Source organism: Burkholderia sp. Bp8992, from assembly GCF_003853705.1.
In the GTDB taxonomy this organism is placed as follows: Bacteria; Pseudomonadota; Gammaproteobacteria; order Burkholderiales; family Burkholderiaceae; genus Burkholderia.
In genome coordinates this window covers 56,652-219,800 of sequence record NZ_QTQI01000012.1, presented here as the reverse complement: position 1 = coordinate 219,800, position 163,149 = coordinate 56,652, and the positions used below count along the sequence as shown (strand labels likewise).

155 protein-coding genes, 3 tRNA genes and 1 pseudogene (1 of these 159 cut by a window edge) are annotated in these 163,149 nt (G+C 67.1%); 72 read left to right on the top strand and 87 right to left on the bottom strand.

Going from position 1 to position 163,149, the window contains the following annotated elements:
* Positions 1 to 435 precede the first annotated feature (435 nt).
* From DIE03_RS19525 to DIE03_RS19510, 4 genes are all read left to right on the top strand, one after another.
* On the top strand, positions 436 to 1,653 hold the full coding sequence (locus tag DIE03_RS19525; RefSeq protein ID WP_124453116.1) for a DUF2863 family protein: 1,218 nt from the start codon (positions 436 to 438) through the stop codon (positions 1,651 to 1,653).
* Positions 1,654 to 1,864: 211 nt separating this feature from the next.
* Positions 1,865 to 2,701, top strand: a complete 837-nt coding sequence (locus tag DIE03_RS19520) for a response regulator transcription factor (protein ID WP_124453114.1) — start codon at positions 1,865 to 1,867, stop codon at positions 2,699 to 2,701.
* A gap of 75 nt (positions 2,702 to 2,776) precedes the next feature.
* Complete coding sequence (locus DIE03_RS19515) at positions 2,777 to 3,451, top strand: energy-coupling factor ABC transporter permease (protein WP_124453112.1); 675 nt, start codon at positions 2,777 to 2,779, stop codon at positions 3,449 to 3,451.
* Positions 3,452 to 3,590: 139 nt separating this feature from the next.
* The gene (locus tag DIE03_RS19510; RefSeq protein WP_124453110.1) at positions 3,591 to 4,241 is read left to right on the top strand and encodes a BspC domain-containing protein; all 651 of its coding nucleotides are present in this window, start codon (positions 3,591 to 3,593) and stop codon (positions 4,239 to 4,241) included.
* Positions 4,242 to 4,323: 82 nt separating this feature from the next.
* Here the strand turns inward: DIE03_RS19510 and DIE03_RS19505 are convergent, their stop codons facing one another.
* Together DIE03_RS19505 and yaaA are read right to left on the bottom strand one after the other, a co-directional pair.
* On the bottom strand, positions 4,324 to 5,478 hold the full coding sequence (locus tag DIE03_RS19505; RefSeq protein ID WP_124453108.1) for a M14-type cytosolic carboxypeptidase: 1,155 nt from the start codon (positions 5,476 to 5,478) through the stop codon (positions 4,324 to 4,326).
* Between the two features lie 182 nt (positions 5,479 to 5,660).
* A complete protein-coding gene (gene yaaA / locus DIE03_RS19500; RefSeq protein WP_124453106.1) occupies positions 5,661 to 6,443 on the bottom strand; it encodes a peroxide stress protein YaaA in 783 nt (260 codons plus the stop codon).
* A gap of 57 nt (positions 6,444 to 6,500) precedes the next feature.
* On the opposite strand from yaaA, the gene DIE03_RS19495 reads away from it, so the two are divergent.
* Together DIE03_RS19495 and DIE03_RS19490 are read left to right on the top strand one after the other, a co-directional pair.
* Positions 6,501 to 6,998: a putative toxin-antitoxin system toxin component, PIN family gene (locus tag DIE03_RS19495; protein WP_124453104.1), complete on the top strand. Its 498-nt coding sequence runs from the start codon at positions 6,501 to 6,503 to the stop codon at positions 6,996 to 6,998.
* A gap of 33 nt (positions 6,999 to 7,031) precedes the next feature.
* Positions 7,032 to 8,204 (top strand): pyridoxal phosphate-dependent aminotransferase, encoded by a 1,173-nt coding sequence (locus tag DIE03_RS19490; RefSeq protein ID WP_124453102.1) that lies wholly within the window; start codon positions 7,032 to 7,034, stop codon positions 8,202 to 8,204.
* 42 nt (positions 8,205 to 8,246) lie between these two features.
* Here the strand turns inward: DIE03_RS19490 and DIE03_RS19485 are convergent, their stop codons facing one another.
* Entirely contained in the window at positions 8,247 to 8,903 is a 657-nt protein-coding gene (locus DIE03_RS19485) for a glutathione S-transferase (RefSeq protein ID WP_124453100.1), read from the bottom strand.
* A gap of 202 nt (positions 8,904 to 9,105) precedes the next feature.
* On the opposite strand from DIE03_RS19485, the gene DIE03_RS19480 reads away from it, so the two are divergent.
* Both DIE03_RS19480 and DIE03_RS19475 read left to right on the top strand, forming a co-directional pair.
* A complete protein-coding gene (locus DIE03_RS19480; RefSeq protein ID WP_124453098.1) occupies positions 9,106 to 9,897 on the top strand; it encodes an oxepin-CoA hydrolase, alternative type in 792 nt (263 codons plus the stop codon).
* Between the two features lie 207 nt (positions 9,898 to 10,104).
* Positions 10,105 to 10,797: a glutathione binding-like protein gene (locus tag DIE03_RS19475; RefSeq protein WP_124453096.1), complete on the top strand. Its 693-nt coding sequence runs from the start codon at positions 10,105 to 10,107 to the stop codon at positions 10,795 to 10,797.
* A gap of 52 nt (positions 10,798 to 10,849) precedes the next feature.
* On the opposite strand, the gene DIE03_RS19470 is transcribed toward DIE03_RS19475, so the two are convergent.
* The 28 genes from DIE03_RS19470 to DIE03_RS19330 form a co-directional block, all read right to left on the bottom strand.
* Complete coding sequence (locus DIE03_RS19470) at positions 10,850 to 11,326, bottom strand: MaoC family dehydratase (protein ID WP_124453094.1); 477 nt, start codon at positions 11,324 to 11,326, stop codon at positions 10,850 to 10,852.
* Positions 11,323 to 11,784 carry a MaoC family dehydratase gene (locus DIE03_RS19465; RefSeq protein WP_124453092.1) on the bottom strand — a complete coding sequence of 154 codons (462 nt, stop codon included), beginning with the start codon at positions 11,782 to 11,784 and terminating at the stop codon, positions 11,323 to 11,325. Before DIE03_RS19465 ends, DIE03_RS19470 begins: the two co-directional genes overlap by 4 nt.
* A gap of 38 nt (positions 11,785 to 11,822) precedes the next feature.
* The gene (locus DIE03_RS19460; protein WP_124453090.1) at positions 11,823 to 12,956 is read right to left on the bottom strand and encodes an acyl-CoA dehydrogenase family protein; all 1,134 of its coding nucleotides are present in this window, start codon (positions 12,954 to 12,956) and stop codon (positions 11,823 to 11,825) included.
* 19 nt (positions 12,957 to 12,975) lie between these two features.
* Positions 12,976 to 14,172: an acyl-CoA dehydrogenase family protein gene (locus tag DIE03_RS19455; protein WP_124453088.1), complete on the bottom strand. Its 1,197-nt coding sequence runs from the start codon at positions 14,170 to 14,172 to the stop codon at positions 12,976 to 12,978.
* 54 nt (positions 14,173 to 14,226) lie between these two features.
* Entirely contained in the window at positions 14,227 to 14,649 is a 423-nt protein-coding gene (locus tag DIE03_RS19450; protein ID WP_034190812.1) for a DUF1178 family protein, read from the bottom strand.
* A gap of 136 nt (positions 14,650 to 14,785) precedes the next feature.
* A complete protein-coding gene (locus DIE03_RS19445) occupies positions 14,786 to 15,376 on the bottom strand; it encodes an NUDIX domain-containing protein (RefSeq protein ID WP_124453087.1) in 591 nt (196 codons plus the stop codon).
* A gap of 40 nt (positions 15,377 to 15,416) precedes the next feature.
* Entirely contained in the window at positions 15,417 to 15,713 is a 297-nt protein-coding gene (locus DIE03_RS19440; RefSeq protein ID WP_034184896.1) for a DUF2818 family protein, read from the bottom strand.
* Positions 15,713 to 17,167: an NADH-quinone oxidoreductase subunit NuoN gene (gene nuoN, locus DIE03_RS19435; protein ID WP_185658183.1), complete on the bottom strand. Its 1,455-nt coding sequence runs from the start codon at positions 17,165 to 17,167 to the stop codon at positions 15,713 to 15,715. The genes DIE03_RS19440 and nuoN overlap by 1 nt, the downstream gene beginning before the upstream one ends.
* Positions 17,168 to 17,203: 36 nt before the next feature.
* On the bottom strand, positions 17,204 to 18,694 hold the full coding sequence (locus tag DIE03_RS19430) for an NADH-quinone oxidoreductase subunit M (protein WP_059233608.1): 1,491 nt from the start codon (positions 18,692 to 18,694) through the stop codon (positions 17,204 to 17,206).
* A gap of 18 nt (positions 18,695 to 18,712) precedes the next feature.
* Positions 18,713 to 20,767 (bottom strand): NADH-quinone oxidoreductase subunit L, encoded by a 2,055-nt coding sequence (gene nuoL / locus DIE03_RS19425; RefSeq protein WP_124453083.1) that lies wholly within the window; start codon positions 20,765 to 20,767, stop codon positions 18,713 to 18,715.
* A 17-nt stretch (positions 20,768 to 20,784) separates the two neighbouring features.
* Complete coding sequence (gene nuoK / locus DIE03_RS19420; protein WP_006478272.1) at positions 20,785 to 21,090, bottom strand: NADH-quinone oxidoreductase subunit NuoK; 306 nt, start codon at positions 21,088 to 21,090, stop codon at positions 20,785 to 20,787.
* 18 nt (positions 21,091 to 21,108) lie between these two features.
* Positions 21,109 to 21,759, bottom strand: a complete 651-nt coding sequence (locus DIE03_RS19415) for an NADH-quinone oxidoreductase subunit J (protein ID WP_124453081.1) — start codon at positions 21,757 to 21,759, stop codon at positions 21,109 to 21,111.
* A gap of 112 nt (positions 21,760 to 21,871) precedes the next feature.
* Positions 21,872 to 22,360 (bottom strand): NADH-quinone oxidoreductase subunit NuoI, encoded by a 489-nt coding sequence (nuoI, locus tag DIE03_RS19410; RefSeq protein ID WP_124453079.1) that lies wholly within the window; start codon positions 22,358 to 22,360, stop codon positions 21,872 to 21,874.
* Between the two features lie 10 nt (positions 22,361 to 22,370).
* A complete protein-coding gene (nuoH, locus tag DIE03_RS19405) occupies positions 22,371 to 23,438 on the bottom strand; it encodes an NADH-quinone oxidoreductase subunit NuoH (protein WP_059233605.1) in 1,068 nt (355 codons plus the stop codon).
* A complete protein-coding gene (gene nuoG / locus DIE03_RS19400) occupies positions 23,439 to 25,769 on the bottom strand; it encodes an NADH-quinone oxidoreductase subunit NuoG (protein WP_124453077.1) in 2,331 nt (776 codons plus the stop codon).
* 82 nt (positions 25,770 to 25,851) lie between these two features.
* Positions 25,852 to 27,162 (bottom strand): NADH-quinone oxidoreductase subunit NuoF, encoded by a 1,311-nt coding sequence (gene nuoF, locus DIE03_RS19395; RefSeq protein WP_034184889.1) that lies wholly within the window; start codon positions 27,160 to 27,162, stop codon positions 25,852 to 25,854.
* Positions 27,159 to 27,644 carry an NADH-quinone oxidoreductase subunit NuoE gene (nuoE, locus tag DIE03_RS19390; protein WP_006756903.1) on the bottom strand — a complete coding sequence of 162 codons (486 nt, stop codon included), beginning with the start codon at positions 27,642 to 27,644 and terminating at the stop codon, positions 27,159 to 27,161. The genes nuoF and nuoE overlap by 4 nt, the downstream gene beginning before the upstream one ends.
* 172 nt (positions 27,645 to 27,816) lie before the next feature.
* Positions 27,817 to 29,070 carry an NADH-quinone oxidoreductase subunit D gene (locus tag DIE03_RS19385; RefSeq protein ID WP_124453075.1) on the bottom strand — a complete coding sequence of 418 codons (1,254 nt, stop codon included), beginning with the start codon at positions 29,068 to 29,070 and terminating at the stop codon, positions 27,817 to 27,819.
* 9 nt (positions 29,071 to 29,079) lie between these two features.
* Positions 29,080 to 29,682: an NADH-quinone oxidoreductase subunit C gene (locus DIE03_RS19380; protein ID WP_006478264.1), complete on the bottom strand. Its 603-nt coding sequence runs from the start codon at positions 29,680 to 29,682 to the stop codon at positions 29,080 to 29,082.
* A 21-nt stretch (positions 29,683 to 29,703) separates the two neighbouring features.
* On the bottom strand, positions 29,704 to 30,183 hold the full coding sequence (locus tag DIE03_RS19375) for an NADH-quinone oxidoreductase subunit B family protein (RefSeq protein WP_006398799.1): 480 nt from the start codon (positions 30,181 to 30,183) through the stop codon (positions 29,704 to 29,706).
* 62 nt (positions 30,184 to 30,245) lie between these two features.
* Positions 30,246 to 30,605, bottom strand: a complete 360-nt coding sequence (locus DIE03_RS19370; RefSeq protein WP_006398798.1) for an NADH-quinone oxidoreductase subunit A — start codon at positions 30,603 to 30,605, stop codon at positions 30,246 to 30,248.
* Between the two features lie 153 nt (positions 30,606 to 30,758).
* Positions 30,759 to 30,843 (bottom strand) — tRNA-Leu (locus DIE03_RS19365).
* 111 nt (positions 30,844 to 30,954) lie between these two features.
* On the bottom strand, positions 30,955 to 31,335 hold the full coding sequence (gene secG, locus DIE03_RS19360) for a preprotein translocase subunit SecG (protein WP_124453073.1): 381 nt from the start codon (positions 31,333 to 31,335) through the stop codon (positions 30,955 to 30,957).
* 72 nt (positions 31,336 to 31,407) lie between these two features.
* Positions 31,408 to 32,163, bottom strand: coding sequence for a triose-phosphate isomerase (tpiA, locus tag DIE03_RS19355; protein WP_124453071.1), 756 nt, complete (start codon positions 32,161 to 32,163; stop codon positions 31,408 to 31,410).
* A 141-nt stretch (positions 32,164 to 32,304) separates the two neighbouring features.
* Positions 32,305 to 33,324, bottom strand: coding sequence for an NAD(P)H-quinone oxidoreductase (locus DIE03_RS19350; RefSeq protein ID WP_124453069.1), 1,020 nt, complete (start codon positions 33,322 to 33,324; stop codon positions 32,305 to 32,307).
* Between the two features lie 148 nt (positions 33,325 to 33,472).
* On the bottom strand, positions 33,473 to 35,620 hold the full coding sequence (pnp, locus tag DIE03_RS19345; RefSeq protein ID WP_124453067.1) for a polyribonucleotide nucleotidyltransferase: 2,148 nt from the start codon (positions 35,618 to 35,620) through the stop codon (positions 33,473 to 33,475).
* Positions 35,621 to 35,910: 290 nt separating this feature from the next.
* Complete coding sequence (rpsO, locus tag DIE03_RS19335; RefSeq protein WP_006398792.1) at positions 35,911 to 36,180, bottom strand: 30S ribosomal protein S15; 270 nt, start codon at positions 36,178 to 36,180, stop codon at positions 35,911 to 35,913.
* Between the two features lie 107 nt (positions 36,181 to 36,287).
* Positions 36,288 to 37,547: a branched-chain amino acid ABC transporter substrate-binding protein gene (locus tag DIE03_RS19330; protein WP_124453064.1), complete on the bottom strand. Its 1,260-nt coding sequence runs from the start codon at positions 37,545 to 37,547 to the stop codon at positions 36,288 to 36,290.
* 168 nt (positions 37,548 to 37,715) lie between these two features.
* On the opposite strand from DIE03_RS19330, the gene DIE03_RS19325 reads away from it, so the two are divergent.
* The 3 genes from DIE03_RS19325 (at position 37,716) to DIE03_RS19315 (ending at position 40,846) form a co-directional block, all read left to right on the top strand.
* On the top strand, positions 37,716 to 38,228 hold the full coding sequence (locus tag DIE03_RS19325) for a hypothetical protein (RefSeq protein WP_124453062.1): 513 nt from the start codon (positions 37,716 to 37,718) through the stop codon (positions 38,226 to 38,228).
* Positions 38,229 to 38,614: 386 nt separating this feature from the next.
* Positions 38,615 to 39,256: a carbonic anhydrase gene (locus tag DIE03_RS19320; RefSeq protein ID WP_124453060.1), complete on the top strand. Its 642-nt coding sequence runs from the start codon at positions 38,615 to 38,617 to the stop codon at positions 39,254 to 39,256.
* 39 nt (positions 39,257 to 39,295) lie between these two features.
* Positions 39,296 to 40,846 (top strand): SulP family inorganic anion transporter, encoded by a 1,551-nt coding sequence (locus tag DIE03_RS19315; RefSeq protein ID WP_124453058.1) that lies wholly within the window; start codon positions 39,296 to 39,298, stop codon positions 40,844 to 40,846.
* 72 nt (positions 40,847 to 40,918) lie between these two features.
* On the opposite strand, the gene DIE03_RS19310 is transcribed toward DIE03_RS19315, so the two are convergent.
* The 6 genes from DIE03_RS19310 to DIE03_RS19280 form a co-directional block, all read right to left on the bottom strand.
* Complete coding sequence (locus DIE03_RS19310; RefSeq protein ID WP_124453057.1) at positions 40,919 to 42,463, bottom strand: 2-isopropylmalate synthase; 1,545 nt, start codon at positions 42,461 to 42,463, stop codon at positions 40,919 to 40,921.
* 316 nt (positions 42,464 to 42,779) lie between these two features.
* On the bottom strand, positions 42,780 to 43,652 hold the full coding sequence (gene pssA / locus DIE03_RS19300; protein WP_089435395.1) for a CDP-diacylglycerol--serine O-phosphatidyltransferase: 873 nt from the start codon (positions 43,650 to 43,652) through the stop codon (positions 42,780 to 42,782).
* 15 nt (positions 43,653 to 43,667) lie between these two features.
* Entirely contained in the window at positions 43,668 to 44,312 is a 645-nt protein-coding gene (locus DIE03_RS19295) for a phosphatidylserine decarboxylase (protein WP_124453055.1), read from the bottom strand.
* Positions 44,313 to 44,439: 127 nt separating this feature from the next.
* A complete protein-coding gene (gene ilvC / locus DIE03_RS19290) occupies positions 44,440 to 45,456 on the bottom strand; it encodes a ketol-acid reductoisomerase (protein WP_034190794.1) in 1,017 nt (338 codons plus the stop codon).
* A 104-nt stretch (positions 45,457 to 45,560) separates the two neighbouring features.
* Positions 45,561 to 46,052 (bottom strand): acetolactate synthase small subunit, encoded by a 492-nt coding sequence (gene ilvN, locus DIE03_RS19285; protein ID WP_006398781.1) that lies wholly within the window; start codon positions 46,050 to 46,052, stop codon positions 45,561 to 45,563.
* A gap of 112 nt (positions 46,053 to 46,164) precedes the next feature.
* On the bottom strand, positions 46,165 to 47,928 hold the full coding sequence (locus DIE03_RS19280; protein WP_124453053.1) for an acetolactate synthase 3 catalytic subunit: 1,764 nt from the start codon (positions 47,926 to 47,928) through the stop codon (positions 46,165 to 46,167).
* Between the two features lie 355 nt (positions 47,929 to 48,283).
* Between DIE03_RS19280 and DIE03_RS19275 the strand changes: the two genes are divergently transcribed.
* The 11 genes from DIE03_RS19275 to DIE03_RS19225 all read left to right on the top strand — a co-directional run bounded on the left by DIE03_RS19275 (position 48,284) and on the right by DIE03_RS19225 (position 57,778).
* Positions 48,284 to 48,847 (top strand): RNA polymerase sigma factor, encoded by a 564-nt coding sequence (locus DIE03_RS19275; RefSeq protein WP_034190792.1) that lies wholly within the window; start codon positions 48,284 to 48,286, stop codon positions 48,845 to 48,847.
* Positions 48,844 to 49,269, top strand: coding sequence for a DUF3619 family protein (locus DIE03_RS19270; RefSeq protein WP_124453052.1), 426 nt, complete (start codon positions 48,844 to 48,846; stop codon positions 49,267 to 49,269). The genes DIE03_RS19275 and DIE03_RS19270 overlap by 4 nt, the downstream gene beginning before the upstream one ends.
* Positions 49,270 to 49,295: 26 nt before the next feature.
* A complete protein-coding gene (locus tag DIE03_RS19265; protein ID WP_124453050.1) occupies positions 49,296 to 50,057 on the top strand; it encodes a DUF3106 domain-containing protein in 762 nt (253 codons plus the stop codon).
* A 6-nt stretch (positions 50,058 to 50,063) separates the two neighbouring features.
* Entirely contained in the window at positions 50,064 to 50,570 is a 507-nt protein-coding gene (locus tag DIE03_RS19260) for an RDD family protein (RefSeq protein WP_124453047.1), read from the top strand.
* 225 nt (positions 50,571 to 50,795) lie between these two features.
* On the top strand, positions 50,796 to 51,734 hold the full coding sequence (locus DIE03_RS19255; RefSeq protein WP_124453045.1) for a UDP-2,3-diacylglucosamine diphosphatase: 939 nt from the start codon (positions 50,796 to 50,798) through the stop codon (positions 51,732 to 51,734).
* A 29-nt stretch (positions 51,735 to 51,763) separates the two neighbouring features.
* On the top strand, positions 51,764 to 52,798 hold the full coding sequence (locus DIE03_RS19250) for a glycosyltransferase family 1 protein (RefSeq protein ID WP_124453043.1): 1,035 nt from the start codon (positions 51,764 to 51,766) through the stop codon (positions 52,796 to 52,798).
* Positions 52,795 to 53,331: a diacylglycerol kinase gene (locus tag DIE03_RS19245; protein ID WP_085042043.1), complete on the top strand. Its 537-nt coding sequence runs from the start codon at positions 52,795 to 52,797 to the stop codon at positions 53,329 to 53,331. Before DIE03_RS19250 ends, DIE03_RS19245 begins: the two co-directional genes overlap by 4 nt.
* Before the next feature lie 205 nt (positions 53,332 to 53,536).
* Positions 53,537 to 54,295 carry a TetR/AcrR family transcriptional regulator gene (locus tag DIE03_RS19240; RefSeq protein WP_124453041.1) on the top strand — a complete coding sequence of 253 codons (759 nt, stop codon included), beginning with the start codon at positions 53,537 to 53,539 and terminating at the stop codon, positions 54,293 to 54,295.
* The gene (locus DIE03_RS19235) at positions 54,292 to 54,873 is read left to right on the top strand and encodes a TIGR00730 family Rossman fold protein (RefSeq protein WP_124453039.1); all 582 of its coding nucleotides are present in this window, start codon (positions 54,292 to 54,294) and stop codon (positions 54,871 to 54,873) included. Before DIE03_RS19240 ends, DIE03_RS19235 begins: the two co-directional genes overlap by 4 nt.
* Before the next feature lie 22 nt (positions 54,874 to 54,895).
* Complete coding sequence (locus DIE03_RS19230) at positions 54,896 to 55,657, top strand: SDR family oxidoreductase (RefSeq protein WP_124453037.1); 762 nt, start codon at positions 54,896 to 54,898, stop codon at positions 55,655 to 55,657.
* 228 nt (positions 55,658 to 55,885) lie between these two features.
* The gene (locus tag DIE03_RS19225; RefSeq protein WP_124453035.1) at positions 55,886 to 57,778 is read left to right on the top strand and encodes a glycosyltransferase family 39 protein; all 1,893 of its coding nucleotides are present in this window, start codon (positions 55,886 to 55,888) and stop codon (positions 57,776 to 57,778) included.
* Between the two features lie 164 nt (positions 57,779 to 57,942).
* Here DIE03_RS19225 and DIE03_RS19220 read toward each other — a convergent pair whose 3' ends face one another.
* The 16 genes from DIE03_RS19220 to DIE03_RS19145 all read right to left on the bottom strand — a co-directional run bounded on the left by DIE03_RS19220 (position 57,943) and on the right by DIE03_RS19145 (position 75,254).
* The gene (locus tag DIE03_RS19220) at positions 57,943 to 58,560 is read right to left on the bottom strand and encodes a DUF924 family protein (protein ID WP_124453033.1); all 618 of its coding nucleotides are present in this window, start codon (positions 58,558 to 58,560) and stop codon (positions 57,943 to 57,945) included.
* Positions 58,557 to 59,288, bottom strand: a complete 732-nt coding sequence (locus tag DIE03_RS19215) for an alanyl-tRNA editing protein (protein WP_124453031.1) — start codon at positions 59,286 to 59,288, stop codon at positions 58,557 to 58,559. The genes DIE03_RS19220 and DIE03_RS19215 overlap by 4 nt, the downstream gene beginning before the upstream one ends.
* 106 nt (positions 59,289 to 59,394) lie before the next feature.
* Positions 59,395 to 59,805: a group II truncated hemoglobin gene (locus DIE03_RS19210; protein WP_124453029.1), complete on the bottom strand. Its 411-nt coding sequence runs from the start codon at positions 59,803 to 59,805 to the stop codon at positions 59,395 to 59,397.
* A 43-nt stretch (positions 59,806 to 59,848) separates the two neighbouring features.
* On the bottom strand, positions 59,849 to 62,353 hold the full coding sequence (locus tag DIE03_RS19205) for an ABC transporter permease (protein WP_409364427.1): 2,505 nt from the start codon (positions 62,351 to 62,353) through the stop codon (positions 59,849 to 59,851).
* Positions 62,354 to 62,460: 107 nt separating this feature from the next.
* Positions 62,461 to 63,078 carry a DUF4126 domain-containing protein gene (locus tag DIE03_RS19200; protein ID WP_124453025.1) on the bottom strand — a complete coding sequence of 206 codons (618 nt, stop codon included), beginning with the start codon at positions 63,076 to 63,078 and terminating at the stop codon, positions 62,461 to 62,463.
* Positions 63,079 to 63,305: 227 nt separating this feature from the next.
* Positions 63,306 to 63,626, bottom strand: coding sequence for a quaternary ammonium compound efflux SMR transporter SugE (sugE, locus tag DIE03_RS19195; protein WP_124453023.1), 321 nt, complete (start codon positions 63,624 to 63,626; stop codon positions 63,306 to 63,308).
* Positions 63,627 to 63,788: 162 nt separating this feature from the next.
* Positions 63,789 to 64,070 (bottom strand): DUF333 domain-containing protein, encoded by a 282-nt coding sequence (locus tag DIE03_RS19190; RefSeq protein WP_124453021.1) that lies wholly within the window; start codon positions 64,068 to 64,070, stop codon positions 63,789 to 63,791.
* A gap of 158 nt (positions 64,071 to 64,228) precedes the next feature.
* Entirely contained in the window at positions 64,229 to 64,927 is a 699-nt protein-coding gene (gene kdpE, locus DIE03_RS19185; protein ID WP_124453019.1) for a two-component system response regulator KdpE, read from the bottom strand.
* Positions 64,920 to 67,763, bottom strand: coding sequence for a DUF4118 domain-containing protein (locus DIE03_RS19180; protein WP_124453017.1), 2,844 nt, complete (start codon positions 67,761 to 67,763; stop codon positions 64,920 to 64,922). The genes kdpE and DIE03_RS19180 overlap by 8 nt, the downstream gene beginning before the upstream one ends.
* A 169-nt stretch (positions 67,764 to 67,932) precedes the next feature.
* Positions 67,933 to 68,514: a potassium-transporting ATPase subunit KdpC gene (gene kdpC, locus DIE03_RS19175; RefSeq protein WP_124453015.1), complete on the bottom strand. Its 582-nt coding sequence runs from the start codon at positions 68,512 to 68,514 to the stop codon at positions 67,933 to 67,935.
* Positions 68,515 to 68,539: 25 nt separating this feature from the next.
* Positions 68,540 to 70,624 carry a potassium-transporting ATPase subunit KdpB gene (gene kdpB, locus DIE03_RS19170; RefSeq protein WP_124453013.1) on the bottom strand — a complete coding sequence of 695 codons (2,085 nt, stop codon included), beginning with the start codon at positions 70,622 to 70,624 and terminating at the stop codon, positions 68,540 to 68,542.
* A 54-nt stretch (positions 70,625 to 70,678) separates the two neighbouring features.
* Entirely contained in the window at positions 70,679 to 72,484 is a 1,806-nt protein-coding gene (kdpA, locus tag DIE03_RS19165; protein WP_124453011.1) for a potassium-transporting ATPase subunit KdpA, read from the bottom strand.
* A complete protein-coding gene (kdpF, locus tag DIE03_RS19160) occupies positions 72,481 to 72,573 on the bottom strand; it encodes a K(+)-transporting ATPase subunit F (protein ID WP_006752209.1) in 93 nt (30 codons plus the stop codon). Before kdpF ends, kdpA begins: the two co-directional genes overlap by 4 nt.
* 300 nt (positions 72,574 to 72,873) lie before the next feature.
* Positions 72,874 to 73,848, bottom strand: a complete 975-nt coding sequence (locus DIE03_RS19155; RefSeq protein ID WP_124453010.1) for a quinone oxidoreductase — start codon at positions 73,846 to 73,848, stop codon at positions 72,874 to 72,876.
* A 179-nt stretch (positions 73,849 to 74,027) separates the two neighbouring features.
* Positions 74,028 to 74,420, bottom strand: coding sequence for a methylglyoxal synthase (locus tag DIE03_RS19150; protein ID WP_059233571.1), 393 nt, complete (start codon positions 74,418 to 74,420; stop codon positions 74,028 to 74,030).
* 54 nt (positions 74,421 to 74,474) lie between these two features.
* The gene (locus DIE03_RS19145; protein WP_124453008.1) at positions 74,475 to 75,254 is read right to left on the bottom strand and encodes an SDR family oxidoreductase; all 780 of its coding nucleotides are present in this window, start codon (positions 75,252 to 75,254) and stop codon (positions 74,475 to 74,477) included.
* Between the two features lie 206 nt (positions 75,255 to 75,460).
* Between DIE03_RS19145 and upp the strand changes: the two genes are divergently transcribed.
* The 9 genes from upp (at position 75,461) to rng (ending at position 83,330) form a co-directional block, all read left to right on the top strand.
* Positions 75,461 to 76,111, top strand: coding sequence for a uracil phosphoribosyltransferase (gene upp, locus DIE03_RS19140; RefSeq protein WP_011657517.1), 651 nt, complete (start codon positions 75,461 to 75,463; stop codon positions 76,109 to 76,111).
* Positions 76,112 to 76,328: 217 nt separating this feature from the next.
* Entirely contained in the window at positions 76,329 to 77,057 is a 729-nt protein-coding gene (locus tag DIE03_RS19135) for a YebC/PmpR family DNA-binding transcriptional regulator (RefSeq protein ID WP_059233569.1), read from the top strand.
* Between the two features lie 105 nt (positions 77,058 to 77,162).
* Positions 77,163 to 78,443: a phosphoribosylamine--glycine ligase gene (gene purD / locus DIE03_RS19130; protein ID WP_124453006.1), complete on the top strand. Its 1,281-nt coding sequence runs from the start codon at positions 77,163 to 77,165 to the stop codon at positions 78,441 to 78,443.
* A gap of 118 nt (positions 78,444 to 78,561) precedes the next feature.
* Positions 78,562 to 79,485: an oxygen-dependent coproporphyrinogen oxidase gene (gene hemF, locus DIE03_RS19125; RefSeq protein ID WP_124453004.1), complete on the top strand. Its 924-nt coding sequence runs from the start codon at positions 78,562 to 78,564 to the stop codon at positions 79,483 to 79,485.
* 39 nt (positions 79,486 to 79,524) lie between these two features.
* A complete protein-coding gene (locus DIE03_RS19120) occupies positions 79,525 to 80,226 on the top strand; it encodes a nicotinate-nucleotide adenylyltransferase (protein WP_124453002.1) in 702 nt (233 codons plus the stop codon).
* Positions 80,227 to 80,230: 4 nt separating this feature from the next.
* Positions 80,231 to 80,680: a ribosome silencing factor gene (gene rsfS, locus DIE03_RS19115; RefSeq protein WP_124453000.1), complete on the top strand. Its 450-nt coding sequence runs from the start codon at positions 80,231 to 80,233 to the stop codon at positions 80,678 to 80,680.
* Between the two features lie 18 nt (positions 80,681 to 80,698).
* Entirely contained in the window at positions 80,699 to 81,169 is a 471-nt protein-coding gene (gene rlmH / locus DIE03_RS19110; protein ID WP_006484265.1) for a 23S rRNA (pseudouridine(1915)-N(3))-methyltransferase RlmH, read from the top strand.
* Positions 81,170 to 81,220: 51 nt separating this feature from the next.
* The gene (locus DIE03_RS19105; protein WP_124452998.1) at positions 81,221 to 81,853 is read left to right on the top strand and encodes a nucleoside triphosphate pyrophosphatase; all 633 of its coding nucleotides are present in this window, start codon (positions 81,221 to 81,223) and stop codon (positions 81,851 to 81,853) included.
* 7 nt (positions 81,854 to 81,860) lie between these two features.
* Positions 81,861 to 83,330 carry a ribonuclease G gene (gene rng / locus DIE03_RS19100; protein WP_124452995.1) on the top strand — a complete coding sequence of 490 codons (1,470 nt, stop codon included), beginning with the start codon at positions 81,861 to 81,863 and terminating at the stop codon, positions 83,328 to 83,330.
* A 79-nt stretch (positions 83,331 to 83,409) separates the two neighbouring features.
* Here rng and DIE03_RS19095 read toward each other — a convergent pair whose 3' ends face one another.
* Positions 83,410 to 83,790 carry a DUF1493 family protein gene (locus tag DIE03_RS19095; RefSeq protein ID WP_124452993.1) on the bottom strand — a complete coding sequence of 127 codons (381 nt, stop codon included), beginning with the start codon at positions 83,788 to 83,790 and terminating at the stop codon, positions 83,410 to 83,412.
* 1 nt (position 83,791) lies between these two features.
* Positions 83,792 to 84,222, bottom strand: a pseudogene (locus DIE03_RS19090) (STM2901 family protein).
* Positions 84,223 to 84,488: 266 nt separating this feature from the next.
* On the opposite strand from DIE03_RS19090, the gene DIE03_RS19085 reads away from it, so the two are divergent.
* The 5 genes from DIE03_RS19085 (at position 84,489) to DIE03_RS19065 (ending at position 89,593) form a co-directional block, all read left to right on the top strand.
* Positions 84,489 to 84,824 (top strand): YggL family protein, encoded by a 336-nt coding sequence (locus DIE03_RS19085; RefSeq protein ID WP_124452991.1) that lies wholly within the window; start codon positions 84,489 to 84,491, stop codon positions 84,822 to 84,824.
* A gap of 454 nt (positions 84,825 to 85,278) precedes the next feature.
* Positions 85,279 to 86,505, top strand: coding sequence for a collagen-like triple helix repeat-containing protein (locus DIE03_RS19080; protein ID WP_124452989.1), 1,227 nt, complete (start codon positions 85,279 to 85,281; stop codon positions 86,503 to 86,505).
* Between the two features lie 258 nt (positions 86,506 to 86,763).
* Complete coding sequence (locus tag DIE03_RS19075) at positions 86,764 to 87,726, top strand: PRC-barrel domain-containing protein (protein ID WP_124452987.1); 963 nt, start codon at positions 86,764 to 86,766, stop codon at positions 87,724 to 87,726.
* Complete coding sequence (locus tag DIE03_RS19070; RefSeq protein WP_124452984.1) at positions 87,723 to 88,985, top strand: MFS transporter; 1,263 nt, start codon at positions 87,723 to 87,725, stop codon at positions 88,983 to 88,985. The genes DIE03_RS19075 and DIE03_RS19070 overlap by 4 nt, the downstream gene beginning before the upstream one ends.
* Positions 88,986 to 89,026: 41 nt before the next feature.
* The gene (locus tag DIE03_RS19065; protein WP_124452982.1) at positions 89,027 to 89,593 is read left to right on the top strand and encodes an aromatic acid exporter family protein; all 567 of its coding nucleotides are present in this window, start codon (positions 89,027 to 89,029) and stop codon (positions 89,591 to 89,593) included.
* Positions 89,594 to 89,657: 64 nt separating this feature from the next.
* On the opposite strand, the gene DIE03_RS19060 is transcribed toward DIE03_RS19065, so the two are convergent.
* Together DIE03_RS19060 and msbA are read right to left on the bottom strand one after the other, a co-directional pair.
* Positions 89,658 to 90,038, bottom strand: a complete 381-nt coding sequence (locus tag DIE03_RS19060) for an RcnB family protein (protein WP_124452980.1) — start codon at positions 90,036 to 90,038, stop codon at positions 89,658 to 89,660.
* 92 nt (positions 90,039 to 90,130) lie between these two features.
* Positions 90,131 to 91,882 (bottom strand): lipid A export permease/ATP-binding protein MsbA, encoded by a 1,752-nt coding sequence (gene msbA / locus DIE03_RS19055; protein WP_260434915.1) that lies wholly within the window; start codon positions 91,880 to 91,882, stop codon positions 90,131 to 90,133.
* Between the two features lie 225 nt (positions 91,883 to 92,107).
* Here msbA and DIE03_RS19050 point away from each other — a divergent pair, with 225 nt between their 5' ends.
* From DIE03_RS19050 to DIE03_RS19040, 3 genes are all read left to right on the top strand, one after another.
* The gene (locus DIE03_RS19050) at positions 92,108 to 92,860 is read left to right on the top strand and encodes a glycosyltransferase family 2 protein (protein ID WP_124452976.1); all 753 of its coding nucleotides are present in this window, start codon (positions 92,108 to 92,110) and stop codon (positions 92,858 to 92,860) included.
* A gap of 132 nt (positions 92,861 to 92,992) precedes the next feature.
* A complete protein-coding gene (locus DIE03_RS19045) occupies positions 92,993 to 93,835 on the top strand; it encodes a glycosyltransferase family 2 protein (RefSeq protein ID WP_124452974.1) in 843 nt (280 codons plus the stop codon).
* A gap of 133 nt (positions 93,836 to 93,968) precedes the next feature.
* Positions 93,969 to 95,249 carry an O-antigen ligase gene (locus DIE03_RS19040; protein ID WP_124452972.1) on the top strand — a complete coding sequence of 427 codons (1,281 nt, stop codon included), beginning with the start codon at positions 93,969 to 93,971 and terminating at the stop codon, positions 95,247 to 95,249.
* Between the two features lie 144 nt (positions 95,250 to 95,393).
* Here the strand turns inward: DIE03_RS19040 and DIE03_RS19035 are convergent, their stop codons facing one another.
* The 3 genes from DIE03_RS19035 to dnaE all read right to left on the bottom strand — a co-directional run bounded on the left by DIE03_RS19035 (position 95,394) and on the right by dnaE (position 101,610).
* On the bottom strand, positions 95,394 to 96,572 hold the full coding sequence (locus DIE03_RS19035) for a glycosyltransferase family 9 protein (protein ID WP_124452969.1): 1,179 nt from the start codon (positions 96,570 to 96,572) through the stop codon (positions 95,394 to 95,396).
* Between the two features lie 121 nt (positions 96,573 to 96,693).
* Entirely contained in the window at positions 96,694 to 97,779 is a 1,086-nt protein-coding gene (locus DIE03_RS19030) for a glycosyltransferase family 9 protein (RefSeq protein ID WP_124453125.1), read from the bottom strand.
* Positions 97,780 to 98,079: 300 nt separating this feature from the next.
* Positions 98,080 to 101,610, bottom strand: coding sequence for a DNA polymerase III subunit alpha (dnaE, locus tag DIE03_RS19025; protein ID WP_124452967.1), 3,531 nt, complete (start codon positions 101,608 to 101,610; stop codon positions 98,080 to 98,082).
* 216 nt (positions 101,611 to 101,826) lie between these two features.
* Between dnaE and DIE03_RS19020 the strand changes: the two genes are divergently transcribed.
* On the top strand, positions 101,827 to 102,681 hold the full coding sequence (locus tag DIE03_RS19020; protein WP_124452966.1) for a sulfurtransferase: 855 nt from the start codon (positions 101,827 to 101,829) through the stop codon (positions 102,679 to 102,681).
* Positions 102,682 to 102,700: 19 nt separating this feature from the next.
* Positions 102,701 to 103,594: a tRNA glutamyl-Q(34) synthetase GluQRS gene (gluQRS, locus tag DIE03_RS19015; protein WP_124452964.1), complete on the top strand. Its 894-nt coding sequence runs from the start codon at positions 102,701 to 102,703 to the stop codon at positions 103,592 to 103,594.
* A 267-nt stretch (positions 103,595 to 103,861) separates the two neighbouring features.
* On the opposite strand, the gene DIE03_RS19010 is transcribed toward gluQRS, so the two are convergent.
* The 4 genes from DIE03_RS19010 to purT all read right to left on the bottom strand — a co-directional run bounded on the left by DIE03_RS19010 (position 103,862) and on the right by purT (position 107,714).
* Positions 103,862 to 105,433, bottom strand: coding sequence for a DEAD/DEAH box helicase (locus tag DIE03_RS19010; protein ID WP_124452962.1), 1,572 nt, complete (start codon positions 105,431 to 105,433; stop codon positions 103,862 to 103,864).
* A gap of 392 nt (positions 105,434 to 105,825) precedes the next feature.
* Positions 105,826 to 106,206 carry an MliC family protein gene (locus tag DIE03_RS19000; RefSeq protein ID WP_124452960.1) on the bottom strand — a complete coding sequence of 127 codons (381 nt, stop codon included), beginning with the start codon at positions 106,204 to 106,206 and terminating at the stop codon, positions 105,826 to 105,828.
* Positions 106,207 to 106,295: 89 nt separating this feature from the next.
* Positions 106,296 to 106,481: a DUF6726 family protein gene (locus DIE03_RS18995; protein WP_006489604.1), complete on the bottom strand. Its 186-nt coding sequence runs from the start codon at positions 106,479 to 106,481 to the stop codon at positions 106,296 to 106,298.
* Positions 106,482 to 106,499: 18 nt separating this feature from the next.
* Entirely contained in the window at positions 106,500 to 107,714 is a 1,215-nt protein-coding gene (purT, locus tag DIE03_RS18990) for a formate-dependent phosphoribosylglycinamide formyltransferase (protein ID WP_124452958.1), read from the bottom strand.
* Positions 107,715 to 107,927: 213 nt separating this feature from the next.
* Here purT and DIE03_RS18985 point away from each other — a divergent pair, with 213 nt between their 5' ends.
* Together DIE03_RS18985 and DIE03_RS18980 are read left to right on the top strand one after the other, a co-directional pair.
* Positions 107,928 to 108,473, top strand: coding sequence for an META domain-containing protein (locus tag DIE03_RS18985; RefSeq protein ID WP_124452956.1), 546 nt, complete (start codon positions 107,928 to 107,930; stop codon positions 108,471 to 108,473).
* A 1,476-nt stretch (positions 108,474 to 109,949) separates the two neighbouring features.
* Positions 109,950 to 113,090, top strand: a complete 3,141-nt coding sequence (locus DIE03_RS18980; RefSeq protein WP_260434914.1) for a DNA translocase FtsK — start codon at positions 109,950 to 109,952, stop codon at positions 113,088 to 113,090.
* A gap of 116 nt (positions 113,091 to 113,206) precedes the next feature.
* Here the strand turns inward: DIE03_RS18980 and DIE03_RS18975 are convergent, their stop codons facing one another.
* Positions 113,207 to 114,451: a lactonase family protein gene (locus tag DIE03_RS18975; protein WP_124452952.1), complete on the bottom strand. Its 1,245-nt coding sequence runs from the start codon at positions 114,449 to 114,451 to the stop codon at positions 113,207 to 113,209.
* Positions 114,452 to 114,616: 165 nt separating this feature from the next.
* On the opposite strand from DIE03_RS18975, the gene DIE03_RS18965 reads away from it, so the two are divergent.
* Entirely contained in the window at positions 114,617 to 116,446 is a 1,830-nt protein-coding gene (locus DIE03_RS18965; protein ID WP_124452950.1) for a glycoside hydrolase family 15 protein, read from the top strand.
* A 223-nt stretch (positions 116,447 to 116,669) separates the two neighbouring features.
* Positions 116,670 to 118,160: a polyhydroxyalkanoate depolymerase gene (locus tag DIE03_RS18960; RefSeq protein WP_124452948.1), complete on the top strand. Its 1,491-nt coding sequence runs from the start codon at positions 116,670 to 116,672 to the stop codon at positions 118,158 to 118,160.
* A 110-nt stretch (positions 118,161 to 118,270) separates the two neighbouring features.
* Here the strand turns inward: DIE03_RS18960 and DIE03_RS18955 are convergent, their stop codons facing one another.
* On the bottom strand, positions 118,271 to 118,903 hold the full coding sequence (locus tag DIE03_RS18955; RefSeq protein WP_069747402.1) for a TetR family transcriptional regulator: 633 nt from the start codon (positions 118,901 to 118,903) through the stop codon (positions 118,271 to 118,273).
* 156 nt (positions 118,904 to 119,059) lie between these two features.
* Here DIE03_RS18955 and rsxB point away from each other — a divergent pair, with 156 nt between their 5' ends.
* Positions 119,060 to 120,070, top strand: a complete 1,011-nt coding sequence (gene rsxB, locus DIE03_RS18950) for an electron transport complex subunit RsxB (protein WP_124452945.1) — start codon at positions 119,060 to 119,062, stop codon at positions 120,068 to 120,070.
* Positions 120,067 to 120,711 (top strand): endonuclease III, encoded by a 645-nt coding sequence (gene nth, locus DIE03_RS18945; RefSeq protein WP_124452943.1) that lies wholly within the window; start codon positions 120,067 to 120,069, stop codon positions 120,709 to 120,711. Before rsxB ends, nth begins: the two co-directional genes overlap by 4 nt.
* Before the next feature lie 96 nt (positions 120,712 to 120,807).
* Here nth and DIE03_RS18940 read toward each other — a convergent pair whose 3' ends face one another.
* Positions 120,808 to 121,737 carry a DMT family transporter gene (locus DIE03_RS18940; protein ID WP_124452941.1) on the bottom strand — a complete coding sequence of 310 codons (930 nt, stop codon included), beginning with the start codon at positions 121,735 to 121,737 and terminating at the stop codon, positions 120,808 to 120,810.
* A gap of 139 nt (positions 121,738 to 121,876) precedes the next feature.
* Here DIE03_RS18940 and DIE03_RS18935 point away from each other — a divergent pair, with 139 nt between their 5' ends.
* Entirely contained in the window at positions 121,877 to 122,344 is a 468-nt protein-coding gene (locus DIE03_RS18935; protein ID WP_371090871.1) for a DUF1841 family protein, read from the top strand.
* A 108-nt stretch (positions 122,345 to 122,452) separates the two neighbouring features.
* On the opposite strand, the gene DIE03_RS18930 is transcribed toward DIE03_RS18935, so the two are convergent.
* Both DIE03_RS18930 and DIE03_RS18925 read right to left on the bottom strand, forming a co-directional pair.
* On the bottom strand, positions 122,453 to 122,812 hold the full coding sequence (locus DIE03_RS18930) for a cytochrome c (protein ID WP_124452939.1): 360 nt from the start codon (positions 122,810 to 122,812) through the stop codon (positions 122,453 to 122,455).
* Between the two features lie 40 nt (positions 122,813 to 122,852).
* Entirely contained in the window at positions 122,853 to 123,212 is a 360-nt protein-coding gene (locus tag DIE03_RS18925) for a c-type cytochrome (protein WP_124452937.1), read from the bottom strand.
* Positions 123,213 to 123,457: 245 nt separating this feature from the next.
* Between DIE03_RS18925 and DIE03_RS18920 the strand changes: the two genes are divergently transcribed.
* The 5 genes from DIE03_RS18920 (at position 123,458) to DIE03_RS18900 (ending at position 128,590) form a co-directional block, all read left to right on the top strand.
* Complete coding sequence (locus DIE03_RS18920; protein ID WP_059236665.1) at positions 123,458 to 124,300, top strand: MoxR family ATPase; 843 nt, start codon at positions 123,458 to 123,460, stop codon at positions 124,298 to 124,300.
* Positions 124,301 to 124,326: 26 nt separating this feature from the next.
* Positions 124,327 to 125,502 carry a VWA domain-containing protein gene (locus tag DIE03_RS18915; RefSeq protein ID WP_059233533.1) on the top strand — a complete coding sequence of 392 codons (1,176 nt, stop codon included), beginning with the start codon at positions 124,327 to 124,329 and terminating at the stop codon, positions 125,500 to 125,502.
* A gap of 57 nt (positions 125,503 to 125,559) precedes the next feature.
* Positions 125,560 to 126,771: a benzoate/H(+) symporter BenE family transporter gene (locus DIE03_RS18910; protein ID WP_124452935.1), complete on the top strand. Its 1,212-nt coding sequence runs from the start codon at positions 125,560 to 125,562 to the stop codon at positions 126,769 to 126,771.
* 168 nt (positions 126,772 to 126,939) lie between these two features.
* Positions 126,940 to 127,893, top strand: coding sequence for a transaldolase (gene tal / locus DIE03_RS18905; protein WP_124452933.1), 954 nt, complete (start codon positions 126,940 to 126,942; stop codon positions 127,891 to 127,893).
* Between the two features lie 241 nt (positions 127,894 to 128,134).
* Positions 128,135 to 128,590 (top strand): VOC family protein, encoded by a 456-nt coding sequence (locus DIE03_RS18900; protein WP_069248538.1) that lies wholly within the window; start codon positions 128,135 to 128,137, stop codon positions 128,588 to 128,590.
* A 90-nt stretch (positions 128,591 to 128,680) separates the two neighbouring features.
* On the opposite strand, the gene mctP is transcribed toward DIE03_RS18900, so the two are convergent.
* The 3 genes from mctP to DIE03_RS18885 all read right to left on the bottom strand — a co-directional run bounded on the left by mctP (position 128,681) and on the right by DIE03_RS18885 (position 131,589).
* The gene (gene mctP / locus DIE03_RS18895; protein WP_124452931.1) at positions 128,681 to 130,231 is read right to left on the bottom strand and encodes a monocarboxylate uptake permease MctP; all 1,551 of its coding nucleotides are present in this window, start codon (positions 130,229 to 130,231) and stop codon (positions 128,681 to 128,683) included.
* Positions 130,228 to 130,470 (bottom strand): DUF3311 domain-containing protein, encoded by a 243-nt coding sequence (locus tag DIE03_RS18890; protein WP_059233528.1) that lies wholly within the window; start codon positions 130,468 to 130,470, stop codon positions 130,228 to 130,230. Before DIE03_RS18890 ends, mctP begins: the two co-directional genes overlap by 4 nt.
* Before the next feature lie 201 nt (positions 130,471 to 130,671).
* A complete protein-coding gene (locus DIE03_RS18885) occupies positions 130,672 to 131,589 on the bottom strand; it encodes a spermidine synthase (protein WP_124452929.1) in 918 nt (305 codons plus the stop codon).
* 169 nt (positions 131,590 to 131,758) lie between these two features.
* Here DIE03_RS18885 and DIE03_RS18880 point away from each other — a divergent pair, with 169 nt between their 5' ends.
* From DIE03_RS18880 to DIE03_RS18870, 3 genes are read left to right on the top strand one after another with little or no spacing between them, the layout of a single operon-like run.
* Positions 131,759 to 132,037: a YlcI/YnfO family protein gene (locus tag DIE03_RS18880; protein WP_124452927.1), complete on the top strand. Its 279-nt coding sequence runs from the start codon at positions 131,759 to 131,761 to the stop codon at positions 132,035 to 132,037.
* Positions 132,034 to 132,342 carry a type II toxin-antitoxin system RelE/ParE family toxin gene (locus tag DIE03_RS18875; RefSeq protein WP_124452925.1) on the top strand — a complete coding sequence of 103 codons (309 nt, stop codon included), beginning with the start codon at positions 132,034 to 132,036 and terminating at the stop codon, positions 132,340 to 132,342. The genes DIE03_RS18880 and DIE03_RS18875 overlap by 4 nt, the downstream gene beginning before the upstream one ends.
* Positions 132,343 to 132,356: 14 nt before the next feature.
* Positions 132,357 to 132,611, top strand: coding sequence for a hypothetical protein (locus tag DIE03_RS18870; protein ID WP_124452923.1), 255 nt, complete (start codon positions 132,357 to 132,359; stop codon positions 132,609 to 132,611).
* 147 nt (positions 132,612 to 132,758) lie between these two features.
* On the opposite strand, the gene DIE03_RS18865 is transcribed toward DIE03_RS18870, so the two are convergent.
* Positions 132,759 to 132,992, bottom strand: a complete 234-nt coding sequence (locus DIE03_RS18865; protein WP_124452921.1) for a hypothetical protein — start codon at positions 132,990 to 132,992, stop codon at positions 132,759 to 132,761.
* Here DIE03_RS18865 and DIE03_RS18860 point away from each other — a divergent pair.
* Both DIE03_RS18860 and DIE03_RS18855 read left to right on the top strand, forming a co-directional pair.
* Positions 132,991 to 133,686, top strand: coding sequence for a mobilization protein (locus tag DIE03_RS18860; RefSeq protein ID WP_011545877.1), 696 nt, complete (start codon positions 132,991 to 132,993; stop codon positions 133,684 to 133,686). The genes DIE03_RS18865 and DIE03_RS18860 overlap by 2 nt on opposite strands.
* 75 nt (positions 133,687 to 133,761) lie before the next feature.
* The gene (locus tag DIE03_RS18855; RefSeq protein WP_124452919.1) at positions 133,762 to 134,565 is read left to right on the top strand and encodes a hypothetical protein; all 804 of its coding nucleotides are present in this window, start codon (positions 133,762 to 133,764) and stop codon (positions 134,563 to 134,565) included.
* 161 nt (positions 134,566 to 134,726) lie between these two features.
* Here the strand turns inward: DIE03_RS18855 and DIE03_RS18850 are convergent, their stop codons facing one another.
* The 4 genes from DIE03_RS18850 to DIE03_RS18835 all read right to left on the bottom strand — a co-directional run bounded on the left by DIE03_RS18850 (position 134,727) and on the right by DIE03_RS18835 (position 139,325).
* A complete protein-coding gene (locus tag DIE03_RS18850; RefSeq protein ID WP_124452916.1) occupies positions 134,727 to 135,203 on the bottom strand; it encodes a DNA-deoxyinosine glycosylase in 477 nt (158 codons plus the stop codon).
* Entirely contained in the window at positions 135,203 to 135,799 is a 597-nt protein-coding gene (locus DIE03_RS18845; protein ID WP_124453123.1) for a chorismate lyase, read from the bottom strand. Before DIE03_RS18845 ends, DIE03_RS18850 begins: the two co-directional genes overlap by 1 nt.
* A gap of 8 nt (positions 135,800 to 135,807) precedes the next feature.
* Positions 135,808 to 137,706, bottom strand: a complete 1,899-nt coding sequence (htpG, locus tag DIE03_RS18840) for a molecular chaperone HtpG (protein WP_124452914.1) — start codon at positions 137,704 to 137,706, stop codon at positions 135,808 to 135,810.
* Positions 137,707 to 137,864: 158 nt separating this feature from the next.
* Positions 137,865 to 139,325, bottom strand: coding sequence for a PLP-dependent aminotransferase family protein (locus DIE03_RS18835; protein ID WP_124452912.1), 1,461 nt, complete (start codon positions 139,323 to 139,325; stop codon positions 137,865 to 137,867).
* A 231-nt stretch (positions 139,326 to 139,556) separates the two neighbouring features.
* On the opposite strand from DIE03_RS18835, the gene DIE03_RS18830 reads away from it, so the two are divergent.
* The 7 genes from DIE03_RS18830 to DIE03_RS18795 all read left to right on the top strand — a co-directional run bounded on the left by DIE03_RS18830 (position 139,557) and on the right by DIE03_RS18795 (position 147,915).
* Complete coding sequence (locus tag DIE03_RS18830) at positions 139,557 to 140,249, top strand: VOC family protein (protein WP_124452910.1); 693 nt, start codon at positions 139,557 to 139,559, stop codon at positions 140,247 to 140,249.
* A 55-nt stretch (positions 140,250 to 140,304) separates the two neighbouring features.
* Positions 140,305 to 141,213, top strand: a complete 909-nt coding sequence (locus DIE03_RS18825) for a DMT family transporter (protein WP_124452908.1) — start codon at positions 140,305 to 140,307, stop codon at positions 141,211 to 141,213.
* 151 nt (positions 141,214 to 141,364) lie between these two features.
* A complete protein-coding gene (locus tag DIE03_RS18820; protein WP_124452906.1) occupies positions 141,365 to 142,546 on the top strand; it encodes a PLP-dependent aminotransferase family protein in 1,182 nt (393 codons plus the stop codon).
* Between the two features lie 42 nt (positions 142,547 to 142,588).
* Positions 142,589 to 143,047, top strand: a complete 459-nt coding sequence (locus tag DIE03_RS18815) for a RidA family protein (protein WP_006478174.1) — start codon at positions 142,589 to 142,591, stop codon at positions 143,045 to 143,047.
* Positions 143,048 to 143,060: 13 nt separating this feature from the next.
* The gene (locus DIE03_RS18810) at positions 143,061 to 143,945 is read left to right on the top strand and encodes a PhzF family phenazine biosynthesis protein (protein WP_124452904.1); all 885 of its coding nucleotides are present in this window, start codon (positions 143,061 to 143,063) and stop codon (positions 143,943 to 143,945) included.
* 218 nt (positions 143,946 to 144,163) lie between these two features.
* The gene (locus DIE03_RS18800) at positions 144,164 to 146,503 is read left to right on the top strand and encodes an EAL domain-containing protein (protein ID WP_124452901.1); all 2,340 of its coding nucleotides are present in this window, start codon (positions 144,164 to 144,166) and stop codon (positions 146,501 to 146,503) included.
* Between the two features lie 203 nt (positions 146,504 to 146,706).
* Positions 146,707 to 147,915 (top strand): chromate transporter, encoded by a 1,209-nt coding sequence (locus tag DIE03_RS18795; protein WP_124452899.1) that lies wholly within the window; start codon positions 146,707 to 146,709, stop codon positions 147,913 to 147,915.
* 52 nt (positions 147,916 to 147,967) lie between these two features.
* On the opposite strand, the gene DIE03_RS18790 is transcribed toward DIE03_RS18795, so the two are convergent.
* Positions 147,968 to 148,414 carry a multidrug/biocide efflux PACE transporter gene (locus DIE03_RS18790; RefSeq protein WP_124452897.1) on the bottom strand — a complete coding sequence of 149 codons (447 nt, stop codon included), beginning with the start codon at positions 148,412 to 148,414 and terminating at the stop codon, positions 147,968 to 147,970.
* 112 nt (positions 148,415 to 148,526) lie between these two features.
* Here DIE03_RS18790 and DIE03_RS18785 point away from each other — a divergent pair, with 112 nt between their 5' ends.
* The gene (locus tag DIE03_RS18785; RefSeq protein ID WP_124452895.1) at positions 148,527 to 149,411 is read left to right on the top strand and encodes a LysR family transcriptional regulator; all 885 of its coding nucleotides are present in this window, start codon (positions 148,527 to 148,529) and stop codon (positions 149,409 to 149,411) included.
* Between the two features lie 45 nt (positions 149,412 to 149,456).
* Here the strand turns inward: DIE03_RS18785 and DIE03_RS18780 are convergent, their stop codons facing one another.
* From DIE03_RS18780 to DIE03_RS18760, 5 genes are all read right to left on the bottom strand, one after another.
* Entirely contained in the window at positions 149,457 to 149,915 is a 459-nt protein-coding gene (locus tag DIE03_RS18780; protein WP_124452893.1) for a CopD family protein, read from the bottom strand.
* Positions 149,916 to 150,150: 235 nt separating this feature from the next.
* Positions 150,151 to 152,472, bottom strand: coding sequence for a DNA topoisomerase IV subunit A (gene parC / locus DIE03_RS18775; RefSeq protein ID WP_124452892.1), 2,322 nt, complete (start codon positions 152,470 to 152,472; stop codon positions 150,151 to 150,153).
* A 69-nt stretch (positions 152,473 to 152,541) separates the two neighbouring features.
* The gene (locus DIE03_RS18770; RefSeq protein WP_124452890.1) at positions 152,542 to 154,524 is read right to left on the bottom strand and encodes a DNA topoisomerase IV subunit B; all 1,983 of its coding nucleotides are present in this window, start codon (positions 154,522 to 154,524) and stop codon (positions 152,542 to 152,544) included.
* A gap of 220 nt (positions 154,525 to 154,744) precedes the next feature.
* Complete coding sequence (locus tag DIE03_RS18765; RefSeq protein WP_409364426.1) at positions 154,745 to 156,730, bottom strand: ATP-binding cassette domain-containing protein; 1,986 nt, start codon at positions 156,728 to 156,730, stop codon at positions 154,745 to 154,747.
* 230 nt (positions 156,731 to 156,960) lie between these two features.
* A complete protein-coding gene (locus DIE03_RS18760; RefSeq protein WP_124452886.1) occupies positions 156,961 to 157,365 on the bottom strand; it encodes a DUF4399 domain-containing protein in 405 nt (134 codons plus the stop codon).
* 198 nt (positions 157,366 to 157,563) lie between these two features.
* Between DIE03_RS18760 and DIE03_RS18755 the strand changes: the two genes are divergently transcribed.
* The 3 genes from DIE03_RS18755 to DIE03_RS18745 all read left to right on the top strand — a co-directional run bounded on the left by DIE03_RS18755 (position 157,564) and on the right by DIE03_RS18745 (position 158,329).
* Positions 157,564 to 157,746, top strand: coding sequence for a rubredoxin (locus DIE03_RS18755; protein ID WP_034190709.1), 183 nt, complete (start codon positions 157,564 to 157,566; stop codon positions 157,744 to 157,746).
* 146 nt (positions 157,747 to 157,892) lie between these two features.
* Positions 157,893 to 157,967: transfer RNA gene (locus DIE03_RS18750), tRNA-Arg, on the top strand.
* 285 nt (positions 157,968 to 158,252) lie between these two features.
* Positions 158,253 to 158,329 (top strand) — tRNA-Met (locus DIE03_RS18745).
* A gap of 149 nt (positions 158,330 to 158,478) precedes the next feature.
* On the opposite strand, the gene DIE03_RS18740 is transcribed toward DIE03_RS18745, so the two are convergent.
* Positions 158,479 to 159,804 carry a right-handed parallel beta-helix repeat-containing protein gene (locus DIE03_RS18740; protein WP_260434911.1) on the bottom strand — a complete coding sequence of 442 codons (1,326 nt, stop codon included), beginning with the start codon at positions 159,802 to 159,804 and terminating at the stop codon, positions 158,479 to 158,481.
* Between the two features lie 232 nt (positions 159,805 to 160,036).
* Between DIE03_RS18740 and DIE03_RS18735 the strand changes: the two genes are divergently transcribed.
* Entirely contained in the window at positions 160,037 to 160,369 is a 333-nt protein-coding gene (locus DIE03_RS18735) for a hypothetical protein (RefSeq protein ID WP_124452884.1), read from the top strand.
* A gap of 43 nt (positions 160,370 to 160,412) precedes the next feature.
* Here DIE03_RS18735 and DIE03_RS18730 read toward each other — a convergent pair whose 3' ends face one another.
* On the bottom strand, positions 160,413 to 161,153 hold the full coding sequence (locus tag DIE03_RS18730) for an SDR family NAD(P)-dependent oxidoreductase (protein ID WP_124452882.1): 741 nt from the start codon (positions 161,151 to 161,153) through the stop codon (positions 160,413 to 160,415).
* Between the two features lie 115 nt (positions 161,154 to 161,268).
* On the opposite strand from DIE03_RS18730, the gene DIE03_RS18725 reads away from it, so the two are divergent.
* Complete coding sequence (locus DIE03_RS18725; RefSeq protein ID WP_124452881.1) at positions 161,269 to 161,892, top strand: TetR/AcrR family transcriptional regulator; 624 nt, start codon at positions 161,269 to 161,271, stop codon at positions 161,890 to 161,892.
* Positions 161,893 to 161,928: 36 nt separating this feature from the next.
* Here the strand turns inward: DIE03_RS18725 and eco are convergent, their stop codons facing one another.
* On the bottom strand, positions 161,929 to 162,429 hold the full coding sequence (gene eco / locus DIE03_RS18720) for a serine protease inhibitor ecotin (protein WP_124452879.1): 501 nt from the start codon (positions 162,427 to 162,429) through the stop codon (positions 161,929 to 161,931).
* Between the two features lie 143 nt (positions 162,430 to 162,572).
* Here eco and DIE03_RS18715 point away from each other — a divergent pair, with 143 nt between their 5' ends.
* On the top strand, positions 162,573 to 162,893 hold the full coding sequence (locus DIE03_RS18715; protein ID WP_124452877.1) for a hypothetical protein: 321 nt from the start codon (positions 162,573 to 162,575) through the stop codon (positions 162,891 to 162,893).
* A gap of 193 nt (positions 162,894 to 163,086) precedes the next feature.
* Here the strand turns inward: DIE03_RS18715 and DIE03_RS18710 are convergent, their stop codons facing one another.
* Positions 163,087 to 163,149: the end of a hypothetical protein gene (locus tag DIE03_RS18710; protein WP_124452875.1), read on the bottom strand. 300 nt of this gene lie beyond the right edge of the window; 63 of the gene's 363 nt are visible here — the last part of the coding sequence; its start codon lies off the right edge, out of view — the gene reads right to left on this strand; its stop codon occupies positions 163,087 to 163,089.

Here is a 163,149-nt window from a genome sequence, read left to right as displayed (position 1 = left end):
AGCTCGCTTCCATCAAGCGCCCACACTTATCGGCTGTTAATTTTTAAAGAGCATTTCTGCGAGAAACTCCGTGTTTCTCAGCAGCGCTGCGTTTTCAGCAGCAGAGAAGCGAGATTATGAACCGTGTTTCGCAGCTCGTCAACAACTTTTTACATCACATCGTTGCGACTGCGGGGCTCAACTTCCGTACCGCCGAGGCCGCTACCACCGAGCCTCAACAGCACCGCTTCCCTTCCTCCCGCGCCGCGTTTCCGTTAGCGCGAAAGAGGCGTGATTCTATGCACCTGACGGCAATCGCGCAAGGGGTTCGGCGCAACTTTTTTACGAACGCCGCAAATTCGGCCGCTCGGCCCTGTCCGGGCACGAGACCGCTTATGGTGCAAAGAACGGACTAGAATGTGAGGTTCTTCGCCTCTTTCTATATACGTCTTTAATATGCGCCAGCGAATCGCCAAACGCCTCCCCCCCGATGCCGACAAACTGGTCGGTCTGTCGCTTGCGCTCTTCGCCTCGGGCAGCCGCATCGAGGATCGCTTCTGGGAAGCGAAGCTCGATGCGCTGCTCGCCAAGATTGTCCGCAACGGCAACCAGACCACGCTCGACGCAGCACTCGACCACCTTCAGCAGAATCATCCCGATGCGTACGGTGCGCTGGCCGACATGGCCGAGACGCACAGCGAGTCGATGGTGCTCGAGCACGACGGCCAACCATACGATGCGCTGCTGGTCGCGGTTCCGGTGCTTGCATGGACGCGCTACATGATTCCGTCGGGGCCGCTCAAGGGCGACGTTGCCGACGCGCTGCGAACGCACCTGCAGGCGCATGTCCTCGCGAACGGTACGCTCGTCGGGCTCGCGCCGTTCCTCTACAGCATCGACCAGTTGCCGCGGCACCACGTCGAAACCTACCGGCTTGCGCAGCAGCTCGCACATGCGGCGATCAGCCAGCACACGCCCAAGCTGAGCTTCGGCGACCTGCCCGAAACGTCGCCGATCCTGGCCGACCCGCGCTTCCTGCTTGCGGTCGTCGCCGCGCCTGCCGGCGCGCCGCTGTTCCGCTGGCAGGAAGAGGAGAACGGCAGCCGGATCGAACGCGGCCAGTGTCTCGAGCAGTGGACGGCCCAGGGCGGCCCGAACCTGTCGATCGCCCTGCCCGGCTGTGAATTCGAATGCCTGCTTCCGGACGCGTACTACTCGGCCTGCCGCGATGCGGACGAGCGCATTCGTCCGCACACGGTTCGAACGGCCATTCGTTATCTGTTTGACACACTTGGTGCGGCGCCGCAGGAGCTGCGCGCGGTGGTCGCGGGCTTCGGCGAGCGCCGTATCGACGAGTATCGTGTCGGCTTCACGCGGCGTGCCAGCAACGACGTGATCTACGGCGTCGTATGGCCACTGTACGGCCGCGAAAACGGCGACGTGTCGATCGACAGCGCGACGCTCGAAGGCGAAGCGCCGATGGAAGGACCGCTCGAGGAAATCGTGAGCCTGCTGAAGGAATGCGGCGTAACCGACGTCCGCCGGCACGCGGGCCGCTTCGAACCGGAATACTGCGACGACTGCGGCGTGCCGCTCTACGCGGATCCGCTCGGCGAAATCGTCCATGCGGAGATGCCGGAAGACGCATCGCCCGCCCAGCCTCACTTCCACTGACCCGATGCCGCCGGCCTCCATGGCCTGCCGGTTCGAAGCCGCTCCCGGTTGCCGCCGGAGCGGCTTTTTTCTTGTCCGATCGTTTTCCGCCCGAAATTTCGGACAATTCCTAAGCCTTTCAGCCTAGCAGACATCGTGTAAGGTTTTTGTCATTATCGGGGCCAACGCATGCCCGACAGCAATCAATGACTCACCCTTACGGAGATTGAATATGCGGTTCCTGATGCTTAACTCAGACGCCGAGCGGCGTGATGGACTGAAGGCCCTGCTGCGGCAGATCGACCGTCACGCCAGCATCAATGATGCGCCCGACAGTTTTCAGGCGCGCCGCCTGCTGCGTGCCCAGCGTTTCGACCTCGTCGCGATCGACTGGCTCGACGTCGGCCGGCTCGGCGAGCTTCAGGCGCTCTGCAGCGCATGTTCGCCGACACCGGCCGCCGTGCTGGTCGACGAAGCGCCGCCCGACGCCGTCCAGCGCTTCTTCAACCATGGTGTCGCGGGCGTGATTCCGCATTCCACGCGTCCGCACCTGATCGTGCGAGCGCTGGAAATCGTGCTGCTGGGCGGGCACTACATTCCGCCGAGCGCGCTCAGCCTGCTGCCCTCCGTGGCTGCAGCACGCCACGATGCCCATTTCCAGACGCTTGCCGGATCGCTTCCGCGCCGCCCGCCAAGCGGCCTCCTGTCGCCGCGGCAAGCGCAGATCATGCGCTTCGTCCATATGGGCAGCACGAACAAGATGATCGCCCGCACACTCGGCATCAGCGAAGGCACCGTGAAGATCCACCTCGCCAGCATCTTCCAGCAGCTCGGTGCCGCGAACCGTGCCGCCGCAGTCGCGATCTACAACGGCTGGCTGTCACCACATCTCGAGGTGTTGCTGGCGAACCGCAACCGCGCACGCAAGCCGAGCATCGGCGAACGCGGTCCGGTTCCGCTGCGTTCACAACGGAGTGACCATCCGTACCCGCTGCCCGCCGCGAACGCGGGCGTACAGGACCTGCCGCTCGCCGCCGAGCCGCCGTCACGGTTCCGGCGCGGGCGCTAGGCAAACAGTCTCGATATTGCGACGGTCGGTATGCGCGGATTCCCACCTTTGATGCTCAACGAGTAATATGGACGCATGGGTTTTCTCTTCACACCGCTTCCGCTCTGGGTTGGCATCGGTGGCTGGATCGCCGCCGTGGCCCTGCTCGCGCTCGCGATCTGGAATCGCCCGTTCGTGCGCCTGCAGGACGCCACGCTCCAGCACGTGTGGCTCGCGCTCGTCACGGCGATCTCGGTACTCTGGGCATCGAATGCGTGGCTCGAAGACGGCATCGTCATGCATCTGCTTGGCGCCACGCTGCTCGTCACACTGTTCGACTGGACGCTCGCACTGATCGCGATGGGCGCCGTCACGGCGGTTGCCGCGATCATCTTCGACGCGCCGTGGCAGGGCATTGGCCTGACCTATCTGATCTACGGTGCACTGCCTGTCGCCGTGTCAGCGTTGCTGCAGCGCGCCGCGCTCGCGTGGCTGCCGCACAACCTTGCATCGTTCATCACCGGGCAGGGGTTCCTGTCTCCGGCCATCGCGATCGTCGCAGTCGCCGCGGCAGCGGCCGGCGTCCAGCTCGCGCTCGCGGATGGCGTGCCCGTCGTGATTCCTGCCGGCTATCTGCTGAACACTGCACTGCTCGCACTCGGCGAAGCATGGTTCACCGGCATGGCGACGGCACTCATCGCCGTCTATCGCCCTGCGTGGGTCACGACCTTCGACGTCAGGCGCTATCGCCTCGGCGGCCCGCGCGCCTGAATTCCCCCCGGATTCGCGTACGTTCAACGCATACCGTCGGCTCCTTCCGCGCTGCGGCAGAATACGCCGTCTACTGCCGCACAACTTTTTTACGCTAAGATTGAACTCCTGTTCTTCATCGGGCATCTATACGTGCCCGATGTCTCATTCGCTCCTCACCAATAACCAGATGGACAGCTCACCTGCCTCGTTCCGGATTTTCCGGGCGCTCGGCAAGCTGGCAGCCTGTATCGCGGGCCTGTCGCTTGCGCTTCCCACACCGGCATTCGCCGACCTGCTCGACCAGCGCTCCGAACTGATCAACAAATTCGTCAACGAGATGCATGCCGATCCGCTTGCCGCCGATTGTGCGGCGCACGGCAGCTTCATCGCCAGCACGTCGACGGCGTTCGATCGCGTCGACTTCGCACCGAACGCATTCGACAGCGGCAACGCGACGATCACGCCCTGGAACGACTCGTTCGACCAGGGCAAGCAGCGCGTGAAGGTCGACAACATCGTCACCGTCGACGGCCAAGGCATCCACAGCGACGGCAGCGACCCGACACCGCTGAAATTCCGTTGCGGCTATGTCGGCCAGCAAATGCTCGCGTTCAGCTGGAACGACCCCGTTCCGCCGCTGAAGCCGCGCGCCGAACGCTCGTCGTCGACGAAGAAATTCAAGGGCAAGTCGCACCGCGGCAAGGCCAAGGCGAAGGCATCGGGCCGCACCAGCAAGAAAGCCGTCGCAACGAAAAAATCGAGCGGCCAGAAGAAGGTCGTGAAGAAGAAAACCGCGAAGAAGTCCTGATACGCCCGAGCGGCAACGACGGACGCGAAAAAGCCGGGGCATCCTGAGATGCCCCGGCTTTTTTCATATGACGGCGATACGCTTACGCGAACGTGTCGACGTGCACCAGGATCGCGGCCAGCATCGCCGCGCCGAGCGCCGCGCTGCGCTCGCCGTTCCAGCCGACGCGCTCGTCGGGCAGGTTCGCGTTGTCCTTGAACGGCATCTCGAGCGTCAGCGACAGGCAGCCGAACTGGTGGCCGATGTACTTCGACGCGAGCTTGAGTGCATCTTCCTTGTACTTGCTTGCCGCGTAGCCGTGCTCGGTCTGGAAGTCGGGGCTCGCGACCTTGAACGCGTCGATGAACGCAGTCTGTTCCTTGCCCTGCTGCTCGGTAAAGCTCGGCAACATCTCCGAACCGGCGACGAACACGTACGGCAGATCCTCGTCGCCGTGAATGTCGAAGAACATGTCGCAGCCGATTGCATGGATCGCGTCGCGCACGGCCAGCACCTCGGGGCTGCGTTCGGCATCCGGCGCCATCCACTCGCGATTCAGGTTCGCGCCTGCCGCGTTGGTGCGCAGGTTGCCATGCACACTGCCGTCCGGGTTCATGTTCGGGACGATGTAGAACGTCACGCGATCGTAGAGCTTGCGCGCAACCGGATCGCCGGCCCAGTCACCCCAGCCTGCCAGCCGCTTGACGAGCCCCTCGACGAACCATTCGGCCATCGACTCGCCCGGATGCTGGCGCGCGATGATCCACACCTTCTTCTTCGGCGCGTCGTCGGTTTCCGGCGTGCCGAGCGTCAGCAGCGACATCGGACGGCCCTCGACCGTGCGGCCGAGCTCGACGACGCTCGCCTGCGGCAACTGCTGGACCGCACCGAGAAACGCTGCGTGGCGCTCTTCCGAGTACGGTTCGAAATACGCGTAGTAGATGCTGTCGAACTCCGGCGTATGGTCGATGGTCATCGTCTTGCCGTCGAACGTCGTCGGCACGCGGAACCAGTCGACGCGGTCGTAGCTCGCCACCGCGTGGTAGTTGCGCCAGCCCGACGGATACGCGCAGTCGGCCGCGTTCTCGAACGTCATCACGCACCGCTCGCCGCGCGCGCCCGTCAAGCGGTAGTAAAACCATTGTGCGAATTCCGAGCGATTGTCGCCGCGCACGCGCAGCCGGATCGAGTCTGGGCTGTCGCACGACACGACGTCGATTGCGCCTGCGTCGAAATTGCTGGTGATCGAAAGTGCCATCTGTCTCTCCTGTGTCGACCGGCGTTAGCGCTTTAGCGCTTACACCGGTCCCATGCAAAGCTGTCGACCGGCGTTCGCGCTTTAGCGCCTGTGCCAGTCCTACGCAAAGCTGTCGACCGGGGCGCGCGGTGTACCACGTGCCCGGCCTCATGCGCCGGCCGTCTCGTGAACGGCCGGCCGGGTTACTCGCCGACGCGCCGGCGATATACGTAAGTCGAATCGTTCGACGCGGCCGCGTCGAATGCATAGCCTTCCGTCGCGAAATCCTTGAGCGCCTTCGGGTCGGCAATCCGGTTCTCGACGATAAAACGCGCCATCAGGCCGCGCGCGCGCTTCGCATGGAAGCTGATGATCTTGTAGCGCCCGCCCTTCCAGTCCTCGAACACCGGCGTGACGACCGGCGCGGCCAGCAGTTTCGGCTTGACCGACTTGAAGTACTCGGTCGACGCGCAGTTGACCAGCACACGCGCCGCGCCGCTGCGCGTCTCGAGCTGCTCGTTCAGCGCCCGCGTGATGCGGTCGCCCCAGAACGCGTACAGATCCTTGCCGCGCGCGTTGGCGAAACGCGTACCCATCTCGAGCCGGTACGGCTGCAGCAGGTCGAGCGGACGCAGCAGCCCGTACAGGCCCGACAGCACGCGCACGTGCTGCTGCGCATAGTCGAGATCGGCCGACGACAGCGATTTCGCGTCGAAACCTTCATAGACGTCGCCGTTGAACGCGAGCACGGCCTGCTTCGCGTTGGCCGGCGTAAAGGTCCGCGACCAGTCGGCGTAGCGCTGGAAATTCAGGCGCGCGAGCGGATCGGAAATATCCATCAGTGTCGCGATGTCCTGCGGCGACAGCTTGCGCAGGCCGTCGATCAGCTCGGACGCGTCGTCGACGAATGCAGGCTTCGTGTAAGACTGGACGTGCGCGGGCGTATCGTAGTCGAGGGATTTGGCTGGAGAGAGAACGATTATCATAGAGGCTCGCTGGCACGCCGTGCCTTGCGGTCAGACGAAAACCACCGATTGTAACGAATGACCCGCTCTCTCGCCCCGCATGCCGCACACCGCGTCGTGCTCGACTCGAACGTCTGGATCGACATCCTCGTATTCGACGACCCCGCTACGCGCCCGATCCGGGCCGCGCTGGAAAGCGGCGCGCTTGCCGCCGTGATCGACGGCCGCTGCCTGACCGAGCTCGAATACGTGCTCGACTATCCGCAGTTCCAGTCGCGCGCGATCGACAAGGCGGCCGCACTCGCGACCGTCGCCCGCCTCGCGAGCCTCGTCGAGCCGCCGCCCGTCGACGCCGACGCGCCGCCGCTGCCGAAGTGCAAGGACCGCGACGACCAGAAGTTTCTCGAACTCGCCCGCGCCGCGCAGGCCGAGTGGCTCGTGTCGAAAGACCGCGCGCTGCTGAAGCTCGCGAAGCGCACCGCACGCGACTTCGGCTTCCGGATCGCGCAGCCCGCGCCATTTGCCGAGGCTTGCGCGCTCGACGCCGCGCCGGACGCGACGACCACGCCGGCCTGACCTACGCCGCACCACCCGAATTCGACCGTATCGATGAACGCTCCTTCAGACATGCCAACGACCCCCGTTTTCCCCTCGCGCCTGCCGAACGTCGGCACGACGATCTTCACGGTCATGAGCGCGCTAGCCGCCGAAAAAGGCGCGGTGAACCTTGGCCAGGGCTTCCCGGATTTCGATTGCGACCCGCGCATCGTCGACGCGGTCGCGGCCGCGATGCGCAACGGGCACAACCAGTATCCGCCGATGGCCGGCGTCGCACCGCTGCGCGACGCGATCGCCGACAAGATCGCGCAGGTCTACGGCCGGCGCTACGATCCGGCCACCGAGATCACGGTGACGGCCGGCGCGACGCAGGCGCTGCTGACGGCGATCCTGTGTGCGGTGCATCCGGGCGACGAAGTGATCGTCGTCGAACCGACCTACGACAGCTACCTGCCGTCGATCGAACTCGCGGGCGGCACGCCCGTGTTCGTCACGCTGGAGGCGCCCGACTACGCGATCCCGTTCGACCGTCTTGCGGCCGCGATCACGCCGAAGACGCGCATGATCCTGATCAACACGCCGCACAACCCGACGGGTACCGTGTGGCGCGAGGCGGACATGCGCAAGCTCGAGGACATCGTGCGCGGCACCAACGTGCTGATCCTGTCGGACGAGGTGTACGAGCACATGGTCTACGACGGTGCGCGCCACGAAAGCGTCGCGCGCTACCCGGAACTCGCGGCGCGCAGCTTCATCGTGTCGAGCTTCGGCAAGACCTATCACGTGACGGGCTGGAAGGTCGGCTACGTCGCGGCCCCTGCCGCGCTGACCGCGGAATTCCGCAAGGTCCACCAATTCAACGTATTCACGGTGAACACGCCGATGCAGTTCGGGCTCGCCGACTACCTGCGCGATCCGGCACCGTACCTGTCGCTGGCCGGCTTCTACCAGAAGAAGCGCGACTTCTTCCGTGCCGGCCTCGAGCGCACGCGCTTCAAGCTGCTGCCGTGCACGGGCACGTACTTCCAGTGCGTCGATTACTCGGCAATCAGCGACCTGCCCGAAGCGGAATTCTCGAAGTGGCTGACGTCGGAGATCGGCGTGGCCGCCATTCCGGTGTCGGCGTTCTATCACGAGCAGCACGAATCGGGCGTCGTACGCTTCTGCTTCGCGAAGCAGGAACGCACGCTCGCGTCCGCGCTCGAACGACTCGCCCGGCTGTAAGTCCCGCACGGGCGGCGACGGGCCGCCCTGCGGGAACCGCGCTTACGGACGCGCGACGCTTGTCGCTTCGATGTACGCCTTGCGCTCGGCTGCCACGCGCTGCGCGGCCGGGCGCTCGCCAACCAGCTTCGCGTGCGCCTTCCAGTCGATGCCGGCGTCGAGCAGGAAATCGCGTCCGAATATGGCCTTCGTCGCCATCCCGATGACCGGCAGATGGACCCACGCGGCGATGTCCGCAAGGCCGAACGCGTCGCCGAGCACATACGGCGAAAACTGCGTCATCTGCTTGAACGCATCGATCGCGCGCGGCAGGCGCTTCTCGACGTGCGCCTTCATCCCGTCGCTGACCTTGCCGCCGAAAAACGCTTCCGTATAGACCTCTCGCGCCATCCATTCGAGATACAGCTCGAGTGTCTCGACCAGTTCGCGCACCTTCGCTGCCGCGAACGGGCTCGCCGGAAAAATGCCTTTCCCGGGATAGCGCGCGGCCAGGTATTCGATGATCGCCTGCGACTCGAACAGCGCGCCTTCCTCGGTCTTCAGGAACGGAATCTTGCCGAGCGGCGAATCGACGAGCTTGGCCGGATCGCTGATCGGCAAACCGCACACCGACTCCTCGAACGGGATGTCGTGCTCGAGCAGCACGAACTTCACCTTGTTGTAATAGTTGGACAACGGAATACCGCACAGCTGTAGCATCAAAGTCTCCTTCCTTGCTGAAGCGCGGCCTCAACAGTGCCGGCCGCATCGGGATTCATCGCGCTGAAAAGCACGTTCGTGCTAGTCTAAAGCAAGTTTTGCGTTCGCCCCGACAACATTACATCCGTTGCGACAGCCGTTCCGCCTGTCCACGCAACATACGCGGCGCCGCCGCGCCGCCATCCGATGGAGACACGCTCGCATGAGTGCTGAACTGCTGGCCTCGCGTCCGCCCGAGAGCGATTCGACGCTCGTCCTCACGCTGTCCAATCCCGGCGCGCGCAACGCGCTGCATCCCGACATGTACGCGGCCGGCATCGAAGCGATCGCCACCGCCGATCGCGATCCCGCGATTCGCGCGGTCGTCCTGACGGGCGCCGATCGCTTCTTCTGCGCCGGCGGCAACCTGAACCGCCTGCTCGAGAACCGTTCGAAGGATCCGTCCTACCAGGCCGACAGCATCGATCAGCTCGCCGCGTGGGTCACGGCGATCCGCGCGGCGACGAAACCGGTGATCGCGGCCGTCGAAGGCGCCGCCGCCGGCGCGGGCTTCTCGCTCGCGCTCGCGTGCGACCTGATCGTCGCCGCGCACGACGCGAAATTCGTGATGTCGTATGCGCGTGTGGGCCTGACGCCGGACGGCGGCGGTTCGTGGTTCCTCGCGCGCGCCCTGCCGCGCGCGATGGCGGCCGAGATCCTGTTCGAAGGTAAGCCGGTCACGGCCGAGCGGCTGCATGCGCTCGGCGTCGTCAACCGGCTCGCCGTGCCCGGCGCGGCACTGACGGACGCGCTCGCATGGGCCGAAACGCTCGCCGGCATTTCGCCGAACGCACTCTCGCGCATCAAGTCGCTGCTCGACGATGCGACGACGCAACCGCTCGAACCGCATCTCGGCACCGAGCGCGATCATTTCGTCACGTCGCTGCATCATGCGGACGGGCTCGAAGGCATTACCGCATTTCTCGAGAAACGCCAGCCGCGCTACAAGCGCTGATTCGCCCTGTCGCACCGGCGATCGAAGCCGCACGAAAATGTATCGAGACGCGCCGCGCACGACGTCGACGACACGCACCACGTCGCTGCGCGCACGCATCCGCAGGCACGATTCCGTCGCCAGCAGCCCGCGTCGATCCATGCTCTAATGACCGCCTGTCGCGGCGCTCCCGGCGCCGTTTTCGCGCATGCAACCAAGGAGTTGACGATGATCGACGTCTATAGCTGGGCGACCCCGAACGGCCACAAGGTACACATCATGCTCGAGGAAACGGGCCTCGCATACCGTGTTCATCCGGTCGATATCGGCGCGGGCGACCAGTTCGAGCCCGACTTCCTGAAGATCAGCCCGAACAACAAGATTCCGGCCATCGTCGATCCGGACGGCCCTGGCGGCAAGCCGATCTCGCTGTTCGAATCGGGTGCGATCCTGATCTATCTCGCGGAGAAGACCGGCAAGTTCCTGCCGGCCGATCCGGCCGCGCGCTATGCGACGCTCGAGTGGCTGATGTTCCAGATGGGCGGTGTCGGCCCGATGCTCGGACAGGCACACCACTTCCGCATGTATGCGCCGGAGAAGATCGAATACGCGGTCAACCGCTATACGAACGAAGCGAAGCGCCTGTACAACGTGATGGACAAGCGCCTCGGCGAATCGGAGTATCTCGCGGGCGACACGTACACGATCGCAGACATTGCGACGTTCCCGTGGACGCGTTCGTGGCAAAACCAGGGCATCGTGCTCGACGAGCTGCCGAACGTGAAGCGCTGGTTCGATGCGATCGCCGCGCGACCGGCCGTGCAGCGCGGCGTCGAAGTGCTCGCGTCGATGCGCAAGGCACTGCAGGACGACAAGGCGCGAGAAGTGCTGTTCGGCGCGACGCAATACGCGAAGCACTGACACGCATGTGACGTGACCGGCGGGGCGGCCGCCGTGCCTGCCGCCCCGCGCTTCAGAAGTAGTGTAGCGTGATGAACTCTGCCGCGCACACCGGCAGCGGCGCATCGGGACGCTCGGCCTGGATCGACACCGACCACGTCACCTGCACCCCGCCCTGCGCGGCGTCGGCGGTTTCCTTCACCGCAAACAGCGCGCGCACGCGTGCACCGACCGGCACGGGCTTCAGGAATCGCACGCGATTCAGCCCGTAGTTCACACCCATCTTCTGCTCGAAGCGCATCGCGTCGGTCATCAACGCAGGGATCAGCGACAGCGTCAGGAACCCGTGTGCGATCGGGCCGCCGAACGGCGACTCGCGTCGCGCGCGCTCGGGGTCGACGTGGATCCATTGATGATCGCCGGTCGCGTCGGCGAAACCGTCGACGCGAGGCTGGTCGATCGCGATCCAGCCGCTCGCGAGCGGCTCCGCGCCGACCCTCGCCTGCAGCGCCTGCGCCGACGCGATCAGCGGCAAGGTCACGCCCGTCATCCTTTCGTGCCTCCCGGATGGCGCAGCCCGAACAGCACCTTCGTATGCACGCTGATCACCGTCTCGCCGGCTTCGTTCACGCCGACCCACTCCGTCGACACGATGCCGCGGTCGGGCTTGCTCTCCGACACGCGCTTGTCGTGGACCTTCTGGTACATCGTGATCGTGTCGCCGGCCCGCACCGGCTTAAGCCAGCGGATCGAGTCGATGCCGGGCGAGCCCATGCTGGTCGAATCCGGCCCGAGCTTCTTGACGAGCAGGCTCATGAACACCGAGCACGTATGCCAGCCGCTCGCGACGAGGCCGCCGAAATGCGATGCCTTCCCCGCTTCTTCGTCGAGGTGAAACGGTTGCGGGTCATAGCGTTCGGCGAACGCCTTGATGTCGTCGGGCTCGAACGTGTAGCGGCCCACTTCGGTGGTGCTGCCCACCACCAGGTCTTCGTAACTGATACCCACTTGCAGGTCTCCTCGTCTGGGACGCTCGCGCGTCGCCGTCATGCTGCGTCGGTCTGCGCGAAATCGGGCAGCGCGGCGAAGCGGGCAAGATGATGATCGGTGTCGCCGAGCGTCGTCTCGATGATCGTCAGCCGCTTGAACAAATGCGCAGCGGCGACCTCGTTGGTCACACCCATGCCGCCGTGCAACTGGACGGCCTGCTGGCCGACGAAGCGCGCGGCCGCGCCGATCCGGGCCTTCGCGGCCGACACGGCCTTGCGCCGCGCATCGGCGTCGCCGCTCGCGTAACGCACTGCCGCCAGATAGGTCAGCGAACGCGCCTGCTCCGCGTGGATCAGCATGTCGACCATCCGGTGCTGCAGCGCCTGGAAGCGCGCGATCGGCACGCCGAACTGCTCGCGCGTCTTCGTGTATTCGACCGTCGCGCGATTCAGCTCGTCGAGCGCGCCGACCGCTTCCGCGCACAGCAGGAACGTCGCGTAATCGGCAATCTGCTCGAGCGCCGCCGCGTCGCGCGCACCACCCGTCAGCAGTCGGGCCGGCGTTTCGTTGAATTCGAGCGTTGCGGCACGCTGGCCGTCGATCGTCCGGTAGTCGGCCACCTTCGCGTTCGACGCATCGCGTTCGACGACGAAAAGGCCGATGCCGCCGCCATCGACGCGTGCCGGCACGATCCACGCCTGCACCTGTGCGCCGTGCTGAACGACCGACTTGATACCGGTCAGCCGGTACGTGCCGCCCTGTTCGTGCGCGTGCGTGTCGAGTTCGTACAGGTCGTAGCGCGCATGCGGCTCATGGAACGCCACCGCCAGCCGCTTCTGTCCCTGCGCGACCGCCTCCAGCAGCGCCGCATCCTCGCCTGCACCGGAGCCGGCGATGCGCAACGCCTCGACACCGACCGCGGTGGCCCAGTACGGCTCGATCACCAGCGCGCGGCCGAGCTCCTGCATCACGACCAGCATGTCGACCGGGCCGCCGCCGAAGCCGCCCTGCGCGTCCGGCACGGGCAGCGCGGTCAGCCCCAGTTCCGTGAACGCGCTCCATTGCGTGTCCGACACGCCCGTGTCGCTGCGCACAATCGCCTGGCGCGCCTCGAATCCGTATTGCTCGCCGAGATAACGGCGCAGCGCGTCGGAAAACTGCTGCTGCTCATCGGTAAAGCTGAAATCCATGGTTGTCTCCGTTCCCTGATCACAGCCCCAGAATCATCTGCGCGATGATGTTCTTCTGGATCTCGTTCGAGCCGCCGTAGATCGACGTCTTCCGGTAATTGAAGTAGTACGCGGCGAGCGGCGCCGCATCGTCGTCGCCCGCGATGCTGTGCTCGCGCTCGCCGTCGAGGAACGACACGTCGAATGGCGCGGCGAGCGGGCCGATCGCGTCGACCATCAGTTCGGTGAGCGCCTGCTGCACCTCGGTGCCCTTGATCTTCAGCATCGATGCCTCGGGGCCGGGCCCCTTGCCGCTCGTCTCACGGCTGACGACACGCAGCACCGTCACATCGAGCGCCATCAGCTCGACTTCGAGCGCCGCGACCTTCGCGGCAAATACCGGATCGGCGAGCAACGGCTTGCCGTTCTTGCGCTGGTTCGACGCCACGCGCTTCAGGAACGCGAGCTCGCGCTTCGACGCACCGACGCGCGCGATGCCGGTGCGCTCATGGCCGAGCAGATATTTCGCATAGGTCCAGCCGCGGTTCTCGTCGCCCACGAGGTTTTCGACCGGCACCTTCACGTCCTCGAAGAACACTTCGTTGACCTCGTGGTCCTCGTCGAGCATGACGATCGGGCGCACCGTGATGCCGGGCGTCTTCATGTCGATCAGCAGGAACGAGATGCCCTCCTGCTTCTTCGCGGCCGGATCGGTGCGCACGAGGCAGAACATCATGTCGGCGTACTGGCCGAGCGTCGTCCAGGTCTTCTGGCCGTTGACGACATAGTGGTCGCCGTGGCGCTCGGCGCGCGTGCGCAACGACGCGAGGTCGGATCCCGAACCGGGCTCCGAGTAACCCTGGCACCACCAGTCGGAACCGTCGAGTATGCGCGGCAGATAGTGCCGCTTCTGTGCTTCGCTGCCGTACTTCATCAGCACCGGCGCGACCATCGACACGCCGAACGGCAACACGGTCGGCGCACCGATCCGTGCGCACTCCTCGTCCCAGATGTGCCGCTGCGTCGCGTTCCAGCCCGGGCCGCCGTATTCGACGGGCCAGGCAGGCGCGGACCAGCCGCGCTGGCCGAGAATCCGGTGCCAGCTCGCGAAATCCTCGCGGTCGAGTCGTTTGTGATCGAGTACCTTGGCGCGCAGTGCGCGAGGCAGGTTGGCCTCGAGCCAGGCGCGGACGTCAACGCGGAATGCGTCGTCGGCGGGTGAATAATCCAGATCCATGCGCAGTGTCTCCTGTCCGCGGCCGTCCGGCCCGGCAAAGACACACTGCGTACGTCATTGCAGCGGTTCTTTCAGCGCGGCTGGAATCGGCAGCGGCATCACGTCGATGCCTTCTTCGGCCAGGGATTGCGCATCTTCCGGCGTCGTGACGCCACGAATGCTGCGTGCGGGCGCCTCGTTGTAATGGATGCGCCGCGCTTCCTCGGCGAAGCGCTCGCCCACGTTCTCGGTCTTCTCCAGCACCTCGCGCAGCGCGCGCATCACCTGCGCCTGCAGCGCACGCGGATCGGCCGGCCGGGCCTGCGTCGCGCCCGACAGGTTCAGGCGCGGTGCCGACGGCAGACGGTTGACCTCGGTCGTCCCGCACACCGGACATTCGACCAGCTTGCGGGACAACTGCGCTTCGAATTCATCGGCGGAAGCGAACCAGCCTTCGAACCGATGACCGTGCGGGCACTGTAAATCGAGGACCTTCATGCTGAATCAGGGCGTGTGACGAGTGTAGCGCAAAAAGCGAGTTTGTGAACGATCGTGCTAAATCCGGATCGCGCGGCAGGAACGCACCGCGTCACCGGATTGTAACGCGGCGCCCCACCCGCTGCTGACGCCCCGCTCAGGGCGTCACGACCGGCCCGAGCGGCCAGGTGCCGGACAGCACCTTGTCGAGCCACATCGTGCCGATGATCGTCTTCACGTCGGTGATCTGGCCCGTGCGCACCCATTCCTGCAGGTCGGCCTGCGTGGCGGTAAAGGTTTCGAGGAATTCGCCTTCGTCGAGCTTGCGCTCGCCGGCCGTGAGCCCGCGCGCCAGGTACAGGTCGATGAATTCGGTCGAGTAGGAAATGATCGGGTGAATGCGGGCCAGGAACACGTATTCGCGTGCCGTATAACCCGTTTCCTCGCGCAGCTCGCGCACGGCACACGCAAGCGCACCTTCGTTCGGATCGAGCTTGCCGGCCGGGAATTCGGCCATTACCTTGCCGATCGGGTAGCGATACTGGCTTTCCATCAGCACGCGGCCGTCGTCGAACAGCGGGATCACCATCACCGCGCCCGGATGCTGGACGTATTCGCGCGTGGCCTTCTTGCCGTCCGGCAGACGGACGGTGTCGCGCTTGAGCTTGAGGAACGAGCCTTCGAAAATCGCCTCGCTCTCGAGGCAGGTTTCGGTGAGTGCGGCGTCGTGATTGGGTAGTTCGGCCATCGGCGGCTCCTGAATTGAGCGCGACGGACGGCCGGAGCCGTCAGCGTCGTTTGACGAGATACTGGAACGTGAAGCCGGGGAACGCGAACACGATGAAGAGACTGAACGTGATCGCGTAAAACTGCCAGCCCTGTTCGAAGCGGTTGCCGGCGCGCGACTCGAGCCAGAAGCCGAGCGCGCCGACAACGAAGTACAGCACGATCAGCTCGCCGATCCGCACCCACGCACTCTTCTTCGCCGCGCCGAACGGCACGACGGCGAAGAGGCGTTGGTTCAGGAACGGCAGGTTGGCGCACACGAGCGCCAACAGCACGATAAACCAGCCGGCTGCCGACATTACAGCGGCAGCGTGTGACGGATTGCCTGCAGGCAGGCCGTCAGCAGCGGGCTCGGGATCAGGCCGAGCACGACGACCGCCAGGCCGTTCAGCACGAGGATCGTGCGCTTGCAGAAATCACCCGAGATCGGCGTCGAGTCCTGCGGTGCATCGAAGTACATCAGCTTCACGATGCGCAGGTAGTAGAACGCGCCGAACAGCGACGTGATCACGGCCAGCACGGCCAGCCACGTGAGGCCCGCGTTGACGGTCGCCTCGAGCACGGCCAGCTTCGCGTAGAAGCCGACGGTCGGCGGGATGCCGGCCAGCGAGAACATCATGACCATCATCACGAACGCGAACACCGGGCTGCGCTTGTTGAGGCCCTTGAAGTCGTCGATCGTCTCTGCTTCGAAATCGCGGCGTGCGAGCAGCATCACCACGCCGAACGAGCCGAGCGTCGTGATCAGGTAGACGATCGCGTAGAACATCGCCGAGCTGTACGCATTCGCCGGTGCCGTCGCGTCGCCCTTCACGATGCCTGCGAGCAGGCCGAGCAGCACGAAGCCCATGTTCGAGATCGCCGAGTACGCGAGCATCCGCTTGATGTTGCGCTGGACGATACCGGTGATGTTACCGACGATCAGCGACAGCGCCGCGAGGATCACGAGCGCGGTCTGCCAGTTCTGTGCAAGCGGCAGCAGGCCCATCACCAGGAAACGCAGGCCCCACGCGAACGCGGCAACCTTCGGGCCGCCGCCGACGAACAGCGTCATCGCGGTCGGTGCACCCTGGTAGACGTCCGGCACCCACATGTGGAACGGCACGGCGCCGAGCTTGAAGGCAATACCGGCGACGACGAAGACCACCCCGAACATCAGCACGGCTGCGTCGGTGTTGCCGCCGACGGCCTTGTACACCTCGCCCAGCTCGAGCGAGCCGGTCGCGCCGTAGAGCATCGAGATGCCGTACAGCACGAAGCCCGATGCGAGTGCGCCCAGCACGTAGTACTTCATCGCGGCTTCGCTCGACTGCGCGGCGTCGCGGCGCAGCGCGATGACGGCGTACAACGACAGCGACATCAGTTCGAGACCGAGGTACAGCGTCAGGAAGTTGTTGCCCGACACCATGACCAGCTGGCCGAGCAGCGAGAACATGCCGAGCAGGAAGACGTCGCCGCGGAACATGTCGCGATCTTCGAGGTACTTGCGCGAATAGACGAGCGAGACCGCGAAACCGAACGACACGACCGCCTTCATCATGCTCGCGAACGAGTCGACGACGATCATCTTCGAGAAGAAGTAGTACTGCTGCGGGTCGAGCGCCTGCACCGCGAACCACACGCCGGCGACGACCGACGAAACGACCGCGATCAGATAGGTCAGGCGGCGGCCGGAAGCACCGGTAAAGGTATCGTTCAGCCATGCGACGACGATGGCGGCCATCACCAGCGCGTCAGGCAACAGGACATTCATAGGAGCGTTCATGATCTTGAGTTCCTCCGCTCGCGATTACTGGGCCAGCGGCAGCTTCGACTGCGCGACATGGGAGAGGAGGTTTTCCACGGAAACGTGCATCACGTCGGTGAAAGGCTTCGGATACAGGCCCATCAGCATCGTGAACGCGGCAAGCACGGCCAGCATCAGGAATTCGCGACGGCCGATGTCCTTCAGCTTGGCAACGTGATCGTTCGCCACCGCGCCGAAGTACACGCGCTTGTACATCCACAGCGTGTAAGCCGCGCCGAGGATCAGCGTGAACGCCGCGCCGAAGGCGATCCAGAAGTTGTACTGGACGGCCGCGAGAATCACCATGAACTCGCCGACGAAACCCGAGGTACCCGGAAGGCCGCAGTTGGCCATCGAGAACAGCATCGCGAATGCCGCGAACTTCGGCATCACGTTGACGACGCCGCCGTAATCGGCGATCTGGCGCGAGTGCACGCGGTCGTACAGCACGCCGATGCAGAGGAACATCGCGCCCGACACGAAGCCGTGCGAGATCATCTGGATGATCGCGCCTTCGACGCCGAGCTGGTTGAAGATGAAGAAACCGAGCGTGACGAAGCCCATGTGCGCGATCGACGAATACGCGACCAGCTTCTTCATGTCGGACTGCACCATCGCGACGAGGCCGATGTAGATCACCGCGATCAGCGACAGCGTGATCACGACCGGTGCCAGGAAGTGGCTCGCGTCAGGCGTGATCGGCAGCGAGAAGCGCAGGAAACCGTACGCGCCGAGCTTCAGCATGATCGCAGCCAGCACGACCGAGCCGCCCGTCGGCGCTTCCACGTGCGCATCCGGCAGCCACGTGTGCACCGGCCACATCGGCACCTTCACCGCGAACGCGAGGAAGAACGCGATGAACAGCAGGATCTGCGGCGTCATCGCGATCTTCGCGTTCTGCCACGTCGCGAGGTCGAACGAGTGCGTTTCCGTGTACAGGTAGATCAGCGCGACCAGCATCAGCAGCGAGCCGGCCAGCGTGTACAGGAAGAACTTGAACGCCGCATACACGCGGTTCGGGCCGCCCCACACGCCGATGATGATGTACATCGGGATCAGGGTCGCTTCGAAGAACACGTAGAACAGCAGGCCGTCGGCCGACGAGAACACGCCGATCATGATCCCGGACAGGATCAGGAAGGCCGCGAGGTATTGCGCGACGTTCTCGGTGATCACTTCCCACGCGGCGATCACGACGATCACCGTGATCAGCGCGGTCAGCACGACGAACCACATCGAGATGCCGTCGACGCCGAGGTGATAGGCGATGTCGAAACGTTCGATCCAGGTCGACTTCTCGACGAACTGCAGCGCAGCCGTGCTCGAGTCGAAGCCCGTGATCAGCGGGATCGTGACCGCGAGACCGAGCAGCGAGCCGATCAGCGCGACCCAGCGGGCCGTTCCCGGATTTTTGTCGTTACCCACCGCGAGTACCAGGAGGCCGAAAACGATCGGCAACCAGATCGCGGTACTGAGAATCGGAAAAGCGTGCATTGTTCTTGTCCCCTCGCCTTATTTGCCGCCGAGCGTTACAAACAGGGTCAGGAGCCCCAGCATGCCGATGATCATGGCGAACGCGTAGTGATAGATGTAACCGGATTGGAGGAAGCGGATCACGCTGGCGAACCAGCCGATGAACCGGGCGCTGCCGTTGACGAGGCCGTCGATCACCACGACGTCACCTTCCTTCCACAGGCCGCGGCCGATCGCCACCGAACCACGGGCGAACACCACTTCGTTGATCTTGTCCATGTAGTACTTGTTGTCCAGCAGCGTGTAGATCGGGCCGAACGCGCGGCGGATCGACGCCGGCAGTTCCGGACGCTTCAGGTACAGGAACCAGGCGACGACGACACCGGCGAGCGCGAGCCAGACCGGCAGGCCCGACACCGAGTGCAGGCCCATGCCCACCCAGCCGTGGAACTCCTCGGCCATCTCGGCCAGCGCCGGATGGTTTTCACCGATGAAGATCACCTTGTCGAATGCGACGCCGTGCTGGAAGAAGTCGCCGAACAGCATCGGGCTGATCGCGATCGCACCGATGATGACCGACGGGATCGCCAGCAGGACCAGCGGCACCCACACGACCCACGGGGTCTCGTGCGGCTCGTGCGCGTGGTCGTCATGACCGTGGCCATGGCCGTGGTCATCGTGGCCGTGCGCGGCCGCCATGCCCATCGGCGATTCCGGATGCTTCGGCTTGCGGAAACGCTCTTCGCCGTGGAACACCAGGAAGTACATGCGGAACGAGTACAGCGCCGTGACGAACACGCTCGCGACGACCGCGAAGTACGCGAAGCCCGAACCCGGCAGGTGCGACAGCTTCACCGCGTCGATGATCGAGTCCTTCGAGTAGAAGCCCGAGAAGAACGGCGTACCGATCAGCGCGAGCGAACCGACGAGCGACGTGATCCACGTGATCGGCATGTACTTGCGCAGGCCGCCCATGTTGCGCATGTCCTGGTCGTGGTGCATGCCCATGATGACCGAGCCGGCGCCGAGGAACAGCAGCGCCTTGAAGAACGCGTGCGTCATCAGGTGGAACACGGCGACCGGGTAAGCGGACACGCCGAGCGCGACGGTCATGTAGCCGAGCTGCGACAGCGTCGAGTATGCGACCACGCGCTTGATGTCGTTCTGGACGATGCCGAGGAAGCCCATGAAGAGCGCCGTGATCGCGCCGATCACCGTGATGAACGACAGCGCGGTATCCGACAGCTCGAACAGCGGCGACATGCGCGACACCATGAAGATGCCGGCCGTCACCATCGTCGCCGCGTGAATCAGCGCCGAGATCGGGGTCGGGCCTTCCATCGAGTCCGGCAGCCACACGTGCAGCGGGAACTGGGCCGATTTACCCATCGCGCCGATGAACAGGCAGATACAGGCAACGGTCAGCAGGCCCCAGTCGGTGCCCGGGAAGTGCAGGCTCGCGAGTTCCGCGCGCTTCGCGAACACTTCGCCGTAGTTCATCGAGCCGGCGAACGCGAGCAGCAGGCCGATGCCGAGCAGGAAGCCGAAGTCGCCCACGCGGTTCACGAGGAACGCCTTCATGTTCGCGTAGATCGCGCTCTCACGCGTGAAGTAGAAGCCGATCAGCAGGTACGACACCAGACCCACCGCTTCCCAGCCGAAGAACAGCTGCAGGAAGTTGTTGCTCATCACGAGCATCAGCATCGAGAACGTGAACAGCGAGATGTACGAGAAGAAGCGCTGGTAGCCGTCTTCCTCCGCCATGTAACCGATCGTGTACACGTGCACCATCAGCGAGACGAAGGTCACGACGACCATCATCATCGCGGTCAGCGAATCCACGAGGAAGCCGACTTCGAGTTTCAGCGAACCGACGTTCATCCATTCGTAGACGGTCGCGTTGAAGCTTGCGCCGCCCATCACGTCGAAGAAGACTTTCGCCGACAGGAGGAACGCGATCATTACGCCGAGGATCGTGATCCGGTGTGCGCCCTTGCGCCCGACTGCGTTCCCGAACAGCCCCGCAATCAGCGAGCCGGCCAGCGGAGCGAGCGGAATCGCCAGCAGCAGGTTTTCATTGAGTGTCGTTGACATAACAGCGTTGCCTGAAATTAACCTTTGAGCTGATCGAGATCCTCGACATTGATCGTGTCGAGCTTACGGAACAGGGTCACCAGAATCGCGAGGCCGATCGCGGCTTCCGCTGCGGCGACGGTCAGCACGAAGAACACGAAGATCTGGCCGTGCACATCGCCGAGGTAATGCGAGAACGCGACGAAGTTGGTATTCACCGCCAGCAGCATCAGCTCGATCGACATCAGAATGATGATGACGTTGCGGCGGTTCAGGAAGATCCCGACGATCGCGATCGCAAACAGGATCGCGCCGAGCACAAGGTAGTGAGCAAGAGTCAGCATGATTTTCTTTTCCTCCGCTTAGCCGTTGGTGCCCGAACCGGCTTCGCTCTGCGCCGTTTCCGGCTGCGGCTTTTCCGCTTCCATCTTCACGAGGCGCACGCGGTCGTTGCGGTGCACCTTGACCTGATCCGACACGCGCTGGCGCTTGCTGTCCTTGCCCTTGCGCTCGGTCAGCCCGATGGCGGCAATGATCGCGACCAGCAGCACGAGGCCGGCGATTTCAAACGCGAAGATGTAGTCGGTGTAGATGACCTTGCCGATCAGGCGCGTGTTCGACCAGTTGGCCATCTCGCCCGTCGCCATCGCGTGCACCGTGTGCGTGTCGCCGTAGCCGCGCCACAGGATCAGCGCGGTCTCGATCACGATGATCGCGCCGACCACGGTCGCCATCGGAACGAAACGCTTGAAGTCGCGGCGCAGGTAGTCGATGTTGATGTCCAGCATCATCACGACGAACAGGAACAGCACCATCACGGCGCCCACGTAGACCAGCACCAGCAGGATCGCGAGGAATTCCGCTTCCAGCAGCATCCAGATCGCGGCGGCGTTGAAGAACGCCAGCACAAGGAAAAGCGCAGACGCCACCGGGTTGCGCGAAGTGATCACCTTCAGCCCTGATACCACCAGGAGCAGCGCGAAGATGTAGAACAGTACGGTCGTGAATTCCATGATTACCGGTTCATCGTTAGGCCATAGTCAGGCGCGGCTTGCGGGACGCTCTCGCGTGCCGCACCCGTCGCGGCGGCTCGGCCCTGGCTTCGGGCCGGCACTGCAAACACAATCAACGATACGGCGCGTCGGCAGCCTTCGCCGCGGCGATGTCCTTCTCGTAGCGATCGCCCACCGCGAGCAGCATTTCCTTCGTGAAATACAGGTCGCCGCGCTTTTCGCCGTGGTACTCGAGAATCTGCGTCTCGACGATCGAATCGACCGGGCAGCTCTCTTCGCAGAAACCGCAAAAGATGCACTTCGTCAGGTCGATGTCGTAGCGCGTCGTGCGGCGCGTGTTGTCCGCGCGCGTTTCCGATTCGATCGTGATCGCCAGCGCGGGGCACACGGCCTCGCACAGCTTGCACGCGATGCAGCGCTCCTCGCCGTTTTCGTAGCGGCGCAGTGCATGCAGACCGCGGAAACGCGGCGAGATCGGGGTCTTTTCTTCCGGGAACTGCACGGTGACCTTGCGCTTGAACGTGTAACGACCGGTCAGCGCGAGCCCCTTCAGCAGCTCGGTCAGGAAGAAAGTCTTAAAGAAGTGTTGGATAGCCGTCATGATTTCGTCCTTACTTCACCCAGATGTTCAGCGGCGACATCATCCAGAAGCCAACCACGATCACCCAGATCACCGTGACGGGCAGGAACACCTTCCAGCCCAGGCGCATGATCTGGTCGTAACGGTAGCGCGGGAACGTCGCGCGGACCCAGATGAACACCGACAGCAGTGCGAAGACCTTCAGCACCAGCCAGAAGATGCCCGGGATGAACGACAGGAATTCGAACGGTGCGTCCCAGCCGCCGAGGAACAGCGTCGCGGCCAGCGCCGAGATCACGATCATGTTGATGTACTCGGCGAGGAAGAACAGCGCGAACGCCATGCCCGAGTAATCGATCATGTGACCCGCGACGATCTCCGACTCCCCTTCCACCACGTCGAACGGGTGGCGGTTCGTTTCGGCGATGCCCGAGATGAAGTACACGACGAACGCCGGCAGCAGCGGCAGCCAGTTCCACGACAGGAAGTTCACGCCGTGGCCCGCGAAGAAGCCGTGCTGTTGCGAACCGACGATTTCGGACAGGTTCAGGCTGCCGGCCGTCATCAGCACCAGCACCAGCGCGAAGCCCATCGAGATTTCGTACGACACCATCTGTGCCGCGGCGCGCATCGCGCCGAGGAACGCGTACTTCGAGTTCGATGCCCAGCCCGCCAGAATCACCGCGTACACGCCGATCGACGAGATCGCCATCGCGTACAGCAGGCCCGCGTTCACGTTCGCGAGGACCGCTTCGGCCTGGAACGGAATCACGGCCCACACGGCGAACGCCGGCACGACGGTCATGACCGGCGCGATCAGGTACAGCCAGCGGCTGGCCGCGCTCGGCTGAATGACTTCCTTCAGCAGCAGCTTCAGCACGTCGGCGATCGGCTGCAGCAGGCCGCCGGGGCCGACGCGGTTCGGGCCGAGACGCACGTGCATCCAGCCGATCAGCTTGCGTTCCCACAGAATCAGGTACGCGACGCACAGCAGGATGACGACGGAGACGACGAGGATGCGCACGACTGCCCACACCGTCGGCCACGCGAAGCCGAGAAGCTCGGCCCCGCCCGCGTTGATCGTATCGAACAAGCTCATTTACGCCTTCTCCACCACCAGTTCACCGGACAGGCTGCCGAGCGCTGCGCCGGCAGGCGTCGCCGCCGACACGCGAACGACCGTCTCCGCAAGATTCGCGTCGCGCACGGCCGGCAACTGCACCGCACGCTCGCCCTGGCGCACGCGCACGGCGTCGCCTTCCTTCAAGCCCAGCTTGTCGAACAGCGCGGCCGGCAGGGCTGCGGCATTCGCCGCCTTCGCGGCGGTCGTCAGGTGCAGCGCACCTGCACGGCGCACGAGCGCGTCGGCGTGATAGATCGGTACATCGGCCAGGCGCTCGAAACCGCCGTTCGCGGCGTTCGCCGCGGCGCGCACCGGCGCGACCGACGTCTGGTTCGACAGGCGGCCTGCGACGCCGGCGTCGCCGAGTGCCGCGACACGCACTTCTTCCGCGGTCTCGTATTCGAAGTTCGGCAGGCCGAGCAGGCTGCCGAGCACGCGCAGCACCTTCCAGCCCGGACGCGTGTCGCCGAGCGGGCGCACGACGCCGTTGAAGCTCTGCACGGTGCCTTCCGCGTTGACGTACGTGCCGGCCGTTTCCGTAAACGGCGCAACCGGCAGCAGCACGTCGGCGTAGTCGAGGCCGTGCTTGAACGGCGACATCACGACGACCATTTCGGCCTGGTTCAGCGCGGCCAGTGCCTGCGCCGGATCGGCGGTGTCGAATTCCGGCTCGACGTTCAGCAGCACGTAGCCCTTGCGCGGCTGCGCGAATGCTTCACGTGCATTCAGGCCGCCTTCGCCCGGCAGTGCGCCGACGACGTGCGCGCCGACCGTGTTCGCCGCTTCCGTCAGGAAGCCGAACGTGGCGCCGGTGTTGTCGGCGATCCACTTGGCGACGGCGTGCAGCTTCGCGAATTCCGGGTGACGGACCGCAACGTTGCCGAGCAGCACCGCACGGCGTTCGCCGTTCGAGAGCGACTGCGCGACAGCCTGGGCGGCCGGCGATGCGGTGACGCCTGCCAGCGCGTCGGGCAGCGCGACGCCGCGCAGTTGCGCGACGGCCGCGGCGATGCCGGCCAGCTCGTCGAGCCATGCGGACGGTGCAGCGACGATGCGTTGCGCGGTCGGGATCAGTGCGTCGTCACCGGTCGCGTGCAGGAAGTGCAGCTTCGCACCGTTCTTCGCAGCCTGACGCAGGCGCGACGCGAACAGCGGGTGGTCGCGGCGCAGGAACGAACCGACGACGAACGCGGCATCCACGTTCGACAGGTCGGCGATCGGCATGCCGAGCCACGGTGCACCCTGGACCGGCGCCGAGAAATCCTGCTGACGCAGACGGAAGTCGACGTTCGGCGTCTTCAGTTCGTTGGCGAGCTGCTTCACGAGGAACAGCTCTTCAGCGGTGCTGTGCGCGCTCGCGAGCATCGCCAGCGCGTTCGCGCCGTGATCCGCGGCGATGCCCTTCAGGCCCTTCGCGACGTATTCGAGCGCGGTCTGCCAGTCGGTTTCGATCCACTGGCCGCCCTGCTTCAGCATCGGCTTCGTCAGGCGCTCTTCGCTGTTGAGGCCTTCATACGAGAAGCGGTCCTTGTCCGAGATCCAGCATTCGTTGATCGCTTCGTTCTCGAACGGCAGCACGCGCATCACGCGGTTGTTCTTCACCTGCACGACGAGGTTCGCGCCGACGGAATCGTGCGGGCTCACCGACTTGCGGCGCGACAGTTCCCACGTACGGGCGCTGTAGCGGAACGGCTTGCTGGTCAGCGCGCCGACCGGGCACAGGTCGATCATGTTGCCCGACATTTCGGAATCGACCGTCTTGCCGACGAACGTCGTGATTTCCGAGTGCTCGCCGCGGCCCAGCATGCCGAACTCCATCACGCCGGCGATTTCCTGGCCGAAGCGGACGCAGCGCGTGCAGTGGATGCAGCGCGACATTTCTTCCATCGAGATCAGCGGGCCCACGTTCTTGTGGAACACCACGCGCTTTTCTTCCGAGTAGCGCGACGAGGACTTGCCGTAGCCGACCGCCAGATCCTGCAGCTGGCATTCGCCGCCCTGATCGCAGATCGGGCAATCGAGCGGGTGATTGATGAGGAGGAATTCCATCACCGACTGCTGCGCCTTCACAGCCTTGTCGGACTGCGTGTGGACGATCATGCCGGCCGACACGGGGGTCGCGCAGGCTGGCACGGCCTTCGGCATCTTCTCGACTTCGACGAGACACATCCGGCAGTTGGCCGCAACCGACAGTTTCTTGTGATAGCAGAAGTGAGGAATGTACGTATCCGCCTTGTGCGCAGCCTGGATCACCATGCTGCCTTCGGGCACCTCGACCTTCTTGCCGTCTATTTCAAGTTCAACCATGATGGTGAATGGTCCTTAACCTATTTCCGCCCGTTCGCGCCTTCGCCCGACCGTGCGCTCAAATTCCGCAACCGGGTTCGCTTCAGGCTGCCGCCGCGTGCGCGTGGCCGCCGACCATGCAGTGCTTGTGCTCGACGTGGTACGCGAATTCGTCCCAGTAGTGCTTGAGCATCCCGCGCACCGGCATCGCCGCCGCATCGCCGAGTGCACAGATCGTGCGGCCCATGATGTTCTCGGCCACCGAGTTCAGCAGGTCCAGATCTTCCTGGCGCCCTTCGCCGTGTTCGATACGGTTCACGACGCGATACAGCCAGCCGGTGCCTTCACGGCACGGCGTGCACTGGCCGCACGATTCCTCGTAATAGAAGTACGACAGGCGCAGCAGCGAGCGCACCATGCAACGCGTCTCGTCCATCACGATCACCGCGCCCGAGCCGAGCATCGAGCCGGCCTTCGCGATCGAATCGTAGTCGAGATCCGTCTGCATCATGATGTCGCCCGGGATCACCGGCGCCGACGAACCGCCCGGAATCACGGCCTTGATCTTCTTGCCGCCGCGCATCCCGCCGGCGAGCTCCATCAGCGTCGCGAACGGCGTGCCGAGCGGCACTTCGTAGTTGCCCGGACGCTCGACGTCGCCCGACACCGAGAAAATCTTCGTGCCGCCGTTGTTCGGCTTGCCGATCTCGAGGTAGTTCTGCGGCCCGATGGACAGCAGGAACGGCACCGCCGCGAACGTCTCGGTGTTGTTGATCGTGGTCGGCTTGCCGTACACGCCGAAGCTCGCCGGGAACGGCGGCTTGAAGCGCGGCTGGCCCTTCTTGCCTTCGAGCGACTCGAGCAGCGCCGTTTCCTCGCCGCAGATGTACGCGCCGTAACCGTGGTGCGCGTGCAGCTGGAACGAGAATTCCGAGCCCATGATGTGGTCGCCGAGGAACCCGGCTGCGCGCGCTTCATCGAGCGCGGCTTCGAAGCGTCGATACACTTCGAAGATTTCGCCGTGGATGTAGTTGTAGCCGACGGTGATGCCCATTGCATATGCGCCGATGGCCATGCCTTCGATCAGCGCGTGCGGGTTCCAGCGCAGGATGTCGCGATCCTTGAACGTACCCGGTTCGCCTTCGTCCGAGTTGCAGACGAGGTACTTCTGCCCCGGGAACTGGCGCGGCATGAAGCTCCACTTCAGGCCGGTCGGGAAGCCCGCACCGCCGCGGCCGCGCAGGCCCGACGCCTTCACGTCGGCGATCACCTGCTCGGGCGGAATCTTTTCTTCGAGAATGCGGCGCAGCTGCTTGTAGCCGCCGCGTGCAACGTAATCTTCGAGATGCCAGTTCTCGCCGTTCAGACCAGCGAGGATCAGCGGTTTGATGTGACGGTCGTGGAGGGACGTCATTTCGAGAGCTCCTCAAGCAGCTGGTCGATCTTCTCGCGGCTCATGAAGCTGCACATTCTGTGATTGTTCACCAGCAGCACCGGCGCATCGCCGCACGAGCCCATGCATTCGCCTTCCTTCAGCGTGAACTTGCCGTCGGGCGTGGTCTCGCCGAAGCCGATGCCGAGCTTCTGTTTCAGGTAGTCGGCAGTCGCTTCCGCGCCGCCGTGCGGGCCGAGCTGGCACGGCAGGTTCGTACAGAGCGTGATCTTGTGCTTGCCGACCGGGTTGAGCTCGTACATCGTGTAGAACGTCGCGACTTCCTGCACGGCAACGGCCGGCATGCCGAGATAGTCCGCGACGAACTGCATCAGTTCGGGCGACAGCCAGCCGTGCTCTTCTTGAGCCACGGCCAACGCCGACATCACGGCGGACTGTTTCTGATCGGCGGGATACTTCGTCAACGCTCGATCGATTTCCTTCAGGCCTTCAGCTGAGATCATTTTCAGACACGACTCTTTCAATTCCTACCGAACGAACAACCTGCCGCACACTGGGGTGCATGGACGGCAGACCTGGCGCTCACTCTGTTGACAGCTTGCGAAGCCGCGCCGGTTCAGCGCGCATCGCGTGTGACTTACTGCTCGCCGCCCGCTCGCGCAGGCGGCGCAACCATTAGCGATCGATCTCGCCGAACACGATGTCCTGCGTACCGATGATCGTGACGGCGTCGGCGATCATGTGACCGCGCGCCATTTCGTCGAGCGACGCCAGGTGAGCGAAACCCGGTGCGCGAATCTTGAGGCGATACGGCTTGTTGGCACCGTCCGACACGAGGTAGATGCCGAATTCACCCTTCGGATGCTCGACCGCCGCGTACGCTTCGCCTTCCGGCACATGAAAACCTTCGGTGAAGAGCTTGAAGTGGTGAATCAAGTCTTCCATGTTGGTCTTCATGCCGACGCGCGACGGCGGGGCAACCTTGTGATTGTCCGTCATCACCGGGCCCGGATTCTTGCGGAGCCACTCAATACACTGTTTCGCGATGCGGATCGACTGGCGCATTTCTTCGACGCGCACCAGATAGCGGTCGTAGCAATCGCCGTTCACGCCGACCGGCACGTCGAAATCGATGCGATCGTACACTTCGTACGGCTGCTTCTTGCGCAGATCCCATGCGATACCCGAGCCGCGCAGCATCGGGCCCGTCAGGCCCATCTGCAGCGCACGTTCCGGGCTGACCACGCCGATCCCGACCAGACGCTGCTTCCAGATCCGGTTGTCGGTGAGCAGCGTTTCGTATTCGTCGACGCACTTCGGGAAGCGCGTGAAGAAGTCGTCGATGAAGTCGAGCACCGAGCCGCTGCGCGCTTCGTTCATCTTCGCGAGCGCCTTCTCGTTGCGAATCTTCGACGCCTTGTATTGCGGCATTGCGTCAGGCAGGTCGCGGTAGACGCCGCCCGGACGGTAGTACGCCGCGTGCATCCGGGCGCCGGACACAGCCTCGTACACGTCCATCAGGTCTTCGCGTTCGCGGAAGGCGTACAGGAACACGGCCATCGCGCCGACGTCGAGTGCGTGCGCGCCGATCCACATCAGGTGGTTCAGCACGCGCGTGATCTCGTCGAACAGCACGCGGATGTACTGCGCGCGCTCCGGCACGTCGATGCCGAGCAGCTTCTCGATCGCGAGCACGTAGCCGTGCTCGTTGACCATCATCGACACGTAGTCGAGACGGTCCATGTACGGCACGGACTGGATGAAGGTCTTGGATTCCGCGAGCTTTTCCGTCGCGCGGTGCAGCAGGCCGATGTGCGGATCGGCACGCTGGATGACTTCGCCGTCGAGCTCGAGCACGAGGCGCAGCACGCCGTGCGCTGCCGGGTGCTGCGGGCCGAAGTTGAGCGTGTAGTTCTTGATTTCTGCCATGACGCCCCCTTAATGTTTCAGACCGCCATAGCGATCCTCGCGGATCACGCGCGGCGTGATTTCGCGCGGCTCGATCGTCACCGGCTGGTACACGACCCGCTTCTCTTCCGGGTCGTAACGCATTTCGACGTAGCCCGACACCGGGAAGTCCTTGCGGAACGGGTGACCGATGAAGCCGTAGTCGGTGAGGATGCGACGCAGGTCGGGGTGGCCTTCGAACACGATGCCGTACAGGTCGAACGCTTCACGCTCGTACCAGTTCGCGGAGGTCCAGATGTCGACCAGCGATGCCACGATCGGCAGGTCGTCGTCCGGCGCGAATGCGCGCAGGCGCAGGCGCCAGTTGTTCGTGACCGACAGCAGGTGCGACACGGCCGCGAAACGCGGGCCGTCGTAGGCGCCGTCGCCGAAGGTCTGGTAGTCGACGCCGCAGAGATCGATCAGCTGCTCGAAACGGAGCTTCGGATCGTCGCGCAGCGTCTTTGCGACTTCGAGGTAATCGCTCGCCTTCACGACGAGCGTCAGTTCACCGATCGCTTCGGTGAGGCTCACCACGCGCGCGCCGAGCGCGGCTTCGAGGTTTGCCTTGAGGGTCTCGATTTTGCTTGCCATATTGAGGGGACGCTCGGGGCTTTATTGACGGGCGATGGTATTGGTGCGGCGGATCTTCGCCTGAAGCTGGATCACGCCATAGACCAGCGCCTCGGCCGTGGGCGGACAGCCCGGCACGTAGACGTCGACCGGCACGATCCGGTCGCAACCGCGGACCACCGAATACGAGTAGTGGTAGTAACCGCCACCGTTCGCGCACGATCCCATCGAGATCACCCAGCGCGGCTCGGCCATCTGGTCGTACACGCGACGCAGCGCCGGCGCCATCTTGTTGCACAGCGTGCCGGCGACGATCATCACGTCCGACTGACGCGGACTCGGACGGAACACGACCCCGAACCGGTCCAGGTCATAACGGGCCGCGCCCGCATGCATCATCTCGACGGCGCAACACGCGAGCCCGAACGTCATCGGCCACAGCGAGCCGGTACGCGTCCAGTTGATCAGCTTGTCAGCCGTCGTGGTGACAAACCCTTCCTTCAAGACCCCTTCGATACTCATTTGCTTTCCACTCCAGACGAGCGACCGAGCGTGGCCGCCCATGCAAACCGGCGATTAACCCATCACTCCCAGTCGAGGCCGCCTTTCTTCCAGATATAGGCAAAGCCCAGCAGGAATTCGAGCAGAAAAATCATCATTGCGATGAAACCCGGCCAGCCGATGTCCCGGAGCGCGACGCCCCACGGAAACAGGAATGCGGTTTCGAGATCGAAGATGATGAACAGGATGGCGACGAGGTAATACCGGACGTCGAATTTCATCCGGGCGTCTTCAAAGGCTTCGAAGCCGCACTCGTACGGTGCGTTCTTCTCGACGTCCGGCTTGTTGGGACCCAGGAGCTTGCCGATGCTGACCAGCGCTATACCTAAACCAGTGCCCACGAGGAGGAACAACAAGACGGGGTAATAGGCTGCGAGGTTCAAGGCAATCCTCTATCGGTTGGTTCTGAGCGTCCGGAGAATACCACTTCCGGCGGAAGGAATCATTTCGGAGTGCAGGCGATCGCAAGACAACCGCAAGCACACCCCAGAAATGAAAAATGCCAGCCACTAGAAGCGGCTGGCATTGAGTAACTTTGGTGCCGACGGCGAGACTCGAACTCGCACAGCTTTCGCCACTACCCCCTCAAGATAGCGTGTCTACCAATTTCACCACGTCGGCACTGCATGCAACTCGGGTTGTGCTGCTTGTTTCCCGCGAATCGCTTCAAGAATTAAATTCTAACCCGAGTTCCAGATTTGTTCAACGCACAAACGCAAAAAATTTAACTTTTTATTTCGGGACATCCTGGCCCGGCGCGCTTGCAGCCGAACCCGCAACAGCGGCGGATGCCGCGACTGCCGGTGCCGATGCTGCAGGCGCCGATGCCGGTGCGGTCGCTACCGCGCCGAGCACGCCGGCCGACGGCGTCGACTTGTACGAACCGAGGTACGTCAGCGCGAGCGTCGCGACGAAGAAGATCGTCGCGAGAATGCCCGTCGTGCGCGACAGGAAGTTCGCCGACCCCGTCGCACCGAACAGGCTGCCCGACGCGCCGCTGCCGAACGCGGCGCCCATGTCGGCACCCTTGCCGTGCTGCAGCAGCACGAGACCAATCACACCGAGTGCAGACAGCACCTGCACCACAATAATCAGCGTCTTGAATAACAGCATCACACCCACCCGATTGGATCGGGCGACCGGACCGTCCGGCCGCCGTCATGGTTCAATTCGATCTCGGACCGCTTATCGCGCGGCCCGGCAGATCGCCAGGAAATCTTCCGCCTTCAACGACGCGCCGCCGATCAGGCCGCCGTCGATGTCCGGCTGCGCGAACAGCTCTTCCGCGTTGTCCGGCTTCACGCTGCCGCCGTACAGCACGGATACGTCCGCCGCACCCTTCGCCGCGAGGCGCGCGCGCAGGAACGCGTGCACGTCCTGCGCCTGCGCCGACGTCGCGCTCTTGCCCGTGCCGATCGCCCAGACCGGCTCGTACGCGACGACGATGCGGGCAGCCTCGTCGGCCGTCAGCACGGCCAGCACCGCGTCGAGCTGCGCACCGACGACCTGCTCGGTCGCACCCGACTCGCGCTCGGCGAGCGTCTCGCCGACGCACACGACCGGCGTGAGGCCGGCTGCGAGCGCGCGCTGCGTCTTCGCCGCGACCGTCTCGTTGCTTTCGCGGTGATACGCGCGGCGCTCCGAGTGACCGACGATCGCATAGCGTGCGCCGAACTCCGCGACCATCGCGGCCGCCACTTCGCCGGTGAACGCGCCCTGTTCGTGCGCGGACACGTCCTGCGCGCCCCAGGCGACACGGCCGCCATCGAGCTGCGCGTGAACCTGCGCGAGATACGGGAACGGCACGCACACGCCGACCGACGTTTCGGCCGCCACCGCGCCTACACCCTGCACCACTTCGTTCAGCAACGCCTGGTTGCCGGCCAGCCGGCCGTGCATCTTCCAGTTGCCGATCACCCGCTTAGTTCTCTGTTTCGACATCGTGTCTGTCTCGTCACCGCTTGGTCATTAACGCGCCGGAAACCGGCCGTCAGGTTTGATCTGGCGAAGCAAACCCGCGATTTTACTGCGCACGGCTTGAACCGGTCAAACCGCGCATGTCAAGCCCGGCCACACGGGCCGTCAGGCGTTCGTACCCCAATCGAGGACGATCTTGCCGGTGTGCTCGCTGCTTTCCATCAGCGCATGCGCCTGCGCGGCGTCCGCGGCCGGCAGCACGCGATAGATCACCGGCTTGATGCGGCCGTCGGCGATCAGCGGCCACACGCGCGCCTTCAGTTGCGCGGCGATGCGCGCCTTGAACTCGACCGGGCGCGGCCGCAGCGTCGAACCCGTGATGGTCAGCCGGCGGCGCAGGATCTCGCTCAGGTTGACGTCGGCCTTCGCGCCGCCGAGCAGCGCGATCAGCACGAGACGGCCACCGTCCGCGAGCGCGGACAGCTCGCGCGGCACGTACGAGCCCGCCACCATGTCGAGGATCACGTCGACGCCGCGATCGTGCGTCAGCGACTTCACGACCTCGACGAAGTCTTCGGTCTTGTAGTTGATCGCACGTTCGGCGCCGAGCGCCTCGCACGCGCGGCATTTGTCGGCGGTGCCGGCCGTCGCGAACACGCGAAAGCCGAGCGCATGCGCGATCTGGATGGCCGTCACGCCGATGCCGCTCGAGCCGCCCTGAACCAGCAGCGTCTCCTGCTCGCCGCCTTCGCCCGCGCCGAGCCCCGCACGGTCGAACACGTTGCTCCACACGGTGAAGAACGTTTCGGGCAGCGACGCGGCCTCGATATCGGTGAGCCCGTCGGGCACGGGCAGGCATTGCGGCAGCGGTGCGACCGCGTATTCGGCGTAACCGCCGCCCGCGAGCAGCGCGCACACGCGATCGCCCAGCTTCAGGCCGAACGGGTTCAGCGCGACATCGGACAGATCGCCGCCGACGATTTCGCCCGCCACCTCGAGCCCCGGCAGATCCGACGCACCCGGCGGCGGCGCATAGGCACCCTTGCGCTGGAACACGTCGGGCCGGTTCACGCCGGAAGCCGCCACCTTGATCAGCACCTCGCCGCGCTTCGGTTCGGGGCGCGGACGCTCCGCAAGCTTCAGCACGTCGGGGGCGCCGAATTCGGTGATTTCGATGGCTTTCATGGTGAGGGAGGCTCCAGGATCGGAATCGGATGGCACGCCCGCGCGCACGGCACGAGCGCCTCGCCGGCGCTGCTGCGCCGCACAACGATGCTACAGAAAAAACGGCCGGCGCGCTTTCGCACTGCCGGCCGTTGGTCCGCCCGTCCGCTTACTGCTGCGGCGGCGTGTCCGACTGCGCTGCCGCGGCTGCTTCGTTCAGCAGCGCCTTGGCCGACAGGCGCACACGGCCCTTCTCGTCCGTCTGAATGACCTTGACCTTGACCTGCTGACCTTCCTTCAGGTAGTCGTTGATGTCCTTCACACGCTCGTTGACGATTTCCGAGATGTGCAGCAGGCCGTCCTTGCCCGGCAGCAGGTTCACGATCGCGCCGAAATCGAGCAGCTTGAGCACCGTGCCTTCGTACACCTGGCCGACTTCGATTTCGGCCGTGATTTGCTCGATGCGCTTCTTCGCTTCGGCCATGCCGTCGCTGTTCGTGCTCGCGATCGTCACGACGCCGTCATCGGAGATGTCGATGGTCGTGCCCGTTTCTTCCGTCAGCGCGCGAATCACCGAACCGCCCTTGCCGATCACGTCGCGGATCTTTTCCGGGTTGATCTTGATCGTGATCATGCGCGGCGCGAATTCCGACAGTTGCGTGTTCGCACCCGAGACTGCCGACGTCATCTTGCCGAGGATGTGCATGCGGCCTTCCTTCGCCTGCGCGAGCGCGACCTGCATGATTTCCTTCGTGATGCCCTGGATCTTGATGTCCATCTGCAGCGCCGTCACGCCTTGCTCCGTGCCGGCCACCTTGAAGTCCATGTCGCCGAGGTGATCTTCGTCGCCGAGGATGTCGGTCAGCACCGCGAACTTGTTGCCTTCGAGGATCAGGCCCATCGCGATACCCGCGACGTGCGCCTTCATCGGCACGCCGGCGTCCATCAGCGCGAGGCAGCCGCCGCACACCGATGCCATCGACGACGAACCGTTCGATTCGGTGATTTCCGACACGACGCGGATCGAGTAACCGAATTCGTCAGCGCTCGGCAGGCACTTGACCAGCGCGCGCTTCGCGAGGCGGCCGTGGCCGATTTCGCGGCGCTTCGGCGAGCCGACGCGGCCCGTTTCGCCGGTCGCGAACGGCGGCATGTTGTAGTGGAGCATGAAGCGCTCGCGGTATTCGCCTTCGAGCGCGTCGATGATCTGCTCGTCACCCTTCGTGCCGAGCGTCGCGACGACCAGCGCCTGCGTCTCGCCGCGCGTGAACAGCGCCGAGCCGTGGGTACGCGGCAGCACGCCGGTGCGGATTTCGATCGGGCGCACGGTGCGCGTGTCGCGGCCGTCGATACGCGGCTCGCCGTTCAGGATCTGCGAACGGACGATCTTTGCCTCGATGTCGAACAGCACGTTGCCGACGGTAGCCTTGTCGGCCGCGACCGTACCGGCCGCCAGCGCCTCTTCCTCGAGCTTCGCCGAGGTCGCCGCGTAGACTTCCTTCAGCTTCGCCGAACGCGCTTGCTTGTCGCGCAGCTGGTAAGCGGCGAGCAGGTCGTTCTGCGCCAGCTCGGTCACGCGTGCGATCAGCGGCTCGTTCTTCGGCGCCGGCTGCCAGTCCCACTCGGGCTTGCCGCCTTCGCGCACCAGCTCGTGGATCGCGTCGATCGCAATCTGCATCTGCTCGTGACCGAACACCACTGCGCCCAGCATCACGTCTTCCGACAGCTGGTCGGCTTCCGACTCGACCATCAGCACGGCGCGCTCCGTACCCGCGACGACGAGGTCGAGGCTCGATGCCTTGATCTGGTCACGCGTCGGGTTCAGCACGTATGCGTTGTCGATGTACGCCACGCGTGCGGCACCGACCGGGCCGTTGAACGGCAGGCCCGACACGGCGAGCGCAGCCGATGCGCCGATCAGCGCGGGGATGTCCGCCGGGATTTCCGGGTTCACGGACAGCACGTGGATCACGACCTGGACTTCGTTGTAGAAGCCTTCCGGGAACAGCGGGCGCAGCGGACGGTCGATCAGGCGCGACGTCAGCGTCTCGTGCTCCGACGGACGGCCTTCGCGGCGGAAGAAGCCGCCCGGGATCTTGCCGGCCGAGTAGGTCTTCTCGAGGTAATCGACGGTCAGCGGGAAGAAGTCCTGACCCGGCTTCGCCGACTTCGCGCCGACGACGGTTGCCAGCACGACGGTGTCTTCGACGTCGACGATCACCGCACCGCTCGCCTGACGAGCGACTTCACCGGTTTCGAGGCGCACCTTGTGCTGGCCCCACTGGAATTCCTTCACGACCTTGTTGAACATGGACATGGTTGCTCCTTTGTATTCATGCATTTCATTCGCCGCGCCGGCCATCCGGCACAGCGGCGTCCCGACCGAATCACCCGGAGCAAGGTGTGTTTTTTATGCCATTCCAGCGCGGCGCTCGCGCAGCGACGCGCTGGAATGACACAAATCCTGCCCCGGTATCAGTCGTTGCGGCTGCCCCGCACGAACGTGCCGGACAGCCTGCGATGCGCGTGACGCTACGCACCGCGCAAAAACAAAATGCCTGTATCAGCGGACTGACACAGGCATCTTGCTGGCGGCAATCGCCTCGATTACTTACGCAGACCCAGCTTCTCGATCAGTGCGCGGTAACGGTCGGCATCCTTGCCCTTGAGGTAGTCGAGCAGCTTGCGGCGGCGGCTCACCATGCGCAGCAGGCCGCGGCGGCTGTGGTGATCCTTCGCGTGGGTCTTGAAGTGACCCGTCAGTTCGACGATACGTGCGGTCAGCAGTGCGACCTGGACTTCGGGCGACCCCGTGTCGTTGGTACCGCGGGCGAACTGAGCAACGACTTCCGACTTCTTGATATCTGCAACAGACATGTGATTTCCTTTCTAACTGAACAGGCGGACACGGAAGAATGGCCGTGCCGTGACTTACAACCGGCGGGCATTGTAGCACAACTCCTCGCCGTTCTTACCGCTTCCTGTCACGGACGCGTCATCGAGCATGCGGACGGCATCTCCGTGCGCTGCGCCGGCACCGCCAGCACCGTCCGGAAGCCATAGCCCGACCCCTCGTTGTCGAAGCGCACGCCCGGCGTGCCGGCCTTGTCCATCTCCATCACATAAAGGGGCTGGATCAACTGATGATCCTGCGCGCGCATCCGCGACGCATGGAAACCGTCGTCGAACGACAAACCCTCGAGCGCCCGCGCGACCGCGACAGGGTCGGCCGATCCCGCTCGGCTCATCGCCGCGGCCAGCATCTCGATCATCAGGCTCATCCGCCGCACCGGATAGTCGTCCTGCGCGGCCGGGAAACGGGTCCGGAACGCGCGGTAGAACGCGTCCGATTTCGCGCCGCCCGCGTTCGGGTGCCAGTCGGCCACGGCCACGACGCGCCCGACGCCGGCGTCGCCGAGCGCGGCCGGCGCGCCGAGGCTGTTGCCGTAGAACGTGTAGAACTTCGCGTTCAGCCCCTGCTCGCGCGCCGCTTTCACGAGCAGCGTGAGGTCGTTGCCCCAGTTGCCGGTCACGACGGCGTCCGCCCCGCTCGCGCGGATCTTCGCGATATACGGCGCAAAATCCTTGATCCGGCCGATCGGGTGGAATTCGTCGCCGGCGATCGTCACGTCCGGGCGCCGCGTGGCCAGCGCCTGCCGCGCGAGCGCGCTGACGTCGTGGCCGAAGCTGTAGTCCTGGTTCAGCAGATAGACCCTGCGCAGCGCGCGGTCGTGCGCCATCACGTCCGCGAGCGCGGCCATCCGCATGCCCGCGTGCGCATCGAAGCGGAAATGCCAGAAGCTGCAGCGCGCACCGGTCAGCGCGGGATCGTCGGCCGAATAGTTCAGGAACAGCATCCGGTTGTCCGGGTTGCGCGCGTTCAGCTTGTCGAGCGCCGCGACGAGCGCGGCCGCGACGGCCGAGCTGTTGCCCTGCGCAACGAAGCCGATATGGCGGTCCGCGGCCGCGCGCAGCTGCACGAGCGCCTCCTCCGGGCTGCCCTTGCTGTCGAGCACGACGAGTTCGAGCGGGTGCGCGCCGTCGCGCAGCTTCACGCCGCCCGCCGCGTTGACCTGCTCGACGCCGAAGCGCACGTTGCGCTCGACCGCCGCGCCCGCGTTCGCGAACGGGCCCGACATCCCTTCGACCAGCGCGATCCGCACGGGCTCGCCGCCGGCAAACGCGGACGACACGAGCATCCATCCTGCGCTCAACGCGAGCGCGCACCGCTTCCAACCCTGCATCGGCCACCTGCCCTTCAATCTGCCCGAGAAGCGCGGATCATAGGCCGGCGCGCCCGCCGCCCGCAAGCCCGGCCCTGCCGGCGATCCGCACCGATTTTTTCCGGGCGATGCACCGTCGCGCGCCGTCCGTGATACAACGGGTCCTGTTTCCGTGTTCTGGAGGATCCCATGCGCATTCGCATTCCCGCGCGCCTGCCGGTGCTGGTCGCCTGTGCCGCCGCACTGCTGGCCGGTTGCGCGCAACCGTGGCAGCAATACCAGGCCGGCCAGGACGAGTCGGCGATCGTCGCGCGCATGGGGCCGCCGCGCGAGATCTACGACCTGCCCGGCGGCGGCAAGCGACTGATGTGGCCGACCCAGCCGATGGGCGAGGTCACGATCGCGGCCGATGTCGACGCGGCCCACAAGATCGTCAACGTGCGCCAGGTGTTGCAGCCGAGCGAGTTCTATCGCGCGGAAATCGGCAAATGGACGAAGACCGACGTGCTCGTCAATTTCGGACGCCCGGTCGAGACGTCCTACTTCCCGCTGATGAAGCGCGAGGTGTGGACCTACCGGTATCTCGAGAACAACGTCTGGTACATGATGTACAGCTTCTATTTCGATCCGCAGGGCATCCTGCGCATCACGCAGAAAACCCCGGACCCGCTGCACGATCCCGATCGCCGCAACCTGTTCTGACCTGACCGATTACGCATTTACACGCAATTATCACAATGGCCATTCACGAATTATTGCGGAATGGCCATTTCCTTTTTTCCGCCGCCTTATTTAATTCGAGGATTATTGCGGAAAACTTTCCCGATCGATGACGCGCCGATGGCAATCCGCTGAACGCCCCGTCATGCGGGCCATTGCGCCGAATCAGGCATATCCGGGGCATGTCATGCGTTGGGTTGGTGCACACGATGCACTACGCCAAATCAATTTGAAACAATTTGTTTCATTGCACCCGGAGTGCTAGGGCATACCCCTAATATCAGTCGAAACCGAACCTTTCAATTCAGAAAGATTGCGATTGCGTCATTTCATCGATATTTATTTGCCTTGGTCACAAAGGAGTCCTCATGAATCGCCCCAAGAGCATGCTGGTTGCCAACATTGCCTGGGCCCGCGAGACGCGTGAACACTCGCCCGGCTTCTTCGACGCGCTCGCGCGCGGCCAGAACCCGCGCGTCCTGTGGATCGGCTGCGCCGACAGCCGCGTGCCGGCCGAAACCATCACGCACTGCGCGCCCGGCGAACTGTTCGTCCATCGCAACATCGCGAACCTGTTCCACCCCGACGACGACAATTCCGCCAGCGTGCTCGAGTACGCGGTGCGCGTGCTGAAGGTCGACCACGTGATCGTGTGCGGGCACTACGGCTGCGGCGGCGTGCGCGCGTCGCTGCTACCGCCGCCGGCCGACCTGCCGCACGTCGCGCGCCGCATCGCACCGCTCTGCGCGCTCGCGCGGCGCCATCGCGACATGCTCGGCGGGCTCGACGATACGGCCGCCGCCGATCGCCTCGCCGAACTGAACGTGCTCGAACAGGTACGGCTGCTGCGCGCGTCGCCGATCGTGCGCGGTCGCGAGCGGCCGCCGCTCGTGCATGGCTGGATCTTCTCGCTCGCCGACGGTCGCCTGCTGGAGCTCGATTCGGGCTACGCGGCGGCGCCCGTCGACGTCGAACCCGCGCTGACCGCAACCGCCGACGCGCTCGGCTGATGCATCCCCCGCCCCAACGCCAATGAAATCGCCCCAACCATGAAACTGAACGAGCGCCTGTCCACCCTGCCGCGCGACATCGTCGCCGGCATCGTCGTTTTCCTCGTCGCACTGCCGCTCTGTCTCGGCATCGCCAACGCCTCGGGCGTCGAACCGTTCGCCGGGCTCGTGTCCGGCATCGTCGGCGGCATCGTCGTCGCGCTGCTGAGCGGCTCGTCGCTGTCCGTCAGCGGGCCGGCCGCCGGCCTCGTCGTGATCGTCGTCGAAGGGATCGCGCAACTCGGCAGCTTCTCCGCGTTCCTGCTCGCGGTGCTGCTGTCCGGCGTGCTGCAGTTCGGGTTCGGCATGCTGCGCGCCGGCCGCTTCGCCGCCTACGTGCCGTCGCCCGTCATCAAGGGCATGCTCGCCGCGATCGGCCTGCTGCTGATCGTGAAGCAGATTCCGTTCGCGTTCGGCATCGGCGGCTCGGCCGCGCAACCGTTTGCGAACTGGCCGGGCCTGCCGGTCGCATGGGCCGCCACGGCCATCGCGCTCGCGTCGCTCGCGCTGCTGATCGCGTGGGACACGCCTGTACTGCGCCGCTTCGCGCTGGTGCGCTCGGTACCCGCGCCGCTCGCAGTCGTCGTGCTCGGGATCGGCGCGACGCTCGTGCTTGGCTTCGTCGCGCCGGCCGTCGCGCCGGGCGCCGCCCATCGCGTGACGCTGCCCGAGCTCGGGTCGTTCGCGGCGCTCGCGGCCTCGCTCAAGCATGCGGAGCTCGGCCCGAACTTCGCGCAGCTCGTCAATCCGGACGTGTGGCGCGTCGCGATCACGCTCGCGGTCGTCGCGAGCCTCGAGACGCTGCTGAGCCTCGAAGCCGTCGAGCAGATCGACCCGAAGCGCCGGCCGGTGCAGCCCGATCGCGAGCTGAAGGCCCAGGGCGTCGGCAATCTCGTCGCGGGCGCCGTTGGCGGGCTGCCGATCACGTCGGTGATCGTACGCAGCTCGGTTAACGTCAACGCGGGCGCGCAAAGCCGGATGTCGGCCATCGTCCACGGGATTTTGCTGCTCGCGAGCGTGTTCGCGCTCACCGGACTCATCAACCTGATCCCGCTCGCGAGCCTCGCCGCAATCCTGATCCACACGGGCTTCAAGCTCGCGAAGCCGGCGCTGTTCCGTTCGGTGATGAAGCAAGGGCCGGCCGCGTTCGTGCCGTTCGCGGCGACGATCATCGGCGTGCTCTCGGTCGACCTGCTGTTCGGCATCGCGCTCGGCCTCGCGTGCAGCGTGCTGGCGGTCGCCGTCGCGAACCTGAAGAGCCCCGTCACGCTCGCGCAGCACGACGACCACTTCCTGCTGTCGTTCCGCAAGGACGTGTCGTTCCTCGGCAAGGTGCAGGTCAAGCACCACCTGCGGCACATTCCGGACCGCGCGGCGGTGATCATCGACGCGACACGCGCCGACTACATCGATCACGACGTGCTCGAACTGCTCGACGCGTTCGTCGCCGATGCGCCGCGTCGCGGGATCGCGGTCGAGTTCCGCCGGCGCAGCCCGGCGCCGCGCCCGGCGACGCGCCGCTGGCTGTTCCGCGCGCCGGCCGCCGAATGAGCGGCAGATGAAAAAACGCCCCGGCGGCGCAGGGCCGCACGGGGCGTTCCGGAGAGGCTCAGCGCGCGGCGCTTACGAGCGCTGCGGGTTGAGCTTGTCGTCCTTCGAATGCAGCTTGTTCAGCGCGGAGATGTACGCCTTCGCCGATGCGGCGACGATGTCCGGATCGGTGCCGACGCCATTGACGATCCGCCCGCTCTTCGACAGGCGGACGGTCACCTCGCCCTGCGCCTGCGTGCCGGTCGTGATGGCGTTCACCGAGTACAGCAGCAGTTCGGACCCGCTGCCGACTTCACCCTCGATCGCATTGAACGTCGCGTCGACCGGGCCGTTGCCGCGCGCCTCGCCCGTCACTTCCTGGCCTTCGACCGCGAACACGACCTTCGCCTGCGGCTGCTCGCCCGTTTCCGAGCGCTGCGACAGCGACACGAACTTGTAGTGCTCCTGCTCGTGCGCGAGCGCCGACTCTTCGGAGACGATCGCGATGATGTCCTCGTCGAAGATCTCGGCCTTGCGGTCGGCCAGATCCTTGAAACGCATGAACGCGGCGTTCAGTTCGGCTTCGCTGTCGAGCGACACGCCGAGTTCCTGCAGGCGCTGCTTGAACGCGTTACGGCCCGACAGCTTGCCGAGCACGATCTTGTTCGCAGTCCAGCCCACGTCTTCCGCGCGCATGATCTCGTAGGTGTCGCGTGCCTTCAGCACGCCGTCCTGGTGGATGCCCGACGCGTGCGCGAACGCGTTCGCGCCGACCACCGCCTTGTTCGGCTGCACGACGAAACCGGTGATCTGCGACACGAGCTTCGACGTCGGCACGATCTGCGTCGTGTCGATGCCGACGTCGAGGCCGAAGTAGTCCTTGCGCGTCTTCACGGCCATCACGATTTCTTCGAGCGACGTGTTGCCCGCGCGCTCGCCGAGCCCGTTGATCGTGCACTCGATCTGGCGCGCACCGCCGATCTTCACGCCGGCCAGCGAGTTCGCGACCGCCATCCCGAGGTCGTTGTGGCAGTGCACCGAGAAGATCGCCTTGTCCGAGTTCGGAATGCGCTCGCGCAGCGTCTTCACGAGGTTGCCGTAGAGCTCCGGCACGCCGTAGCCGACCGTGTCGGCGATGTTGATCGTCGTCGCGCCTTCCGCGATCACGGCTTCCAGCACGCGGCACAGGAAATCGAGATCCGAACGGCTGCCGTCTTCCGGCGAGAATTCGACGTTGTCGGTGAACTTGCGCGCGAAACGCACCGCGAGACGTGCCTGCTCGAACACCTGGTCGGGCGTCATCCGCAGCTTCTTCTCCATGTGCAGCGGCGACGTCGCGATGAACGTGTGGATCCGCGAGCTGTTGGCCGGCTTCAGCGCGTCGGCCGCGCGCTGGATGTCCTTGTCGTTGGCTCGCGCCAGCGAACAGATCGTGCTGTCCTTCACGAGACCGGCGATCGTGTGGATCGCGTCGAAGTCGCCGTTCGAGCTGGCCGCGAAGCCGGCTTCGATCACGTCGACCTTCATCCGCTCGAGGTTCTTCGCGATGCGGATTTTCTCTTCCTTCGTCATCGACGCGCCGGGCGATTGTTCGCCGTCACGCAACGTCGTATCGAAAATGATCAGCTTGTCTGTCATGGGGGGCTCCAGGGCTCTTTATACGGAAGTCAAACGTAATGAGATCGCGCCACCGCTGGCGACGCTCAACAACAGACGAGGCTTGAGACGGGGGGCGAGAACGGTCAGCGCGGCAGGCGCGCCAAAGCTAGCGCGCGTAGCGGCGCACCGGCTAGAAGGAGGGAGAGGCGGGAAGATGCAGTCATGCCGAAGACTATAGCGGCATTCCAGTGACCGCGCAATCGGACGCCGCCCGGGGATTCCCGCGGCCCGGCGCGAAAAGGGGGACAAATAAAAACGGCGGCCTCGAGGCCGCCGTTTCCGGGTCAATCGCACGTCAGTGATCGCGCTGCGACGAGCGCGCCGGATTCGCGCGCCCGCGGACGGCCATATAGGCCCAGAACACATAGCCGGACAGCCCGTACAGGACAAACAGGCAGAACAGCATCAGCGGCGGATCGGACGACACGAGCACGAACGCGACGACGACCAGCAGGATCGCCGCGAACGGCACGCGGTGCCGCACGTCGAGCGCCTTGCCGCTGTAGAACGGCGCGTTCGACACCATCGTCACGCCCGCATAGATCGTCAGCACGAACGCGACCCACGGCAGCCAGCCGAGCTTCATCGGCACGCGGTTGTCGGTCGCGAGCCACACGAAGCCCGCGATCAGCGCGGCGGCGGCCGGGCTGGGCAGCCCCTGGAAGAAGCGCTTGTCGACCACGCCGATGTTCGTGTTGAAGCGCGCGAGACGCAGCGCGGCGCCCGAGCAGTAGACGAACGCGGCGAGCCAGCCCCAGCGGCCGAGATCCTTCAGCACCCACTCGTACATCACGAGCGCGGGCGCGACGCCGAACGACACCATGTCCGACAGGCTGTCGAACTGCTCGCCGAACGCGCTCTGCGTGTGCGTCATGCGTGCGACGCGCCCGTCCATCCCGTCGAGCACCATCGCGACGAAAATCGCGATCGCGGCGATCTCGAAGCGCACGTTCATCGCCTGCACGACCGCGAAGAAGCCGCAGAACAGCGCGGCGGTCGTGAATGCGTTCGGCAGCAGGTAGATGCCGCGCGTCTTCAGGAACCGCTGGCGCGCGGCGCGGCGGCTCTCGAGCGGCGCCGCATCGGGCGCCATCACCTTGTTGCGGCGGAACGGGCGTGGCGTCTGGCCGGAGCCGTTACGCGGCCGACGCGGTTTGAATGCGGCCATCGTGCGCCCCGCCGCTTACTGCTCGAGCTCGGCGAGGATCGTCGACGACGCGTAGACCTTCTCGCCGATCGACACCTTCGCGCGGCTGCCGAGCGGCAGGTACACGTCGACGCGCGAACCGAAGCGGATGAAACCGTAGCGCTGGCCGCGCGACAGCGGCTCGCCGGCCCGGACGTAGCAGAGGATCCGGCGGGCGACGAGGCCCGCGATCTGCACGGCGGTGACGGTCTTGCCGCTTGCCGTCTGGATCACGACCGCATTGCGCTCGTTCTCGGTCGACGCCTTGTCGATCGCCGCGTTCAGGAACGCGCCCGGGAAGTATTCGACCTTGGTGATCGCGCCATCGACCGGCGAACGCTGCGAGTGGACATTGAATACATTCATGAACACGCTGATCTTCAGCGCTTCACGGTTCGCGTACGGGTCTTGTGCGGTCTCGACCGCGACGATGCGGCCGTCTGCCGGGCACAGCACCGCATTCGGCTGCGCCGGGATCGGGCGCTGCGGATCGCGGAAGAACTGGACGACGAAGACGAGCAGCAGCCAGAACGGCCACGCGAAGCCGAAGCCCCCGACGGCGTGGATCAACAGCGCGACGACGGCAGCAATCGCGATGAACGGCCAGCCTTCGCGCGCGATGATCGGATGAGGATAGTTCATGGATTCGTTCTGTGTTCGGTGAATTGCAAAGCCCGTAGGATAGCAAAAGCCGCCCGGGGCACTGCTGCCTTCGGACGGCTTTTTGATACCGACCCTCCACTCGAAGGGCCGGAACAGCACGCGGTGCTTAGTTCTTCGTCTGGTCGACGAGCTTGTTCTTCGCGATCCACGGCATCATCGCACGCAGCTTCGCACCGACCTGTTCGATCTGGTGCTCGGCCGTCAGGCGACGGCGCGACTGCAGCGTCGGTGCGCCTGCCTTGTTCTCGAGAATGAAGCTCTTCGCGTACTCGCCCGTCTGGATGTCGGTCAGGCACTGCTTCATCGCCTTCTTCGTCTCTTCAGTGACGACGCGCGGGCCCGTCACGTACTCGCCGTATTCGGCGTTGTTCGAGATCGAGTAGTTCATGTTCGCGATGCCGCCTTCGTAGATCAGGTCGACGATCAGCTTCAGTTCGTGCAGGCACTCGAAGTACGCCATTTCCGGCGCGTAGCCTGCTTCGACCAGCGTCTCGAAGCCGGCCTTGATCAGCTCGACGGTACCGCCGCACAGCACGGCCTGCTCGCCGAACAGGTCGGTTTCGGTCTCTTCACGGAAGTTCGTCTCGATGATGCCGGCACGGCCGCCGCCGTTCGCTGCCGCGTACGACAGCGCGATGTCGCGTGCCGCGCCCGACTTGTTCTGCGCAACCGCGATCAGGTGCGGCACGCCGCCACCTTGCGAGTACGTGCCGCGCACGGTATGGCCCGGCGCCTTCGGCGCGATCATGATCACGTCGAGGTCGGCGCGCGGGATCACCTGGCCGTAGTGGACGTTGAAGCCGTGCGCGAATGCCAGCGCCGCGCCTTGCTTGATGTTCGCGTGCACTTCCTTCGCGTACACGTCGGCGATCTGCTCGTCCGGCAGCAGCATCATGACGACGTCTGCGCCCTTCACCGCTTCCGCGACTTCCTTGACCGACAGGCCGGCGTTTTCGGCCTTGCTCCACGACGCGCCGTCCTTGCGCAGGCCGACCGTCACGTTCACGCCGCTTTCCTTCAGGTTCAGCGCGTGTGCATGGCCTTGCGAGCCGTAGCCGATGATCGTGACTTGCTTGCCCTTGATGAGGGAGAGGTCGGCGTCTTTGTCGTAGAAAACGTTCATGATGGTTCCTTCGCTAATTCAAAAATTCAACAATTCGTTCGGATGGAGTACTGCGGGCCGGGACATGACGGCGCACCCGGCGTGCCTGTCTGGCAATTTCGGCATCACACCTTCAGGATGCGCTCGCCGCGCCCGATGCCGGAGCTGCCGGTGCGCACGGTCTCCAGGATCGCGCCCGCGTCCAGCCCCTGGATGAATGCGTCGAGCTTGTCGCTCGCGCCCGTCAATTCGATCGTGTAGGTCTTTTCGGTCACGTCGATGATGCGGCCGCGGAAAATGTCCGACATCCGCTTCATTTCTTCGCGCTCCTTGCCCACTGCACGTACCTTGATCAGCATCAGCTCGCGTTCGATGTGTGCACCGTCGGTCAGGTCCACCACTTTCACCACCTCGATCAAGCGGTTCAGATGCTTCGTGATCTGTTCGATCACGTCGTCGGAGCCAATGGAAACGATGGTGAGCCGCGACAGCGATTGGTCTTCGGTCGGCGCCACCGTCAAGGTTTCGATGTTGTAGCCGCGTGCGGAGAACAGGCCGACCACGCGCGACAGCGCGCCCGGTTCGTTCTCCAGCAGGACGGAAATGATGTGTCTCATGTTCGCTTCTTCCAGAATGTGTCCGTGTCGATTCACTCGCGCCGCGCGCCGCCCGGTGCCGCACCGCCTTTCGTGAAGGCGGCCGCATCGGGCTCAAGCGCGCGTCGCGCCGTTACAGGTCTTCCGATCCGAGCAGCATCTCGGTGATGCCCTTGCCGGCCTGTACCATCGGCCAGACGTTTTCGGTCGGATCGGTCTGGAAGTCGAGAAACACGGTGCGGTCCTTCAGGCGCAGCGCTTCCTTCAGCGCCGGCTCCACATCCGAGGTCTTTTCGATCCGCAAGCCCACATGGCCGTACGCTTCGGCGAGCTTCACGAAATCCGGCAGCGCATCCATGTACGAATGCGAATAGCGCTTGCTGTATTCGATCTGCTGCCACTGGCGGACCATGCCGAGATAGCGGTTGTTCAGCGAAATGATCTTCACGGGCGTGTCGTACTGCAGGCAGGTCGACAGTTCCTGGATGCACATCTGGATCGAGCCTTCGCCCGTGATGCACAGCACGTCGTCGTCCGGGTGCGCCATCTTGACGCCCATCGCTGCCGGCAGGCCGAAGCCCATCGTGCCGAGGCCGCCGGAGTTGATCCAGCGACGCGGCTTGTTGAATCGGTAGAACTGCGCAGCCCACATCTGGTGCTGGCCGACGTCCGAGCACACGAACGCATTGCCGTCCGTCAGCTCCCACGCCTTCTCCACCACGTACTGCGGCTTGATGATCTCGCTTTCGCGGTCGTACTTCAGGCAGTCCTTCGAGCGCCAGCCCTCGATGTCCTTCCACCATTGCGCGAGCGCCTCGGTGTCGGGGCCGTGCTCGGCCGTCTGCAGCTGCTCGATCAGCTCCTTCAGCACTTCCTTCACGTCGCCGACGATCGGGATGTCGACCTTCACGCGCTTCGAGATCGACGACGGGTCGATATCGATGTGGATGATCTTGCGCGGACGCGACGCGAAGTGCGCCGGATCGCCGATCACGCGGTCGTCGAAGCGGGCACCGATCGCGATCAGCACGTCGCAGTGCTGCATCGCCATGTTCGCTTCGTAGGTGCCGTGCATGCCGAGCATGCCGAGGAATTTCCTGTCCGACGCGCGATAGCCGCCGAGGCCCATCAGCGTGTTCGTGACCGGGTAGCCGAGCAGGTCCGCGAACTGGTTCAGCTCACGCGACGCATCGGCGAGGATGATGCCGCCACCCGTGTAGATGTACGGGCGCTTGGCCGTCAGCAGCAGCGACACGGCCTTGCGGATCTGGCCCGAATGGCCCTTCGTGACGGGGTTGTACGAACGCAGCGACACGCTCTTGACCGGCTCGTACTGGCACGGCGTCTTCGAGATGTCCTTCGGGATGTCGATCAGCACCGGGCCCGGACGGCCGGTACGGGCGATGTAGAACGCCTTCTTGACGGTTTCCGCGAGGTCGCGCACGTCCTTCACGAGGAAGTTGTGCTTCACGCACGGACGCGTGATGCCGACGGTGTCGCATTCCTGGAAAGCATCCTGGCCGATCGCGGCAGTCGGCACCTGGCCGCTGATCACGACCATCGGGATCGAATCCATGTAGGCCGTTGCGATGCCGGTCACCGCGTTGGTGACACCGGGGCCCGACGTCACGAGACAGACGCCGACATTGCCGGTGGAACGCGCATACGCATCGGCTGCGTGCACGGCCGCCTGTTCATGGCGCACCAGCACGTGCTGAATCTTGTCCTGCTTGTACAGCTCGTCGTAGATGTAGAGAACCGAGCCGCCGGGGTAGCCCCAGATGAATTCGACGTTTTCGTCGGCGAGTGCCTTCATCAGCACGGTGCCGCCGATGGAGTCGCTATCGGGAGGGGAAAGGGGTTCCGACGTGGAGAATTCCGCGCTGGGCATGTTCATTTTGACCTTTCGAATTTTCGGCAAAAAATTGATCGGGTGCTCTCTGCCGGGCTTGTGGCTCGGGTTCAAGCGGCGCGTCCAGTTTGAAGGGCGGGCTTCTTGGGCCAGCCTCAAATGAGACCATCACTTCATGTTGCGAATCGCTGACGATAGCGGGTCGCGATTGGGTCGTCAAGCAAAATATCCCGCACCGCATCATGCACGCCGCCCGGCGCCCCACTGCCGCGGCTCGCGCGCAACGTGCAGCGCCCGCCCCGGTGCCAAGCGGCACGAAAATTTGATAGCATCCGCGGGTTTTACGAAATTTTTCGACCTTTTTCACCACGCAGCGGCCCGCAGCGCATACCTTCACGGAATGGCATCAGACAAGGAACTCGCCGACTTTCTGGCGGGCGTCGAAAGGCGCGCGTTCAAGCAGGCCGCGTACGCCGTGCGTGACGACGATGCGTCGCTCGACATCGTGCAGGACGCGATGATCAAGCTCGCCGAAAAGTACGGCGACCGGCCGGCGGCCGAATTGCCGCTGCTTTTTCAACGGATCCTGCAGAATACGGTCCACGACTGGTTTCGTCGGCAGAAAGTCCGCAACACCTGGGTCACGCTCTTCTCGTCGCTGAACAATACCGACGACGAAGACTTCGACCCGCTCGAAACACTCGAATCCGCGGACGACAACGCGGGCGTCGAGAGCAGCGAGCACCGCCTCGAAAGAGAGCAGGTTCTGGCCCTGATCGACGAAGAAATCCAGAAGCTTCCGGCGCGTCAACGGGAAGCGTTCCTGATGCGTTATTGGGAAGATATGGATGTCGCCGAGACTGCCGCCGCAATGGGGTGCTCCGAGGGCAGCGTGAAGACGCACTGCTCGCGGGCCACCCATACACTGGCGCAAGCGCTCAAGGCCAAAGGAATCACGCTATGAGCTCCGCTCCCGCAAATCGAGAATACGAATTCGCGCTGAAGGTGCGCCGCGCGCTTGACGAGCGCACGGCCGCCCTGCCTGCCGCGACCACCGACCGCCTGGCCGTCGCCCGCCGGGCCGCGCTCGCGCGCAAGAAGCCCGAAGCCGCGACCGCGCCGGTGTTCGTGCCGGCCTTCGCCGGCGCGGCCGGCGCCTACGGCACGGCTCCCGCGAGCCGCCCGCAGGCGTCGTTCGCGCGCCGCCTGCTGCGCGCGTGGCCGCTGGCGCTGCTGCTCGCGGGGCTCGTCGGCATCGCCTACTGGGAAGACATGCAGCGCACCGCCGAACTCGCCGACATCGACGCGGCGATGCTCAGCGACGACCTGCCGCTCAACGCGTATCTCGATCACGGGTTCAACGCGTATCTTTCGCGCGCTCACTAACAGACAATAACGAGGGGATCGCACGGGTGAGTCAGAAGCGCGGCCTGGCCGTATTTTTCGGATGCGTGATTGCGATCGCCGTTTCCTACGTCGCCACGTATTCCCGATTCCACCCGGCCCCCGCGACGACCACCGTCGCGGCCGTCAGCCCCGCCGCGCCGGCCTCGGCCGCGACCGGGCTGACCACCGAACTCCCGCCGCTGCCCCTGCCGCTGCCGGCCGCCACCGGCCCGCTGTCGTGGGCGCGCCTCACGCCGGCCCAGCACGCGGCTCTCGCGCCGTTCGCCGACCAATGGGACGGCTTCAGCGACGCCCGCAAGCGAAAATGGCTGAAGATCGCATCGCGTTTCGCGAAGTTGACGCCCGATGACCAGAAACGCCTGCAGGACCGGATGACCGAATGGGCGAAGATGACGCCCGAGCAGCGCCGCGTCGCGCGCGAGAACTACCAGAGCGCGAAGGAGCTGTCCGCGCAGGCGCGCGAGCGCGCGTGGAAGGCCTATCAGCAGCTCCCCGAGGAACAGAAGGAACGTCTCGCGGCCGCCGAGCGCCGCCGCAAGCCGAGCGTCGTCAGCGCACCGCCGACCGTCGCCGACCGTGACGTCCGTCGCCTCGTCAATTCGCACGAACATCCGGCAAGCGGCGCGGCCGCCGCACCGGCGCCCGCGTCGGCCGGCGCCGCCGCGCAGCCGGTGCCGGCCTCGTCGACGGCCGGCACCGCATCCGCACCGCCCGCCGTGGCGCCCGTATCGCCCGCCGACGCCCCCTCGCTGTTCAAGGGCTCCTGAGCGGCCGTGGCGAACGCCCGCGCACCCGACACCACAACCACCACACCGTCCGTGCGGCGGCGTCTCGCCGCGCTGCTCTACGAAGGCGTGCTGCTGTTCGGCGTCGTGTTCTTCGCCGGGCTCGCGTTCAGCCTCGCGACGCAGCAACGCAACGGCCTCGTCCATCACAACCTGCTCGCCGCGTGGATCGCGCTCGTCGTCGGCGCGTACTTCGTGTGGTTCTGGACCCACGGCGGCCAGACACTGCCGATGAAGACTTGGCGGCTGCGCCTCGAATCGTCGAGCGGCCGGCCGCTGGGCGCCGGCCACGCGCTCGTCCGCTATGCGCTCGGCTGGCTGTGGTTCCTGCCGCCGCTCGCGCTGCATCCGCTCCTCGGCCTGTCGGTGCCCGTCACGCTCGCGCTCACGGCCGCCTGGGTCGTCATCTGGGCCGGCGCTGCCCGGCTGCATGGCGATCGCCAGTTCCCGCACGACCGGATCGCGCGCACACGCGTCGTCGCCATACCACGCTGACGCGCCGCATTCGCCAGACGAAAACCGCTCGTACCGCCTTCCGTCACCCTGCCCGACGGCCTTGCCGCACAACCGTCGGCCGTTCCGTGCGGCAGGCTACGCAACGCCCATCGATTCACTGCTAAACACCCTGCAACGGTCGTAATAAGAACGTCTCGTGACTGTCATGGCACAGTCACGCCCGCATGGCGGAATGCCGGTAATGTCAACCGGCGCGAGTCATGCATGGGCCAGAAAACGTCCGCGACCTCCCTGTTCCGTCACCCTATCGGCGCCCGCGCCGCCACCGCCTTCCTGTCCGGCTCGGCTGTCACCGATGGCCTGGCGTCGCAAGAACCGCCTGCCGCGCACACCACGCAGCACGACGACCCCGACCCGTCCACCCATCGGTACCGCACCATCTGGCTGTCCGACATCCACCTCGGCTCGAGCGGCTGCCAGGCGCCGTACCTGCTCGACTTCCTGCGCCACAACGATTCGGAATACCTGTACCTCGTCGGCGACATCATCGACGGCTGGCAGCTGAAGAAGGGCTGGTACTGGCCGCAGGCGCACAACGACGTCGTGCAGAAGATCCTGCGCAAGGCGCGCAAGGGCACGCAGGTCGTCTACATCCCCGGCAACCACGACGAAGGCGCGCGGCAGTTCTGCGATCTCGCGTTCGGCGACATCCAGGTGCGCGGCGAGGCGTTCCACACGACGCTCGCGGGCAAACGTTTGTGGATCGTGCACGGCGACCTGTTCGACGGCGTGATCCAGCACGCGAAATGGCTCGCGTACCTCGGCGACACGCTGTACACGCTGATCCTCGTGCTGAACCGCTGGTTCAACCGGATCCGCAGCCGGCTCGGCTTCCAGTACTGGTCGCTGTCGCAGTACCTGAAGCACCAGGTCAAGAACGCGGTCAACTTCATCTCGCAGTTCGAGACCGTGATGACCGACGAGGCGCGCCGCCGCGGCTGCGACGGCGTCGTGTGCGGCCACATCCACAAGGCCGAGATCCGCGACATCGACGGCGTGCTGTACTGCAACGACGGCGACTGGGTCGAAAGCCTGTCCGCACTCGTCGAAACGATGGAAGGCGAACTGAAGATCGTCTACTGGACGGTGATGCGCACCGCACCGTCGGAGACCGCGTCGCGCAAGGCCAAGGCCACTGCCTGACACAACCCTACCTACAGGACAAAGCCGCGATGAAGATCATGATCGTCACCGACGCGTGGGAACCGCAGGTCAACGGCGTCGTGCGCACGCTGAAGAGCACGTCGCGCGAACTCACCGCGCTCGGCCACCGCGTCGAACTGCTGACGCCGCTGGAATTCCGCACGATACCCTGCCCGACCTACCCCGAGATCCGCCTGTCGATCCTGCCGTACCGCAAGCTGCGCGCGCGGATCGATGCGTTCGCACCCGATGCGCTGCACATCGCGACCGAAGGCCCGCTCGGCCTCGCCGCGCGGCGCTACGCGCGCTCGCGCAAGCTGCCGTACACGACCGCGTACCACACGCGCTTTCCGGAATACGTGCAGGCGCGCTTCGGCATCCCGCTGGCGGCGACCTATCGCTTCCTGCACTGGTTCCACGGCCCGTCGCTCGCGGTGATGGCGCCGACGCCGGTCGTCAAGCAGGACCTCGAGAAATTCGGCTTCACGAACGTCGTGCTGTGGACCCGCGGCGTCGATCTCGACATCTTCCGGCCGATGGATTCGAAGGTGCTCAACACCGCGCGGCCGATCTTCCTGTACGTGGGCCGCGTCGCGATCGAGAAGAACGTCGAGGCGTTCCTGCGCCTGGACCTGCCCGGCTCGAAGTGGGTCGCGGGCGAAGGCCCCGCGCTCGCGGAGCTGAAGTCGCGCTATCCGGAGGCGAACTATCTCGGCGTGCTGTCACAGGGCGAGCTTGCAAAGGTGTATGCTGCGGCCGACGTGTTCGTGTTCCCGAGTCGCACCGACACGTTCGGCCTCGTGCTGCTCGAAGCCCTCGCCTGCGGTACGCCGGTGGCCGCGTATCCCGTCACGGGCCCGATCGACGTGCTCAGCGGCGGCGACGCGGGCGCGATGCACGAGGACCTGCAGGAAGCCTGCCTCGAAGCGCTGAAGATCGAACGCACGACTGCGCGCGCGTGGGCGGAACGCTTCTCGTGGCGCGCGGCATCCGAGCAGTTCGCGTCGCATCTGAAGCCGCTGCCGAAGACCGCGTACTCGCCAGCCGAAGGTGCCGCCGTTTGAAACGAGACCTGAACGACAAGACCCCGCCCCCTGCCTCCACGCCGCAACGGCACCGCCCGTTCGACGAGGAAGAGCCGCACGCCGAAGCGGACGTGCACGCGCACGAGCCGCTCGGCCCCGACGACCAGCTGTCGCCGCTGCCGCCGAACCCGTACAAGCGCCACCGCGGCATCACGCGCGCGTGGTACGCCCTCAAGCATTCGCTGAACGGCTTTCGCGTCGCGATCCGCGAGGAGAGCGCGTTTCGCCAGGAACTCACGCTCGCCGCGCTGATGCTCCCGATCGGTGCGTTCGCGCCGGTGCCGGCCGCGTCGCGCGCGTTGCTGATCGGCTCGGTACTGCTCGTGCTGATCGTCGAGCTGCTGAACTCGAGCGTCGAGGCCGCGATCGACCGCATCTCGCTCGAGCGCCACGAACTCTCCAAGCGCGCGAAGGATCTCGGCAGCGCGGCCGTGACGGTTGCGCTGTTCGCGTGCGTGACCACGTGGGGCTTCGTGCTCGGCCCGGTCGTCGCACACTGGCTCGGCTTCTAGACGGGTATCGGGCGGACGCGTCGCGCGCCGCCCGCGTGCGGCGCTGCACCATGCGCCGCGCGGGGCCGCGATCACGAAATGCCCCGGTGGGGCGAAACCCCGGTTTATAATCGTCCGCTAGACATAGAACAGCAACCCGCGCCGGACGAATCACGCAGCATCGATTGCAGCGCCCGCCAGTCCGGCACACACAGGGCCGGACGACATGGAAGCGAAACCTCCCCGCCGCACCCGCGAACGGATTCTCGAGTTGTCGTTGAAACTCTTCAACGAGATCGGCGAGCCGAACGTCACGACCACGACGATCGCCGAGGAAATGGAAATCAGTCCAGGCAACCTGTACTACCATTTCCGCAACAAGGACGACATCATCAACAGCATCTTCGCGCAGTTCGAGCAGCAGATCGAACGGCGGCTGCGCTTCCCTGAAGATCACCGTCCGACGATCGACGAAACCTGGTCGTACCTGCAGTACATGGCCGATTTCATGTGGACCTACCGGTTCCTGTATCGCGACCTCAACGACCTGCTCGCCCGCAACCGCACGCTCGAGACGCACTTCAAGCAGATCATCAGCCACAAGGTGCGCTTCGCGCGCGACATGTGCGAGCTGCTCGTGTCCGACGCGGAAATGGTCGCCACGCCCGCCGAGATCGAAGTCATTGCCACCAACATGGCCGTGATCTCGACCTACTGGCTGTCGTATCAGTACGTGATGCACCCGCGCAAATACAACGACCAGGACGCGATCCGCGAGGAACTGCACCAGGTCAGCATGCACGTGATCTCCGTGATGGCGCCGTACCTGCGCGGCCGTTCGCGCCAGCTGTTCGACGACCTGGTCTCGGGCAAGCTGCCGAAGCGCCAGTTCACCGACTACCTGCCGCCGCGCGACGGCTCGCCGCGCCCCGCCGACAGCCCCGTCGTCACCGGGCAGGCACCCGCCAAGGATCCCAAGCAATGAAGGCAGTCTGCGTTTACTGCGGCTCGTCGCCCGGCGTGCGGCCCGTCTATGCCGACGCCGCGCGCGCATTCGGCCGCGCGCTCGTCGATGCGGGCCTCACGCTCGTCTACGGCGGCGGCCGAGTCGGCCTGATGGGCGTGATCGCCGACGAAGTGATGGCTGCCGGCGGCCATGCGGTCGGCGTGATCCCGGAACTGCTCGTCGACAAGGAAGTCGGCCATACGGGGCTGTCGGAACTGCACGTCGTGCCCGACATGCACCACCGCAAGAAGATGATGGCCGACCTCTCCGACGCGTTCGTCGCGATGCCCGGCGGCGCCGGCACGCTCGAAGAGCTCTTCGAGGTCTACACGTGGGCGCAGCTCGGCTATCACCGCAAGCCCGTCGCGGTCTACAACATCGATTCGTTCTACGATCCGTTGATCGCGCTGCTGCGCCATACGGTCGACGAAGGCTTCATGCGTCCGGCCTATTTCGACGCGCTGTGTGTCGAATCCGAGCCCGTCGCGCTGATCGAGCGGCTGCGCCGCTACCAGCCGCCCGCCCGCGACAAGTGGGCGCCCGACGCCGCGAAGTAATCGTCACCGGAAACCGCACGCCATGACCGCACCGTCCGATCGCAAGGCCGTCCTCATCACCGGCGCGAGCCGCGGCATCGGCCGCGCGACCGCCGTGCTCGCGGCCGAACGCGGCTGGGACGTCGGCATCAATTACGCACGCGACGCGGCAGCGGCCGAACTCACCGCGCAAGCCGTGCGCGACGCGGGCGGCCGCGCGTGCATCGTCGCGGGCGATGTCGCGAACGAGGCGGACGTCATCGCGATGTTCGACACCGTCATGGCCGCGTTCGGACGCCTCGACGCGCTCGTCAACAACGCCGGCATCGTCGCGCCGTCGATGCCGCTCGCCGACATGCCGGTCGACCGGCTGCGGCGGATGTTCGACACCAACGTGCTCGGTGCGTACCTGTGCGCCCGCGAAGCCGCGCGCCGGCTGTCCATCGACCGTGGCGGCCGCGGCGGCGCGATCGTCAACGTGTCGTCGATCGCGTCGCGGCTCGGTTCGCCGAACGAATACGTCGACTATGCGGGGTCGAAAGGCGCGGTCGACTCGTTGACGATCGGCCTCGCGAAGGAACTCGGCCCGCACGGCGTGCGCGTCAACGCGGTGCGCCCCGGCCTGATCGAGACCGATATTCACGCCAGCGGCGGCCAGCCGGGCCGGGCGGCCCGCCTCGGCGTGCAAACGCCGCTCGGCCGCGCGGGCGAAGCGCAGGAGATCGCCGAAGCGGTCGTCTGGCTGCTCGGCGACGCGGCGTCCTACACGACGGGCGCCCTGCTCGACGTCGGCGGCGGCCGGTAATCTCGCCCGCGCGGCGCGCGCGACGCGCCGCCAGCAGCGTTCTGTCGTCACGACACCACAAATCTCCACAATTTCGTGACGGTTTCAGTAAACATCCGTAATAGTTCCGTGCTCTACTAGCGGGCAATCAGACAGGCGTCATAAACGCTTGGACTTCGCCACCCTGATGTGGCCCTTATCGGTCCTGCCCAAGTCGCGGACCGCTCGACTCGACCCGAGATCTTTTCCATGCCTGGAACCGCAGCGCCCAGCCGGCGACGCACGTCTGTGCCCGCGCCGGCCCAGCTCACCCGTTCGACCGCCGACGCCGACACCGCCGCGACGCTCGACGCCGCCGGCACGCCCGTCGTGGCGTCGACCGCCGCCCCCCGCACCGTGCGCGACCGCTCGGCCCTGCTCGGCTGGCGGGCGTGGCTGTTCGTCGCCGCGCTGGTCTGCGCGTACACGCTGCCGGGCGTGCTCGGCCACGATCCGTGGAAGCAGGACGAAACCTACACGTTCGGCATCATCCAGCACATGCTCGAGACCGGCGACTTCGTCGTGCCGACCAATGCCGGCCTGCCGTTCATGGAAAAGCCGCCGCTTTACGCATGGGTCGCGACGAGCCTCGCGTGGCTGCTGCAGCGCGTGATGCCGCTGCACGACGCGGCGCGGCTCGCGAGCGCGCTGTTCGCCGCGCTCGCATTCGGCTTCATCGCGCGCGCGGCGCGCGTCGCCAGCCGTGCGGACAGCTGGTTCGACCTGCGCGTGCTCGGCCCCGTCGTGCTCAGCGCGGGCACGCTCGTCGTCATCAAGCACGTGCATGACATGATGACGGACGTCGCGCTGTTCGCCGGCACGGCGATGGGCTTCTGCGGGCTGCTCGAACTCGTGATGCAGCACGTCGCGCGCGCACAGCAGATGCGCCACGGGCTGCCGGTCCGGCCGTCGGGCCGCTGGGCCGCGCCGATGTTCGGCGCGGGCGTCGGCATCGCGCTGATGACGAAAGGGCTGTTCGTGCCGCTCGTGTTCGCGGCCACGCTCATCTGCACGCTGGTGCTCTACCCGGCCTGCCGCACCCGCTCGTTCGCGCGCGCGCTCGGCGTCGCTGCGCTCGCGTTCGCGCCGTTCGCGCTGATCTGGCCGACCGCACTGTTCCTGCGCTCCGAACCGCTGTTCATGACGTGGTTCTGGAACAACAACGTCGGCCGGTTCTTCGGCTTCTCCGTCCCCGAACTCGGCGCGGAAAACGACAAGCCGTTCTTTATCCTGCGCGCGTTCCTGCTCGTCGGCTTCCCGGTCGCGCCGCTCGCGATCGTCGCCCTCGCGCGCGGCGCATGGCGCGACTGGCGCACGCCGCGCATCGCGCTGCCGGTGCTGTTCGCCGGTATCGGGCTCGTGGTGCTGCAAGTGTCCGCGACGTCGCGCCAGCTCTACATCCTGCCGTTCTTCGCACCGCTCGCGCTGGTCGCCGCGCAGGCGATCGAACGCCTGCCGCGCCGGCTGCATCTCGCGTGGGACTACTTCAGCCGCGTGCTGTTCGGCACGACCGTCGCGCTCGCGTGGGCGATCTGGGCCGTGATGGCCGATCCGGCCGCGTCGCGCGCGGATCTCGCACTGCTCGGCCGCTGGCTGCCGCTCGACTGGACGATGCCGATCCAGCCCGCGCTCGTGATCGGCGCGCTCGCGCTGACCGTCGGCTGGCTGACGCTGCTGCCGAAGCTGCGCACGACGGGCCTTTGGCGCGGCGCGCTGTCGTGGGGCGCCGGCGCACTCGTCGCCTGGGGCCTCGTCTATACACTGCTGCTGCCGTGGCTCGACGTCGCGAAGAGCTATCGCTCGGTGTTCGACGACCTGAACGCGCATCTCGCGCTCGAATGGACCGACGGCGACTGCATGGCGAGCCTGCACGGGCTCGGCGAATCGGAAGCGCCGATGCTGTACTACTTCTCCGGCATCCAGCACACGCCGATCGACGACGCGAAGTCGACGCGCTGCACGTGGATGATCGTCCAGGGCGTGCGCGCCGTCGATCCGGCGCCCGGCAACGAATGGAAACTGTTCTGGACGGGCGCCCGCCCGGGCGACAACGAGGAACTGCTGCGCGTGTACGTGCGTACGCCCGAACAGCACCTGCAGTAACGCGCGACGGCGCGATGCGCCGTCATGCCTGCCTTCATCTTTCGCAACGGTAGCGCGCGCCCGTCCGGCCGGTGCGCGACCTTTGCGCGATACCCGCCTTCGAGGCACCCGCGCCAATCCGCGGGATCGCCCGGCCCCTGCGCTTTACGCCGCTGCCCGGATCGTCAGAACGACGAACCGGGCTCGCGCAGAAACGCGGTCTCCTCGTCGGTCGAGGCACGACCGAGAATCGCGTTCCGGTGCGGAAAGCGGCCGAAGCGCTCGACCACGGCCGCGTGCAGCAGCGCGAAACGGTGATAGCTCTCGCATCCGGCCTCGTCGCGAATGCCCGCGCACAGGCGCACGGCTTCGCCTTGGCTCTCGACCGATTCGTCGTGCTCGAACGGCAGGTACGCGAACGCGCGGTGATGGCCGCTCGGCAACTGCGCGTCCCAGCCGGCCGCGACGACCCGGCGTGCGAGCGCAAGCGCCTTCGGATCGGCGGCAAACGCGCGCGGCGTGCCGCGATGGATGTTGCGCGAAAACTGGTCCAGCACGACGATCAACGCCAGCGCACCCGACGGCGAGTCGGCCCAGTGATCGCAGGCGCCGTCGCACGCGGCGTCGAGCAACGCGCCGTAGCGCGTGCGCAGTACATCGTCGAACGCCGCACCGCCGTTGAACCACACCTTGCGTTCCTGCCCGAATTCGGCCGAGCCCGGCTCGCCGAACCAGAAATCCAGAATCTCCCGCGCTTGCGGATCCAGCACCGCCGCGCCGGCCTTGCCGGTGTCGATCGTCATGCAAACTCCAGTACGAGGCGCCGTGTCCGCGCGCTCTTCTTTTCCAGTTTCGCGACCCGCAGCCCGCCGATTTCGGACGTGTTGCGCACATGCGTGCCGCCGCACGGCTGCAGGTCGACATTTTCAATGCGCAACAGCCGCACGCGGCCGAGGCCCATCGGCGGCTTCACGCTCATCGTGCGCACGAGTTCGGGCCGCTCGGCCATCTCGTCGTCGGTGATCCATTCGGTCGTGACCGGATGCGCGCCGCCGACCAGCCCCGCGAGGCGCCGCTCGACGTCGTCGCGGTCGATCGCATCGGACGTCGCGAAATCGAGCCGCACGTAGTCGGCCGTCACGCTGCAGCCGTCGACCGCGTACGGCAGCACCGCGCACATCAGGTGCGCGGCCGTATGCAGGCGCATGTGCCGGTAGCGGCGAGACCAGTCGATCGCCGCGACCACGCGCGTGCCGGGCGCGAGCGTCGCGACGCTCGCCGCCTGCCCCGGCGCCGGCACGTGCACCGCATCGTCGGGCGTCGCGCCTTCGAACTTCGCCTTGCGCGTATCGGTGATCGCGATCGTGCTGCCGTCGGGCAGCGTCAGCGTGCCGGTGTCGCCGGCCTGCCCGCCGCCGAGCGGATAGAACACCGTGCGGTCGAGCCGGATGCCGTCGTCGCCGACGGCCTGGACGACCGCGTCGCATTGCGTGAGGTACGCGTCTTCGCGAAACAGTGCTTGTGTCGTCATCGGGCGAGCCTCGTGTCCATGGGGGGGAAACGGCCAGTGTCGCGCGACGCCGCCCGTGCGCCCAGACGCAGATCGCCCGGCGCACGGGCAGCGGCGTACCGGTCGATCAACCGGGCCGGTTGCGCATCCAGTCGGCCGTGTCGTAGAACGAATGCATCAGCCGCTCGCGCAGCGGCTCGGCCAGCCCGACATCCTCCATCGCCCACGCCATGCAGCGCAGCCACTGGTCGCGCTCGACCGACGCGATCGGGAACGGCAGGTGCCGCGCGCGCAGCCGCGGATGACCGAACCGGCTGATGTAGTGGTCGGGGCCGCCGAGCCAGCCGCACAGGAACCAGAACAGCTTGTCGCGCGAGCCGTCGAGCGACGGCGGATGCAGCGCGCGAATTTCCGCGAACTCGGGCTCGAGGTCCATCAGGTCGTAGAAGCGGTCCACCATGTCGCGCACGCGGGCTTCGCCGCCCACGAGCTCGAACGCCGTCGGCTGCGACGGCGCATCGTCATTCACATCGGTCATACGGATAGTCGGAAAACGGGATCTTCGGGGCCGCCGGCGACGCTCATGCGTCGCGCAGCGACTGCAGCGCGGGGCGCCGCAACACATTATGCAGGCTCAGCCAGCCGGCCGCACCGGCGCACGCGACGCCGGCCGCGATGCCGGCCGGCACGAGCCACGGATCGACGGCGAGCTGGAAATCGAACACGCGCGACGCGAGCACCCAGCCGACCGCGATCGCGCCCGCCGATGCCAGCGCGCCGGCCAGCGTGCCGACCACGACGAATTCCGCGCGCTGCACCGCATTGACCTGTGCGCGCGACGCGCCGAGCGCACGCAGCAGCGCGGCCTCGCGCACGCGCTCGTCGCGCGAGCCGGCGAGCGCCGTGTACAGCACCAGCACGCCGGCCGCGAGCGTGAACAGGAACAGGAACTGCACCGCGCCGACCACCTGCAGCATCATCCGCTGCAATTGCGCGAGGATCGGCGCGACGTCGATCGCGGTCAGGTTCGGATAGCGCGCGATCAGCGGATCGAGCAGCGCGGCGTTCGACGCGGGCAAATGGAAGCTCGTCAGGTAGACGGCCGGGAAATCCTTCAGCACCGGCGGCGGCATCAGCACGAAGAAGTTGACGCGGAACGAGCCCCAGTCGAGCTTGCGCACGCTCGTGACCGGCGCGTCGACCGTCAGCCCCGTCACGTCGAAGCGCAGCGTGTCGCCCGGCTTCACGTTCAGCGTCTTTGCAAGGCCGGCCTCGATCGAGATCTGCGGCGTGGCCGCGGTGCCGAACCAGTCGCCTTCGACGATCCGGTTGTCGGACGGCAGTTCGGTCGTATAGGACAGGTTGAACTCACGGTCGACGAGCCGGCGCGCCTCGTCGGACGGATACGCATCCGGATTCACCGGCTTGCCGTTGATCGCGACGAGGCGGCCGCGCACCATCGGCGCGGGCGCCGCATCGCGCACGCCGTGCGCGGCCAGATAGGCGGCAACGTCGTCGCGCTGGTCGGGCTGGATGTCGATCAGAAACTGGTTCGGCGCATCGGGCGGCGTCGACTGCCGCCAGCCCGCGACGAGATCGTTGCGCGTGATCGCGATCAGCAGCAGGCACATCAGGCCGAGCGCGAGCGCGGTGATCTGCAGCGCGCTGGCCGTGCCGCGCCGGTGCAGCGACGCGAGCGCATAGCGCCAGCCGACGCCGGCGGCCACGCGCGCGTTGCGTACCGCACGGGCGGCCGCGAACAGCACGAGCCGCGCGATCATCGCGAAGCCGACCAGCGCGCCGGCGAAGCCGCCCGCGACGATCAGGCCGAGCTTCAGGTTACCGGCCGCGACGATCAGCAGCCCCGCGAACAGCACGACGCCGATCGCGTACGCAGCCCATGCGGTGCGCGACGCATCGCCCCACTCGCGTCGCAGCACGCGCACCGGCGGCACGCGCGTGAGCGGCACGAGCGGCGGCAGCGCGAAGCCGAGCAGCAGCACGAGCGCGGCGCCCATGCCGATCAGCGCCGGCCACAGCGTGGGCGGCGGCAGCGCGACGTCGATCAGGCTGCCGAGCGCGGCCAGCAACGCCCAGTGACCGCCGTAGCCGAGCAGCGCGCCCGCGGCGCCCGAGACGATGCCGATCCCGGCGAATTCGAGTGCGAACAGCGCGCCGAGCGTGCGGCGGCTCACGCCGAGGCAGCGCATCGTCGCGCAGCCGTCGAGATGGCGCCGCATGTAGCGCTGCGCGGCCATCGCGATCGCGACCGCCGCGAGCAGCGCGGTCAGCAGTGCGACGAGCGTCAGGAAATGGCGCGCGCGATCCAGTGTCTGCCGCACCTGCGGCTGGCCTTCCTGCAACGACTCGAGCCCGACGCCGCGCAGTTTCCCGCCGTCGACGCGCGCGTGCGCATAAGCTTCGAAACGCGCGACGGCCGCTGCGTCGCCGGCGACCAGCAGCCGGTAGGTGACGCGGCTGCCGTAGCCCGTCAGCCCGGTGGCGACGAGGTCGTCCGCGCGCATCATCAGCCGCGGCGAAAAATTGACGAACGAAAAGCCGCGATCGAGCTCGCGGGCAATCGACGCGGCGACCTTGAACGTGCGCAACCCGACGCGCACCGTATCGCCCGCCTTCAGGTGCAGCGCGTCGAGCAGCGCGGGATCGGCCCACACGGTGCCGGGCGCGGGAATCGCCGCCGCCTTCTGCGCGGCGGCGGCGCCGGCCGGCACGATATCCACGGCGCCGCGCAGCGGATACCCGGGCGACACGGCCTTCACGGCCGCGAGGCGCGACGGTGCGGCCTCGGCCGCCTGCCCGCCCGGGGCAGACGCGATCATGCTCGGGAAAATGGCGGTCGTCGCGGTACGCAGGCCGAGCGCCCGGGCCTGCCGGTCGAACGACGGATCGACGGGACGATCGGCGCGCACGACGAAATCGGCGCCGAGCATCTGGCGGGCGTCGCGTTCGAGCCCCTGGCGCAGGCGGTCGGCGAGGAAACCGACGCTCGTCAGCGCCGCGACGGCCAGCACCAGCGCGAGGACGAGCAGCGTCAACTCGCCCGCGCGCCAGTCGCGCGCGGTCATCCGCGCGGCCTGGCGGATCAGGTCGTGCAGGCCGAAGCGACCGGCATGCGCGGGCCTGTCATGGCCGGGCTGCCCGGCCGGCGGCTGCGCCGCGGGTTGCCGCTCGTTCAATCGCGCTTGCCCCCGATCGAGTTGAGCCGCGACACCATGTGGTTCGCCATCCCGCGGAAGCCGCCCGACACGCCGCGCCACAGGCGCGGCAGCGCCCACGCCGACGCCGCGATGAACGCGGCGAGCAGCACGAGGAACGCGAGCGGGACGAAGAATGCCAGCACGAGCCCGCCGACGACGAGGCCGTCCTCGGTCGACGAGGCGACCCAGTTCGAAATCGGTTCGGGAGACAGGTTGATCAGCGCGCGCGTACCGGCCTTCGCGACGTGCGCGGCACCGGCCAGCGAGCCGCCGGCGAGCCCCGCGACCGCGAGCACGGTCGGATCGGCATGGCCGAGCGCACCGGCTGCCAGTACGGCGCCGGCGGGAATGCGGATGAAGGTATGCACGGCATCCCACAGCGAGTCGAACGCGGGGATCTTGTCGGCCAGGAATTCGGTGATGGTGAGCACGGCCGCCGCGCCGATGACCCACGGCGACATCAGGACGGCCAGCGTATCGGGCAGATGGAGCCAGCCGAACCGCGCCAGCACGCCGGCGATCAGCACCGTCAGGTACAAGCGCAGCCCGCTCGCCCACGCGAGCCCCGCGCCGAGCGAAATGGCTTCGATCATCGCCCTCTCCTTGCACTTTCCGTGCGATTTGCCGATTGATCGGATCGAGTCGGACAGGCCGGCCGCAGGGCGCGTGGCGACCGGCACCGCGTGCCGCGAGAAGCGCGACGGAATTCAGGCCCGAATGCGTTCCATTATAGACAGGCTATCCGGGGGACCGGCGCAATTCCGCAGCGCGATATCGTGGGCGGGCGCGCACTCGGACGCCGACGCCCGAATGCCCCGCGTCAGGCGGCCGACGACAGCTTGAGGCCGATCAGCCCCGCGACGATCAGCGCGGCGCTCGCGACGCGCGCGGCGGTCAGCGCCTCGCCCATCATCACGATGCCGAACACGAACGCCCCGACCGCGCCGATGCCCGTCCACACCGCATAGGCCGTGCCGAGCGGCAACTGGCGCATCGCAACCGCGAGCAGCCCGAAGCTGGCCAGCGCCGTCACGATCGTAAACACCGACGGACCGAGCTTCGTGAAGCCGTCCGACGATTTCAGGCCGGCCGCCCAGGCCACTTCCAGCATACCGGCGATCAACAACCATACCCACGCCATCTCGACGTACTCCGTATCGGATGGGGCCGTCCCCGTTGAAGCGAATGACCCGGGGTCGTCCCCGGGCGGCGCCGAGTATAACAAGTTGCTTACGGACGCATCGACTGCGGGGCAGGCCGACGGCCGATCGGGGGCGCGATCGGCCGGGCCCGGCCAGTTCGGTCAGTTCGACACGCGCTTCGGCGCGCCGCCGCCGACGCAGCGGTCGTCGCGGTACAGCGCCCATTCCTCGCACACGCGGCCATCCTTGAACACGCACATGCCGACCTGCCCGCTCGACAGGTTGCGGATCACATGGCGACCGCCGAGCTTCTCGCAGTTGACCGACGCAGGATTGGCCAGCGCCGCCTTCGCGGGCGGCTGCTGCCCGGGTGGCAGCGGCTGGGCGAACGCGCCGGGCGCGGCGAGCGCCAGCGCACAGATGACGACCAGACGGACGGACATTGCACGCTCCTCGTTTTCGTTCGCGGAACGGTCAGGATAACGGGGAATGAGCGCGCGGTGTGCGAGGCCGGCGCAGGTCACAAAACTGTCGCGCCGGCGCAACCGTGCCGGTGCGCAACGTCATGCGCCCGTCCGCCGCTGGCGCCCGCCCCGCCCCTTCACGCGGCGCCGACGAGCCGGTAGCCGACGCCCGTCTCGGTGACGATGTACTCGGGCTGCGCGGGATCGAGTTCGAGCTTCTGCCGCAGGTGCGCCATGTAGATGCGCAGGTAGTGATGGCTTTCGACGTGCGACGGCCCCCACACGTCGCGCAGCAACTGGCGGTGCGTGAGCACGCGCCCCGCGTGCCGCACGAGCGTCGCGAGCAGCCGGTATTCGAGAGGCGTCAGGTGCACGATCTCGCCGTCGCGCCACACCTGGCGCAGCGCGAGATCGACGATCACCGTGCCGAAGGTCACCTTCGGCGACTCGTTCGCGCCGCCCTGGTTGCGCCGGCGCAGCTGCGCGCGAATCCGCGCGCGCAGTTCGGACACGCCGAACGGCTTGGTCAGGTAGTCGTCGGCGCCCGCGTCGAGCGCGGCGACCTTCTCCTCTTCCTGGGTGCGGGCCGACAGCACGATCACCGGCACCTCGGACCAGCCGCGCAGTTCGCGGATCACGTCGAGGCCGTCGGTATCGGGCAGGCCGAGGTCGACGATCACGAGATCGGGCTTGCGCGTCGCCGCGTCGATCAGCCCCTGCTTGCCCGTCTCGGCCTCGAACACCGCGATGTCCTCCTCTTCGAGCGCGGCGCGCACGAAACGGCGGATCTGCTTTTCGTCCTCGATCAGGACGACGGTCAGGCTGGGTTCACTCATGGTCTGGCAATGACTCGGATGGGGACGATGCGCCCGGCACATCGGATTCGTCGTCGGGCACGGCAGGCGCGGCCGGCGGCGTCTCGATCGGCAGCGTGAACCAGAAGCGCGCGCCCGTCACGCGGCCGTCGGGCGCGGTGCGGTTGAGCGCGCCGATTTTACCGCCGTGCGCCTCGACGATCGCACGGCAGATCGCGAGGCCGAGCCCGATGCCCGGCGTCGCGGACTCCTTCTCGCCGCGCGTGAACTTGTCGAAGATACGCGTTTCCATCCCGGCCGGCAGGCCCGGGCCGTGATCGTCGACATGCACGCGCACGAACGGCAGCCCGTCGTCGGTCACGCGCTCCGCGCCGATCTCGATCGGCGTATCGGGCGGCGTGTACTTCGCCGCATTCTCGAACAGGTTGGTGAACAGGCGCTCCATCAGCACCGCGTCCATCTGCAGCAGCGGCAGGTCGGCCGGCAGCGCGACGCGCGCCGGATGACGCGCGAGCACGCGCTTGCACGCGGCGAGCGCGGCGCCGACGGTCTCCTCGAGCAGCGACCACTGGCGCTTGAGCTGCAGGCTGCCGGCCTGCAGCCGCGCCATGTCGAGCAGGTTCGTGACGATGCCCGTCATCCGCAGCGCCTCGTCGTGGATCGCGTCGACGAGTTCGCCCTCGCGCTGCGCGAACCGCTCGGCCGCCGCCGTGTCGCCGCCCTGCGCGGCCGCGCGCCCGTTCGCGAGCATCGACGAGAAGCCGACGATCGTCGTCAGCGGCGTGCGCAGGTCGTGCGAGATCGCCGACAGCAGCGAGTTGCGCAGCCGCTCGGATTCCATGTTGACGAGCGCGTCGCGCGCGATCTCCACGTAGTGCACGCGTTCGAGCGCGAGCGCGATCTGCGCGGCGAACGCGTCGAGCATCCGCTGCTGCTCCGGCACCTCGAGTTCGCGCGGCTCGCGCGACGCAACCGCGAGCACGCCGCGCGTGCGCATCGGCGCCTTCAGCGGCAGGTACAGCGCGGCCGTCGCGGGCAGCGTGTCGGTGCCGCGTCCGGCCGGCCTCTGCTGGTCGTACACCCACTGGCCGACGTCGCTGTCGAGATCGGCGCCCGTCAGCGTGACGGCCGCATCGGGCTCCTCGATCTTCTGGCGCACCTTGTCCGCGCTGTCGGGCAGCAGGAACGCGACGCGCGCACGGAACACCTCGCCCACGTGGCGGCTACCGATCTCGACGATCTGCTCGGTCGTCAGCGCCGCGCCGAGTTCGCGCGCCATCGCGTAGATCGCGCCGGTGCGGCGCTCGCGGCGCTGCGCGACGCTCGCCTGGCGCGTCAGCGTCGACGTGAGGTGACTGATCACGAGCGAGGTCAGCAGCATCCCGAAGAAGGTCAGCAGGTATTGCGTGTCGCTGACCGAGAACGACATGCGCGGCGGCACGAAGAAGTAGTCGAACGCGGCCACCGACAGGAACGACTGCAGCACGCCCGGGCCGCGACCGAGCCGCACGGCCGAGAACACGACGCCGAGCAGGTACAGCATCACGAGGTTCGTCAGGTCGAGCCGCTCGGACACGAGGCTCGCGACGACCGTGATCGCCGCGCAGATCGCGGCCGCATACACGTAGTGCCGCGGCGGCGAACGGTGCGTGCCGAACTGCGCGAACGCATCACGCCAGTCGCGCGCCCGCGCATCGAGCGGCGCCGCGCGCGCCTCGTCGCTCGCGGACGCACGGATCAGCATCAGGTCGACATCGCCCGCGCGTTCGGCAAGCTGCTCGCCGAACGGCCGCGCGAGGCGGCGCATGAGCCCGGCCTTCGGCGAGCCGCCCGCGACGATCTTCGACACGTTGCGCACCTTCGCATAGCCGATCAGCGCGGCCACCGCGTCGGCGCCGGCGAGCGTGGCCGTTTCCGCGCCGAGTTCGGCCGCGAGCTTCAGCGCATCGAGCGTGCGCTGCCGCCGCGCATCGGGCAGCCGCTGCAGGCGCGGCGTCTCGACATAGACGGCCAGCCAGTCGGCCTTCAGGCTCGCGGCGAGCCGTGCGGCCGCGCGCACGAGCGTCGGCGCCTCGGCGCCCGGCCCGACGCACACGAGCAGCCGCTCGCGCGCCTGCCAGATGCGCTGGATCGAGCGGTCGGCGCGGTATTCGCGCATCTGCGCGTCGACGCGGTCGGCCGTGCGCCGCAGCGCGAGTTCGCGCAGCGCGATCAGGTTGCCCTTGCGGAAGAAGTTGCGCACCGCGCGCTCGGCCTGCTGCGCGAGGTAGACCTTGCCGTCGCGCATCCGCTCGAGCAGCTCCTCGGCCGGCAGGTCGACGAGCGTGACTTCGTCGGCCGCATCGAACACGCGGTCGGGCACGGTCTCCCACACGCGGATGCCGGTGATCGCGCCGACCACGTCGTTCAGGCTTTCGAGGTGCTGGACGTTGACGGTCGTGTACACGTCGATGCCCGCGTCGAGCAGCTCGTAGACGTCCTGCCAGCGCTTCAGGTGCCGCGCGCCCTGCACGTTCGAATGCGCGAGCTCGTCGACGAGGATCAATTGCGGCGCACGCGCGAGCGCGCCGTCGAGATCGAATTCGGCGAGCGTGCGGCCGCGATAGTCGATGCGCGCGAGCGGCAGCACGTCGAGGCCGTCGAGCAGCGCGGCGGTCTCGCCGCGGCCATGGGTCTCGACGATGCCGACGACGACGTCGACGCCTTCCTGCAGCCGCTGGCGCGCGGCCTGCAGCATCGCGTAGGTCTTGCCGACACCGGCCGATGCGCCGAAGAAGATCTTGAGCTGGCCGCGCCGCTGCTTTTCTTCGTCTCGCTGCAGCTTGTCGAGGAGTTGGTCTGGATCGGGACGGTTCATGCGTCAGGAAAGCGGAGCGCCCGGATGCGCGCGAGTACGAGCATTGTTGTTCCAAATCGCCGCAAAAGGCAAAGACGGCGCAAGCGCCGTCGGGAAAAGGCGCGTCCGGCGCGGATCATGCCGCACCGGACGCCGGACACCGGTCGTCGCCGGAAGCCCGGCCGCGCGCTCAGTGCGCGGCCTGCGCCGCGTCGAGCGCGAGGTTCAGCTTCAGCACGTTCACGCGCGGCTCGCCGAGCACGCCGAACTGGCGGCCCGCCGTGTTCGCGGCGACGAGCTGCGCGACCGCGTCCGGCGCCAGGTTGCGCGCCTTCGCGACGCGCTCGACCTGGTACGCGGCGGCGGCCGGCGTGATCTCCGGATCGAGGCCGCTCGCCGATGCCGTCACGAGGTCGACCGGCACGGGCTTCGACAGGTCGGTGCCGGCGTCGCGCAGCGCGGCGATGCGCCCCTTCACCTGGTCGGCGAGCGACGGGTTCAGCGGGCCGAGGTTCGAGCCGCCGGAGCCGGTCGCGTTGTACGGCATCGGCGCAGTGGCCGACAGCCGGCCCCAGAAGTACTTCGGCGCATCGAACTGCTGGCCGATCAGCGCGGAGCCGACTGCCTTGCCGTCCTTCTCGATCAGGCTGCCGTTGGCCTGCGACGGGAACACGGCCTGGCCGAACACGGTCATCACGGCCGGGTAAGCCAGGCCCGTCACGGCGGTCAGGACGACGAAGAGCACGATGAGCGGGCGAATCAACGTTTTCATGATGTTTCCTTCAAGTACGGCCGGATCAGGCCCAGCCGAGTGCGGCGAGCGTCATGTCGATCAGCTTGATGAACGGGAACGGCAGCAGCACGCCGCCGAGGCCGTAGACCAGCAGGTTGCGGCGCAGCAGCGACGCGGCGCCGAGCGGCCGGTACGTGACGCCCTTCAGCGCGAGCGGGATCAGCGCGACGATGATCAGCGCGTTGAAGATCACCGCCGACAGGATCGCGGACGCCGGCGACGTCAGGTGCATGATGTCGAGCACGCGCAGTTGCGGGTAGGTCGTCACGAACGCGGCCGGGATGATCGCGAAGTACTTCGCGATGTCGTTCGCGATCGAGAACGTCGTCAGCGAGCCGCGCGTCATCAGCATCTGCTTGCCGATCTCGACGATCTCGATCAGCTTCGTCGGATTCGAGTCGAGGTCGACCATGTTGCCGGCTTCCTTCGCGGCCTGCGTGCCGGTGTTCATCGCGACGGCCACGTCGGCCTGCGCGAGCGCCGGCGCGTCGTTGGTGCCGTCGCCCGTCATCGCGACGAGCCGGCCGGCGGCCTGGTGTTCGCGGATCGTCGCGAGCTTGGTTTCCGGCGTCGCTTCCGCGAGGAAGTCGTCGACACCGGCTTCCGCGGCGATCGCCGCGGCCGTCAGCCGGTTGTCGCCCGTCACCATCACGGTCTTGATGCCCATCTTGCGCAGTTCCGCGAAGCGCTCCTTGATGCCGCCCTTCACGATGTCCTTCAGCTCGATCACGCCGAGCACGCGCGCCGCCCCTTCGTGCAGGTCGGCCACGACGAGCGGCGTGCTGCCGCGGCGCGCCACCTCGTCGACCGCACGGCGCACTTCCTCCGGGAAGCGGCTGCCGTGCGTCTCGACGTAGCGGCGGATCGCATCGGCCGCGCCCTTGCGGATTTCGCGGCCGGGCAGGTCGACGCCGCTCATCCGCGTCTGCGCGGAAAAACCGAGGAACGTCGCATGCAGTTGCGCCATGTCGCGCTGGCGAATGTTGAAGCGCTCCTTCGCGAGCACGACGATGCTGCGGCCTTCCGGCGTTTCGTCGGCGAGCGACGACAATTGCGCGGCATCGGCCAGCGCTTCCTCGGTCACGCCCGGCGCCGGCACGAACGTCGACGCCTGGCGGTTGCCGAGCGTGATCGTGCCGGTCTTGTCGAGCAGCAGCACGTCGACGTCGCCAGCCGCTTCCACCGCGCGGCCCGACGTCGCGATCACGTTCGCCTGCATCATCCGGCTCATGCCGGCCACGCCGATCGCGGACAGCAGGCCGCCGATCGTCGTCGGGATCAGGCACACGAGCAGCGCGACGAGCGCGGTGATCGTCACCACGTGGCCGGCCTTCATCGCCTCGACCGAGAACATCGAGAACGGCAGCAGCGTGGCAGTGGCCAGCAGCATCACGATCGTCAGCGCGACCAGCAGGATCGTCAGCGCGATCTCGTTCGGCGTCTTCTTGCGCTTCGCGCCCTCGACCATCGCGATCATCCGGTCGAGGAATGCCTCGCCGGGGTTCGCGGTGACCTTGACGACGATCCAGTCCGACAGCACGCGCGTGCCGCCCGTCACCGACGAGAAGTCGCCGCCCGACTCGCGGATCACCGGCGCGGATTCACCGGTGATCGCCGATTCGTCGACCGACGCGACGCCGTCGACGACCTCGCCGTCGGCCGGGATCACATCGCCGGTCTCGACCAGCACGACGTCGCCTTTACGCAGGTCGGACGCGGTCGTGATGCGGATCGGCGACTTCGGATGCGGCTCGTTGAGCTTCTTCGCCATCACGTCCTTCTTCGCGCTGCGCAGCGAGGCCGCCTGCGCCTTCGAACGCCCTTCGGCGAGCGCCTCGGCGAAGTTCGCGAACAGCACGGTGAACCACAGCCACAGCGCGATCGCGAGGATGAAGCCCGCGGGCGCCTCGGCCTGGCCGGCGAGCGCCGCGATCCACAGGATCGTGGTCAGGATGCTGCCGACGTACACGCAGAACATCACCGGGTTGCGGAACTGCGTGCGCGGCGTGAGTTTCTTGAACGAGTCCACGATCGCGGGGCGCAGCAGCGCCGGATCGAACATGGACCGTGTTGCGGAATGTTGAGTCATTGCGATCTCTTCAAGCTCTTCAGTCTTTTCAATGTGTCGCCATGCGGGCGCGCATCACGCGCCCAGCCACATCATCAGGTGCTCGACGCCCGGGCCGAGCGCAAGCGCCGGCACGTAGGTCAGCGCGCCCACCAGCAGCACGGTGCCGAGCAGCAGCACGACGAACAGCGGACCATGCGTCGGCAGCGTGCCGCTCGTCACCGCAATGCGCTTCTTCGCGGCGAGCGAACCGGCGATCGCCAGCACCGGCACGATCGTGCCGAAGCGGCCGAACCACATCGCGATCGCGGTCGTCCAGTTGTAGAACGGCGTGCCGACCGTCAGGCCCGCGAACGCGCTGCCGTTGTTGTTCGCGGCCGAGCTGAACGCGTAGAGGATTTCCGAGAAGCCGTGCGGGCCGGGGTTCGCGATGCCGGCCTTGCCCGCATCGGCGAGCACGGCAATCGACGTGCCGACCAGCACGAGCAGCGGCGTGAGCAGCACGACGATCGACACCATCTTCATCTCGTACGCTTCGATCTTCTTGCCGACGTATTCCGGCGTGCGGCCGATCATCAGGCCGGCGACGAACACCGCGAGCAGCGCGAACACGAGCATCCCGTAGAGACCCGAGCCGACCCCGCCGAACACCACTTCGCCGAGCTGCATCAGCAGCATCGGCACGAGGCCGCCGAGCGGCGTCAGCGAATCGTGCATCGTGTCGACCGCGCCGCACGATGCAGCCGTGGTCGCGACCGTGAAGATGCCGGTCTGCGCGATGCCGAAGCGCGTTTCCTTGCCTTCCATGTTGCCGCCCGGCTGCAGCGCGTTCGCCGACTGGTCGACGTGCAGCGCGGCGAGCGTCGGGTTGCCGCCCTGCTCCGCATTCACCTCGACGCCGATCGCGATCACGAATGCGACCGTCATCGCCGCGAGCACCGCGATACCCTGCCGGCGGTCGCCGATCATGCGGCCGAACACGAGGCACAGCGCGGCCGGGATGATCAGGATCGCGAAGATCTGGATGAAATTCGCAAACGGTGTCGGGTTCTCGTACGGATGCGCGGAGTTCGCGTTGAAGAACCCGCCACCGTTGGTGCCGAGCATCTTGATCGCTTCCTGCGACGCCACCGGGCCCATCGCGAGCGTCTGCTTCGTGAGCGGGGTCGGCACCGTGACCGCGTTACCCTTGTCGTCCTTCACCGGGTTGCCCTGCGCGTCGAGCTTCGGCGCCGCATAGGTGCTCGCCTGCAGCACCGGCACGTCCTGGTAGGCCTTCATGTTCTGGATCACGCCCTGGCTCATCAGCAGCGCGGCGATCACGACCGACATCGGCACGAGCACGTACATCGTCACGCGTGTCAGGTCGACCCAGAAGTTGCCGATCGTCTGCGCGGTGTGGCGTGCGAAGCCACGGATCAGCGCGATCACGACGACGATGCCGGTCGCCGCCGACAGGAAGTTCTGCACGGTCAGGCCGAGCATCTGCGTCAGGTAGCTGACGGTCTGCTCGGGCGTGTAGTCCTGCCAGTTCGTGTTGGTGACGAAGCTGACAGCCGTGTTGAACGCGCCGTCGACCGTCATCGCGCCGAATTGCTGCGGGTTGCCGGGCAGGACGCCCTGCAGGCGCAGCAGGCCGTAGAGGAACAGCGCCCCGAGCGCGTTGAACGCGATCGTCGCGACCGCGTACTGCTTCCAGTTCATCTCGCTGCCGGCGTCGACGCCGGCGATGCGGTACAGCGCGCGTTCGAGCGGCCCGAACACGCGCACGACGCGCGAGCTGCCGTCCATCACCGCCGACAGGTAGCGCGCGACCGGCACGGCCGCCGCGAGCAGCACGACGATGAAGAGCAGCGTTTGAAAGAGATTGTTCGCGTTCATTCGATGTCCTCCGCGCGCAGCAGCGCAAAGACGAGATACGCGAACAGCAGGGCCGTCGAGGCGCCCGCCAGCCAAAGCATCCAGGTCATGCCCGCCCCCCGCGACCGTATTGCACGAGCTTGTCGCAACCGGCAACCAAGCCGAGGATCAGCGCGGTGAAGAGCACCAGAGCGCCGATGAAAACCCCATCCATTTTGTGTTCTCCGTCGTCGAAATCAGACGACTAGAACATTATGGGAACGCACGTAAAGGACGGGTCAAAGGTGTCGGGGCGGATATAAAAAACGTGTAAACACGCGGACGGGGCAAACCGGGAGGCGGGACGGACGGCGCCGCAGCGCCGCCCGCATGGGCGCGTGCCGGCATGACGCCGGCACGGGGGGGAAGGCTCAGGGAACGAGGATCGTCGAGCCGGTGGTCTTGCGCGCTTCGAGATCGGCATGCGCCCGACCGACTTCCGCGAGCGGATAGCGCTGGTTGATGCTGGTCTTCACCTTGCCCGACAGGATCACGTCGAACAGCTCGGCGGCCCCGGCTTCGAGATCGGCGCGCTTCGCGATGTACGAGAACAGCGTCGGCCGCGTGAAGAACAGCGAGCCGCGCGACGAGAACTCCTTCGAGTCGATCGGCGGCAGCGGGCCCGACGCGCTGCCGAAGCTGACGAAGTAGCCGAGCGGCGCGAGGCAGTCGAGCGAGCCGAGGTAGGTGTCCTTGCCGATCGAATCGTAGACGACCGGCACGCCCGCGCCGTTCGTGATCTCCTTCACGCGCTGCGTGAAGTTCTCGCGCGTGTAGACGATCGGGTGATCGCAGCCGTGCGCCTTCGCGAGTTCGGCCTTTTCGTCGGAGCCGACCGTCCCGATCACGGTCGCGCCGAGCGCCTTCGCCCACTGGCACACGAGCAGGCCGACGCCGCCGGCCGCCGCGTGGATCAGGATCGTGTCGCCGGCCTTCACCGGGTAGGTGCGGCGCAGCAGGTAGTGCGCGGTCAGGCCCTGCAGCATCACCGATGCCGCATCGTCGTAGCTGATGCCGTCGGGCAGCTTCACGAGCCGCTCGGCCGGCATCACGCGCTCCTGCGCATACGCGCCGGGCGGCTGCCCGACATACGCGACGCGGTCGCCCACCTTGAGCGCGGTCACGCCGTCGCCGACGGCCGTCACCTCGCCCGCCGCCTCCATCCCGAGGCCGCCGGGCAGCGGTTGCGGATAAAGGCCGGTGCGGAAATACACGTCGATGTAGTTGAGCCCGACCGCGTGCTGCCGGATGCGGACTTCGCCCGCCTTCGGCTCGCCGACCTCGACATCGACCCACTTCATCACGTCCGGGCCGCCCGGCTGGTCGTATCGGATTGCTTTCGGCATCGTTTCGCTCCTCGTCTGTCAATCGGTCAGAAAAATCGGGGTCGCCGATGCGCGGGCCGGCCGATTCATGCAGGAACCGGGCGGCAGGTGCGCGTCGCGACGCACGATTCTCGCGCGTCGCCACCGTCCGTGCATGGCCCTGCCGCGAGCAGGGGCAATCGGCCGCGGTGCGTGACCAGCTAGCAAACGTCCTGCATGTTGCGCGCCAGGTCGTCGAGCAGCATGCGCGCGGTGGCGACGTTGGTCGCAACCGGCACGTCGTGCACGTCGCACGCGCGCACGAGCGCGGTGATGTCGGGGTCGTGCGGCTGCGCGGTCATCGGGTCGCGCAGGAACACGACGATGTCGACGCGGCCCTCGGCCAGTTCCGCGCCGATCTGCAGATCGCCGCCGAGCGGGCCCGACAGCTTGCGCTCGACCTCCAGCCCGTGCGCGGCCGCGATGCGGCCGCCCGTCGTGCCCGTGCCGACCAGCCGGCATTGCGCGAGCGTCGCGCGATACTCGCCCGCGAGCGCGACGATCTCGTCCTTCTTCGCGTCGTGCGCAATCAATGCGATGCGGGGTTTGCTCATCTCCAGTTCCTTCGTCGTTCGGTTGTCGTCGTGATCATGAATCGCAAGGCGCGGTCAGAACGTCCCCGGATACGCGCCGCCGTCGAGCAGCCAGTTCTGCCCGGTGATGTAGCCGGCATGCACGCTGCACAGGAACGCGCAGGCAGCGCCGAATTCGGCGCGCGTGCCGAGGCGGCCGGCCGGAATGTCGTGCGCGCGCCGCGCGCGCATTTCGTCGACCGTCACGCCCTGCGCCTTCGCCGACGCGGCGAGCGTCGTCGCGATCCGGTCGGTGTCGAACAGCCCCGGCAGCAGGTTGTTGATCGTCACGCCCTGCCCTGCGACCTTGCGCGACAGCCCGGCGACGAAACCGGTCAGCCCCGAGCGCGCGCCGTTCGACAGCGCGAGCACGTCGATCGGCGCCTTCACGGCCGAACTCGTGATGTTGACGATCCGGCCGAAGCGGCGCGCGATCATCCCGTCGACGGTCGCACGGATCAGCTCGATCGGCGTCAGCATGTTCGCCTCGAGCGCGCGGATCCAGTCGTCGTGCGAGAAGTCGCGGAAGTCGCCGGGCGGCGGGCCGCCGGCATTGTTCACGAGAATGTCCGGCTGCGGGCATGCGGCGAGCGCGGCCGAGCGGCCTTCCGGCGTCGTGATGTCGCAGGCGACTGCCGTGATCGACACATTCGACGCCGCGCGGATCTCCTCCGCGGTTTCCTCCAGCGTGTCGCGCGTGCGCGCGACGATCACGAGGTTCACGCCCTCGGCGGCCAGCGCTTCCGCGCAGCCGCGACCGAGACCCTTGCTGGCCGCGCATACGAGCGCGGTCTTTCCTTCGATACCGAGATCCATCGTCGACTCCCTGGTGGCGACGCGCGCCGGGACGGCCCCGCCGCGCCGGTGGACGGCGAACGGGCGGGCGCGGCGCGCGGATTGTCGTGAGACGTCGATAATATCCGGATCATGCGGCGCGCCTTGGTAAAATTGCGGCCATAAGCGGCAGCCGGCTTGCGCCCGCCGCCGCCCCGATCCCCTTTTGCCGCCAGCGCGCCCCCGTCATGAAACAGGACAGCCGTTTCCCGAATCTCTTCATCACCGATCACCCGCTGATCCAGCACAAGCTCACGCACATGCGCGACAAGGACACGTCCACGCGCACGTTCCGCGAGCTGCTGCGCGAAATCACGCTGCTGATGGGCTACGAGATCACCCGCAACCTGCCGATCACGACCAAGCGGGTCGAAACCCCGCTGGTGGCGGTCGACGCGCCCGTGATCGCGGGCAAGAAGCTCGCGATCGTGCCCGTGCTGCGCGCGGGCATCGGGATGTCGGACGGCCTGCTCGACCTGGTGCCGTCCGCGCGCGTCGGCCATATCGGCGTATATCGTGCCGAAGACCACCGCCCGGTCGAATACCTGGTGCGCCTGCCCGACCTGGAAGACCGCATCTTCATCCTGTGCGACCCGATGGTCGCGACCGGCTATTCGGCCGTGCACGCGGTCGACGTGCTCAAGCGCCGCAACGTGCCGGCCGCGAACATCACGTTCGTCGCGCTGGTCGCCGCGCCCGAGGGCGTCCAGGTGTTCCAGGACGCGCACCCCGACGTGAAGCTGTTCGTCGCGTCGCTCGATTCGCACCTGAACGAGCATGCGTACATCGTGCCCGGCCTCGGCGACGCGGGCGACCGCCTGTTCGGCACCAAGAACTGAGCGCCGGCGCGGCCGCGCGGCGCGCGGCCCGGTCCGCGGCGGCCTGCCCGGCCGTTCGGCCAGGCGCGGCGGCCCCGAACCGGCGGTCGCCGCGTGATAAAATCACGATCCACTCGATACGCGCGGCCCCGCGGCTTCATGCCCGCCGACACGGCCGCCGACTCAACGACACATTGAAACAATCGCCCGCGCAGCGCGCCCGGGCACGGAGAAAGGTATGGCTGGTCATTCGAAATGGGCCAACATCAAGCATAAGAAGGCAGCGGCCGACGCGAAGCGCGGCAAGATCTGGACCCGCCTGATCAAGGAAATCCAGGTCGCGGCGCGCCTCGGCGGCGGCGACGTCAACTCGAACCCGCGCCTGCGTCTCGCGGTCGACAAGGCAGCCGACGCGAACATGCCGAAGGACAACGTCAAGCGCGCGATCGATCGCGGCGTCGGCGGCGCGGACGGCGCGAACTACGAAGAAATCCGTTACGAAGGCTACGGCATCAGCGGCGCGGCGATCATCGTCGACACGCTGACCGACAACCGCACGCGTACGGTCGCGGAAGTTCGCCACGCATTCTCGAAATTCGGCGGCAACATGGGCACCGACGGCTCGGTCGCGTTCATGTTCGATCACGTCGGCCAGTTCCTGTTCGCGCCCGGCACGTCGGAAGACGCGCTGATGGAAGCCGCGCTCGAAGCCGGCGCGAACGACGTGAACACGAACGACGACGGCTCGATCGAAGTGCTGTGCGACTGGCAGGAATTCTCGAAGGTGAAGGACGCGCTCGAAGCCGGCGGCTTCAAGGCCGAACTCGCCGAAGTGACGATGAAGCCGCAGAACGAAGTCGAGTTCACCGGTGACGATGCGGCGAAGATGCAGAAGCTCCTGGACGCGCTCGAGAACCTCGACGACGTGCAGGACGTGTATACGAACGCCGTCATCATCGAGGAATGAGATGCCGGCCGTCGCGCGCAGCGTTGCGACGGCGGCCCGACCGAATTCGCGGCCGGCGCGCCTGAGCGTGCCGGCCGCCCTGTTTTCTAGTCTGCGGGGAATCCCATGAAACTACTCGTCGTCGGTTCCGGCGGCCGCGAACATGCGCTGGCGTGGAAGCTCGCGCAATCGCCGCGCGTCCAGATGGTCTACGTCGCGCCCGGCAATGGCGGCACGGCGCAGGACGAGCGTCTGAAGAACGTCGATATCACGTCGCTCGACGCACTCGCCGATTTCGCGGAAAGCGAAGGCGTCGCGTTCACGCTCGTCGGGCCGGAAGCACCGCTCGCGGCCGGCATCGTCAACCTGTTCCGCGCACGCGGCCTGAAGGTCTTCGGCCCGACCCGCGAAGCCGCGCAGCTCGAAAGCTCGAAGGATTTCGCGAAGGCGTTCATGAAGCGCCACAACATTCCGACGGCCGACTACGAAACCTTCGCCGATGCGACGGCCGCCCACGCGTACATCGACGCGAAGGGTGCGCCGATCGTCGTGAAGGCCGACGGCCTCGCGGCCGGCAAGGGTGTCGTCGTCGCGATGACGCTGGAAGAAGCGCATGCAGCGGTCGACATGATGCTGTCGGGCAACAAGCTCGGCGACGCCGGCGCGCGCGTCGTGATCGAGGAATTCCTCGACGGCGAGGAAGCGAGCTTCATCGTGATGGTCGACGGCAAGCACGCACTGGCACTGGCTTCGAGCCAGGACCACAAGCGCCTGCTCGACGAAGACCGCGGCCCGAACACCGGCGGCATGGGCGCGTATTCGCCCGCGCCGATCGTCACGCCGCAGATGCACGCACGCGTGATGCGCGAGATCATCATGCCGACCGTGCGCGGCATGGAGAAGGACGGCATCCGCTTCACGGGCTTCCTGTACGCGGGCCTGATGATCGACAAGGACGGCAATCCGCGCACGCTCGAGTTCAACTGCCGGATGGGCGACCCGGAAACGCAGCCGATCATGGCGCGCCTGAAGAGCGATTTCTCGAAGGTCGTCGAGCAGGCGATCGCGGGCACGCTCGACACGGTCGAGCTCGACTGGGACCGCCGCACCGCGCTCGGCGTCGTGCTGGCCGCGCACGGCTATCCGGACGCGCCGCGCAAGGGCGACCGCATCAACGGGATCCCGGCCGAGACCGAACAGGCCGTGACGTTCCATGCGGGCACGACGCTCGGCGAAGGCGACAAGCTCGTGACGTCGGGCGGCCGCGTGCTGTGCGTGGTCGGCCTGGCCGATTCGGTGCGCGAAGCGCAGCAGCATGCGTACGACACGATCAACCAGATCAATTTCGAGGGCATGCAGTACCGCCGCGACATCGGCTTCCGCGCGCTCAACCGCAAGAGCGTGTGACGTCGCCGTCGCCGCCCCGTCCTCGCGCGGCGGCGGCTCCTCTGCCGGGGTTCGATAGAATGCCCGGCAGATGCCTTTTTTACGGCCCCCGCTTCGGGCGGGGGCACCCAGTCCAGACATGACCGATTCGACCTACGACGTGGCGCGCGTGCGCACGTACCTCCAGGGCCTGCAGACACGCATCGCCGACGCGCTCGGCGCGCTCGACGGCACGCCGCTCGCCACCGACACGTGGCAGCGCGGGCCGGACGAACGCCTGCGCGGCGGCGGCTGCACGCGGATTCTCGAAGGCGGCCGCGTGTTCGAGCGCGCGGGGATCGGCTTTTCCGACGTCGCGGGCGACGCGCTGCCGCCGTCGGCGAGCGCGGCGCGCCCGCAGCTCGCGGGCCGCGGGTTCGAGGCGCTCGGCGTGTCGCTCGTGCTGCATCCGCGCAATCCGTACTGCCCGACCGTCCACATGAACGTGCGGATGCTGATCGCGACGAAGCCCGGCGAGGAGCCCGTGTTCTGGTTCGGCGGCGGCATGGATCTGACACCGGTTTACGGTTTCGAGGACGACGCGCGTCATTTCCACCAGACCTGCAAGGATGCGCTCGACCCGTTCGGTGCCGAGCTCTACCCGCGCTTCAAGCAGTGGTGCGACGAATATTTCTTCCTGAAGCACCGCAACGAGATGCGCGGCATCGGCGGGATCTTCTTCGACGATTTCTCCGAGCCCGGATTCGAACGCTCGTTTGACCTGATGCAAAGCGTCGGCGATGCGTTCCTGCAGGCTTACCTGCCGATCGTCGAGCGCCGTGCCGAGCTGCCGTACGGCGAGCGCGAGCGCGACTTCCAGGCGTATCGTCGCGGCCGCTACGTCGAATTCAACCTCGTATTCGACCGCGGCACGCTGTTCGGCCTGCAAAGCGGCGGCCGCACCGAGTCGATCCTGATGTCGATGCCGCCGGTCGCGAACTGGCGCTACAACTGGCAGCCCGAGCCGGGCACGCCCGAAGCGCGCCTGTACAGCGACTTCATCGTGCCGCGCGACTGGGTCTGAGCCCGCGCGCCCCGCTGCCCCAAGGAAAGGACGCCGTTTCTGGACACCACCGCCCGCCCCGCCCCGCTGCCGCGTCGTATCGGCTTGCTGGGCGGTACTTTCGACCCGATCCACGACGGCCATCTCGCGCTCGCGCGCCGGTTCGCCGAGTTGCTCGGCCTGACCGAACTCGTGCTGCTGCCCGCCGGGCAGCCGTACCAGAAGCGCGACGTGTCGGCCGCCGAGCACCGGCTCGCGATGACGCGTGCGGCCGCCGGGTCGCTGTCCGTGCCGGGCGTGACCGTGACCGTCGCCACCGACGAGATCGAGCACGCCGGCCCGACCTACACGGTCGAGACGCTCGCGCGCTGGCGCGAGCGGATCGGCCCGGACGCGTCGCTGTCGCTGCTGATCGGCGCCGACCAGCTCGTGCGGCTCGACACGTGGCGCGACTGGCGCAAGCTGTTCGACTACGCGCACATCTGCGTGTCGACGCGCCCGGGTTTCGACCTGGGCACGGCGCCGCCGGACGTTACGCGGGAAATCGCCGCGCGGCAGGCCGGCGCCGACGTGCTGAAGGCCACGCCGGCCGGCCACCTGCTGATCGATACGACCCTTTCGTTCGACATTGCCGCGACCGACATCCGCGCCCACCTGCGCGAATGCATCGCGCGCCATGCGCAAATGCCCGATGCGTCGGCCGAGCATGTGCCGGCCGCCGTATGGGCCTATATTCTTCAACATCGCCTCTACCATTCCTGAATCCATGGATATTCGCAAACTGCAGCGCGTGATCGTCGACGCCCTCGAAGACGTCAAGGCGCAAGACATCAAGGTGTTCAACACCAGCCACCTGACCGAACTGTTCGACCGCGTGGTCGTCGCATCGGGCACCTCCAACCGCCAGACCAAGGCTCTCGCGTCGAGCGTGCGCGACAAGGTCAAGGAAGCCGGCGGCGACATCGTCAGCTCCGAAGGGGAAGACACCGGCGAATGGGTGCTGGTCGATTGCGGCGACGCGGTCGTGCACATCCTCCAGCCGGCCCTGCGCCAGTACTACAACCTCGAGGAAATCTGGGGCGACAAGCCGGTGCGGATGAAGCTCGGCGGCGGCAAGGGCCCGAACGGCTTTGCCACGGCCAGCGAAGACGAGGAAGACGAAGAGGAAGCCGCGCCCGCCCGTCCGGCGCGCAAGACGGCCGCCCGCCGCCGTTAAGCCGTCACGCGTCTTCCGATGAAGCTTTTCATCCTCGCGGTCGGCCACAAGATGCCGGGCTGGATCGCATCCGGCTTCGACGAATACACGAAGCGGATGCCGCCCGAGCTGCGCATCGAGTTGCGCGAGATCAAGCCCGAACTGCGTTCGGGCGGCCGCAGCGCCGAAAGCGTGATGGCGGCCGAGCGGCAGAAGATCGAGGCGGCGCTGCCGAAGGGCGCGCGCCTCGTCGCGCTCGACGAGCGCGGCCGCGACTGGACCACGATGCAGCTCGCGCAGGCACTGCCCGGCTGGCAGCAGGACGGCCGCGACGTCGCGTTCGTGATCGGCGGCGCCGACGGGCTCGATCCGGAACTGAAAGCGCGTGCCGACGTGCTGCTGCGCATCTCGAGCATGACGCTGCCGCACGGGATGGTGCGCGTGCTGCTCGCCGAACAGCTTTACCGGGCGTGGAGCATCACGCAGAATCACCCCTACCACCGCGCATGACGCGTCGTCCTCGGGACGCGCGCCGCGCGCGCTCAACGAGATAACGACACCATGCCGTCCAGCACGTCCCCCGCGCTTTTCCCGATCCTTTACCTCGCTTCGCAAAGCCCGCGCCGCCAGGAGCTGCTGCAGCAGATCGGCGTCCGCTTCGAACTGCTGCTGCCGCGCCCTGACGAGGACGCCGAAGCGCTCGAAGCCGAACTGCCCGGCGAAGCCGCCGAGGCCTACGTGCGGCGCGTGACCGTCGCGAAGGCCGAAGCCGCGCGTGCGCGCCTCGTCGCGAGCGGCAAGCCGGCCGCGCCGGTGCTGGTCGCCGATACGACCGTGACGATCGACGGCGCGATCCTCGGCAAGCCGGCCGACGCGGACGACGCGCTCGCGATGCTCACGCGCCTCGCGGGCCGCGAACACGCGGTGCTGACCGCCGTCGCCGTGATCGATGCCGGCGGAGAACTGCTGCCGCCCGCGCTGTCGCGCTCGTCGGTGCGCTTCGCGCCCGCGTCGCGCGACGCCTACGCGCGCTACGTCGAAACCGGCGAGCCGTTCGGCAAGGCCGGCGCGTACGCGATCCAGGGCCGCGCGGCAGAATTCATCGAGCGAATCGACGGTTCCCATTCAGGTATCATGGGTCTGCCCCTTTTTGAGACTGCCGCGTTGCTGCGCACCGCACGCGTCGCCTTCTGAACCGCACATGAACGAAGAAATCCTGATCAACCTCACGCCGCAGGAAACGCGGGTCGCACTCGTCCAGCAAGGCGCGGTGCAGGAGCTTCACGTCGAGCGCACGCTGTCGCGCGGGCGGGTCGGCAACATCTATCTCGGCAAGGTCGTGCGCGTGCTGCCCGGCATGCAGTCGGCGTTCATCGACATCGGCCTCGAGCGTGCGGCCTTCCTGCACGTCGCCGACATCTGGCATCCGCGCCTCGCGGGCGAGCCGCAGTCGGGCACGCCGCACCAGCCGATCGAGAAGATCGTGTTCGAGGGCCAGACGCTGATGGTCCAGGTGATCAAGGATCCGATCGGCACGAAGGGCGCGCGGCTGTCGACGCAAGTCAGTATCGCGGGCCGCACGCTCGTCTACCTGCCGCAGGAACCGCATATCGGCATCTCGCAGAAGATCGAGAGCGAGGTCGAACGCGAGGCCGTGCGCGCGCGCCTGACGGCCGTGATCCCGCCGGACGAGAAAGGCGGCTACATCGTGCGCACGATCGCCGAGGACGCGACCTCTGACGAACTGGCCGGCGACGTCACGTACCTGCGCAAGACCTGGGCGACGATCGTCGCCCAGGCGCAGCGGCTGCCGGCGACGAGCCTGCTGTACCAGGATCTCGATCTCGCGCAGCGCGTGCTGCGCGATTTTGCGAACGACGACACGACGCGCATCCAGGTCGATTCGCGCGAGACGTACCAGCGCCTCTCGGAATTCGCGGGCGAGTTCACGCCGGCCGTGAGCCCGAAGCTGCACCACTACACCGGCGAGCGGCCGCTGTTCGACCTGTACAACATCGAGACGGAGATCCAGCGCGCGCTGTCGCGCCGCGTCGACCTGAAGTCGGGCGGCTACCTGATGATCGACCAGACCGAGGCGATGACGACGATCGACGTGAACACGGGCGGCTATGTCGGCGCGCGCAACTTCGACGACACGATCTTCAAGACCAACCTCGAGGCCGCGCATACGATCGCGCGCCAGCTGCGGCTGCGCAACCTCGGCGGGATCATCATCATCGACTTCATCGACATGGAGAACGCCGAGCATCGCGACGCGGTGCTGTCCGAGCTGAAGAAGGCGCTGTCGCGCGACCGCACACGCGTGACGGTCAACGGCTTCTCGCAGCTGGGGCTCGTCGAGATGACGCGCAAGCGCACGCGCGAATCGCTCGCGCACGTGCTGTGCGAACCGTGCCCGACCTGCCAGGGCAAGGGCCAGGTGAAGACGTCGCGCACCGTGTGCTACGACATCCTGCGCGAGATCCTGCGCGAGTCGCGGCAGTTCAATCCGCGCGAATTCCGCGTGATCGCCGCGCAGCAGGTGATCGACCTGTTCCTCGACGAAGAGTCGCAGCATCTCGCGATGCTGATCGACTTCATCGGCAAGCCGGTGTCGCTGCAGGTCGAGTCGAATCTGAGCCAGGAGCAGTACGATATCGTGCTGATGTAACGCTGCGCTCTGCTGCGGTTGCGCGATTCCTGCCCGGCATGGGAGGGATTTCGCGCAACCTGCATGCCATGGTGAACGGCTATTCCGCGCGGCCCCCTTCCCGTGCGAAACGCTCGATCGCTTCGGTATCCCACCGGCCGAGACGCATCGCTTCTTCCAGCATGCCGAGTGTCAGGGGCACAAGTTCCGGGTCGCGATATTTCGACGAAAACAGCCCAAGGAACGTTCTGACCATATCGAGCGTTTCCGGGCCGATGTATCGCTGATACGGGAAACGCTCTACATCGATCCCGAAGGTCTCGCCCCACTTGTCGATAAATTCGATCGCGTCGATTCCCGTGATGCGGAGGTCCTCTTCCATCCGGCTTGAACGTGACAGCTTCAGCGGACCGCCAAAGAGTGGACGCCCTAACTCCTCCCGAGCAAATGCCTCGAGCCGATCCCATGCCGTGTCAGCCATATCAGAGCACTCTGTCTTCCGGTTTTGCAATGCTGTTGTAGACCTGCACCGTATTCCACATGACGACTGCCGCATCCGTAGCGAGCATGATAGTACCGACAACGGGCACTGCTCGCCCGACGAACGCACCGAGGTTACGAGTCGTCGCGATCCGCATACCACCGGCACCGGCTTTCGTGATGGTCGGCAACCGAATTCCGACGTTGAACGGCAGCGCTTTGCGCGCCGCAAGCGACGCAACGGAGGTGCCGGCCACCGCGCCGCGCGGCTTGCCGGGAACCGGTACATCGTTCTGCCCCAATAGAACGGCAGCCGCAGCACCAAGGTCGTGAAAGCCAAACCGTTTGCAAACCTGATTCACGGCAACCAAAAAAACAGATCCCCCGGCGTGAGATCCTCACGCCCCTCGTACGAATGGCGATTGTCCGACATACGGCCCTCGTTGTTGTTCGAATGACCGCAGACCTTAGCAAAGCGGAACACGCTCGCCATCCCTGTATCATTCGGTCAGGCGTGCAATAGGCCGCTTGACCAGGCCACACGGCGAAAGGCGCATCGCGCAATTGTTTAAGAACAGTTTCGAAAACGGTCCTGCGATACACCCGCCTTCGCCGCCAGCCTCGCCCATGCCGCATGTCGACAGGGCGCCTGCGCCATCCGCCGCGCTATCCTTTCTCACCTATCACTCACCACACACCATGAGCCAAGGCCACAACCGCCGCCAGCGCAAGAAACTCCACATCGGCGAATTCCAGGAACTCGCGTTCAACGCCACCGCGCATTACCGCAACGAAATGACCGACCTCGCGCGCGGCGAACTGATCGACGCGTTCATCGACTTCGTCGAAGCGAACGGGCTGATGACCGTCGCGTCCGCGGACGAGGGCATCGGCGCGTACGTGATCTCCGGCGCGCCGCGCGGCACGACGACCGACGCCGATCGCGAACTCGTGCGCGGGTGGCTCGCCGCCCGCCCGGAACTGACGGACGTCAAGGTCAGCGAGTTCACCGACGCGTGGTATCCGGACGCCTGATTTCCCCCGCTTCACCCTGCTTCACGCAGCGCTCGCGCCTGCCCGCCATGACAGCGGGCCAGGCCGGTGCGGCACCACTCCCGCCTTCCCCCGCCTCTCCGGCACCGACTCACACGATTCGCATCGCGTCGACCGTGATTACCCCGATTTCCGCTTTGAATCGGACGCTTACTTCAATTTAACGATCATTAAAAGACGGCTCGCATCGGCGGACCTACTCTGATTGCCAGGAATCCGGTGTTTTCCGGCGCGATCGGCAAGCAATACGAAAGAATGTGAATCGCTCGCCCGACAAGCGCTCCGGATTCCGGTACGGGCGAAATGCGACACGGCGACAGGCAATCAGGGAGACAACCGACAACGTGCCAGCCGCTTCCCGTTCGCAGTGACGACACGTCGGCGCACGCGACGGCCGCCTGACCCATTCCATCAAACGAGACAAGACGAGGACGACATGACGACGCCGACCATCCATCAAGCAGGACTCCGAATGATCATGATCGCGGCAGGCGTTGCGGCGCTGATGTCGCTGTCCGCCTGCGGCGGCTCCGGCTCGCTGAGCCAGGGCACCGGCGGCAGCGGCTCGGGTTCGGGCGACACGACCGCGACGACCGGCGGCACGGGCGCCGGCAACGGAAGCGGCAGCGCGTCAGGCAGCAGCTCGACCGCGGGCGGCACGGGGAGCGGCACCGGCAGCACGTCCGGCACCGGCAAGTCGGCCAATGCGCTCGGCCAGACGATCGATGCGTCGAGCAACGTCGTGACGGCCGCGGGCGGCACCGTATCGGGCGTCGGCACGGTGATCGCGGGCCAGTCGCTGCCCGGCACGAACGCGGCGACCACGCAAGGGCTCGGCACCGTCGTGCAGGATGCCGGCGCGGCCGTCACGACGCTCGGCACCGGCATCGGATCGGGGCTCGGCCAGCTCGGCGCATCGTCGAATCCGGTCGGCACGACGGTCGCGAGCACGGGCGGCGTGGTCACGAATCTCGGCAACGCGGTCGCGGCGACCGGCGGTGTCGTGTCGAGCCTCGGCGCCAGCGGCTCGGCACTGGCCCCGCTCGCCCCCGTCACGTCGCCCGTCGGCGGCGCGATCACGACGCTCGGCAATACGATCGCGGGCGGCGGCGCAACGCTCGGCACGCAGCTGTCGACCGGCCCCGTCGCGCAGGTCACGGGCGCCGCCAGTTCGGCGATCACGCCGATCACGACGACGGTCGGGTCGGTCACGCAGACCGTCGCGGCGAGCACGCCGCTCGGCGCGCCGCTCACGAACCTCGTGACGACGGTCGGCAACGGAGTCGCGAACGCCGGCACGACGATCGCGAAGACCGGCGGCAATCCGGTCACGACCGGCATCGGCAACGTGGTGACGGCAACCGGCAACACGGTGGCCACGGCCGGCACGGCGCTGCTCGGCGGCGGCGCTGCCGCGACGAATCCGCTCGCGCCGGTCACGGGGCTCCTGTCGACCGGCGCACTCGGCGGCGCGACGGGCGGCAGCAACCCGGCCGGCGCGCTCACGACGGCGGTCGGCACCGTGACGGGCGCCGTGTCGGGCGCGGCCGGCGGCTCGCCCGTCGCGGGATTGACGGGCGGCACCGGTACCGGTGCGCTCTCGAAGACGGTGGGCGGCGTGCTCGCCCCGGTCACGACGACGCTCGGCTCGCTGGTCAAATAAGCCGCTCGAAGACGCGGCGCCCGCATCGTCACCGACGATCGGGCGCCGCGGCTGCAACCCTCCCCGGGGCGCATCCGGCCGCGCCCGCCCCCTCCGATCCCTACCTTTTCCCCACAGTCCGCCTGCAACCGGCCATCGAAATCGGTCCTGAAAGCAAGACACGTTAAACTCTCACCTCGCGTGGTGCGCCGCCCGCACCCGCCATCCATCGCCAGCCGCGTGCCCTCGGGCCGCCCCCGACCCATGGAGTGAGTGTCAATGAGCGGCGGACTCCCGTTTCCCGCATCCCGCAAGTCGTTGCCGTCCTCGACGGTCTTCCTGATTCTCGTCGCCGTCGCGTTGCTGTCCGGCTGCGGGCTGCTGCCGGTCCAGAACCCGCCCGCGCCGATCAGCGAGGCGCTCGTCGAGCCTGTCGAGGAAACCGCCGGCGAGCCGCTGACGATGCCGCCCGTGCCGGCGCCGACGCAACCGGAGGCGCCGGAAGCGCCGAAGAAGCCGCACCGCGAAGTGACGCGGCCGAAACCCGTGCAGCACCCCGAAACACCGACGCCTGCGCCGCCTCCGCCCCCGCCGATCGTCGCGACGCGCCCGCTCGACCGCACCCAGATCCATGCGCTGCTCGACAGCGAAGTCGCGCGCCGCAACGGCAAGGTGATCGGCCGCGCGGTCGACATGGTGACCGATGCGAGCGGCAAGCCGCGCGAGATGATCGTCAACCTGCAGGGTTTCATGGGCGTCGGCGACCGCAAGGTCATCTTCCCGTGGAACGTGTTCCGCTTCACGCCGGGCGGCAAACAGGAGCCGATCGTGCTCGACGTGCCGTCGGGCGACCTGCCGCCGGCCGCGCGGCCGAAGGCCGTGCCGCTGTCGGGTTCGGCCGCGGCCTCGCCCGCGACGCGGCTGCCGATGCTCGACAGCGACGTCGAGCGCCCGAACGGCACGAAGATCGGCCGCATCGTCGACGTGCTGATCGACCGCGCCGCGCAGCCGCAGGCCGTCGTGCTCGACCTCGGCGGCCTCGTCAATACCGACCGCCGTTCGATCGCCGCGAGCTGGGGCGCACTGCGCTTCGTCACGCGCGACAAGGCGCTGCACCCGCAGCTGGACCTGAACGACGCGCAGATCAAGGCATCGCCGCCCTACGCGGCCGACAAGCCGATCGTCGCGGTCTTCCCGCCCGTTGCCCCGGCCCCGGCTTCATCTGCGAGTGCCACCCGATGACGATCAAGCATTCCGTCAGCGTTCGCAGCCTGCGGTCCCTCGACTGGCTCAACTTCTTCGTTGCAAACGTGCAGACCGGGTTCGGCCCGTTCATCGCGTCCTACCTCGCGTCGCACAAGTGGACGCAGGGTGAAATCGGCATGGTGCTGTCGATCGGCACGATCAGCGCGATGGTCAGCCAGGTGCCGGGCGGCGCGGCCGTCGACGCGCTGAAGAACAAGAAAGGCGCGGCCGCCTGGGCGATCGCGGCCATCATCCTGTCCGCGGTGCTGCTCGCGTCGAGCCCGACGATCGTGCCGGTGATCGCCGCCGAGGTGTTCCACGGCTTCGCGAGCTGCATGCTCGTGCCGGCGATGGCCGCCATCTCGTTCTCGCTGGTCGGCCGCGCCGACCTCGGCGACCGGCTCGGCCGCAATGCGCGCTGGGCCTCGATCGGCAGCGCGGTCGCGGCGGGCCTGATGGGGCTCACCGGCGAATACTTCTCCGCGCGCGCGGTGTTCTGGCTGACCGCCGTGCTGGCGCTGCCCGCACTGTTCGCGCTCGCGATGATCCAGCCGACCCACGAAGTGATCCCGCAGTCGTCGAGGCCCGACGATCACCACGACGAAGCCGGCGAACGCGAGACGCTGCTCGAGCTGCTGCGCGACCGCCGGATGCTGATCTTCGCGGCGTGCGTCGTGCTGTTCCACCTGTCGAACGCGGCGATGCTGAACCTCGCGGCCGGCGAAGTCACGGCCGGGATGGGCGAAAACGTGCAGCTCGTGATCGCCGCGTGCATCATCGTGCCGCAGGCGATCGTCGCGATGCTGTCGCCGTGGGTCGGCCGCTCCGCGCAACGCTGGGGGCGCCGGCCGATCCTGCTGCTCGGCTTCTCCGCGCTGCCGGTGCGCGCGCTGCTGTTCGCCGGCGTGAGCAGCCCGTACCTGCTCGTGCCGGTACAGATGCTCGACGGCATCAGCGCGGCCGTGTTCGGCGTGATGCTGCCGCTGATCGCGGCCGACGTCGCGGGCGGCAAGGGCCGCTACAACCTGTGCATCGGGCTGTTCGGGCTCGCGGCCGGGATCGGCGCGACGCTCAGCACGGCCGCCGCCGGCTACGTCGCCGATCACTTCGGCAACGCGGTCAGCTTCTTCGGGCTCGCGGGCGCCGGCGCGCTCGCGGTGCTGCTGGTCTGGCTCGTGATGCCCGAAACACGCGTCGAGAACGGCGACACGGCGGCCGACGAACCGGCTGCCGCATCGCCCGAACAGGCGCACTGAACGCGGCGCGCCGCCGTTACCCGCTTCTTGGCCGACTCACGATGGATACGATCAGGACACTCAACGAAGCCCGCCAGCAGATCCAGCAGTCGATCTTCGATCTGTTCAAGGGGCTGTCATTCAGCGAACGGCTCGCGCAAGGCGGGCTGATGGCGCTCCAGGCCGTCTGCAGCGCGTGCCTCGCGTATGCGATCGGCCGTGCGATGCACACCGAGCAGGCCGTGTGGGCGGCGATCACCGCGATCGCCGTCACGCAGCACAACTACTCGGACACGATGTCGCTGTCGCGCGACCAGTTCGTCGGCGCGATGGTCGGCGGCGTGCTCGGCTTCGCGGGCGCGGCGGTCGGCGGCGATCGCCTCGTCACGTATGCGATCACGGTCGCGGTCGTGATCGTCTGCTGCTGGTGCCTGAACGTCGGCAGCGCGGCACGGCTCGGCGGCGTGACCGCGACGATCGTGCTGCTGTTTCCGGGCAACGGCCCGCTGTGGGATGTGCCGCTGATGCGGCTCGGCGAGGTGACGCTCGGCACCGTGTGTGCGCTGGGCGTGTGCTGGGTGATGTCGAGGATCGAGCGGCGCTGGTTCCGCCACGCGCAAGCGAAGTGACGCGGCGGGCCGGCTGCCCGGCGCGCATCGCGGCATCGCGATACGTGCCGGGCGATCGGCAAGGTCAGTCGCCGATCCGCAACACGATGCCGGAACCGATCTGCACCAGCAGGTGATCCCCGCCGACGCCGACCCATTGATAGCCGCGCGGCGGCGGGCTCAGGCGATAGCCGCGCCAGTCGTCGATCACGTACTGACGATCGCGGAACTCGGGGGGAAGCCGGTCGCCCTTGTGCCACTCGCGGCGCGGCTGGTCGGCCCAGCGCTGCGGCACGTCGTCCTCATGACGCATCTGGCCGGGCGGCATGTGTTTCGGGCCGTGGCCACGCTGCATGCCGTGGCCGCCGTGGTCGTCGTGGTTGTCGTGGTCCTGCGCCATCGCGGCCGGCGCGGCGAAACCGGCCGCGATCACCGCGGCCAGCACCATCCCGTGCATCTTGTTCATCGTGCTTTCCCTCCGTGTTGTCACGTCGAACGAACACTCGAACTGCCCGATGGAGACTAGCACACGGCACTGCGCTGGCGCATGACCGCGCGTCAAGCCGCCTGCTGCTGGTACTGGATCCGGTGCAGGTGCGCGTAGAGGCCGCCGTGGCGCAGCAGTTCATCGTGGCTGCCCTCCTCGACGATCTTGCCGGCCTCGAGCACGAGGATGCGGTCCGCGCGCTCGATCGTCGACAGCCGGTGCGCGATCACGAGCGTCGTGCGGCCTTCCATCAGCCGTTCGAGCGCCGCCTGCACGTGGCGCTCCGATTCCGAATCGAGTGCCGACGTCGCTTCGTCGAGGATCAGGATCGGCGCGTCCTTGTAGATCGCGCGCGCGATCGCGAGCCGCTGGCGCTGGCCGCCGGACAATCGCATCCCGTTGCCGCCGACGAGCGTGTCGAGCCCGTCGGGCATCGCGGCGACTGCATCGGCGAGATTGGCGGCCTCGAGCGCGGCCTGCACGCGCGCGCGATCGGGCGTCTGCCCGTACGCGACGTTCGCCGCGATCGTGTCGTTGAACAGCACGACGTCCTGGCTGACCATCGCCATCTGGCTGCGCAGCGCATGAAGGTCGTAGTCGGAAACCGGCACGCCGTCGACCAGGATCGCACCGTCGGTCGGGTCGAAGAAGCGCGGCAGCAGGTTCACGAGCGTCGTCTTGCCGCTGCCGGACGGGCCGGCCAGCGCGATCATTTCACCCGGCGCGACCTTGAACGAGATGCGGTCGAGCGTCGGCCGCTCGGCCGCGCCATAGTCGAACGACACGTTGCGGAATTCGATCTCGCCGCGCGCGTGCGGCAGCGGCCGGCCGCCGCCTTGCGGTTCGGCCGGCTCGTCGATCAGCCCGAAGATCAGCTCGGCGGCCGTCATCCCGCGCTGCAGCGGCTGGTTGACGTCGATCAGGTGCTTGAGCGGCGAGATCACCAGCAGCATCGACGTGACGAACGCGACGAAGCCGCCGACCGTCGTCTGGTCGTTCGACGACTGGACGACCGCGATCGTGATCACGACCGCGAGCGCGATCGACGCGAGGAACTGCGTGAGCGGCTGCGCGAGGCCGCCCGAGATCGTCATGCGCATCGCGTAGCCGCGCAGGCGCTTGCTCATCGTCGTGAAGCGATCCATTTCGTACGCTTCGCCGTTGTGCACCTTGACGACCTTGTAGCCGCCGACCGTCTCCTCGACGATGTACGACAGCTCGTTGGTGAGCGTCTGGTGCTCGCGGTTCAGGCGCCGCAGGCGGCGGTTGATCTTGCTGACGAGCCAGCCGATGCCCGGCAGGATCACCGCGACGATCAGCGTGAGCCGCCAGTTCAGGTAGAACAGGTAGCCGAGCAGGAAGATCACGGTCAGCGAGTCGCGCACGAGCGTCACCATCACGCCGGTCAGCACCGACAGGATCTGGTTGACTTCGAACACGATCGCGTTGATCACCGTGCTCGCGGTTTCGCGCTGGAAGAACGACGCGCCGGTGTGGAGCATCCGCTGGAACATCTCGAGCCGCAGTTGCAGCAGGATGCGGTTCGATACGTAGTTGAGCAGGTAGTTCGACGTGTACTGCGACACGCCGCGCACGAGCGCGAGGCCGATCACCGCGATCGGCACGTACCATTTCGCGCTGTCGCTGCCGTGCGAGCCGAAGCCGTGGTCGAGCAGCGGCTTGAGCAGCGCCGGGATACCGGCTTCGGTGGCCGCGACGACGCCCATCGTCATCACGGCGAGCACCACGATGCCGATCAGCGGCCGGATGTACGGCCACAGGCGCTTGAGGACCGTGACCGGCGAGGTGCCGGTGCCGTCCATCGGTTTGCGAAGTGTGTTCTGGGTTTCCAAGGCAATCCTTCTTGAGCCGCGATGCGGCGCCCGGCGCGTGGCCGCCCGGGAGTTCGCCCCCGTCGGGCGGATGCCTAAAAGGGCCCAACATTATAGCCGCACCGCCCCCGCCGGCACGGGCATGGCCGATGCGGCCGGCGGCCGGGCCGCGGGTATACTGCCGCTCACCGTTTTCTCCGCCTTTCCGACGATTTCATGGCTGAACCCTCCCTCGGCGTCGCCCTCATCGCCCTCAACGCGTCCGCCCGGCTCGCGCAGTGCCTCGATGCGCTGTCGTTCGCCGACGATGTCGTCGTCATCGACGGCGGCAGCACCGACGATACCGTCGCGATCGCGCAGGCGCACGGCGCGCGCGTGATCGTCGAGCGCGACTGGCCGGGCTTCGGCCCGCAGAAGAACCGCGCGCTCGACGCGCTCGGCACCGACTGGATCCTGTCGCTCGATACCGACGAAGTCGTCACCGCGGAGCTCGCGCAGTCGATCCGCGACACGATCCGCACGCCGGCCGCGAAGGTCTATGCGGTCGACCGGCTGTCGAGCTTCTGCGGCCAGTGGATCCATCACAGCGGCTGGTATCCGGACTGGGTGCCGCGCCTGTTCCGGCGCGGCGCCGCGCGGTTCTCGGACGACCTCGTGCATGAGCGCCTCGTGTTCGACGGCGCCGCGCAGCGCCTGGCCGGCAAGCTGATGCACTATTCGTACGAGGACTTCGAAACCGTCGTGCGCAAGCTCGACGCGTATTCGACGGCCGGCGCGCGCCAGCGCCGCGCGGCCGGCCAGCGCGGCGGCTTCGGCAAGGCGGTCGCACGCGGCGCATGGGCGTTCGTGCGGACCTACGTGCTGCGGCGCGGGTTCCTCGACGGCCGCGCCGGCTTCATGATCGCCGTGTTCAACGCGGAAACCGTGTATTACCGCTTCCTGAAACTCGGCCACGAAGCCGCGCGCTGAGCCGCCCGCCCCGCGCACCGCCGGCGCGCGCGCGGCCCGGCGTTACAATGCCGGGCTGCCCGCGCCGCGCGAGCCCGCCCGAGAGGCGCCGCCGCGCGCCGCCCGCCACGACGACCACCGACTCCGACCGCCATGTTCTCCATCATCATTCCGACCTGGAACAACCTGCCGTACCTCAAGCTCGTCGTCGACAGCCTGCGCCGCCATTCCGCCCATGACCACCAGGTCATCGTGCACGTGAACGACGGCTCGGACGGCACGCTCGACTGGGTACGCAGCGAAGGCATCGAGCACACCGCGTCGCCGGCCAACATCGGCATCTGCCATGCAGTGAACTGGGCCGCCGCGCGTGCGACGCGCGACTACGTCGTCTACATGAACGACGACATGTACTGCTGCCCAGGCTGGGACGCGGCGCTCGTGCGCCGCATCGAACAGATGCCGACCGACCTCTTCATGCTGTCGGGCACGATGGTCGAGCCGGTCGACACGCGCAACCCGTGCGTCGTCGTCAGCAATTTCGGCCGCGACGCCGAGCAGTTCGACGCGGCGGGCCTCGTCGCGGCGACGCCGAAGCTCGCACGCGCGGACTGGCTCGGATCGACCTGGCCGCCGACGCTCGTGCACCGCGACTGGTGGAACCGCATCGGCGGCTACAGCAGCGAGCTGTCGCCCGGCATGAGCAGCGACAACGACTTCTCGATGAAATTCTGGGACGCCGGCTGCCGGATCTTCCTCGGCGTCGGCGACAGCCTCGTCTACCACTTCCAGCAGAAGAGCACGGGCAAGATCGTCAAGAACGACGGTCGCCGCCAGTTTCTCAACAAATGGGGCATGACCCAGGCGACGTTCGACCGCTACTACCTGCATCGCGGCGAGCCGGCCGGCCCGCAAATCGCACTCGCGACGCCGGCCGTGGAAGGCCGCCTGAAGCGCGCGCTGCTGCGCTCGCGGATCAAGCGCGCCTTCAGCTGATCGAGCCCCGAAAACGACACAGAAACCTGTCCTGCTTCGCGTATACTGCGCCGTTCGTCCCGGATCTCCCGCCGGGATGCGCGGCGCGCCGCACGATGCCGGCAAGCCGCATTCGTCCATTCGACAGGTTCCGATGCTATCGTTTTCCGCTCCCGCCTCGCGGCGCCTGACCGCCGCCCGTGCATTCGCCGTCGCCGCGCTCTGCATGGTGCCCGTCTCGACCGCGCTGACCAACGTGTTCTGCGGGCTGTTCGCCGCCGCGCTCGTGATCTCCCCCGAATTCTGGCGCGACCTGCGCTCGCTCGTCACCGATCAGGCGTCGCTCGCCGCGCTGCTGATCCTCGCGGCGCTCGCCGTCAGCATCACGTACACGGTCGCGCCGCACGGCAAGGCGTGGAGCTGGGTCGCCAAGTACGACAAGCTGCTGTTGCTGCCGTTTGCCGTGCTCGCGTTCCGTCATTCGAACTGGGCGCCGATCGTGCAGCGCTGCTGGTTCGGCACGCTGTGCGTGATCCTGCTGCTGTCGACGACCAACTATCTCGGGCTGACCGCGATCGGGCCCGCGCACGCGTCCGATCTGCCGTTGTCGCGCGCGTGGGTGTTCAAGAACCATATCGCCGCCGGCATGTTCGGCGCGCTGCTGTTCTACCAGGCCGCCGATCTCGCGCTGGCGGCCCGCACGGCGCTGTCGCGCGTCGCGTACGCGGGCATCGCCGCGTGGTCGCTCGTCAACGTGTTCGTGATGTTGCAAGGACGCACGGGGCAGGTCATCGCGCTGCTGCTGATCCTCGTCGTCGCCGTGCGTTTCGTGCTGCTGCTGCGCCGGCAGTCGGCGCTGCGCGCCGGGCTCGCCGCCGGCGTATTCGCACTCGCCGGCGTCGCACTCGTGGTCGCCGCGTGCACGGTTCACAACGGCCGGCTCGTGAAGGTCGTGACGGAAGTGCAGCAGTACCGGCAAAGCGATGCGGCCACGTCCACCGGCCTGCGTCTCGAGTGGTACAAGAAGGGGCTCGAACTGTATCGCCAGCGCCCCGTGATCGGCTACGGCGCGGGCGGCCTCGAAACCGAATTCGAGCGGCTCACGGCCGGCAAGACGGCAGCCGAAGGGCAGCTCACGTCGAACCCGCACAACGAATACCTGCTGATGGCCGTCCAGCTCGGCACGGTCGGCCTGCTGCTGTTCATCAACCTGATCGTGCAGATCGCGCGCGGCAGCCGTGCGCTCGATCCGCGCTCACGGCACCTGCTGCTCGGGTGGCTCGCGATCTTCGCGATCGGCAGTCTCGCGAACTCGCTGCTGCTCGATTTCGCCGAAGGGCACCTGATCGTGCTGCTGGCCGGCATCCTGCTCGGTTGCGGCGAACGCGGCGAAGCGCTGCCGCGCGAAACGTCGGCGATCCGGCGCAGCGCGTAACGCACCACGACACGGGTTCCGCTGTCGGCCGGCTCCGGCAGCGACGCCAGCCCGGCGTCGACGCGAGCGGGCAGCGTGCCGTCGGCGCTGCTCGTCGCGGCCCTGCTCCCCTTCGAATTCAGGAAAACGCGCGTCCCCCGCGCGTCAGTCGGACCGGGCGCGATGCAGCCGCGACGTGTCGACGACGGCATCCGCCGCACCGGGCGGATTCAGCCCGAGCATGTCGGCCGCCGCGGCCTTCACGCGCTGCGCGCCGAGATTGGCGAGGCAGTCGCTGCGGCTGTCGACTTTGCGCTCGCAGCCTTCGTGCCGGCACGGCACGCAATCGCCCGCCCCCTGCAGCAGCCACACGTTCCCGTGCCGCCCCGAGCCGCGCAACGGCCAGGGGTTCTCGGTCGCGGGCCAGTGCTGCGGCCACGGCCCCCAGCGCACGGGGTCGGACGGGCCGAACAGCGCGATCGTGTCGGTGCCCGTCGCGGCCGCGACGTGCGTCGCGCCGGTGTCGGGCCCGATGAAGAGCCGCGCGCGCCGCACGAGTTCCGCGCTCTCGCCGAACGTCAGCCGGCCGACCAGGTTCAGCACGTCGCCGCCCGCTTCGGCCGCGACCTGCTCCGCATACTCGCGCTCGCTGTCGGCCGGGCCGCCCGACAGCGCGACCGCGAAGCCGTGCTCGCGCAGCCAGCCGATCATCTCGACCCAGCCGTCGAGCCGCCATTGCTTGTAGCGGAACATCGGATACGGATGCAGGACGACCAGCGGCTTGCCGTCGCGGATCGCCGGCGACTCGGCGAGCCACGCGTCGAAGCGCGCGCGCCGCCCGGGATCGTCGCCGATACCGGGCGCAACGACCTCGGACACCGGCTCGATGCCGATCACCGGGGCAAGTGCGAGCGTGCTGACGACCGTATGCGCGGACTCGTGATGATTGATCGCGATCCCGTTCAGCATCATTCGCGTGAGCCACGTGACGCGATCCGGATCGACGAGACCGACCCGCTTGCGGCCGGCGAACCAGCTGTAGAAACGCGGCCGGTCGGAACTCAGCGCCGCGCACGCGAGATCGTAGCGGCGCCACATCGACAACGCGTCGCGCAGCCGTTCGCGGAATCCCGCACGTTGCGCGACGACGATTACGCGGCGCACGTCGGGATTGTGCTCGAGCACGCCCTCGGTGCCGCGAAACACCAGCATGTCGATCTGCGCCTCCGGCCAGCGGGCCTTCAGCGAACGCACGAGCGGCGTCGTCAGCAGCACGTCGCCGATCCGGCGCGGTGCGGCAACGAGAATGGTTCTGGGCGGGCGGGCAGAGGAAAACAGGGCCACGGCGATCTGTCTGGCTGGCTGAACAAGGCTGGCAATGTACAGGATTTTGCCGCAGCCGGCGCGGCGTGGCGCGCCGGCAGGCTGCGCCGACGCCCGTGCCGTGCGGGTGCGGGTGCGGGTGCTACGAGGCGATCGTCATGACCGCAGGCGCGGCGGCAGCCGGCTGCACATGCCCCGCAGCAGCAGCCGGCTCGTCGCGATGACCGGCCTGCGGCAGCAGATGGCGCACCGCCCGTTCGACCGCGTCGACGTCGATCGCGTCGACGGTCGCACCGGCGCGCAGGATCACGTGAGGCACGCCGAGCGGGTGCCAGCGGAGGTATTTCTCGGGACGGTCCTCGAACAGCGCGGCGACCGGCACGCCGAGCGCCGACGCGAGATGCACGGGCGCGCTGTCGGCCGACACGATCACGTCGAGCAGGCTCGCGGCAGCCACCAGCTCGGCAACCGACGACGGCGCCACCTGCCGCGCATCCACGTCGCGCCACGTATCGACCTCGGCACACTTGCCGATCGCCGGATCGCGAAACACGATCACGTCGGCGAACGGCGCGAGCCGCATGCCGAGGTCGCGCCAGCGGTCCGCGGGCCAGCGGCGCTCGACCGCCTTGTTCGACACGAACAGCCCGACACGCGGCTTCGTGCGCGCGCCGAGCAGCCGATGCCACGTATCCTGCAGCGCAGGGTCGGGGTGAACCGACAGTTCGAGGCGGTCGAGATCCGCACGGCCGAGTTCGGGCACGAGCCGGAAACCCGACAGCGCCTCGTGACACATCTGCCGCTGCGCGACATGCTCGGGCTTGCGATCGTCGAATTCGGTGTCGGCATCGTGCCAGCGGCAGTCCTTCGCGCGAAGCTGGCGCGCGAACTGCATGCTGCTGCGATGCATGCCGCCGTTCGGCACGACCACGAGGTCGAACCGCAGGCGGCGCAGGCGGCGCACGAGCCGCAGCCTGTCGAAGAATGCGCGCATCCGCCCGGGACGGTCGTTGCGCTCGCACTGTCGGCTGTAGACGTATGTATGGATCGCATGCACGTCCGGGTTACCGGCCAGCGCGGCCGCGTTGTAGCGGTTCGCGACCACATGGAGCTCCGCGCCGGGCCAACGTTCCTTCAGCGCGCCGAGAAACGCCGTCGTACACAGCATGTCGCCGAGAAAATCAATCCGGATCACGAGGATCCGCTGCGTCGGGTTCCCATTGGCCATGGTCATATGGAGACAGTCGGTTTTTTTATCGTCGCGACGGGCCGTTTCACGGCGTCCTGATCCGGGGCGGTCGTATCGTTCATCGCATGGATCCGCCCCCGTTTATGCACACCATGGCAGCGCCGTGCGTCGCGCGAATCCGCGGCGGGCGCCGCGCATGTGCAGCTAGCGCCGGATTGTATAGCGTCCGGATGACCAGCCCAAGGCCCGATTACCCTCAGACGTAAAAACGGCCCGCCGCACCGCTCGATGGCGATGCAACGGGCCGCCTGTCGCGACAGCCGTCGAAACGGGGCGCGATCAGTAGGTGATTTCGACGACGCTGCCGTCGAACGCCGCGCGCAGTTCCGCGAGCAGCACGTCGCTCGGCTTCACGCGCCACGCGTCGCCGAGGCGCATTTCGCCTTGCGCCCGCGCATTGCTGTAGTGGATCTGCACCGCGAGCCCGTTCGGCAGCGGCGCCTGCGGACGACGGCCGCCATCGCGCCCGCCGCCGCGTGGTGCCGGCGCTTCGACCGCGGCGGCCGCCGGATCGTCCTTCGACACGTGCGGCTCGAGCACGCGGCGCAACGCGACCGCGTCGGCATTGCCGTTCATGGTCAGCCGCACGGCCTGCGCATAGCGGCTGCGTGCACGTTCGAGATCCATCACGGTATCGGCCGTGAAGCGAATGCCGCCGGTGAATGCGTCGTTGCGTGCCTGCCCCTGCACGATCAGCAGCTCGTCTTCCTTGAACAGCGCCTTGTTGGCCTCGAACTGTTCGTTGAAGATCGTGATCTCGCACTGGCCCGACCCGTCGTCGAGCAACGCGATCAGCATCTTGCCGCGCTGGGTCATCTGCGTGCGCAGCGACGCGATGATGCCGGCGACGAGCTTGTCGCGCCCTTCCTTCAGGTCGCCGACCTTCTGTCGCACGAAGCGGCGGACTTCGTCGCGATAGGCGTCGAACAGGTGGCCGGACAGGTAGAAGCCGAGCGCGCCCTTTTCCTCCTGCAGGCGGCGCTTGTCGTCCCACGCGGGTTCGTCGACGAGCGCATGCGCGTGCGGCGACTCGGCGCCCATGTCGAACAGGCCGGCCTGCATCGCGTTCGCCTCGGCCTGGTCGGCCGCTTCCATCGCGAGCGGCACCGACGCGATCAGCTGCGCACGGTTCGCGTTCAGCGAGTCGAACGCGCCGGCGCGGATCAGCGCCTCGACCGTACGGCGGTTGACGACGCGGCGGTCGATCCGTTCGCAGAAGTCGAACAGGTCGGTGAACGCCTTTTCCTCGCGCGCACGCAGGATTTCCTCGATCGCGTTCTGGCCGCTGCCCTTCACGGCACCGAGGCCGTAGCGGATCGTGCGCGAGCGCCGGCCGTCGGCTTCGGCGACCGGCTCGAACCGGTAATGCGACTGGTTGATATCGGGCGGCAGCACGGCGAGGTTGTTCACGACGCAGTCGTCGAACAGGATCTTCACCTTGTCGGTGTCGTCCATCGCGAGCGTCATGTTGGCCGCCATGAATTCGGCCGGATGGTGTGCCTTCAGCCACGCGGTGTAATACGCGAGCAGTGCATACGCGGCCGCGTGCGACTTGTTGAAGCCGTAGCCCGCGAATTTCTCCATCAAGTCGAAGATCTCGTCGGACTTCTCGCGCGTGAGGCCGTTCTTCGCCGCACCTTCGGCAAAGATCTCGCGGTGCTTGGCCATCTCCTCGGGCTTCTTCTTGCCCATCGCACGACGCAGCAAGTCGGCGCCACCGAGCGAGTAGCCGCCGATGATCTGCGCCATCTGCATCACCTGCTCCTGATAGACCATGATGCCGTAGGTCTCTTTCAGGACGGGTTCGACGCGCGGATCCGGATAGTCGACCTTCTCGCGGCCGTGCTTCCGTGCGCAGAAGCTCGGGATCAGGTCCATCGGGCCCGGACGGTACAACGACACGAGCGCGATGATGTCCTCGAAGCGGTCGGGCTGCGCATCCTTCAGCATGCCCTGCATCCCGCGGCTTTCCAGCTGGAACACCGCGACCGTGTTGGCCTTCTTCAGGATCTGGAACGAGGCCGGATCGTCGAGCGGCACCTGCGCGAGCGACCAGTCGGCCTTCGACGGATCGAGCCGGCGGATGTAGCGCTCGGCCCAGTCGAGGATCGTCAGCGTCGTCAGACCCAGAAAGTCGAACTTCACGAGGCCGACGGCTTCGACGTCGTCCTTGTCGTACTGGCTGACCACGCCGCCTTCGTCGCCTTGCGTGTACAGCGGGCAGAAATCGGTCAGCTTGCCGGGCGCGATCAGCACGCCGCCCGCGTGCATCCCGACGTTACGCGTGAGGCCTTCGACGCGCTGCGCGAGATCGAGCAGCTGGTGGACTTCGTCCTCGTGGTCGTAGCGCTCCTGGAGCTGCGGCTCCTCCTTCATCGCGTCGGCGATCGTCACGTGCTTGCCCGGCTTGAACGGGATCAGCTTCGCGATGCCGTCGGTGAACATGTAGCCGAGGTCGAGCACGCGGCCGATGTCGCGCACGGCCGCCTTCGCGGCCATCGTGCCGAAGGTGGCGATCTGCGACACGGCGTCCGCGCCGTATTTTTCCTTCACGTACTGGATCACGCGATCGCGGCCGTGCTGGCAGAAGTCGATGTCGAAGTCGGGCATCGACACGCGTTCCGGGTTCAGGAAGCGCTCGAACAGCAGGTTGTAGCGCAGCGGATCGAGATCGGTAATGCCGAGCGCGTACGCGACCAGCGAACCGGCGCCCGAGCCGCGGCCCGGGCCGACCGGCACGCCGTTGTTCTTCGCCCAGTTGATGAAGTCCGCGACGATCAGGAAGTAGCCGGGGAAGCCCATCTTCGTGATGGTCCCGCACTCGAATTCGAGGCGCTTGTAGTACGTGTCGCGCTGCGCGTCGCGCTCGGCTTCGACCGGATACAGCTGCACGAGACGGGTCTCGAGCCCTTCCTTCGACAGCTGGACCAGGTAGTCGTCGAGCGACATGCCGTCCGGCGTCGGGAACAGCGGCAGTTTCGGCTTGCCGAGCTCGAGCTTCAGGTTGCAGCGCTTCGCGATCTCGACCGTGTTCGCGACTGCCGACGGCAGGTCGGCGAACAGCGCGACCATGTCGTCCTGCGTGCGGAAATACTGGTCGGTCGTGAAACGCTTCTGGCGCCGTGGATTCGCGAGGATGTCGCCTTCCGAGATACACACGCGCGCCTCGTGCGCGGTGAAATCGTCGTCGGTCATGAACTGCGTCGGGTGCGTCGCGACGACCGGCAGCTTCAGCGACGCGGCGAGCGTCGCGGCCTGCTGGATGTACGCCTCGGCGCCCGGCTGGCCGTAGCGCTGCAGCTCGATGTAGAAGCCGCCCGGGAACACCTTCGCCCAGCGCTCGGCGTGGCGGCGCGCGGCTTCCTCGTTGCCCGCGGCCAGCGCGAGCCCGATATCGCCCTGCTGCGCGCCCGACAGCGCGAGCAGCCCTTGCGAGAGCTCGCCGTCGAGCCAGCTCGCGTCGAGCTCCGCGCGACCGCGGTACTGGTTCGTGAGCCACGCCTTCGACAGCAGCTCGCAGAGATTCAGGTAGCCGACCTTGTCCTTGACGAGCAGCAGCAGCCGCGACGGCTTGTCGCGATCGTCGGGATTGGCGATCCAGACGTCGCAGCCGGCGATCGGCTTGATGCCCTTGCCGCGGGCTTCCTGGTAGAAACGGACGAGGCCGAATGCGTTGCCGAGATCGGTGAGCGCGAGCGCGCCCTGACCGTCCGCGGCCGCCGCCTTGACGATGTCGTCAATGCGCACGATGCCGTCGGCAATCGAGAATTCGGAGTGAACGCGAAGATGGACGAAGCGGGGATCTGACATGGGCGCTATTGTAGCCGCCCCGCCGCGCAGCCTGCCCAAAAAATGCCCGTTCCGGCCGTTCGGCCGATGCACGCGGCGACGCGTCGCGCGGCTGGCCGATCGGCCGGATACCGATGCCCGTGCCGTTTGCGGGATAATACGGTTTTTCGAATCAACGCCCCGGCTTCGCACCCTTTTTTGCGGGCCGCCGTGCGGCCGTTTTCCCGTCGGACCATCATGACCATCGTCAACCTCGCCGCCTACCACTTCGTGTCGCTCGACGCGAACGAGCAATGGCGCCCGCTCGTCACCGCCCGCTGCAACGAACTCGGCCTGCGCGGCACGATCCTGCTCGCGCCGGAAGGCATCAACCTGTTCATCGCCGGCCCGCGCGAAGCCACCGACGCGTTCATCGCCTACCTCCGCCACGATCCGCTGTTCGAAGGCAAGTTCGCGACGCTGCAGTTCAAGGAAAGCCTGTCCGACTCGCAACCGTTCCGCCGCATGCTCGTGCGCCTGAAGCGCGAGATCATCACGATGAAGAAGCCCGCGATCAAGCCGGAACTCGGCCGCGCGCCGTTCGTCGACGCCCGCACGCTGAAGACGTGGCTCGACCGCGGCCACGACGACACGGGCCGCCCGGTCGTGATGCTCGACACGCGCAATGCGTTCGAGGTCGACGTCGGCACGTTCGACGACGCGCTCGACTACCGGATCGACAAGTTCAGCGAATTCCCTGAAGTGATCGACGCGAACCGCGCCGACCTCGAAGGCAAGACGGTCGTGTCGTTCTGCACGGGCGGCATCCGCTGCGAGAAAGCCGCGATCCACATGAAGGAAATCGGCATCGAGAACGTGTACCAGCTCGAAGGCGGGATCCTGAAGTACTTCGAGGAAGTCGGCGGCGCGCACTACCACGGCGACTGCTTCGTGTTCGACTACCGCACCGCGCTGAACCCGCAACTCCAGCCCACCGAGAACGTCACGTGCTTCGCGTGCCGCGCGGTCGTCACGCCGGAAGCGCAACAATCGCCGAGCTACGTGCCCGGCAAGTCGTGCCCGGCCTGCGCGCAGGCAGCCAGCGCCGCGTAAGCGCGCGACCCGCGCCCCGATGAACGGCTATCGCGGCCGCTTCGCGCCGTCGCCTACCGGCCCGCTGCACTTCGGCTCGCTGGTCGGCGCGCTCGCGAGCTGGCTCGACGCGCGCGCGCATGGCGGCACGTGGCTCGTGCGCATCGAGGATCTCGACGGCCCGCGCACGGTACCCGGCGCGGCCGACGACATCCTCGCGACGCTCGCGCATTTCGGCATGACGCCCGACGAACCGCCCGTGTGGCAAAGCACGCGCGATGCGGCGTACACGGCCGCGCTCGAGCAGCTCGTCGCGGCGGGGTGCGTCTATCCGTGCGGCTGCACGCGCAAGGAAATCGCCGATTCGCTGCGCGCCGCGCACGAACGCCACACCACGCTCGCGTATCCGGGCACATGTCGCACCGGCCTGCACGGCAAGCCCGCGCGCGCGTGGCGCCTGCGCGTGCCCGACGGTGACGACGCGATCGTCACGTTCGACGACCGCTGGCAGCACACGCAATCGCAGAACCTCGCGACCGAAGTCGGCGATTTCGTGCTGAAGCGCGCGGACGGCCAATGGGCCTACCAGCTCGCGGTCGTCGTCGACGATGCCGATGCACGCATCACGCATGTCGTGCGCGGCGCAGACCTGCTCGATTCGACCGCCCGCCAGATCCATCTGCAACGCTGCCTCGGCGTGCCGACGCCCGAGTACCTGCACGTGCCCGTCGTCGTCGATGCGAACGGCGAAAAGCTCAGCAAGCAGACCGGTGCGACCGCGCTCGAACGCGGTGCTCCGCTGCCGGCGCTGCGAGCTGCGGCCGAGCATCTCGGCCTGACGGACGACGGCGTTCTGTCGAGCCGGACGATGGACGCGTTCTACGCGGCCGCGACCGCTGCGTGGGCGCGTCGCTTCGGGCTTCGTGCCGGTTGAATCGCTGCCAGAACGCGGCCCGTACCGGCCGCGTTCCTGCCTCCGTCGGCGTCGAACCGGATCGCATGAGTACGTGACGCAAGCCCGGGCGCCACGCCCGCCGACGACACGGCATCGACATCCCCCTGCCTCGCGCGACCGGCCATCGCCCGCCCGCGCAGCCCCTTCCCGATCGCGTCGCCCAATGAAAAACGGGCACATGCTCATCGCATGCACCCGCTTCTGCGGCAGTGTTCGCGCACCGCCTCGACCGCTTGAACCGTCCGGTTACGCCGACGGCTTGCGCGGCATCCCGAACCCGCCGAGCAGCGCCGCAACCTGACGCTTCGGCCCTTTCTTCTCGGGCTGCTGCGCGGGCTGTGCGTCGTCCGCCTGCTTCGCCGGCGCCGACGGCTCGTACGGCTTCAGGAAGAAATCGTCGACCGGCGCTTCGTGGCGACGGGGACGACCGCCACGCTCGGCACCGGCCGAGCGGTGTCCCGACGCGCCGCGATGCTCGTCGCGATCGCGACGACCGCCCCGTTCGCCACCGCGTTCGCCGTGGCGATCGCCGCCACGGTCACCACCGCGCTCGCTGCCACGGTCGTCGTGACGCGGGCGTGCCGGCTTGTTGAGCGCGAGCGTCTGCACTTCGAGCGGACGCTTGATCAGCTTCTCGATATCGGCGAGCTGCTTGCGCTCGTTCGGGCTGCACAGCGACAGCGCGTCGCCCGTCGCCCCGGCACGGCCGGTACGGCCGATCCGGTGCACGTAGTCTTCCGCGCTGAACGGCAGGTCGAAGTTGATCACGGCCGGCAGCTCGGCGATGTCGAGGCCGCGCGCGGCCACGTCGGTCGCGACCAGCGCTTCGATCTCGCCGCGCTTGAATGCGTCGAGTGCCTGCATCCGTTCGATCTGCGTCTTGTCGCCGTGAATCGCCGACGCGACCACGCCGTCGCGCTCGAGGTTGCGCGCCAGGCGGCTCGCGCCGATCTTGCTGTTGCAGAACACGATCACCTGCTTCAGGCCGCGATCGCGCAGCAGCTGGACGACGGCCGCCTGCTTGTCGCCTTCGGCGACGTCGTAGACGATCTGCGTGACGTTCGCGTTCGTCGAATTGCTGCGCGCGACCTCGATCGTCTGCGGATTGCGCAGGTAGGTCGATGCGAGCTTCTTGATTTCGCCCGAGAACGTGGCCGAGAACAGCAGCGTCTGACGCTCCTTCGGCAGCAGGTTCAGGATGCGCTGCAGATCGGGCAGGAAGCCCATGTCGAGCATCCGGTCGGCTTCGTCGAGCACGAGGATCTGCACCTGGCCGAGGTTCGCCGTCTTCTGCTGCACGTGGTCGAGCAGGCGACCCGGCGTCGCGATCAGGATCTCGACGCCGCGGCGCAGCTCTGCCGACTGCGGGTTCATGTCGACGCCGCCGAACACGACCGCGCTGCGCAGCGGCGTGTGCTTCGCGTACGCGTGCACGTTCGCGGCGACCTGGTCGGCGAGTTCGCGGGTCGGCGTGAGGATCAGCGCACGCACGGGGTGGCGCGCCGGGGACGCGCTCGTGTTGGCCTGCGGCAGCAGGCGCTGGATGATCGGCAGCGAGAAGCTCGCGGTCTTGCCGGTACCCGTTTGCGCGGCGCCCATGACGTCGCGGCCGGCGAGCACGACCGGAATGGCCTGCGCCTGGATCGGCGTCGGCGTCGTATAACCCTGCTCCGCAATGGCTTTCAGGATATCGGCGGCAAGGCCGAATTGATCGAAGGTTGCGTCGACGGGCTTGGCGACAGAATCGGACATGGTGGCGTTTCGCTCAAAAGGCGCGGCGGGGACATCGTGCGTCAGGCCAGCCGGGCCTGCGCTCATCACAATTCGGAAATAGACGGAGCCGCGGCGCGCCGCGCGGCGCCGCTCTGGCGCTTGGGACCGGTTCAATGTGAACGCTGGACGCCAGGCCGTGCGGACTCCGTTCGGCGCGAATGCCGACGGAAAGGGCCGTATTGTAGCACTGCGCGGCCATCTGTCCGTGACAACGCCGCGAACGGCCGCAACGACGGTTCGCGCGGCGGGCACGGTACGGGCCCGTGCGGGCAATGGACGGCCCGATCGGGCTATCCCGATCGGCCGGCGAGCAATATCGGGGGTCCGATCCCTTATCATCGTATCCGGACGCCCGCCGCCTGCCCGCGTACCGGGCGGTCAGGCCCGGCAGCCGGTCAATACGACGAGCGCGGACGATCCGCGACCGCACGCGGCGCTCAGCCCTTCTTCTTTTTCTTCTCGACCTGCACGCAGTCGCCCAGCAGCGGCGGCGCCTTCTCGTCGGCGATCTCGTCGCGCAGCGTCGCTTCCTTGCCCTTCGTCCACCACGTATAGCGGCCGGCCTGGTAGCGCGCGCCCGACGCCGATACGGTGTCGACGAACAGCATCTGCTTCCCGTTGACCGGCACGAGCGCGAAGCTCTGGCCGTTGCCCGCGAGCCAGTACGACACGCGCACGGGCTGCTTCTGGTTCGCGCACTGGTAGACGGTCTGCTGGCGCGAATCGGCGTCGATCTCTTCGACGGTCAGTTGCGCGGCGTGCGCGACGGAAACGGCGGTGCCGGCCAGCGCGAGCGCGGCGAGGGTTCGGCGAATCATGCAGGTCCTCTCACGAGACAGATGGAAACGCGCCCTCGCGGGGCGCGCGGTCATTTATGGTTGGCAGCGAATCGAGTCGGTCGTCGCGATCAGGGATCGATGACGTCGGCGCATGCGTCGGTCGGCGCCGCTGCAACGTGGCCGACGAGCGGCACGATCTTGAGCCCGGCCGAAGCCACCCGGCACGGTGCGGCCGCGAGACCGCAACCCGCGAGACTCGCGACAAGCGCCAGCGCAACGCCCAGCTTTCCGATACGCAACCACCTCGACGCCATCGCCCTCTCCTCGTTCCGTCAGCGAGCCGACACGGGCCGGACGGCCGCGGCGGCGCGCTTCGCGCGTTCGCGGGCTTCGTCGACGGTCGCGCCGGTCGCCAGCGCGACGCCCATGCGCCGCTTCGCAAAACTTTCCGGCTTGCCGAACAGGCGCAGGTCGGCGCCCGGCACGGCGAGCGCGTCGCGCACGCCTTCGAACGCGATGCCGCGCTCGTCGAGCCCGCCGTAGATAACAGCCGACGCGGCCGGCGTCCCGAGCGCCGGATCGACCGGCAGCCCGAGAATCGCGCGTGCGTGCAGCTCGAATTCCGACTGGCGCTGCGATGCGAGCGTGACGAGGCCCGTATCGTGCGGCCGCGGGCTCACTTCCGAGAACCATACGTCGTCGCCGCGCACGAACAGCTCGACGCCGAACAGCCCGCGCCCGCCAAGCGCCTCGGTCACCTTGTGCGCGATCTCGCGCGACTTCTCGAGCGCCGCGGCGCTCATCGGCTGCGGCTGCCACGATTCGACGTAGTCGCCCGCAACCTGCACGTGGCCGACCGGCTCGCAGAAATAGGTGCGCGTGTCGAGCGTCGCCGGGTCGATCGCGCGTACGGTCAGCTGCGTGATCTCGTAGTCGAAATCGACGAAGCCCTCGACGATCACGCGGCCATGGTTCACCCGCCCGCCGGCCATCGCGTAGTCCCACGCGGCCCTCACGTCGGCGTCGGTCTTCACGACCGACTGCCCCTTGCCCGACGACGACATTACGGGCTTCACGACGCACGGCATGCCGATCTTCGCGACCGCCGCACTGAATGCGTCGAACGAATCCGCGAACGCATACGGCGACGTCGGCAGGCCGAGTTCCTCGGCGGCGAGCCGGCGGATCCCTTCGCGGTTCATCGTGAGCTGCGTCGCACGCGCGGTCGGGATCACCTCGGCAAGACCGGCCGCCTCGATCGCCGCGAGCGCGTCGGTGGCGATCGCCTCGATTTCCGGGACGATCAGGTGCGGACGTTCGGCCTCGACGATCGCGCGCAGTGCAGCGGCGTCCGTCATGTCGATCACGTGCGCGCGATGCGCGACCTGATGGCCCGGTGCGTCCGGATAGCGGTCGACCGCGATGACTTCGACACCGAGACGCTGCAACGCGATGATGACTTCCTTGCCGAGCTCGCCGGCGCCGAGCAGCATGACGCGCGTGGCCGAGGGTGAAAGCGGCGTACCGAGCCGCTGACCGATCTGCATGTGATTTCCCGCTTCTGGTGGAGGACGAAAACGGCTCCGATGTTAACACGCGCGATGACGCCGGTTTTGGCCGTTTCGACGGGCCGGTGCCCGACCGCGCACGGCACGCGGACGGGCTGCGAACGTTTTCAACCGTGAAGTGTCGGCTCGCCTGCCGCGGGGCGGGTGCGTTACTCTTACGCCTTGATCAGAATCCGATGAGGAACGAGGCTCATGTCCTACCTGTCCGCAGCCGCACGCGCACGCACCGGCCTGCTTCGCCCGTTGCGCGCGCCGCTCTGCGCGTTGACGCTTGCCACGCTTCTCGCCGCCTGCGCGATGCCGACCCATCCCGATTCCGCCGCCCCCGCACCCGACCCGTACAACCCGGCCGCCGTCCAGCTGCTCGACGACACGAGCTGGGAACTCACCAGCTGGACGAATGCCGACGGCACGCAGCGCGCGATCCCGCACGGCGACAACGGCGAGCCGATCAAGCTCGCGCTGTCGACCGAATCGGGCATCCGGCGCGCCAGCGGGTTCTCGGGCTGCAACCGCTACATGGGCACCTACGCGATCAAGAACGGCCTGCTGAGCTTCGGGTCGCTTGCCGGCACGCGGATGGCCTGTCCGAATTCGCTCGGCGGCCAGCTCGAGCACGCGTACCTCGACGCGCTCGCGCACGTCGACAAGACCGGCGTGCAGATGCGCGAGCCGCAGCAATTGCAGCTCGTGACCAGCGCCGGCGCAACGCTCATTTTCACGCACCGGAGCCCCTGATGCATCACGCACGCGAAGGCCGGCCGACCGCCTTCGCGTCGCGTGTCGCGCGCCTGTGCCGAACGCACATGCCGCACGGCGTGAAACGAATTCACGCCGCCCGAGAATCTTGTTCGCCGGCCGGTTAAACTCGGCGGGTCGCGCCTCGCGCGCCCCGCCCCACTCCTGTTTCAAAGCATGCACACGGTTGTCTTCGGCTGGTTCGGCATCTCCGCCGTCTGGTTCCTCCTCCTCTTCTGGCGTCTCGTGCAGGCGATGCTGCCCGGCGGCGGCGGCCTCGCCGGCCGCGGCTCGATCCGCCTGTGGCTCGGCTTCGCCGCGGTATTCGTCGCAAGCTGCACGCTGACGAGCCCGCTGTCGGGCCCCGACACGAACGCGCTCGGCCATGCGTTCTCCGCAGGCTTCGCCCATCTGCTCGGCCCGATCGGCACGCCGGTCGCGATGGTCGTCCTGTTCTTCGCCGGGTTGCCCTGGCTGACCGGCATCGGCTGGCGGCAGTTCGCCGCGTGGGTCGACACGTCGTTCGGCGTCAAGCTGTCGCGCGACGGCGGCGACGACGACGCACGCGGGATCGCCGACCTGCCGCGCAGCGCGCTGCATCGCGACGACGACATCGTGCAGCCGACCACCGCGCATACCGTCAACTCGATGGCGCCGCGCCAGAACGGCCGGTATTCGCGCCCGACGCTGTGGAAACCCGACCCGCAGGCGCGGCCGAAGCCGCGCAGCAAGACGCCGCCGCGTCCGCACACGGAACCCGTCGCGCCGTCTGGCTGGCTGAAGCCGACCGCGCCGCAGCGCACGCCGGTGGCGCCCCCCGCGCCGATCCCGACCAGCGCGATGCCGCCGCCCACGACCGGCAGCACGGCGAGCCTCGCGCGCGCGGCGGCAAACTCGCAAGTGCCGCGCCCCGATCCGGCCCCGCTTCCAGTCGGTTTCGAACCGGTCCGGCCGCGGCCGACTGCCGCGCGGCCGGCCACCGCTGCGCTGAAGCAGACGCCGCCGCGTGCCGCGGTCGCGCCGCGCGCGGCCGGCACGTCGCCGCAGCGCCCGCCGGTACGCCCGGTCGCGGGAACGACCGCGGCCGGCGTGTCGCAAGACACGGCGCGCCGCCGCCCGGTGCCGCCCGCGCCGGCGCGTGCGCCGCTCTATGCGTGGACGGAAAAGCCCGCCGCGCCGATCACGCCGGCGCCGAGCGTTCACGACACGCTGCGTTCGATCGAGGCCAGCACCGCGCAATGGGCGACGCTGGGTGGCGCGCAGTCGGCCGATGCAACGCCGGCAATGACGGCCGCCGCGGCCGTGGCCGGGGTGGCCGCGACAGCAGGCAGCGTTGCCGCACCGGCAGCGGCAGCCGTGTCGAACGCATTCGTCTCCGCAACGCACGGTCTCGCAGCCCATGACGCGGGCGTTCCGGTCGAACACGATGCCGCGCCCGCGTACGACGACGGCGCGCCGATCGTGCTCGATGCGTTCATGCCGGCAGAGCCCGGCATCCCCGCGACGATCGCCGATTGGGGCGCCCCGACGTTCGACGACACCGCACCGCACGCGCTGTCGAATGCCGGCACCGGCAGCGACGATGCCGCGTTGTCGCATCACGCCGACGACGCCATCCGTCACGTCGACGATGCGCCCGCCGCACCCGCACACGGGATCGCGCCGGCGCCGTCGTTCGATGCCGCCGTCGATCTCGCGCCGTGGGAAGACCTCGGCAGCCCGTCGGCTTCCGCGTTCGACGCATCGGCCGGGCACCCGCTTGCGGAATCGCCGGCAGGCGCGACGAAATCGGAGCCGGCCCCCGCCGCCTTCGCGCAACGGGCGGACGAAGCGGCGGTCAACGAGATCCCCGCACGCAATCCGGCAGTGTTCGTCGATACCGACGCCCCGGTAATCGATCGGCCTGCATCGGCCTACGCGCCGCCGAGTGCCGATGGCGCGCACGCCGACGTAACGCCCGCCGGCGGCATCGCTCCGTCTGCGGCCCTCCCCTCTGCGTCGATCGCCGGCACACCGGCGCGCGCCGTATCCGGGACGACGCCGGTTGCGACGACGTCGGCATTGCCCGCGTCGAGCCCCGCACCTGAAGCAGCCCAACCGGCCGCGACGGAGCGTGCGGCACCGCTGTCGGCCAGCGTCGAAGCCAGCACGCCCGTCACGCACTGGACGCCGCCGGTTTCGCCGACGGTGCAACCGGCAACGGCCCCTGCGACCGCTTCCGCACAACTGCCGACATCACCGGCGATTCAACCGTTTGCCGCGGCACCGGCCGCGTCGGCCGCTGCTGCGTCGCCGTTCGTCGGCACGGCCTACGGCTCGACCGCACCGGCACCTGTCTCCGCTTCGAGTGTCGCGCCTGACGCCGACGCAACGTCACCGGCCGGCGTGACCGGCACGGCATCGACTTCGCCGTCGCAACCGGCCGCATCGCCGTCGACCATTGCATCCGCCGCGTCGGCGGCACCGGTCGGCGTGACGGGCATGACTTACGGTTCGGTCTCCCGCGCATCGACGCCCGAGACGACCACGACACCCGCCGCGACGCCGTCGACGACCGGCGCGCCGGGTTCGACCGCGCACGCACCCGCAGCACCGGCGCCAGTGAATTTCACGTCCGTCCCGCTTGCGACGCAACCTTCCGCGCCGGCACCGACGCTCCCGGCCAGCACGGCAATCTCGTCGAACGGCGCGGCATTTGGCGCATCGAGCACGTCGAGCGCATCCGGCGCAATCGCACCGCAGCCGGCGACCAGCCTGCCCGTGCCGCCCGCCGCCTCCGCCGCGATCGGATCGCCGGCCTCCGTCGGCGCAACGGCTGCGGCGCAAGCGCCGTCGAGCGTTTTCACACCAGCCGTAGCCGCCACCACGACGTTCACGACGACGCCCGCCCCTGCCGCGCCGTCGGCAAGCTGGTCCGTGTCGAACGATGTGTCCGCGGCGCCGCAACCGGCAATTCCCGGCACGAGCCTGTCGATGCCGGCAGCGATCGCTACCCCGCCGGCGCTCGCGGCAGCCCCGCTGGCCGGCACGACGACCGCAATGGCACCAGAGCCGGCCGCAGCCGACACGGCGGCCCCCGACATCCCCGTGCGCCAGCCGCGCCCGAACGCGTTCGAATTCCACGCGCCCGTGACGTTCAGCGTCGAACTGCCGACGCTCGACCTGCTCGAGCCCGCGTCCGACGACGTCGAAACCATCACCGAGGAACACCTCGCGCAAACCGCCCAGGTGATCGAACAGCGGCTGCAGGAATTCAAGGTGCCGGTGACGGTCGTCGGCGCATCGGCCGGCCCCGTGATCACGCGCTTCGAGATCGAACCCGCGCTCGGCGTGCGCGGCAGCCAGATCGTCGGGCTGATGAAGGACCTGTCGCGCGGCCTCGGCCTCACGTCGATCCGCGTCGTCGAGACGATTCCCGGCAAGACCTGCATGGGCCTCGAACTGCCGAACGCGAAGCGCCAGATGATCCGCCTGTCGGAAATCCTCGCGTCGCGCGAGTACCAGCATTCGCAGTCGCAACTGACGATCGCGATGGGCAAGGACATCACGGGCCACCCGATCGTCACCGATCTCGCGAAGGCGCCGCACATGCTCGTCGCCGGCACGACGGGCTCGGGCAAGTCGGTCGCGATCAACGCGATGATCCTGTCGCTGCTGTACAAGGCGACGCCGGAAGACGTGCGGCTCATCATGATCGACCCGAAGATGCTGGAGCTGTCGGTCTACGAAGGCATCCCGCACCTGCTCGCGCCGGTCGTCACCGACATGAAGCTCGCGGCGAACGCGCTGAACTGGTGCGTCGGCGAAATGGAGAAGCGCTACCGGCTGATGTCGGCCGTCGGCGTGCGCAACCTCGCGGGCTTCAACCAGAAGATCCGCGACGCGGAAGCGAAGGAAAAGAAGATCGGCAACCCGTTCTCGCTGACGCCCGAGGATCCCGAGCCGCTGTCGAAGCTGCCGCTGATCGTCGTGGTGATCGACGAGCTGGCCGACCTGATGATGGTCGCCGGCAAGAAGATCGAAGAGCTGATCGCACGCCTCGCGCAAAAGGCGCGCGCAGCCGGCATCCACCTGATCCTCGCGACGCAGCGTCCGTCCGTCGACGTGATCACGGGCCTGATCAAGGCGAACATCCCGACGCGCGTCGCGTTCCAGGTGTCGTCGAAGATCGACTCGCGCACGATTCTCGACCAGATGGGCGCCGAATCGCTGCTCGGGATGGGCGACATGCTGTTCCTGCCGCCGGGCACCGGCTATCCGCAGCGCGTGCACGGCGCGTTCGTCGCCGACGAGGAAGTGCACCGGATCGTCGAGTACCTGAAGCAGTTCGGCGAGCCGCAGTACGAGGAAGGCATTCTCGACGGCCCGGCCGCCGACGGCGCGACGCAGGACCTGTTCGGCGAAGCGCCGGACGCGGAAGCCGATCCGCTGTACGACGAAGCCGTCGCGTTCGTCGTGCGCACGCGGCGCGCGTCGATCTCGTCGGTGCAGCGGCAGTTGCGCATCGGCTACAACCGCGCGGCGCGCCTGGTCGAGCAGATGGAAGCGGCGGGGCTCGTGTCGGCGATGGGCATCAACGGCAGCCGCGAGGTGCTCGTGCCTGCCGCGGCCGACTGAGCATGGCGGCCGGACGGCCGCTGTCGATCGATACGGGCGCGCCGGGAAACCCGCCGCCCCGAAAAAAAGAGGGCGCTGCATCGGCAGCGCCCTCTTTCCATTTACGGCTTGCGCACTTACTGCACCGGCACCAGCTTGAAGTCGACCGGCTTGCCGACCGCGACCTTCTGCGGATTCGCGCCGAGCTGCCCCGTTTCGACGTCGCGGCTGAACACGTAGAACGTGTCGCTGTCCTGGTTGCCGACGATCAGCCACTTGCCGGTCGGATCGATCAGGAACTCGCGCGGCGTCTTGCCGAGGCTCGACTGGCGGCCGACGTGCTTCAGCCGGCCGTCGGCCTGGTTCACCGCGTAGATCACGAGATCGTTCGCGTCGCCGCGGTTGGTCGCGTACAGGAAGCGGCCGTCCGGCGACAGGTGGATCGCGCCGCCGCCGACCTTGCCCTTGAAGCCCGGCGCCGTCATCGATACCGTCTCGACCGGCGTCAGCTTGCCGTCGTGATAGCCGAACACCTCGACCGACGCGTTGAGCTCGCTCGTCACGTACGCGAACCGGCCATCGGCGCCGAACACCATGTGACGCGGGCCCGAACCGGCCTTCACCGGCGTGTAGCGCGTGTCGGTCGGGCTGATCAGCCCGCGGCTGCCGTCCACCGTGTAGCGGTAGCCGTAGATCTTGTCCGCGCCGAGATCCTGCACGAACAGGTAGCGGCCGTCCGGCGAGAACACCGTCGAGTGCACGTGCGCGCCGTCCTGGCGGCCTTTCACGGGCCCGGTGCCTTCGTGGTGCACGGCCAGCGCGGCCTGGCCGACCGCGCCGTCGTCGCGCAGCGGAAACACGGCGAAGCTGCCGCCCGGATCCTTCGCGACCGAGTAGTTGGCCGTCACGAGGTACTTGCCGTCCGGCGACAGCGCGAGATAGCAAGGATCGTTCCCTTCCGACGACACGCGGTCGATGAAGCTCAGCGCGCCCGTCTTCGCATCGAAGCGGAACGCGCTGACGCCGCCGCGCTGCGACGCCGGCCCGTCGTCGCCGGGCAGTTCGTTGACCGCGTAGACGGTGCGACCGTCGCGGCTCGGCAACAGATACGACGGGTTCACGGTCTTCGCCGACGAGACGGGCGCGACGCTGCCGTTTTTAGTATCGAAGCGGTAAACATAAATGCCGTCGCTGCCGCCACCCGTGTAGGTGCCGACCAGCAGGTTGTAGACGCCGTCGGCCGGTGCGGGCGATTGCTGTGCGAATGCATGGGTCGCGGACAAAGAGAGCACGATCGCGAAACCTTTCATCCAGTGAGCGAACCTAAGCGGGAACCCTCGTGCCGAAGCGCGTGCGTCACGCTCGCGTAAACGGTTGGGCATTGAATCCTCCTTGCATCGAGTCGCTTCAAGTGTTGAGATAGGACGAAACGCCGGCCGTTCATGCGCTCCGCCGCCCGGCCGAGTATACGGGGCGCGACGCTCGGGCGTGAAGCCCGGCCGCCGCCGTCCGCATTGTGAATACGAATATCCAAGGATCGCCTGCCCATGCCCGCCCTGATCGAAGACTACGCCCTCGTCGGCGACGGCCATACGGCCGCGCTGATCTCGAAAGACGGCTCCGTCGACTGGCTGTGCTGGCCCCGCTTCGATTCGGGCGCCTGCTTCGCGGCGCTTCTCGGCACGCCCGAGCACGGCCGCTGGCTGCTCGCGCCGGCTGCCGACGCCGCGATCACGCACACCACGCGCCGCTATCGCGGCGACACGCTGATTCTCGAAACCGATTACGAAAGCGCCGACGGCGCGGTCACCGTGATCGACTTCATGCCGCCCGGCAACGGCTGGTCCGAACTCGTGCGGATCGTCGTCGGCCGCCACGGCACGATGAAGATGCGCATGGAACTCGTGTTGCGCTTCGACTACGGCTTCTCGGTCCCGTGGGTCACGCAACTCACCCGCGAGGACGGCATGAAGGCGATCGCGGGCCCCGACACCGTCGTGCTGCGCACGCCGGTGCCGCTCACCGGCAAGAATCTCCATACGCTCGCGGAATTCACGGTCGGCGCCGACGAACGCGTGCCGTTCTCGCTCAGCTACGCGGCGTCGCACATGCGGCTGCCGCCCGCGCGCGATCCGCTGTCGATGCTCGCGCGCACCGAGAACTACTGGCTCGAATGGTCGGGCCGCTGCCAGGTGCAGGGCCGCTACGCGGCAGCCGTGCGCCGTTCGCTGATCACGCTGAAGGCGCTCGCGTACGAGCCGACCGGCGGCATCGTCGCGGCGCCGACCACGTCGCTGCCCGAGAAGATCGGCGGTAGCCGCAACTGGGACTACCGCTTCTGCTGGCTGCGCGACGCGACGATCACGCTGCTCGCGCTGATGCGCGGCGGCTACTACGACGAGGCGCGCGCGTGGCGCACGTGGCTCGGCCGCGTGATGGCCGGGTCGCCCGAGCAGATCCAGATCATGTACGGGATCGCCGGCGAGCGCCGGCTGCCGGAAATGGAGCTCGACTGGCTGCCCGGCTATCAGGATTCGAAGCCGGTTCGCGTCGGCAACGGCGCCGCGAACCAGCTCCAGCTCGACGTGTTCGGCGAGGTGATGGCCGCGCTGCACCTCGCGCGCGTGGGCGGCCTGCAGGCCGACGACACGGTCTGGTCCGTGCAGTGCGCGCTGCTCGATCATCTCGAGAAGATCTGGCGGGAACCCGACGAAGGGATCTGGGAAACGCGCGGCGGCCGTCTCCATTTCACGTTCTCGAAGGTGATGGCGTGGGTCGCGTTCGACCGTGCGATCAAGTCGGCGGAAATGTTCCGGCTGCCCGGTTCGCTCGACCGCTGGCGCGCGCTGCGCGAGCAGATCCATGCCGACGTCTGCGCCAACGCATGGCACGAAGGCAAGCAGGCGTTCGCGCAGAGCTACGGCAGCGACGAGCTCGACGCGAGCGTGCTGCTGATGCCGCTGCTCGGCTTCCTGCCGCCGGAGGACCCGCGGATCGTCGGCACGGTCGAGGCGATCGAGCGAGAATTGCTGCACGACGGGCTCGTGATGCGCTACCGCACGACCGAGTACGACGACGGCCTGCCGCCCGGCGAAGGCACGTTTCTCGCGTGCAGCTTCTGGCTGGTCGACAACTACGCGCTGCTCGGCCGGATCGACGACGCGCACCGGCTGTTCAGCCGGCTGCTCTCGCTGTCGAACGACCTCGGGCTGCTCGCGGAAGAGTACGACCCGGTCGCCGGACGGCTCGTCGGCAACTTCCCGCAGGCGTTCTCGCACGTGGCGCTCGTGCATACCGCGATGAACCTGATGCACCACGAAGACGCGATGGCGCGCGCGGCCGGCCAGCCCGCGCCGGCCGTGGCGACGGGGCGTTGACGGGCGGCCGGACGGGGGCGCGGGCGGCTTGGTCAGAGATCGTCAAATCGCAAAAGTTTGATGAAAAATCGGGGAAATGTTGCATTGCACCACCCATCGTTGTCCGATATGATCGACGCGATTGTCCGGCCGCAGTGCACCATGGCCGGCCGCTGACCCCTACGGCACGCCGCGACGCCCCACGCCGCCCTTGCGCACCGTCCCCCACGCGGGAGTAGTCTGCATGCTTTACCAATTGCACGAATTCCAGCGGGCCATGCTGAGCCCGCTCACGGCCTGGGCCCAGGCCGCGTCCAAATCGTTCGCCAACCCGTCCAGCCCGTTCTCGCTGATGCCCGGCGCAACCCGGATGGCCGCCGCCTACGAACTGATGTACCGGCTCGGCAAGGATTACGAGAAACCTGAATTCAACCTTCATCAGATCGTCAAGGACGGCCACAACATCCCGATCGTCGAGCAGACGATCATCGAGAAGCCGTTCTGCCGGCTGCTGCGTTTCAAGCGCTACTCGGATGATGCCGATGCGGTCACGCAACTGAAGGACGAGCCGGTCGTGCTGGTCTGCGCGCCGCTGTCGGGCCACCACTCGACGCTGCTGCGCGACACGGTGCGCACGCTGCTGCAGGATCACAAGGTCTACATCACCGACTGGATCGACGCACGGATGGTGCCGGTCGAGACGGGCCCGTTCCACCTGCACGACTACATCGCGTACATCCAGGAATTCATCCGTCACATCGGCGCGCGCAACCTGCACGTGATCTCGGTATGCCAGCCGACGGTGCCGGTGCTCGCGGCGATCTCGCTGATGGCGAGCCGCGGCGAGGATACGCCGCTCACGATGACGATGATGGGCGGCCCGATCGACGCGCGCCGCAGCCCGACGTCGGTGAACTCGCTCGCGACGCAGCACTCGACCGCGTGGTTCGAGAACAACGTGATCCACACGGTGCCCGCGAACTATCCGGGCGAAGGCCGCCAGGTCTATCCGGGCTTCCTGCAGCACACCGGCTTCGTCGCGATGAACCCGGAACGGCATGCGCAGTCGCACTGGGATTTCTACCAGAGCCTGCTGCGCGGCGACGAGGAAGACGCCGAAGCGCACCGCCAGTTCTACGACGAGTACAACGCGGTGCTCGACATGGCCGCCGAGTATTACCTCGAGACGATCCGCGTCGTATTCCAGGAGTTCCGGCTCGCGGAAGGCACGTGGGACGTCGAAGGCGAGCGCGTGCGGCCGCAGGACATCAAGCACACCGCACTGATGACGATCGAGGGCGAACTCGACGACATCTCGGGCAGCGGCCAGACGCACGTCGCGCACGAGCTTTGCACGGGCATCCCGCAAGACGACCGCCGCAGCCTGACCGCCGAAAAATGCGGCCACTACGGGATCTTCTCGGGCCGACGCTGGCGCACGATCATCTATCCGCAGTTGCGCGACTTCATCCGCGAGCATGCGCCGGAGCCGAAGCACGGCGCGACGAAGTTGCCCGTCGATGCCCAGGATGCGACCGCGATCGGCGTCGTGCCGGCCACCAAGCCGGAGCCGGAAACGGCCGTGCGCGCCACCGCCGCGAAACGCACGCGCGCAAAGGCGCCAGCCGTGACGGTCGCGCCCGCCAGGACGCCCGCCGCAAAGGCCGCGCCCGCCGCGAAACGCGCGGCAGGCAGCCCGCGCGCCAAGACCGTGCGAGCCCGCAAGGCCGCCTGACGCGTCGCGTTCCGACGCAAAAACGCCGCCGTTGCCTGGCGCAACGGCGGCGTTTTTTTATCCGGCTGCGGCCGCGCGCGGGCGGCTCATCGGCTCGTTCGTTCGCCGCGTCAGCGCCGCAGCAGATACGCGAGCAGCACCTCGGTGTTCATCCGGACCATCTCCGCGCGCTCGTCGGTATCGGTGAAATCGCGGCCGAGCGTCGCGGCGAGCGTGAAGCGGTTCGACACGATGTAGTAGCCGAGCCCCGACAGCGTCACGTAGAAGCGCAGCGGATCGATGTCGCTGCGGAACAGCCCGGCCTTCTGGCCGCGCATCAGCACGTTGCCGAGCTTCGCGACGATCGGCGACATCATCTCGCGGATCCGCGTCGACTTGTGCAGGTAGCGCGCCTCGTGCAGGTTCTCGTTGTTGATGAGCCTGAGCAGCTCCGGATGGTCGCGGTAGTAGTCCCAAACGAAATGCGCGAGCCGCGTGACCGCTTCGACCGGCGCGACGCCGTCGAGATCGAGCACGCGCTCGGCCTCGGTCAGCGCAGAGAACGCGTGTTCGAGCACCGCCGTAAACAGCTGCTCCTTGCTGCCGAAGTAGTAATAGAGCATGCGCTCGTTGGTTTCGGCCCGCCGCGCAATCTGGTCGACGCGTGCGCCGAACAGCCCTCCACTCGCGAACTCTTCGGCTGCCGCCATCAGGATGCGGCGGCGCGTACCTTCAGGATCTCTTTTGATTTTTGGCTGATTCATGGTGGCGCTTTGCTATGTGAGCCGCTTGATCCGGACCGACACCCCCACCGCGTTGGCGCCGGCCGCCCTGGAACGGGCGCGCCGCGTGCGGCCGCCCTCCTGCTGAGCCCCTGCAAAAAAGCGGTTCGATTATGCGCACAGACGGCGTCCAGCGCAATGCGGGAAATCGGCGATAATCGAGCTTTGGCAAACCTTTCCGGCTGCGCCCGACGCGGCCGAGAGCCATTCGGCGCCGCTGCGCCCGTTGTCACCGTGACCGACTCCAAAACACTCGCGGATCGCATCGAAGATCTGCTTCCCCAGACGCAATGCACGAAGTGCGGCTATAACGGCTGCCGTCCGTACGCCGAGGCGATCGCCGCCGGCGACGCGAACTACAACCAGTGCCCGCCCGGCGGCGCCGAAGGCATCGCGCGCCTCGCGGGCCTGCTCGGCAAACCGGTGATTCCGCTGAATCCCGTCAACGGCAGCGAGCATCCGCGCGCCGTCGCCTTCATCGACGAAAACCTGTGCATCGGCTGCACGCTGTGCATGCAGGCGTGCCCGGTCGACGCGATCGTCGGCGCGCCGAAGCAGATGCACACGATCATCGAGGCGCAGTGCACCGGCTGCGATCTGTGCGTGCCGCCCTGCCCGGTCGACTGCATCGCGATGCTGCCGGTGACCGGCGAGCGCACCGGCTGGGATGCATGGTCGCAGGCGCAGGCCGATGCCGCGCGCGAACGCCACGACCTGCGGCTCGCGCGCCAGCGCCGCGAGCGTGAAGCCGCCGAGGCGCGCGCCGCCGCACGCCGCGCGGCCAGTGCCGCGAAGCCGGCCGCGGAGCACCCTGCGACGCAGCCGGACGCCCCCGCAGCCGCACCGGCCGCCGACGACGCCGACGCGAAGAAACGCGCGATCATCGCCGCCGCGCTCGAGCGTGCGCGCAAGAAGAAGGAAGAACTGTCCGGGCAAGGCGCCGGGCCGAAGAACACCGAAGGCGTGAGCGCGGCCGTCCAGGCGCAGATCGACGCGGCCGAAGCGCGCCGCAAGCGGCTCGCCGAACAGCAGGCGCAGCGCGACGCCGACGCCGACGCCGCGGCTGCAGGCGGCAACGATCAAGAGAACGACGCAGGCAACGACGACCCAGGCAGCCCCTCCGCGCCGCCCGACAAGAACGCTCCATGAACGCCAGCAAACGACGCGCGATCTACGAAACGCTGCAGAGCCTCAATCCGCATCCGACCACCGAGCTCGAATACTCGACACCGTTCGAGTTGCTGATCGCCGTGATGCTGTCCGCGCAGGCGACCGACGTGTCGGTCAACAAGGCGATGCGGAAGATGTTCCCGGTCGCGAACACTCCGCGACAAATCGTCGCGCTTGGCGAGGAAGGCGTCACCGAGTACATCAAGACGATCGGTCTCTATCGCACCAAGGCGAAAAACGTGGTCGCGGCGTGCCGGATCCTGCTCGAGCGCTACGACGGCGAGGTGCCGGCCGATCGCGAAGCGCTGGAAGGCTTGCCGGGCGTCGGCCGCAAGACCGCGAACGTCGTGCTGAACACCGCGTTCGGCCAGCCGACGATCGCGGTCGACACGCATATCTTCCGCGTCGCGAACCGTACGGGGCTCGCACCGGGCAAGGACGTGCGGGCCGTCGAGGCCGCACTCGAGAAATTCACGCCGAAGGAATTCCTGCAGGACGCACATCACTGGCTGATCCTGCACGGGCGCTATGTGTGCAAGGCGCGCAAGCCCGAGTGCTGGCACTGCGCGATCGAGCCGCTGTGCGAATTCCGGCCGAAGACGCCGCCGCCCAACGAGTAAGCATCCGGCGCAACGGACATGCGCCGCACCGAACCGCGCCGGCACCGTCCGATTCCGTAGGTGCCGCACTGGCATACCCGGCTTCCGCCTCTGCGGCTACGCGTTGGATGTCGCCGTCGCGTCGTCGGCCGCCGCGCCGCCTGCGCGCACGAGCGCCAGCACGGCCGCCAGAATCGCGACACCGCCCGCCCATTGCAGCGGCGACAGCGCCTCCCCGAACAGCAGCGCCGCGAGCGCGACCGTCACGACCGGTTCGAGCGTCGACAGCATCGACGTGCGCGCGGCCCCGAGCCGCTCGAGCCCGGCGAAGAATGCGAGCATCGCCGCGACCGTCGATACCAGCGCGATCGCGAGCATCGACGCCCAGCCGCCGCCCGTCGCGGGCCAGCGCGGCGGCACGCCGAACGCCGCGGTCCGCACGACGGCGATCGCCACGAGCGTCGCGGTGGCCGACAGGCAGATGATCGCGGTCGTCGCGAGCGGATCGACGCCGCGCGTCGCCTTCGTGCCGCCGACGATGTACAGCGAGTAGATCACCGCGGCCGCCAGCGCGAGCGCGATCCCGAGCGGCTCGCCGTGCCCGCCGCCGACCATCAGCGCGGAGCCCGCGACGCACAGCACGAGCGCGACGGCCTTCGCGCGCGTCAGGCGTTCGCCGAGCCACCACGCGGCCAGCAGCGTGACGAACGCCGGATACAGGTACAGCAGCAGCGCGACGAGGCTCGCCTGCGCGTGCTGCAGCGCGCTGAAATAGCAGAACGACTGCCCGACGTAGCCGGCCGCGCCCATTGCCACGAGCGGCACGAGCGCGCGCCCGCGCGGCCATGCGACGCGGCGGTGCCGTGCGATCGCGGCAAGCACCGCACCGCCGATCGCGAAGCGCACGATCAGCAGCCCGAGCACGTCGACGCCGGCCGCATATGCGTAGCGGCCGAAAATCGCCATCGCGCCGAACGCGGCGGCGGACAACGCGACGTAGAGCGTGCCCTGCAGGGCGGCGGACGATGGGCGGACGGTAGCGGTCATGATGAAACGGGTGAGCGAGGCGCCGTGACGGGAGTCGTCGGAGTGTAGCGGTGCAGCGGCGGCCGGCCAGCCCCGCACGGGTCGTCCTCGCTCGCCGCCAGCACCGTCCGCCGACCCGGCGTACAATGCGCGACGCGGCATGACGCCGCCCGAATCACGACGTTTCCCCACCATGTTCAATCCAAGCCGCGACGATGTGCGTCGCTTTTTCACCGAGACTTGGCGCAAGCAGCGCGCGGGCGAGATCCTGACGCCGCTGGAAGCGATCGCAGCCGACTGGATCGTCGAGCATCCCGAATACCACGACGAGCTCGCCGATGCCGACGGTGCGGCCGCGCGCAACTACACGCCCGAGGAAGGCCGGACGAACCCGTTCCTGCACCTGTCGATGCACCTCGCGATCAGCGAGCAGTTGTCGATCGACCAGCCGCCCGGCATCCGCGCCGCGCACGACAAGCTGGCCGCGAAGCTCGACTCGACCCACGATGCGCAGCACGCGATCATGGAATGCCTCGGCGAGACGATCTGGGAAGCGCAGCGCACGAACACGCCGCCCGATACCGACGCGTACCTGCAGCGCATCCTGCGCCGCGCGTCGCGCGACTAAGCGCACGGCGCCCGTACGTCCGCCCCGGGTTCCGCCCGGTCGCCGGCAAAAAAATACCCCGCCGAGGCGGGGTATTGTTGCTGCGAGCGCCCGTGAGGCCCGTCGCGCTTACTTCTTGAACACGAGATCGGTTTCCTTCAGCGACTCGATGTAGGACGCGATGTCCTTCATGTCGCTGACCGACAGGTTCTGCACCTGTGCCTGCATGATCGCGTTGTTGCGACCGAGCAGCGGGTTCGTCAGCCCCATCTGGTATTGGCGCATCGCCCACACGAGGTAGTCGGCGTGCTGGCCGGCCAGGCGCGGGTATTCGGCGTTGATCGGCTTGTTCAGCTGCGCGCCGTGGCAGGCCGCGCAGTTGTGCGATTCGACCAGTTCCTTGCCCTTCGTGATGTCCGCTGCGTGCGCGGTACCGATCGCGAGGCCGGCCGCCAGTGCCACCGCCGCCGTCTTGAATGCGTTGTTCATGAATGCTCCTGTCCCGCCGGAGAGATCGGCGGCGCGCGCTTTACTTGTAGGGGTTGTCCTTCGTGTCGGCCTTCTGCGCGGCGTAGTACGCCGACAGATCCGCGATGTCCTGGTCCGTCAGCGAACCGGCGATCGCATTCATCGACGGGAAGTGACGATCCTTCTTGCGGTAGGCCTTCAGCGCGTTCTCGAGATATTGCTGGTTCTGGCCGCCGAGGACGGGCACCCGGTAGACCTCCGGATACGCCGCGCGGTAGTCCTGGATGCCGTGGCAACCGATGCACATGGCGGCCTTGCCCGCCCCGTCCTTCGGGTTGCCGACCACACCGGCCGCCTGCGCGCTGCCCGCGAGCGCCACGAGCGCTGCGACAACCACGTGTTTGCCGACGAATTTGTTCATAGCTCTTGTAACCTAGCTTGAGGGGAAACTGGCGCCAAAGCGGCAACGGCCCGCGCCGTTTTGCTTATCGGATCGCCACGCAGGCCAAAAAAAACGGCCAGATTGTACCGCGTCGGCGGGGAACGCGTCCATACGGCGGCCCCGTTCGCCCCGCCACAGCCCCGCAACGATACGCGGGCGCGGCCCAACCGGACAGCCCTTCTGACTTATACTGGGTTTTTTCCCCGATGAAGAAGAGCGCCGCCATGCGTTTCGAAGGGTCCTCGCAGTACGTCGCCACCGACGATCTGAAGCTCGCGGTCAACGCCGCGCTGACGCTGCAACGCCCGCTGCTGATCAAGGGCGAGCCCGGCACCGGCAAGACCATGCTCGCCGAGGAAGTCGCCGCCGCGCTCGACATGCCGCTGCTGCAGTGGCACATCAAGTCGACCACCAAGGCGCAGCAGGGCCTGTACGAATACGACGCCGTATCGCGGCTGCGCGACTCGCAGCTCGGCGACGAGCGCGTGAAGGACATCTCGAACTACATCGTCAAGGGCGTGCTGTGGCAGGCGTTCGACGCCGAGCAGCCGAGCGTGCTGCTGATCGACGAGATCGACAAGGCCGACATCGAATTCCCGAACGACCTGCTGCGCGAGCTCGACCGGATGGAGTTCCACGTGTACGAGACGCGCGAGACGGTGCGCGCGAAGCACCGCCCGCTCGTCATCATCACGTCGAACAACGAGAAGGAGCTGCCCGACGCGTTCCTGCGCCGCTGCTTCTTCCACTACATCCAGTTTCCCGATCCGTCGACGATGCAGAAGATCGTCGCGGTGCACTTCCCCGACATCCGCGAGGAGCTGCTGCGCGCGGCGCTCGAGAGTTTCTTCGAATTGCGCGGCGTGTCGGGTCTGAAGAAGAAGCCGTCGACGTCCGAGCTGCTCGACTGGCTGAAGCTGCTGCTCGCCGAGAACATCCCGGCCGATGCGCTGCGCGGCGCGGACGCGAAGCAGATCGTGCCGCCGCTCGCGGGCGCGCTGCTGAAGAACGAGCAGGACCTGAGCCTGCTCGAACGGCTCGTCTACATGAACCGGCACAACCGGTAATCCCCCTCACCCGCGAAGGCCCGGCCATGCTGCTCAATTTCTTCTACGCGCTGCGCGCAGCCAAGCTGCCCGTCTCGGTGAAGGAATACCTGACGCTGCTCGAATCGCTGAAGGCCGGGCTGATCTCGCCGTCGATCGACGCGTTCTACTTCCTCGCGCGGATGACGCTCGTCAAGGACGAGCAGTACTTCGACAAGTTCGACCAGGCGTTCGGCGCGTATTTCCACGGCGTGTCCACGCTGCCGTCCGAAGCGTTCGACATTCCGCTCGACTGGCTCGAGAAGCGGCTGGAGCGCGAGCTGTCGCCGGAGGAAAAGGCGCAGATCGAGGCGATGGGCGGGCTCGACAAGCTGATGGAGCGCCTGAAGGCGCTGCTCGACGAGCAGAAGGAACGCCACGAAGGCGGCAACAAGTGGATCGGCACGGGCGGCACGTCGCCGTTCGGGCACGGCGGCTACAACCCGGAGGGCGTGCGCATCGGCGGCCCGTCGAACGGCAACCGCACCGCGGTGAAGGTGTGGGAAGCACGCGCCTATCGCGACTACGACGATTCGGTCGAGATCGGCACGCGCAACATCAAGGTCGCGCTGCGGCGGCTGCGCCGCTTCGCGCGCGAAGGCGCGGCCGAGGAGCTCGACCTGCCCGGCACGATCCGCAGCACGGCCGCGAACGCCGGCTGGCTCGACCTGCGGATGGTGCCCGAGCGCCACAACAACGTGAAGGTGCTGATGCTGCTCGACGTCGGCGGCTCGATGGACGACCACATCAAGCGCACCGAAGAGCTGTTCTCGGCCGCGAAGGCCGAATTCAAGCATCTCGAATTCTTCTACTTCCACAACTGCGTGTACGACCACCTGTGGAAGAACAACCGTCGCCGCCACTCGGAGCGCACCGCGACATGGGACGTGCTCCACAAGTTCACGCCCGACTACAAGCTGATCTTCGTCGGCGACGCGACGATGAGCCCGTACGAAGTGCTGCAGCCCGGCGGCTCGGTCGAATACAACAACCCGGAGGCCGGCGCCGTGTGGCTGCGCCGCCTCGCCGACCAGTTCCCCCATCATGCGTGGCTGAACCCGGAGCCCGAGCGGCTATGGGAATACCGGCAGTCGGTCGCGGTGATTCGCGACCTGCTCGGCCATCGCATGTATCCGCTTACGCTCGCCGGCCTCGAAACCGCGATGCGCGCACTCAGCAAGTAACGCAACCCCGTCGCAGATACAAAGGCCGCGTCCGAGCGGCCTCCCCCCGGAGATAGCATGAACACCTCGCCCACCGCGAGCGCCAGCCGCGCCGGCGGCCGCCGCTTTTTCGCCGATACGTCCGTGTCGGCGCTCGTCGCCGGCTTCGTCGCGATGATGACCGGCTACACGAGCTCGCTCGTGCTGATGTTCCAGGCCGGCCGCGCCGCCCATCTCACCGATGCGCAGATCTCGTCGTGGATCTGGGCACTGTCGATCGGCATGGCGGTGACGACGATCGGCCTGTCGCTGCGGTTTCGCGCGCCCGTCGTCGTCGCGTGGTCGACGCCCGGCGCCGCGCTCTTGATCGCATCGCTGCCCGGCGTGCCCTACGGCGAGGCGATCGGCGCGTTCGTCGTGTGCGCGCTGCTGCTGACGGCCGTCGGCGTGAGCGGCCTGTTCGACACGCTGATGAAGCGCATTCCGGCCGGCATCGCGGCCGCGCTGCTCGCGGGCATCCTGTTCGAGATCGGCATCGAGATCTTCCGCGCCGCGCAGTTCCAGACCGCGCTCGTGCTCGCGATGTTCTTCACCTACCTGATCGTCAAGCGCCTTGTGCCGCGCTATGCAATCGTGACGACGCTGATCGTCGGCACGGCGGTGGCCGGCGGGCTCGGCCTGCTCGACTTCAGCCGCTTCCACATCGCGCTCGCGCAGCCCGTGTTCACGATGCCCGCGTTCTCGATCGCGTCGATCGTCAGCATCGGCATTCCGCTGTTCGTCGTCGCGATGGCGTCGCAGAACGTGCCGGGCATCGCGGTGCTGCGCGCGGACGGCTACCGGACACCGTCGTCGCCGCTGATTGCGACGACCGGCCTCGCATCGCTGCTGCTCGCGCCGTTCGGCTCGCACGGCGTGAACCTTGCAGCGATCACGGCCGCGATCTGCACGGGCCCCGAAGCGCACGAGGATCATGCGAAGCGCTACACGGCCGCCGTGTGGTGCGGCACCTTCTACCTGGTCGCCGGCATCTTCGGCGCGACGATCGCCGCGCTGTTCGCCGCGCTGCCGAAGGCGCTCGTGGTATCGGTCGCCGCGCTCGCGCTGTTCGGCTCGATCATGAGCGGGCTCGCGAACGCGATGCAGGACGTCAAGCAGCGCGAAGCCGCGCTCGTCACGTTCATGGTCACCGCGTCGGGCCTCACGCTGCTGTCGATCGGCTCGGCGTTCTGGGGGCTCGTCGCGGGGATCGTCACGCAGGTGATCCTGAACGCCAGACGCCCCGCGTGACGCGGCTCGCCGCGTGTTGCGGCACGCCTCGGGCACGCCAAAACGTGCTCGACACGAATCGGGCCTAAAATGATGGATCGGAAGCGGTGCCCTGCGCCGCTTCGCTTCGCCGCCGCGCTCGCGCGGCCCGTGAGAACCCGGCGCCCCGCGCCCTTCTTCCGAATCGCCATGACTACCGCACTCGACCAGCTGAAGCAGTACACGACCGTCGTCGCCGACACGGGCGATTTCCAGCAGCTTGCGCAATACAAGCCGCAGGACGCGACCACCAACCCGTCGCTGATCCTGAAAGCCGTCCAGAAGGATGCGTACAAGCCGATCCTCGAGAAAACCGTCCGCGATCATCGCAACGAAAGCGCCGATTTCATCATCGACCGCCTGCTGATCGCATTCGGCACCGAGATCCTGAAGCTGATCCCGGGCCGCGTGTCGACCGAAGTCGACGCACGCCTGTCATTCGACACGCAGCGCTCGATCGACAAGGGCCGCGAGCTCATCAAGCTGTACGAAGCAGCCGGCGTCGGCCGCGAGCGCATCCTGATCAAGCTCGCATCGACGTGGGAAGGCATCCGTGCGGCCGAGGTGCTGCAGAAGGAAGGGATCAAGTGCAACATGACCCTGCTTTTCTCGCTCGTGCAGGCCGCCGCGTGCGCGGAAGCCGGCGCGCAACTGATCTCGCCGTTCGTCGGCCGCATCTACGACTGGTACAAGAAGCAGGCCGGCGCGGCATGGAACGAAGAGAAAGACGGCGGCGCGAACGATCCGGGCGTGCAGTCGGTGCGCCGCATCTACACGTACTACAAGACGTTCGGCTACACGACCGAAGTGATGGGCGCGAGCTTCCGCACGACCAGCCAGATCACCGAACTCGCCGGCTGCGACCTGCTGACGATCAGTCCCGATTTGCTGCAGAAGCTGCAGGAGAGCAATGAGACGGTCGCGCGCAAGCTGTCGCCGGAATCGCTGCAGGACAAGCCGTCCGAGCGCGTCGCAATCGACGAGGCATCGTTCCGCTTCCAGCTGAACGACGAAGCGATGGCGACCGAAAAGCTCGCCGAAGGCATCCGCGTATTCGCCGCCGATGCGGTGAAGCTCGAAAAGCTGATCGACGCGCTGCGCTGAGTCGCAACGGGCGTCAGCGGCTGTCAGCAACACTGACAACAGCCGTCAGCACGCACGCCGCACACGGCCGCGAACACGATGTTCGCGGCCGTTTTTATTTTTCATTCCATCGTCAAGCGCGCGCACTACAATCCACGTCACGGGTGCCCCGGCCGCCTCCCGACGCGCCCTTTCCCAGTCAATCTTGCACGACGCCGAACCCGCACCGACACGCGGGCCCGGCCCATCACAGGAGACAACGATGCAAGTCCAACCGTACCTGACGTTCTACGGTCGCGCCGACGAAGCCCTTCAGTTCTACGAAAAGGCACTCGGCGCGAAGACGATGTTCAAGATGCACTTCAAGGATGCGCCGCCGAACCCCGACTACCCGATGACGCCGGAGATGGCCGACAAGGTGATGCACGCGAGCTTCACGATCGGCGACTCGATGATCATGTGCTCCGACGGCGACTGCAGCCAGCCGGCGGGCGCCGCGCACGCCGGCTATTCGCTGTCGCTGAATCCGGCGACGGTCGAGGAAGGCCAGAAGCTGTTCAATGCGCTCGCCGACGGCGGCGAAGTGACGATGCCGTTCGGCAAGACGTTCTGGGCGCTCGGCTTCGGCATGGCGAAGGATCGTTTCGGCGTGCACTGGATGGTCAACGTCGAAGACCTGTCGCAACGCGAGGATCTCGCGAAACGCGCGCAGGGCTGACGCAAAAAGGAACGCCCGCCACCTTTGCAGGGGCGGGCGTTTTCGTTGCTGCGCGACGCGTGCGTGGCACGCGGCCGCGCACGGTCCGTATCAGCCTTCGACGACGTCGAGATAATCCTCCGGCCGCGTGCGGTCTTCCGCATGCGCCATGCCCATCACGCGCACCAGCACGCTCACCGCCACCGCCACCACGAGGTTCACGATCAGCGACCACACCGCTGCGTAGCCGGGAATCGCGAGGCCGAACAGGTGGATCGTGAAGATGGAGCTGGCCAGCTTCAGCGAGATCGCCATCCACGTGCCGCACACGATGCCGGCGGCCCAGCCGGCCAGCAGGCCGCGATGGTCGAGCACGCGCGTGTACAGGCCGAGCACGATCGCGGGCAGCGTCTGGATGATCCAGATCCCGCCGAGCAACTGCAGCTGGATCGCGTAGGTCAGCGGCAGCCCGAGGATGAACGCGACCGCGCCGACCTTCACGATCAGCGACACGAGCTTCGCGACGTGCGTCTCCTGGTCGTGCGACATGTTGCGGTTCACGAACTCGCGGTGGATGTTGCGCGTGTACAGGTTCGCGGCCGCGATCGACATGATCGCCGCCGGCACCAGCGCGCCGATGCCGATCGCCGCGAACGCGACGCCGACGAACCACGACGGGAAATACTCGAGGAACAGCGCGGGCACCGCGAAGTTCGGGCCGAACGCCTTGAAGTACGGCGCATACTGCGGCATGTCCTTCACGCCCGACGCGAGCGCCATGTAGCCGAGCAGCGCGAGCAGGCCGAGCACGAACGAGTACGCGGGCAGCATCGCCATGTTGCGGCGGATCGAGTTGCCCGACGACGACGACAGGATTGCCGTGACCGAGTGCGGGTACAGGAACAGCGCGAGCGCCGAGCCGATCGCGAGCGTCGCGTACGCGCTGTAGCCGTTCAGGCTCATTGCATCGGGCGCCTTCAGCAGCAGCTTCGCAGGCGGCACGCTCGCGAAGATGTGCCCGAAGCCGCCGAGCTTCGCCGGGATCACGATGACGGCAGCCGCGATCGTGATGTAGATCAGGACGTCCTTCACGATCGCGATCATGGCCGGCGCGCGCAGCCCCGACGTGTACGTGTACGCGGCAAGGATCGCGAACGCGATGATCAGCGGCAGGTCGCCGACGAAGCCGGTCGTATCGAAGCCGAGCGCGCCGATCACCACTTCGATGCCGACGAGCTGCAACGCGATGTACGGCATCGTCGCGACGATGCCCGTCACCGCGATCGCGAGCGCGAGCATCCGGCTGCCGTAGCGCGCGTTGACGAAGTCGGCGGCCGTCACGTAGCCGTGCCGCTTCGCGATGCTCCACAGCTTCGGGAATACGACGAACGCGAACGGATAGATCAGGATCGTATAAGGCAGTGCGAAGAAGCCCATCGCGCCGGCGCCGAACACGAGCGCGGGCACCGCGACGAACGTGTAGGCCGTGTAGAGGTCGCCGCCGAGCAGGAACCACGTGACGATCGTGCCGAAGCGGCGTCCGCCGAGGCCCCATTCGTCGAGATGGGCGAGATCGCCGCGCCGCCAGTTCGCGGCCAGGAAGCCGATGATCGTGACGCCGATGAACAGCAGGACGAAGACGAAGGTTGCGCCGAGATTCATTGCCCACCTCCCTGCGGGCCGCTCGCCTTCCACGCGTTCTTGGTCTTGAAATAGACGAACGCGGTGATCACCGCGCTGATGAAGACCCACAGCAACTGGTACCAGTAGAAAAACGGAAAATCGAACAACTGCGGTTCGATCTTGCTGTACGACGGTACCCAGACCATCGCGATCAGCGGCAGTACCAGCAGCCAGAGCCAGCGCTTGGCGGCTCGGTTGGCGTCGGCATCGTGAGCCATGACGTCTCCTCTTCTTTCCCGGTTATCGATCTTGTGTTGAGCGGGTACGGCACCGAGAGGAGCGGCGAAACGGGTAGGCTGCGGCTCCCCTGGCTTCGCGCCAGTATAGGAGCCGCGAGCATGCGGTCAAGCGGGGGCGAACCCGAGGTGATCCGCCCCTTGTCGCATGGTTGCACCGGCCTGTCGCCGGTGCATGAAGCGTCAGATCGCGAACGACGCGTCGCGGGCGCCGGTCGTTTCTTTCAAAGCTTTCACCCACTTGCGTGCGGGCAGCTTCAGCGTGTCCTCGATCAGCGTCGCGCGTGCGTCCAGCTGCGCGAACGGCACGTCGAGCGCAGGGCCCGAGAACGCGATCGCGATCCGGTTGCCGTCGTGCACTTCGGGCAGCGCGATCACGCGGTGATCGAATGCCGCGTTCAGGTGCTTCATGTTGCGTACGAAGCTCGGATGATCGCCGAACAGGTTGATCGTCGCGATGCCTGCGTCGGCGAGGCAGCCGCGCACCGCGCGGTAGAACGCGACGCTGTCGAGCACCGGGCCGCGCGCGGTCGCGTCGTACAGGTCGATCTGGATCGCCCCCGTGGTGCCGCGGTTGGCCGGGTCGTTGACGAAGTCCCACGCGTCGGCTTCATGCACGACGAGACGCGCGTCGTCGGACGGCAGCGCGAACATCGTGCGCGCGGCGACGATCACGGCCGGGTTCAGCTCGACGGCCTCGACCTTCGCGTTCGGCAGGAAACGGTGCGAGAACTTGGTCAGCGCGCCGGTGCCGAGCCCGAGCTGGACGATCCGCTCGGGCGTTTCGAGGAACAGCAGCCACGCCATCATCTGCTGCGCGTATTCGAGTTCGATGTGCAGCGGCTTCGAGATCCGCATCGCGCCCTGCACCCATTCCGTGCCGAAGTGCAGGAAGCGCACGCCGCCCTCTTCGGAGAACGTCACGGGCGCGAAACGCGGCTTGCGCGGCGCTTCGAGCACCGGCACGTCGTCGTGTTCGTCGATGTCCGGGCGGCGCTTCACGCGCGGCGGCTGGAGTTTTTCGGAGCCGTTGTACGAGGACGGCTTGCCTTGCTTGAACGCACGCGCCTCGGCGGACGCGCGCTTGATCAGTCGGGTCATGATTGAATCTCGCTGGGGTGATGCTGGTTTTAGCGGACGAGAGGATAGCATTGGTGGGGGATGAGCCGCCGGCGGCGAGAGCGGTCGGTCGAGCGGCCGTTCGGGCGACTTGCAGGCAGCATGGACGTGCGGGATAATGCATCGCAATTGCGATGCAAATGAGGCCACGATGAAAACTGCGACTTTTCCGTCTGTCCGGGTCGAACCGGAATTACGCGATGCCGCCGAGAATGTCCTTCAGGAAGGCGAAACGCTGTCGAGCTTCGTCGAGCAATCGATTCGCGAAGGCGTCGAACGTCGACGTTTCCAAAGCGAATTCATCGCGCGCGGCATAGCATCACGCGACGATGCTCGACGGACCGGCGAGTATGTCTCTTCGGTCGAAGTGCTGGAACGACTGGGGCGACGACTCGATACGCTGCGTGACAGAAAGCGACAGGCTCGATGACCTGTACGGTTCGCTTTACGTCCGCCGCATCGGACGACCTGGACCGGCTTTATGCTTTCGTCGTCGACCGTGACGATGCGGAGGTCGAAGTGGCAGAACGCGCGTTGGCGGCCATAACGTCAGGAATCGCCACGCTCGAATCGTCGCCGTTTACCTGCCGCAAAGTTCATCCGTCCATGCCGTTTCTCCGGGAACTGATCATTCCATTCGGCGTATCCGGCTACGTCGCGTTATTCGAGATCGATGACAGCCGGACGGTGACGATCCTCGCAGTCCGCCACCAACGAGAAAGCGACTACCATTGACGACGAGGAATCGCATGACCTCGAACGACAAGAAAATCTGGTTTCCCGCGAAACGCTACGGATGGGGATGGGGATTGCCTATCGCGTGGCAAGGGTGGGTCGTGCTGCTGCTGTTCGCGATCGGCATCCTCGCGAGTGCATGGCTCGCGCCGCCACAACGCTCGCCGGTGGCGTACGGCGCCTGCATCGTGGTACTGGTCGCGCTGCTCACCGCCGTCTGCTGGCTCAAGGGCGAGAAGCCCGGATGGCGATGGGGCAAGGACGATTGAGCGTCGGGCGCGACGCACGAGCCTATGCGGTCGCCGTTCGTCAGCAGCGCCCTTCCTTCCGTCATCGATACGCCGCGGCAGCGCTCTGTTGAACGGCTGAATCGTCCCGACTCCCACGCGACGCAATAATGTGAAGCAACGGCCGCGTCAAAGCTCCGGCTTCTGCTCGAACGACGGCATCGCATCCGCCAGGCACCGCCCCCTGCAATCGCCAGAACCGATTGCCATTTTGTTCAGTTTGACACCGCCGTTGATCAGACAGCATGCTGCTGCGGCGCACGCATTTTCTTTCGACGTGACCGGTGGCACCGTAACGTCATCGAAGCCTGCCAACATCCGCTCTGGCCATACCTGCTCAATCACACGGGATTTCGTAAGCATGAGTCACATCCACTTCATCGGCGGGGAAAAAGGCGGCGTCGGCAAATCGCTCGCGGCCCGCGTGCTGGCCCAGTACTTCATCGATCGGAGCATGCCCTTCGTAGGCTTCGATACCGACCGATCGCACGGCGCGCTACTGCGGTTCTACGCCGATTTTGCCGCGCCTGCCGTGCTCGACCAGCATGACAGCCTCGATCCGGTCATGGAATCGGCGCTCGAAGATCCGCAGCGGCGCATACTGGTCGATCTCGCGGCCCAGACGCGGCAGTCGCTCGCCAAGTGGCTCGACGATTCGGACGTAGTCGATTTTGCCGAAGAGCACGGCCTCACGTTGACGTGGTGGCACGTGATGGACACCGGACGCGATTCGGTCGATCTGCTGCGGCAATGGCTCGACGAATTCGGCGGACGAATCAAGCTGGTGCTGGTGCTGAATGAAGTCCGCGGCGATCGCTTCGAGATTCTGGAGGCATCCGGCGAACGCGAGAGGGCCGAGGCCCTTGGCGCCAGCGTGATTACGCTGCGCCGCCTGCCCGATACGACCATGCAGAAGATCGATCGACAAAGCGCGAGCTTCTGGGCGGCGGTCAATCATCCCGACCGCGCGGCCACGGGGCTCGGCTTGCTGGAGCGGCAGCGCGTCAAGGTCTGGCTGCATCGTACCTATGAGGAGCTGGGCACGCTCGCGTTGTAGCGCGGGCCCCCGCGACGGTGCGGAGTGTGCGGCGGGTTGCTGGAATGGCTCATACCGGGAAAACTTGGAGGTTCAATGGCCGATCACGACAGACTGCATCCACTCCGTCCGTTCCTGAAAAATTGGGTTTGGGAGCACGGCCGAATCGGGACGCGCTATCTCGACTGCGTCGATGGCGAAATCAAGTTCGACGAAGGCAAGAAATCGCATTTCGCAGCCGAGAAATACACCTACGTGCCCCTGGGCAAGAACGCTGCCGACGACGCATCCGCGGAGGGTCCCGCGATCCACGAGGCGGGACTTGCCCGCTTTTTGCGGGCGGCTCAGTTGGGCACGCCCGCGGAAGCCGGTTCCGTGGCGGAGGTTCAGCGCGCGGTGCAGGATTGCGTGGAGATCGGCCTGTTCAGCGCGTATCAATGGGAGGCCCGCAAGGCATTGGCCCGCTACGCGCAGGAACCCATGTTCGAGGACGAGATCCGCGCGGCGGTGGTCGACGACATCCGGCGGACTTACGTCGGCATGCGGGAGCAGCTGGCGCTGTACGATTTCAGCGTGCTCTACGGCTTGCCCGCGCCGCTGCTGATCAGCGACACACCCTTCATCGACTGGCGCGTGATCGCCAGTCCGGCGCTTCCGTTCGTATCGCTTCCGCTGGGACCTTACTGCCTGCTGGTAGGCGCGCCGTCGGGCAGGAGCAGCCGGGTCGGCCCGGTGGTCTGGAAGGCCGCTGCCGCGATGGGGCCGTTGAAGGACCACAACCGTCGGATCGAGGAGCATGCGCGTCTGTGGCTGGTGGCGACCACCGATGATCAACTCGTCGCCGCACAAAGTCGCATTGCCTCGGTCACGGGCGCCCGGCAAGGCGAGGTGAAGCCCTGACCGGTAGAGCGAGAGCAACCTGGATCTTCCAGCGAGCCTGACCGTCGAGTCGAATCAACTCACACGTGTTAGCCGAAACGCGTTGAAACCGCATCCCGACTTGAACACCTGATGCCGCCCACCCGAAACCGCTACATCGAATACTCGGAATCCAACGCGACTCAGGCGCGAAGTGCGCGCCACTGCACGAGCTTCTGCTCGAACGAAAGCATCGCATTTGCCGGGCTCGACGAAGGCAGCACGAGCGTCTCGTACCCGGCCTGGCCGATCACGTCGGCAAATCGCCCGGCCGTCTTGCCGTTGAAGCACACGCGCCTCAGCAACGGCGCATGCTGGCGCAGCGAATCGAAGTCGTTCGGCTTCGCGTTGCGGATCGCAGAATCGAGACTGCCCTGCCGATGGCACGCATCGAGGACATCCCAGATGCCGATGCCGTGCGTAAGGACGCACACGAGCCGCGCGTCGTACGGCAGTTCATGAAGCGTCGGCTCGCCGAGCACCGCCCCCAGCAACCGCCAGAACTGGTTGCGCGGATGCGCGTAGTACTGCGCGGCATCGAGCGACGCCTCGCCCGGAAAGCTGCCGAGGATCATCGTGTGCGTATCCGGCGAGACGACGGGCGGAAAGCCCTGCAGCATCACGCGCCTCCGCCCGGGCCAGCCGAGCGCGGCCCGTCGCCGTGCGCGGCGAGATGGCGCCACAGCGCCGGCAGCATGCACTCGGTGACCATCAACGGCTTGCCGTGACGCTGGAACACCGAGCGCCGCGCGGCGAACGCATGCGGCGCACGCTCGCCCTGCAGCGCATGGGTCGCGAGCGCATACAGCGGATGGCCCGCAATCACGCGCCGGCTGACGAGCGACGAGCGCTCGACCTGCGGATCGCTGTACAGCAATTCCGCGAGCGGCCGCGTGCGCAGCCGTCGCATTGCCTGCCACACGCCCTTGCTGGCGGCGAGCGGCGCGATGCTGTGCGCAGCGACGTACGGCGTGCCGTCGACCGACAGGATCACCTCGCGCACCCACATCGGCGCGCGCGGCGAACTGGCGAGCGCGTCCGGCTCGTCGAACCACGGGCAGTCGACGGCCTCGCGCGTCACGCGCACGTTCACGCAGCCGAGCCGCGCGAGATGCGCGGTGAGCGACCCGCCGCGCGTCAGCCAGTCGCGCTGGTCGAGCGAGCAGCCGGGCCGCGGCGTCTCCCGCCAGCCGGCCTGGCCGCCGTCGAAGCGCATGCGTGCGTTCACGCGGCGCGCGACAGCAGCAGCGCGTTGGTCCGCTTCACGAAGCTCGCCGGATCGTCGAGCGTGCCGCCTTCGGCCAGCAGCGCCTGATCGAACAGCAGATGGCACCAGTCGCCGAAATCAGCGCTGTCGGCATTCAGCTGCTTCACGAGCGCATGCTCGGGATTGATCTCGAGGATCGGCTGCATCGCCGGCGCGTTCTGGCCGGCCGCCTTCAGCATCCGCTGCAGGTAGCCGCTCATGTCGTTGTCGTCCGCGACGAGGCACGACGGCGAATCGGTCAGGCGGAACGTGACGCGCACTTCCTTCACCTTGTCGCCGAGCGCTTCCTTCATCTTCTCGACGACCGGCTTGATCGCTTCGCCCGCCTCTTCCTGCGCCTTCTTCTCCTCGTCGTTCAGCTCGCCGAGGTCGAGGTCGCCGCGCGCGACGCTCGCGAGCGGCTTGCCGTCGAATTCGTGCAGGAACGACAGCATCCATTCGTCGACGCGGTCGGTCAGCAGCAGCACCTCGACGCCCTTCTTGCGGAACACTTCGAGATGCGGGCTGTTCTTCGCGGCCTGCCAGGTATCGGCGGTCACGTAGTAGATCTTGCTCTGCTCCGGCTTCATGCGCGACACGTAGTCGGCAAGCGACACGTCCTGCGCGTCGGTATCGCCGTGGGTCGACGCGAAGCGCAGCAGCTTCGCGATGCGCTCGCGGTTCGCGTGGTCTTCGCCGAGGCCTTCCTTCAGCACCTGGCCGAACGCGCTCCAGAACGTCTTGTACTTCTCCTTGCCGGCATCCTCTTCCGCGTTCGCGAGCTCTTCGAGCATCGACAGCGCGCGCTTCGTCACGCCTTCGCGGATCGCCTTCACGTCGCGGCTTTCCTGCAGGATCTCGCGCGACACGTTCAGCGGCAGGTCGGCCGAATCGACGACGCCCTTCACGAAGCGCAGGTATTGCGGCAGCAGCTGCTCGGCGTCGTCCATGATGAACACGCGCTTCACGTACAGCTTCAGGCCGCCGCGATAGTCACGGTTCCACAGATCGAACGGCGCGTGCGCCGGCACGAACAGCAGCTGCGTGTATTCGCTGCGGCCCTCGACGCGGTTGTGCGTCCACGTGAGCGGATCCTGGTGATCGTGCGCGATGTGCTGGTAGAACTGCGTGTACTGCTCGTCGGTGACGTCGCTCTTCGAACGCGTCCACAGCGCGCTCGCCTGGTTGACGGTCTCGTCCTCGTCCTTCAGGACCATCTCGCCCTTTTCCTGATCCCACTCTTCCTTCTGCATCAGGATCGGCAGCGCGATGTGGTCGGAGTACTTCTGGATGATCGACTTCAGGCGGTGCGACGACAGCAGTTCGTCCTCGCCTTCGCGCAGGTGCAGCGTGATCGTCGTGCCGCGCTGCGCGCGCTCGATCGCGTCGATCGTGAAATCGCCCTCGCCCGCGCTTTCCCAGCGCACGGCTTCGTTCGCCGGCAGGCCCGCGCGGCGCGTCTCGACGGTGATCTTGTCCGCGACGATGAAGCCCGAGTAGAAGCCGACGCCGAACTGGCCGATCAGCGCCGCATCCTTCTGCTGGTCGCCGGACAGCTTCGTGAAGAATTCCTTGGTGCCCGAGCGCGCGATCGTGCCGAGGTTCGCGATCGCCTCGTCGCGGCTCATGCCGATGCCGTTGTCGTCGATCGTGATCGTGCGCGCGGCCTTGTCGTAGCCGATACGGATGCGCAGGTTCGGATCGTTCTCGTACAGCGCGTTGTCCGCGAGCCCTTCGAAACGCAGCTTGTCGGCCGCGTCGGACGCGTTCGACACCAGTTCGCGCAGGAAGATTTCCTTGTTGCTGTAGAGCGAATGGATCATCAGGTGGAGGAGTTGCTTGACCTCTGCCTGAAAGCTCATCGTTTCATGTGCCATGGATGTTGTTTCCTCTTACTTGAACTTGAATGGTGTGGCGCAGGCGCCCGGCGCGCGAGGCCGGCGGGCCCGTCAAGGACAACCGCCTGGCGCAAGCGGTTTGCGCGCGTATCTGGGGATGCCACGCGCAGTTTCAAGAGCCGGCCTGCCGCGCCGTGTCACGACGCGCGCCGCACGGCCGAGTCGATATAGCCCGCCAGCAGCCCCGGCAGCGCCGGATCGCCGCAGTTCGCGACATTGAAGCGCATCCACGTCGACGGCGATTGCTGCGGCGAGAACAGGCTGCCCGGCGTCAGCAGGAAGCCGGCCTCGTGCGCGACGGCCGCGAGCGCGTCCGAATCGACGCCCGTGTCGGCCCACAGGAACATCCCGGCCGCCGGCATCGTGAACAGCCCGAGCCCCGTGCGCTCGAGCATCCGCGCGGTCTTGTCGCGCACGCCGTCGAGCCGTGCGCGCAGCCGCTCGACGTGGCGCCGGTAATGCCCTTCGGTCAGGATCTTGTACAGCACGCGCTCGTTGAGCTCAGGCGTCGTCATCCCGACCAGCATCTTCTGGTCGGTGACGGCCTTCGCGATCTCCGGCGCGCAGGCCACGTAGCCGACCCGCAGGTTCGCCGCCAGCGTCTTCGAATAGCTGCCGAGGTAGATCACGCGCTTCAGCTGGTCGAGGCTCGCGAGGCGCGTGGCCGGATAGCTCGGCGGGCACAGGTCGCCGTACACGTCGTCCTCGACGACGAGGAAGTCGTACGCTTCCGCGAGCTTGAGGATCCGGAACGCCTGCGCGGCCGACAGCGACGTGCCGGTCGGGTTCTGCAGCACCGAGTTGATCACGAGCATCTTCGGCCGCCACATCTGCACCAGCGTTTCGAGTGCGTCGAGATCGGGGCCGTCGGGCGTATACGGCATCCCGACGAGCTGCGCGCCCTGCGCCGCGAAACGGCCGAACATCTGGAACCAGGCGGGATCGCCGACGATCACCGCGTCGCCAGGGCGCATGTAGATCCGCGAAATCAGGTCGATCGCCTGCGTGATCCCCGAGACGAGCACGATCTGTTCGGGCTTCGCGCCGATCTCGACTTCGGCGAGGCGCGTCTGCAGTTGCTGGCGCAGCGGCAGGAAGCCCTGCGCGGTGCCGAAGCCGAGCATCTGCGCGCCCGACTGGCGCCCGAGCGCGCGCAGCGCGCCGGTGATCAGCTCGCCGTCGAGCCAGCGGCCCGGCAGGTAGCCGAGGCCGGGGCCTTTTTCCGGGCTGACGGTGTGCAGCATGTTGCGCAGCAGCCAGACGACGTCGATCGTGTTGTGCACCGGCGCGGCCTCGGCCACGCGCGCGACGCTGTCGGCCGGCTGCGGGCCGGCGGCCGTGCGCTCGCGCACGTAGAAACCCGAGCCGCGCCGCGAATCGAGGTAACCCTGCGCGACGAGGCGCTCGTACGCCTCGACGACGGTGAAGCGCGACACGCTCTTGTCGAGCGCGAGCTTGCGGATCGACGGCATCCGCATGCCGGGACGGAACACGCGTTCGTCGATACGCCGCCGCGCCCACTGGACCAGCTGGTCGACGAGCGTGAGCGTGGCCGTATCGTGCGGCACGGGAATCTGGGCGAGTGGGACGGTGGACATGGGCGGCAGCTCCAACTGTACCGAAGGCTATCGCGCCGATTGTACCGTTACTGTGCCGGTAGCGACGATTACAGTTGACCGGAATGGCGATCGTGCGGCCGCCGTTCCGGCCCCGCCGCACCGGGGCGCCGCGCCCTCCGGCCCGCCTCGCGGCCGGTGCGCCGGCCGGGCCGGCAGCCGCCCTGCACCTCGCTCGCCTACCATGACACTTTCGCTTCCCGACCGACGTTCATGCCAGCCCGCTCCCTGACACTCGACCATCTCGTGATCGCCGCGCGCACGCTCGACGAAGGCGTTCGCCATGTTGCCGACGCACTCGGCATCGAACCGGCCGGCGGCGGCCGCCACCCGCTGATGCGGACCCACAATGCGCTGTTCGGCGCGTGGGGCGGGCTCTACCTCGAAGTGATCGCGATCGATCCCGACGCACCGGCGCCCGACGCAGGCGCCACGCCGCCGCGCGCGCGGCTGTTCGGCCTCGACGATCCGGCGATGCACGCGCGGCTCGCGCAGGGGCCGTTTCTCGCGCACTGGGTGGCGCGCGTCGACCGCCCGCGCCAGCTTGCCCTGTGGCAGAGCCAGTACCCGGCCCGCATCGCGCCCGTGGTCGCGATGCGCCGCGGCGACCTGCGCTGGGGCCTCACGGTGCCCGACGACGGCAGCTTCCCCGCGTGGCAGGGCGCGGGCGACGGGATCGCGCCGTCGCTGATCCAGTGGGACAGCGCGCGCCACCCGGCCGAATCGCTGCCGGGCGACGGCGTCGCGCTGAAGGCGCTCAAGGGCGCCCACCCGCACGCGGACACGATCCGCGAGCAGCTCGACTGGCTCGGCGCCGCCCACCTGCTCGACCTCGCATCCACCGACGGGCCGCCCGCGCTCGTCGCCGAATTCGATACGCCGCAAGGCGCACGCACGCTGCGCTGACCGCCCCGCCGCTTTCCCGATTACATCGACACTGCAATACGGAGACACCTGCAACATGAATTCGCGCGAAACCCGGGGCATGCTGCTCGGCCTGATCGGCGTGATGATCTTCAGCCTGACGCTGCCGATGACGCGAATCGTCGTGTCCGAACTCAACCCGCTGCTCAACGGGCTCGGCCGTGCGCTCGCCGCCGCCGTGCCGGCCGGCCTGCTGCTGTGGTGGCGCCGCGAAGCGCTGCCGACCCGCGCGCAGCTGAAAAGCCTCGCGATCACGTCGGCCGGCGTGATCATCGCGTATCCGGTGTTTTCCGCGTGGGCGATGAAATCGGTACCGGCGTCGCACGGCGCGGTCGTCAACGGGCTGCAGCCGCTGTTCGTCGCGCTGTACGCGGCGTGGCTGTCGCACGAGCGGCCGTCGAAGGCGTTCTGGGCCAGCGCGATAGCGGGCAGCGCGCTCGTGATCGCGTTCGCGCTGCGCGACGGCGGCGGCACCGTGCAGGCCGGCGACGCGCTGATGCTCGTCGCGGTCGGCATCGGCGCGCTCGGCTATGCGGAAGGCGCACGCCTTGCACGCCAGATCGGCGGCTGGCAGGTGATCTGCTGGGCGCTCGTCGTGTCGGCGCCGTTCCTCGTGCTGCCGGTCGGCTGGCTCGCGTGGATGCAGCATGCCGCGCATCCGGGCCCGCTCGCGCTGCGCACGTGGCTCGCGTTCGGCTACGTGACCCTCTTTTCGCAATTCATCGGCTTTTTCGCGTGGTATGCGGGGCTCGCGATGGGCGGCATCGCGCGCGTCGGCCAGGTGCAATTGCTGCAGATTTTCTTCACGATTGCGTTTTCCGCGCTGCTGTTCGGCGAAACGGTCACGGCGTCGACGTGGCTGTTCGCGGCCGCGGTGATCGCCACCGTGGTGCTCGGGCGCCGCTCGGCGGTCGCCACGGCCCCGCGCCCCGCTCGCGCCGGTTGATGAGGTGCGCCATAATGAACGTTTTGCCTGATCGGTTTGCCCACCCGGCCGCGAAGGCTCGATCGCGCTCGCGCCTGCCCACCCGGCAGCGCCGAAGCGATTCGCCCGAACGACCTTTCTTGACTGACCACGATATCCGAACGAGGAGACTATGAATCCGAGCGACCTGCATCCGCCGCACTGGCAGCTTTCCGAACGCGCCCGCAAGCTGACGAGTTCTGCGATCCGCGAGATCCTGAAGGTCACGGAACGCCCCGAGGTCATCTCGTTCGCCGGCGGCCTGCCCGCCCCCGCGACGTTCCCGGCCGAGCGCATGCGCGCCGCCGCCGACCGCGTGCTGCGCGACGCACCGGCCGCCGCACTCCAGTACAGCGCGACCGAAGGCTACCTGCCGCTGCGCGAATGGATCGCCGAGCGCTACAGCGTGCGCGTGTCGCAGGTGCTGATCACGACCGGCTCGCAGCAGGCGCTCGACCTGCTCGGCAAGGCGCTCGTCGATCCGGGCAGCCCGATCCTCGTCGAAACGCCGACCTACCTCGGCGCGCTGCAGTCGTTCTCGCTGTACGAGCCGCGCTACGTGCAGGTGCCGACCGACGAACAGGGCCTGCTGCCGGAAGGCCTGACGCCCGAACTCACGCGAGGCGCACGCCTGCTGTACGCGCAGCCGAACTTCCAGAACCCGACCGGCCGCCGCCTGCCCGTCGAGCGCCGCCGCGCGCTCGCCGCGTTCGCACAGTCGAGCCCGTTCCCGGTGCTGGAAGACGATCCGTACGGCGCGCTGAACTATCGCGGCGAACCGCTGCCGACGATGCTGTCGATGGCGCCCGACCACGTCGTGCACCTCGGCACGTTCTCGAAGGTGCTCGCGCCGGGCCTGCGGATCGGCTACATCATTGCACCCGAAGAACTCCACTTCAAGCTCGTGCAGGCCAAGCAGGCCACCGACCTGCACACGCCGACGCTCACGCAGCGCATCGCGCACGAAGTGATCAAGGACGGCTTCCTCGACGAGCACATCCCGACGATCCGCGAGCTGTACAGCGCGCAGTGCGACGCGATGCTCGGCGCGCTCGAGCGTCACATGCCGGAAGGCGTCACGTGGAACCGCCCGGAAGGCGGGATGTTCATCTGGGTGAACCTGCCCGCGCAGATCGACAGCATGAAGCTGCTCGCCGCGGCCGTCGACAACCACGTCGCCTTCGTGCCGGGCGCGCCGTTCTTCGCGGACGACGCGCAGCAGAACACGCTGCGCCTGTCGTTCGTGACGGTGCCGCCCGAGAAGATCGAGGAAGGCGTGGCGCGCCTCGGCACGCTGCTGCGCGAACGCCTCTGATCCCCTTTTTCCTGTCACGACTTTCTACGAGGAATCGAACGCATGGCTAACGTCTACGACAAACTGAAGTCGCTCGGCATCGAGCTCCCGACCGCCGGCGCACCGGCCGCCGCCTACGTGATGAGCGCGCAAAGCGGCAACACGGTGTACCTGTCGGGCCACATCGCGAAGAAGGACGGCAAGGTCTGGGCCGGCAAGCTCGGCGCGGATCTGCAGACGGAGGACGGCAAGGCGGCCGCGCGCTCGATCGCGATCGACCTGCTCGCGACGCTGCACGCGCACACCGGCGACCTGAACAAGGTCACACGCATCGTGAAGCTGATGAGCCTCGTCAACTCGACGCTCGACTTCACCGAACAGCACGTCGTGACGAACGGCGCGTCGGAACTGATCGCCGAAGTGTTCGGCGACGCAGGCAAGCACGCGCGCTCGGCCTTCGGCGTCGCGCAGATCCCGCTCGGCGCATGCGTCGAGATCGAGCTGATCGCCGAAGTTGCGTAACGGGCACGGCGCGATGCCCGGCCGTCTCGTCCGCTTCAAGCAGGTCGACGTGTTCACGTCGGTGCCGTTCAAAGGCAATCCGCTTGCCGTGGTATTCGACGCCGATTCGCTCGGCGACGACGCCATGCGCGAGATCGCCCGCTGGACGAACCTGTCGGAAACGACGTTTCTCTGCGCGCCGACGGATCCGGAAGCCGACTATCGCGTCCGGATCTTCACGACGGGCGGCGAACTGCCGTTCGCCGGCCACCCGACGCTCGGCACCGCGCACGCGTTCCTGGAAAGTGGCGCGCGGCCGCGCACGCCGGGCCGGCTGATCCAGCAGTGCGGGGTCGGCCGGGTCGCGCTGCGCGAGCAGGCGGGCGGCTGGGCCTTCGCCGCGCCGCCGGCGCGCGTCACGCCGCTCGACCGTTCGGACTACGCGGTGCTGGCCGCCGCGCTGCGCAGCGACGCGCTCGACCTCGATGCCGAGCCGTGCGCGGTCGACAACGGCGCGCCGTGGCTGGTCGTGCGGCTGAAGTCGGCCGACGCGTGCATCGGCCTGTCGCCCGATCCGGCCGCGCTGGAGGCGCTGACGCGCCGCTACGGCGTGGACGGCCTCGCCGCCTACGCGCCGCACGCCGCAGGCGGCCCCGCGACGTTCGAGATCCGCTGCCTGATGACGGGCGGCCAGTTCGGCACCCCCGGCGAGGATCCCGTCACCGGCAGCGCGAACGCCGCGCTGGCCGGGCTGCTGACGCGGCAGGCACGCCGCCCCGGCCCGTCGTATACGGCCCGCCAGGGCACGGCGATCGGCCGCGAAGGCCGCATCTCCGTCAGCTATGACGAAGACGGGTCGACCTGGATCGGCGGCGACGTCGTGACGGTCGTCGACGGTACCTTCAGGTCACCTGCCTGACATTCCGCGACGTGCGATGGCGCCGGCTCGTCCGGCGCCCCCCGCGATTCGCCCAGCTATCGCAAAAACGTTCCAGCCAGTAATATCGGGCCTAATCCGTTGTTTCGGACGTCTGCCCATGGTTGCGCATCCCGCGAACGAACAGACGCCGGGATAACCCCAACCCAAGCCAGCCATCCAGACGGATGGCGCACGCGAGCAGGACGCCACCCGCTTCGATGAGCTCCGCCCGGTCCAACCACACGCCGCCGACCCGGCCGCTGCGCGCGCCGCGCAAATCGCGCCGGCGTGCGCTATTTGCGATCCCGTTGCTCGGGATGCTGGCGCTCGCGCTGCTGTGGGCCGTGATCATCGCGCGGCTGTCCGTGGAAAAGGACAGCGCCTACAAGGAAGCGGCCGCCTCCGCTGCCATCCTCTCTTCGGCGCTCGAGCAGCATACGGTCAAGGCGATCCACCAGGTCGACCAGATCACCCGCTTCGTCAAGTTCGAGTTCGAGAAGTCGCCCGGGCGCTTCAATCTCGCGAGCGCCGTCGAGAAAGGCGTCGTGCCGAGCGACACGCTGATCCAGGTGTCGCTGGTCAACGCGAAGGGCATCCTGTTCGCGAACACGGCCGATCTGCATCCGCAGCCGATCAACCTGTCGGACCGCGAGCACTTCAAGGTCCACCTCGCGCACAACGACGACCGCCTGTTCATCAGCAAGCCCGTGCTCGGCCGCGTGTCGAGCCACTGGACGCTGCAGATGACGCGGCGCCTGAATAATCCGGACGGCAGTTTCGCCGGCATCGTCGTCGTGTCGGAAGACCCGAGCTACTTCACGAACGACTTCTACAACAACGCGGCGATCGGCAAGGAAGGCGTGATCGCGGTGGTGTCCGACACGGGCACGGTGCTCGCGCGGCGCACGGGTTCGCTGAACAACGCGCCGGGCGCGTTTTCGGCATCGGGCGTCTACCCGATCGCCGAGCGCGTGACGGGCACGATCATCGACCCGATCGACGGCGTGACGCGCATCGTGTCGTACCGCCACCTCGACGGCTACCCGCTCGCGGTGATGGTCGGGCTGTCGCAGACGGAAGAGTTCGCGGACTACACCCACACGCGCAACGTCTACCTGCTGATGACGAGCTTCATCACGCTCGCGATGCTCGCGTTCTTCGGTGTCGCGACGGGCCTGATCGGCAAGCTGCTCGGCCGCGAGCGCGAGATGACGCAGCTCGCCGAATACGACCTGCTCACCGGCCTCGCGAACCGCTATGCGACGCTGCGCGGGCTGCGCAACGACGTGTCGATGCCGGCGAGCCTGTCGCGGCTCGGCCTGCTGTTCATCGACCTCGACAACTTCAAGACCGTCAACGACACGCTCGGCCACAATGCCGGCGACATCGTGCTGCAGATGACCGCGTCGCGCCTGGCCGATGCGGTCGGCGACGAAGGCTCGCTCGCGCGCATCGGCGGCGACGAATTCGTCGTCGTGATGAAGGGCGACGACGTCGAGCGGCGCGCGGTGCGGCTCGCGGAAGCGATCATCCGGATGTTCGGCGAACCGTTCGACGTGCGCGGCAGCTCGTTCGTGCTGCATGCGAGCATCGGCATCGCGCTGCACACCGTCGCGAACGAAAGCGAGATCGACCTGCTGAAGAAGGCCGACCTCGCGATGTACAGCGCGAAGGACGCCGGCAAGAACTGCTACCAGTTCTATGCGCCGCACCTGTCGCACCGTGCCGATCACCTGATGCGCTGGGAACAGCAATTGCGCGTCGCGCTCGCCGAGGGGCAGCTGTTCCTCGCGTACCAGCCGAAGATCGACCTCACGCACCGCACCATCACCGGCTTCGAGGCGCTCGCGCGCTGGGATCACCCCGAGCACGGGATCATCTCCGCGAACGAATTCATTTCGATCGCCGAATCGACGGGCCTGATCGTGCCGATCGGCGACTTCGTGATCCGCACCGCCTGCGAGCAGATCGCACGCTGGCGCGACGAGGGCCACGACACGCTGACGCTCGCGGTCAACATCTCGCCCGTGCAGTTCTGGCGCGGCGACCTGATCGAGACGATCTCGCGCACGCTGCTGGAAACCGGCATCGACGCGAACCGGCTTGAACTCGAGATCACCGAAACCGCGATGATGGAATATCCGGAGCTCGTGTCCGAGAAGATCGTCGCGCTGAAGAAGCTCGGCATCCGCATCGCGCTCGACGATTTCGGTACCGGCTATTCGTCGCTGTCGTACCTGCACCGCTTCTCGGTCGACACGCTGAAGGTTGACCGCTCGTTCGTGCAGGCGATCCCGAACGATCGCAGCGTGTGCGTGATGGTGTCGTCGATCGTGCATCTCGCCCGCTCGCTCGGCCTGACCGTCGTCGTCGAAGGCACGGAAACCGAAGAGCAGATCACGTGGCTGTCCGCGCTCGGCGAGATCGAGGCACAGGGCTTCCTGTTCTCGCGCCCGGTGCCGGCCGATGCCATTCCCGCGCTGATCGCCCGCTTCGGCGTGCGCGGCGACCATCCGAACGTCATCACGCATCGCGCGACAGGCAGCACGGGTGCCTGAGCACGTCGCGGTTGCAGCCGCGGCGCGCGTTGCGCGCTGCCGCAATTGTTTCGACTTTCGATCCGATCGTTTAGTTAATTAACTAGCGTTTTCGCGCATGGCAGTGTCACGGTGCACGGCGGACAATCGGGAGGGCCAACGTATCGGCGGGCCGCCGGTCCGGCCACACGCGCGAGATCCGGCCCTGCGCCAATAGCACAACCATGACAACCGTCGAAATCGAAGCGACTGCCCGTGTCGAAGAGGCACAGGCATCCCTATGGACCTTGTTCAAGGTCGTCGCCGGCATTTCCGCGATCTCGTGGGGCGGGCTTTCGATGATGGCGCAGCTCGAACGCCACTACGTCGAACGGCTGCAGCGCATCGAGCCGCAGGTATTCGGCGATCTCGTCGCGCTCGCCTGGCTCGTGCCGGGCCCGGTCGGCTGCAACGTGGCGGTGCAGGTCGGGCAGACGCTGCACGGCCGTGCCGGCGCATGGGTCGCCGGCGTCGCGAGCGTGCTGCCGTTCTCGATCCTGATGACGCTGTTCGCGATCTTTTACCAGACGCCGCTCGTGCGCTCGCTGGCCGCGCCGATGCTGATCAATCACTTCGGGATGGTGCTCGCCGCGCTGATCGGCGTCACGTGGGTCAAGCAGCTGCGCTCGCTCGCGCGCACGCGGCTCGAGCAGGTGATCGCCGCGCTGTCGACGATTCTGCTCGCTTTCGCACATAGTCCCGCCGCTTTCGTCGGCATTCTCTTCGCTGCGTTCGCAGCGGGCTGGCTGACGGGGCCGACCCAGCGCGATGCGGTCGATTTCACGCTGTCGAAGCGCGACCGCAACCTGCTCGTGCTGCTCGGCGTGCTCGTCGTGCTGTTCGCGATGCCGCTGCCGGGCGATTACCAGGAGCAGCTGCTGTGGCCGCGCCTCGCGGGCGCGGGCATGACGCTGTTCGGCGGCGGTTTTTCCGCGCTGCCGGTGCTCAAGACGCTGTTCGTCTCGCCGGCGACGGGCATCTCCGATCACGACTTCACGCTGGCGTTCGCACTGTCGCCGGTGGCACCGGGGCCGCTGCTGAACGTCGTGCCGTTTCTCGGCTACCTGACCGACGGCTGGGTCGGCGCGCTGCTCGCGACGGCCGCGCTGTTCATTCCGTCGGGGTTCCTCGTCGTGTTTGCGCAGAATCACCTGTCCCGGCTCAAGCGCCATGCGCGCTTCGAGCACGGGATGCGCCTGCTGCGCGCGGCGACGACGGGCTTTCTCGTCGTCGCCGTCGTGAAGATCCTGCACCGTGAGCCGGCCGACCCCGTTTACTGGCTGACGGGCGCCTTCGCGACGCTGTGCTTCGCGCGCTTCAAGGTGCCCGTCTATGCCGTCTACGGCGCGGTCGCCGTGACGTGCGGCGTGTGGCTGTGGGCCGCCGCGCGCTGACGGGCGGCGGCCGTCACCCTGCTCCGCCGGCCTGCGCCGGCGTCGATGCGCCTCAACCGGCCTGCACCGCGACCCGGCGTGCCATCCAGCGGGCCCGCAGCGCGTCGTACGCGAGGTTGAAGCAGAACGTATAAGGCAGGAAGAACAGCACGATGCCGAGGTCGAGCAGCAGTGCCTCGACGAGGCTCACGTTCAGCCACCACGCGGCAACCGGCACCACCATCGCGACGAGACCGAGCTCGAACGTGATCGCGTGCGCGATCCGCATGCCGAGCGTGCGCGTCAGTCCCGCGCGCCGCTCGAAGCGGTCGAACAGCGTGTTGAACGTCATGTTCCACGCCATCGCGATCAGCGACACCATCACCGTCAGCACGCCGACGTGCGACACCGGCATGTCCAGCAGCCACGCGCCGATCGGCGCGCACAGCGCGATGGCGACCAGCTCGAACGTCAGCGCGTGCAGCAGCCGTTCCGTCACCGTTTTATTCGTCCGTTTCATGATGCCCTCCCATTCGTTGCGTCATTCATGCGGGCCATTTTGATCGGCGATATCGGCCTAATCCAGTTTGATATCATCGGTTTTACCGATATGACGAAGCCCGGAGCGCCGCATGCACCATGCCCCCGAAGCCCTGCTCGCGTTCGCCGAAGCCGCACTGCTCGGCTCGTTCACGGCCGCCGCGCGCAAGCTTGGCAAGCGCCAGTCGACCATCTCGGAAGCCATCGCGAACCTCGAAATCGATCTCGGCGTGCAGCTGTTCGACCGCTCGACACGCGCACCGACACTGACGGACGCCGGGCGCGCGCTGCTGCCGCAGGTGCAGCGCGCGCTCGAAGCCAGCGCGGCGATCGACCGCACGGCCGCGCGGCTCGCGCACGGCGAGGAAGCGCGGCTGACACTCGTCGTGTCCGACACGTACCAGTCGAAACGCTATGAGGAAACGCTGATGGCGCTCGAACGGCGCTTTCCGGCGCTCGAGCTCGAATGCCAGATCGCCGAGCACGAGGACGTGCTCGACCTGATCCAGCAGGGCCGCGCGCAGCTCGGGCTGATGGCTGCGCGCGCGGCCTACCCGGCCGACATCGGCGCGGCGACGGTGGCGGAAGAATCGGAGATCGGGCTGTTCGTCGGGCGCACGCACGCGCTCGCCGAATACGGCGACGCCGAGGTGCCGCACGCGGCGCTGCGCGACGTGCGCGAACTGCGCCTCAATACCTATGTGAAAACGGAAGCCAGCGGCACCGACGACCGGATCGTCGTCGGCACCCGGCACTGGCTGGCGCCAAGCTACCTGATGCTGCTGGAAATGGCCGTGCTGGGGTTCGGCTGGGCGGAACTGCCGCGCTGGATGGTCGAGCACTTCGCGCGCGATCGCCTGTGCGAGCTACGCTCGCGCGGCTGGCCGCGTCGCGTGCGAGTCGATGCGGTCTGGTCGCGCAACCGGCCGCTCGGCCCGGCCGGCGCATGGCTGCTCGATGCGATGCTGGCCGCGTAGCGGCGCGCACCGCCGGGCGTGTGGCTGACGGCCGCTGGCCGCCGGTCAGAAACCGCGCGACAGCACGGCCGCGCCGATCGTGACGACGCCGAGCACGAGATTCACGACGACGAGCAGGCGCACCGCATTCACCGCGCGCGCGCCGTCCGGCCAGTTCTGCGCCTGCACCGCGCGACGGATGCGCGGAAACAACGCGAAGCGGATATGGCCGAAGATCAGCATCATCACAACGCCGAGGCCGGCCATCGCGTGCAGCGACCACGTCGCGTGCGCACCGCCGAATGCCACGAGCAGGAAGCCGCCGGACAGCAGGATCACGATCACCGAGCCCGCCACCCAGTTGAAGAAACGGCCGAACACGCCTTCGATCAGCGGCAGCCGGAGTTGCGGCGACAGGTCCGACAGCGCCGGACGCAGGCAGAAGTGCGCGAAGACCATCCCGCCCACCCACACGGCAACGGCCAGCAGGTGAAGAAACAGCGCGACGGCAACGGCATGGGACATGGCGACAATCCTGTGATGAGTGGGTGCGGCGAACGGCCGCGTCGAGCGCGGCATCAAGCGACGTTCGACCGGCCGGTTGCCCCTCGGTTCAGACCCTCGGCGCGATTTCACAATATTTTGCAAGTTCAGCGTGACAGCGCCACGCCTGCTTACCCGAATCGCCGCCGTCAAGCAAAAGGCCGCACACCGCCGAAGCGGACGTGCGGCCTTCGATCGCGGCCGAACCAGCCCTGCGTCAGCCGAGCAGCGGACGCAGTTCGTTGACGACCTTGAGCTTCGTCTCCGGCGCGCGGCCCTTGCGGGCGCGCTTGCCGATGTGCGGCGCGAGCCCCGCGTACGACAGCGTCTCGTCCTGCGCCTTGCCGCCGCGGCCCGTGCCGATCAGCACGACGCCGGCCGGATCGATCGCGAGCGCCTGCACGAGCGTTTCCTTGTCGTCGAGCGCCATCAGGATCACGCCGCGGCCACCGCCGGACAGCGTCTTCATCTCGTCCATCCCGAACACGAGCAGACGGCCGCCGCTCGACAGGCACGCGACCTGCGTCGCGTTCGGCAGCACCGGCATCGGCGCGAGCGGCACCGCGCCCGCATCGATGGTCATGAACGCCTTGCCGGCCTTCACGCGGCTCACCATGTCGCCGACCTTCGCGAGGAAGCCGAAGCCGTTGCTCGACGCGAGCAGCAGTTGCTGGTCGGCCGGCGCCGCGTAGTAGTGCATCAGGTGCGAGCCCGATTCGAGCTCGATCAGCGATGTGACGGGCACGCCGTCACCGCGCCCGCCCGGCAGCACCGACACGTCGACCGAGTACACGCGGCCGCTGCTGCCCCACGCGATCAGCCGGTCCGGCGTGCGGCACTGGAACGCCGCGTACAGGCTGTCGCCGGCCTTGAACGTGAACGCGGCCGGGTCGAGCCCGTGGCCCTTCAGCGCACGCACCCAGCCCTTCTGCGACACGACGACCGTCACCGGCTCGTCGACCACCTTCGCCTCGAACGTCGCGCGTTTTTCCTGCTGGATCAGCGTGCGGCGATCGTCGCCGTACTGCTTCGCGTCGGCCTCGATCTCCTTGATCATCAGCCGCTTCATCGCGCTTTCGTTCGCGAGCAGTTCCTCGAGCTTCGCCTTCTCGTCGCGCAGCGCTTCGAGTTCCTTCTCGATCTTGATCTTCTCGAGCCGCGCGAGCTGGCGCAGCCGGATCTCGAGGATGTCTTCCGCCTGACGCTCGCTGAGGCCGAATGCGCTCATCAGCGCGGACTTCGGCTCGTCCGACTCGCGGATGATGCGGATCACCTCGTCGATGTTCAGGAAGACGATCATCCGCCCTTCGAGGATGTGGATGCGGTCGTCGACCTTCGCGAGACGATGGCGGCAACGGCGCGTCATCGTCAGCTGGCGGAACTTCACCCACTCGTCGAGGATCGTCAGCAGGCCCTTCTGGCCCGGCCGGCCGTCGGCGCCGATCATCACGAGGTTCAGCGTCGCGTTCGACTCGAGGCTCGTGTACGCGAGCAGCGTGTTCACGAATTCCGTCTGGTCGATCGTGCGCGACTTCGGCTCGAACACGAGCCGCACCGCCGCTTCCTTGCCCGACTCGTCGCGCACTGCGTCGAGCAGGTCGAGCATCGCCTTCTTCGTGTTGAGCTGTTCGGGCGTCAGCGTCTTCTTGCCGAGCTTGAGCTTCGGGTTGGTCAGCTCCTCGATTTCCTCGAGCACCTTCTGGCCCGACGTGCTCGGCGGCAGCTCGGTGACGACGAGCTGCCACTGGCCGCGCGCGAGATCCTCGATCTTCCATTTCGCGCGCACCTTCAGGCTGCCGCGGCCCGTTTCATAGGCCGCCGAGATTTCGGTGTCGCTCGAGATGATCTGGCCGCCGCCGGGGAAATCCGGGCCGGGAATCAGGTTCATCAGCTCCGCGTGCGTGAGCTTCGGATTGCGGATCAATGCGACCGCCGCGGCCGCGACTTCGCGCAGGTTGTGCGACGGGATTTCGGTCGCAAGGCCGACCGCGATGCCCGACGCACCGTTCAGCAGCACGAACGGCATGCGGCTCGGCAGCGTCTTCGGCTCCTCGAACGAGCCGTCGTAGTTCGGCATGAAGTCGACCGTGCCCTGGTCGATCTCGTCGAGCAGCAGCTTCGAGATCGGCGTCAGGCGCGCTTCCGTGTAACGCATCGCCGCCGCGCCGTCGCCGTCGCGCGAGCCGAAGTTGCCCTGCCCGTCGATCAGCGGGTAGCGCAGCGAGAAATCCTGCGCGAGACGCACGAGCGCGTCGTACGCCGACTGGTCGCCGTGCGGGTGATATTTACCGAGCACGTCGCCGACCACGCGCGCCGACTTCACCGGCTTCGCGTCGGGCCCGAGGCCCATTTCGTTCATCGCGAACAGGATCCGGCGCTGCACCGGCTTCTGGCCGTCGCACACGTCGGGCAGCGCGCGGCTCTTCACGACGCTGACCGCGTAGCTGAGATACGCCTGCTCCGCGTAGTTGCCGAGCGTCAGCGCGTCGCTCTCGGGCGCGTCGGGGCTGGCAAAGAGATCGGAAGTGTTGTCGTCCATCTGAATTCCGTATTCGTAAGTGGCGTGGGGCCGGGCCGGGCGTCGTGCCCGGCCGCGCGGATGCGTGGCTTAGATGTCCGCTTCGACGTCGTTGCCCTTTTCCTCGAGCCAGCCGCGCCGCGCGGCTGCCTCGCCCTTGCCCATCAGCATCGTCATGCGCGCGACGGTCGCCTCGTAGTCGAGCTCGCCGAGCTTCACGGGCATCAGGCGGCGCGTATCGGGGTTCATCGTCGTGTCCCACAGCTGCTCGGCGCTCATTTCGCCGAGGCCCTTGAAGCGGCTGATGCTCCACTGGGTCTCGCGCACGCCGTCCTTGCGCAGCTTGTCGAGGATCGCCTCGAGTTCGCCGTCGTCGAGTGCATAGAGCTTCTGCGCGGCCTTCTTGCCGCGCGCGGGTGCGTCGACGCGGAACAGCGGCGGCCGCGCGACGCACACGTGGCCGCGCTCGATCAGTTGCGGGAAATGCTTGAAGAACAGCGTGAGCAGCAGCACCTGGATGTGCGAGCCGTCGACGTCCGCGTCCGACAGGATGCAGATCTTGCCGTAGCGCAGGTTCGACAGGTCGACGGTGTCGTCCGGGCTGTGCGGATCGACGCCGATCGCCACCGAGATGTCGTGCACCTCGTTGTTCGCGAACAGGCGGTCGCGCTCGGTTTCCCACGTGTTCAGCACCTTGCCGCGCAGCGGCAGGATCGCCTGGTATTCCTTGTCGCGGCCCATCTTCGCCGAGCCGCCCGCCGAGTCGCCCTCGACGAGGAACAGTTCGTTGCGCGCGATATCCTCGGTCTCGCAGTCGGTCAGCTTGCCCGGCAGCACCGCGACGCCCGAGCTCTTGCGCTTCTCGACCTTCTGGCCGGCGCGCGTGCGCGCCTGCGCCTGCTTGATCACGAGTTCGGCGAGCTTCTTGCCGTGCTCGACGTGCTGGTTCAGCCACAGTTCGAGCGCCGGACGCGAGAACGACGACACGAGCTTCACCGCGTCGCGGCTGTTCAGGCGTTCCTTGATCTGCCCCTGGAACTGCGGATCGAGCACCTTCGCGGACAGCACGAACGACACGCGCGCGAACACGTCTTCCGCGAGCAGTTTCACGCCCTTCGGCTGCAGGTTGTGCAGTTCGACGAAGCTCTTCACGGCCTGGTACAGGCCGTCGCGCAGGCCCGATTCGTGCGTGCCGCCGGCCGGCGTCGGGATCAGGTTCACGTACGACTCGCGCACGAGCGAGCCTTCCTCGCTCCACGCGACGACCCACGACGCGCCCTCGCCTTCGGCGAACGTATCGTCGCCCGAACGCGAATCGGCGAACCGCTCGCCTTCGAACAGCGGGATCAGCAGCTCGCTGCCGTTCATTTCGTCGAGCAGGTAGCCGCGCAGGCCGTCTTCATATTTCCACGTCTGGCGCTCGCCGGTCTTCTCGTTGACGAGCACGACCTCGACGCCCGGCAGCAGCACGGCCTTCGAGCGCAGCAGGCGCTGCAGCTCGCCGAGCGGCAGGTTCGGCGAATCGAAGTACTTCGGATTCGGCCACACCTGCACGCGCGTGCCGGATTTCTTCTCGCCGCGGCCAGCGCCCTGCGTCGCGAGCGGCTTGACGACGTCGCCTTCGGCAAAGCCGAGCTCGGCGATCTTGCCGTCGCGCCACACCGTCACGTCGAGGCGCGTCGCGAGCGCGTTCGTCACCGACACGCCGACGCCGTGCAGGCCGCCCGAGAACGTATAGGCGCCGCCGGCAGCCTTGTCGAACTTGCCGCCTGCGTGCAGGCGCGTGAACACGATCTCGACGACCGGCACGCCTTCTTCGGGGTGCATGCCGAACGGGATGCCGCGGCCGTCGTCCTCGACCGAGACCGACTGGTCGGCGTGCAGCGTGACCGTGATCTGCTTGCCGTAGCCGCCGAGCGCCTCGTCGGACGCGTTGTCGATGACTTCCTGGATGATGTGCAGCGGATTCTCGGTACGGGTGTACATGCCGGGCCGCTGCTTGACCGGCTCGAGACCCTTGAGCACCTTGATCGATGCTTCGCTATAGGCCGCGCTGGGTTTCTTCGTTGACATAGGCGCTGAATTTCGTCATTCATCGGGACGTTGTCCACACCTCGTGTGGATAACGTCGTGGACAAAACGTTGAGTTCCGTAAAAAAGCGAATCGAAACAACGGTGTGCTTGGACTGCTCCGAAAGCGGGCGCGCGGCGTGCGCTGCGCGGCCCTGGACGCGCGGTATTTTACTGGTTCCGCGTGGCACGCCAATCACGAGATCGGCGTGCGCCCCACGCGTCACGCCGGCTTGCGCTTCGCCTCGAGCGTTTCCCACCGTTCGAGCGCGGTGAGCAGCTCGTCGTCGATCGCCGCGAAGCGCTCGGTCAGGCGCGTGCCTTCCGCCGGATCCTTCGCAAAAATCGAGCCGTCCTCGAGCCGCGCATTGATCGTCTTCTGCTCCTCTTCGAGCGCGGCGATCTTCTCCGGCAGCGAATCGAGCTCGCGCTGCTCGTTGAACGACAGCTTCACCGTGCGCTGCGCGTTGCGGCCCGGGGCGCTCTTCGCCGCGTCTTCCTTCAGCGGCGCCGCTTCCTTGACCGCGCGCTTCGCGGCTTCCTGCTGCGCGAGCTGCTCCGAACGCTCGCTCTGGATCTGCCAGTCGCTGAAGCCGCCGACGTATTCGCGCCACTTGCCGTCGCCCTCGGCCGCGATCACCGACGTCACGACGTTGTCGAGGAACGCACGATCGTGGCTGACGAGGAGCACCGTGCCGTCGTAGTCGGCAAGCAGCTCTTCGAGCAGCTCGAGCGTCGGGATGTCGAGGTCGTTGGTCGGTTCGTCGAGCACCAGCACGTTGGCCGGACGCGCGAACAGGCGCGCGAGCAGCAGCCGGTTACGCTCGCCGCCCGACAGCGACTTCACCGGCGAGCGCGCGCGTTCCGGCGCGAACAGGAAATCGCCGAGATAGCTCATCACGTGCTTGCGCACGCCGCCGATCTCGACCCATTCGCTGCCGGGGCTGATCGTATCCGCGAGACTCTTGTCCTGGTCGAGCTGCGCGCGCATCTGGTCGAAATACGCGACCTGCAGGTTCGTGCCGGTGCGCACCGTGCCTTCGTCGGGCTTCAGCTCGCCGAGGATCAGCTTGAGCAGCGTGGTCTTGCCCGCGCCGTTCGGACCGACGAAGCCGATCTTGTCGCCGCGCATGACCGTCGTCGAGAAACGGTCGACGACCGTGCGGCCGCCGTAGCGCTTCGTCACGTCGGTCAGCTCCGCGACGATCTTGCCGGACTTCTCGCCCTGCGCGACGTCTAGCTTCACGTTGCCCTGCGAATTGCGGCGCTCCGCGCGCTCGTTGCGCATCTGCACGAGCCGCGCGATGCGGCCGACGCTGCGCGTGCGGCGCGCCTCGACGCCCTTGCGGATCCACACTTCTTCCTGCGCGAGCAGCTTGTCGAACTTGTCGTTTTCCACGCGCTCGACTTCGAGCTGCTGCGCCTTGCGCGTCTGGTAGGCGGAGAAATTGCCCGGATACGACAGCAGCCGGCCGCGATCGAGTTCGACGATGCGCGTCGCGACGCGGTCGAGGAACGCGCGATCGTGGGTGATGAACAGCAGCCCCGCGCGCTGCGAGACGAGCAGTTCTTCCAGCCAGCGGATGCCGTCGAAGTCGAGGTGGTTGGTCGGTTCGTCGAGCAGCAGCACGTCGGGCTGCAGCACCAGCGCGCGTGCCAGCGCGACACGCTTCTGCATCCCGCCCGACAGCGCGTCGACGCTCGCGTCGCCGTCTACCAGGCCGATCTGCGCGAGCGTCATCGACACGCGCGTGCGCCAGTTCCACGCGTCGTGCGCGTCGAGCGACGATTGCAGCGCATTCATCCGCGCGAGCAGCGCGTCGTGCTCGGCGCCTTCCGGTATATCCGCGAGGCGGTGCGCGATCGAATCGAATTCTTCGAGCAGTTCGCGCGTATGCGCGAGCCCCGACGCGACCGCGTCGAAGATCGTCGCGCCCGGTTCGAACTCGGGCTCCTGCGGCACGTAGACGGTCACGAGTTCCTGCTGGCGCGTGATCAGGCCGTCGTCGGGCTTCGCGAGGCCGGCGACGATCTTCAGCAGCGACGACTTGCCCGCGCCGTTGCGGCCGATCAGGCCGACGCGCTCGCCGGCTTCCAGCGAGAAATCCGCGTGATCGAGCAACGCGACGTGACCGAACGCGAGCTGCGCGCCGGTAATGGAATAGAGCGACATGGGGAGACGGCGAAGAGAGGAATCGGAAGCGCCCATTGTACCGGTCGCGGACGCCGGCACCGGCTTGGCCGGATGGACGAGCGCCACAATCGGCGCGCGACGCGCGCAGGCGCGGTGCGATGAACGGCTGGCGGCCGGTTTCCGGCTGGGTACCGGCCGTGCAGGTTGCATGCCTGCACGAATGGACAAAGGCCGGCCCGATACGCCGCGGCCGGCCGATCGGCCATTCCGCGCGCGGCGCGCCTGGCGCCCGCGCGGATGTGCAATTACTTCACGTTGACGGTGATCGTCGAGCTCATTTCGGGACCGTAGGAACGGTGTGCGCCGTCGCCGAGCTGCAGCGTCAGCGTGTGCTGGCCGGGCGCCAGCTTCACGTCGGTTTCGGTCTGGCCCTTGCCGAAATGCAGCGAATGGTCGCTCGCCGGGATCACGTCGCCCTTCGGCACTGGCTTGCCGTCGATCAGCAGGTGATGGTGGCCGGTATCCGGCGTCATGTCGCCGGCCGGTTTGAGCGCCATGCCTTCCAGACCGAACTTCACGTGCACGGGGCTCGACACCGTCGCGCCGTCCTGCGGCTCGACGAAGAACACGCGCGCTTCGGCACGCGCGAGCGTCGACACGGCCAGCGCCGCGACACACACTGCACCCGCGATCCACTTTTTGTTGAACATCCTTTCCTCCTACAGATTGACAGGCCCACGAAGCATACACTGCATGCCCACCCCATGCGACGACGCCGGTTGTTCGCGATGCGTACGTTTAAAACGACGTTGCGGAGGTGTTCGGCGAAATTCCGGTACCATTGCGCCTTTCGTCCGCCGAAGAGGCTGCGGACGGCATCACCGAATTTTCATTTTGCCGAGCGCTACATGAGCGAAGTAACCGAATACCAGAGCTGGGTCTGCCTGATTTGCGGGTGGGTGTACAACGAAGCGGAAGGATTGCCCGACGAAGGCATCGCGGCCGGCACGCGTTTCGCCGACATCCCCGCCGACTGGCGCTGCCCGCTGTGCGACGTGGGCAAGGAAGATTTCGTCGTCGTCGATTTCTGATTTTTCGTTTCGATCGCGGCTGATTACGCGATACGCGCGTCGGTGCGCATTCCGCCCCGCCGACGCGCCGCGCCTTTGCTATACTCTGCGCGCTGTCCACACTGCCGTCCGGTTCGCGTTTCGCGCGCGATTGCCCGGACATGGCTCTCCCCGTAGTTCAATGGATAGAACAAGCGCCTCCTAAGCGCTAGATACAGGTTCGATTCCTGTCGGGGGGACCAGCGACACTCCATCCCGGCCTTATACCGCAAGCCTCATCGGTGAGTTTGGCGTAAATTTGGCGTAGCGCCGAATCACTTCGCCGCCGCGTACATTTCGTCCGCCCGGTAAACTGCAGCATCGCGCGCGCCGCCTCGAGGTTCGACGTCATCGGCCATTTCTCCAGTCGTCTGCCAGCAGGATCACGACCGGCCGTTTCTCGTCACCCGGCCGGTGCATGTATATCTGCCGTCGGCCATGTCGCCAGTCGTTTGACGCACTGCAACAGTATGGAGTACACTTCGCGCCGCGGGGTGGAGCAGTCTGGCAGCTCGTCGGGCTCATAACCCGAAGGTCATAGGTTCAAATCCTATCCCCGCAACCAACATCGAAGCCCGCTTTGCGACAGCAAGCGGGCTTTTTATTTGTCGTCGCTTCCGTGCGGGAAACCGACTGCGTCGCGACAACGCGGACTCCCTGCGGAACATCGCGCAGAAGCTACTGCAGTCAGCGGAAGCGAGGGATCTCGGCCGATCAGAATGTCTTTACCTGCGGCATCAAACTCGCATCCGCGCCGGTCACGGCAAACGTCCCCTTCGCCGACGACCCCGACGGCAGCGCCAGCAAGCTGCCATCCCCCAGCCGGTTCGCGTCGACGACCATCTGGCTCGCCGCACACCCGTTCGCCAGCAGCGACACCGGCGCACCGGCGATCGCCGAGAACGTATTCCCCGTCACGCTGAAAGAACACACGTTCCCATACGCGCGGAAACCGGCATAACCGGAGCCGGACACACTGTTGCCCGTCACCGCGACGTTCGTCACCGTGCCCGTCCAGGTGTCCAGTTCGAGCGCCGCCTGCTGCGTCGGCTGCAGCCCGTTGTTGTTCACGTTCGAATTCTGGATGTTGGTCACGACGTTGCCGGTAATCGCGACGTTCGACGCACCATACGAGTTCCAGCTGTCCTCCTGCGCCACCAGGATGCCCGCCGCCTTCTGCACGCCGTCGACCGTATTGTTCGAGATCGTCACGGCCTGCCCGCCGACCACCGCAATGCCGCGCCCCCACGCATTGCCCGACACCGCGTTATGGTCGATCAGCACATTGCTGCTGATACGGCCGTCGCCGATATAGCTGACGACGGCGATCAGGTCGTCGCCGGTGGCCGTCACCGTATTGTCCTGCACGAGCACGTTGATCGATCCGTTGGTCGCGTGGATGCCGTCGGCCAGCGTCGCGTGGACGGTATTGCCGACGATCGCGACACTGTTGCCGCCGAACACGAAGATCCCCGCACTCGCGCCGCCGTCGATCGTCACGCGCAGCACCTGGACACCCGTTCCCGTCACCTCGACCTTGGTCGAGGCCGGCGTCGTGAGCCGCGTCGTGCCGGTGCCGGCCAGCGTCACGCCGACGAGCGTCGAACCGGTGCCGCTCATCAAGATCGTCTGGTCCGCAGGATTCGTGGCGGCCAGCGTCGCGCCGTATCCGGCAATCACCGCCTGCGGCACGCTCACCGTGAGCGAATGCCCGACGACGTAACGCCCCGGCGCGATGACCAGGCGCTGGCCGGCCTTCAGGCCGTCGAATGCCTTTTGCAGCGCATCGGCCTGATCGCTGCCGTCGGCGGCCGGATAGACGGTCACGTCCGCAACGATCGTGGAATTTGCACCCTGCGTGGGCAAGCGCGCGTTGCCCGATGTCGTGCCGGCGGGGCTGGATGCCGGCGCAGGTTCGGCGGGCGAGGCAGGTGCGCCCACAACGGTCTGCGCCGCCGGCGCCGCATTGTCGCCGCCACCGCCACACGCGGCGAGGCCAAGGCAAAACGCGGCGAGCATCGCCCGATCGACTGTACGCATAGGATTTCCGACGAGCCCGAGATGGCGCCATCCTAAGTACGCGCGGCACCTTTGTAAATGAGGCTTTCGTCCGCTCCGCGTCGCACTGTGTGTCGCACGCACAAATCGTTGGCGATCCTCTCCGATTCATCGCCGTGACATGCGACATGCGATCGCACTTCGTCCAATCGGCACGGACGGGCACCGCGCATTGCGTAGAATCCCGAACCTTTTCCCGTATCCGGACCCGACCATGATTCGAACCCTCGCGGCGCTGGCCATACTTTCTGCCCTGACCTGCCCGGCGAACGCCACCGATACCGGCACGGCGCCCGCCAAGCCGCGCTATGTCAGCCCGGGCATCGCCAACGTCACGACCGCAGCCGCACCGCATCCGGAAAGCACATCGTCCGACGCCCGCTGCCGCGAACTGGCCGCGGGCATCGACGCGGTCACGCACGCGCCCGACCGCGGCCACAAGGTCGTGCGCGGCTTCGGCCCGGACGGCAAGCCGCGCAACGAACTGCGCGCCTATGACAAACGGGCCGACCTCGAAGCCGAGCATCGGCAGCTCGGCTGCCGATAACGGACCCCGCCCCGCCCGGCTGAATCGCGCCGGGCATCGGTCCTTACGCGTTCGCACCGCCGTCGATCGTCAACCCGGTGCCATTGATCGACCTTCCTTCCGGCCCGACGACGAACGCCACGAGCGCGGCGACGTCATCGGCCTTGCCGTACTGCGGAATCGCCATCCGCGAACGCTGCGCACTGGCGTGCTCGCCGTCGGCCGGATTCATGTCGGTATCGGTCGATCCAGGATGCACGATATTGACCGTGATGCCGCGCGAGCCGAGATCGCGCGCGAGCCCCTGCGTCCAGCCGATCAGCGCGGCCTTGCTAGCCGCATAGAGGCTCATCCCCGCGTCGGGCACGCGCGTCGCGAGGCAACTGCCGGTCGACACGATGCGCCCGCCCTCCCCGAGATGCCGCGCCGCCGCCTGCGACGCGACGATCACCGCGCGCACGTTCACGTTCAGCGTCGCGTCGATATCGTCGAGCGTGAGGTCGTCCAGCGCGCCGGCGCGGAAAATCCCCGCGTTGTTGACGAGGATGTCGAGCCCGCCGAACGCCTCCGCTGCACGGTCGACAGCGTCGCGCACCGCAACCGGATCGGCACTGTCGGCCTGGATCGCGACGGCACGGCGGCCCAGCGCCTCGATGCTCGCGACGACGGCATGCGCCCGCTCGGCCGATTTTTCGTACGTAATCGCAACGTCCGCACCATCGGCCGCCAGCCGTTTCGCGATCGCCGCGCCAATGCCGCGGCTGCCGCCCGTGATGAGTGCACGCTTACCCTGAAGTCGGTTCATGTCGGCTCCTTTCCTTATTTATGTAACGACCGGCACAGAATGTGGCAAGTTGCGCACCACAGTCAATTGATTTATTTTATCGATCGATACAGAAATTGACGAAGGGACGGACGCAATGGCTGAACGGGGCCGACCGAGAAGCTTCGACAAGGAAGCGGCGCTGGATCGCGCGATGGAGGTGTTCTGGCGTCTCGGCTACGAAGGTGCGTCGATGACGGACCTGACGGCCGCGATGGGCATCGCGTCGCCGAGCCTGTATGCGGCGTTCGGCAGCAAGGAAGCGTTGTTCCGGCAGGCGCTCGAGCACTACCGCGCGACGGAGGGACGGGAAATCTGGGATGGCGTCGAACACGCCGGCAGCGCGCACGACGCAATACGGAACTACTTGATGGATACCGCGCGCGTGTTCACGCGGCGCTCGAAGCCAGCCGGCTGCCTGATCGTGCTGTCGGCGCTGCATCCGGCCGAGCGTTCCGATACGGTCCGTCAAACGCTGATCGCGATGCGCGAGCGCACGGTCGAGGCGTTGCGGGATTGTCTGCGGCAGGGCGTCGCGACCGGCGAGATCTCGGCGGACGCGGACCTCGACGCGATCGCGCGGTACTACGTGACGGTTCAGCAAGGCATGTCGATCCAGGCGCGCGACGGCGCGAGCCGCCGCGATCTGGAGGCCGTCGCGCAAGCCGCGCTGGCCGCATGGCCGGCGCTCGTCGGCGCGTGCGGCACGGGCGGCGCGTAGCGGCAGGACATCGCCGCGCGCGACCGCGTCGGCAGGTTACTGCTTCGCTGCGTGCTGCACGTCCTTCGACGCATGCCACACGCGATAGCGCACCTCGAAGCCGTCCGGCACGTAGACGACGAGCGGCAGGCGGCTGTTATAGCGCAGCAGCTGGCCGTCGCCGCGTACCTGCACGAACCGCTGCTGCGGCGCCTGGCCCGGACACGCCATCAGCGTCGAAGCCGGCCCCTTCACGTCGGTGAGCTGGTAATACGTATAGCCCCAGCCCTTCACGTCCTCGGCGGTCAGCTCGCCGCCGAACCACTGCTGGTTGCAATCGGTCTGCAGCGTCTTGCCGATCATCAGCTCGACGCGCGCATCGCCTTCGTTCTCGAGCGCGGGCAGCCCGATCACGACGCGCTGCTGGCCGGCCGCCGCCTGCGGAAACATCTTGATCGACTCGGCCGGCACGGCGGGCGCCGATGCGGGGCTCGCCATGCACGCGGCGGCAGTCGTGACGCAGAAAGCGGCCAGCGCGGCCCGGATCGCGAATTTCATCGATGTGCTCCTGAAAAACAAATGAGCCCCGGATGCTAACACTTTCGCATCAGGACCTTACGCCACTGTAATTTGCCGACACAATTGCAAACAGCTGCCGGTTCGCGCGCGCGGTACTTATATGGCAATCAACGGAGAACATCATGCTGAAGCTCATTGCTGCCGCCGGCGTCGCGACCTTGCTGGCCGGCTGCGTCGTCGCCCCGGACGCCGGATACGGCTACGGTTACGGGCAGCCCTACTATTCCGATCCCGGCTACGCGTACGCGCCGTCCCCCGTGTACGGTACGGTCAACATCTGGGGTGGCGGCGGCGGACGCGACTGGGATCGCGGCCGGCGCGACTACCATCGCTGGGACGGCGATCGCGGCAACCGCGGCAATGGCTGGGGACGCGGCGGCCGCCGCGGCGACTGGAACGACGGCGGCGGGCGCGGTGACGACGGTGGCGGTCATCGCCACTGACGCGCAATTGCAACCGTTTGTATCCGCGCACGGCCCGCCGATGGCCGGCCGCGGATCACGCAAGCGAACGGACAGCCGCACAAAAGCAAAGGCCCTCGCAGGAAGCGAGGGCCTTTTGTCGTCCGGTCCCGCGACATGAACGTCGGCGGGTGCCGGCCGGCGCCCTGCCCGTTCACGCGTCGCATACGCCCGCCTACCACCCAGCCAGCTGCGCGTAGCCGCCCTGCACCGGCGCGCCGCACACGTACGCGCGCTG

Bases quoted from the DNA above. Each gene is read 5' to 3' on its own strand.
- DIE03_RS18835 (WP_124452912.1), bottom strand. From the start codon at position 139,325: ATGTCCACCGTCCCACTCGCCCAGATTCCCGTGCCGCACGATACGGCC.
- DIE03_RS19060 (WP_124452980.1), bottom strand. From the start codon at position 90,038: ATGAACAAGATGCACGGGATGGTGCTGGCCGCGGTGATCGCGGCCGGT.
- parC (WP_124452892.1), bottom strand. From the start codon at position 152,472: ATGGACGACAACACTTCCGATCTCTTTGCCAGCCCCGACGCGCCCGAG.
- DIE03_RS18780 (WP_124452893.1), bottom strand. From the start codon at position 149,915: ATGTCCCATGCCGTTGCCGTCGCGCTGTTTCTTCACCTGCTGGCCGTT.
- DIE03_RS19045 (WP_124452974.1), top strand. From the start codon at position 92,993: ATGTTCTCCATCATCATTCCGACCTGGAACAACCTGCCGTACCTCAAG.
- DIE03_RS18875 (WP_124452925.1), top strand. From the start codon at position 132,034: ATGACCTGTACGGTTCGCTTTACGTCCGCCGCATCGGACGACCTGGAC.
- DIE03_RS18810 (WP_124452904.1), top strand. From the start codon at position 143,061: ATGCCCGGCCGTCTCGTCCGCTTCAAGCAGGTCGACGTGTTCACGTCG.
- DIE03_RS18830 (WP_124452910.1), top strand. From the start codon at position 139,557: ATGCCAGCCCGCTCCCTGACACTCGACCATCTCGTGATCGCCGCGCGC.
- DIE03_RS19105 (WP_124452998.1), top strand. From the start codon at position 81,221: ATGCCGTCCAGCACGTCCCCCGCGCTTTTCCCGATCCTTTACCTCGCT.
- gluQRS (WP_124452964.1), top strand. From the start codon at position 102,701: ATGAACGGCTATCGCGGCCGCTTCGCGCCGTCGCCTACCGGCCCGCTG.
- DIE03_RS19315 (WP_124453058.1), top strand. From the start codon at position 39,296: ATGAAACTGAACGAGCGCCTGTCCACCCTGCCGCGCGACATCGTCGCC.
- kdpA (WP_124453011.1), bottom strand. From the start codon at position 72,484: ATGAACGCGAACAATCTCTTTCAAACGCTGCTCTTCATCGTCGTGCTG.
- tal (WP_124452933.1), top strand. From the start codon at position 126,940: ATGACTACCGCACTCGACCAGCTGAAGCAGTACACGACCGTCGTCGCC.
- DIE03_RS18975 (WP_124452952.1), bottom strand. From the start codon at position 114,451: ATGCCCAACCGTTTACGCGAGCGTGACGCACGCGCTTCGGCACGAGGG.
- DIE03_RS19000 (WP_124452960.1), bottom strand. From the start codon at position 106,206: ATGATTCGCCGAACCCTCGCCGCGCTCGCGCTGGCCGGCACCGCCGTT.
- DIE03_RS18935 (WP_371090871.1), top strand. From the start codon at position 121,877: ATGACGCCGCCCGAATCACGACGTTTCCCCACCATGTTCAATCCAAGC.
- nuoE (WP_006756903.1), bottom strand. From the start codon at position 27,644: ATGATCTCAGCTGAAGGCCTGAAGGAAATCGATCGAGCGTTGACGAAG.
- DIE03_RS18985 (WP_124452956.1), top strand. From the start codon at position 107,928: ATGTCCTACCTGTCCGCAGCCGCACGCGCACGCACCGGCCTGCTTCGC.
- DIE03_RS19350 (WP_124453069.1), bottom strand. From the start codon at position 33,324: ATGAAAGCCATCGAAATCACCGAATTCGGCGCCCCCGACGTGCTGAAG.
- DIE03_RS18850 (WP_124452916.1), bottom strand. From the start codon at position 135,203: ATGCTGCAGGGCTTTCCGCCCGTCGTCTCGCCGGATACGCACACGATG.
- DIE03_RS19515 (WP_124453112.1), top strand. From the start codon at position 2,777: ATGGGTTTTCTCTTCACACCGCTTCCGCTCTGGGTTGGCATCGGTGGC.
- DIE03_RS18815 (WP_006478174.1), top strand. From the start codon at position 142,589: ATGGCTAACGTCTACGACAAACTGAAGTCGCTCGGCATCGAGCTCCCG.
- htpG (WP_124452914.1), bottom strand. From the start codon at position 137,706: ATGGCACATGAAACGATGAGCTTTCAGGCAGAGGTCAAGCAACTCCTC.
- purD (WP_124453006.1), top strand. From the start codon at position 77,163: ATGAAACTACTCGTCGTCGGTTCCGGCGGCCGCGAACATGCGCTGGCG.
- DIE03_RS19190 (WP_124453021.1), bottom strand. From the start codon at position 64,070: ATGTCCGTCCGTCTGGTCGTCATCTGTGCGCTGGCGCTCGCCGCGCCC.
- DIE03_RS19070 (WP_124452984.1), top strand. From the start codon at position 87,723: ATGACGATCAAGCATTCCGTCAGCGTTCGCAGCCTGCGGTCCCTCGAC.
- DIE03_RS19280 (WP_124453053.1), bottom strand. From the start codon at position 47,928: ATGAACATGCCCAGCGCGGAATTCTCCACGTCGGAACCCCTTTCCCCT.
- DIE03_RS18930 (WP_124452939.1), bottom strand. From the start codon at position 122,812: ATGAACAACGCATTCAAGACGGCGGCGGTGGCACTGGCGGCCGGCCTC.
- DIE03_RS18965 (WP_124452950.1), top strand. From the start codon at position 114,617: ATGCCCGCCCTGATCGAAGACTACGCCCTCGTCGGCGACGGCCATACG.
- DIE03_RS19380 (WP_006478264.1), bottom strand. From the start codon at position 29,682: ATGGCAAGCAAAATCGAGACCCTCAAGGCAAACCTCGAAGCCGCGCTC.
- DIE03_RS19475 (WP_124453096.1), top strand. From the start codon at position 10,105: ATGATCGACGTCTATAGCTGGGCGACCCCGAACGGCCACAAGGTACAC.
- nuoL (WP_124453083.1), bottom strand. From the start codon at position 20,767: ATGTCAACGACACTCAATGAAAACCTGCTGCTGGCGATTCCGCTCGCT.
- nuoF (WP_034184889.1), bottom strand. From the start codon at position 27,162: ATGACGTCCCTCCACGACCGTCACATCAAACCGCTGATCCTCGCTGGT.
- DIE03_RS18940 (WP_124452941.1), bottom strand. From the start codon at position 121,737: ATGACCGCTACCGTCCGCCCATCGTCCGCCGCCCTGCAGGGCACGCTC.
- DIE03_RS19495 (WP_124453104.1), top strand. From the start codon at position 6,501: ATGACCCGCTCTCTCGCCCCGCATGCCGCACACCGCGTCGTGCTCGAC.
- mctP (WP_124452931.1), bottom strand. From the start codon at position 130,231: ATGAATCTCGGCGCAACCTTCGTCTTCGTCCTGCTGTTCATCGGCGTC.
- DIE03_RS18770 (WP_124452890.1), bottom strand. From the start codon at position 154,524: ATGTCAACGAAGAAACCCAGCGCGGCCTATAGCGAAGCATCGATCAAG.
- DIE03_RS19020 (WP_124452966.1), top strand. From the start codon at position 101,827: ATGACCATCGTCAACCTCGCCGCCTACCACTTCGTGTCGCTCGACGCG.
- DIE03_RS19275 (WP_034190792.1), top strand. From the start codon at position 48,284: ATGGCATCAGACAAGGAACTCGCCGACTTTCTGGCGGGCGTCGAAAGG.
- DIE03_RS18920 (WP_059236665.1), top strand. From the start codon at position 123,458: ATGCGTTTCGAAGGGTCCTCGCAGTACGTCGCCACCGACGATCTGAAG.
- DIE03_RS19510 (WP_124453110.1), top strand. From the start codon at position 3,591: ATGTCTCATTCGCTCCTCACCAATAACCAGATGGACAGCTCACCTGCC.
- DIE03_RS19295 (WP_124453055.1), bottom strand. From the start codon at position 44,312: ATGAACTATCCTCATCCGATCATCGCGCGCGAAGGCTGGCCGTTCATC.
- DIE03_RS18755 (WP_034190709.1), top strand. From the start codon at position 157,564: ATGAGCGAAGTAACCGAATACCAGAGCTGGGTCTGCCTGATTTGCGGG.
- DIE03_RS18730 (WP_124452882.1), bottom strand. From the start codon at position 161,153: ATGAACCGACTTCAGGGTAAGCGTGCACTCATCACGGGCGGCAGCCGC.
- DIE03_RS18870 (WP_124452923.1), top strand. From the start codon at position 132,357: ATGACCTCGAACGACAAGAAAATCTGGTTTCCCGCGAAACGCTACGGA.
- DIE03_RS18910 (WP_124452935.1), top strand. From the start codon at position 125,560: ATGAACACCTCGCCCACCGCGAGCGCCAGCCGCGCCGGCGGCCGCCGC.
- DIE03_RS18760 (WP_124452886.1), bottom strand. From the start codon at position 157,365: ATGTTCAACAAAAAGTGGATCGCGGGTGCAGTGTGTGTCGCGGCGCTG.
- rlmH (WP_006484265.1), top strand. From the start codon at position 80,699: ATGAAGCTTTTCATCCTCGCGGTCGGCCACAAGATGCCGGGCTGGATC.
- upp (WP_011657517.1), top strand. From the start codon at position 75,461: ATGAAACAGGACAGCCGTTTCCCGAATCTCTTCATCACCGATCACCCG.
- DIE03_RS19150 (WP_059233571.1), bottom strand. From the start codon at position 74,420: ATGAGCAAACCCCGCATCGCATTGATTGCGCACGACGCGAAGAAGGAC.
- DIE03_RS19235 (WP_124453039.1), top strand. From the start codon at position 54,292: ATGAAGGCAGTCTGCGTTTACTGCGGCTCGTCGCCCGGCGTGCGGCCC.
- rsfS (WP_124453000.1), top strand. From the start codon at position 80,231: ATGGATATTCGCAAACTGCAGCGCGTGATCGTCGACGCCCTCGAAGAC.
- DIE03_RS19135 (WP_059233569.1), top strand. From the start codon at position 76,329: ATGGCTGGTCATTCGAAATGGGCCAACATCAAGCATAAGAAGGCAGCG.
- DIE03_RS18890 (WP_059233528.1), bottom strand. From the start codon at position 130,470: ATGGCTCACGATGCCGACGCCAACCGAGCCGCCAAGCGCTGGCTCTGG.
- DIE03_RS18785 (WP_124452895.1), top strand. From the start codon at position 148,527: ATGCACCATGCCCCCGAAGCCCTGCTCGCGTTCGCCGAAGCCGCACTG.
- DIE03_RS19145 (WP_124453008.1), bottom strand. From the start codon at position 75,254: ATGGATCTCGGTATCGAAGGAAAGACCGCGCTCGTATGCGCGGCCAGC.
- DIE03_RS19385 (WP_124453075.1), bottom strand. From the start codon at position 29,070: ATGGCAGAAATCAAGAACTACACGCTCAACTTCGGCCCGCAGCACCCG.
- DIE03_RS19240 (WP_124453041.1), top strand. From the start codon at position 53,537: ATGGAAGCGAAACCTCCCCGCCGCACCCGCGAACGGATTCTCGAGTTG.
- DIE03_RS18855 (WP_124452919.1), top strand. From the start codon at position 133,762: ATGGCCGATCACGACAGACTGCATCCACTCCGTCCGTTCCTGAAAAAT.
- nth (WP_124452943.1), top strand. From the start codon at position 120,067: ATGAACGCCAGCAAACGACGCGCGATCTACGAAACGCTGCAGAGCCTC.
- dnaE (WP_124452967.1), bottom strand. From the start codon at position 101,610: ATGTCAGATCCCCGCTTCGTCCATCTTCGCGTTCACTCCGAATTCTCG.
- DIE03_RS19505 (WP_124453108.1), bottom strand. From the start codon at position 5,478: ATGGCACTTTCGATCACCAGCAATTTCGACGCAGGCGCAATCGACGTC.
- hemF (WP_124453004.1), top strand. From the start codon at position 78,562: ATGACCGATTCGACCTACGACGTGGCGCGCGTGCGCACGTACCTCCAG.
- DIE03_RS19215 (WP_124453031.1), bottom strand. From the start codon at position 59,288: ATGACGACACAAGCACTGTTTCGCGAAGACGCGTACCTCACGCAATGC.
- DIE03_RS19525 (WP_124453116.1), top strand. From the start codon at position 436: ATGCGCCAGCGAATCGCCAAACGCCTCCCCCCCGATGCCGACAAACTG.
- nuoG (WP_124453077.1), bottom strand. From the start codon at position 25,769: ATGGTTGAACTTGAAATAGACGGCAAGAAGGTCGAGGTGCCCGAAGGC.
- DIE03_RS19480 (WP_124453098.1), top strand. From the start codon at position 9,106: ATGAGTGCTGAACTGCTGGCCTCGCGTCCGCCCGAGAGCGATTCGACG.
- DIE03_RS19040 (WP_124452972.1), top strand. From the start codon at position 93,969: ATGCTATCGTTTTCCGCTCCCGCCTCGCGGCGCCTGACCGCCGCCCGT.
- kdpF (WP_006752209.1), bottom strand. From the start codon at position 72,573: ATGACCTGGATGCTTTGGCTGGCGGGCGCCTCGACGGCCCTGCTGTTC.
- DIE03_RS18725 (WP_124452881.1), top strand. From the start codon at position 161,269: ATGGCTGAACGGGGCCGACCGAGAAGCTTCGACAAGGAAGCGGCGCTG.
- DIE03_RS18925 (WP_124452937.1), bottom strand. From the start codon at position 123,212: ATGAACAAATTCGTCGGCAAACACGTGGTTGTCGCAGCGCTCGTGGCG.
- nuoI (WP_124453079.1), bottom strand. From the start codon at position 22,360: ATGACGGCTATCCAACACTTCTTTAAGACTTTCTTCCTGACCGAGCTG.
- DIE03_RS19520 (WP_124453114.1), top strand. From the start codon at position 1,865: ATGCGGTTCCTGATGCTTAACTCAGACGCCGAGCGGCGTGATGGACTG.
- DIE03_RS19200 (WP_124453025.1), bottom strand. From the start codon at position 63,078: ATGATCGAAGCCATTTCGCTCGGCGCGGGGCTCGCGTGGGCGAGCGGG.
- DIE03_RS19220 (WP_124453033.1), bottom strand. From the start codon at position 58,560: ATGACGATCGACACCGGCAAGGCCGGCGCGGCGGTGCTGGATCCGCAA.
- DIE03_RS19450 (WP_034190812.1), bottom strand. From the start codon at position 14,649: ATGAAGGTCCTCGATTTACAGTGCCCGCACGGTCATCGGTTCGAAGGC.
- DIE03_RS19490 (WP_124453102.1), top strand. From the start codon at position 7,032: ATGAACGCTCCTTCAGACATGCCAACGACCCCCGTTTTCCCCTCGCGC.
- eco (WP_124452879.1), bottom strand. From the start codon at position 162,429: ATGAAATTCGCGATCCGGGCCGCGCTGGCCGCTTTCTGCGTCACGACT.
- kdpC (WP_124453015.1), bottom strand. From the start codon at position 68,514: ATGAAAACGTTGATTCGCCCGCTCATCGTGCTCTTCGTCGTCCTGACC.
- msbA (WP_260434915.1), bottom strand. From the start codon at position 91,882: ATGGACGGCACCGGCACCTCGCCGGTCACGGTCCTCAAGCGCCTGTGG.
- DIE03_RS18795 (WP_124452899.1), top strand. From the start codon at position 146,707: ATGACAACCGTCGAAATCGAAGCGACTGCCCGTGTCGAAGAGGCACAG.
- DIE03_RS19470 (WP_124453094.1), bottom strand. From the start codon at position 11,326: ATGACGGGCGTGACCTTGCCGCTGATCGCGTCGGCGCAGGCGCTGCAG.
- DIE03_RS19320 (WP_124453060.1), top strand. From the start codon at position 38,615: ATGAATCGCCCCAAGAGCATGCTGGTTGCCAACATTGCCTGGGCCCGC.
- tpiA (WP_124453071.1), bottom strand. From the start codon at position 32,163: ATGTCGAAACAGAGAACTAAGCGGGTGATCGGCAACTGGAAGATGCAC.
- DIE03_RS19325 (WP_124453062.1), top strand. From the start codon at position 37,716: ATGCGCATTCGCATTCCCGCGCGCCTGCCGGTGCTGGTCGCCTGTGCC.
- DIE03_RS19050 (WP_124452976.1), top strand. From the start codon at position 92,108: ATGGCTGAACCCTCCCTCGGCGTCGCCCTCATCGCCCTCAACGCGTCC.
- DIE03_RS19205 (WP_409364427.1), bottom strand. From the start codon at position 62,353: ATGACCGCGCGCGACTGGCGCGCGGGCGAGTTGACGCTGCTCGTCCTC.
- rng (WP_124452995.1), top strand. From the start codon at position 81,861: ATGAACGAAGAAATCCTGATCAACCTCACGCCGCAGGAAACGCGGGTC.
- DIE03_RS18820 (WP_124452906.1), top strand. From the start codon at position 141,365: ATGAATCCGAGCGACCTGCATCCGCCGCACTGGCAGCTTTCCGAACGC.
- pssA (WP_089435395.1), bottom strand. From the start codon at position 43,652: ATGGCCGCATTCAAACCGCGTCGGCCGCGTAACGGCTCCGGCCAGACG.
- DIE03_RS19230 (WP_124453037.1), top strand. From the start codon at position 54,896: ATGACCGCACCGTCCGATCGCAAGGCCGTCCTCATCACCGGCGCGAGC.
- purT (WP_124452958.1), bottom strand. From the start codon at position 107,714: ATGCAGATCGGTCAGCGGCTCGGTACGCCGCTTTCACCCTCGGCCACG.
- DIE03_RS18980 (WP_260434914.1), top strand. From the start codon at position 109,950: ATGCCGGCAGAGCCCGGCATCCCCGCGACGATCGCCGATTGGGGCGCC.
- DIE03_RS18880 (WP_124452927.1), top strand. From the start codon at position 131,759: ATGAAAACTGCGACTTTTCCGTCTGTCCGGGTCGAACCGGAATTACGC.
- DIE03_RS19095 (WP_124452993.1), bottom strand. From the start codon at position 83,790: ATGGCTGACACGGCATGGGATCGGCTCGAGGCATTTGCTCGGGAGGAG.
- DIE03_RS18715 (WP_124452877.1), top strand. From the start codon at position 162,573: ATGCTGAAGCTCATTGCTGCCGCCGGCGTCGCGACCTTGCTGGCCGGC.
- kdpB (WP_124453013.1), bottom strand. From the start codon at position 70,624: ATGACTCAACATTCCGCAACACGGTCCATGTTCGATCCGGCGCTGCTG.
- DIE03_RS19180 (WP_124453017.1), bottom strand. From the start codon at position 67,763: ATGAACCGTCCCGATCCAGACCAACTCCTCGACAAGCTGCAGCGAGAC.
- DIE03_RS19155 (WP_124453010.1), bottom strand. From the start codon at position 73,848: ATGCCGAAAGCAATCCGATACGACCAGCCGGGCGGCCCGGACGTGATG.
- DIE03_RS18865 (WP_124452921.1), bottom strand. From the start codon at position 132,992: ATGCTTACGAAATCCCGTGTGATTGAGCAGGTATGGCCAGAGCGGATG.
- DIE03_RS19210 (WP_124453029.1), bottom strand. From the start codon at position 59,805: ATGACCGATGTGAATGACGATGCGCCGTCGCAGCCGACGGCGTTCGAG.
- DIE03_RS18740 (WP_260434911.1), bottom strand. From the start codon at position 159,804: ATGCGTACAGTCGATCGGGCGATGCTCGCCGCGTTTTGCCTTGGCCTC.
- DIE03_RS19440 (WP_034184896.1), bottom strand. From the start codon at position 15,713: ATGTCGGCAGCCGGCTGGTTTATCGTGCTGTTGGCGCTCGTGTGCGCC.
- DIE03_RS19255 (WP_124453045.1), top strand. From the start codon at position 50,796: ATGGGCCAGAAAACGTCCGCGACCTCCCTGTTCCGTCACCCTATCGGC.
- DIE03_RS19065 (WP_124452982.1), top strand. From the start codon at position 89,027: ATGGATACGATCAGGACACTCAACGAAGCCCGCCAGCAGATCCAGCAG.
- DIE03_RS18955 (WP_069747402.1), bottom strand. From the start codon at position 118,903: ATGAATCAGCCAAAAATCAAAAGAGATCCTGAAGGTACGCGCCGCCGC.
- DIE03_RS18995 (WP_006489604.1), bottom strand. From the start codon at position 106,481: ATGGCGTCGAGGTGGTTGCGTATCGGAAAGCTGGGCGTTGCGCTGGCG.
- DIE03_RS18845 (WP_124453123.1), bottom strand. From the start codon at position 135,799: ATGCGCTTCGACGGCGGCCAGGCCGGCTGGCGGGAGACGCCGCGGCCC.
- DIE03_RS19330 (WP_124453064.1), bottom strand. From the start codon at position 37,547: ATGCAGGGTTGGAAGCGGTGCGCGCTCGCGTTGAGCGCAGGATGGATG.
- nuoH (WP_059233605.1), bottom strand. From the start codon at position 23,438: ATGAGCTTGTTCGATACGATCAACGCGGGCGGGGCCGAGCTTCTCGGC.
- sugE (WP_124453023.1), bottom strand. From the start codon at position 63,626: ATGGCGTGGGTATGGTTGTTGATCGCCGGTATGCTGGAAGTGGCCTGG.
- DIE03_RS19030 (WP_124453125.1), bottom strand. From the start codon at position 97,779: ATGGCCAATGGGAACCCGACGCAGCGGATCCTCGTGATCCGGATTGAT.
- DIE03_RS19430 (WP_059233608.1), bottom strand. From the start codon at position 18,694: ATGCACGCTTTTCCGATTCTCAGTACCGCGATCTGGTTGCCGATCGTT.
- DIE03_RS19075 (WP_124452987.1), top strand. From the start codon at position 86,764: ATGAGCGGCGGACTCCCGTTTCCCGCATCCCGCAAGTCGTTGCCGTCC.
- nuoN (WP_185658183.1), bottom strand. From the start codon at position 17,167: ATGAATGTCCTGTTGCCTGACGCGCTGGTGATGGCCGCCATCGTCGTC.
- DIE03_RS18860 (WP_011545877.1), top strand. From the start codon at position 132,991: ATGAGTCACATCCACTTCATCGGCGGGGAAAAAGGCGGCGTCGGCAAA.
- DIE03_RS19225 (WP_124453035.1), top strand. From the start codon at position 55,886: ATGCCTGGAACCGCAGCGCCCAGCCGGCGACGCACGTCTGTGCCCGCG.
- DIE03_RS19250 (WP_124453043.1), top strand. From the start codon at position 51,764: ATGAAGATCATGATCGTCACCGACGCGTGGGAACCGCAGGTCAACGGC.
- DIE03_RS18825 (WP_124452908.1), top strand. From the start codon at position 140,305: ATGAATTCGCGCGAAACCCGGGGCATGCTGCTCGGCCTGATCGGCGTG.
- DIE03_RS18960 (WP_124452948.1), top strand. From the start codon at position 116,670: ATGCTTTACCAATTGCACGAATTCCAGCGGGCCATGCTGAGCCCGCTC.
- DIE03_RS19460 (WP_124453090.1), bottom strand. From the start codon at position 12,956: ATGGATTTCAGCTTTACCGATGAGCAGCAGCAGTTTTCCGACGCGCTG.
- DIE03_RS18800 (WP_124452901.1), top strand. From the start codon at position 144,164: ATGAGCTCCGCCCGGTCCAACCACACGCCGCCGACCCGGCCGCTGCGC.
- DIE03_RS19270 (WP_124453052.1), top strand. From the start codon at position 48,844: ATGAGCTCCGCTCCCGCAAATCGAGAATACGAATTCGCGCTGAAGGTG.
- DIE03_RS18885 (WP_124452929.1), bottom strand. From the start codon at position 131,589: ATGACCCGACTGATCAAGCGCGCGTCCGCCGAGGCGCGTGCGTTCAAG.
- ilvN (WP_006398781.1), bottom strand. From the start codon at position 46,052: ATGAGACACATCATTTCCGTCCTGCTGGAGAACGAACCGGGCGCGCTG.
- ilvC (WP_034190794.1), bottom strand. From the start codon at position 45,456: ATGAACGTTTTCTACGACAAAGACGCCGACCTCTCCCTCATCAAGGGC.
- DIE03_RS18915 (WP_059233533.1), top strand. From the start codon at position 124,327: ATGCTGCTCAATTTCTTCTACGCGCTGCGCGCAGCCAAGCTGCCCGTC.
- DIE03_RS18790 (WP_124452897.1), bottom strand. From the start codon at position 148,414: ATGAAACGGACGAATAAAACGGTGACGGAACGGCTGCTGCACGCGCTG.
- rpsO (WP_006398792.1), bottom strand. From the start codon at position 36,180: ATGTCTGTTGCAGATATCAAGAAGTCGGAAGTCGTTGCTCAGTTCGCC.
- DIE03_RS19415 (WP_124453081.1), bottom strand. From the start codon at position 21,759: ATGGAATTCACGACCGTACTGTTCTACATCTTCGCGCTGCTCCTGGTG.
- DIE03_RS18735 (WP_124452884.1), top strand. From the start codon at position 160,037: ATGATTCGAACCCTCGCGGCGCTGGCCATACTTTCTGCCCTGACCTGC.
- DIE03_RS19085 (WP_124452991.1), top strand. From the start codon at position 84,489: ATGAGCCAAGGCCACAACCGCCGCCAGCGCAAGAAACTCCACATCGGC.
- DIE03_RS19455 (WP_124453088.1), bottom strand. From the start codon at position 14,172: ATGGATCTGGATTATTCACCCGCCGACGACGCATTCCGCGTTGACGTC.
- DIE03_RS19485 (WP_124453100.1), bottom strand. From the start codon at position 8,903: ATGCTACAGCTGTGCGGTATTCCGTTGTCCAACTATTACAACAAGGTG.
- secG (WP_124453073.1), bottom strand. From the start codon at position 31,335: ATGCTGTTATTCAAGACGCTGATTATTGTGGTGCAGGTGCTGTCTGCA.
- DIE03_RS19375 (WP_006398799.1), bottom strand. From the start codon at position 30,183: ATGAGTATCGAAGGGGTCTTGAAGGAAGGGTTTGTCACCACGACGGCT.
- kdpE (WP_124453019.1), bottom strand. From the start codon at position 64,927: ATGAGTGAACCCAGCCTGACCGTCGTCCTGATCGAGGACGAAAAGCAG.
- DIE03_RS19445 (WP_124453087.1), bottom strand. From the start codon at position 15,376: ATGGCCGAACTACCCAATCACGACGCCGCACTCACCGAAACCTGCCTC.
- DIE03_RS19310 (WP_124453057.1), bottom strand. From the start codon at position 42,463: ATGACAGACAAGCTGATCATTTTCGATACGACGTTGCGTGACGGCGAA.
- yaaA (WP_124453106.1), bottom strand. From the start codon at position 6,443: ATGATAATCGTTCTCTCTCCAGCCAAATCCCTCGACTACGATACGCCC.
- DIE03_RS19080 (WP_124452989.1), top strand. From the start codon at position 85,279: ATGACGACGCCGACCATCCATCAAGCAGGACTCCGAATGATCATGATC.
- rsxB (WP_124452945.1), top strand. From the start codon at position 119,060: ATGCGGGAAATCGGCGATAATCGAGCTTTGGCAAACCTTTCCGGCTGC.
- nuoK (WP_006478272.1), bottom strand. From the start codon at position 21,090: ATGCTGACTCTTGCTCACTACCTTGTGCTCGGCGCGATCCTGTTTGCG.
- DIE03_RS19010 (WP_124452962.1), bottom strand. From the start codon at position 105,433: ATGAGCGCAGGCCCGGCTGGCCTGACGCACGATGTCCCCGCCGCGCCT.
- DIE03_RS18765 (WP_409364426.1), bottom strand. From the start codon at position 156,730: ATGGGCGCTTCCGATTCCTCTCTTCGCCGTCTCCCCATGTCGCTCTAT.
- pnp (WP_124453067.1), bottom strand. From the start codon at position 35,620: ATGTCCATGTTCAACAAGGTCGTGAAGGAATTCCAGTGGGGCCAGCAC.
- DIE03_RS18900 (WP_069248538.1), top strand. From the start codon at position 128,135: ATGCAAGTCCAACCGTACCTGACGTTCTACGGTCGCGCCGACGAAGCC.